At 54.2% G+C, this 162175-nt stretch carries 144 protein-coding genes and 2 tRNA genes (1 of these 146 cut by a window edge); 61 read left to right on the plus strand and 85 right to left on the minus strand.

The window, feature by feature from the left end; translation table 11 throughout:
* The 6 genes from B4O97_RS04475 to B4O97_RS04500 all read right to left on the minus strand — a co-directional run.
* On the minus strand, positions 1-122 hold the beginning of the coding sequence (locus tag B4O97_RS04475; protein WP_083048726.1) for a LacI family DNA-binding transcriptional regulator. The gene continues 880 nt to the left of window position 1, outside the view; 122 of the gene's 1002 nt are visible here — the first part of the coding sequence; the start codon lies at positions 120-122; its stop codon lies beyond the left edge, outside the window.
* A 76-nt stretch (positions 123-198) separates the two neighbouring features.
* On the minus strand, positions 199-1488 hold the full coding sequence (locus B4O97_RS04480; protein ID WP_083048728.1) for a TRAP transporter large permease: 1290 nt from the start codon (positions 1486-1488) through the stop codon (positions 199-201).
* The gene (locus B4O97_RS04485; protein WP_083048729.1) at positions 1485-2021 is read right to left on the minus strand and encodes a TRAP transporter small permease; all 537 of its coding nucleotides are present in this window, start codon (positions 2019-2021) and stop codon (positions 1485-1487) included. Before B4O97_RS04485 ends, B4O97_RS04480 begins: the two co-directional genes overlap by 4 nt.
* A gap of 83 nt (positions 2022-2104) precedes the next feature.
* Positions 2105-3127, minus strand: a complete 1023-nt coding sequence (locus B4O97_RS04490) for a TRAP transporter substrate-binding protein (protein ID WP_158084152.1) — start codon at positions 3125-3127, stop codon at positions 2105-2107.
* Between the two features lie 67 nt (positions 3128-3194).
* The gene (locus B4O97_RS04495) at positions 3195-5558 is read right to left on the minus strand and encodes a glycyl radical protein (protein WP_083048732.1); all 2364 of its coding nucleotides are present in this window, start codon (positions 5556-5558) and stop codon (positions 3195-3197) included.
* 10 nt (positions 5559-5568) lie between these two features.
* On the minus strand, positions 5569-6483 hold the full coding sequence (locus tag B4O97_RS04500) for a glycyl-radical enzyme activating protein (protein ID WP_083048944.1): 915 nt from the start codon (positions 6481-6483) through the stop codon (positions 5569-5571).
* Positions 6484-6646: 163 nt separating this feature from the next.
* Here B4O97_RS04500 and B4O97_RS04505 point away from each other — a divergent pair, with 163 nt between their 5' ends.
* The gene (locus B4O97_RS04505) at positions 6647-7831 is read left to right on the plus strand and encodes a THUMP domain-containing class I SAM-dependent RNA methyltransferase (protein WP_158084153.1); all 1185 of its coding nucleotides are present in this window, start codon (positions 6647-6649) and stop codon (positions 7829-7831) included.
* 13 nt (positions 7832-7844) lie between these two features.
* Here the strand turns inward: B4O97_RS04505 and B4O97_RS04510 are convergent, their stop codons facing one another.
* Positions 7845-10070 carry a transglycosylase domain-containing protein gene (locus B4O97_RS04510; RefSeq protein WP_083048735.1) on the minus strand — a complete coding sequence of 742 codons (2226 nt, stop codon included), beginning with the start codon at positions 10068-10070 and terminating at the stop codon, positions 7845-7847.
* Positions 10063-15921 (minus strand): alpha-2-macroglobulin family protein, encoded by a 5859-nt coding sequence (locus B4O97_RS04515; RefSeq protein ID WP_083048737.1) that lies wholly within the window; start codon positions 15919-15921, stop codon positions 10063-10065. The genes B4O97_RS04510 and B4O97_RS04515 overlap by 8 nt, the downstream gene beginning before the upstream one ends.
* 102 nt (positions 15922-16023) lie before the next feature.
* Between B4O97_RS04515 and B4O97_RS04520 the strand changes: the two genes are divergently transcribed.
* The 5 genes from B4O97_RS04520 (at position 16024) to B4O97_RS04540 (ending at position 20505) form a co-directional block, all read left to right on the plus strand.
* Entirely contained in the window at positions 16024-17169 is a 1146-nt protein-coding gene (locus B4O97_RS04520; protein WP_083048738.1) for an ROK family transcriptional regulator, read from the plus strand.
* Between the two features lie 107 nt (positions 17170-17276).
* Positions 17277-17882 (plus strand): superoxide dismutase, encoded by a 606-nt coding sequence (locus B4O97_RS04525; RefSeq protein WP_083048740.1) that lies wholly within the window; start codon positions 17277-17279, stop codon positions 17880-17882.
* A gap of 134 nt (positions 17883-18016) precedes the next feature.
* Positions 18017-19054 (plus strand): GGDEF domain-containing protein, encoded by a 1038-nt coding sequence (locus B4O97_RS04530; protein WP_083048741.1) that lies wholly within the window; start codon positions 18017-18019, stop codon positions 19052-19054.
* 62 nt (positions 19055-19116) lie between these two features.
* On the plus strand, positions 19117-20088 hold the full coding sequence (locus B4O97_RS04535) for an AEC family transporter (protein WP_083048742.1): 972 nt from the start codon (positions 19117-19119) through the stop codon (positions 20086-20088).
* 21 nt (positions 20089-20109) lie between these two features.
* Entirely contained in the window at positions 20110-20505 is a 396-nt protein-coding gene (locus B4O97_RS04540; protein ID WP_083048744.1) for a hypothetical protein, read from the plus strand.
* Here the strand turns inward: B4O97_RS04540 and B4O97_RS04545 are convergent.
* Together B4O97_RS04545 and B4O97_RS04550 are read right to left on the minus strand one after the other, a co-directional pair.
* On the minus strand, positions 20490-21167 hold the full coding sequence (locus B4O97_RS04545) for a DUF554 domain-containing protein (protein WP_083048745.1): 678 nt from the start codon (positions 21165-21167) through the stop codon (positions 20490-20492). The genes B4O97_RS04540 and B4O97_RS04545 overlap by 16 nt on opposite strands.
* A gap of 95 nt (positions 21168-21262) precedes the next feature.
* Positions 21263-23713 (minus strand): PAS domain S-box protein, encoded by a 2451-nt coding sequence (locus tag B4O97_RS04550; protein ID WP_083048747.1) that lies wholly within the window; start codon positions 23711-23713, stop codon positions 21263-21265.
* Positions 23714-23991: 278 nt separating this feature from the next.
* Here B4O97_RS04550 and B4O97_RS04555 point away from each other — a divergent pair, with 278 nt between their 5' ends.
* Together B4O97_RS04555 and B4O97_RS04560 are read left to right on the plus strand one after the other, a co-directional pair.
* Positions 23992-26229, plus strand: coding sequence for a CARDB domain-containing protein (locus B4O97_RS04555; RefSeq protein ID WP_083048748.1), 2238 nt, complete (start codon positions 23992-23994; stop codon positions 26227-26229).
* Positions 26202-26600 carry a hypothetical protein gene (locus tag B4O97_RS04560; protein ID WP_083048750.1) on the plus strand — a complete coding sequence of 133 codons (399 nt, stop codon included), beginning with the start codon at positions 26202-26204 and terminating at the stop codon, positions 26598-26600. The genes B4O97_RS04555 and B4O97_RS04560 overlap by 28 nt, the downstream gene beginning before the upstream one ends.
* Before the next feature lie 38 nt (positions 26601-26638).
* On the opposite strand, the gene B4O97_RS04565 is transcribed toward B4O97_RS04560, so the two are convergent.
* The 7 genes from B4O97_RS04565 to B4O97_RS04595 form a co-directional block, all read right to left on the minus strand.
* Entirely contained in the window at positions 26639-27367 is a 729-nt protein-coding gene (locus B4O97_RS04565) for an ABC transporter permease (protein WP_083048751.1), read from the minus strand.
* Positions 27364-28116, minus strand: coding sequence for an ABC transporter ATP-binding protein (locus B4O97_RS04570; protein ID WP_083048753.1), 753 nt, complete (start codon positions 28114-28116; stop codon positions 27364-27366). The genes B4O97_RS04565 and B4O97_RS04570 overlap by 4 nt, the downstream gene beginning before the upstream one ends.
* Positions 28117-28124: 8 nt before the next feature.
* Positions 28125-29072, minus strand: a complete 948-nt coding sequence (locus B4O97_RS04575) for an ABC transporter substrate-binding protein (protein WP_083048754.1) — start codon at positions 29070-29072, stop codon at positions 28125-28127.
* Positions 29072-29668, minus strand: coding sequence for a UbiX family flavin prenyltransferase (locus B4O97_RS04580; RefSeq protein WP_083048756.1), 597 nt, complete (start codon positions 29666-29668; stop codon positions 29072-29074). Before B4O97_RS04580 ends, B4O97_RS04575 begins: the two co-directional genes overlap by 1 nt.
* Complete coding sequence (locus tag B4O97_RS04585; protein WP_158084154.1) at positions 29661-30551, minus strand: 4-hydroxybenzoate octaprenyltransferase; 891 nt, start codon at positions 30549-30551, stop codon at positions 29661-29663. The genes B4O97_RS04580 and B4O97_RS04585 overlap by 8 nt, the downstream gene beginning before the upstream one ends.
* Entirely contained in the window at positions 30544-31992 is a 1449-nt protein-coding gene (locus tag B4O97_RS04590; protein WP_083048759.1) for a menaquinone biosynthesis decarboxylase, read from the minus strand. The genes B4O97_RS04585 and B4O97_RS04590 overlap by 8 nt, the downstream gene beginning before the upstream one ends.
* 72 nt (positions 31993-32064) lie before the next feature.
* The gene (locus tag B4O97_RS04595) at positions 32065-33231 is read right to left on the minus strand and encodes a CapA family protein (RefSeq protein WP_083048761.1); all 1167 of its coding nucleotides are present in this window, start codon (positions 33229-33231) and stop codon (positions 32065-32067) included.
* Positions 33232-33664: 433 nt separating this feature from the next.
* Between B4O97_RS04595 and B4O97_RS04600 the strand changes: the two genes are divergently transcribed.
* From B4O97_RS04600 to B4O97_RS04620, 5 genes are all read left to right on the plus strand, one after another.
* Positions 33665-34195, plus strand: coding sequence for an NADH-quinone oxidoreductase subunit NuoE family protein (locus B4O97_RS04600; RefSeq protein WP_083048762.1), 531 nt, complete (start codon positions 33665-33667; stop codon positions 34193-34195).
* Complete coding sequence (locus B4O97_RS04605) at positions 34192-37332, plus strand: NADH-ubiquinone oxidoreductase-F iron-sulfur binding region domain-containing protein (RefSeq protein WP_096348840.1); 3141 nt, start codon at positions 34192-34194, stop codon at positions 37330-37332. Before B4O97_RS04600 ends, B4O97_RS04605 begins: the two co-directional genes overlap by 4 nt.
* Positions 37325-39100 (plus strand): NADH-dependent [FeFe] hydrogenase, group A6, encoded by a 1776-nt coding sequence (locus tag B4O97_RS04610; protein ID WP_083048764.1) that lies wholly within the window; start codon positions 37325-37327, stop codon positions 39098-39100. The genes B4O97_RS04605 and B4O97_RS04610 overlap by 8 nt, the downstream gene beginning before the upstream one ends.
* A 135-nt stretch (positions 39101-39235) precedes the next feature.
* Positions 39236-40654 (plus strand): MATE family efflux transporter, encoded by a 1419-nt coding sequence (locus tag B4O97_RS04615; protein ID WP_198947014.1) that lies wholly within the window; start codon positions 39236-39238, stop codon positions 40652-40654.
* A gap of 14 nt (positions 40655-40668) precedes the next feature.
* Positions 40669-41127 (plus strand): MarR family winged helix-turn-helix transcriptional regulator, encoded by a 459-nt coding sequence (locus B4O97_RS04620; RefSeq protein WP_083048765.1) that lies wholly within the window; start codon positions 40669-40671, stop codon positions 41125-41127.
* Here the strand turns inward: B4O97_RS04620 and B4O97_RS04625 are convergent.
* From B4O97_RS04625 to B4O97_RS04650, 6 genes are read right to left on the minus strand one after another with little or no spacing between them, the layout of a single operon-like run.
* The gene (locus tag B4O97_RS04625; protein ID WP_083048767.1) at positions 41121-41522 is read right to left on the minus strand and encodes a hypothetical protein; all 402 of its coding nucleotides are present in this window, start codon (positions 41520-41522) and stop codon (positions 41121-41123) included. The two genes, B4O97_RS04620 and B4O97_RS04625, sit on opposite strands and share 7 nt — an antisense overlap.
* Positions 41482-42078 carry an RNA polymerase sigma factor gene (locus B4O97_RS04630; protein WP_083048768.1) on the minus strand — a complete coding sequence of 199 codons (597 nt, stop codon included), beginning with the start codon at positions 42076-42078 and terminating at the stop codon, positions 41482-41484. The genes B4O97_RS04625 and B4O97_RS04630 overlap by 41 nt, the downstream gene beginning before the upstream one ends.
* A 6-nt stretch (positions 42079-42084) precedes the next feature.
* Positions 42085-42648 (minus strand): hypothetical protein, encoded by a 564-nt coding sequence (locus tag B4O97_RS04635; RefSeq protein WP_083048770.1) that lies wholly within the window; start codon positions 42646-42648, stop codon positions 42085-42087.
* A 34-nt stretch (positions 42649-42682) separates the two neighbouring features.
* Complete coding sequence (locus B4O97_RS04640; protein WP_083048771.1) at positions 42683-43528, minus strand: lipoate--protein ligase family protein; 846 nt, start codon at positions 43526-43528, stop codon at positions 42683-42685.
* Positions 43528-45663, minus strand: a complete 2136-nt coding sequence (locus tag B4O97_RS04645; RefSeq protein WP_083048773.1) for an ABC transporter ATP-binding protein — start codon at positions 45661-45663, stop codon at positions 43528-43530. The genes B4O97_RS04640 and B4O97_RS04645 overlap by 1 nt, the downstream gene beginning before the upstream one ends.
* On the minus strand, positions 45660-47402 hold the full coding sequence (locus tag B4O97_RS04650; protein WP_083048774.1) for an ABC transporter ATP-binding protein: 1743 nt from the start codon (positions 47400-47402) through the stop codon (positions 45660-45662). Before B4O97_RS04650 ends, B4O97_RS04645 begins: the two co-directional genes overlap by 4 nt.
* 200 nt (positions 47403-47602) lie before the next feature.
* On the opposite strand from B4O97_RS04650, the gene B4O97_RS04655 reads away from it, so the two are divergent.
* The 8 genes from B4O97_RS04655 to B4O97_RS04690 all read left to right on the plus strand — a co-directional run bounded on the left by B4O97_RS04655 (position 47603) and on the right by B4O97_RS04690 (position 56120).
* Positions 47603-48244 carry a redox-sensing transcriptional repressor Rex gene (locus B4O97_RS04655; RefSeq protein ID WP_083048776.1) on the plus strand — a complete coding sequence of 214 codons (642 nt, stop codon included), beginning with the start codon at positions 47603-47605 and terminating at the stop codon, positions 48242-48244.
* 1 nt (position 48245) lies between these two features.
* Positions 48246-49418 (plus strand): phosphoglycerate dehydrogenase, encoded by a 1173-nt coding sequence (locus B4O97_RS04660; RefSeq protein WP_083048778.1) that lies wholly within the window; start codon positions 48246-48248, stop codon positions 49416-49418.
* Positions 49419-49468: 50 nt separating this feature from the next.
* The gene (locus tag B4O97_RS04665) at positions 49469-51421 is read left to right on the plus strand and encodes an ATP-binding protein (RefSeq protein ID WP_143305541.1); all 1953 of its coding nucleotides are present in this window, start codon (positions 49469-49471) and stop codon (positions 51419-51421) included.
* A gap of 165 nt (positions 51422-51586) precedes the next feature.
* Positions 51587-52549: a peptidylprolyl isomerase gene (locus B4O97_RS04670; RefSeq protein ID WP_096348841.1), complete on the plus strand. Its 963-nt coding sequence runs from the start codon at positions 51587-51589 to the stop codon at positions 52547-52549.
* 48 nt (positions 52550-52597) lie between these two features.
* Positions 52598-53053 carry a BAPKO_0422 family outer member beta-barrel protein gene (locus B4O97_RS04675; RefSeq protein ID WP_083048782.1) on the plus strand — a complete coding sequence of 152 codons (456 nt, stop codon included), beginning with the start codon at positions 52598-52600 and terminating at the stop codon, positions 53051-53053.
* Positions 53050-54402, plus strand: coding sequence for a DNA repair protein RadA (gene radA / locus B4O97_RS04680; RefSeq protein WP_083048784.1), 1353 nt, complete (start codon positions 53050-53052; stop codon positions 54400-54402). Before B4O97_RS04675 ends, radA begins: the two co-directional genes overlap by 4 nt.
* A 37-nt stretch (positions 54403-54439) precedes the next feature.
* Complete coding sequence (locus tag B4O97_RS04685; RefSeq protein WP_083048785.1) at positions 54440-54748, plus strand: NGG1p interacting factor NIF3; 309 nt, start codon at positions 54440-54442, stop codon at positions 54746-54748.
* Between the two features lie 43 nt (positions 54749-54791).
* Entirely contained in the window at positions 54792-56120 is a 1329-nt protein-coding gene (locus tag B4O97_RS04690) for a GH1 family beta-glucosidase (protein ID WP_083048787.1), read from the plus strand.
* Here the strand turns inward: B4O97_RS04690 and B4O97_RS04695 are convergent.
* The 4 genes from B4O97_RS04695 to B4O97_RS04710 form a co-directional block, all read right to left on the minus strand.
* Positions 56084-56863, minus strand: a complete 780-nt coding sequence (locus B4O97_RS04695; RefSeq protein ID WP_158084156.1) for a DUF429 domain-containing protein — start codon at positions 56861-56863, stop codon at positions 56084-56086. The genes B4O97_RS04690 and B4O97_RS04695 overlap by 37 nt on opposite strands.
* Positions 56860-58014: a carboxynorspermidine decarboxylase gene (nspC, locus tag B4O97_RS04700; RefSeq protein ID WP_083048790.1), complete on the minus strand. Its 1155-nt coding sequence runs from the start codon at positions 58012-58014 to the stop codon at positions 56860-56862. Before nspC ends, B4O97_RS04695 begins: the two co-directional genes overlap by 4 nt.
* Positions 58015-58075: 61 nt before the next feature.
* Positions 58076-59743: a cation:proton antiporter domain-containing protein gene (locus tag B4O97_RS04705; protein WP_083048791.1), complete on the minus strand. Its 1668-nt coding sequence runs from the start codon at positions 59741-59743 to the stop codon at positions 58076-58078.
* A complete protein-coding gene (locus tag B4O97_RS04710) occupies positions 59740-60216 on the minus strand; it encodes a PTS sugar transporter subunit IIA (protein ID WP_083048793.1) in 477 nt (158 codons plus the stop codon). Before B4O97_RS04710 ends, B4O97_RS04705 begins: the two co-directional genes overlap by 4 nt.
* Positions 60217-60376: 160 nt before the next feature.
* On the opposite strand from B4O97_RS04710, the gene B4O97_RS04715 reads away from it, so the two are divergent.
* Both B4O97_RS04715 and B4O97_RS04720 read left to right on the plus strand, forming a co-directional pair.
* Entirely contained in the window at positions 60377-61033 is a 657-nt protein-coding gene (locus B4O97_RS04715; RefSeq protein ID WP_083048794.1) for a FecR family protein, read from the plus strand.
* Positions 61026-61799, plus strand: coding sequence for a hypothetical protein (locus B4O97_RS04720; RefSeq protein WP_083048796.1), 774 nt, complete (start codon positions 61026-61028; stop codon positions 61797-61799). Before B4O97_RS04715 ends, B4O97_RS04720 begins: the two co-directional genes overlap by 8 nt.
* Positions 61800-61804: 5 nt before the next feature.
* On the opposite strand, the gene B4O97_RS04725 is transcribed toward B4O97_RS04720, so the two are convergent.
* From B4O97_RS04725 to B4O97_RS04740, 4 genes are read right to left on the minus strand one after another with little or no spacing between them, the layout of a single operon-like run.
* Positions 61805-63007 (minus strand): saccharopine dehydrogenase family protein, encoded by a 1203-nt coding sequence (locus B4O97_RS04725; RefSeq protein ID WP_083048797.1) that lies wholly within the window; start codon positions 63005-63007, stop codon positions 61805-61807.
* A gap of 57 nt (positions 63008-63064) precedes the next feature.
* Positions 63065-64204, minus strand: a complete 1140-nt coding sequence (locus B4O97_RS04730; RefSeq protein ID WP_083048799.1) for a sensor histidine kinase — start codon at positions 64202-64204, stop codon at positions 63065-63067.
* A gap of 10 nt (positions 64205-64214) precedes the next feature.
* Positions 64215-65408 (minus strand): TraB/GumN family protein, encoded by a 1194-nt coding sequence (locus B4O97_RS04735; protein WP_083048800.1) that lies wholly within the window; start codon positions 65406-65408, stop codon positions 64215-64217.
* The gene (locus B4O97_RS04740; protein ID WP_083048802.1) at positions 65405-66811 is read right to left on the minus strand and encodes a tetratricopeptide repeat protein; all 1407 of its coding nucleotides are present in this window, start codon (positions 66809-66811) and stop codon (positions 65405-65407) included. The genes B4O97_RS04735 and B4O97_RS04740 overlap by 4 nt, the downstream gene beginning before the upstream one ends.
* A gap of 148 nt (positions 66812-66959) precedes the next feature.
* Between B4O97_RS04740 and B4O97_RS04745 the strand changes: the two genes are divergently transcribed.
* Positions 66960-67448 carry a glutathione peroxidase gene (locus B4O97_RS04745; protein ID WP_083048803.1) on the plus strand — a complete coding sequence of 163 codons (489 nt, stop codon included), beginning with the start codon at positions 66960-66962 and terminating at the stop codon, positions 67446-67448.
* Positions 67449-67466: 18 nt separating this feature from the next.
* Positions 67467-67904, plus strand: a complete 438-nt coding sequence (locus B4O97_RS04750; RefSeq protein WP_083048804.1) for a MarR family winged helix-turn-helix transcriptional regulator — start codon at positions 67467-67469, stop codon at positions 67902-67904.
* Between the two features lie 19 nt (positions 67905-67923).
* Here the strand turns inward: B4O97_RS04750 and B4O97_RS04755 are convergent, their stop codons facing one another.
* The gene (locus tag B4O97_RS04755) at positions 67924-68292 is read right to left on the minus strand and encodes a hypothetical protein (protein ID WP_083048806.1); all 369 of its coding nucleotides are present in this window, start codon (positions 68290-68292) and stop codon (positions 67924-67926) included.
* Positions 68293-68787: 495 nt separating this feature from the next.
* Here B4O97_RS04755 and B4O97_RS04765 point away from each other — a divergent pair, with 495 nt between their 5' ends.
* Both B4O97_RS04765 and B4O97_RS04770 read left to right on the plus strand, forming a co-directional pair.
* Positions 68788-70962, plus strand: coding sequence for an MFS transporter (locus B4O97_RS04765; protein WP_083048808.1), 2175 nt, complete (start codon positions 68788-68790; stop codon positions 70960-70962).
* Between the two features lie 56 nt (positions 70963-71018).
* Positions 71019-72866 carry a hypothetical protein gene (locus B4O97_RS04770; RefSeq protein ID WP_083048810.1) on the plus strand — a complete coding sequence of 616 codons (1848 nt, stop codon included), beginning with the start codon at positions 71019-71021 and terminating at the stop codon, positions 72864-72866.
* On the opposite strand, the gene B4O97_RS04775 is transcribed toward B4O97_RS04770, so the two are convergent.
* On the minus strand, positions 72856-76209 hold the full coding sequence (locus tag B4O97_RS04775) for a beta-ketoacyl-ACP synthase 3 (protein ID WP_083048811.1): 3354 nt from the start codon (positions 76207-76209) through the stop codon (positions 72856-72858). The two genes, B4O97_RS04770 and B4O97_RS04775, sit on opposite strands and share 11 nt — an antisense overlap.
* Positions 76210-76363: 154 nt before the next feature.
* Here B4O97_RS04775 and B4O97_RS04780 point away from each other — a divergent pair, with 154 nt between their 5' ends.
* The 3 genes from B4O97_RS04780 (at position 76364) to B4O97_RS04790 (ending at position 79607) form a co-directional block, all read left to right on the plus strand.
* On the plus strand, positions 76364-78331 hold the full coding sequence (locus B4O97_RS04780; RefSeq protein ID WP_083048813.1) for an NAD(+) synthase: 1968 nt from the start codon (positions 76364-76366) through the stop codon (positions 78329-78331).
* Positions 78332-78416: 85 nt separating this feature from the next.
* Positions 78417-78758, plus strand: a complete 342-nt coding sequence (locus tag B4O97_RS04785) for a NifB/NifX family molybdenum-iron cluster-binding protein (protein ID WP_083048815.1) — start codon at positions 78417-78419, stop codon at positions 78756-78758.
* A gap of 12 nt (positions 78759-78770) precedes the next feature.
* Positions 78771-79607, plus strand: coding sequence for an Mrp/NBP35 family ATP-binding protein (locus B4O97_RS04790; protein WP_083048817.1), 837 nt, complete (start codon positions 78771-78773; stop codon positions 79605-79607).
* Here B4O97_RS04790 and B4O97_RS04795 read toward each other — a convergent pair.
* Positions 79604-80491, minus strand: a complete 888-nt coding sequence (locus B4O97_RS04795; protein ID WP_083048818.1) for a class I SAM-dependent methyltransferase — start codon at positions 80489-80491, stop codon at positions 79604-79606. The two genes, B4O97_RS04790 and B4O97_RS04795, sit on opposite strands and share 4 nt — an antisense overlap.
* 18 nt (positions 80492-80509) lie before the next feature.
* On the opposite strand from B4O97_RS04795, the gene B4O97_RS04800 reads away from it, so the two are divergent.
* Positions 80510-82867: a DNA polymerase II gene (locus tag B4O97_RS04800; RefSeq protein ID WP_158084157.1), complete on the plus strand. Its 2358-nt coding sequence runs from the start codon at positions 80510-80512 to the stop codon at positions 82865-82867.
* A 5-nt stretch (positions 82868-82872) separates the two neighbouring features.
* Here the strand turns inward: B4O97_RS04800 and B4O97_RS04805 are convergent, their stop codons facing one another.
* The 4 genes from B4O97_RS04805 to B4O97_RS04820 form a co-directional block, all read right to left on the minus strand.
* Positions 82873-84117 carry a sensor domain-containing diguanylate cyclase gene (locus tag B4O97_RS04805; protein ID WP_083048821.1) on the minus strand — a complete coding sequence of 415 codons (1245 nt, stop codon included), beginning with the start codon at positions 84115-84117 and terminating at the stop codon, positions 82873-82875.
* A gap of 90 nt (positions 84118-84207) precedes the next feature.
* Positions 84208-84438 carry a hypothetical protein gene (locus B4O97_RS04810; protein WP_083048823.1) on the minus strand — a complete coding sequence of 77 codons (231 nt, stop codon included), beginning with the start codon at positions 84436-84438 and terminating at the stop codon, positions 84208-84210.
* Between the two features lie 8 nt (positions 84439-84446).
* On the minus strand, positions 84447-85802 hold the full coding sequence (locus B4O97_RS04815; protein ID WP_083048824.1) for a glycerate kinase type-2 family protein: 1356 nt from the start codon (positions 85800-85802) through the stop codon (positions 84447-84449).
* Positions 85789-86550, minus strand: coding sequence for a tetratricopeptide repeat protein (locus B4O97_RS04820; protein ID WP_158084158.1), 762 nt, complete (start codon positions 86548-86550; stop codon positions 85789-85791). The genes B4O97_RS04815 and B4O97_RS04820 overlap by 14 nt, the downstream gene beginning before the upstream one ends.
* On the opposite strand from B4O97_RS04820, the gene B4O97_RS04825 reads away from it, so the two are divergent.
* Positions 86549-87205: an HAD family hydrolase gene (locus B4O97_RS04825; RefSeq protein WP_083048826.1), complete on the plus strand. Its 657-nt coding sequence runs from the start codon at positions 86549-86551 to the stop codon at positions 87203-87205. The two genes, B4O97_RS04820 and B4O97_RS04825, sit on opposite strands and share 2 nt — an antisense overlap.
* 6 nt (positions 87206-87211) lie before the next feature.
* Here B4O97_RS04825 and B4O97_RS04830 read toward each other — a convergent pair whose 3' ends face one another.
* Both B4O97_RS04830 and B4O97_RS04835 read right to left on the minus strand, forming a co-directional pair.
* Positions 87212-87901 carry an MBL fold metallo-hydrolase gene (locus B4O97_RS04830; RefSeq protein WP_158084159.1) on the minus strand — a complete coding sequence of 230 codons (690 nt, stop codon included), beginning with the start codon at positions 87899-87901 and terminating at the stop codon, positions 87212-87214.
* Positions 87902-87977: 76 nt separating this feature from the next.
* The gene (locus B4O97_RS04835) at positions 87978-88289 is read right to left on the minus strand and encodes a DUF5320 domain-containing protein (RefSeq protein ID WP_083048829.1); all 312 of its coding nucleotides are present in this window, start codon (positions 88287-88289) and stop codon (positions 87978-87980) included.
* A gap of 148 nt (positions 88290-88437) precedes the next feature.
* Here B4O97_RS04835 and B4O97_RS04840 point away from each other — a divergent pair, with 148 nt between their 5' ends.
* From B4O97_RS04840 to B4O97_RS04855, 4 genes are read left to right on the plus strand one after another with little or no spacing between them, the layout of a single operon-like run.
* Entirely contained in the window at positions 88438-88938 is a 501-nt protein-coding gene (locus B4O97_RS04840; RefSeq protein WP_083048830.1) for a MarR family winged helix-turn-helix transcriptional regulator, read from the plus strand.
* Positions 88935-89549, plus strand: coding sequence for an NAD(P)H:quinone oxidoreductase (gene wrbA, locus B4O97_RS04845; protein WP_083048832.1), 615 nt, complete (start codon positions 88935-88937; stop codon positions 89547-89549). Before B4O97_RS04840 ends, wrbA begins: the two co-directional genes overlap by 4 nt.
* Before the next feature lie 59 nt (positions 89550-89608).
* Positions 89609-90160: a PaaI family thioesterase gene (locus B4O97_RS04850; RefSeq protein WP_083048833.1), complete on the plus strand. Its 552-nt coding sequence runs from the start codon at positions 89609-89611 to the stop codon at positions 90158-90160.
* A gap of 11 nt (positions 90161-90171) precedes the next feature.
* Positions 90172-91608, plus strand: a complete 1437-nt coding sequence (locus tag B4O97_RS04855; protein ID WP_083048835.1) for a LuxR family transcriptional regulator — start codon at positions 90172-90174, stop codon at positions 91606-91608.
* A 10-nt stretch (positions 91609-91618) separates the two neighbouring features.
* Here the strand turns inward: B4O97_RS04855 and B4O97_RS04860 are convergent, their stop codons facing one another.
* A complete protein-coding gene (locus B4O97_RS04860) occupies positions 91619-92527 on the minus strand; it encodes a glycoside hydrolase family 113 (protein WP_083048836.1) in 909 nt (302 codons plus the stop codon).
* Positions 92528-92671: 144 nt separating this feature from the next.
* Entirely contained in the window at positions 92672-92953 is a 282-nt protein-coding gene (locus B4O97_RS04865; protein ID WP_083048838.1) for a hypothetical protein, read from the minus strand.
* 180 nt (positions 92954-93133) lie between these two features.
* Here B4O97_RS04865 and B4O97_RS04870 point away from each other — a divergent pair, with 180 nt between their 5' ends.
* Positions 93134-94186 (plus strand): cobalamin-dependent protein, encoded by a 1053-nt coding sequence (locus B4O97_RS04870; protein ID WP_083048839.1) that lies wholly within the window; start codon positions 93134-93136, stop codon positions 94184-94186.
* Between the two features lie 2 nt (positions 94187-94188).
* Positions 94189-95397 carry a sensor histidine kinase gene (locus B4O97_RS04875; RefSeq protein ID WP_083048841.1) on the plus strand — a complete coding sequence of 403 codons (1209 nt, stop codon included), beginning with the start codon at positions 94189-94191 and terminating at the stop codon, positions 95395-95397.
* On the opposite strand, the gene B4O97_RS04880 is transcribed toward B4O97_RS04875, so the two are convergent.
* Entirely contained in the window at positions 95382-96626 is a 1245-nt protein-coding gene (locus B4O97_RS04880) for an MFS transporter (RefSeq protein ID WP_083048842.1), read from the minus strand. The two genes, B4O97_RS04875 and B4O97_RS04880, sit on opposite strands and share 16 nt — an antisense overlap.
* Before the next feature lie 85 nt (positions 96627-96711).
* Here B4O97_RS04880 and B4O97_RS04885 point away from each other — a divergent pair, with 85 nt between their 5' ends.
* The 3 genes from B4O97_RS04885 to B4O97_RS04895 are packed head-to-tail and all read left to right on the plus strand — an operon-like array spanning position 96712 to position 98868.
* Positions 96712-97038, plus strand: coding sequence for a DUF134 domain-containing protein (locus B4O97_RS04885; protein ID WP_083048844.1), 327 nt, complete (start codon positions 96712-96714; stop codon positions 97036-97038).
* Positions 97028-98404 carry an FAD-dependent oxidoreductase gene (locus B4O97_RS04890; protein ID WP_083048845.1) on the plus strand — a complete coding sequence of 459 codons (1377 nt, stop codon included), beginning with the start codon at positions 97028-97030 and terminating at the stop codon, positions 98402-98404. The genes B4O97_RS04885 and B4O97_RS04890 overlap by 11 nt, the downstream gene beginning before the upstream one ends.
* On the plus strand, positions 98404-98868 hold the full coding sequence (locus B4O97_RS04895; RefSeq protein WP_083048847.1) for a NifB/NifX family molybdenum-iron cluster-binding protein: 465 nt from the start codon (positions 98404-98406) through the stop codon (positions 98866-98868). The genes B4O97_RS04890 and B4O97_RS04895 overlap by 1 nt, the downstream gene beginning before the upstream one ends.
* On the opposite strand, the gene B4O97_RS04900 is transcribed toward B4O97_RS04895, so the two are convergent.
* From B4O97_RS04900 to B4O97_RS04915, 4 genes are read right to left on the minus strand one after another with little or no spacing between them, the layout of a single operon-like run.
* Positions 98847-99554: an endonuclease/exonuclease/phosphatase family protein gene (locus B4O97_RS04900; protein WP_158084160.1), complete on the minus strand. Its 708-nt coding sequence runs from the start codon at positions 99552-99554 to the stop codon at positions 98847-98849. The genes B4O97_RS04895 and B4O97_RS04900 overlap by 22 nt on opposite strands.
* Before the next feature lie 10 nt (positions 99555-99564).
* Positions 99565-101667, minus strand: coding sequence for a VTT domain-containing protein (locus B4O97_RS04905; RefSeq protein WP_083048850.1), 2103 nt, complete (start codon positions 101665-101667; stop codon positions 99565-99567).
* Positions 101664-104159 (minus strand): apolipoprotein N-acyltransferase, encoded by a 2496-nt coding sequence (gene lnt, locus B4O97_RS04910; protein ID WP_083048851.1) that lies wholly within the window; start codon positions 104157-104159, stop codon positions 101664-101666. The genes B4O97_RS04905 and lnt overlap by 4 nt, the downstream gene beginning before the upstream one ends.
* A gap of 28 nt (positions 104160-104187) precedes the next feature.
* Positions 104188-104625, minus strand: a complete 438-nt coding sequence (locus B4O97_RS04915; protein ID WP_083048853.1) for a DUF2059 domain-containing protein — start codon at positions 104623-104625, stop codon at positions 104188-104190.
* Between the two features lie 285 nt (positions 104626-104910).
* Here B4O97_RS04915 and B4O97_RS04920 point away from each other — a divergent pair, with 285 nt between their 5' ends.
* A complete protein-coding gene (locus tag B4O97_RS04920) occupies positions 104911-106074 on the plus strand; it encodes an ATP-binding protein (protein WP_083048854.1) in 1164 nt (387 codons plus the stop codon).
* A gap of 15 nt (positions 106075-106089) precedes the next feature.
* Here the strand turns inward: B4O97_RS04920 and B4O97_RS04925 are convergent, their stop codons facing one another.
* On the minus strand, positions 106090-106545 hold the full coding sequence (locus B4O97_RS04925) for a TA system VapC family ribonuclease toxin (protein ID WP_083048856.1): 456 nt from the start codon (positions 106543-106545) through the stop codon (positions 106090-106092).
* Positions 106542-106766, minus strand: a complete 225-nt coding sequence (locus B4O97_RS04930; RefSeq protein WP_083048857.1) for a hypothetical protein — start codon at positions 106764-106766, stop codon at positions 106542-106544. Before B4O97_RS04930 ends, B4O97_RS04925 begins: the two co-directional genes overlap by 4 nt.
* Positions 106767-106943: 177 nt before the next feature.
* On the opposite strand from B4O97_RS04930, the gene B4O97_RS04935 reads away from it, so the two are divergent.
* Positions 106944-107027 (plus strand) — tRNA-Leu (locus B4O97_RS04935).
* A 384-nt stretch (positions 107028-107411) separates the two neighbouring features.
* Here B4O97_RS04935 and B4O97_RS04940 read toward each other — a convergent pair.
* From B4O97_RS04940 to B4O97_RS04995, 12 genes are all read right to left on the minus strand, one after another.
* A complete protein-coding gene (locus B4O97_RS04940) occupies positions 107412-109004 on the minus strand; it encodes a sensor domain-containing diguanylate cyclase (RefSeq protein ID WP_083048859.1) in 1593 nt (530 codons plus the stop codon).
* A gap of 78 nt (positions 109005-109082) precedes the next feature.
* The gene (locus tag B4O97_RS04945) at positions 109083-109784 is read right to left on the minus strand and encodes a FadR/GntR family transcriptional regulator (RefSeq protein ID WP_083048860.1); all 702 of its coding nucleotides are present in this window, start codon (positions 109782-109784) and stop codon (positions 109083-109085) included.
* A gap of 11 nt (positions 109785-109795) precedes the next feature.
* Positions 109796-111295, minus strand: a complete 1500-nt coding sequence (locus B4O97_RS04950; protein WP_083048862.1) for a xylulokinase — start codon at positions 111293-111295, stop codon at positions 109796-109798.
* A 7-nt stretch (positions 111296-111302) separates the two neighbouring features.
* Entirely contained in the window at positions 111303-112052 is a 750-nt protein-coding gene (locus tag B4O97_RS04955) for an HpcH/HpaI aldolase family protein (protein WP_083048863.1), read from the minus strand.
* Between the two features lie 30 nt (positions 112053-112082).
* The gene (locus tag B4O97_RS04960) at positions 112083-113375 is read right to left on the minus strand and encodes a TRAP transporter large permease (RefSeq protein WP_083048865.1); all 1293 of its coding nucleotides are present in this window, start codon (positions 113373-113375) and stop codon (positions 112083-112085) included.
* An 11-nt stretch (positions 113376-113386) separates the two neighbouring features.
* Entirely contained in the window at positions 113387-113920 is a 534-nt protein-coding gene (locus B4O97_RS04965; protein ID WP_083048866.1) for a TRAP transporter small permease, read from the minus strand.
* A gap of 72 nt (positions 113921-113992) precedes the next feature.
* A complete protein-coding gene (locus B4O97_RS04970) occupies positions 113993-114991 on the minus strand; it encodes a TRAP transporter substrate-binding protein (RefSeq protein ID WP_083048868.1) in 999 nt (332 codons plus the stop codon).
* Positions 114992-115538: 547 nt separating this feature from the next.
* Positions 115539-116141, minus strand: coding sequence for a peptide-methionine (R)-S-oxide reductase MsrB (gene msrB, locus B4O97_RS04975; RefSeq protein ID WP_083048869.1), 603 nt, complete (start codon positions 116139-116141; stop codon positions 115539-115541).
* Between the two features lie 12 nt (positions 116142-116153).
* Positions 116154-117866 (minus strand): cytochrome c biogenesis protein DipZ, encoded by a 1713-nt coding sequence (locus tag B4O97_RS04980; protein WP_083048871.1) that lies wholly within the window; start codon positions 117864-117866, stop codon positions 116154-116156.
* A 2-nt stretch (positions 117867-117868) separates the two neighbouring features.
* The gene (locus B4O97_RS04985; protein ID WP_083048872.1) at positions 117869-118309 is read right to left on the minus strand and encodes a thioredoxin family protein; all 441 of its coding nucleotides are present in this window, start codon (positions 118307-118309) and stop codon (positions 117869-117871) included.
* A 91-nt stretch (positions 118310-118400) separates the two neighbouring features.
* Positions 118401-119855 carry a sensor histidine kinase gene (locus B4O97_RS04990; RefSeq protein WP_083048874.1) on the minus strand — a complete coding sequence of 485 codons (1455 nt, stop codon included), beginning with the start codon at positions 119853-119855 and terminating at the stop codon, positions 118401-118403.
* On the minus strand, positions 119855-120595 hold the full coding sequence (locus B4O97_RS04995; protein ID WP_083048875.1) for a response regulator transcription factor: 741 nt from the start codon (positions 120593-120595) through the stop codon (positions 119855-119857). The genes B4O97_RS04990 and B4O97_RS04995 overlap by 1 nt, the downstream gene beginning before the upstream one ends.
* Before the next feature lie 173 nt (positions 120596-120768).
* On the opposite strand from B4O97_RS04995, the gene B4O97_RS05000 reads away from it, so the two are divergent.
* Positions 120769-122475 carry a sensor histidine kinase gene (locus B4O97_RS05000; RefSeq protein ID WP_083048877.1) on the plus strand — a complete coding sequence of 569 codons (1707 nt, stop codon included), beginning with the start codon at positions 120769-120771 and terminating at the stop codon, positions 122473-122475.
* A complete protein-coding gene (locus B4O97_RS05005) occupies positions 122472-123239 on the plus strand; it encodes a response regulator transcription factor (RefSeq protein ID WP_083048878.1) in 768 nt (255 codons plus the stop codon). Before B4O97_RS05000 ends, B4O97_RS05005 begins: the two co-directional genes overlap by 4 nt.
* Here the strand turns inward: B4O97_RS05005 and B4O97_RS05010 are convergent.
* The 6 genes from B4O97_RS05010 to B4O97_RS05035 all read right to left on the minus strand — a co-directional run bounded on the left by B4O97_RS05010 (position 123198) and on the right by B4O97_RS05035 (position 129323).
* Positions 123198-123791: an HAD family hydrolase gene (locus B4O97_RS05010; RefSeq protein WP_083048880.1), complete on the minus strand. Its 594-nt coding sequence runs from the start codon at positions 123789-123791 to the stop codon at positions 123198-123200. The genes B4O97_RS05005 and B4O97_RS05010 overlap by 42 nt on opposite strands.
* A 6-nt stretch (positions 123792-123797) precedes the next feature.
* The gene (locus B4O97_RS05015) at positions 123798-124640 is read right to left on the minus strand and encodes a carbohydrate ABC transporter permease (RefSeq protein ID WP_083048881.1); all 843 of its coding nucleotides are present in this window, start codon (positions 124638-124640) and stop codon (positions 123798-123800) included.
* The gene (locus tag B4O97_RS05020) at positions 124640-125548 is read right to left on the minus strand and encodes a carbohydrate ABC transporter permease (protein WP_083048883.1); all 909 of its coding nucleotides are present in this window, start codon (positions 125546-125548) and stop codon (positions 124640-124642) included. The genes B4O97_RS05015 and B4O97_RS05020 overlap by 1 nt, the downstream gene beginning before the upstream one ends.
* Positions 125549-125626: 78 nt before the next feature.
* Positions 125627-126925 carry an extracellular solute-binding protein gene (locus B4O97_RS05025; RefSeq protein ID WP_083048884.1) on the minus strand — a complete coding sequence of 433 codons (1299 nt, stop codon included), beginning with the start codon at positions 126923-126925 and terminating at the stop codon, positions 125627-125629.
* A 167-nt stretch (positions 126926-127092) separates the two neighbouring features.
* Positions 127093-128373, minus strand: a complete 1281-nt coding sequence (locus B4O97_RS05030) for a GGDEF domain-containing protein (RefSeq protein ID WP_198947015.1) — start codon at positions 128371-128373, stop codon at positions 127093-127095.
* A gap of 419 nt (positions 128374-128792) precedes the next feature.
* Positions 128793-129323 (minus strand): hypothetical protein, encoded by a 531-nt coding sequence (locus tag B4O97_RS05035; RefSeq protein ID WP_083048887.1) that lies wholly within the window; start codon positions 129321-129323, stop codon positions 128793-128795.
* 217 nt (positions 129324-129540) lie between these two features.
* Here B4O97_RS05035 and B4O97_RS05040 point away from each other — a divergent pair, with 217 nt between their 5' ends.
* Positions 129541-129936 (plus strand): DUF302 domain-containing protein, encoded by a 396-nt coding sequence (locus tag B4O97_RS05040; RefSeq protein WP_269844544.1) that lies wholly within the window; start codon positions 129541-129543, stop codon positions 129934-129936.
* Positions 129936-130184, plus strand: a complete 249-nt coding sequence (locus B4O97_RS05045; RefSeq protein ID WP_083048890.1) for an SHOCT domain-containing protein — start codon at positions 129936-129938, stop codon at positions 130182-130184. The genes B4O97_RS05040 and B4O97_RS05045 overlap by 1 nt, the downstream gene beginning before the upstream one ends.
* A gap of 71 nt (positions 130185-130255) precedes the next feature.
* Here B4O97_RS05045 and B4O97_RS05050 read toward each other — a convergent pair whose 3' ends face one another.
* Positions 130256-130843 carry a 4Fe-4S binding protein gene (locus B4O97_RS05050; RefSeq protein WP_083048892.1) on the minus strand — a complete coding sequence of 196 codons (588 nt, stop codon included), beginning with the start codon at positions 130841-130843 and terminating at the stop codon, positions 130256-130258.
* A gap of 152 nt (positions 130844-130995) precedes the next feature.
* Here B4O97_RS05050 and B4O97_RS05055 point away from each other — a divergent pair, with 152 nt between their 5' ends.
* Positions 130996-131352, plus strand: coding sequence for a TIGR04076 family protein (locus tag B4O97_RS05055; RefSeq protein ID WP_083048893.1), 357 nt, complete (start codon positions 130996-130998; stop codon positions 131350-131352).
* A 16-nt stretch (positions 131353-131368) separates the two neighbouring features.
* Positions 131369-132418 carry an aldo/keto reductase gene (locus B4O97_RS05060; protein WP_083048895.1) on the plus strand — a complete coding sequence of 350 codons (1050 nt, stop codon included), beginning with the start codon at positions 131369-131371 and terminating at the stop codon, positions 132416-132418.
* Between the two features lie 12 nt (positions 132419-132430).
* On the opposite strand, the gene B4O97_RS05065 is transcribed toward B4O97_RS05060, so the two are convergent.
* The 5 genes from B4O97_RS05065 to B4O97_RS05085 form a co-directional block, all read right to left on the minus strand.
* Positions 132431-133801, minus strand: a complete 1371-nt coding sequence (locus B4O97_RS05065; protein ID WP_083048896.1) for a Na+/H+ antiporter NhaC family protein — start codon at positions 133799-133801, stop codon at positions 132431-132433.
* A 131-nt stretch (positions 133802-133932) separates the two neighbouring features.
* A complete protein-coding gene (locus B4O97_RS19875) occupies positions 133933-135936 on the minus strand; it encodes a Rid family detoxifying hydrolase (protein ID WP_332889453.1) in 2004 nt (667 codons plus the stop codon).
* A gap of 18 nt (positions 135937-135954) precedes the next feature.
* A complete protein-coding gene (locus B4O97_RS05075) occupies positions 135955-136839 on the minus strand; it encodes a DMT family transporter (protein ID WP_158084161.1) in 885 nt (294 codons plus the stop codon).
* Between the two features lie 23 nt (positions 136840-136862).
* Complete coding sequence (locus tag B4O97_RS05080) at positions 136863-137276, minus strand: PIN domain-containing protein (protein ID WP_158084162.1); 414 nt, start codon at positions 137274-137276, stop codon at positions 136863-136865.
* 10 nt (positions 137277-137286) lie between these two features.
* Positions 137287-137514: a DUF6364 family protein gene (locus B4O97_RS05085; RefSeq protein WP_083048903.1), complete on the minus strand. Its 228-nt coding sequence runs from the start codon at positions 137512-137514 to the stop codon at positions 137287-137289.
* 133 nt (positions 137515-137647) lie between these two features.
* Here B4O97_RS05085 and selD point away from each other — a divergent pair, with 133 nt between their 5' ends.
* Entirely contained in the window at positions 137648-138697 is a 1050-nt protein-coding gene (gene selD / locus B4O97_RS05090) for a selenide, water dikinase SelD (protein WP_083048905.1), read from the plus strand.
* A 10-nt stretch (positions 138698-138707) separates the two neighbouring features.
* On the opposite strand, the gene selB is transcribed toward selD, so the two are convergent.
* The 3 genes from selB to B4O97_RS05105 form a co-directional block, all read right to left on the minus strand.
* Positions 138708-140504, minus strand: coding sequence for a selenocysteine-specific translation elongation factor (selB, locus tag B4O97_RS05095; protein WP_083048906.1), 1797 nt, complete (start codon positions 140502-140504; stop codon positions 138708-138710).
* Between the two features lie 3 nt (positions 140505-140507).
* Positions 140508-141854: an L-seryl-tRNA(Sec) selenium transferase gene (selA, locus tag B4O97_RS05100; protein WP_083048908.1), complete on the minus strand. Its 1347-nt coding sequence runs from the start codon at positions 141852-141854 to the stop codon at positions 140508-140510.
* An 8-nt stretch (positions 141855-141862) separates the two neighbouring features.
* Positions 141863-141951, minus strand: a tRNA-Sec gene (locus B4O97_RS05105).
* A gap of 169 nt (positions 141952-142120) precedes the next feature.
* Between B4O97_RS05105 and prxU the strand changes: the two genes are divergently transcribed.
* Together prxU and B4O97_RS05115 are read left to right on the plus strand one after the other, a co-directional pair.
* On the plus strand, positions 142121-142843 hold the full coding sequence (gene prxU / locus B4O97_RS19610) for a thioredoxin-dependent peroxiredoxin (RefSeq protein ID WP_083048910.1): 723 nt from the start codon (positions 142121-142123) through the stop codon (positions 142841-142843).
* Positions 142844-142932: 89 nt separating this feature from the next.
* A complete protein-coding gene (locus B4O97_RS05115; protein ID WP_083048911.1) occupies positions 142933-144093 on the plus strand; it encodes an FAD-dependent oxidoreductase in 1161 nt (386 codons plus the stop codon).
* Here B4O97_RS05115 and B4O97_RS05120 read toward each other — a convergent pair.
* A complete protein-coding gene (locus tag B4O97_RS05120; protein ID WP_083048913.1) occupies positions 144080-144841 on the minus strand; it encodes a class I SAM-dependent methyltransferase in 762 nt (253 codons plus the stop codon). The two genes, B4O97_RS05115 and B4O97_RS05120, sit on opposite strands and share 14 nt — an antisense overlap.
* A gap of 62 nt (positions 144842-144903) precedes the next feature.
* Between B4O97_RS05120 and B4O97_RS05125 the strand changes: the two genes are divergently transcribed.
* The 3 genes from B4O97_RS05125 to B4O97_RS05135 are packed head-to-tail and all read left to right on the plus strand — an operon-like array spanning position 144904 to position 147940.
* The gene (locus B4O97_RS05125; RefSeq protein WP_083048914.1) at positions 144904-146031 is read left to right on the plus strand and encodes a type III polyketide synthase; all 1128 of its coding nucleotides are present in this window, start codon (positions 144904-144906) and stop codon (positions 146029-146031) included.
* Between the two features lie 48 nt (positions 146032-146079).
* Positions 146080-146763: a methyltransferase domain-containing protein gene (locus B4O97_RS05130; protein WP_158084163.1), complete on the plus strand. Its 684-nt coding sequence runs from the start codon at positions 146080-146082 to the stop codon at positions 146761-146763.
* 37 nt (positions 146764-146800) lie between these two features.
* Positions 146801-147940 carry an NAD(P)/FAD-dependent oxidoreductase gene (locus B4O97_RS05135; protein WP_158084164.1) on the plus strand — a complete coding sequence of 380 codons (1140 nt, stop codon included), beginning with the start codon at positions 146801-146803 and terminating at the stop codon, positions 147938-147940.
* Positions 147941-147953: 13 nt separating this feature from the next.
* Here B4O97_RS05135 and B4O97_RS05140 read toward each other — a convergent pair whose 3' ends face one another.
* Positions 147954-149051, minus strand: a complete 1098-nt coding sequence (locus B4O97_RS05140; protein ID WP_083048919.1) for a mandelate racemase/muconate lactonizing enzyme family protein — start codon at positions 149049-149051, stop codon at positions 147954-147956.
* 64 nt (positions 149052-149115) lie between these two features.
* Between B4O97_RS05140 and B4O97_RS05145 the strand changes: the two genes are divergently transcribed.
* From B4O97_RS05145 to B4O97_RS05170, 6 genes are all read left to right on the plus strand, one after another.
* Positions 149116-149724: a GntR family transcriptional regulator gene (locus B4O97_RS05145; RefSeq protein WP_083048920.1), complete on the plus strand. Its 609-nt coding sequence runs from the start codon at positions 149116-149118 to the stop codon at positions 149722-149724.
* A 24-nt stretch (positions 149725-149748) separates the two neighbouring features.
* On the plus strand, positions 149749-150882 hold the full coding sequence (locus B4O97_RS05150; protein ID WP_083048922.1) for a M24 family metallopeptidase: 1134 nt from the start codon (positions 149749-149751) through the stop codon (positions 150880-150882).
* Positions 150883-151053: 171 nt separating this feature from the next.
* Positions 151054-152016 carry a TRAP transporter substrate-binding protein gene (locus B4O97_RS05155; RefSeq protein ID WP_158084165.1) on the plus strand — a complete coding sequence of 321 codons (963 nt, stop codon included), beginning with the start codon at positions 151054-151056 and terminating at the stop codon, positions 152014-152016.
* Between the two features lie 63 nt (positions 152017-152079).
* The gene (locus B4O97_RS05160; protein WP_083048925.1) at positions 152080-152574 is read left to right on the plus strand and encodes a TRAP transporter small permease; all 495 of its coding nucleotides are present in this window, start codon (positions 152080-152082) and stop codon (positions 152572-152574) included.
* Positions 152571-153866: a TRAP transporter large permease gene (locus B4O97_RS05165; RefSeq protein ID WP_083048926.1), complete on the plus strand. Its 1296-nt coding sequence runs from the start codon at positions 152571-152573 to the stop codon at positions 153864-153866. The genes B4O97_RS05160 and B4O97_RS05165 overlap by 4 nt, the downstream gene beginning before the upstream one ends.
* 537 nt (positions 153867-154403) lie before the next feature.
* On the plus strand, positions 154404-155534 hold the full coding sequence (locus B4O97_RS05170; protein ID WP_083048928.1) for a GAF domain-containing protein: 1131 nt from the start codon (positions 154404-154406) through the stop codon (positions 155532-155534).
* 131 nt (positions 155535-155665) lie between these two features.
* Here B4O97_RS05170 and B4O97_RS05175 read toward each other — a convergent pair whose 3' ends face one another.
* The 7 genes from B4O97_RS05175 to B4O97_RS05205 all read right to left on the minus strand — a co-directional run bounded on the left by B4O97_RS05175 (position 155666) and on the right by B4O97_RS05205 (position 162052).
* Positions 155666-157591 carry a PAS domain S-box protein gene (locus tag B4O97_RS05175; protein ID WP_143305545.1) on the minus strand — a complete coding sequence of 642 codons (1926 nt, stop codon included), beginning with the start codon at positions 157589-157591 and terminating at the stop codon, positions 155666-155668.
* 72 nt (positions 157592-157663) lie between these two features.
* Entirely contained in the window at positions 157664-158011 is a 348-nt protein-coding gene (locus B4O97_RS19305; protein WP_143305547.1) for a YqaE/Pmp3 family membrane protein, read from the minus strand.
* An 85-nt stretch (positions 158012-158096) separates the two neighbouring features.
* Positions 158097-158732 (minus strand): hypothetical protein, encoded by a 636-nt coding sequence (locus B4O97_RS05185; protein ID WP_083048931.1) that lies wholly within the window; start codon positions 158730-158732, stop codon positions 158097-158099.
* Complete coding sequence (locus tag B4O97_RS05190) at positions 158729-159277, minus strand: Gx transporter family protein (RefSeq protein ID WP_083048933.1); 549 nt, start codon at positions 159275-159277, stop codon at positions 158729-158731. The genes B4O97_RS05185 and B4O97_RS05190 overlap by 4 nt, the downstream gene beginning before the upstream one ends.
* An 11-nt stretch (positions 159278-159288) precedes the next feature.
* Positions 159289-159627, minus strand: coding sequence for a NusG domain II-containing protein (locus tag B4O97_RS05195; RefSeq protein ID WP_083048935.1), 339 nt, complete (start codon positions 159625-159627; stop codon positions 159289-159291).
* 81 nt (positions 159628-159708) lie between these two features.
* The gene (locus B4O97_RS05200) at positions 159709-161481 is read right to left on the minus strand and encodes a flavocytochrome c (RefSeq protein ID WP_083048936.1); all 1773 of its coding nucleotides are present in this window, start codon (positions 161479-161481) and stop codon (positions 159709-159711) included.
* 118 nt (positions 161482-161599) lie between these two features.
* Positions 161600-162052 (minus strand): YiiD C-terminal domain-containing protein, encoded by a 453-nt coding sequence (locus B4O97_RS05205; protein WP_083048938.1) that lies wholly within the window; start codon positions 162050-162052, stop codon positions 161600-161602.
* Between the last annotated feature and the right edge of the window lie 123 nt (positions 162053-162175).

A 162175-nucleotide genomic window follows, 5' to 3' on the forward strand; every position in this document is an offset into this window, starting at 1 on the left:
TCTTCCACTACACGTTCCCGCGTAATCGGCTTTACACCGGCTCTGTTTGTTAAAGCCCGCGAGACTGTCGTATAGGAGACTCCCAGTTCTTTTGCAATATCCTTGATCGTTACCCTGGCCACGATACCTTCCTCAACAGTGATTTATGGACATCTCTGTGGCCTTTTCTTTACCATCACGTTGTTCAGCTGCCCCTATCTATTCAAACAATAAATTCGGTACAAATTCTACAACAGGCGGGAAAAAAGCGATCAGCACCAGAACCAGTGAGATCGCGATGATGAAGGGTATCAGATCCCGCAGAAACTGCTCTACCCGCAATCCGCTTATCGCCGCTCCCACATACAGACAGGACCCCACCGGCGGTGTAATCAGACCGATGACAAAACCGAACACCATGGTTATCGTAAAGTGGACCTTGCCCATGCCGATCTGGGTGGCAATCGGCAGAAATATGGGGGTAAAGATCAGGATGGCCGGCAGGGGATCCAGGAAGGTACCGATAATAAGAAAGGTCGCGAGCATTCCCAGGGTAATAAGGATCGGATTCGTCGTTACCGAGGTTATCCAGTTACCGACGGCCATTGGAATCTGCGCGATTGCGAAGATCCAGCCCAGAACCATGGCCGCCCCCACGGCAAGCATTACCGCCCCGAGGCGCTGCACCACCGTTAGCAGGGTTTTGTACAGAAGTGACCATGAGGGAAAACTCCGCAGCAGAAAAATGCCCACAATTACAGCGTAAAATACCGTCATGGCAGCGGCTTCGGTGGGGGTAAAAACCCCGCCCAGGATTCCGCCGAAGATAATGACGGGAATACCGATGGCCGGAATCCCGGCCCAGAATACCTGTACACGATCCTTCCAGCTCATTCGGTGAGCGGCGGGGAAGCCCTTGCGTTTAGCATAGATCAGGCTGACCACCAGCTGCCCCAGGCCGGAGAGTATCCCCGGAACAATTCCCGCCATAAAGAGGACGGCTACTGAAGAGCTGGTTGCCAGGGCCGCGACAATCATCAGATTGCTGGGGGGAATGATCACCCCTATGGTGGAGGAGCTCACGGTTACGGCCGTGGCATAACTGCGGGTATACCCGTCTTTTTCCATGGCCGGGATAAGTAGTCCGCCGACAGCAGAAGTATCCGCGGTGGCCGCGCCGGTAATCCCGGCAAAAAACATGCTTACAACGATATTCACATGGGAGAGCCCGCCTCTTACATGACCCAGAAAAGCCCGGAAAAGCTTGATCAGCTTTTCAAACAGCGGTGTTATGGCCATCATCTCCCCGGCCAGCATAAAGAAGGGTATGCACAGCAGAATAAAGTTGTTTACCCCCGCAAAGATCCTCTGTGGTACGATGGAAAGGGGAATAGCCTCATGAAAGGTTTTAAGGGTTAATATTGCCGTAACCAGCATTGAATACCCGATGGGCATGCCCAGAATCATCAGGCCCAGAAATCCGACCAGAATAAAAAGTGCTGTTGTCATTTACCGTCTCCTCCTGCTCTCTTCTCCGCTGCTTCGCTCATAATGTCTCCGATTAGGGTTCGTATCTGCTTCTGGGCAGTATCGAGCCTGTTCAGAAAGGTTAGAACCATGGAAACAGGCAGGGCAATGTAAATATAATTGAGGGGCATCTCGAGGATTGTGGACAACCCGCTTTTGCCCTGGTCGTAATAAATGAGGCCCTCCTGGAACAGCACGAACAGGGCATAGAAAATCAGAAGGTTCAGGAGAACTTCAATAACAAGCCTTATCTTTGCGGGAACCATCTCGATAAAGACTTCGATCCTGAAATGGTCGCCGCTCTTTTCCGCGACAGAAAAGCCGAGGAAGACCATCCAGATAAACATGTATCTCGCCACCTCTTCGGACCAGGCGAGGGGACTTTTAAACACGTAGCGCAGCAGTACTGAATAAAACACCACCAGGCTCACGAGTACGAGAATAACAACGGATGTCACCTCGATTATCTTGTTCAATACGCTGAATGTTCTTCTCAGCGGATTCTCCTTCAACATACATGGGCCTCTTAATTCACTAGATTAGAGCTGCCTCCGGCGAGCAGTCGCCGGAAGACAGCATTATTCACATTTTTTTAAACTTACCTGGCGTCTTTAACCATCTGCACCAGGTTCTTGCCGATCTCCTTCTCGTACTTGTCGACGATGGGGGCGACGCTCGCCCGGAACTTGTCAAGTTCCGATTCACTCAACTCGACAACCGTAATCCCTTTATCGCGGATTTTCTGCATCGAGTCTTCCCAGGCGCCCTGGATGTATTCGAACTGATAGCGAATCGCGCGCTCCGACGCCCTTAATATGGCGTCCTGCAACTCCGGATCAAAGGAATCGAACTTCGCCTTGTTCATTACCAGCACATTGGAGCTCAAGGTGTGCTTGTCCAGCATGTAGTACTTGATGACGTCGATCCATCCCCAGCTGACTACGCTGGCAGGATCATTTTCACCGGCATCCACCACGCCTGTCTGGAGGGCGGTATAGAGTTCCGATGAGGGCATGGGCGTGGGCAGCATTCCAAGACGCTTGAACATCTCGATGTATACCGGACTCTCCATACTGCGGATCTTGAGACCTTGGAGATCGCTATAGGAGCGGACCTCCTTCTTGGCGGTGAATATACTCCGGAAGCCAGGGATTATCTGTCCCAGCAGTATGACCCCGTCGTCGGCGCACTCGGCCTCCAGAACATCCCCTACCTCGCCGAAAACTACCCGGTCAAAATGATCCACACTGTCAAAGAGGTAGGGCAGATCGAAAATCTTGAACGAGGGGGCCCAGCCCAGAACATAGGTGGTGGCACCCATGGAAAAATCCACGCTTCCCGCCTGAGCCATCTCGAGGAGTTCCCGTTCGTTGGAACTCAGAGCCCCGGAATGATGCACGGTAAGTTCGATCCGTCCGTTGGATTCCTCTTTGAGATACTCCTTAAACTTGAATGCCATATCTCCCATATAACCGCCCTCCGGGGGCTGGCTGGAAGCCATGGTCATCTTGATAACTTCGCTGCCTTTCCCCGCATCCGAAGCGCTCTCTCCCTGTCCTCCGGCAAAGGCGGAACCTGCCGCCAGACATACCAGAAGAAGCAACACTGCAATCCGTTTCATACAAACCTCCAAAAATATTTTCCTGCCTCCGCAACGCGCAGGCATTATACCCAAGCCTGTGTACTCGTTAACCGAAGGAAGACTGTTCCGTGCGCTGGATAATATCCTCCTGCAGGATCCGGTCTATGGAGACAAAATAGACGCTGAATCCGGCGACCCGCACCACCAGATCGCCATACTCCTCCGGAGACTTCTGCGCCGCCCGCAGTACGTCCGCACTGACCACATTGAACTGAACATGCTGACCCTTCATGGTGAAATAGCTTTCGATAAGCGTTATGAGATGCTGAATACCTTCGGCTGTCTCCAAAAGTGAAGGATTGAGCTTTATGTTCAAAAGGGTTCCGTTGGGGACTTTGAAGTGATCGATCTTCGCCACGGAACAGGCTATCGCCGTGGGGCCCAGCCTGTCCCTGCCCTGGGCTGGTGAGCAGCCGCCGTCGGCCAGAAGGGTCTCCATCTTTCTGCCGTCGGGGGTAGCACCCAGGGAGTTCACAAACAGGGCGTGGGCGGAGATGCTCTGGAGTCCCACAAAGAAGCAGCCCCCCCGGACATTTTTCCGTCTACGAAAGCGCTTATCAAGGAATAGTGTTATATCCCGAGCGAAGGAATCCACTTCGTCATTGTCGTTTCCGTATTTCGGATAGTTTTTCAGAAAACGCTGACGCAGGACTTCGTTTCCATCATAATTATCCCGAAGAATTGTACGCAGGCTGCCGTAGGATACTTTTTTCTCTTTAAAGACCGCCTCTTTCAGTACCATAAGCGCGTCGGCAACGTTCGCCAGGGCTACTACATTGGGAGAGGAAAAGTTATACCGGGCACCGCCTCTGCGAACATCCGTACCGGATTCCAGGCAATCATCTACAAAACAGGAACAGAAGGGCGTGGGAACATACCTGCCCTGCACGGAATCTATGCAGTTTATGGCATCCGCCATGAGATCGCAAAAATATCCCAGCTGGGTCAAGTAAGCTTCGTGGAAATCCGCGAAGTTGTCGAAATCCTTCCCGGTCTGAACCCCTATGCGGTTTCCGGTCAAGGGATTCGTACCATTGTTAAGGGTCAATTCCAGAACCTTGCTCAGGTTCATGAACCCCGAGGGATAATACCCCTCTGTGGTTCCCGCGGTCTGGGGCTCGACACAGCCCACCTCGGCATAATTCCGCGCTTCATCGAAGCTGTATCCCATATCGAGCATCATGGGTATGATTACTTCGTCGTTAAAGAAGGCGGGCATCCCGAAACCGCCCTTTACCACCGATGCCGCCTCCGTCATAAAACGACGGGGTGTCCCGGCATGCCAGCGAACGGAAAAGGAGGGCTGGGGAAGCTTCAAATCCCGGGTAACCTCCATGCACAGGTAGGAGAGCTCGTTGGAGGCATCCCTGCCGTATTCGTCTACCCCGCCAACGATGAGGTTCTGAAAGAGGGGGTAACCGCCGAAGGCCTTTGAGCCCGTCAGATCCCGCAGCTTGATAAGCTCGTTCATCTTTATCCAGAGGTTCTCCAGCAGCTCCCGCGCACGATCCCGGGTAAGAAGACCGGCGTCAAGGTCCCTCCGATACCAGGGATACATATACTGGTCAAACCTTCCGGGAGAAATACTGTGTCCGTTCGATTCGATCTGCAGAACGAGATGAACAAACCAGAAGGACTGCAGGGCTTCATGAAAGGTTCTGGCGGGCTCATCCGGAATCCTGGAACAAATCTCAGCTATTCCCGAGAGCTCCTTCCGGCGCTCAGGATCCGTCTCTTCTGCCGCAAGCTTCTGTGCATAGCTGCTGCATCGCCGGGCAAAGCGGATAAGGGCCTCACAGACGATCCGTAGCGCCCGGTAGAAATTCCTCTTTTCGATTGCTTCCTGTGAGTCCGTGATCAGGGCAGCTTCGAGGCGGGAAGAATCATCGATGATCCTGCGCAGACCGTAACGGATGCAGCGTTCGTAATCGACGGCGATATGTCCGACGCCGCTGGACAGGGAGGTCAGAATAAAGACCAGCTCCCGGTTGGCGGATTCGATTTCCTGCGGCAGCAACTGCAACACCCTGTCCTGAACACACCTGCCCTCCCACCAGGGAAGAATATTCCGCAGACTCCCTTTGACGCTTTCATCGATGGTGAAAATATCCGAATCCCGCTTTTCAAAATCATCAAGCTCTTTCAGGATCCAGCGGGTTGAGAATTCCGGAAAAACCTCGGCACAGCGGGGCCGGGGCGCCTGGTTCCCGGCCAGGAGATCGTTTTCAAGAATATAGAGGGTTTTATTGTCAAGGATATCCTCCAGAGCCCTGGCACGCAGAATCAGGGGGTCCTCATGTCCATATTTCTTATAGGAACGGGTTACAATCTCCGCCCGTTCGGCGGAGATGGAAGGTGTGCAGCTGACTACCTGATCCTTCAGAGACTGACCACGCTTACTGATTCCCATACGGCTCCTCCTAACCTCTCAGGATTACCCTGACTCCCTTTTCTTCCACGATTCTCCTGGCCTCTTCTATCTCTCCGTCAGTGAGCCGGGGAACATCCTCGATCGCATACGGCATGGAAAGCCGGTCATACTTGGACCTCCCAAGACGGTGATAGGGAAGCAGATGAATATCGGAAATGTGATTTTGGCGGGCAAAATCAGAGATCCCCTCCAGGGTATGCCTGTCGTTGTTGAATCCCGGAATAAGGGGGACCCGTATGATAATCTTTGAGTGCCTGTCGCTGAGGTGCGCGAAGTTCTCCAGAATCAGGCCTGTATCCACTCCGGTAAACCGTGCATGCTTTTCGCCGTCCAGATGCTTGATATCGAAGAGAAACAGATCGCTTACCTCGGCCAGCCTGTCCAGGTCTTCACCACGGCCGTATCCGCAGGTTTCCACGGCCGTTGAATACCCCAGTTTTTTGCACTCCCTCAGGATCGCGCTGCTGAACTCCGGTTGCGACAGGGGCTCTCCTCCGGAAAGCGTAACGCCGCCGCCGGATTTTCTGTAGAAGAGTTCGTCCCTTCTCACCCGGTCGACAACTTCCACAACCCGCATCTTCCTGCCGAAGCGTTCGATGGCACCGGTGGGGCATGCATCGGCGCAGGGCTGATCCGGACATTCGGCACATACTTTTACCGCGAAGCGTCGTTGCCCCTGTTCATCAACAGAAACAGCATCAAAGGGGCAGGCCTCCATGCAGATGTTACAGGAAATGCACTTCTGCCGGTCATAGCCGATCTGCGGATAGACTGCCTGGGATTCAGGATTACAGCACCACAGGCAGGAAAGAGGACAGCCCTTCAGGAAAACCAGGGTCCGTATTCCGGGACCATCATGTAGAGAAAATCGCTGTATGTCGAAAACCATCCCCGCAGGTTCCATAATCCATCCGGTATTAGTCTGTTATCGTATTGCAAACGTTTGCCATACTCCTTCTCCCAGCTTAGCAAACGTTTGCAGAGCTGTCAAATTTTACCTTCTAATTTTTCTGCAAATCATCCCAGGGGGGATGACAGGCTGGTCGAAAGCGGTGTTCACTGTATTCATGGCGCTGGATAAACGTATAAAACGACACATCTGGGCAAAGGAACACCGCTTTCTGGTGACCCAGGTACCTCAGCTAAGAGCCGTCTGTGCCAAAGAGATACGGGAGGAAGGCCTTGCACTATCCGAGGAGACGGAGCAGGGGATCTATTTTACCGGCAGAATCGAGGATGCCTACCGGGCTCATCTGATGCTGCGCAGCGCCTCCAGGATCTGGCTCTGCCTTGAGAGTTTCAAGGCAGGTGCCAGGGAAGAGCTCTTCCGCAGGGCGACGGCCCTCCCCTGGGAACTCCTTCTCAACCCCCGGATACCCCTGGATATCTCCGCCCGGGTACGCCACAGCCGGCTGGAACACGAAGGGGAGACCGCCGAAACCCTGACGGCGGCAATACAGCGCCGCTTCAGTGAAGCGGGAGGGAATTCACCGAAGGAGAAAGGTGCCGGAGACGAGAGTCCCGGTCAGCGCCTCCGGGTAATTGTGGAGAACAACCGCGTGGAGCTGCGGGTCGACCTGAGCGGAGAACATCTGCACAAACGGGGATACCGGCTGCGGCAGGGAGCCGCCCCCTTACGGGAGACCCTGGCGGCGGGAATTATCCTGTGGGCCCTGGAGATCCGGCGGAAGAGGCACCCGGAAGCAGCCTGGCCGGAAAGGATCCATGATCCCTTCTGCGGCTCCGGAACCATCCCCATCGAGGCGGAGATGCTGCGCCTGGGAATCGGTCCCGGGGCAGGACGGGAGTTCCTCTTCATGCAGCAGCCCCACTTTCGTGCGGCCGCCTTCGGGCACCTCAGAAAAAAGGCTGCGCAGCCCTCCGGTCAGCCGCCGGCGTGCAGGGTCGGCGGCTCGGACTCCTCACGGGAAATGCTGGAGATTGCCCGGCAGAACTGTGCCGCGGCGGGACTGGAAATCGGATTCGATTACGCTGACGCCCTCGGCGCTTCTTTGGACAGGATATTTTCAAACGGAACCCTGATTATCTGCAATCCGCCCTACGGCGAGCGCCTGGCGGAAGGCGGGGTTCTGCTTTTTAGAAGGATTTTCGCCAGGATACAGGAGACGGGATGTTCCGGAGTTATTATCCTGCCCCGCGCCCTGGAAGCAAAGCTTCCCCATGACGGATTTACCCGGAAACTGAGCTTTACCAACGGGGGAATCCCGGTATCCGCGGTCTACCTGGACTGACGGACGGCTGCGTTCAGCGGACGGTAAAACTCGATTCAATCCGTCTGTCTGCCCCCTCCAAACCTATCCGGTGGGTCCCCGGACTCAAGGGGAAGCGAAGGGAAACGAAGTCTCTGCCCCTGGCCTGCAGGCTGCCGTTTATACTGAGAAGCAGCTCCCCCTGACCCTCAGCCTCGATACTCAGCACCTGGCTTTTCCCCGGAAGAGTGGGATCGAGATAAAATACCGCCCCATCCGCGGGAGAAAGGATTCGCAGGGCCTGGTCCATTCTGTACTTCCAGGGAAGTCCCCGTTCATCTCCCCAGGACCGGTACAACGAAGGCATGTAGATTCCGTCCTCCCGGTGAGCGCCGCAGGTATCCGGCTCGGTGCCGGTCCGGAAGTACTCCTCCAGGCTCCCGGGACAGTGAGGCCCGGCCCGTTCTCCCGTCAAGGGACAGATCCTCACCAGGACAATCCCCGCGGGAGGAGAGCCGGGTTCTTCCGTTACCCGGTAGACCGGATTTTCCTGCAGAGCCGTCAGAACAGCCACCGCAGCTGCTGCGGGGATGGAGCTGCCGGGACGACCGATAACCGTCTCCCCGGAGAAATTCCCCATCCAGATCCCCAGGGCCACCTTTTCCGTGGCCCCCAGGGCCCAGATATTGTTGAACTGGTTGGACGTCCCTGTTTTAAACATTGCGGGATAGGAAGTATTCAGGATACTGCCGGAACCAAAGCCGGTGATCCGTCCCGACTCGGAGGAGAGGATATCCCGGATCAGAAAGGCGGTCTCCCGGGACATCACCCTTCGTGGGGAAGATCCCGGGAGCTCCCGTTCCACCGACGAGGAGAGAAACAGCCCGTCGCGCTGAAAAACCGAGAAAGCGCTAAGCAGTTCCAGCAGGCTGATCTCCGCGTTTCCCAGGGCAATACCTGCCCCCAGGGAATCCCTCTGGTCCTCAAGGGAGTCAAAACCCAGGGCAAGGAGCCAGTCTGCAAAATCCGCAACGCCGGTCCGCACCACAGTATGGACGGCGGGTATATTCAGACTCGAAGCCAGGGCTACCCGCAGCCGCACGGGACCGTGAAAGGTATTGGAAAAGTTCTCCGGAAGATACACGGCCTCGCTGCCGAAGGCTGAAGGGATATCCGGCAGGAGCGTGGCGGGAGTCATCCCCTTCTCCAGGGCAAGGGCGTAGAGGAAGGGCTTGATGGTCGAACCCGGCTGACGCCTGATCCGGACTCCGTCGATCTGCCCCTGGCTTTCGGTGTCGAAAAAATCAGCCGAACCGACCCAGGCCAGGACCTCCCCGGTCTCCACGGAGATTGCGAGTCCGGCGCCGTTGCTTATCCGGTTCTCTCCGGCGGAATCGACCCTGGCGGAGATCTCTCCCTGAAGGATTTCCTGCACCTCCGGGTCAAGACTGCTGACAAACGCTTCTTTGCTGTTTATTCCAGGAAGGCCGTCGACATAGCGCACAAAATGGGGCGCCCGAAAGGGCCAGGGCTCTGTTTTCCCGATAGCTGCACCTCTTTCGGTAACTGCTCTCAGCTTCTTCCGGTCCGTTACAATTCCAGCCCGGTGCAGCAGATTCACGGCAGCCTCGATGCTGCCGCCCTGCCGGGGATCGTAACGCCGGGGATTCCGGGGGATGAGGGCCAGCAAAGCCGATTCTTCCGGGCTGAGGCTCTGAATATTCCGGGAAAAATACTCCCTGGCGGCGGAGGCGACGCCTTCAACATTGGACCCCATGGGCAGGGTATTGAGCCACAGCTCGAGGATTTCCCCTTTCGACAATCGAGCCTCTATACGCAGGGCATTCCAGGCTTCACGAAGTTTCCCCCCCAGCCCCGGTCCTTCGGGAGCCGCTCTTCCGGCTAGCTGCATGGTAATGGTGGAAGCTCCGGAGACAACACCTCCTGCACGTAGATTCGAGACCGCCGCCCGGACTGCCGCCGCCGGGTCCACCCCGGGATGCAGGAAAAACCTGTCGTCCTCTCCCGCGATGAATATGGCAAGCAGATACTGGGGCAAAGCATCCAGGGGCAGGTATTCCCTCCGCAGCCCCTCATCATTGACCGGCAGCACCTGCAGGAGCCCGCCCCTCCGGTCCTCCACTCTCAGGCTCCAGGGGCCTGAGCGGAGCTCCCGGAGTTCAGGGAAGGGAAGAAGCAGGGAGAGGCCTGCAAGCAGAGCTGCCGCAAGAATGCAGACCCAGGGCAGAAACAGCAGACCGGAGAGGGAGCGTTTACTCAATGATTACCAGCCTTCCGGCTCCCCTGCCGAATACCTCCTCCTCGTAGATTCCCCGGATCTCCGCCGGAGGAGTCGGAAATATACCCTTCCCTGTGGCACGTACCAGAAAATCGAGCTTCTGCTGTCCGGCGTAGAAGTGCCGAAAGTAGCAGCGGGCCTCATTGTCGAGAATCTTCCGTTCCGGCGCCAGGGAGCGGAAAATCATGAGGTCGGGATAGTAATACCCCTCGTCAAGGACCGTAATCTCCTCACCGTAGACCGTCTCCCGCTGAAAGCTGCCGCCGTCGGCTCCCCCCTCTTCCGCATAGCTGCGGGTACTGATCAGGTTCGCATCGACAATCTCGCAGCCCGAGGGGACGGGCACACGGAGCAGGGCCATGGAGCGGTCCCTGGCGGAGGAGACTGTCACCCGTACCCGATAGGTCTCTCCGGCAGCAAGGGTCGTAACCTTCTTCCCGTCCAGGCTCTCCATGGAGGTATATACGGAAAATCCCTCGTCCCTCGGCAGAGCGGCCTCGGCGGGCAATCCATAGCTGATGGTACCGGAGTAAAACACCGGGGAGCTTCCACTGCGGTTGAAGCTCAGGGGCAGCACTGTATCCCTGGGCAGGGAAGCCGCAGGTTCCTCAAAGAGGGGAAGTTCAGCAGATACGGGGTCGGGATTCTCCGACGAAGCTGAGAGGATCGTCTGCCCCTGCAGACTGACCTCCGCGTTCAGCTCGCCGGAGGATTCGATGAAATCCCGGAAACTCTCTGCAAAACTTATCAGGACCCAGGTGTTGTCGTTCAGGGTCCCCCAGCGACCGTAGCGCTGACGCTGAATCAGGGTGTTTTGAACCCGGGTCAGCAGAGATGCCGGATCATCAAGGGAATGGAGAGCCATCTGCAGCAGAGAGAGTGCAGTCAGCTCCGAATCAAAGTAGAAACGCTTCTCATAGGTTTCGGTGATGTCCAGAGAGCGGGTACCGAGTTTCAGAAATTTCCGGACCCTTTCGAGGATCTCCCCGCCTTTATCGGGCCTGCCGATCTCGTTGAAACTGAGGGCCAGTAAAGCATATCCCGAGATTCCCAGGGCATCCCCCCGGGACAGGGCATCCTTCAGCTCCTCCTCCGGCCGGTCCCTCAGCAGGCTGCGTACATAAAGGGAGTAGAGCCTGGTGAAATCGGAAAGCGTCCCGTTGCCGTACAGTCCCTTGAGGTAGGCCATGAGCCGGTCTGTATCCGGTTCCTGTACATCGAAGTCTCCCACCCGTGCCAGCGCCAGGTAGTGGGCAAGGCGGACGCTCAGCCAGGCCGACGAGTACTCACTGCCGGGCCGGTATCCGAAACCGCCGTCCCGGTTCTGATAGCCCTTGAGCATGGTGAAGAATTTCTCCACCTCCCGGGAATCATGGACCGTATTGAAGAACTCCAGCTTATCCTTCAGAACCAGATGGGGGAGCACCCGGAACATTTCACCCTCAAGAATCTCATAGTCGGTTTCCAGAAGGCGTTCCACCAGATCCTTCAAAGGCCCCAGGGGATTGGGACTGAGGCGAAGACTGATGCTTCCGTACCCCGGTGCGATGGATGAAGGAACAAGCAGGGCCTCCTGCGCCGTATCGGACTCGTCCAGGGTCCCGGCTATGGTAAAGGATTCCCTTACCAGGGGTTTATCCACCGTCAGGGTCGACTCCAGGATCTCCGACAAAACCCCGGAGCGCAGAGTAAACTCGAGCTTTGCCTCTCCGCTCTCCTCTGCAAGCAGCGTAAAGGTCACCTCCCGGCTCTCGCCGGGTCCAAGGCTCAGGCTTTTTCGGGACTCCCCGTGGACACGGATCTCCGGCTCCGGGGAAGTACAGGCCAGGTCAATCTCCTGGACCTCGGCGGACAGATTGGTCAGAACGACTCCCGCTTCTGCAGTATCCCGCATCCTGAGCTTCCTCGGAAGAGCTGCCCGCATGGTGATGGGGTTCCGAACCGCCAGCTCCTCTTCCTTAAGACCGAAGCGGTTTCCCTTTACCGCCACCGCGGTGACCCGGTAGGTGGTCAGGGTATCCGGCAGGGTAAAGACCGCTTCGGCATACCCGTCAGGCCCGGTAACAAGCACTGGTTCAAAGACAGCCAGGGGAGAAAAGTCCTTCCTCCGCTCCAGCTTGCCCTCATCGTCACCGTCGCCGCCCTGAAGGTCCCTGACCTCGTAGGTTACCGGATTGATAAGCAGGGAACGGCTGTCCGCTCCCAGTACACCCAGGGGAAACTTGTGTTCGGCATAAAAAAAGCTCATGGGATCCGGAACATGATAATCGACGAGGTCCACGACTCCCCGGTCAACCGCCAGAAGGGTGACCTCCGCAGCTTCCACCGGGACACCGCCGGAGCTTACCCGAATTCGTGCCCGTCCCTCGTCTCCCGGACGGTAGAGCTTTTTATCCTGGCTCACGGAGACGTCCAGTGCAAGGCTCTCGGGACTGACCCGGAGACGGGCGATACCGAAAAGCCCCCGGGGCTTGCCCAGGTCCGGATCAAAGTAGCTTTTGGGAGCCTCGCCGCGGCGGGTATGGGAACTCAGGGCCACGTAAACCACCGGAATATGCTCACCCCTTACCGGAACATCGATGGTGGCCGCGGATCCGGAGAGTTCCACAAAACGTTCCTCAACGATACTTTCCCGCTCCACGGTCAGCAGATAGGTTCCCGAGGGCAAAGGTGATTTGACCAGAATCCGCGCCGTATCCCCGGGGGAATACTGCTCCCTGTCGGGAACAAGTTCGATATCCCCGGGATCCGGCTGGTTCCACTGAACATAGCTGGAACCCGTGGCGTAGAAGTCTATCTCCGAGAGGGCCCGTCTTCCTTCTCCGTCGGCGGCGGAGATGCGCAGTAGATACTCTCCCGCCTCGGGCGGGGTAATCTGGAACTCAAGTCTTTCTTTCCCGGCTTCCAGATCAAAGGCGGAAACGGGTTCTTCCACCAGTTCATAGCGATTGTTCAACCTGTCGTAGACCCCCCGCTGGCGGCTTACCTGCCAGCGCCTCCTGATCAGTTCTCCCCGGATTTCCTTACGTGGACCGCTGTATGCTGCACCGTCGGGTCGCACAAATACAGCCTCCACGGAGACCTTCTCCCCGGCTTTTACAAAGGTGGACCAGCCGCCCTCGTGTCCGTCAAGAAACCTGGACCCGATGTAGAAGGCCGCCGGATGTACCAGCACCGAAGCCCGGGCGGCCAGTTCCTGCCTTGACTGGTCCCGGACGGCAAGCTCTGCCTGATAACGGTAGGGGAGCCCCGGAATATGATCTCCCCCGCTCTCCCGGGAGAGCAGAACCGTCCCCGTTCCGTCCAGGGCGCCCCGGTCCTCCTCCACGACCTGAAGTCCGCCCCAGCGCCGGGGAGCGAAGCGATAATCCCGCCAGGATGTTCCCGGGGGGACATAGGACCAGGGTTCCCGCATCCATAGGCTGTGGTAGAGACCTCCGGCAAGGGAGCCTCCGGAGAGGAAACGGGCCGTCCCTGTCATGTTGACGGTATCCCCGGAATAAAGCAGCCTCTCGGGGGATTGAAGCTTTACCTCGAAGGCCGCCCTGCGGAACTCCGCCACGGTAAAGGGGATCTCCTCGGTATGCCCCTCCCGCCGGTAGATGATGCGGTACTGTCCCGGCTCGAGCTCCTCGGGCAGGGTAAAACTGCCGTAAAAGCCGCCGGAAGCACTGCTTGTGCCCTCCGCACGATGGAAGGCCTCGGCCCTGTAGCGCTGCTCGCTCACCTCCAGGGTATAGGGTCCCTGGTAGGGGCTGTAGCTTCCGGCGCTCCAGCTGCGGTCGATTCCCCGGAAGGTTACCGTCTCGCCCTTCCGGTAGAGTCCCCGGTCGGTAAAGATAAAAGCCTCCATGCGCTCTTCCTCGATACTGCCGGGACGGGTAAAAGAGTAGACGCCGAAGTGATACTGGTTATGGGACCCGTTGGGGATAAACTCCGCCCTGTCCGCACCATTGCTTACACGGATACGCAGCCTGTCTCTCCCATCCACCAGAAAAAACCTTGAGTACTCACCCTCGGAAAAGGAAATTTCCCCCAGCCCTGACTGGTCGGTCAGGGTTTCAGCCAGAGCTGTCCGGTTTCTGAGGAGCTCCACCCGGGCCCCGGCTATCGGCTCTCCCGTCGACAGGGAGGCCGCCCAGACCAGGGCCCTGTTGTGGGCGATCCGCGTCGTTATTCCGATATCGGTGACCTGAAGCTGAAGGTTGCGCTGTTCCCAGGAATTTCGCTTGCCCTTTTTCTCCTCACCGAAATTCCAGGAGATACCCACAGTGCCGAAGCCCTGAGGATTCAGGTAAGGAGAAAGATCGAGAACCTCAAAGTGCTTGGTATTCCGGGGGAGGCTGGAAAAATCGTAGGGTTCCAGGGCCTTCGCATCAAAGGATGAGTAGGGATCATCGATGGACGATATGTGCCAGAGCCCGTCAAAAACATTCTGATACTCATAGATGATCTTCGGGTCAAACTGTGCTTCCAGCATGCGGCTTCCGGTGTCGGGAAAATAGTAGTACCTGGTTGCGGGTCCTACCTCCACATCCAGGCTTTCACCCGCAGCCAGGCTCCTGCCGTGGACATCCCTGAGCCCCGGGGCAATATCCACCCTGTAGACCGACTCATACTCCACCGGCAGATTGTTGAGCTTGATGGTATTGTCCCAGATCTCGATATGATCGGCGATATCATCGACCTCCAGGCTGGTGGAAATAAAAGGGGCTATCTCCTCCGGCTCCGTCTCCCCCAGGGGATGGCTGAACTCGAGGAAGAGGGGATTCGCATCCCCCTTGTCGCTCCCGGGAAAGGTATAGGAATAACTGCGCATGCGTCTGAAGACGAAGGGTTTCAGGGTCCGGAAGCTGCGCATCGAATCCTCCGTCCTTCCAAGGTATCCCTCGTCGGAAGCCGCGCCGGATTTCAGTACAACCTGGACATCACTGTCCTCAGGCAGGATCCTGTCCAGGGTCAGGACCAGGGTCCGTTCCAGTCGCTGCGCCGGTCCATCAAAGCTCTCCTCCCCGGGCCTTTCGGCCCTGAAGGAGTACTCAGTATTCCCGCTCCGGACCGACAGAAAGGAGGCTGTATACTCCGGATTCACCGGCCAGGTGAACTCACAGGTAATGTGCCGGGCGGTTTCCGGGGGAACGTCATCCTGATCAACCAGACCGAAGCTTTCCGGTTTTCCGGCGTAAACCTGGGAGAAATCGAGATGTTCCGTATGAAAGGTAAACTCCAGGGCTTCATCGAGCTTTTTACCCCCCAGGCTGGCAATTCCCCGCTTCAGGCTCACCCGATATTCCCGCTGCCCCTCAAAAGGCTGAGAGGGCTCAAAGCTGAGCAGGCGTGAACCGTACCAGCGAAAGAAACCGTCCACAGGAGGCTCGATGCTCAGATGGGGATGCGTCTTCAGGGGATCTCCCAGCTTCGAAAGGGGGACCATGGGCTGGTTGAAAGCCACATAGATATCCGGTCTCTTCATCTCCACCGGAAGCTCCCCTTCAGGGCCATAAGCCGTTACCGTCAGGGAATCAGCGGTCTCAACAGGAGAAAAAAACTCGTCTCCTTTGACGTCGGCATCGTAATAGACGATTCCCCCCTCCCGGTTCAGGGACGACTCTTTCAACCCCAGCTGCAGCGCCTCACTTGCAGCACCTCCCTTTACGGCGGAGCTAAAACTCACTTCGGGAGCCCCTCCACAGCCGGTAATCGAGACTGCAAAAAAAATAGATAAAACCGGGAAAATAAAGCCTTTAAGGATGAGACCGATGTTTTTCATTTTTACCTTGTTCCTGCCCTTGATGTTTTTGCTGATTTCGAAAGCCAGTATAGCAACATTCACCAGGACACTCCACAAGAAAAGACAGGCAGAACCATCACTTGATAATTTTTCCGGAATAAGAAGTGCCGGAGCCGGTGATATGGATTACAATGAAAGGGAGGAATGGAAATCAACACAAAAACCAAGGCAGGTCTCATTACCGTGATCCGGGTACTGCGAAGACTCTGGACGGGCGGGCCAGCCAGCCGGGCTACACTGGCCCGGGAGCTCGAACTGGACAAGTCGACCCTGACCAAGGTATGCGGAAGGCTGATCAAGGCCGGTCTCATACACCGGGTCATGGAAGGTACGGTAGGGCGTCAGGGCGGAAGACGTCCCACCCTGCTGGACATCAGGGCCGCGAAAGGAGCCGTCGCCGGTCTGGAAATTCAGCCGGACCGCATACGCATGGTGTATACGGATCTTCAGGGGCAGACTCTTATGGAAGAGACCCGGGAAATCCTCAGCAGCAACAGAAAACTCAGCGCCATACTCGATACAGTGGCAGAAGGTTTCTCCCGCGACCGTGACGGACTCCCCGTTCTGGGAGCGGGCATCGCCATCCCGGGGATCATCGATCCATGGGAGGGAAAAATTCTCCGATCAACACCCCTGCAGGTGGACAAGGCCTTCCCCCTGGCAGAGGAGATGGAGCAGCGCCTTGCGGTTCCGGTGATCTGCGATAACGATGCCAACTGCTGCGCCTGGGGATCCATTTTCGCTATACCCGACCTGGGAAACCGGACCAGTTTCGCAGCCCTGCTTGGGGATCTTCGGGGCAGTGTTTTGTCCACCGGCTTCTCCCTTGTCCTCGGGGGCGAAGAGGTCTACCACGGTTCCGGATATTCCGCCGGAGAGTTCCGGAGCATCTTCTGTCCCGAAGGAGGGGACAGGCAGTTTGCCGCTGCTGCACGGCCCCGGGAAGAAACACTCCCGGCTCATACCCCGGCAGACACTATGGAGGAACTCTGCCGAAATACAGCCTTCCTGGTGAATATGCTGAACCTCAATGCCGTTGCCATCGCCGGGACCCTGGCGGATGAGCGTGAAACCTTCAGTTCCACCCTTCAGCGGGAGATCAGGCGCAACTGGATTTATCCCCCCGCCCCTGAATGCCCGGTCTATTGCGCCCCCGGAGGAAAGCACTCGTCCGCCTTCGGCGCCGCCGCACTCTTTCTGCGGCAGCTCTGCCGGGTTCCTGTTCTGAGCAGAACAGGATACGGTTACGACGGAAGCCTGTTTCTCAGGGTTTTCGGTTCCTCCCTCTGATCCGGGTCATCATCATCCGGAAAACGGCTTGCCTTCTCATTCCTGACTATTTAGATTATATATACGGTTTCAAGAAAACCGACAACTCAAAATCCGAGGAGGACTATATGAGTCATACTTTACCCGATCTGCCCTATGCGTTTAACGCGCTGGAACCATATATCGATGCCCGTACCATGGAAATTCATCATGACAAACACCACGGAGGCTATGTATCGAAACTGAACGATGCCCTGTCAAAGCACCCGAATCTGGCGGAGAAACCCCTGGAAGAGCTGCTGTCGGATCTCAGCGCCGTTCCAGAGGATATCCGTACCGCCGTCCGGAATAACGGCGGTGGTCACTTCAACCACAGTCTCTTCTGGAAGGTCCTGGGTCCCGGAGGCGGCAGTCCCGAGGGAGACCTCAAAGCGGCTCTGGAGAGCACCTTCGGCAGCCTGGAGGCTTTCAAGGAGAGTTTCAGCAATGCCGCGGCGACCCGTTTCGGCAGCGGCTGGGCATGGCTGTCCGTTGATTCCCAGGGAAAACTGGTGGTTCACTCAACCCCGAACCAGGACACGCCCCTGGCAGAAGGCCTGCGTCCGATCCTCGGACTGGATGTCTGGGAACACGCCTACTACCTGAATTATCAGAACCGCAGGCCCGAATACATCAAATCCTTCTGGGAAGTGGTCAACTGGAAGCAGGTGGCAAAGAACTTCAGCGCTGCATGAGAAATCAGCTGGCTCTCCCGCCCCCAAGGCGGGAGAGCTTTTCTGCCGAAAGGCAGGGTATTTTGCCTTTTGGGAACCTCTAAAACCAGAGGCGCCTTTGATAAAATCCGGAAAAAGGTCTACCCTTATGGGGTATGAAACGTGACTCCTCTGCCAGCGATCTTGTCAAGCTCTCCTATTTTGCCGACATGGCAAAGAGGATTACCTCCGCGTATACCGTCTCCGAAACAATAAAAGCCCTTCAGCATCATATAGGAACAATATTCTCTCCCAGGAACTGGTCCATCCTGCTCACCGAGCCGGAGAGCGGAAAGCTTCGTTTTCAGGAGGTTACCGGAGAGGGGGCCGACAAGCTGAGGGGACAGGAAATACCCCGGGGCTCGGGAATCGCCGGCTGGATAGCGCGAAACGCTCTGCCCCTGATCGTGGAGGATGTCTCCAAAGATCCGCGTTTTGATCCAAGCATGGACGAACTGATAGGATTTACCACCAAATCCATCATAGGGGTACCCCTCATCAACCGCGGCAGGGTTTTCGGCGTAATCGAACTTGTCAATAAACTTGACGGAACCAGCTTCAGTCCCCTGGAGCTGAAAACCCTGGTCACCATCGCCGAATTCGGGGCTATCGCGATAGAGAAAGCCTATTATACCGCGGCCCTGAAAAGAATCGCCATGACCGACCCCCTTACCGGAGCACTCAACCGGCGGGGCATGGAAAAATCCCTGGAACGGGAACTTTCGCGGTGCAAACGAAAAAGCGCACCCGTCACGATCCTCATGTTCGATGTCGACCATTTCAAGGAGATCAACGACACCTACGGGCACATCAAGGGAGACGAAGTGCTGAAGGAACTGGCGGATGTCCTGAAAAAAAATGTCCGAAAAGCGGATATTATCTGCCGCTACGGAGGCGATGAGTTTGCGGTCATCATGCCCGAAGCAGGCCCGGAAAAGGCCGAGTTTGTCAAAAGCCGGATCCAGGCCCATCTTGCCATCGAAAACGATCGGCGGGAATTCCCCTTCGGCGTCAGCATCGGTATCCATTCCGGAGAACCCGATACCCTGGCGGATATCTTCGATTCCGCCGACAAGGCCCTCTATTTTGAAAAGACCCGCAAGATTGAGATGGACATAGACAATCTGAGTACAAATCTGCCGGAATTCCTCTGATCAATCCATTGCCGTACATGGCGCTCTTGCTCATCTGCCGCAGGGAGTGATACTGTTCGCCCATGTCCGGATCCATCGCCCCCCTTATCCTGGAAAAACTTGCCGTCCTTTTTCTTCTTATCGGGACCGGCGGCTTAGTACGCAAAGCAGGCCTCATCTCCGAGGAAGGAGAATCCGTCGTCAGCACCCTGCTGGTGGACCTCTTCTGGCCGGCTCTTATCTTTACCTCCATTACCATGAACCTGAGCAGGGACGATATTCTCCGCAATATCAGCCTGCCCCTCTTTGCGGCTGTAACCATCCTCACCGGCGGAGGTCTGGGACTTATCGCCGTAAAGCTGATGAAATACCGGGGTGTCCGGCGAAACAGCTTTCTGTTCCAGAGTATGATGAACAACTTCGTCTTTCTGGTTCTTCCTTTTGCAGTCCTCTTCCTTCCCGAACGGGGAGCGGGACTTCTTTTTGTGCATAACCTGGGGACAATCCTGCTTCTCTGGACTCTCTGCGTCCCGGTGCTGCAGGGAGAAAACCGCGACAGGGAAAAGGTACTGTTCAAGAGCCTTCTGAAGAACCCGGGAATCATATCCACCCTGGCTGCCATTATCCTGGTGCTGACAGGGCTCAATACCCGGCTCCCCGCGGCGATTACAATAACCATGGATTATCTTGGTGCCCCCACCATGGCCGTTGCGATGCTGGTAGCCGGTTCACGAATCGCGGGAACCGGCCTCAAGGCAGTCCGCCTGGACGCCTGGAACCTGCTGATCGCCCTGATACGGCTTATCCTGGTTCCCCTTATCCTGCTGGGACTCTCCCTGATAATCTGGAACGCCGGACTGGCGGGCCCGGAGACCCTGCTGATCTTCATGCTGGTCAACATCGTCCCCGTGGGGGTCTTTTCCGTCAGCCTTGCCAACAAGTACAGGGCATCCCCGGAGCTCATGGCCCAGTCGGTCGCCCTGACTCACGTAATCGGCGCGGGTACAATGCTTGTCTGGCTGCTTGTACTGCAGAAGATGCCCTTTTTTCCCTGATCCGACATAAGGAGGAGACCCATGGACGCAGACCGTTTTTACCGCCGTATGCTGAAAATCGCCAAGGAGAAGAGCAGTGAGGAAGAACGCCTGGACTGGATCCGGGATGCCTTTGTGGAGGGGCTCCCTCCCCTTCCCGGAGAGATGGGCATCGACCTCTTCTGGGAAATCGCCGATCTTCTGGATATGCGAAGCACCCTGCAGGAACAGCGGCCCCGGGAAGAGTTTCTGCAACTCGCCGTAATCCTTACCCAGGTGGTGGAACTCTTCCGGGAAGAGTTCGGCGCCACGGAAGGTGAGTTTCCCGATGGACTGTGGGAGATAGTACGGGACTGTGTAAACGACTACGCCCTGGAACTGGACGAGGACCTGTTAAACTACCTTATGGGCCTGGTGCTGGATCACGGGAAGATATAGGCCAGCAGGGTAATAAAGATAAGCGCCGGAAGCAGGTTCGCGATCTTTATCTTTTTGATCTCCAGAATCGACAGGCCAAGGCCCACCAGAAGTACACCCCCCACGGCGCTCAAGGCTGCGATCATCTCCGGAGTAAAGAGTTCGTGCAGCCAGGACGCAAAGAGGGTAAGTCCCCCCTGAAACAGAAAGAGAGGAAGCGCGGAAAAAAGGACCCCCACCCCCAGGGATGCAGCCAGGGCGATGGATGAGAAACCGTCCAGAACGGCCTTGGTCATCAGCAGGGTCGGCTCGCCCCCCAGCCCCTCCTCAAAAGCACCGAGAATCGTCATGGAACCCATGCAGAAGAGAAAAAACGCCGTAATGAGCCCCTCGGTAAAGCCGGCGTGGGATATCTTCAAACGTGTTTTCAGTCTGTCGCTCAGGGAGTTCAGCCCGGCATCGATATCCAGAAGCTCCCCCGTAATTGCACCAAGAACCAGACTGAAGATCATGATAAGATAACGGTCCGACTTGAAGGCCATAGTAAACCCCAGGACCAGGGTAAAAAGACCGATGGCCTGAAAGACGATCCCGCTGATCTTCCTGGGCATCCTGGAATGTATCAGCAGTCCCAGAAGACTGCCGGCAATCACGGTGGCGGTGTTGGTTATGGTTCCGATCATTGATGAAACTGGTACTCCTTTGATTCTGTTCAATGAGACAGTCTCAAGGATTCAGGAAAATCGCCTTTTCTGCAATACCCTGACGCCGCACATCTTCAGACCACGGGAAAAGTAATGTAAAACACGGGGACAGGTTTGCGGGAAAGCGTAATACTCCCCTGAAGCTGTTTGACAAAGGCTGGAATCAGCTGCATCCCCAGGGACCGGGCATCGTTAAAATCGATATCCTCCGGGAAAGGACGTCCGGAATTGGAAAGCGTAAGGGAATATTCACCCCTGCTGAAATCCTGCGTCAACTGTACCGTGAAGGACGGATCTTTTTCTTCACCGAAGCCGTGTTTGAGAGCGTTTATCGCTATCTCGTTCGTCAGCAGCGCGATGGGTATCGCCCTCCGGTGGTCCATGGAAATCTCCGCGACATCGTTGACTATCCGGATCGGGAACGATGAAAATGAAAAGACCGTTTCCAGGACCTCCTGCAGGTAGGTATGCAGATTTATACTTGAGAAGCTGTTTCCCCGGTACAACCTGGTGTTAAGAATATTGATGGCCTCAATATGCCGTTCTATATCCGACAGATCAACCTGATTCTCCAGTGTCGTACTTTTAAGCCTGATGAGGGACAGAATCATCGCCAGGTTATTCTTTGCCCGGTGACTGAACTCCTTCATCAGATAATCCTTTTCCTCCACCAGGGACTGCAGATGCTGCTCTTCGTTTTTCCTGCCGGTAATGTCCCTGACTATTACAACAAGCGCATTCTCGTTGGGAAGAGGAGTCGCGCTTACTTCTACAAAGAGGCTGTTGTCTCCCGCGGTCCGATGAATCGTCTCAAAGGTTTCTCCTCCGCTCTCCATAATCCGGTGAAGATGGTCGTGAACATCCTTTCCTGTCTCCAGCAGATCGATATCCCCGATGGACATCTCCAGAAGCTCCGCTCTCGGGAATCCGGTCAGCGAACAGTAGGCACCGTTGACATCGGTTATGTGTGCATTGCCGTCGATCAACAGAAAACCGTCCTGCATGGTATGAACGATGGTTCGGTACTTTTCTTCCGCCAGCTTCTGTTCGCTTATATCCATATTAAATCCGACGAAGCGGACAGGAACACCTTCCGCATTGAAGATCGCCTTGCCGCGGCCAGATATCCAGCGATAGCTGCCGTCTTTGGCCCGCAGGCGAAAGACAGATTCGTATATATCCCTGGCCCCCGAAAGATACTCCTCCACACTCCTGAAGGCCTGCTCCCTGTCCTCAGGATGCAGCAGCTCGCTCCAGGCTTCGGATGTGTAGGGCAGTTCATCGGGATCATAGCCCAGCATGCGGGCGAAACGGTCTGAATGATATGCCTCGTTGGTTTCCAGGTTCCAGTCCCAGAGCCCGTCCCGGCTGCCTTCAACTGCCATACGCAGGCGTTCCTCGCTGATCATGAGGGATTCCTCTGCTGCCCTGAGACTGGAAATATCGTGAAAAATAGCCTGCAGGCAGTCATCGTGAACCTTTTTACTGTTCATGATCACCGGGACAAGAGTCCCGTCTTTTTTCCGGATATTACGTTCCCGCTGTACGGTTTCACCCGCGTATACACGGCGGTAGGAGAGGGGATGCTCCGCCATTTCCTGCTGATCAAAAAGCACCCGGATATTTCTGCCCACCAGTTCTTCCCGGGAATACCCGGTAAGCTCGGTCATGTTTCTGTTAGCTTCGGTGATTATCCCCTCGGCATTGCCTATAAGAATGCCGTCTGCAGCCTGTTCAAAAATTGCCTTGAACCGATGTTCGCTTCTTTTCAGCTGTATTTCGACTTCCTTCTTTTCACTGATGTCCCTGGTAATCGACAAAATATGAGGTTCGCCGTTCAGGGTGATCAATCGTGCCGACATCAGACCGGTTTTCCGACTGCCGTCCCTGCAGCGGAATACGGATTCCAAGTTCTCAACGATTCCGTCCTGTTTCAAGCCATTGACCAGTTTTTCCCGGTCCTCAGGTGATGCCCAGATATCGATATCGGAGGAGAGACGGCCGATAACATCTTCCCGGGTGAATCCGGTCATAGAAGTAAATCCTTCGTTGATATCCACATAGAGACCATCGAGCCTGTTGATGTTTATCGAATCCGGGCTGGTCATGAATGCAGCCCGATACTTCTGCTCGCTCTCTTTAATCTTCGACGAGGCATCGAAGAGCTTGTAGGCCATCCGGATTGATTCGATCAGGATAAATTCCCCCGAATTCTTGAGAACATATCCGTACCCGCTGATCTGTTCCACCCGGTCAACGTACTGCTTTTCCGAGTGGCTGGTTAAAAAGATTATGGGAAGGTCCCGGATTTCGAGGATGCCCGCGGCCGCCGCTGTTCCGTCCATACCCTTGCCGAGATCGATATCCATGAGAACAAGGGAAATATCCGGATCCGATTGTACCAGGGATATGGCATCCTCTCCGTTTAACGCCGTATCAACAATAAAGTTGTGCTTTTTCAGTACCCGTGCTTCGGAGAGGGCGATAATAGATTCATCCTCGACCAGCAATATTTTTTTCGGCATTCAGGTCCCCAGAACTCCACCGGCAAGATACCTAGAAGTATACGGGACTTTCAGCGGGAAAACAAACAGCTCTGGTCGAAAATACGGGTCCCGGAAGAAAACGTCTGAGCACATAAACAGGCAGGCCGGCAGAAATTACCGGCCTTTTTCGTGCATCATGCACAACGCGGCTGCAGGGCATACCGGGATCAGCGGGAAAAATTGATTCGTCCCGGGAAATGTGATAGTCTGGAGTATAAACAATGGTTTATCCATAAAAATGTATCGAGGAGTATCCCATGAAAAAACCCGCAGCGGCAGCCGTTCTGTTTTACCTTGCCATCTTTACAGCTTTTATCCTTACAGGCTGCAGCGGCGGTGGGGCCGGGGGAGGAGAGCAACCCTATGCTCCTCAATCATCACTGGACGATATAATCCTGGACACGGATTTCTTACAACATGTCTATCTCGACATTACCCAGAGTCAGATTGCCAATACATCCGTGGATATGGAATACAGCCTTACCGATGGATCCACCTGGGTGGACTGTACCGACAATCCCCAACCGGTGGTATTGACGGTCGGAACCGGAGTGTGGATCCGTAATGAAGGAGACGGTTCATCCGAGCGCTTTCTCGGCCAGGTGGATGCTTTATCCGGTCCCGATATTAATGCGGGGGATGAGCTGTATGTCGGTGTCTATGACGCCGGAGCCAACACCTGGGACGATGTCTCCTCTGTGTCACCGGGAAATATCCTCAATATTCTTGCCTATATCCAAAATATCGGTACCGATGCCTGCCCTTCCGGTCACCGCTTCGACTTCTATATTTCGGATGACACGACAATAACGACTGCCGATACATTGATCCGCAGCTATGTGTATACCTCCGCTACAGCTGCCGGCGGAACAATGTCTTTCGTCCTCACCTTCCAGGTTCCCTCCGGCTTCTCCGCCGGGACCTACTACATCGGATATATCGCCGACGCAGGGAATACTGTCAGCGAGATGAACGAGGGCAACAACACCTCCGCTCCCGAGGGGGTTACTCCGCTGATCGTCAAGGACAATTCAGCAGTCCCGGGCGGGGCCGTTAAAATCTACAATTCCTGGGGTGAAGGGAACGGCTGGGAGAATAATGCCGACGGATACTACTGGATGCCCTACGAGGTCCTGAAAAATAACCGGATGCTGGTGAGCTACTACTACAACGATTTTACCCGGGAGTATAATCCCACCTCTGTACTGGTCTTTTCACTGACCCATCCGGAACGGGATAAGCTGCGCGTTACCGTCGGCCTGGGAGATCCAGCTGATCCGTATATGAAAAAAACATTTCAAAGTGAATGGAACAGCACAGACCTGATCAGCGGAGCGATCCCTTTTCCAGCCAACAGCATGATCCTGGATATAAGTGAGTTCGCAAGCGGCATCAACAGCTACGATCTCTTTTTCATGGTGGAAAATTCCAGCGGTACTTCCGGTTCACTTGGCAATCTGAGTCTCGAACTCTACGGCGATTATGATTCCCCCGCAATAAGAACGCTGAATTCTGTCTCCACCACATTACCCGCAACCCTTTCTGCAAACGCAGAAACAACCGTATACCTCAGCACTGCAGGAGAACTGACCCTGACCGAACAACAGCAGATTCTCCCCATGTCCCGTTCCACGAGCCTGTCGGGCATTACTTTTAATGAACGTATGCCCTCCTCCGGAGAAATTGCCCGAAACATAGACCGCTACGGAGTGTATATTCCCGGAAAAAACTACAACACAATAGTCAAGCAAGGTTTCGGAACCGGATATGCCCCCCCGTCTCGAAGCGTATGGGAAAGCACCAGGATCCTGGAGAGTATCGATACCGGAATAACCAGGGGTACACTGCCCATGGCGGTTGACAACTCCGCCAGCGTTTATTTCCCCCCAACAGGCAATCAGGGATCCGAAGGTTCCTGTTCAGCCTTCTCGGTGGGCTATTACATCCAGACCTATACGGAAGCAAAGGAACACAACTGGGATCTTTCTTCAACAAGCTGGACCGGCGGCGCCACAGGTTCACCATCTTCAAACCTGGATAAAATTTTCAGCCCGGATTTTATCTATCATCAGATAAACGACGGCGGTGATAACGGGTCGAACATCATTCAGGCGGCCGGGCTGGTAACCAGAATCGGCGGCGCGACATGGAACACCATGCCCTACGATACTGCTGATTCAACCTCCTGGCCATCGGAGGCCGCCTGGCGGGAAGCCCCGAAATACCGGGGGCGGGAACCGGCCAAGTATTATTGGGACAATCTTTCAGCCGGTTATTTCGTTATAGAAGACGATTCAGGCATTCAGCTTCTGAAAAGTCTTCTCAACGCGGGCTACTGCGTCAGTACCGGTATTGCAGCAGAAACGGTGTATAACGGACTCGATATCAATGACGTCGTGAATTCGGCTGTTACGTGGACATCCACCAATCATGCCCAGACTATTGTAGGCTATAAGGAGGGGACCTCGTGGGACCCGTCAAATCCCGACTCCTGATCATACTCATGATCCCGGCAATTGCGGCTCCAGCGTTCTCTTCAGGTCCCCGGGAGAGAGCGCAGGAAAACGTGGTCAATCCAGCCCCGGAGACTGAAGCGTCAGGCGGTCTTACGGGGGGATTCAGGAAAGCGGAAAAGGACAATCCTCATGTAATCGAATCTGTCCGTTTTCTGAAAGCAGAAATGGACGCCCGGGGGATCAGGGTTCAGGAAGTCCGCAGTTCGGAAATCCAGGTTGTATCGGGATATAAAGTGCATCTTGTGGCTGAGTACCGAAAAAATGGAACCAGCGACGTTCTGGATGCCCTGATCTATCTGCCTCCCCGGGGAGAGCCTCAGTTATTATCGCTTACATACGGTGCTGAATAAAAAGCAGGAGTCAGCTGTACAGGTCTGAAGCTTCCCCCTCAGGCATACCACCGGCAAAACAGCCGCTGCAGCAGGTCCAGGACCGCAAAAAAGAGAAGTCCCGCCAGGCTCAGGGCCATGATGCCGGCGTACATACGGGTGTAGGAGATCCTGGACCAGCTGTCCATGATGTACCAGCCTATCCCCGTCTGAGTGGCGAAGGTCTCAGCCAGAAACAGCACCGCGAAGGCGGTCCCCAGAGTCAGCCTCAGGGAGCTGAAAATCCGCGGAAGCAGGGCAGGCAGAATCACGTGGACCAGAAGGTCCCGCCTGCTTCCCCCCAGGGTATAGAGAGAGTCGAAATAATGCCTGTTGATTCCCGCGGTTCCGTCCCGAATTTCCAGGTAAAACTGAAAGAAAACGATCAGGGCCACGAGAAATATCTTTGAAAGGTCCCCAAGCCCCAGAAAGAGCAGAATGATCGGCAGAAGGGCGATTTTCGGAACCGGAAAGAGAACATAGACCACGGGGCTCACGACAGAGTCCGCTGCGCCGACGGTCCCGGAAAGAATTCCCAGAACCAGGGCTGGAACAAAGGCCGCAGCCAGTGCGGCCAGCACGCGAAAGAGAGAAGAACCGAGATGGAGCATCAGTTCGCCCCTGACAATCTCCGTAAACATTTCACGGCCGACGGACACGGGGGAGGGCAGAAAGGGCCGGGCCACCAGGAACGAAGCGATCCACCACAGGGCAAAGAGGAACACCACGGCAAAGGCTGTCCTTTTCATATCCTGCCTCCGGCGGGCTTCGCGGTAATGCTTTCCAGGGTATTCCTGATTTCGACACAGCTGGAAAAAAAACCGCCGCTTTTTCGGTCCCCTGCCCTGGAGGATGTATTGCTGATCCTCGTGATGCCGCCCTGCATGTCCATTACATGAATCTCATCGCTCAGATAGGCGGCCTCTTCAATGCTGTGGGTAACCAGGATAATCGTCATGGCCCTCTCCCGGTGAACGGCAAGCAGGTAGTCCTGAAGCTGTTCCCGGGTCATGGCGTCCAGGGACGAGAAGGGTTCATCCAGGAGCATCAGGTCCGGGTCGAGGACCAGGGAGCGCCCCACGGCGAGGCGTTGCTTCTCTCCTCCCGAGAGCTTTGCGGGATAGCTTTTTTCCTTGCCCCCGAGACCCAGCTCCCCCAGGACCCGGTCGATCCTGAAAGCCCGTTCAGTCCGGGAAAAACCCCGGAGCCTGAGGCCCAGGGCCATGTTCTCGCAGACCGTCTTCCACGGAAAGAGCCCGTACTCCTGCAGGATTACCGCCGTCTTCTCCCGTCCTCTTTGGGGAGCCTCCCCGTTCAGGAGCAGACCTCCCCGTTTGGCAGACAGGAGCCCGGCGATGAGATAAAGCAGGGTTGTCTTTCCGCAGCCCGATGGCCCTATGACCACATGCAGCTTCCCCGCCTCAAAGGAGTGGGAAAGTCCCCGGAACACCCGCTGTCCGGAGCTATAGTCAAAATCCAGGTCCCGGATATGAATCATCTAAGGTTTTATTGCTCCAGTTCTTCAACTACGGCATCAAAACAGAGATCCTCGTATTCCGGAGGGGCTTCAATCATTCCGCGCCGCATCATCCAGTCGGCGGCAGCGCTTATCTCCTCCCGTTCCGGAAGCCGGGGATACTCATACTCCACAAAGGAGAAGCTTTCCCTGATCACCGGCGGAAATCCCATTACGTCCACCAGAAAATCCCGGTAGGCGTCAGGATCGGTGTTGATATTCCTGCAGGCTTCCCAGTAGGCCCGGTAGACCCGCACTATCTCATCGGAGCGCTCCCGGAGGACCTCCCCGTCAAAGAGCATGACCCCCGGATCCATACCCAGGGCATTGCTGTCTCCCAGGGGCACCGCACCTCTGGCCACCGCGAGGGCATAGAGAGGTTCAGGAAGACAGGCTGCAGGGAGCTTTCCGTTAAGAAGAAGTTCCATCCTTACCGGGATTTTGGGTACCGCCAGGGGCTTGAACCCGGAATCCGGAATCCCTGCCTCGCTGAGCAGGCTGGAGGCCACGTACTCGATCACGGTATTGGATGAGACACCGATCTCCTTTCCTGCAAGATCCGCGGGGCTCCCGGCATTCGATCCCGGGGCGGCGGCCAGCCCGTAGCGTCCGGTGGTAATGGAGGCAATCCGGACGTCCATGCCCCCGGTAAAAAGGAGGATCGATCCGATGGCATCGGCAATGATTCCATCGATCTGCCCTGCCTGGAAGGCTGCATCCCGTTCCACGGGATTCTGAAACATCACCAGTTCAACCGCCGCCCCTGCATCGGAAAAACGACCCTCCTCCCGGGCGACCAGAAAAGGCAGGGAATCGGCATCCGGGAGAAGTCCGATTTTAAGGGCCTCGTCAGGTTTTTCACCGGCACCTCCGGCAAAGAGCAGGGCGGAAACAGAAAACAGCAGAATGAGAAAAATTGTTGTTCGTTGTGCAGACATTACGACTCCTGACCCGAATTCCAGCGGCGCGCCCTGGATGACGGGAGCCCCAGAAGGTCGAGGACCCGGTAAAGGCTCTGGTCAACAAGCTCGTCGATGCTTTTCGGCTGGGTATAAAATGCGGGAACAGGGGGCATGATAATGCCCCCCGCCCGGGTTACTTTCAGCATGTTCTCCAGGTGTATCCCCGAAAGGGGGGTCTCCCTGGTCAGCAGAATCAGGGGACGCCGTTCCTTGAGGCTCACGTCCGCCGCCCGTTCCACCAGGGAATCGGAGGTTCCGGAAGCGATTCGTCCCAGGGCGCCCATGGAACAGGGAGCCGCGACCATACCCCGGGTAAGGAATGAACCCGAGGCGATGGGGGAAAAATAATCCGTAATCTCCGGGGTTTCAAGGCTCCCGACGGCGCGAAACTCCCGCAGCCACTCGTCCCGGCTCCGGCCGGTCTCCTGCAGGATTACATCCTCACCGTTTCTCGAGAGGAGCAGATAAAGGGGTATACCCTGCTCCATCAAGAGCTGCACCAGACGCAGACCGTAAACGGCGCCGCTTGCTCCGGTGATGGCGACGACAACGGGGAGTCCACGTTCAGCCATGGAGTCCTCCGGGAAGGTAGACCGCCGCAAGTGCAAAGAGCAGGAATATCGGAGACAGAGTCTGATTCAATTTATAAGCTGCAAAGGGGATCCTGTTTTCCGGGGACTTTTCACTCTTCCAGGCTATCAGCAGTTCCCAGCAAAGGATTCCCCCGGAAACAGCGACCCCGGCGTAATACCAGGCATTGAATCCGTAAAGCAGGCCGTGCATTACGGTACCGGCCATAAAGACGGCAAAACTCGCCGCAGCGAATCCGAGAGCGGGGAATCTGCCAAAGCGGGCCGGGATAGATCGGAGTCCGTGGCTTCGGTCGTGGTCGATATCCTGCAGGGCGTAGATTATGTCGAAACCGGCCACCCAGAACATGACCGCCCCCGTCAGCGGAAAAAAGCGCCACTGAAAGCTGCCGGTCAGAGCCAGAAAGGTACCCATGACCGCGGCGGAGCAGGTAAATCCCAGCCAGTAGTGACAGAGCCAGGTAAAGCGCTTGGTGTAGGAATACCCCATGATCATGACAGCGGCTGCCGGTACCAGAGCCAGGCAGAGGGGATTCAGCATCCAGGCGGAAACCAGCAGCAGGAGCCCGCAGAAGAGGGTAAAGAGTATCAGCTCCAGGCGACGGACCCTGCCTGTCTGCAGGGGTCTGTCGGCGGTCCGGGGGTTTTCCGCGTCAATCTTCTCGTCCACCAGGCGGTTGAGGGCATTCGCCCCGTTTCTGGCGGCCACCACGGCCAGAATGATCCAGCCCACCGTGCTCCAGGGGGGTCGTCCCGCACTCTCGGAGAGGAGGGCGACAAGGGCAAAGGGCAGGGAGAAGAGGCTGTGCTCGATCATGACGGCCCTGCCGATGCCCCGTCCCCTTCGAAGGAGTCTTTTAATCAAGACCAAACTCCTTCCAGCGCTCGTCGACCCTGCGGACGATCTCATCGCTCATGACGATGTCGTCGGGCCACTCCCGTTCATGCCCGTCCAGAGGCCCTTTCCGGGTTGCATCCACCCCCAGGCGGGTACCGAAACGGGGCCGCGGAGAGGCATGGTCCAGGGTATCCAGGGGCCCCTGGGAGAAGATCAGGTCCCGTTGGGCATCGATATTGTTGAAAACCTTCCACATTACGGTGCTCAGGTTCTGCACATCCACATCAGCGTCCACGACTATGATCATCTTGGTGTACATCATCTGCCCAAGTCCCCACAGCATGTTCAGCACCTTGTGGACCTGACCGGGGTAGCGTTTTTCTATTGAAATGATCGCACAGTTGTGGAACACCCCTTCCAGGGGCAGGTTCATATCCTGAATTTCCGGAGCCATCCGCTTTAAGAGGGGCAGAAATATCCGCTCCGTGGCCTTTGCCATATAGCAGTCCTCCATGGGGGGCTGCCCTACGATTGTGGCGGGATAGACGGGCTTTTTTTTGCGGGTAATACAGGTCACATGAAAAACCGGGTAGTCATCGCAGAGGGAGTAATACCCCGTATGGTCCCCGAAGGGCCCCTCCTTTCGCAGAGCTTCGGCGGGATCAACGTAGCCTTCCAGCACAAACTCCGCGTTGGCGGGAACCTGAATATCGCAGGTCAGGCATTTGACCGTCTCCACCGGCTTTCCCCGGAGGTAGCCGGCAAAAAAGAGTTCCGATATACCCTCAGGCAGGGGCGCCGTGGCGGCGTAGGTTACCGCCGGATCATCGCCGAAGGCAACGGCCACCGGCATCTTCTCTCCCCTTTTCCGGTACTTCTGAAAATAGTGGGCCCCGTCCTTATGGTGATGCCAGTGCATCCCGGTGCTGGTCTTATCGAAACGCTGCATGCGGTACATGCCCATGTTCTGATTTCCCGTGTCAGGATCGATGGTAAATACCATGGGCAGGGTAAAAAATGGCCCCCCGTCCCCGGGCCAGCAGGTCAGCACCGGCAGCTTCGTTAAATCCGGGTCGTAATCGACGATCTCCTGGCAGGGCGCCTTGTTTACCCGGCTGGGAAAAAAGAGTCTGGCCCACTTGAGCTTCGGAAAAAAACTGGCGATATCGAGCTTGCGCGCCTGGGAGAATCCCCAGTCCATCAGCTCCTCAAGCTCCCCGGCCTTTTCTTCCAGAGACTTCGCACCCAGGGCCAGGGCCATACGTTCATAGGAACCGAAGGCATTAATCAGGACGGGGAACTGCGAACCCTTCACCTTTTCAAATAAAAGTGCGGGACCTCCCGACTTGCTTACCCGGTCGCATATCTCGGTGATTTCCAGGTAAGGATCAACCTCCGCGTGTATACGCTTCAGTTCTCCCCTGGACTCGAGGAGCTTCATGAATTCCTGAATATTCTTGTAAGCCATGGGGGGAGTATACCGACAGAAAAGGATACTGTCTATTTACGACTCAAAGGACAGCATTATTTTCAGAGCCCTTCAGCGCGTCAGGTTGCGCCAGCTGAAGGGTTCGAGGAGATCCTGCAGGGGTTCTTCCCTGAGACTGTAGAACTGCTTCCACAGGGGATCCATTTTCTCATCCGTGATCAGTTCGGTGTAGGAAGCAAGCACCATCCCTCGTCCGGGGTCCCGGTACGAGATAACCGGGACAGCGCTGACACCGCGGATTGAGGCGCCCCGTTCCGGAGAATGGACCAGATTGACCCGGTAGATAGCCCCTTCCCCGCGGGAGGGAATTTCGGTATGAACCTCATCGGGCGTCATATGCCAGGTCTGTCCGCTGATAAAGTTTCCCGCAGAGTTGATGATCAGGGCCTGCCTCCCGTCATGGCGGAGAACCATCTCCCAGGGCTGGAGTACATGGGGATGATGTCCCCAGACAATATCCACCCCAGCCTCGATGAGTTCATGAAAAAACGCGTGTTTCCCCCTGCCGGGAAGCGTGGCATATTCCACCCCTCCATGCACCGAAAGAATGAACAGATCGTACAGCTTCCGGATTTCAGAGATATAGTTCAGAAAGGATTCACGACGCTCAGGATCAGCGTAGTCGATCCGATTCACAAGGGCACTCCCCTCATCCATGTTCAGGAAAGCCGTGACGGCGAGAAATCCGATCCGCATGCCTTCGGCTTCGATCAACTCCGGCAACAAGGGATCATCGGCATGATGCCGCAGTCCCGACCAGCGCGTCTCCTTCTCTGAACGCAGGATGTCGAGGTATTCGGCGGTGGCCAGGATCGATTCAGGCCCCTGGTCGGCGGAGTGGTTATTCGCCGCCGAAAAAACCTGAAAACCCGCATCCACCGCCGCATCCACATAGGAGGGATGCACATTGAAACGCGGATAGTTCTGCAGAGGCTTTGATGCATCCACGGGAAACTCAAGATTCCCGAAACTGAGGAGATCCTGCTGCAGGAAGGGTCCCACCCCGCGGTAAATCTCTTCGTAGGAGGGATTCAGGTAGTTCACATCATGAGCCATTATGTCACCGACAAAACTGAGGACAAAAACCTCGCTTGTGCGGGCCGGCGACGGGGGCGGTGTTCTGCGAATATAATCCAGACGCTGATACAGGCCAAGGAGATTTATGCAGACAAGCAGGACTGTACATAAAATAATCGTTAGACCCGGAGAGACTCGCATAAGCTATCGGATAGATAGTATTGACCATGGGAGGATATTTTTCCATTCTTTTTTCAATTTTTCTTGTTGTACCTTACTTATTTAATTATATTTAATCCCGAACAGATGCTTTATTACGGCGGTTTTGCAGATCCGCCGTCTGCAGAAAAAAAGTCGTACCCTCCGTTTCTCCCGCGTAAACGTGCCCCGCTCCGGGGCACGTTTTTTTTGATCCTGTATTAACTTTATACGAATATTATATGTTATATTTTTCACATAAAGCACTATATTTATATATTCATAACAATATTTTGACAATATGCACATTATATGATATTTTTTTGCAAGAGGCAGAGCCTCTCTACACAACAAAACGCAACTGCACCAGTAATGCATCCGGTCAGGCTCCAGTTCACTGAGGTTCTCCTCATAACCGCGCCAAAAGGAGTACCGTATGCAGACGCAGACAAATCCCGCAAAGCAGACTGTTTCATCGGAATCTGAACAAGAGCTTCTAAAAAATTTTCAGGAATTACTCCCGCAATTTGATCCCGAAAAAGGTGGTCTGATTCCTGCCCTGCAGTCTGCACAGAACCTCTTCGGATACATTCCCGAAGAGGCCATGCGCCTTATTTCCCGCTCCATGGATATACCCTTCAGCGAGGTAGCCGGGGTAGTCAGTTTCTATTCCTACTTTTCCACCGTACCCAGGGGGCGCCATGTTGTCCGGGTCTGCCTGGGAACCGCCTGCTATGTTCGGGGAGGAAAGGAGGTACTGGCGGCTATGCAGAATGAACTGGGTATCGGAATCGGAGAGACCACCGAGGACAGGCAGTTCAGCCTGGAGGTTGGACGCTGCTTCGGCGCCTGCGGCCTTGCTCCCGTTGTAATGATTGACGATCAGGTCCATCAGAGGGTACGCCCGACCTCTATCCGCAGCATTATAGACGCCTACAGGGACGATAGCGAAGAGGAGGTACTATGATCCAGCGTATCAACGACAGGGAACACCTGGACAAGCTCTCACGGGAATATGCTGCGGACAAAAATGAGCAGACCATACTCCTGTGCGCCGGCGGCGGATGCATGGCCTCCGGGGCCATGGATGTAAAGGAAGCCCTTCAGGATGCCCTGAAGCGCAACAGTCTCTCCATACCCGTTAAGGAGACGGGCTGCATGGGGCCCTGCGCCGCGGGACCGGTTATAATGATCCATCCGGAAAAAATCGTCTACGAACGGGTGAGCCCGGAAGATGCCGACGAGATCGTCACTTCCCATTTCATCGGGAAAAAACTCCTCAGCCGGCTGATCCACAAAAACTCCGGGTCCCGGGAAGAGGCCCCGGAGATGGATTCCATCGATTTCCTGAAGAATCAGAAAAAAATCGTCCTGAGAAACTGCGGCCGGATCGATCCCGGAAGAATCGAGGATTATTATGGCGAAGGGGGATACACCGCCCTGGCGAAAGTTCTTACAGGCATGAAACCGGAAGATGTGGTTCAGGCGATAAAGATCTCCGGACTGAGGGGACGGGGAGGAGCCGGATTCCCCACCTGGATGAAGTGGGAGTTTACCCGTAAAGCAGAAGGGGACCTGAAATACGCATTATGCAATGCCGACGAGGGAGACCCCGGCGCGTTCATGGACCGCAGCGTGCTTGAAGGGGACCCCCACAGTCTGATAGAAGGCATGGCCATTGCCGCCTACGCCATCGGAGCCAGAGAAGGTTTCGTCTACGTACGGGCCGAATATCCCCTGGCGGTTTCCCGACTCCACAAGGCCCTGGAACAGGCCAGGGAGGCCGGGCTGCTGGGTGAAAACATTTTGAACACCGGCTTCTCCTTTGATCTCTCCATACGGATGGGCTCGGGCGCCTTTGTCTGCGGAGAAGAGACCGCCCTCATCAGCTCCATCGAAGGACACCGGGGAGAACCGCGTCCCCGTCCTCCCTTTCCCGCCCAGAAGGGTCTCTGGCAGAAACCGACTTTGCTGAACAACGTGGAGACCTACGCCAATGTTCCCGCCATCCTGATGAACGGTCCGGAAAAGTACGCCGCCATCGGGTCGGACAAGAGCTCCGGAACCAAGGTCTTTGCCCTGGCGGGGGCCATCGAGACCAGCGGCCTGGTGGAAGTCCCCATCGGCACCTCCCTTGGAGAACTGATCTACGATATCGGCGGCGGTATCAAGAACGGGAAAACCTTCAAGGCCGCCCAGATAGGGGGTCCCTCGGGGGGCTGCATTCCCAAGGAGCACCTCTCGGTACCCCTGGATTACGACAGCCTCGCGGAGCTGGGTGCCATCATGGGGTCCGGCGGTCTGATCGTCATGGACGAGGACACCTGCATGGTGGATGTGGCCAGGTTCTTCCTGGAGTTCGTTCAGGAAGAGTCCTGCGGCAAATGCGTCCCCTGCCGGGTCGGCACGAAGCGCATGCTGGAGATTCTGAACCGGATATGTGAAGGCAAGGGAGAAGAAGGCGATATCGAGCGTCTCATCGAGCTGGGCACAATGATCAAGGAGACCTCCCTCTGCGGCCTGGGCCAGACGGCTCCGAACCCCGTCCTGTCGACGATCCGTCACTTCCGTCACGAGTACGAAGACCATATCCGGCGGAAGCACTGCGAGGCGGGGGTCTGTCCGGGACTCGTACGGGCACCCTGCCAGAGCGCCTGCCCTGCGAATGTGGACATTCCCGGTTTTGTCTCGCTGGTCAGGGAAAAGCGCTACGCCGAGGCGCTCCGGCTGCACCGGGAACGAAACCCCTTTGCGGCGGTCTGCGCCAGGGTATGCTTTCATACCTGCGAGGATCACTGCCGCCGCTCGACCCTGGACGAGCCGGTTTCGATCCGCGGGATAAAGCGTTTCCTGGTAGAACAGGAGGTTACAATTCAGATCCCCGAGGTTCGGGAGAATCCCGAAAACGAAAAGCGGCGGGTAGCCATTATCGGGGCCGGCCCCGCGGGCCTCTCCTGCGGATTCTTCCTCGCACGGCTGGGCTACAAGCCGGAGATTTTCGAAGCGGAATCACGCCCCGGCGGCATGCTGGCCCAGACGATTCCGGCCTACCGTCTGCCCCGGGAGACTCTTGCCCGGGAGGTCCGCATGATCGAGCGTATGGGGGTAAAGATCCATACCGAAAAGCGGCTGGGCAGGGACTTTAGCCTGGAGGGCCTTAAGGAGGATGGTTACGAGGCAGTATTCATGGCCCTGGGAGCCCCGGAGAACCTGCCCCTCGGTGTAGCGGGAGAAGACGCGAAGGGTGTCGTACAGGCCGTACCATTCCTCAGGGAGTACAACATACGGGGATCCGTTCCGGTGGGGAACCGGGTCATCGTAATCGGCGGCGGCAACGCTGCTGTTGACGCTGCCAGGACAGCCATCCGACTGGAGGCGGAGGAGGTTACCATCCTGTATCGCAGGAGCCAGGAACAGATGCCCGCCTATGCGGAGGAACTGGAAGAGGCCCTCAATGAAGGAGTCGCATTGCGTACCCTGGTGCAGCCGGTGGAGATAGTCTCCGACAAAAACGGCACTGTCACCGGTCTGCGCTGCCTGCCAATGACCCTGGGCGACTTTGACCGAAGCGGCCGCCGGGGACCGAAGGCCGTGGAAGAAGAGCCCGAGTTCATTCCCGCTGACCAGATCATCATCGCCATCGGGCAGCGCCTGGATCCCAAACCCGTCCTTGGATCCCTGGAGCTTGCAACCAGGCCTGACCACTTTATAATCGCAAATCAGATTAACGGCCAGACCTCGGTTCCCTGGATTTTTTCCGGGGGAGACATGGTTTCCGGTCCCTCCTCGGTGGTCTCCGCCATCGCCGCCGGAGAACGGGCTGCTGCGGGAATTGACGAATATTTAAGCGGAGAAAACCACGCCTTCTGGCGTGAAGAGTGGAACAACGATACCGCCTACGATCCGGATGAGGCCCCGGTACCCTACCCCAGGGAGAAGCTGCCCACCATAGACGTGGAACGGAGACGATCAAACTTCGATGAAGTGGAACTCTGCTGGACCGAGGCCTCGGCCATGCGTCAATGCGGCCGCTGTCTGCGCTGCGATTACGGTAAATCCCCGGTCCGCCGGGAGACAAAGGAAAAGGAGGCCGCCCATGTATAACATTACCATCAACTCACTCCCGGTCAGCGTGGACAGGAACATGACCATCCTCGAGGCGGCCAGGAAAACAGGCATCCGCATACCGACCCTCTGTTTTCTCGAAGGACACGCTCCCCTGGGAGCCTGCCGGGTCTGCGTCGTAGAAGTGGAAGGGGCGAAAACCCTGATGCCCGCCTGCGCCACCCCGGTACAGGACGGCATGTCAATAAAAACCAACAGCCGCCGTGTACGGGAGGCCCGCCGCATGGTTGTGGAACTGCTGTTGAGCGAGCACAACGGCGACTGCAAATACTGCGACCGGGGTGAGGACTGTGAACTGAAAGATCTGGCCATCGAACTGGGAATCGAGGATGAGCGCTTCAGCGGAGAGCGGCTGGAACCCACCCTGGACGATTCCACCCCGGCGCTTACCAGGGAAGCATCAAAGTGCATAAAGTGCCGGCGCTGCGTAACCGTCTGCAACGAGGTACAGGGGGTTGGAGCGCTGTTTCCCCAGTATCGGGGCTTCTCTGCTGTTATAGGACCTGCCTTCAGCCGGCCCCTGGACAGTGTAGCCTGCGTGCAGTGCGGCCAGTGCGCCGCGGTCTGCCCCGTGGGGGCCATAACCGAACGCAACCACATAGACGCGGTCTGGGCAGCCCTGGACGACCCCGGTAAACACGTGGTCGTGCAGACCGCCCCGGCAATCAGAGCCGCCCTGGGAGAGGAGTTCGGCCTGGAACCCGGCACCCTGGTGACCGGCAGGATGGTGAGCGCCCTCCGGGCTATGGGCTTTGACGCGGTCTTTGATACCAACTTTGCAGCAGACCTTACAATCATGGAAGAGGGCAGCGAGCTGCTCATGCGCCTGACCAGACTCCTCAAGAACCATGAGAAAGCCGCCCTTCCCCAGTTCTCATCCTGTTCCCCCGGCTGGATCAAATACCTGGAGTACTACTATCCCGAGATGATCCCCAACGTTTCATCATGCAAGTCCCCCCAGCAGATGTTCGGTGCCCTGGCAAAAACCTATTACGCCGACAAAATCGGTAAGAAAGCGGAAGAGATCACCGTGGTTTCGGTAATGCCCTGTACGGCCAAGAAGTTCGAAGCCCTGCGGCCTGAAATGCGGGATTCCGGAGTCCAGGACGTGGACTACGTCCTGACCACCCGGGAGCTGGCACGGATGATAAAGGGAAGCGGCGTCGCCTTTACCGAACTTCCCGAGGGAGAGATGGACGCCCCACTGGGACTCTCCTCCGGTGCGGCGGACATTTTTGCCAATACCGGCGGCGTTATGGAAGCCGCCCTGCGCACTGTTTATGAGCTCGTTACCGGACGTCCCCTGCCAGGAGAAAACCTTCATGTTCAGCCCCTTGCAGGTCTGGAAGGGATAAAAGAGGCCTCCCTGATTCTGGAGAACGTCAAGCCGGAGTTCGATTTTCTTGAAGAGGTAGAGGTTCGTGTAGCCGTTGCCCACGGCCTGGGGAATGCAGGAAAACTCCTGAACAGGATTCAGGCCGGAAAAGGGGACTACCACTTTGTCGAGATCATGACCTGCCCCGGCGGCTGCATCGGCGGCGGCGGACAGCCCCGTTTTACCGATGATTCGGTCAGACAGAAGAGGATCGAGGCAATCTACAAGGAGGATGAGGGCAAACCGATACGGAAGTCCCACGAAAATCCGGCCATAACCCGGATCTACGAGGAGTATCTGGGAGAACCGTTGAGCGAACGCTCTCATCATCTGCTGCATACGAAGTACAATGCCCGGGAAGTAGTGCAGTAGCAGAACAATCCGGCAAAATAATCAGCGGACGGTGTCTTCGGGCACCGTCCTTTTGTCATCAGGGATTGCATGGAAACGCGCATCAGGATAATATAGTTGCAATTGCAACTTTCTGTTCGCAGGAAAGGATCTTTCATGAAAACGCTCAACAATCAGAATGATCGCTATATTCGCATGACAACCGAACCCGTATCGAAGCTCATTACAAGCCTCGCCACTCCGACCATCATGAGCATGCTCGTAAGCGCATTCTACAACACGGCGGATACCTACTTCGTCGGAAAAATCAATACAAGTGCGACCGGTGCGGTGGGGATTGTTTTTTCCCTGATGATTATCATTCAGGTAGTGGGAATAATGATCGGGGTCGGCTCCGGCAGCTACATTGCACGACTTCTGGGAAAAAGACAGGCAGACAGGGCAAGCAGGGCCACATCCACCGCCTTTTTCATGGTCATTGCCTGGGGCATCGGCCTGACTGTTCTCGGTGAAATCTTCCTCGATCCATTTATGCGGCTGTTGGGTTCAACGGAAACGATACTGCCCTACGCCAAATCCTACGGGGGAATCATCCTGCTGGGAGCTCCCTACATGGCGGCCAGCTTCGTTATGAATACCAACCTCCGATCGGAAGGAAACGCCCTCCTGGCGATGATCGGTATTGTCAGCGGTGCTGTTGTGAATATCATTCTGGACCCGATCTTCATCTTCGGTTTCCGTATGGGTATCGCCGGGGCGGCGACGGCGACCATAATAAGTCAGCTGATCAGTTTCCTTATTCTCCTGTCCCACTACATCAGACGACGAAGCACCCTTCGGATACATCCGAAGAATATTCTGTTCGAAAAGGAGATGTTCCGTGAGATCCTGGGTTCCGGGCTGCCCTCATTTTTCAGGCAGTCCGTTGCAATTCTGGCTGCCATTATTCTGAACACCTGCGCCGGCGTTTACGGTGACGCCGCTGTAGCGGGTATGTCCGTGGTGAATAGGATTATCCTGTTCCTGGGTTCGGCCCTTATCGGTTTCGGCCAGGGATTCCAGCCGGTGGCGGCTTTCAACTATGCCGCCGGATTCGGACGGCGGGTTTATGATGCCTTCTGGTTCGCGGTAAAAACCGGCACAGTGTTTCTTCTGATTTTCTCGACCGCCGCGTGCATTTTCGCCCCCCAGATTATAAGACTCTTCAGGAATGATCCCGAGGTAATCCGCATCGGTGCTCTGGCCCTGCGACTGCAGTGCGTCACGTTTCCCTTTTCCGCCTTTATCGTAATGTCCAACATGATGTTTCAATACATAGGAAAGCCCGCAAAGGCCTCATTGCTGGCCCTGTCCCGGCAGGGGCTGGTGTTCATACCGGTAATCATGATCCTTTCACAAGTCCTCGGTTTGAGGGGAATACAGATGAGTCAGGCCCTGTCGGACGGAACGACCTTCCTGATTGCTGTTCCACTGACGGCGGGGACCCTCAAAGTACTGAAAAACCCGGAACCCCTTCATGAAACCGGCGAAATCCCCGGAAGAGGAAGCCTGAGAGACTGCACTCAGAATGCCTGAGGAGAAGAACGAGCATGAACAGACCCACCATACTCCGATACATATCCATTCTGTACCGCTTCAGCCAGATCCATATCGCCCAGCAGCTGAAACCCCATAAAATCGGATCGGGACAATACCCTTTTATATTCTCAGTCTGCCGGAATCCCGGGATTAACCAGGACGGGCTTTCGGAACGGCTCCTTATCGACAAAGGGACCACCGCAAAGGCGGTAAAAATCCTTGAAGCCGGAGGCTTTCTGCGCAGGGAACAGGACCCTGCCGACCGCCGCGTATACCGGCTCTATGCCACTCCCGAAGGTGAGAAACTGGGAAAAACCCTGGAGTCGATTCTTCCCCTGTGGCAGGAACTGCTGTGGAAGGGTTTCAGCCGGCAGGAAAAGGAGCAGGCCTATTCCCTGGTTCAGCGTATGTCCGAAAACGCAAAAGACTTCCTGACCCGTTCCGCGGAGGAGAACAGTGCCCCTTACTGAAACCAGCTGCTTTCATACCCGGGATCGCTGGAATCTGCGTGCTCGAAAAGACCGCCATCAATAACGGATTCAGCGAGTTCCCGGAAATATGCCCGGCGCAGGGCGGCATCCTGGATTCGCGGGAGAGCGAAGAATCCTCCGACCGCCAGCATGAACATGAAAACCGCCGCCGCGCTAAGCAGAGCAGGCTTGCGTCGGGAAGCAGCAGCACAGACAGGATTCCGTTCCGAAACAGGGGAGGACACTTCCCGTCCGTACGCGGCAATGATACGGCGGTACAGCTTCAGGTTTTCTGAACAAAAAGAGCATACCTCCAGATGATCCCGTACCCCCACGGAAAACTCATTCCCTGAATCAAGCTCGTTTTGTATCTTTTTCCATTCTCTGCATTTCATTGCCTTCTCCATCTTTCCCCAACATGCGCCTGCCTGTTTTTATCATTGTGTTTCTGGCCCGATGCAGCCGGGACTTGACAGTCCCTTCCGGAATTCCCATCAGTTCAGCCACATCCTTCAAGGAGTACCCTTCGATCTCCTTCAGTAAAATGAGACTGCGTTCTTCTTCCTTCATTCTGTTCAGGACCTTATATAAAAAATGACGGTCTTCAGCCTCCATACTGCCTTGTTCGGGACTCCAGGGTCCCGGGATCTCCGGCACAGCATAAACAAGATGCTTGCGCCTTTTGGCCAGAGACCGAAGATGATCGATTCCCTTGTTCCGTGTCAGGCGATACAGATACGTAGTGAACTCTGCCGCATGAGAAAAATTCTTCACCCCCCCGGCAAGGGCTATCAATACTTCCTGCTCCGTCTCTTCCGCCTCGTCAGGCCAGCCGCCAAAGACGCCAAAGATGATGCGCCGGATAAACCGCCGATGACGGGAGACGAGCATCTCGAATGCGACCTCGTCTCCCGAATCAATAAACTGTTTAATCAGGTCAGAGTCGGACACAGAATACTATCGCCGCCCTGAAGACCCGGAGCCACCGGAGGAACCGGCATCACCTGAAGAACCGGACGACCCGGCCCCCCCGCCGCTTCCCGTTCCGGAGCTTTCACCGGAATTGCGGGATGAACGGGACTCCCTGTTTTCCGCCGGTTCATTGCCGGAGGGAATGTCTCCGGTACGAGTTGAAGTTTGCCGGCGATATTCATTTCGATATCGCAGGAATTCCATCCATTTCTCCTCGCCCAGCAGCCGACGCATTTCCATGGTTCGTTCAATATTCTGCATTTCGACCTTCAGTTTCAACTCCAGGGACTCCCGAAGCAGCTCTTCTATCCGCTTCATATCCGGATTTCTGTCAAGCAGCATCCTTTCGAGTCGTGCCTGGAGTATCTTCTGTTCCGCTCCTGCCGTAATGACGACATCGATCCTGTCCCTGTCCATATCCCGGAGCCGGTCTCTGGTTGCAGTGGACAGTCGAAGCCGGTCAAGGATTTGACTGTCCGGTAAATCCTGGGCTTCTGCAATGACGACAAATACCAGGAGAACTGCCATGAGGACAATAATTTTTTTCATATCCGTACACCTCCCATTCAATGGAATCTGTACATTAGTCGGTGGAGGGGCCCTCCAGGTTCCATAACTGATCGACTTTTTGTCCGAAAAACGAAGAACTGACAATTCTTCCCTTCACCACATCCAATCGGATACTCCGGTCTTCGAAAAGAAGATCAAAGGCGAAACGGGGCGTCCGGCCGAAGATCCACTCCCAGGAGGAGAACTCTTCCATCCTGTGCCGGCTGTTGCGGTAAAGCTCAGCTTCCGGCGGGATCTCCTCCCACACACCGCGGTTGAAGCTCTGCACCAGGGTATGGATGACATGCTCGACTCTGAGCTCCGGAACCACCTGGTTCAGGCAGAGCACCGGCGACCTGACCGAAGCCACACCCTTCCCCTCGATTCCGGGAAAACTCGGTTTGAGGGCGGAACTCAGAAGGGAGAGGTCCGAGGAGATCAACAGGGTCCCGTGGTGCAGGGCCTTCTCCTTTGTAAGGCGATAGGCGCTGCCGGAGAATTTTTTTCCCCCCGCCACCAGGTCGTTTCTCTCGGTCACCTCAGCGGAGATTCCCAGCTTTGCCAGGGATTCGATGATCCGGCGGGAGTTCTGAACCTTGTCATAGCCACGGCGAGGCTGAATAAAGGTGTAATTCAGGTTTCCGGGATCGTGGTAGACCGTCCCGCCGCCCGTGTAGCGCCGGACCAGGGGCATTCCATATCGCCGCAGAACCCGCAGATCGGCCTCAAGAAAGGGGTTCTGGGATCGGCCTATCACCACGCAGGGCCGGTTCACATACAACAGCAGCATCTCTTGATTCGGATCACAGCTTTCAAAGAGAAAACGCTCCGCCGCCAGATTGGCAAAGGGGTCCCCGGACCCCAGCAGGAGGACCCGCATCAGGCTTCCCGGACAGCCGCAGCGCCGCTGTACTGGAGCCGGTACAGGTTGTAGTAGAGTCCTTTAAGGGCGATAAGCTCTTCGTGCTTCCCCTGCTCCACCAGGTGTCCATGGCTCAGGACCAGGATACGGTCCGCATTTTTTATGGTGGAGAGACGGTGGGCGATTACCAGGGAGGTGCGTCCTTCCAGCAGCACCTTGAGGGCGCTCTGTATAAGCCGCTCCGTTTCGGTGTCCACGTTGGAGGTCGCTTCATCAAGGATCAGGACCCGGGGATTCTGGGCGATAACCCGGGCGAAAGAGATCAGCTGCTTCTGCCCGGTGGATATGTTGCTACCCCTCTCCTGCAGCATGGTATCGTAGCCCTGGGGCAGCTTCTCGATAAAACTATGGGCGTTTACCATCCTTGCCGCTTCTATGACCTCCTCCCGGGGAATCGGGGCGCCCAGGGTAATGTTTTCCTCGATGGTTCCGGAAAAAAGGAACACGTCCTGCTGCACCGGCTGAATAAGACTCCGCAAGGCTGCCAGGGAGAGATCCCTGATGTCCATCCCGTCCAGGAGGATCCTGCCTTTCTGGATGTCCCAGAAGCGGGTCAGCAGGTTCGCGATGGTTGTTTTACCTGCTCCGGTGTAACCCACAACCGCCACGGTCTCCCCCGGATTCACCGAGAAAGAGAGATTCTTGAGCACCGGTTCATCGGGAACGTAGGCAAAATCGACTCCCTGGAACTGCAGTTCACCCCTGACATCCCCGGTATTATGCATCTGCCGGGTTCCCATGTCCGGTATTTCCTGCCGGGTATCCAGGATTCCGAAGATCCGTTCCCCCCCGGCCATGGCGGACTGCATGATGGTGAACTTTTCCGAGAGATCCATAACCGGCTGGTAGAACATCCTGATCAGGCTGATAAAGGCTATCAGCACCCCCAGGGAGACCGAAAGCTCCACGAACATTCCGGCACCATAATAGAGAATCACCCCGGTGGAAATGGTGGTAAGAAAATCGATGGAAGCCCGAAATGGGGCGAACACGAAAAGCTCCTTCATGGAGGCGTCGTAAAGCTCGTCGTTCCTCTGGTTAAAAGCCTCTCCCACAGCTTTTTCCCGGCCGAACATCTGCACAACCTCCATTCCGGAAAGGTGTTCGGAGAGATAGGCGTTGACCTTCGCCACACCGGAGCGTACAAGGCGGTAGGCCTCCCGGGCTTTGACCCGGAAGTAGAGGGTCGCGATAATCACCGGGGGCAGAGTGAATACGGTAATGGTGGCAAGCCGGGGATTCATCAGATAGAGGGTTACCACGACCCCTATCATCAGGCTGAAGTTCTTGATAAAGGAGATCGCAACGGTGGCGAAGAGTTCGTTGATGGTATCCACGTCGCTGGTCAACCGGGACACGAGACTCCCCACCGGGGTCCGCTGCAGGTAGGCCAGGGACTGACGGAGCAGATGACCCAGCAGGGACAGCCGTAAATCCCGCATTACGTTCTGCCCCAGGGCTGCCATGATATAGATCTGCAGGAAGGTAAAGACCAGGTTGCCCCCCAGGAGTCCCAGGTAAAACCAGGCATTACCGGCAATTCCAAGGCGGTCCGCGCGCCTGAGCAGTCTTCGTTCCCCGGCATCGAAGGAATTCAGCACTTCCCTGGTAAGGGCGAAGCCTCCGCCTTCCCGCTGAATCCCGTTTCTGTCCGGATCCAGCAGTCCCAGTACCCGACCCCATTCCTCCGAAGAATAATCTTCAGGCAGGACAAGATACCACCCACCCTCCTCCAGGGCGCCGGCATCCCGCAGGCGGCGCTTCTCCTCCCCCGAAAGGGACGAGGCGATATCCTGGGGCAGATATACGCGTCCGTCATTGCCGGCGACAACAGCAGGATCATCAAGACGTGCCTTGAGTCCGGCCCCTTCGGCTCCGCTGTCCTTTTGGGGACTGTAGCGCAGGTAGTAGCCCATTATATGCCGGTCGATGGCCCGCTGCAGCACCACGGGACCGGCGAGTTCTGCAACTGTGGCCGCCAGCAGAGCGATAACGGCAACCAGGGCAAGGGCCTTGTAGGGTTTCAGGTACCCCGCAAGACGGCGGACGATCTTCCAGTCGAAGGCCTTTATTTGAAGCTCCCCGCTCCTCATGCCGATTCCTCCTCTTCAAGGCGCTGGAGATTCGCGATCTCCGCGTAGAAGCCCTCCCTGGCGATCAGCTCTTCGTGGGTTCCGGCCTGTACAATGGCCCCCTCTTCGAGAACAATAATGTGGTCCGCAAATTTCAGGGTCGACACCCGGTGGGATATGAGAATATTGGTCTTTCCCCTGCGGAGGTCGATGAAGCCCTCCAGGATGCTCTCCTCGGTGGAGGTATCCACCGAGGCCAGGGCATCGTCGAAGACAAGGATCTCAGGCTTCGTGAGCAGGGCCCGGGATATGGCAATGCGCTGTTTCTGACCTCCCGAGAGGGTTATTCCCCGCTCCCCGACCTCGGTCTCGTAGCCATGAGGAAAAAGTCGTATATCCCGGCTGATGGTGGAGGCCTCCGCCGCCGCTTCCACGGCTTCCCGGGGGGCATCGTCAACACCGAAGGCTATATTGTCGCTCAGGGTGCTTGAAAACAGAAAAGTCTCCTGGGGAACGATACCGAAGGAACTCCTCAGACTGGAGAGTTCATACTCCCTGACGTCCCTGCCCGAGATAAACACCGTTCCCGGAGGCGTATCCAGAAGCCTGGGGAGCAGCCGTATAAGGGTGCTTTTCCCGGATCCCGTGCGGCCCAGAATACCCAGGGTCTGTCCCGGACGGACCGTAAAGGAGACATTCCGCAGGGCGGGAACGCGGGAACCGGGATAGGTGAAACTCAGGTCCCGTACCTCGATTGGACCGGCCTGGGGACAGCAGACGCCCTCCTCCGGGGAACGGATCTCCGGCTCTTCCCGGAGAATCGCGTTGATCCGGGCCAGGGACGCCCCTCCACGCTCCAGCATATTGACGGTAAATCCCATCCCCAGCATGGGCCAGATCAGCATTGCAAGATAACTCATGGCGGCTACAAAATCACCGGGACTCATGCCCCCCTCAAGAACCGACATCCCCCCGAAACGCAGCAGCAGGAGGGTTACAATGCCGCCGAGAAAGTGAATCATCGGAAAGGCAAAACCCCACAGGCGTACCAGGGCCAGGTTCCGGTGCTTGTAGTCTTCGTTCTTGCCGGAGAATACCTTGAGATTGGAATCCTCCCGGACAAAGGCCTTCAGAACGAGGATTCCGCTCAAAGCCTCCTGCACGTGACTGCTCAACGAGGCATAGCCCTCCTGAACGGCCTTGAAAAGACGCCCCAGAAAACGCCCAATCCCCAGTACCTGCAGGGTAATCAGCGGAAAGGGGGCAAGCACGATCAGGGCAAGCTGGGGAAACTGGAAAACAATAATCGCGATAATGAACAGGGTCATGAAAAGACCGTCGAAGAGGGCCACGAATCCCATTCCCGAGGCCATGCGTACATGGTGCATGTCGCCGGTTGCCCTGGCCATAAGATCGCCGGTGGAGATTCGTCCGTAGAAGGATGGGGAAAGGGTCAGCAGATGCCCGAACAGTCGGGCTCGAAGTCTCTTTTCGATTTTCCGGGAGGCCCCGTGAATATAGTAGCGCCATCCGAAGCGTCCCACCGCCACCAGAAAAGCAATACCAACCATGAAAAGAACCTTCATACCCACCAGGGAGAGGTCCACATTCCCGGCGGATATATGGTCGATCACCGATCGGATAAGCTGGGGAAGATAGAGCTGCCCCGCGTCTGTGATAAATAAAAAGAGAAAGCCCATGGCATAGCGTCCGGCATAGGTTTTGTAATAGGGAAGCAGGGTACGAAATTCCTTCAGCATCGCGTGTTGTATCCTCAAATCGGTCGTATCGAGCGCCATCGGCAGGGCGATTTTCTTTATGGGCACCTTTAAATGTAGCCAATGCGCCCCGTCCCGTCAATTTACCGGGAATCATTTACCGGCCCCTTGACGAAAAATGTAAAACGGTTCAGGATTCGCCATAAATACCGTGAAATATTTCACAGGTCAAGGGGGCTTTAATGAAAAGGACCCTCCCGCTTCCCAGCCTGGAACGCTTGTGCGGGATCTACGGACTGCTGGACAGTCTGCCGGAGACACTGGGCAACCGGGTTTCCTCCAGGGAACTTGGCCGCGCCATCGGCCAGACAGCGGAAACCGTACGCAAGGATATTGCCCACATGAAGGCGGATATTGTTTCGGCGGGAGGATACGATCCGGCGGAACTCAAAGGGGCGATCGCTTCCTACCTGGGTCTTCAGGAGCCCCGCAGGGCCTGTATTGCAGGACTCGGCAGGCTGGGGCAGGCGATTCTGCGCTATCCGGGATTTCAGGACGCCGGAATCGAGATATGTGCCGGTTTCGACAGTGACACGAACAAGCTGGAACTCCTTGCCTCGCCGGTGCCCCTGCTGCCCTCGTACCGGATTACCGAGTATGTTCAGAAAGAGAAGATCAGCCTGGGTATCATCGCCGTTCCTCCCGATCAGGCCCAGATTACAGCTGACCGCCTGACCGCAGGGGGCGTCCGGGGAATAGTAAATTTTACCGTTCCCGTTTCGGTACCTGAGACTGTGAACATGCGTCATGTTTCCGTTCTTGACGAATTACGTATTCTGGCCGCCCTGGCGGACGGCGCGGATCAAAACATACAGGAGAAATGATATGCACAAGATTCTGACCCTCAACAAGATTGCTTCCAAAGGTCTGGACCTCTTTTCCAGGGACCTCTACGAGGTAGCTTCCGAGATAGGCCACCCGGACGCGATCATCGTCCGAAGCCAGGACATGCACTCCTTCGAGATCCCGGAAACCGTAAAGGCCATCGCCCGGGCCGGTGCCGGGACCAATAATATTCCCGTGGATACCTGTTCTCAGCGGGGAATTGTGGTCTTCAACACCCCGGGGGCTAATGCGAATTCCGTCAAGGAGCTCACCCTCACCGGGATGTTCCTCGCCTCCCGTAAAATATTCCGGGGCATGGAATGGGTAAAGAGCCTTGTCGGAAGAGGAGACGAGATTCCCGCCCTGGTGGAAAAAGGGAAGAAGGAGTTCACCGGCAACGAAATCCGCGGCAAGAAGCTGGGGGTAATCGGGCTGGGGGCCATAGGCGTTGACGTGGCCAACGATGCCGAACGCCTGGGGATGATCGTCAGCGGCTATGACCCCTTCATTTCGGTGGAAGCAGCCTGGGGACTCTCTCCCAGCATTAAAAAAGCTGAAACCCTGGAAGCCCTGATCTCCGAATCCGATTATATCAGCGTCCACATACCCCTGAACGATCAGACCAGGGGAATCCTTAACCGGGAGCGCTTTTCCAGGATGAAGAGAGGTGTGAAGGTGCTGAACTTCTCCCGGGGAGGACTGGTGAACAACACCGACATGCTGGAGGCGATTCAAGCCGGTATTGTGGACCGCTACGTTACCGATTTTCCCGACGACAGCCTTCTCAGGGAGGAAAACGTAATCGCCATTCCCCACCTGGGAGCTTCCACACCGGAGGCGGAGGAAAACTGTGCCGTAATGGCTGCCCGACAGCTGATCACCTTCCTGGAAACCGGGAACATATTGAACTCCGTCAACTTTCCCGACTGCTCCATGCCCCTGACGACGGGTACCCGGATCATCATCGGCAACAGAAACATCCCCAACATGGTCGGACAGATTACCACCATTCTTGCCGAGGAGTCCATGAATATTTCGGAAATGATAAACCGTCACAAGGACGGCTACGCCTACAACATCATCGACGTCGAATCCCCGGGGACGGATGCCCTCCTGACAAAACTTAAGGGAATCGAAGGGGTCGTTATGGCCAGGATTATCGATAAAAAGTAAAAGTCCGCTTGACCGTAACAGTCGGGTCCGCCTATGCTGAGAACCGAAGAATGGAAACACAGGGCCCGACGTATCGGAAAAAACAGGAAACCACCGGATCCGGGGCCGCTTCAAAAGAACGGCCCTCCAGTCCCTTTCCGGGTATCTCCTTTGATCTGGAACTGGACGCGGACGGTACCGCCCGGGTGCTTGATGTCGGTCCGCTGCCGGACCTCATCACCCGGATGTCTCCGGACCCTGTGGCAGCGTTAGGCTCTCTGCTGGGGGAACACTGGAACCGGCTGATCCGCCTGGCGAAGGACACGGCAGCAACAGGTATTCCGGGGGTGGTCGACATTCCCCTGGATGTGTCCCGGGAAAATAAAGAGGAACCCCGCTGGTTTATGCTTTCCACCTCCCCGGACCTGTCACACCCCGGAAGCGGGAAGATCCACGCACTCCTGCTGGACATTCACCAGGAACATGCGGCCTCGGAAGACCTGGTAAGGGCCAAAGAGGCGGCGGAACAGGCAAACCGGACCAAGACGGAATTTCTTGCCAATATCAGCCACGAACTCAGGACGCCCCTGAACGGTATCATCGGCATGACAGACCTGCTGCTGGAAACCGAACTGAGCAGCGAACAGGCCGAGTTTGCCCGTACGGTAAAGATTTCCAGCGATTCCCTGGTGGCCATAATCAGCGATATCCTTGACCTCTCCAGGATTGAAGCGGGAAAGCTGATCACCATCGACAAATCCTCCGTCAACCTCTACAGCCTGGTCCGCAGTGTCTGTGAAACCCTGCTCCCCGCGGCGGAGAGTGCCGGGCTGGACCTGCTTTTTTATTATGATCCGGGACTCCCTCTGGAATTTCTCGCCGACAATGCCCGGCTGAAACAGATTCTGTACAACCTTGTGGGCAATGCCGTCAAGTTCACCCCCGAGGGATACATCATGGTAAAAGTCGAAGCAGGAGACTCCAGACATCCTCAGAGGGGAATCCGATTCAGTGTTATGGATACCGGGATAGGAATACCCGAGGACAAGCATGAGCTGATTTTCGAAAAATTCAGTCAGGTCGACGCCTCCATAACCAGACGTTACGGCGGTGCGGGTCTCGGACTGCCCATAAGCCGCTCCCTCATCGAGGTTATGGGAGGGACCCTGAAGCTTGAAAGCCGGGAGGGAGAAGGATCCAGATTTACATTCACCCTTCCCCTGGACAGTGCACCGGGGAGCGCCCTGTTCGGGGAGCTTCTTGATCTGAAACAGGCGAGGATCGCTCTACTCTGCAAAAACCGAAGAACGGAGGAGCTCTACGCATCCTATTTCCGTGCATGGAAAGGCAGCCCCGTTATCTTGAACAAGAATGAATTATCCCGGGAAAAATGGACCCTTCTGCTCACCGATTTGGCTGCGGAGGAGCTTGAAGCCCTCATGCCGGGTCTGTCGGAGGTGGAAATGCTGATAATCATCTCCGACATTCGAAGTATCCATACCTACGGAAAAATCGGCCTGAAAAACAGCATTATAACAAATCCGCCTTTCGACCTGCTGAGGATCGTGGAGTCCCTGACAGGGAATAAAGCATGCGAGACCTTCCTGAGCTCCAGGGTTCCCGACAGCCCCCCGACCTTCCGCAGGATACTGATCGCCGAGGACAACGAGATCAACCAGGACGTACTGTCAAAGATCTTTGAGCGTTTTGGATGCAGTGTAACCCTGGCCAATGACGGAGACCAGGCCCACCGGATCTGGAGCAGGAGTACCTTTGATGCGATTTTTATGGACTGCCAGATGCCCGGAGTGGACGGACTCGAGGCCACCCTCCGGATTCGTTCGGAAGAACCAGAGGATCAGCACGTTCCAATAATAGCCCTCACCGGCCATGCCATGCCGGGTGACCGGGAACGTTTTTTATCCGTCGGAATGGACGATTACCTCAGCAAGCCGGTGAGCGCCGCAGACCTGAAAGAGGCGCTGGAACGCTGGACACGGCAGGCGGCGGAGAAAACTTCCTAGAGCTTACCGGAGACCGATCCCCCACCCGCTTGCCCCCCCGTCCCTTCCGTGGTAGCATTGCGTTCTATGACACATAACACAGGAAATCTTTTCGCCCCCGCAAGGCGCGGTCTGCTGCGGACCCCCGGGGGCATAATTATCAGCCTGTTATTAGGAGTATTTTTCATGACCAGCTGCAATGCTCAGCCGGAGTTCAGCGACGGACTCTACGCCGCGATTAACACGGAGAAGGGAACCATCTACCTTGAACTCGAATACCGGAAAGCCCCTCTGACGGTGTCCAATTTTGTGGGTCTTGCCGAAGGAAGTATCGACCATGATGAAGGAGACGGCCCTTTTTATGACGGACTGAACTTTCACCGGGTGGTGGATGACTTCGTTATACAGGGAGGCTGTCCTCAGGGAAACGGAACCGGAGGTCCCGGGTACAGTTTTCCCGATGAATTTCACCCCGAGCTGCGCCACGACGGACCGGGAATCCTCTCCATGGCCAACAGCGGCGCCAATACCAACGGAAGCCAGTTTTTCATTACCCACCGGGAAACTCCGCACCTGGACGACCGACATTCGGTATTCGGCCGCGTAGTCGAAGGAATGGATGTGGTCAACAAGATAGAGGCGGGAGACCGGATCAATTCCGTGGAGATACTGCGCGTAGGTTCCGAGGCGGAAGCCTTTACCGTAAACCAGGACGGTTTCGATGAGCTGATCCAGAAAATCCGGAAGGAGACAGCGGAGAAAAAGGCAGCGGCACAACAGGGACTTTTAAAGCAGATAACCGACAAATGGCCCGGCCTGTCTTCAACAGAATCCGGGGTATACTACGAAATCCTGCAGTCCGGCTCGGGTCAGACTGCGGACGCAAAACGTCCCGTTACCGTACATTACAAGCTCAGCCTTTTGAACGGCAGCGTCATACAGTCCAGCTTCGGAGGAGACCCGGTGGAATTCTCCCTGGACAAGGTAATCCCCGGATGGCGGGAAGGAATCCTTGCCGGAGACGGCATGAAGGCCGGAGAAAAGAGACGCCTGGTAATCCCTCCCCACCTGGGATACGGAGAACAGGGGTATCCGGGAGTCATACCTCCCAACTCCTTTCTGGTTTTTGTTGTCGAATTGTTGAAATAACAGTACCGGCATGAGTATTTTGAGTCAAATACATACGCGAGGTGATACATGAGACGCAATCTTCTGATTCTTCTTGTGCTGCTGATCTTTGCCCTCCCCGCCGCCGCCAGCGATATCGGCGCGGGCATCATTATTGGTGAACCCACGGGACTGAGCTTTTCCCTGAACAACCAGTTCGTTCTGGGGGCCGCCTGGTCCTTCCGGGAGTATGTGCACCTCCACGGTGATTACATCTTCCTGCGAAACGGAATCGAGAAAATCGAAGAAGAGATTGCCAAGCCCTTCGGCTGGTATCTCGGCGGAGGAGCAAAGGTGAGAATCTTTACCCGGGACAAGGACACCGATGATTCCGCCGTCGGCCTGGGTCTCAGAATTCCGGTGGGAGTAACCTTTTATCCCGCCGAGAAGATCGAACTGTTCCTCGAGCTGGCTCCCGGAATCGCCCTCTTTCCCGATACCGAAGGCGATCTCGACGGCGGTATCGGCATTCGGTACCACTTCTGAAAAAAAACGCCGTCCGCTTCGTCTGCTCTTCCTGCGGGCATGCGGAAGCAAAGTGGCTCGGCCGCTGCCCCTCCTGCGGACAGTGGAACACCCTCACCGAGGAGAGTGTCTCTCCCCGGGAGGGGAAAAAGCCGCCTTCCCGACGTACAGCACATCAGGCCGAAACCCTCTCCCGGATACCCGAGGATGCCGTTAAACGGCTGGATACGGGCATCCCCGAACTGAACCAGGTCCTGGGGGGCGGCATGGTCCCCGGCAGTTCGGTACTCATCGGCGGTCAGCCTGGAATCGGAAAATCCACCCTGCTGCTACAGGTATCCCGCAGCGTCCGCTGTTCCGGTACGGTACTGTACATCTCCGGGGAGGAATCCCCCCGGCAGATCGCCATGCGGGCCCGGCGCATCGGGGCTGCTTCGGACACGATAAAGGTCCTCTGCGAAACCGACGTTACCAGCCTGCTGCGGCACATGGAGGCCATACAGCCCGCCCTGGTGGTGGTGGATTCCATCCAGACCCTGATCTGCGAAGAGCTGGGGCCGGTACCGGGGACGGTGAACCAGATAAAGTACGGCAGTCACGAAGTCAGCGACTGGTGCCGGGAACACCAGGTGCCCCTCTTTCTGGTGGCCCACGTAACAAAGGAGGGCTCCATTGCCGGTCCCAAGGTGGTGGAGCACATGGTGGATGCGGTGCTCTATTTCGAGGAGGCCGAGGGCGGTATCCGGCTTCTCCGGGCCATGAAAAACCGCTTCGGACCGGTGAACGAGCTGGGGATCTTCTCCATGGAGGAGCGGGGTCTCATCGGCGTGGACAATCCATCCTCCCTCTTTCTGCAGAACCGCGAAGGGGGACTTCCTCCGGGAGCTGCAATCGCTCCGGTTTACGAAGGCAGCCGGGTGCTTCTGGTGGAGATCCAGGCTCTTACGGTTCCCGCAAAGAGCGGTATTTCCCGGACCTTCGCCGACCGCATAGACTCACGCAGGGTGTCGCGCATCGCGGCGGTCCTGGAAAAACACGTGGGTCTGCGCTTCAGCGACCAGGATCTCTACGTCAACGTTGCGGGAGGTATCCGTCTCGACGAGGTGGGAATCGATCTTCCCCTGGCGGTGGCCCTCTATTCCGCCCGAACCGGTCTGGCCGCTCCTGAGGGTACCGTATTCGCCGGAGAGGTCAGCCTTGCCGGGGAGGTCCGGCCGGTCCCTCAGGCGGAGATGCGCAGCAGGGCCGCGGAGAAGCTCGGGTTTTCCGCCCGCATCGGTCCCGGAAGGGATGGCGGAGACGAAAAGGGGAAAAATCTCCGGGGCCTCAAGGATACCCTGGCAGAGCTCTTTTCAGCAAAACAGAACTGATCCTTCCGCCTGCGGGAAGATTGAGGAGGAGCCTTCCATGTATCAGCTCTATTTCTACGTACCCGAATCCCATAAGGAGAAGGTAAAAGAGGCCTGTTTCGGCGCCGGAGCCGGTACCATCGGGGAGTACAGCCGCTGTTCCTGGGAGGTGAAGGGAAGCGGACAATTCCTGCCGGGAGATGCAAGCACTCCCTTTCTGGGCAAGAAAGGGCAGCTTCAGAGAGAGCCGGAATACCGTGTGGAGATGGTTCTCGAAGATCCCCTGAAAGAAGGGGTCATACAGGCACTGAAAGAGACCCATCCCTATGAAACTCCCGCTTTCGGACTTCTGCGAATCGAGATATAATCTGCACTGATCACCTTAATGTAAAATCAGGAGTACGGAATCAATGAATTTTCCAAAGGATTTTCTTTTCGGCTCAGCTACGGCCAGCTATCAGGTGGAAGGCGCCTGGGACAAAGACGGCAGAACCATGAGTATCTGGGACACCTTCTGCAGGACCCCCGGAGCGGTGCGTCACGGCCACACGGGGGACAGGGCCTGCGACCAGTACCACAGATACCCTGAAGACATCGACCTCATGTACCGGGCCGGGATCCAGTCCTACCGCTTCTCCCTCGCCTGGCCCAGGATCTTTCCGAAGGGAGGCAGTACCCCCAACCCCGCAGGAATCGATTATTATAATCGCCTTATCGACGCCCTTCTGGATAAGGGCATAACACCCGCAATCACCCTCTATCACTGGGACCTTCCCCAGGAACTGCAGGATTCGGGGGGCTGGACCGTCAGGAAAACCGCCGAAAAATACGCTGATTATGCAGCCTTCTGCTTCAAGACCTTCGGCGACCGGGTGAAGACCTGGATCACCCTGAACGAGCCCTGGTGCTCATCCCACCTCGGCTACCTTCATGGCGAACACGCACCGGGTATTCGTGACCGGGCCATGGCCTACAGGGCTGTACACCACCTCAACCTGGCCCATGGCCTGGCGGTACAGCGCTTTCGCAGCATGAACCTGAAGGGCAGAATCGGCATATCCCTGAACCTGAGCACCCCCCGGCCGGCTGCACGCCACCCGGAAGATCTCCACGCTGCGGACCGGGCCGCCGACGGCCAGAGCAGGATCTACCTCGACCCGCTTTTCGGAAAAGGCTATCCCCAGCGGCACCTGGATACAGAACCGGCTGTGCACATGCCCATAGAGCCCGGAGATATGGAAATAATCTCATCCCCCATCGATTTTCTCGGTCTGAACTACTACTGGGAGGAGGTGGTTCGGCATGACGCCTCCGCAGCGGAGGAGTTTGTCGCCGTCCCTTCTCATTTCAAAAAGACCGCCATGGGCTGGGATGTGGTACCTGAGGGGCTGTACCGGCAGATCAGATGGGTCCACGAAACCTACGGTCCCCTGGACCTCTACATCACCGAAAACGGCGCGGCCTTTCCGGACCGGCTGGACGAAAGCGGAACGGCCTGCCATGACCCGGAGCGCATCGAATATTTACGAGAGCACCTGCGGGTGTGCAAACGCCTCTGCAGCGAAGGCATTCCCTTGAAGGGCTACTTTCTCTGGTCCCTCCTGGACAACTTTGAGTGGGCCCACGGCTATACGAAGCGTTTCGGGATTATCTATATCGACTACGGCGATATGCGAAGGATCCCCAAGGACAGCTACTATTTTTACCGGGATGTTATAGCGGGAACGGAGCCGCTGTAGTCGGACAGCCAGATCCAGCCCTCCCTGCGGACCAGGGATTCCTTTTCCGCGGGGGGACGGATTACCCTGCCTTCAAGATAGTCCCTGCAGACAAGGGTACACAGGAGGGCATCCAGAATATCAGCATCCTCGAGGAAAGGCTCCCGGGGAACTTCCATGAACAGCTCCTTTTCAAGCTCTGCAAGAATAAACCTCCGCTGGTCCAGCTGGTCCTTCTTCTTGTAGGAATGGTCCGGCAGTCCTGAAACCTTGAGCCAGGCTGCGGGGTAAGTCTCCAGCACCGCGGAACGTGCCGCTGTTCCCGGATCCCACCCCGGGGAGAAGGAAAGACTGCTCAGGCGCCTTATTTCATCCAGGAGGCGAAGAGCGGCATGGGCCGTGCGGGCAATGCGGTCCGCCCCGACGTCCATGGGACGTTTACCGATTGCCCGGGCGGTAAAATCATCGGTGTAACGGCGGAAGAGTTCGTTGGCAGGGGGGAGCAGGGCATCCCCGGCGCGGTGGAGGCTCAGAGATTCCGACAGAGCAACCGGCCAGCCCAGGGGTGCATCCATTCCCAGCAGAACCGGAAGCCCGGGTTTTGCCGCTATCCAGCGGGCTGCGATCTCCGCCGGAGAATCCTTAAGCCCGGAGCAGGCTTCCAGGACACGCAGGGTCTCACCTTTCCGATACTGCGCCAGGCACAGCCCGATATTGGAAGGATCGACAGCACAGTCAATCCCGATGAGCAGTACGGAGCTCACGACAGGCGGTCCCGGTAGTCCCCGTAAGCGAATTCCCGCAGCAGCTCGCGGCTGCCGTCCCTCCTGACAATTCCGATGGAAGGATGGGCGACCCCGTTGAACATGCTGGTCTTTACCATGGTGTAGTGAATCATGTCCTCGAATATAATCTCGTCCCCCGGGGCCAGGGGTTCATCGAAGAGCCAGTCGCCCATTACGTCCCCGGCAAGACAGCTGTTTCCCCCCATGCGGTACCTGTAGCCCCTCGTATCCTCTGCGGAAGCAATCCGCGCCCCCCGGATCCGGGGCTGATAGGGCATCTCCAGACAGTCGGGCATGTGGGCGGTAAAGGAGACATCCAGGATCGCAGTCAACACCCCTCCCCTGCTTACAATGTCCTGGACCGTGGATTTCAGGTACCCCGTCTCCCAGGCGAAAGCGCTGCCGGGCTCGAGGATCACCATCAGGTTCGGATACTCCGCCTTCAGGCCCTTGAGGCTGCGGTCAAGAAGGTCCAGATCATAGGTTTTCCTGGTCAGCAGGTGGCCGCCCCCCAGGTTCAGCCAGGAAAGGGAGGAAAGCAGATCGCCGTAGCCTTCCCGTACAGCCTGGATAAGGTCTGCGCTGTTCCGGGCACTGGACTCGCAGAGGGCATGCACATGAAGGCCCTCGGGGGAACACTCAGTCATCAGCTCATCAAGCTCTTCCCGGGGCATTCCCAGGCGGCTTACCGGCGAGGCGGGATTGTAGAGGGCCGTCTCGACGGGAGACCATCCGGGATTGACCCGCACACCCCAGGAGACCCCGGCTGCAGCCCTCTTGTTGTACCCCTGAAGTCGGGGCAGAAAACGCCGCGCCTGAGCGGCGGAGTTGAAGGTGATATGGGAGGATATATCCAGGAGCCGGCTGAACTCCTTTTCTGCATAAACCGGGGCGTAGGTGTAACAGGGACGCCCCATCTCTTCGGCTATGAGGCGTGCCTCGTTCAGGGAACTTGCCGCTGCCCCATCCACGTACTCCGCCAGCAGGGGAAACACCCTCCACAGGGCAAAGCCCTTCAGGGCCGGGATAATGCGTACGCCGGCACTCCGTGCCAGGGAGCTGATGGTTTCGAGATTGGCAGTCAGCAGCTCTTCTTCCAGAACATAACAGGGAGACGGAAAGGATTTCATACAGATCAGAGTACCCGTTGAAGAGTTCCTGTACAAGGGACCTGTTTCCGGCTCCCGACAGCTAGGTCTCCTGCATTGCCAGGTAACGCTTCCGGGCGAAACTGTCAATGCCTCTCTGTTCGGCGATTCCCCTGAACCTGCCCTCCCCGTCAACGGCGGCGATATACTCGACCCCCGTTTTCCGCATTCTTTTCTCAGCCTCCCGCAGACTGAGTTCCGGGGAGGCGAGCACGGGAAGAGGACTCATGATATCCACAGCCAGCAGAAAATGGTTCAGTTCCGATGAAACGAGTACGGTCTTCAGATTATCGAAGCTTATTACCCCGATAAGCCGGTCGTTTTTATCCAGCACGCACAGTTCGCTGAAGGAGGTCTCGGCAAAACGGTGTATTACTTCGCTGATGGGAGTCGCGTCCCTGACAAAGGCATCCTCCGGGCTCAGGAGTTCCGCAAGCTTGAGCTGCTCTTTAAGGACCTCCTCGCTGATATTTTTCCCGGCCTCATCCGCTTTATCGACGGCGTATTTAATCAGGGTCGGCCCCAGCAGCTGCAGTATGAATGTGGAGGTGGTAACCATGATCAGAATCGTTTCGCCGACGGCGCCGGGAAAACGCTGGGCTGCAACAATGGCCAGACCGACAGCCACACCGGACTGGCTGAGCAGACAATAGGGAAGATATTTCCTGAGTTTATTCGGCGCTCCCGAAAGACGACCGCCAAGACGTACACCCAGAGTTTTTCCCGTAAAACGGGCAAGGATGAATATTCCGATCATCAGGAGAATCAGGGGAGACAGGCTTGCAAATTTAAGCGATGCACCGACAAAAACGAAAAAGAGAACATAGATGGGCGTGGAAAACCGCTCGATCAGATTAAAAACAATTTTGCTTTTCCTGGGAGCTTTATTTACCAGGACGGCACCCATGATCATGGCGGTCATAAGCATGTCGACATCAAGAAAGATGGAGGCCCCAAGGACCAGAAGAATCGCCCCCATGGCAAAGACGAAGATCTTCTCCTCTTCGGTGTATTTCTTCAAAAGCCAGATCAATGCAAAGCCCGAAAGCAGGCCAAGGGCCACCGCGCCGAAGGTTTCGTAGAGGGGAAACATCATGGAAGCCAGAAGGTTCTCTCCGCCGAAGCCCAGCAGAGGCGCCGCAACTCCCGCGAGAATGGTAAACAGAAACAGGGCGAGAATATCATCCAGAGCTATAATCCCCAGCAGGGTGGAGGTTACAATACCCCGTGCCCGGTACTCCGAGAGAACATCAGTGGTTCCGGCTGCAGCAGTGGCAGCGGCAATACTGCCCAGAAGAAGGCTGACTGCAAGAGCGACGGAATCGGAAAAAAGAAGCCGCAGGGGCCAGAAGACTGCCAGGCTGACCAGAAAGAAAGCACCCAGGGCCTCTAAAAACAGTATATAGGTAAACTGCCGGCCGTTCTTTTTCAGGGTGGCGAATTTGAGTTCCCCTCCCAGGCTGAAGCTTATCAATCCCAGGGCAAAATAGTTGATCGCCTGAAAACGGTCCAGAGTCACGGAGGAGAGAAAGCCCATGCCCGACTCCCCCAGGGCAAGACCGATGAGGATATACCCCACAACCTGGGGTATCCTGATCTTCTGAAAAAGCCGCCCCCCTATGGTACCGCCGAAAAGCGCAATGCCGATGAAGAGCAGGGCATTCAGCTCCTCGATCCTCATGCTGCCATTAATCAGTTCCAGAATCTTCATACCTTCTGCTCCGTCGTTCCGTTCAGATAATCCCGGAGAAGATCATAACCCTGCTGAGCCGAGGAGATTGCCGCAAGCTGATTCCGCAGGTGCTCCATCTTCATAAGGGAGACAATTTCCGACAGCAGGGCCACGTGCTCCCGCTGCTGATCCTCTTTTAAAAGAATCATAAAGAGTATTTTTACCGGCAGACCGTCTATGGACTCATAATCCGGGATCCCTTTGGGCTGAACGCCGATCCGCAGCACAGGCGTATTGATTCCAGCAGCGCGTATATGGGGAATACCGAGCCCCAGACCAATTCCGGTGCTCATAAGCTCCTCCCTGGCAAGGAGTTTCTCCAGAATCTCCTTGCCGCTCAGGGAAGAAGCGGCCTCCGGCACCGAGGAGACAAGCTGTCCCAGGGTATCGGTTTTTCCAGCCTCCTTGAGCAGCAGAATCGAGTCCGGGGTAATCAGTCTATTCAAATGCATACAAGCCTCTCTTGTTCATATTTGTCATTTTCAGGGCACATATGTACAATATAGTCCTTTATTGTCCATTGTCAAGGATGCCTGAAAAAAATGCTCCGCAGAAATTGTTATTTTCTCTCTTTTATTACAATTTTTGTTATATTTAAAACAAGGAAGAAGTATGAGAGTAAAAATATGTGTGTATTCCCTGGTCCTCATGTTTATCAGCATTACAATAATAGCAGAAAGCTGGATGATAGCCTACATCGAAGGCGAAACCCATATTCACCGTGGAAGCACGCAGGAAATCGCGGATTTCGGTTCTCGGCTGCAACCCGGTGATACCGTGTCGACCGGAGCTGCCTCCCTGGCAATACTGGAGAGCAGCCGGGGAAGCAAAATAAAAATGAAGGAAAACACCCGGCTTCGCCTGGACAGCCTGGAGGAGAATGTGAAAGTTCATCTTCAGCGGGGAGGCGTTTTCTCCCGGATTGTCCGTCTTCTTAAGGACTCCTTTACCGTCACAACACCGTCGGTAGCTGCGGGGGTACGGGGAACGGAGTTCTTCATCGCCTACGGCCTGGTAATAGAGGATGAGGCGGACATCTGGCTCTGCGTCAACGAAGGTTCAGTGGCAGTCAGGTCGGCACAGCAGGAGGTCCTGGTACAGGCCGGAGAGGGGGTCAATATTATAAACGGGTCCAGGATTACAGAGCCAAGGTTTTATCCCTGGACCCGTGGGCTGAACTGGAATACCGATCCGGAAGCTGGAAATGTCCGGGACACCACCGATCTGATCGCTCTTTACTACGATTTACTGGATATCGATTATGACTGAACTATTTTTACTCCTTCGCAGACCGTCTGTACTGATCCTGCTTATCCTGACGGCAATGCCGGGTATTTCCGAGCACATCCCGTCAGCCCGCACCGGAGAGTTCGATTATCAGTTCAGAATCAACCTGGCCAAGGATTATGGTTCCCTGGAACCTGTTGCCGAAGTCAGCGGACGTATCGAGGAGGGGGAATTCCGGTACCGCGCCCTTCTGGCAGGGGCTTACTATCGGTTTCACAAAAACCTTAAAGCAGGCGGCTTCTACACCCTGCTGGCCGGAGCCCGGCACGATGACGACTGGGTCGGCGACCCATCCCGCTGGTGGTGGGAAAAAACAACTGACCGGCCGGAGCAGCTGCTTAGCCTGGATGTCAGTCCCCGCTTTCTCCTGGCCTCACTGCCCGGGGAAAACTGGGTCTTTATGCTGAAGAACAGGTACATATTCAATACCTATAACGGTCACCAGACCCTGATGGTCCGTCCCGGACTGACCTATGTACACATACAGGACCGGGAACCGGTCTTCAATATCGGCTTCCACTACGGGGTATACCTGCCCCTGAACTTCTCGGAAGTGCTGATCTATGAACACGATCCCTATGTCAATCTGATCTACCATGTGAACCGCAGGGTGAAACTGGAACTTTTCGGGGCATGGCGCTTTCGCACCTGGAGCACCTCGGAGGATGTTTCCGATGCGGGAGAGTCGGGGTATCGGGTTCAGGACCGGGTCTTTGTTCTGGGAACCGGGCTTATTGTACGCCTCTGAAGCAGCTATAACTCAAGATCCCCGTCATGCTCCTCATGCCAGGGCAGTCCGTCGGATGCAAGCTGCTCAAGGAAGGGATCGGGATCAAACTCCTCAACGTTGTACACGCCGGGGCCCTTCCATTTTCCCTGGATGAACATCAGAGCCCCCACCACTGCCGGGACGCCGGTGGTATAGCTGACCCCCTGGGCGCCGGTCTCCTTATAGGCGTCTTCGTGGCTGCAGTTGTTCCAGATGTAGTAGCCGCGCTCCTTACCCCCTGCAAGGCCGCGGATACGGCAGCCGATGGAGGTTTCCCCGGTGTAGTTTTCTCCCAGTTCTCCGGGATCGGGAAGAACGGCCTTCAGGAACTGGATCGGCACAATCTCTATGCCTTTGTAGATGATCGGATCGATCCTGGCCATCCCGATATTCTGAATCACCCGCAGGTGAGTCAGGTACTCCTGGCCGAAGGTCATCCAGAAGCGGGCCCGCTTCAGGCTGGGAAAGTTTTTTACCAGGGACTCCAGCTCCTCGTGGTAGATAAGGTAGGACTCTTTGGGGCCGATATTCGGATAGGTGACGGGCTGATGGATCTCGTGGGGTTCCGTGTAGACCCACTTTCCGTTTTCCCAGTATTTTCCTTTCTGGGTAACCTCGCGAATGTTGATTTCCGGATTGAAATTGGTTGCGAAAGCCTTTCCGTGGTCCCCGGCGTTACAGTCGATGATATCCAGGTAGTTGATCTCGTCAAAATAGTGTTTTGCAGCGTAGGCGGTAAAGACCCCGGTTACCCCCGGATCAAAACCGCAGCCCAGGATCGCCGTAAGTCCGGCGTCCTCGAACTTCTTTTTATAGGCCCACTGCCATTTGTATTCGAATTTTGCTTCATCCCTGGGTTCATAGTTGGCGGTATCCAGGTAATTTACCCCGGCGGCAAGGCAGGCATCCATAATGCACAGATCCTGATAGGGCAGAGCCACATTGATAACGATGTCGGGGGAAAAGTCCTTGAGGAGCGCCGTCAACGCGGGAACGTCCTCGGCGTCAACACCCGCCGTAGCAATGCGCACCCCGGTTTTCTCCTCCACCGCAGCGGCTATCGCATCGCACCTTTCTTTAGTGCGGCTTGCAAGGAGTATTTCAGTGAAATTCCCGCTGTGCCGGGCAGCTTTATGGGCAACAACGGTTCCCACACCGCCGGCCCCGATAATCATCAGTCGTGCCATTTTCGCCTCCTGCAAAAAGGTGGATATCTATTTTCTACACCGCAAAGAAGGGTACTGTCAAAGGGAGGGGCGGGAAGAATCGACGAAGAGGATATGGAACTCTGTTCCGTCCTGTTCAGTGCTGGTAAACCCGACGGAGGCCTTTAAATACCCCTCACCCAGTAGTTTCATGCTGTAGGTCCCGAGGCCCCGGTTCTCCCCCTTGGTGGAGAAGGAGCGGGTGAAAACTCTGAGCCGGGCTTCCTCATCCATGACTCCGGGATTCCAGACACTGAAAACTTTTCCCCCGGAGCGGGTACCGCAGAAAAGAGTAACCGTATCTCCCGATTCGGAGGCTTCAAGGGCGTTCTTCAGCATGTTGCCCACCACCCGCCTCAGGAGTCCGGCGTCGGTAATCAGGGAGAATACCTCTGCAAAGGGTCGGATCTCAATGGAAACACCCCGCTTTTCAGCGAAACCGCTGAACTGGTCAGCCAGGACTTTCAGCAGCTCCAGGGAGTGGACAAAATCCTTCCGCACCTGGAGGGTACCGTTTTCCGCCCCGCTGAGGGTCTTCTGGTCCTCGATTTCGCCGGTGAGACTGCTGCTGATCTCAAGAAGTTTCGTAACATCCGCCCGCACACCCGGCGGCAGATCCTTGCGGGCCAGCAGTTCAAGGTGCATCCGCAAACCCGTGGCGGTATTGAGCACATCATGAAAAAAGAGGCGCTCCATTACCATGCGGCGCTTTTCATCGCTCCTGTCCTCGAGAAACAGCAGAATGTACGGTTCATTCTCCCAGGAGATCGGGACCGCAGTTACCTGGTACTCAATCCCCTCCTCGGATACGGCGCCGCTCCGCCGCAGCAGACAGCGGCGCTTGACGGAGATACCCTCTTCCTGGGCTTCCAAAACGGCCAGAGCCAGCCCGCAGAAGCGGCAGGCTTGGGAGGTGCCGCAGCCCCCGGGGCAGCTTTTGGCGTGAACGCAGCCCAGGGCCTCTCCGGGACGCAGGCCGAGACCTTCCAGCAGATCCTCATGAAACCGGCCGGCATCCTCAGGATAGCTTTCCACGATCTGCCGCTGCCGGTTCAGTACAAAAAGGAGGAAATCGATGCGGGTAAAAAGCGCATCGAAGGGGAAGCCCTCTTTCAGTTTTACCCGCTGTTTCTCGATCTGAGCACGATCAAGGCGTTCCGGAAGGGCCGTACTACTCATGCGGCACCCTTCAGCCTCCGATCAGGGAGGTCAGATAGGGAATTCCGATAAAGGTGCCGACGGCGCTCCCCACGGAGGAGAGAAAAAAGACCAGCAGCGCATGGGTAAAGCGGTTGCGGTAAAATCCGCGGATACTCAGAATATCGTCATGGAGGGTCTCAAAGTCCTTTACCCGGGGCTTTCTCAGGACCCCTTCGATAAGCCCGGCGACGATACCCACCCCGATGGTCGGATTCAGCGAGGTAATCGGCGCCGCCACAAAGGACAAAATAATCGTCAGGGGATGGGCCAGGGCAATAATCGCTCCCAGGGCCGAGAGGGTTCCGTTGACCAGCACCCACATCCAGAGCATGGAGAGGGCGTTCTGCCAGCCGGAACTGACAAAACCGAGGCCTACAATTACAAGGATTACCGCCGGTACAAGCCAGGGCAGCACCCGGGAGATTCTTCCCCGGGGGGGAACACTGCTGATATCGGATAAATCAGTATTCCCGTTCTCCTCGTCAAGTTCGTGGAGGATCCTGATAATACCGGGACCGTGCCCGGCTCCGATTACCGCTACGTTGCGTTCTCCAGGGGCCTGGAAGATCTTTGTTGCCAGAAAACGATCCCGCTCATCAATCAGCACCTCCTTTACGGACGGCAGATAACCGGCAAGCTCCTGCATCATGTCTTCCAGAGCGCTCTTCTCCTTGAGGCGTTCTATCTCCTCTTCCGAGAGCTTCTCGTTGGTAAACGCGGAACTCAGGAGGGCCGCAACGAGCTTGTTCTTGCCCCAGAATCCGGATTTGGCCCAGGCCCGTCGCAGGGTGGTCTGGATCTCCCGGTCGGCAAAGGAAAAGGAGATATCCTCCTCTTCGCAAACAGAGACCGCCCGTTTCATCTCCTCCCCCGGGGCAATACCCAGGTCCATTCCCATGCGTCGCTGAAAGGAGGTAAGCACCAGGTTGACCAGAAGCAGAAAGGCCTTTCCCTGCTTCATGACCTGGCCGATATTCATGCTTTCCCAGCTCTGCTTCTTTTTCATGGCCGCGAATCGGCCTTCGTCAATCTCAATACAGACATGATCGGGCTTCTCTTCCCGGATTACCCGTTCCACCTCGTCGGCACTCTCTGAGGAGACATGGGCGGTTCCGATCAGAACGACTTCCTTGTTCCGCAGCTTTATTCTGGTCACCGTATCGCTTACATGGATATCCTTCACTCAATAACTCCCCGGCGCTTCAGGAACTCCCTGGCAAGCCGTGTCTCCCGGAGGGAGAGAATATTCGCGTCCGCCGTCTCCATTAAAAGGGTCTCCCCCAGGGCGGACATATCATGGGTGATGTAGAACATCCCCAGATAAAAAAACATCTGACTTTTCAGAAGAGGCTGCTTCTCCTCTTTCAGCTTCCTCAGGGCCGTTCCCTCGTAGCCGGGTTCCACAAAAGTCCTGGCAACATGATAGGCCCCGGAATCCCGCGGAAAGGTATTCACGATACCCCGGAAATACTCTGTTCCCTTCTCGGCATCCCCTTCCACAAAATAGAGAGCCCCGACCATCAGCTTGAATCCGGGGTTCTCCTGATCCTGTTCACTGCTCATGCGATAAAGACGGCGGGCCTCCGGGTAGCGCTCTGCCAGCACATAGAGCATACCGAGATCCGGATATACCGGATAGTAGTCCGGCCGCCTGGAAATAACAAACTCAAGATCCTTCAGGGCCTCAGCGTAGCGCCCCAGATCTATCAGGATGCCTCCCCGATAGACGTAGGCGTAAAAAAGCTCAGGGTTGATCTCAACGGCACGGTCGAAATCCTCCAGGGCCAGGGACGGTTTTGCAAGATCGATGAGCCGCACCTTGCCCCGGTCAATATAGTGCCAGTAGTGGTCCGGGAGCGCCTCTATGGCCCTGGTCAGATCCTCTTCCGCGCCTTTGGGGTTTCCGAGCCTGAGTTTGCTGCGGGCACGGTCGGCATAGACGAAGGAGTAATCCGGGTCGATTCTGGCGGCCTCATTGAACTGCTCGACTGATTCCTGATAGTCCTCGGTCCTTCTGAGGGCATTCGCGTAACCCAGGCGGGCAACAAAGCTGTCGGGATCCGATTCCAGGCTGCGCCGGAAGGATTCCTTCGCTTTGCGGTATTCCCTGCGTTCCAGGTAGAGTTCGCCCAGGGAGGCGTTCGCCCGGGGCTCTCCCGCATCTATACTCAGGATCTCCTCCAGCGTTGATTCCCTGTCCTTGTTTTCTCCCCGGGCACCCTGCACAAGGGAAAGGTTGTAGAGGGCATTTATATTCTCCGGGTTCTCCTTAAGGACCGCTTCAAGCTCCGACTCCGCTTCGTCGAACTGTCCCACCGCCAAAAGCAGCGAAGAGTAGAGAACCCGGGTTTCCGGGTCCTCCGGAGCCTCCCGCTTCGCCCGTTCGAAGGCGGAGATCGCCGCTGAGGGATCTCCGGTGGCGGCGTAGTAGCTGACGCCCCGGTAGGTCTCTTCCTCCAGGCTGGTTTCCGGTATCGCTTCGGGTTCAGGTTCTACAGTTTTTGGCGCCGTGGCACAACCGAAGAAAATATAGGCAGCCAGGAGAGAAACAAGAAGCGGGGAGAATATGCGGTGCGTAGCTGACATGAAACTCAACCTCTACGTATAGGAAAATCTCCCGGAAACTCTACACGAAAGAGAGGCCCTCCGCAAGAAGATGAAAACCGGCACTTTTTATATCGCGCACGATAAAATCGCACTTGATTCTTATTTGTAATGCAGGTATATTACTCCCATGAAATCACCATTTTACAGTTTTCAGGCAGAAAGCCTGCAGGGTAAACCGGTATCCTTCGATGAATACGAAGGCAGGGTTGTGCTGGTCGTCAATACCGCAAGCAAATGCGGTTTAACCCCTCAATATGAAGGTCTCGAAACACTCTATAAAAAGTATCGGGATCGGGGACTCGTAATACTTGGATTTCCCTGCAATCAGTTCGGCAATCAGGAACCGGGAAACGAGAACTCGATACAAGAAGGATGTCTGATCAATTACGGAGTCAGCTTTCCCGTATTCAGAAAAATCGACGTAAACGGAAATGACGCTCATCCGCTTTTCGCCTACCTGACTAAATCCCTTCCGGGAATATTCGGAGGAAAAATCAAGTGGAACTTTACCAAGTTCCTGCTGGATCGAAGGGGTAATCCCGTAAAAAGGTATGCCCCGTCGACAAAACCGGAAAAACTGGAACCTGCAATCAGGATGTTGCTGGATAAGAGCTGAAGAGGCTATACTTGCTGTATGGCTGATTCTGATGATGTACTGAAACTGGAAAACCAGCTCTGTTTTCCCTTTTACGCGGTCTCCCGGCTCATTACCCGTCATTATCAGCCCCTGCTGGAAAAACTGAACCTGACCTACCCGCAGTACCTGGTTCTTCTGGTACTGTGGGAGCGTCAGTCCTCCAGCGTTACGGAGCTGAGCCGGATTCTTCTGCTCAACTCAAACACCCTGACCCCCCTGCTCAAACGCCTGGCAGCGCAGGGTTATATCGAGCGCACCCGCAGCGACGAAGATGAACGGAGGGTAATGATCAGTCTTACAGAAAGGGGCTGGAATCTGCGCAAAGAAGCCCTCGGCATTCCAGAAAAGCTGGTCGCCTCCCTGGAGTATTCAGAGGAAGATCTCATTGCATTGAAAAAACTGATCGATCCTTTCCTGGAAGCTTTGAAAAAATAGAGGGCATCCCTGCAGTTTTTTACTCTCGCAGATTTGTTCTCTGATGAAAGATTACCTTCCATTCCCCGTTCGTCGACTTCCAGATTGAGCTGCAGTTCGCCTTTGTTCTGCTGTTGTTCTTCGTTTTCACAGCTTCGTACAGCAAAAGGGCCGTATCCTCGGACAGCATGATCATTTCAGACGCTGTATCCGAGATGTAAAAGACACCGTCAAGTTTTTCCAGCCCGGCCTTGCTTGAATAGGCCTTTCGGCCATGTTCATCGATTTCGATACAATTTTCTTCGACAATCCGGTTGATCTGCTCCCTGTCGTTCCGAATACCCTTATTCAATAACAGTTCTTCCCGCGCAATGAGTTCCTTTTTGCTTATCCCATTAGTATCCGTCATATAACATGCTCCCGAGGCCCTGAATGTTTCTCCATGATATCAGATTCCCGATATCTTTTCTAATACCCTTCTGCGAGGAGATCCTGAAGTCTGCCAGGGAATATGGACGTCAATGATCGTCGTCGATACCAATGTAATCGCCTGGATGTTTCTCTTATCCCCATACAGAAAAGCTGCTGAAGAGCTGTACTGCAACGATTCTGACCGGGCGGCTCCCCGGCTCCGGCGCAGTGAGTTTCAGAACGTTCTGACTCATTATGTGCACAAACAGCTTCTCAGTACGGATGATACTGTCGGTATCTTTACTGCTGCATCGGATGTAACGAAGGGAAGGGGGTTCGGCCTATGTCTGCGAATTTGTGGATACAGCCCGTTCCCTGGGGGTACCGTTTTACACAGGCCAGCGAAGTCCGGTAAAGGCTTTTCCGGAGACAGCAATAAAAATCGGAATTCCGGATTGACCAGCCCCCCTTCCCGCTCTACAGTAATGCAGAGATGATCACCGATTTTCTTACCCAGGACGAACGAGAAAAAGGAGTCCGGCTGCTTCTCTGGCACGCCCTCTTCAACGGGCTGGGTTACGGTTTTCTTGCAGAGACGATAATTTATCTGCTGGCCCTGCAGTTCAATCCCTCCAACACCCAGCTGGGTTTTATCTCGTCGGCTATTCATATTGCGGGACTCGTACTGCTTTTCGTCCCCCGGCTGACCAACGGCATGAACCTGCGAAAACTCTTTTTCTCCGCCTGGATGTTCCGCGGCGCGGTGAGCTCCTTTTACGTACTGCTGCTCTTTACCCGGGGGCAGACGGCGGTGGTCCTTATTCTTGGCATCTATGCCCTCTTCTGTATCTCCCGTATTGTCGGGGCCTCCATGGCCGAGCCGGTGCAGCAGATGGTGGCTTCCACGGAAACCCGGGGGCGCTTTATCGCCCAGATGTTCATCAGCAACCAGTCCGCCCGGCTGGTCAGCCAGCTCATCAGCTACCTCTTGACCTCCATCGCAATCATGAGCGAATTGAACAGTCTGCTTGTTCTGATAGGCCTTGGAGTAGTAACCAATACGATCTCGGCCCTTTACCTGCGCAGGATTCCCTACCGGGAAAAGAGCCAGTATCAGAAAGGGAGCAACCTCTACCGGGTACTCCTTCGGACGGTAAAAAACCGGGAGCAGTTACTGGTGATCTTTATCCGCTGTTTCAGCCTTTCCGCCGCGGTGCTCATCGGTTTTACCACCCCCTTCCTGCGGGTAGTGGTGGGCTACGCCCAGAACATGGTGTTTCTTTATTCCCTGGTAGGTACGGCGGGAATGATTGTAAGCGGCCTGTTCCTGCGGCCCATCGTGGACAATGTGGGGTCCAAGCCCCTTTTGATGGCCTCCTTTACCGGTCAAGCGGCCATCTTTATTATCTGGGCCGGCCTCAAGGATGCACCCCTGGGACTTTTTCTGGGCCTGGGATTTTTTACCACCTTTCTGCAGGCCTCGGTTTTTCAGCTGGTCGCCCGGCTCGTGTATAACGTGATCCCCGAGGAGGACAAGATCAGCTTCATGTCCCTGCTGAACTTTATCACCGCCGTATTCTCCTTCCTGGCCGGTATTGCAGGAGGTCTCCTCATCGACCTGGCGGCAAAAATCAGCCTTCCCTTCGGCTCCGACTACAGTCTCACCTTTACAGCAGGCTCAATATACTGCGCCATAGCCTTCCTGCTGGTATTCAGCCTGCGGGACCAGGGTAGCCTGGGTATGCGGGAAACCGCGAACATCATCTTCTCGCCCCGGAACTTCAAGACCTTCCTGGATATCTACACCTTCAACCTGACGGCCAATCCGGTAAAGCGGCAGAATATCCTTACCGCGCTGAACTTCTCTCCCACACCTCAGGCGGAGCAGGAGCTGCGGCAGATCCTGAACAACCCGATTGCCCCGGAGAAGGACCAGATACTTATTTCCCTCTATACGAACCCCAGACCCCGGCTCCTGGGGCTCATAATCCGGGAAGCGGAGAACCCGGAATCCGCCCAGCGCTCCAGCGCCATCTTCGCCCTGGGGGCCTACCCGGGAGAAAAGAGCCGAAACGCCCTGCGCGGGCTCTATCAGTCGGAGGATCCCCGGGTATCCTGCGCCGCGGCCAAGTCCCTGGCCCGGATCGGAAACCCTGTTCATCCCGAAGAGCTTGAAGGTCGCCTGATCTCCGTCGACCTTCCCACCCGGGCGATGCAGGACCTGATGGTTGCCCTTTCAGTGGCGGGGGAACATGAGCGTTACCTCCGCTCCCTCTTTCAGCTCTGTCCGGCCTACCGGGGCGATTACCATCTGCAGAGCATCCTGGCCCTCGCCGCAGCCCTGGAGGATTATTCCCCCCGTCTCGACCTTATCTATTCCCGGGAGAACAACAGAAGCGGCGGCGGGCTGTCCATCATCATCGAAGAGACCCGCCCCTTCAAACCCTTTTTCGATGACCTCCGGACCATTCAGGAATACTATCGCAACGGTCGGCATGAAGAGCTCCGGGACTGGTGCTGCAGGGTCGTTTCCGACTACACCCTGGACGAGCATCCGGTGGCCCTCTCGATGAAATCCGACTCGGGCCATCCCTCTTCTTCGCTGAGTCTTGGGCGCCTGTATTTCACCTTTCAGTTGATGAATCTTCTTCGTCGTCCCGGGAAGTAGTTTTTCCCTCTGATATATTGCTTGCCTCAAGGGGCCGGCCTTGGTACAATCCGGTCATGAAAAGTCGGGTCAGGCCAGCCTACTACCTTGTTCTTGTTGTGTACGCACTTATAATCGGTGGACTTCTGTATCGGGAATTCGGCCAGGCCAGACCTGTCAGCTATTCTCTGGGAGAAATAAGCATATCCGCCCGTCAGACCGCAGGAGTCCCGGGAAACATTCTTCCTGGACAGGGTGCAGGGTTCCGCTCCCTTACCCTGCGCTACCGCAGCTTTCAACTCTCCATCCCCGAAACGGGCCTTGCCGTTGAAGTCGATGAGGAGGGCACGGAAATTCCTGCCGCCGTGGCTGACATTGACCGTTCAAGCAGCGAGATTTCAATACGCCTGGTTTCCGGGATTGAACTCCGGATACGGGAGAACGAAGAGGAAAACAACAGTTACATCCTGAGCCTCGATTTTACAGCCGCCGATGCGGAGAAGCTGCGGGGCATTCGACTCCCCTGGAGAGGTTCGGAACCGCAGTTTCACAGCGGGCTGCCCATACTCATTGCCTCACCCCCCGGAACATCGGGAGGTACGGTACTGCTGCCTGCTTCGGCCCGGGTGAATGCGGAGTTCCTCTCCATTCCCCGGAGTGATTCCCTCCAGGAGATCCTGCTCTTCAACGCCCCCGAAGAGGGTTCCCTGATTGAAAGCTGGTTCCGAATACGGGGAGGTCTCGCCTCGAGAGAAGAAGCCGACCGTGCCCTGAAGGAGTTTTACAACCTCGCCTACAGAGGCTGGGAACGGGACCGCTGGATTCCCGGGGCAGGGAGCTGGGAATACGTGGCGGACGCTCCGCCGGAGAGCAGAACTGCCACGGCACTCCTCATGGAATCCCTCTCCAGAGGCAGCTACTTCTCAACCAGGGAACGCCTTGCCGCGGCCAGTCCCCGGCTCATCGACCATACCAGCGCCCTCTTTCTCGGGTCCGTCGTATCTCCCTTCGAACAGTTCGGTTCATCCATGGAAGATTTCATGGCGGAAGTCCGGCAGGCGCTGAACAACGGAGACAGTTCGATATTTGACAAAGTCGACAGTCTGAACAGAATTATCCAGGCGGGAATCGGTTCCGGGGAAGGCATACAGGATGCCCTCTCCCAGCTGGCGGAAACAACGGTCCTTGCCGAACCATCCAGCCCGGCGGAACTGCTCAGGGCCATCAGGGCCGCTGAGTTTCTGCTTGAATGGGAAGGGCCGGAACACTCGGGAATCCGCTATCTGATCCGGGAAGAGCTTCTGCCCGGACTCTGTACAACGAATTACGGCTACGGCATACACTTCAACGGGACCTCCGACGCCCTGACCGGCGTTCTGGCGGGAAGACTGATGGCCGCAGGCAGTGACGACTTTTCCGCAGCCCTGGGATACACCCTTCTTGCATCCTTTACCGCCTCCGCCGGGGAGTTCTCCCGGACCCCCGCCGGGATTATACGCAGGGAGTTTTATTACCAGAACTCACAGAAACTTCTGGAACCGGAAGCCCTGCCGCGGCTTCAACCCCTGGCGGGAGAACTGCCCTATCAGCCGCGGGCAATCGAACTGGGAACAGACGAAGGATGGATGTGGACCACCGCCGCGGATGTGCGTTACCAGGACGGCGGTACAACGAGCATCTTGAGTTTTCGCTTTCCCCAGGGCGGAATACACCACTTTGCCCTCTACGGGGTAGAACCCTTCGACCAGATCCAGATGCACGGAATTCCCTGGAAGAGCGACCCGGAATTCCAGCGCTACAGCGACGGCTGGGTGTACAATCCCCGTACGAAAACCCTCTTCTTCAAGATACGGCACCGCTCCGAGAGGCAGGAGATACGGATCCTCCGAAATACCCCTGAAGCGGCTCCTCCGGCTAGGCCTTGATCCGCTTTAGTACACCCCCGGCAAAGGTGAAACCGCCTCCGAAGGCTGTAAGTCCGTAGTACTCTTCCCGGCGGGAACTATCCTCCAGGATCCTTTCAATACAGACCGGGATTGTCGATGACGAGATATTTCCGATTCCATCGATAATGCTGTAAACCTTCTCCGGTTTTGCCCTGAGCTTCTGTCGTACAGCATCAATTATCCGCTGGTTTGCCTGGTGGGGAACTACAAGATCGAGCTCATCGGGTCCGATTCCCGCCTCCCTGCAGGCGTCTTTAAGGATGTCCGCCATGGCGGTAACCGCCTTGCGAAAGACCTCCGGTCCTTCCATGAAAACCGGGTCCTTCAGGTCTGCAGGGATCCTCAGAAGTGATCCGTCTTCCCCACTGGCGGAGAGGACCGGCCGCTTTATCTCCAGAACGCCCTTTTCCGACAGCTCATTTCCGCCGACTATCATGGTCGCCGTTGCACCGTCACCGAAAACCGGGGCTGTGGAGGGATCAGATGTATCCATACGGTCAGAAAGCACATCGGCGGTAACAAGCAGTACTCTGTGGCCGGGTTTCTGTGCCAGGTAGTCGTGGGCTATCTGCAGGCCGTAGACGTATCCGGAACAGGCGGCGTTTATGTCATAAGCCGGACAGGTACAGTCGGCATTGTACCTGCGGTTCAGTTCATACTGCACCATGGTGGCCAGGGCCGGAGTGTTCATGACGGGGGTCACGGTGGAACAGATCAGAAGGTCCACCTCCTCGATTCCCATACCCAGATCATCCAGCAGCCGGCTTGCGGCGTCCACCGACAGGCTCAGGGCATTCTCCCCCTCCCCGATCCAGTGGCGCTCCCTGATTCCGGTGCGTCGCACTATGTCGTCGGGACTCCAGGTGGGACAGAGCCGGGAGATTTCTTCGTTGCTCACAACCCGGGAACCCAGGACCCCCCGGACCGCCGTAATGGCCGCCGTTCCCTCCCGGGAAGGTCCGGAAAAGCCGGAAGCTCCGGTCTTGAGAGACGTGATAACCGGGATTCCAGGTTCCTCCCGGGTAATAGGTTTGATCCTCACTGCTCCCTTTTCCAGGCGGATCTTTGCAATCCCGTCACCCACATTGGCGGAGTCCCCCTCGGCAACATCGAGGGAGCTCACGACACCGGAAACAGGGCTGGACAGGGTTACCATGGCCTTATCGGCTTCGAGTTCCGCAATCTCCTGACCTTCGCTGATGGAATCCCCCTCCGCCACGAGCCATTCGATAACCGTTACAACCTCATCGGAAGGACTCGATCCGACGGCTTCCAGGGTATAGAGTTCTCCGCCGGCCTCTTCCGCCTTGCGCCAGCTGATACTGCCCTCCAGCAGTTCAACGGCGGTCTCCAGTACCCGCTTGTACGACGGCAGGACCTCAAGCTGGTTGGCAAAATTGCAGGGAACGTAGGTATCTCCCCGGGTTACCCTCCGCAGCCGGATCGGACGACGGCTTGCCTCCGCCAGGGTACTCAGAATCTCCGACCCCATACCGGCGGTGTGGGTGTCTTCATGAACGACAATCAGCCGGCCGGTCTTTTCCGCCGAGGAGATGAGCATATCCCTGTCCCAGGGGGCCAGAGTACGCAGATCGATAACCTCCGCTTCCGCTCCGGCCTCCGCCAAGGCTGCCGCCGCCTTCATGCAGTGGACCACGGTGTTTCCCCATCCCAAGAGGGTGATGTCCCTGCCCTCCTTGAGGAGCCGGGCTTTACCGGGAGAGGCCAGCAGCCTGGCTGCCGGTCTGGTCGTGGCAAAATCCCTGCTGTTCAGCAGGTTCTTGGGATAGAAAAAGAGGGTCGGTCTCCCGGATTCGAAGGCGGAGTTCAGAAGGGCCGCTGCATCATCCGCCCGGGAGGGCATAAAGACATCCACCCCCGGGGTATGGGCGGCTATTCCGTCCATGGACTGGGCGTGAAAGGGTCCCAGGCCCGGCTTGTAGCCCCCGCAGGATATCATCACGATGACCGGGGCCTGCCAGCCGCCGTCGGTACGCCAATACATGCTTCCCAGCTCGGAGATTATCTGATTAAAGGCTATGGGCAGAAAATCGGCGAACTGCAGAAAGGCCACGGGACGCCTTCCCGCCAGGGCCTCGCCGCCGGCAATCCCCACAATGGAGGCCTCAGCCAGGGGAGAATTGCAGACCCGGCCGGGGAAGAGGTCCGTAAGACCCCGGGTCACCCCGAAGACGTCCCCCTTGGGATCTTCGATGTCCTCTCCGAACAGATAGACCCGTTCGTCGGCCTTCATGCGGGCAGTCAGGACATCCCGCAGGGTTTCAATCATGGTCCTGGGCTCACCTTCGCTCTCCGACGGCTGACTCTCGTCGACCTCGAGCAGGTGCCGGGGATAGGGTTTTACCGCATCGTGGACGGCCTCGGGTTCGGGACCCAGCTGACTCTCCCGGGCGAGGTTCTCCAGCTCCGTTCTGCGGGAGGCTTCAGCCTCCTCCAGTTCCTTCTCGTCCATACCGGATGAAAGAAGCACATCCCGCAGCTTCCGCACCGGATCCCCGGTCAGCCGTGCCCGGGAAATCTCCTCTTCGCTGCGATAGACCCGCTGGTCGTCGGCGTTGGTGTGGTTCGAAAGCCGTTCGACCTCCATAATCAGGATTGCCGGTCTCCTGGATTCCCGCATTTCCGCGACGGTCTCCCCAAAAACCTCGTCCGCCGTCAGCGGGTCCCGGCCGTCGAAACGGCGGATCGGTATACCGTAAAACTCTTCGGCCGGTCCGTCGGGAAGATTGTAGAAGGTCTTTCCCCGTGTGCGGGTGGATATGGCAAATCCGTTATCCTGAACAAGAAAAAGGACCGGAAGGGTCTCCCGAACCGCCTGGGCCACAGCTTCAAGAACCTCTCCCTGCTGGCTCATGCCGTCTCCCAGGGAACAAAGGACCACAGGAGCTCCGGGCCTGTCCTTTACGGCCCGGGCGACACCCGCCGCCTGGAGTCCCGAGTTTCCCACGGGTCCCACCAGACTGAGGATATTCAGTGAGGGATCACTCATGTGGGCGTTCATCTGCCTGCCCCGGGAGTGTGAAGCGTCCTTGTTGAAGAGAGAATGAAAGAACATTACCGGGGCCATTCCCCGGGCGAGCATCATCGCTTTGTCACGGTAGTGGCAGTGGAGCCAGTCCTCCGGCTTCAGATACTGAGCCAGGGCCGCCCCGGCTTCGTGCCCTCCCCCGGAGACGTGAAAAAAGGCCTCTCCCCGGTGAGTGTAGCTCTCTTCTATCCGGTCAATTTCCCGGGAAGAGAACATATTCATATAGAGTTTGAACAGATACTCCTGCCGCTGGGCGCTTATATCGGTCTTCATAGTTAAAAACTCCTCCATTCTCATGTCGGCCGCGGACCGACTGAAGAATTCGGAACAGGTTACCAGATCTTTAGATTAATGAAAACACTCCCGGTACGGCCCTTCCCGAAGACCAAACTTGACCTGCTCCGCCGGCCCGGCCTATCATGGAGCCATGAAAAGAACCCTCTCCGAATACGGTTACCTCCGCGCTGCGGCGGCTGTTCCCCTGGTAAAACCTGGAAATGTAGATTTCAACTGTACAAAAACCCGGAATCTGATGGAGGAGGCAGCCCGGGCGGACGTCTCCGTAACGGTCTTTCCCGAGCTCGGAATCACCGCTTACACCTGTGCCGACCTGTTTCAGCAGGATCGTCTGCTGCATACTGCGGAAGAGGGAGTCAGCGGCCTTATAAACCTGACAAAGTCCCTGAGCGGTGTTTTTGTTCTCGGGGTGCCGGTAAAACGGGACGGGAGGCTTTTCAACTGCGCCCTGGTAATCGGCGGAGGCAGGCTCCACGGCGTCGTACCCAAAACCATCATTCCCACCTATCGGGAGTTTTATGAGACCCGCTGGTTTGCAGGCGGCGGTCGTATAGGCGGTCAGGTAGAATACGCCGGACATCGAAGCCCCATGGGCACGGACCTGATCTTCTCTTTCGAGGCCGACGGAGCACGGAACCTTAAAGCAAGCTTCGGCGTGGAAATCTGCGAGGACCTCTGGGCACCCGTTCCGCCCAGCTCAGGCCTCTGCAGTGCCGGCGCCCAGATCATCCTGAATCCCTCCGCCAGCAATGAGCTCGTCGGCAAGGCATCCTACCGTCACGGACTCATTACCCAGCAGTCCGCCCGCTGTCTTTCCGCCTATGTTTACGCTTCCTCGGGGGTGGGGGAATCCACCACGGATACGGTCTTTGGCGGTCATGCCCTTATTGCAGAAAACGGGGCCATCATTGCCGAGGGCGAACGCTTTAAACGGGAAGGGCAGCTCCTCTATTCCGATATCGACCTCGATTTTCTTGACCACGAACGGATCAATTCAAGCACCTTCGCCCAGGGAGCCGACCTGGCAGAACGGGAGTACCGACAAATAAACCTGGAACTGAGCACCGCCTCCCCGGAAATCACCAGCCTTGTCCGCACACCGGTACGAAACCCCTTCGTACCGGCGGTCCGGGAAGATCTTGAGGCCCGCTGCCGCGAGATCTTCGCCATTCAGAGCGCAGGTCTTGCGGGAAGGCTTGCGCATATAGGCTGCACGAGCGTTGTCCTGGGGCTTTCGGGGGGGCTGGATTCCACCCTGGCACTTCTGGTTACCGTGGAGGCCTTCAGGGAGCTGGGGCTCGATCCTTCGGGGATCCGCACCTTTACCCTTCCGGGCTTCGGCACAAGTTCCCGTACCCGGACAAATGTGGAGAAACTGACCAGAGCCCTGGGAGTACCCCTGGAAACAGTGGATATAGCCGAAAGCTGTCTGCTGCAGCTCAAGGACCTTGAGCATTCGGGAAAACCCGAGGACACGGCCTATGAGAATGTCCAGGCCCGGCAGCGGACAATGTTTCTGATGAACAAAGCCAACATGCTGGGAGCCATCGTGATCGGGACCGGCGATCTTTCGGAACTGGCTCTGGGCTGGTGCACCTACAATGGGGACCATATGTCCATGTACTCGGTAAACAGCGGGGTGCCCAAAACCCTGGTCCGGTTTCTGGTTACCTACGCGGCGGACAGCTGGGCCGGAGACGAGGCCGCCGCAGTACTCCACGATATTGTTGACACACCCATCTCTCCCGAACTGCTTCCCCCCGACGCGGAAGGAGAGATCTCCCAGAAAACCGAGGATACCATCGGACCCTACGTATTGCACGATTTCTTTCTGTACCACGCAATACGCTGCGGCGCCTCCCCGAAGAAGGTACTCCTGCTGGCGGATAAGGCCTTTTCCGGAGAATACGAAACCGGCACAATCCTCACCTGGCTGCGCAGCTTTTACCGCCGCTTCTTTTCCCAGCAGTTCAAGCGATCCTGTCTTCCCGACGGTCCCAAGGTGGGAACCATCTCCCTCTCTCCCCGGGGTGACTGGCGCATGCCCTCGGATGCTGATGCGGGAATCTGGCTGGACGAACTGGACGCTCTGTCATAACAGAAGGCGGGATCAGCTACAGCGTATTGACCGCCCAATCCGAAAGGCGTATTATTGAGACTGATTTTCAATCAAGGAACGAACCATGAAATATGCAATTGCAGCCGATGGCAGCCAGATGGCCGGACACTTCGGCCACGCCCCTTCTTTTATTGTCGTTGATATTCGGAATGGAAAAACAGTATCCCGCCAGGAGTTTCCCAGCCCTCCCCATGCACCGGGAAGGATCCCCGCCTTCGTCAAGGAACTCGGGGCCGGCTGTGTTGTGGTCGGCGGAATCGGCGGTCAGGCAAAAGCCCTCTTTTCACAGCAGGGAATCGAACAGATCTGCGGAATAACCGGAAGTATCGATGATGTTATCGCCGCCCTGGAAGCCGGCACCCTCGAGGATGGCGGTGATCTCTGCGACCATTCCCACGGGCATTAGGAAAAGGTCTGTATGGAACAGGTAAACAGGATCGCCGAACAGGCGGAAGAGACCCGTCTTCTGCGGGACAACATGAGCAGGGTCAAAAATATCATCATGGTTATGAGCGGCAAGGGAGGAGTCGGGAAAAGCACCGTCGCGGTAAACCTGGCCCTGGGGCTCGCCAAAATGGGAAAGAGCACCGGCATCCTGGATATCGATATCCACGGACCGAATGTTCCGAAGATGCTGGGAGTCGACGATCAGCAGCTCTTTTCTTCCGATGAGAAGCGGATCATACCTCTGGAGAGCAGCCCGAACCTGAAGGTCGTAAGCCTTGCCCTGGCGGGTTACGAACCGGAACGGCCGATTATCTGGCGGGGGCCCATCAAGATGAACGTCATCAAGCAGTTCCTGAAGGACGTTGAATGGGGCGAGCTGGATTACCTGGTAATCGACACTCCGCCGGGGACCGGGGATGAACCCCTCTCCATCTGTCAGCTTCTGCCGGACATGGCGGGAACCATAATCGTAACCACTCCCCAGGAGGTTGCGAACCTGGATGCCATGAAAAGCGTCTCTTTTGCCCGGGAACTCAAGGTTCCGATTATCGGAATAATCGAAAACATGAGCGGCTTCGTTTGTCCGAACTGCGGCAGCGTAAGCGATATCTTCGGCAAGGGGGGAGGCAAGGCCATCGCTGAACGTTTCAAGGAAAACTTCCTGGGAGAACTGCCCCTGGACCCCCGGATCATGCAGGGGGGCGATTCCGGGCGGGGTTTTATCAGCGACAGCGAAGGACCCGCAGGCCAGGCCATGACGGCGATTATAGAAAAGATTATCGCCGGGGTAGATACAAAGTCAGCCTAAATTTTCTGATGTTCTCCGGGAACCGCGGCAATGCCGATCCACTCAGGAGAGGGTTTTAAGGGGGTTCCGGCCAGATCGGCCCACATGGCCTCCACTTCAAAACCCTCCGTCCTGAGGTATTCCCTGATCTCCCCCCGTTCAAACCATCGATGCCACAGGTTGCAGCTTCGCACAGTGCCGTCTTCAGTTACAATCAGGTAACGGTTCAGGTGCACCGACTTATCCGCGTAGCGGTGTTTTATCTCAAAAACCAGGTTTTTATCTCGGCTCCAGAAACCGTCCCGCAGCATGGTGTACCAGGCCCGTTCATCGGGATGAGGCAGATACATCTCGGTAAATACATCAAAAAGAAAGACCCCCCCCGGGCTCAAGGCCCTGCGGATATTCGCAAGGAGTCTTTTACGGGAGGCGGGATCCAGAACGCAGAAATCGCCGAAGATCATCACAATGATCTCGAAACTGTTCTCCCCGGCCTTCCATTCCCGGTAATCCATATTGAGATAGGTAATCTCCCGGCGCTTCTTTCGCGCATCGTCCCGGGCATAGCCGATGCTTACGGGAGAATAGTCAATCCCCGTAACCCGATAACCCGCGTCATGAAAACCCGAGGCATACAGCCCGGGTCCGCAGCCCAGATCCAGAAGCCGGGGATGGTTTTCCGGGGGATATTTCTCGCTGATGAACTTCAGAGTCTTTTCGATGGTCTCCGCCCTGCGGGAAGCATCATCGGAATGGGGATCGAGATGGGCCTCCAGTACATGGGAGGAGATATATGGATCCGTCCAGAAGACAAAATCCCCGGGCTCATAGAGCCTGGGCTTCTTTTCCAGCCGGTGCAGCAGGGAGAGATCGAGCTTTCCGTTTCGTATAATTCTAGCGGGCATAACAGGCGAAAGTGTAGCATGAAACCATGGGATTCGGATATTCTATCCACGGTGATTCAGAACAACCGGGGCAGATGTTACATCCTCACCGAAGAGAGCCGGGATACTCCTGCAGGGGTGGAAATCAGGCTCCACTGCATAGACGACACAGGGCCGCTTCTCCTTCGCTTTCTCCGCCAACGTCCCCTCTTTTTTCTGCGCCGCAGCGACCGGACTGAGTCCCCGGCCTTTAACCGTCGGGCCCTGGATCTGCAATCTTTTTCCGGGGAAGCCCTGGATGGACTGTATTTCAAGAGCCTGGGGGATTTCTACACCCTGCGCCGGGAGCTGCGCCGGGGAGGGCACAGTCCCATGGAGTCGGATATACGGCCGGAGGAACGCTTCCTGATGGAACGTTTTATCCACCGGGGAATCGATTTTCAGGGGACTCTACAGAACGGCGGCGGATTTCGCAGCGTCACAAATGCGAGGATACGACCTGCGGAATACAGGCCCCGGTTTTCCATTCTCTCCCTGGATATCGAAACCAGTCCTGCAGGAGAGGTGTACTGCCTTGGCTGTCACTTCAGCGACCGGAGAGGCCGGGAATCCGGGGTAGTACACATGGTCGATCCCGCAGGCGTTTCAGAATCGGAGAACCGGGATTACCGTATTCTCTGTTCCCCCGACGAAGCCGGAATGCTGAGAAAGTCTCTGGACTGGATTCGCCGTGCCGACCCGGACCTGATTATCGGCTGGAATGTGATCGGTTTTGATCTGGAGATTCTGACCAAACGCTGCGCCCGTTTCGGAATTCCCTTCAGCCTCGGCCGGGACGGCGGGGGGGTACGCAGCTTCCAGAAGCAGTCGGGAATGCGCTCTGCGGAAATCAGCGGACGTATCGTCCTCGACGGCCCCCAAATCCTGCGGGGAGGTTTCCATCGCTTCGAGAACTACAGCCTCGAAACCGTGGCCAACACCCTCCTGGGGACGGGAAAAACCATCAGCCCGGAGGAGGACAAACTCGGCGAAATCCAGCGCCTCTTTTCCGACGACAAGTCTTCCCTTGCCCGCTACAACTTCGAAGACTGCCGCCTGGTGAGCCGTATATTTGCAGCCACCGGGATTCTGGAGCAGTATGTAACCCGCAGCCTGGTGACCGGTCTGCGCCTGGACAAGGTAAGCATGTCCGTGGCGGCCTTTGATTTTTTCTACCTTCCCAGACTGCACCGGGAAGGTTATGCCGCAGTGGACATCGCGGACATCAATATGGCTGAACACGCCGCCGGAGGTCACGTCTTTACCAGCCAGCCGGGTCGTTACAGCCACGTTGTGGTCCTGGATTTCCGCAGCCTCTACCCGTCCATCATCCGGACCTTCAATATCGATCCCCTGGCCCGCCTGACCGCAGACGAGGATCCCGGGCCTACCCCGGCGGGAATCTTTTTCAACCGCCGGCGAAGCATACTGCCGGAGCACATCGGAGGTCTGCTTGAGCGCAGGGCGGAGGCGAAAAGATCGGGAGACGAGGCCCTGAGCCAGGCGGTCAAGATCCTTATGAACAGCTTTTACGGTGTAATGGGCACCCCGGGCTGCCGCTTTTACCATCCTGACCTGCCCACGGCGATTACCGGAAGCGGACAGTGGGTGCTGAAGACGACGGCCGCACAGCTTACGGAAGAAGGTTACACGGTCCTGTACGGGGACACGGATTCAGTGTTTGTGCAGCTCAGGGAAAAGGAAACAGACGACGCGGAAAAAGCCGCCCTGCGGATTGTATCGAGGATCAACTCGTTTTTCTCCGAAAGGATATCCCGGGAGTTCGGGGCCCGGTCACACCTGGAACTGGAGTTTGAAAAGCACTATGATCTCTTTTTTCTGCCCCCCATGCGGAGCAGCGGCGAAGGAGCCCGAAAGCGCTATGTCGGACGGATTGCAGACAGCGGAGAAATCGAGTTTCGCGGAATGGAGTCAGTCCGATCCGACTGGACCGAACTTGCCAGAGCTTTTCAGCGGGAACTTTTCCGGCGTTATTTTAACGAAGAGGAAATTCCTGAATGGCTTCGTCAGACAGTGGCGGAGATACAGGGGGGCAGACGGGACCATGAGCTGGTCTACCGCAGGAGACTGACCAAACAGGCCGCGGGGTATACTAAAAACGTGCCGCCCCATGTGCGGGCCGCCCGGCTGCTCGATCCCTCGGGAAGGAGAAACGTCCGCAGCATTGACTACCTCATGACCCCTGAAGGACCGATACCCCTTCAACACAGGCCGACACAGATTGACTACGCCCATTACATCGAAAAACAGATCAAACCGATTGCCGACGGGGTGCTGCCTTTTCTGAATACGAGTTTTGACGAGATTATTGAAGGCAGGCAGCTGGAACTCTTCTGAACGTCTCAACCGGCCTCGGCCACAACAACCCGGTTCTTTCCTTTCTGCTTTGACTGATACATGGCCTCGTCGGCCACCGCGATAAGGTCCTTGTTGCCCCCTGAAGCGATCAGGGAGGTGGAGGCAATTCCGATACTGAGCCCGCTGAACCCTTCGGGTACGCCGGGGATCTGGAGTCGCAGGCCTTCACAATATTCCCGGATGATCTTTTCACCCAGGTCCCGTGCGACGTTCCGTCCGCACTGTTTCAGGAGAACGATAAACTCGTCGCCCCCGTACCGGGCGGGGATATCCGAACGCCTGACATTGGCACGGACAATGCTGCCAATCATTTTCAGCACCCGGTCGCCCACGGTATGACCATAGCGGTCATTCACACCTTTGAAATTATCGGCGTCGATAAAAAGGATGCTGTGTTCCTGGGGACTTCGGGCCCAGGACTCCGCCTCAATCTCCAGAATGGAATTGAAGAACTCCCGTGAAAACAGACCGGTCAGGGGATCATACTTAAGACGGTGACGTAAAACCTCGTTTTCATCAGTCTGACGCTGCATCTCCCTTGCATTCTTTTCCACCATGGAGCCGAGATGCAGCCCAACGGTAATTACCATGGCCACGGGTCCCACCCAGGGGGTACTGACCGAAATCAGCACTTTCATGGCAACCAGAGCATCCACGATAATTGACGCCAGCCAGATGCTGAGTCCGGTGATGATAAGCCGATACTGGCGCCACAACTGCTCCTCGGTAAAGAGTCGGCGGCAGAACCAGCCAAGGGAGAATAGAACAGAGCTCAGGGAGACCAGGGAGAAGAGAGGAAACACGGGGCCCTTGACCACGGAGGTAAAACCCCGCTGGTGAACGACAATGTTTCCGGTGGTCATCAGCGATGGGTCTCCCCAGAGAATGAACAGAAAAATCAGGGAACCAAGACCGATTACCAGTTGCACAAAGAGACGGCGAATATCCAGCAGGGATTCGAGAAACAGCTCAAGGGCCAGGGGAGTCAGGATAAGCCCGCTTACACAGATGCGAAACCAGAAGAGTATCCAGGAGTGTTCCGATCCCGATGTGTAAAGAGCAAATCCGATCAGGTAAGGCAGAAATACTGCCTGGAGAATCAAATAGCGAATATGAACCCGGTTATGGGAAACAAAAACAAGAAAGGCGGCGGAAAAAACCAGGAAGGTCAGCACCACAGCTGCCCCGACCCCCGCGCCTATACTGGTAAGATGTACTGTCAACCACATATTGAAATCCTGATCACTTTAGTATTATCGACAACTTAGCACAGAGTATACACCTGCCTTCTCATAATGAAAAGGGTTGAAATTCAGAGACTATTCCGTCAGGGATTCCCGGTAGGCCGCCAGCAGGGACTCCGCCTGCCGGAGGAACTCTTCGGGAACCTCGGCGTAGCCCCAGCCGTTCTGGAGCTGAAATATTCCGGTGTACACCGAGGAATCATTGGATATCACGGCACAGGGGATTCCTTCCTGTGCCAGGATATCCGCGAAACGGGCAGCTTCGATATCGTTTGCCAGCCCGATCCGCGGTTTCTTTTTCTTCACAGACGTCCCTACTCAACCAGCAGAATCTGCACGTCGCAGACATTGGTGTTGGTGGGGCCTGTCATCAGAAGCCCCCCGGTTTTCTTCAGAAAGTGGTACGAGTCGCTGTTATTGATATACTCCGCGGGATCGAGATCTGCATCCTGCATGGCTTTCATGATTCCGCTGTGGGCGACTCCCCCCGCCGCATCGGTGGGGCCGTCATTCCCGTCTGTGCCGCCGGATAAAAATACGACCTTCTCTAGCCCCTCGGGATCATCCAGGAATTCCATCAGGAAGGCCAGGGCCATCTCCTGATTCCGTCCACCCTTGCCCTTTCCCTTCAGGGTCACCGTGGTCTCCCCTCCTGCGATGATACAGGCGGGCTTTTTAAAATTAAGCCGGTTCAGGGAGAGGTCTTTGGCCATGCCGGAGAAGAGCTTCGCGATTTCCCGGGCCTCGCCGGTCAGCTGGGAAGTCAGAATGACCGGGGCGTAGCCGAGTTTCTCCGCCTCCTCGGAAGCAGCATAGAGGGCCGAGATATTGGTTCCGATAAGAACATTCCTGACGGTCCTGAAGATTTCATCCCCTTCACCGGGAGTCTCCTGGACCTTGCCGGCGACTCCGTCGGCAATAATACGGGACACCGACTCGGGGAGTTTTTCTTCCAGGTTATACTTGCGGAAAATGTTCCGGGCATCCCTGTAGGTGGTGGGATCCGGTACGGTGGGGCCGGAGGCGATGGAGGTCAGGGGATCTCCGATAACATCCGAGAGGATCAGGCTGACCATGGTAGCCGGTGCGGCAAAGCCGGCGAGACGTCCGCCCTGAACGGCGGAGAGGTGCTTGCGGATGACGTTGATCTCCTGGATAACGGCACCACAGGCCAGAAGCAGCCCTGTAACCGCCTGAATATCGTCCAGGCTGATGGCATAGGCCTCGTCCTGGTAGGGAGCAGTCAGCAGGGCCGATCCGCCGCCGGAAATAAGGTTCAGGATAAGGGTCTTTTCATCGGCGTCGGAACAGATCTTTCCGATTCTTTTTGCAGCCTCCACGCAGCGCTCGTCCGGCATGGGATGGGCGGCCTCTATAAGATCGACATACTGAAGTTTTTCGGTATGCCCCTCCTTTACTGCCACCAGTCCGGAACTGATACGGTCTCCCAGAACAGCTTCCAGTCCCAGGGCCATCTTGGCGCTGGCCTTACCCGCACCCACGACAACAATGCTGGAATATCGGGAAAGATCGTACTCAGCGGTGTCGGTCTCGGTCCGGATAACGAGCCTGTTCCCTTCGACGCTCACCAGCTCCTTGAGCATCAGGGCCGGGTCGACCCTCTTCAGGGCTGCTGAAAAAATGGTGTTGGCATGATCAGTCTTTTTCATGGTGTTTCCTTTCCTCATCTCTGCACATCTGCAGGTTTTTTTGTATCAGCGGAAGATCGGAATACTCCAGGGCCGCCTGGAATTCCTCCGCCGCCCGGGGATAGTCCTTCTCATAATTCATGTAGATCGACCCCAGATTGTTCCGGGTCATAAAGTTTGTAGGATCCAGTTCGGCGGATTTGCGGTAGGATTCCGCAGCAGCCGGGGAATCGCCTTTCTGCAGGGCTTTGTTGCCCTCGTTGAACAGCCGGATTCCTTCCATGGCATCGGCAAAGCTCGCTTCGTTCCCGCAGATTTCCAGCCTCTTCTCCAGGAAGCTGCGGTCCTCCTTCGAAGGCGCGCCCTCCTCCAGGGCCTTGCGGTACCATCCGGCAGCCTCCGCCGCCTTGCCCCACAGATAGAAGGAGTCCCCCAGGGCGCGATACCGGGGATATACCCCGCCAAAACGGTCCACCTCATCGAGGAGCAGTTTGACGGCCTCCCCGTGTTTTCCCAGGGCAAGCTTAACGAGTGCAAGGTTATGGCGCATACCGACCTTGTTGGGATCGGCCTCCAGAAGCCGGAGGAAACTGCTTTCCGCTTTATCGTATTTTCCGCTTACAAAATAGTTGAAGGCTTTACGCTGATGCCACTTGTAGAAGAGCATTCCCATGATGCCAGTGTACAGGAATATACGGATGATTGCTACACCGGGGAAGTTTACCCGTCGCTTGTATCTGCCATCTTTTTCGTGTATCACTTGTTCCATGAGTTTTACGGGAATAATCTTTGATCTTGACGGGACCCTGTTGAACACCATCGACGACCTGGCGGACAGCTGCAACCGCCAGCTGGAAAAATACGGTTTCCCGACCCACCCGGCGGAGGCCTACCGCTACTTCGTGGGTAACGGTGTGGTAAAACTGGTTGAACGAGCCCTCCCCGATTCCAGGGAAGCGCATTCAATCCTGAATACGTTTATCAGGGATTTCCGGGCGGATTACAAGGAGCACTGTTTCGATAAAACCCGACCCTACCCGGGGATCCTTGAGCTTCTTGAAAGACTGCGCCGGGACGGTATGATTCTCGCGGTACTGTCGAACAAACCGGACGCCGAGACAAAAAAGGTTGTCCGCTACTTCTTTCCGAAGGAGCAGTTTCACTGTGCCGCGGGACACAAGGAAGAGTTTGATGTAAAACCCGATCCCGCGGGGGTACGGGCCATTCTGAAAAAACTGGATCTGAAACCCGAAGATACAGCTTTTGTGGGAGACACCTGGATAGATATGCAGACGGCGGTCAACTCCGGATGCTTTCCCGTGGGAATCCTCTGGGGATTCCGGGATCGTAAGGAGCTCGAAGAGGCCGGGGCCCGGCGTATCGCAGCAACCGCCGAAGAGCTCTACTCCATCCTGAGAAGTTAAGCCCGCTTAGAGAACGATAATATCCCCCACCCCTGTACGGTGATCACTCAGTTCTCTTCCGATCTCTCCGGAACAGTGGGTGGCGATAATCCGTTTGTAGCCGATCTCCTTCAGCTGATCCATGGTTTTCCGGATCTGATCCCTGTCCATGTTCACCAGATGCATCCCTCCAAGAAGGGTATACAGATCATCCCCGGCATAAGTCGAGGCCACCTCCTGTGCTATTTTGAGGATTCCCGGGTGAGCACAGCCGGTGATCAGGCTCGTCCCTCTGGCACTGCGCACAACAATGCCCTGCTCCATCATCAGGTCGCCCTTGTATTCTGTGGTAAAGGTTCCCGTCGTCCTGACCGGACCGATGTCCAGAGCCTCAGGACACAGGATAACCTCTGCCTTCCCCAGAGCTTCCTTGTCGGGGAAGATATCCTGTGCCCCGGCGGGCAGATAGACGGACAGCCCGGGGCGCAGATCCAGCAGGGTCTTTAATCCCCCCGTATGGTCCCAGTGGGGATGGGAGACAATGACCGCTTCGATCTCTTCCAGGCTTATTTCCATCTCTTTAAGGTTTTTTACCATGGCGGGACCGGCCTCACCGGTATCGAAGAGAATCTTTCCGTCAACCAGACAACTGAAGCCCCAGCCTGATTCGAGGGAGGATCGCACCGTCTGATTGTCATACAGGATATGTACTGTCATGGGCAACTCCGGGGAAAGAAATGAACTGGCAGGTAGCATTGTACCCCGGAATTATCCGCTTCACAAGCTGAAGAAACTATGATTCCTTCTGCCCCTGCTCGTCCATCTCCTGCAGGACCCTGCGGGTCTCCGCCAGTTCCTCCTCCAGAAGATCCGCACGGCGGCGCAAAAACTCCGCCTGATCATCCCCGGTAACCGGACCCCAGGCGTACGCGGCGCCCCAGGCGGCTCCCCGGCCCCGGCCCATACCCCGGGCAAAGCCGCGGCCTCCCCGAAAAAAACCTCGTCCCGCAAATCTTCCCCGGGAGTATCCGGTTCCGCAGTATCCCATCCCCCAGCCGCTCATGGGTCCCATTCCGGCAGGCCCTGTTCCGTCAAATCCAGGCATACCATACCTCCTATTCTCTATTGATTTTCATTATCAATATAGACAAAAACAGTTTCCCTGTCAAGAAAATTATACTTGACTTATTTTGTCTGATTTTCTATATTGTTCAATATAAGATAGTTTGATATTAAACTATCGAGGGAGTTGCATGGCACAGGCAGAAAAAGATATGTACCTGGACACCTTTACCAAGTTTTCCAGGGCCCACACTTCCGTGCTCAACTATCTCTCCGGCCCGCCGGCACTGCCGGAGGATATGACGATAACCCAGTTCGGCGTCCTTGAGGTCCTGCTGCACAAAGGCCCCCTGACCCACCGGGAAATCGCCGCCAAAATTCTCAAGAGCCGGGGGAATCTGACCATGGTAATCGATCACCTGGAACGGGACGGCCTCGTAGAACGCCTTCCCGTTGCAGGGGACCGTCGTTCAAGGCGCGTAGCCCTCACCCCCAGGGGTGAAAAACGAATCAAAACCGTGTTTCCCCTTCAGGCAGAAGCAATCCGTTCGGTTTTCGGCAACCTGGCCGACCAGGAGGTAATACTCCTGGGACAGCTTTGCAGGAAGCTGGGCCTGAGCCTTGCGGCCGAAAACCGGAGCAGGAAAGCTGAAGGGAAAAAACCAGAGACCGCATCAGGAGGTGCACAATGAAGGTCAACATTTTATTCTATTCCATGTACGGCCACATGTTTCAGATGGTCAAAGCCGCCAAAGAGGGGGCGGACAAGGTAACGGGAGTCGAGAGCCGAATCCTGAGAATACCGGAAACCCTCCCCGAAAATATCCTCGAGGCCATGGGTGCCCTGGAGGCCCAGAAACAGTTTGCCGACATTCCCGAAGCGACCATGGACGACCTGGCGGAGGCCGACGGTCTGATCCTCGGTATTCCCACCCGCTACGGACGGATGAGCGCCCAGTGGGCCAACTTCCTCGATCAGTCCGGGCAGCTGTGGCTCAAGGGTACCCTGATCGATAAACCCGTGGCCCTTATGTCCTCTTCGGCGACCCAGCACGGCGGGCAGGAATCCACCCTTATAAGCACAGCCGCCTCGCTTATGCACCACGGAATGCTGGTGGTGGGACTCCCCTACTCCTATCAGGGACAGATGGGGGTCGATGAGATCACCGGGGGCAGTCCCTACGGAGCCAGCACGATTACCGGGGGACAGGGAGAACGCCTGCCCAGTGAACGGGAGCTGGAGGGGGCACGTTTCCAGGGAGAGCGTCTGGCGATGATAGCCAGCAGACTTTCCACCAAATAGACCAGTTTACCGGGGGGCGGGGATTGCCCCCGCCCCCGTTTTCATGTTTCAGTATATCCATGAAATCTCCAGAATTTGAAACCATCCCTGTAAAAGGTCCCCAGGAGACCAGTTCAAACTGTTTTATCTGCGGGGTAAACAATCCCGCCGGGGTAAAGGCACGCTTCTACGAACTGGAAAGCGGCGAAGCCGCGGCGGTCTTCTCCGTGCCGGAGACCCATAACGGGTATCCCGGAAGGGTCCACGGCGGCGTTACCGGGGCCATTCTCGACGAACTTGTCGGACGATCCATAACCAGTCTGGAACCCGGGACCTGGGGCGTAACCGTGGAGCTTAACGTACGCTACCGTAAACCGATCCCGACTGAAACCCCCTTAAGCGCCCGTGGAAGGGTCAGCCTGAACGAAAAAAGACGGTTTCGGGGTACCGGAGAGCTCTACCTGCCCGACGGTACCGTTGCCGCGACCTGTGAGGGAACCTACGTAAAACTTCCCCTGGAACGCATAGCCTCGGAAACCGGCGGCGACCCCCACTCCCTGGCGGAGGAGGGCTGGATGAAGCGTAATTCAAGCGACGATCCCGAGGCGCTCCGCTTTCCCAGGATAAAATAGGTACTACGATAATGGTCCTTATGACGGTGCCCCGGAGTAAGTCTGCCCTGCATGTAATACTTAGTCTCTCCCTCTTTTTCGGTTGGCTCCTATCCTTTCCCTTCCATGGACCTGTGCTGAATATCTACAGTGAGGCCCGGGGGTTTAACCCGGGTTATCTATCTACACTCTTTATTGCCTTTCACGGTGGAGGGATTCTCCTTAGCGGCTTCGTTGCCGGCACAACACGTTCCTGGCGGCATTTAATCCGGCCGGCGGGAATCATTACTCTCGTGGCCGCAGCAGCTATTCTCGCCGTACCACCGGACGTCGCGCCTTTTCTTTTCGCCCTTTCGGGCGCGTCGTCAGGAGTATTTATTGTAGCCTGGAGTGTTCCCTTTTCACTGCAGGTATCACCGGCATTTCGAATACAGGTCATGGCGGCGATCATTGCAGTTGCCAATATTGTGTACATTGCAGTCAAGTTGAGTCTGATTTTTTCCATGCCCGGTTTGGGAAACACCATCAGCATGGTTTCCTTGATTGCCGCAACGGCAGTAGTTTTGCTGTTGAACACAGCTCCCGGGGATACAACGAAACAGACCAGTTCTCCCGTCAAGCTGCCGGCCGTGTTGATTGGGATACTCTGCGCTACGATCTTTCTGTTATATATAAACGGAGGATTCATGTACCTGGTACTGTATCCTTCATCCCCGGAATCCCTGACCTGGCTTCCAATATTCCGGGACCTTGTCTACCTTTCAACTCTAATTACAATGGCCATTTCGGGCGCCAGAATAGACCGCATGGTTCCGGTTTATTTATCTGCATCCCTGATGATTCTTGCTTTCGCGTTTTATTCCCTCTTCGGCTCCTCAACAGTTGGGTGGATAAGCGCGGAGGTTCTGTGCCAATCGTCCATGGCCCTGCTGGATCTTTTTCTCTGGACAGTTCTGGGGGATATCGCCTTTACCTACAAACGTCCATATACAGTCTTCGGTTGGGGGCTATCGGCCAATGTGGCTGGTATCCTGGCTGGAGGTTTTATTGGTGGACTCCTTATCCGATTAAACGAGAATCCGGAGCTCATTATTGCCGTATCCACCGGGACAAGCGTTTCTCTCACCTTTCTGCTGATACCCTTGCTTGCTGCGAGACTGCTTGTAGACCTGCTGGAGAAGATCAATCTGATGCAGATGGAGTCACATAGAGAAGCCGGCGAGAACACCGGGATCCGGGTACCCCCGGCACACAGCATACCGGGTTTTGTAGAGCTAAGCCCCAGAGAAACAGAGATAGCCGGACTTATATTACGCAGTAAGAACAATCAGGAAATTGCTGACAAACTCTTTATCTCCGAGAACACCGTAAAAGTCCATTTGAAAAACATCTACCGAAAACTATCGGTGGCCGGGAAGAACGAGTTCTTAGCTCTGGTTGTATCGGCCTACGAAAACAGCCGAGGTTAAGAAACACCCCTCAGCCCACAACGCTCCATTTTTTAATAATCTCCAGAGCAGGCTTGTTCCGCACACTGGAGGCTTTGTGAAAAGAGGAATCACCATGACGATACATGGTGTCTCCCCGGTTACGCCACCAGAATCCCCAGCTCCAGACCTCGTCCACCCAGGCGAGACTTTGAATAGACTGGAAAAAGGCCTCGTACATCTCTGCCTGGATAAGAAGGTCCTGGGCGACATCCGGATTGCTGTGGTCCGCCGGTTCGAACCAGAGCTGCCGCGGAGCCCCGGAACAGCTCATGAAGGGATTGAGGTAGATAACGGGGACTGAAGGAGTACCGACTGCAGAACCGGTAAATGCTTCGGCCGTGGTATCGTGAAAATCCGCAAAAGAAGCTGCAAGCGAAGAAATATCCGGATTCTCGGCGTCCATAATCTCCGCCCAGGGAACAACTACCGCCACGTCAAGATCTTCCACGGGGAACTGCTCCAGTTCGTGGTACAATGACCCTTCCAGGCTGCCTGTTACAACCCCGGCGTAGGCGATATCCCCGGAATAAACAGCTTTCACTGCTCCAATCAGGGCCCGCCATCTGTCTGCATTGGCATCTCGTACTGCCCCGGCAAGCTGCTTCCCAATGATCAGCATGCTTATGCCTGCCTCTTCGGCAACAACAGCCTGATCAAGCACAAAGGCGGTGTAAGCGTTGAACCAGTTGTCCCAGTACTTATATGCAAAGTCTGTTGGCGATGCGCTGGCAACTGCGTCACCGGTGGTATTCAGGAATGCAATAAAATCATCTATAAACCAGCGGTACTCGTTCCAGTCCCAGCCATCCGCACCTGGACCTGCCAGGTAGGCCAGATCATAATTCAGTTCCAGCCCCAGTACAAAATCCAAGCCCCGCCCAGCGGCTTCGGCAGCCATGGCCCGGATTTCCGCGGATGTGGCACTGCGAAAACCGTATGCATCGCCGCTGCCGAGATAATCGAAAACAGGGGGAGTATCCGCCGTACCCTGGTCCCGGTAGCTTGCCCAGTTAAAATAGATCAGCCGCTGAGCCCCGCTACGCTACACACTGTTAAAAGTTGTCTCAAGACAATCCTGGTAGATAAAGTCGGCGTAGAAGTCCATAAGGGTATGGCCTGTGTGAAGCTTCCTGGTAATATCGGCAGGCTGAGTGTAATCACTGCCCGCAAAGATCGCCTGATACTCTTCCGGCAATTCATACACCAGGTCCTGTTCCGAGATGCGGCTGATCCCATCGTCTCCGGAGGAACTGCACCCGGAAAAAGCAAGCGCCAGCGTCAGGGCGACTGTGGGCAGTATACATAAAGCAAACGATTTTCTCATTCATCCCTCCAAGCGCAGCGGCTATACTTTTTATATGACTTTCTTAGATGAACTTTATTGTTCAGTACATTGAAGCCATGATACCCCGGGTTCTGGCACAGCGATATAACCCGAAAGGAGTATTTTCGCCGGTATCAGGACATTTGACACAGACTCAGCCGGGGCATACAATTCCAGCATATGGATACATCCCCGGCTGAAAATAACTTCCGCACATATATCGACGAACATGAACTGGCCCTTTCGGATCAGATCATCACGCTTCTCTGGCGGGACCACCCTGAGTATGACAGGATCTTTGATGAGAAAGGCAAGGGGAAGTGCGCCCAGGATATCCGCTATCATCTGAAGTATCTTGCCGCCGCCGTGGACGCCGAATCTCCCGCCCTCTTTCTGCGTTATCTGGAGTGGGTAAAGAGCCTCTTCGCCTCCCTGAACATTCCCCGGGACACCTTTTTAGAGACCCTGAAGACAATGAAGGAGGTTCTCGGAGATCAGAGCAGCATCGCCCTGAACTACCTTGACGAAGGACTGAAGGCCTACCCGGAGCTCCCGGACAGGCATGACTCCTTTATTACCCCGGAAAATCCCCTCTCCGGGGTGGCCGGAAACTACATCCAGGCCCTGCTCAAACGGGACAGGGAAGGCGCCATGAAGATCATCATGCAGGAGATGGAAGCGGGACGGGACATCCGGGAGATGTACGAGTACGTATTCCAGGTAAGCCAGCGGGAGATCGGCCGTCTCTGGCAGACCGGAAGCGTCAGCGTGGCCCAGGAACACTACTGCACCGGAGCGACCCAGCTTATCATGAGCCGCCTCTATCCCTATGTATTCAACCACGAGAAAAACGGACTCACTTTTATCGGAACCAGCGTGGGGGATGAGCTTCATGAACTTGGAATCCGCATGGTCAGCGACTTCTTTGAACTCGACGGCTGGGATACGATTTTTCTGGGCGCCAACACACCTGCGAAGGACATACTGCGGTGCATCATGGATGAGCAGGCAAAGGTCATCGGAATTTCCGTGACCATAACCTACCACCTTCACAAAGTCCGGGAGATTATAGATTCCATCGCCGAAAACCCTGAGCTAAAGGGGGTCAGGATCCTTGTGGGGGGCTACCCCTTCAATGAGGACCGTGAATTGTGGCGCAGGATAGGAGCTCACGGCTACGGGACTGATGCCAGAGACGCGATACGCACCGCACGCCGGCTTGTGGGGATATAGGTATGAAACAGAAGATCTTCCACGGTTTCGCGGTTCTGTGTGATCAGGACGGCCGTATAGAGCTCATCCTGCGGAATGATTTGAAGAACATACTGAATCCCCGGCCCGGGGCACCCCTGAGCACCCTGATCGACGAAGCGGACCTTCCCGATTATTACACCTTTTTATACCGGCTAAAGAATGAAACCGTGCTCTATGACTGGCAGCTGAAAATCGATTCTGCCACGGAGCCGGGGGAGCTCTACTTTACGGGAGGAAGCTTTGACGGGCGGATATTCATTATCGCCTCCTCCCTGACAACGGAAGCAGCGGAGTTCATTGACGAACTGGGACGCATCAACAATGAGCAGGCCGACATGCTCCGACGGGCAATAAAAAAAGAGAACCGCGATGATCAGGAAGTTTTCCGCGACTTTGCCAGGGTGAATAATGAGCTGACCAATCTTCAGCGGGAACTGCACAAAAAAAACCATGAGCTGACAAGAACCCTGCAGGAGAGAGACAGGTTTATCGGCATGGCCGCCCACGACCTGCGCAGTCCCTTAAGCGGAATCTCCGGGCTCTGCGGCCTGCTGCTGGACGGCCGGATGGGAGAACTCAGCACGGACCAGCAGGAGATTATCCAGACCATATGCGAAAGCTCAGAGTACATGGTCCAGATGGTGAACGACATGCTGGACCTGGCGGCCATCGAGTCCGGTACCCTGCAGCTCAACATCAGGAAAACGGACCTGGTGAAGATAATCCGGGACAGCTTCAGCATTAACAGGCAGATCGCCGAGCAGAAGGAGATCTGCCTCACGATAAAGACGGAGCAGGATTCGATCCCGCTGGAAATCGACGGAGTAAAAATCAGGCAGGTGGCGGACAACCTGATTTCCAACGCCATCAAGTTCTCCCATCCCGGGACCGCCGTACAGGTCGGGGTTATGCAGACCGGGGATCACGCCGAGGTCAGCGTCCGGGACCAGGGACAGGGGATTCCCGCAGAAGAGCTGCCGAAACTCTTTACTCCCTACTCACGAGTCAAGGTCTCCTCCACCGCCGGAGAAAAAAGCACCGGATTAGGCCTGGCAATATCCCAGCGTATAATCCGGGGACACCGGGGAACACTGAAGGTTGAGAGCGAGGTCGGGAAAGGCTCGATCTTTCGCTTCAGCCTGCCGCTTAAACCGGCGGATGGGGAAAATACCCCTCAGGCCTCTTCATAATCCACGGGACATTCCAGTCGGCGGAGAAAAAAGAGCGAGACCAGTGCCGCTCCGGCCGCTGTGACAAAGACGACAGGATAGCCGAGGGCGGCGATGAGGGAACCCAGCAGAATGGGAACCACAACAATTGAGAGGTTCAGGGTCCCGATGATTCCCGCATAGAGCACCCGGTTCTCCTCGGTTGAGAGTTCAACCGTAACGGCGTCCCGGCTTACGGTACGGGCGCTGACCACAGCCCCTAGAAAAAAGAAGAGCACAAGATAAAAGGGCATGGGAAGAAACCAGGCTGTTCCCAGAGCCGCCAGGGGAAGTACAAAGGAAAACCCCGACCATATCCGGAGCATGGCCCTGAATCCTCCCCGGCGCACCACCCGGGGCCAGAGCAGGCTCGATGCCACCATACCGCTGATCTGGAAGAACATGAGGTTCCCCGCCAGGGCGGGATCCAGGCTGTAGCGGAGCTTTGCCAGGGCTATGTAAAAGGGAATAAGAGCGACATGGATCCCGACGGAATTGAGATAGAAGAGATACGTCCGGAGGTTGGGGTCCTTTTTCAGGACCCCGGGCAGGGATTTCAGGGTCCTGAGGTATCCCCGGGCCCTGTTTCGCCTGTCCGCAGGGACTTCATGAAGCAGCCAGAACCCGATACTGGCAAAGAGCAGAACTGCTCCGGCGGTAAAAAAGAGGATCCCGTAGCTGACAGGATAACTGGTCGCAGCAAGCACCTGCCGTGCTATAAGCGCGGAGACCAGGATACCGACGCTGGAGATGATCTGTTTTCTGGTAAAGAAACGCCTTCGTAATTCGGTGGAAAAACTTTTCCCTATCAGATCCACGTAGGAAACACTGGCGAAGGCACCGCTGACATTGAAAAGCAGAAGCTCCGCGTAGACAATCGCCAGCCCCTGCAGCACGCTGAGACGTTGTATGGAAAGCATGGTAAAGGCGATCAGAACCAGCGAGATGATCCGCAAGGTGATGCCCAGCAGCAGCCAGGGTTTCTTCCGGGACCTTCCGTGGAGAAACCCGGAGAAATTCAGCTGAGCTATAAGGGGGACGCCGATCATTATGGCGCCGGCAATGCCGACCTGGAGTTCCCCACCCCCGATCTGGAGAATCATGGCCGGAATTACCGTATTCACCTCGGTAAAGGTAATGGTTATGGAGAGAAAAACCGCGTGCCAGAGAAAACCGAAGTAGTTTCTTTTTTCCAAGGGTAGATCGGACATACAGGGATACTACTCAGGAGAAGGGTCTAAGACAAGAGAATTTCACTATATTGACTATGTTATATAGTTATTTTATTATGTGCATATGCACAATTCAGAAATCCCCGGAAGCAGGAAACCCGGAGCGCCCAGGAAGACCCGCCGATACCGGCCCATTGGAGAGCTGCGCCGTTTCAAACCCGCCGGGATTCCCGGATCCGAACTGAAGCGGCAGATCCTCCACATAGATGAGTTCGAAGCCATGCGGCTCTGTGACCTGGAGAATCTGAGCCAGATCGAAGCCGCCGAAACCATGGAGGTGAGCCGCGGTACCGTACAAAGGCTGCTTCTGTCCGGACGGGCAAAGGTGGCGGGGGCAATTCTCCGGGGAGAGATGATCATACTCGATGAAGGAGAAGAGAATGACGAATGAACACTTTGAACTGCTTGTAATCGGCGGGGGGCCCGCCGCGATAACCATGGCCAAGGAGCTGGGGTCCCGGGTCCGGATGGGGGTAATCCGGCGGGAGGCCCACTCCATGATCTACTGCGCCATGCCCTACGCCGTGGAAGGGCTGCTGCAGCCGGAAAAGACCCTGAAGGCTGATACACTGGTTACCGAGACCGGGGCGCAACTGATCCGGGACACCGTTACAGACGTCGATTTTGAAAAAAAGAGCGTCACCACCCAGGCGGGAAACAGCTATACCTGGGATAAGCTGGTAATCGCCACAGGCGCGGAACCGGTACTGCCACCCCTGAAGGGGCATGAGCTGGAGGGCGTAAGCACCTTCAAGAAGGAAGAGGATATGTTCAAGGTCGCTTCCATGGTGGAAGAGGGCATGGAAAACGCTGTGGTTATCGGGGCGGGAGCCATCGGCGTGGAACTCGCCCAGGCCCTGGCAGCCCGCGGGGTAGATACCGTTCTGGCGGATATGGCGGATTCGGTTCTTCCCAACCTCGCCGATCCGGAAATGACCGCCCCCGCAGCGGAGGAGCTGCAGAGGCTGGGGATCCGTCTCAAGCTGGGACGCAAAGCCCTGGAACTGAGGGCCCGTGAGGATAAGCCTGCCCTGATCGGCGGGGTTGTATTCGACGACGGCAGTATCGAGAAAGCCGACCTGGTCGTTTTTGCCGTCGGGATGCGCCCGGAGGTCTCCCTCTTCGAAGGCAGCGGCCTTGAAATAGCCCGGGACGGGATTATCGTGGACAGCCGAATGCGTACCAGCATCGAAGATGTCTACGCTGTCGGAGACTGTGTCTCCTTTACCAGCGCCATTACCGGTGAACCCGCCGGGGGAAAACTGGCGACCAACGCGGTTCCCATGGGTCGCATTCTGGCAGCCAACCTGAAGGGTGAGGACCGGGAGTATCCGGGCTTTATTAACGGTGCGGCAACCAAGGCGGGGGAACTCTTTATCGGCGGAACAGGCATGAAGGAAGAAGAGGCAAAAGGGCATTTTCAGGTTCTATGCGGCTACTCCGAATTTACCACCACCTTTCCCATAATGCCGGGGGCAAAAAAGGCTCGCCTCAAGCTGCTGGCGGACCGTGAAAGCGGAAGGATCATCGGAGGCCAGATTGTGAGCGGACAGCCGGTTACCGACAAGGTCGACCAGATAAGCATGGCCATCCAGTTTGGCCTGAAGGTTGAGGATCTTCTGAATTTCAGCTATTCCAGTCAGCCCTGGCAGTCTTTTTATCCCGCCCATAACCTGCTGGTAAAGGCTGCGGAGGAACTTTCCATCCAGTTGAGCGGGCCGGACAGAAAACCAGCTGTCCTGGTCGAGGCTCGGTAATGGAAAAGCAGTACCTGGTTGCCTGCGGTACCGATTCGGAAGACGGCAGCTTCTTTACAAAGAATCATTTTGGAGAATCCCGCTGGTATGATATCTGGCGGGTATCTCCATCAGGAGCAGCGGAGAAGATCGACCGCATCCCGAATCCCGCATCCCAGGCGAATGAGGAAAGCCATGAGCATGGACATGATGAAAAGAAACCGGGAAAGATTGCCCCGGTGCTCAAGAAAAAAGGGGTCAGCGTTATCATGGGCCGCAGTATCGGCGCCAACGTGGTCAGGATGCGGCGAAAGTTTGTGGTCGTTGTAAGCCGCAGCGAGAAAACAGACGAGGCTCTCGCGGAGCTCCGGAAGCGCCTTTCTGAGGTACAGGAGCTCCTGGATGCCGGTGAAGAGCGGGGTCACATGATACTCCGGCGGCCCGGAACCAAAGACCCGGACAGTCAGAAGGAGAGATCCACGTAGAGGGGCAGATGATCCGACGCCCGCCGTGCGAGTCTGCTCATGTGGGCCCGGGTTTCCTGCCGCCTGAGCTTTCCGCTCATCCAGATACGGTCCAGGGGCAGAAGGGGAAAGCGGGACGGGAAGCTGCGTTTTGCAACATGTTTTGAGAAAAGCCGGTCAAGACTGCGCAGAAAGGGATTCAAGAGGCGCCACTCGTTGAGGTCCCCCATGAATACCACCGCATCTTTCGAGGGCCTGGTATAGCGCCGGATCGCCTGAACAAGCAGCCGCCCCTGACCTTTCCGTACCCGTTTTCGCAGATCCAGGTGAGTCACCACAACCCAGAGCTGCTCCCCTCCGAGGTCTACCCTGGCAAAGATTGCCCGCCGGGCCTCCGGGCGTATCATCCTTCCCGGGTATCCGGCACTTTCCTCGAGGTCCACATCCAGGCATTCGACAAGCGGATATCGGGAGAAGAGGGCGTTGCCGAAATCTCCCCGGGAATCCTTCAGGGTTTTTCCAAAAACAAGATGGTAATCCGGATAGGCCCTTCGCAGAAGCTCCAGAAGCTCCGTACCGGTGCCGGTATTGCTGCGGACCTCCTGCATGCCGAGGATATCCGGCCCTGTCTCCCGAATCACTTCCAGGATCCGCTCCGGGTCGTAACGGCCGTCGGTACCGACACAACCGTGAAGGTTATAGGTCATAACACGCATGCTAGGTCTTAATCCCTGAGATTTTGCGCACCAGGGAGACGATACCCGTCATGATGGCGAAATAGGCGGCCAGAAGCAGAACAAACATGAGAATGTTCATCCAGCCGGGATCTGTAAAAACCTTCCTGATGGTCTCGCCGAAAACGGTAAAGGCGATAATTCCGGGCATGAGGCCGATGAGAGAACCCAGCAAAAACTGGGAGGGACGGAACCCCAGCATGCCGGTAACCAGGTTCACCACGAGAAAGGGCCCGGAGGGCACCATGCGGGAGATGGCCACCGCCCAGAGACCGTAGGGGCGGATCTTTTCGAACTGCTTCTTTACATGACGGACGGCCCTGAAGCGGTCGAACCAGGGGTTTGTGTGCAGGACAAGCCCCAGGGCGTAAAAAATAGCGGCCCCCGAAAACACCCCCAGGGTGGAATAGAGAATTCCGAACCAGGGGCCGTGGAGTGCGGCAAAGGAGACGATGGGAACCGTGATGGAAACAAAGACCAGCATGCTGAGCCAGAAGGAGACTATCGTCAGCAGGGCAGCCAGGCCAGGCCTGGTTTCGTTGAGCTCCCGGACCTTCCCGAGGATCTGCTGAATATCCACATCCGTACGGGAGATAAAAAAGACTGCCCCCAGAACGACGGTGGTCAGCAGCATCAGGCCCCAGATTTTCCTGGTCCGGGCAATGATGCCCCTGGGCTCATCCTTTGTCATGGTATGCAATGCCTCCTCCGGCCGGGGTGCTCCCTTCATGTCGAAGTAATCCAGCAGCTCCTCGGGGACCGAACCGGGGGGTAGCAGTTCCCCGGGCTCCTGAAGACCGTCCCAGGATCTGCTCCGTTCTCTGAAAGCCGACAAGCGGGAACCCCGGTGCTGCCGGACCATTTCCCGCCACTCTTCCGGGCTCAAGCCGCAGTGCTGGGCGAGGATGCGAGCCTCCAGTTGTGCGACACACCCGGGGTCGTCCGTCTCCTGCGCGTCCATGAGGATGTTTACCTCGTTATCGAAACCGAAGGAGCGCTGGTTGATGTTCCCGGATCCCAGGGTCAGAAATCGGCTGTCGGTAATCATCAGCTTGGAATGGACCTTGACCGGGGTCGCGGGATCATCGGGAGAAACGGGATTGAAAAATCCCAGACGACCGTGACGGTCGTTCTCCCTCAGCTTCGCGATGTGCATGGAGGCATTGACCCCCATGGTCATCCTGCCCAGCAGATCCGGGAGTTCCCGGCTCATGAGGATAATCAGCTCCGGTCCCTCCTTTTCACGGAGCCTTCGGGCCAGAAGATCGGTGATCTCGTCGCTGGAGAAATACTGGTTCTCGATGAAGATGAACTCCCGTGCCTCCCTGAGCATGTCCAGGTAAACCTGCCGTATCTGCCGGAGGTCCGGGACATCAGCGTCCGGGGATGATCGGGTAAGGGAGATCATGATTCGGGCATTTTCGACATCCACAGGAATCCCTTCAGGCCAGAGAGAAGGAGGTTCAGCATCAGTGGAATGATCGAGGGAGAACTCCTCCTGTGCCAGGGAGAGGAGCTCCCCCACCGCGGGTCCGGACATGACAGCATGGGTGTCGTGATAGGGGCCGTAGGCCTCCCCCTCCGGATTCACCCGGGCAGGGCTCTTCGCGGGATGCTCCGGGCTGTCCCAGCGCTCCCGGGTAAGGTCGATTCCTCCGATAAAGGCCAGGGCATCGTCCAGAATAACGAACTTCTCGTGCCGGGAAGCGAAAGCCGATTTCGCTGGAAGGTGGTGGAGATCCATGTTCGGCGCCTCATGTACTTCCTTCCTGAATTTATGGGTAATGTGCTGGTCCGCCGCAAAGAGGGAGGGGGGCTTCCATATACACAGGTCTATCCACATAGAAGGGTTTTCCCGGGCAATGGAGAGGAGGAGATCCCCCAGCTCCGGTCCCGAGGGACCCGTATCCCTGTCCCGCCTGAGGCGAATGCGGTCGTCAAAGCTCCAGCCGACGATGAGTATCCTCTTTTGGGTCTTCGGAAGAACCTCCGCCAGGGCGGAGTAGTAATCCCGACTGGAGGTAAAAAAGGAGAGCCGGGATGCAATTGATGTGCTTGTATAGTGACGGTCTTGTGTAAAAATCATTCCTTTTTAAAGTAATACACAAAGACCCGGACAACAACAAGGATGATCAGCAGAGCACCCAGCAGCAGGGGAAACCAGTCCCCCAGGCGGGCGTAGAGGGTCATTCCGGGAGGGGCTTCAGGGATTTCCGCTAAAAGCCGGCCCTCTTCAAAAAACCCGAGGCTACCCAGGACCCGTCCCCAGGGGTCAGCTGCCAGGGTGAGCCCGGAGGTGGTGGCCCGGACCAGGGGCACCCTGTTCTCCACCGCCCGAAAGAGCCCGTTGACGCCGTGCTGCATCCCCTCCACCGGGGACAGGGACCAGTAGTCGTTGCTTACATTGACGATGAGCCGGGCCCCCTCCGCCACAAAGCGGCGTACATGAGCGGGCATGATGTCCTCGAAGCAGATGGGGGTGGTAAAGGGCGCCCTGGGGTGCCGGTGAAGCAGGTACTCGCTGCCGGGGGTCCAGTCGGTGACGTCGAACTTGTCCAGCTGCTCGTAGACCGCGGGGAGTTCCTCCTTGAAGGGGAAGTACTCGGTAAAAGGGACCAGCTTTATCTTGTGGTAGATGCTCCCGATCTCTCCCTCCGGGCTGATCAGATAGGTGGAGTTGTGGCTGATTTCCGGGTAATCCGTATCCCCCTCCTCCGGAAGTCTGGTGTGGTCGGAGCTTCCCGTCACGAGCCAGGTGTCCCAGGAATCCACGGCGGAGAGCATCCTTTCGGCGAGTTTCCTCCTCCCTCGCCCCTCGTTACCCCGGCGCATCCAGAAGCGGATATCCGGCACGAAGGCGGTCTCCGGCCAGGCGACCAGGTCCACCGTTCTACCCTCCTCCGCGGCCCGGGCAAGACCGTCCTCGCTCAAGGAAAGGAGGGCGTCCAGGCTCTCGGCGTAGTCGTGCTTTCGGGGGTCCCGGTTATGCTGTACGAGCAGCACGGTAATGCTCTCCTCCGGCTTCGGCGCCAGAGCAAGGGTAAGAGCTCCGAAGCTGAGGGGAAGCAGAACCAGGGCAGCAGCACCGACGAGCAGCGGACGACGGCGCTCCCCGACAGTGAGCAGCTCCGCAATTGCCGCGTTGAAGGCTACGACCAGCCAGCTTACGCCCCAGACCCCGGTCAGGGAAGCGACCTGGATGAAGAGCGTCCAGGGATAGAGGGCCGTACCCAGCATGCCCCAGGGATAGGCCAGGAATCCCATGCCCCGGAGCCAGTCGAAGACTATCCAGGATGAGGAGACTGTGAGAATCCAGCCGCGGCCGGGACGCCGCAGGAGCCACACAAGCAGGGGAAGAAAAATGAGCCACTGGGCCAGGGAGAGGAGCACCGTAAAGGGAAGGGAGACGTATGAGTAGGTTGAGTGCCAGAAGTTGACCAGCATTACCTGCAGGGAGGCGAAAGCCATGACCGAGGTCGCCGCCCCTCCCCGGGAAGCCCTTCGGCAGAACAGAAAGAGGGGTATCAGCGTGACGAAGCTCAAAACCGGGACTCCCTGGAGCCGGAATAGGGATGGAAGGGCCAGGGTGTAGAGCAGGCCGGAAAGCCAGCCCGCGAGGAGCCCGGGGGTATGATGCATGAAGCTTTCTACCGCGGCAGGGATAGAAGCGGAAATCCCGTCGGAAGGCGGATTGGAGCGGATAGCCCGGTCCTGCAGCGTTTTTTTGTCGGCAAAAAAACGCTGCAGGGAGCCGCCCGGAAAAAGATAGAGAGTTAGATTCAGCAGGATAAGGGGCAGAAAGCGCAGGGCCGCCTCGAGCTGCTGACTGGCGGTGTCGGCGGCCATTTTGAGGTCCCCTCCGTGGGCCACGAAGCGCTGAACGTAATCCATGTTGGCATTGCGGGCGAAGAAGAAGGCGAAAAGGTAGAGGGTGGAGCCGAGGATGATCAGACCCTGGTTGAAGAGACCCGCGGGACGGCGCAGCAGGAGCAGAAGGGCCAGAAGGAGCTCGAGGGCCAGGAAGAGAAAGAAGCTGTAGTCGAAGGGGGTAAGACCCGGAACAGGGATATCGAAGGCTTCGGCGAACTCAGGCCCCTCCAGGGATTCCATAAGAGCGGAAAGGTTCGAAGCCCTGAAACTTTCGGAGGAGATGGGCTCGCCCCCGACGGTGTCGTAAAGCCACAGATAGAGGGCAAGCTCTCCCTCCCAGGCGGAAAGAACCGGCTGCACCAGACGCAGTACACCCAGCTCCCGGGCGAGCTCCATGGCGGACTCCCGGCTGTCGATATCCGCGAGGCTGCGGCCGGAGGGCATCAGGTACTCCTCCACCAGGGCCTGGGGTTTGACACTGGAGGATCCGGCGGTGGCGAAGGCCACCTCGATGGATCGGGTAAGTTCCTCCATCTGACCATCGTTCAAGGCTGCCCCGCCCCGGGAGAAGGGTGCGACCATCAGGCTGGGGGTGCGGGTCAGGCTGATGGGACCGTAAAAGGCGAGGAGCGCCTCTGCCAGGGCAAAAAGAAGGAGAATCAGGGAAAGCGCGGGTCTGAACAGGTTTTTAGCGGCAGGACTCGTCATTGACCGTTAGACTCACACGAGGCCGCAGTTAAATATCCAGGAGCCCGTCTTCTACAAGCTGCTGCTGGATCTCCTGGCCGATCCTCATTCCCCAGGCCTGACCGGCGGCCATGGACTCCTGGGAGATCGCGGGCATCTCCTGAATAAGTTTTTTTCCCGTGGGGGTCTCGTAGAAGCTGATGATGTCCGTAATCTCTTCATGGGTAAAGTGTTTGTCGTAAATCGGGACTATAAGGTCTATCATATCTGCCGGGTTGACCCTGGCCATGAACTGGTCCCAGTAGTCTTCGGGAATCTCCGGCAGGATCTGTTTGAACTGGACTATCATATTCTGCATGACCTGGATGCCCATATTGGCGGAACCGGTCATCTCCATGAGACGGACAATATCCTCTTCCTTGGACTGCCCGAAGAGGGAGGCAAAGGAAAGAAGGGAAAACAGCAAAATCGCGATACTCTTTTTCATTAAATAACTCCTGGAAAGGAGCTTGCCCGGGAATGCGGGAAAGAATCAAGGCCAGTGTTCAGAATCGTGGGGATGAGTTGAGGACAATCCTTCTGCTAATCAGGATTTACGGGAAATTTCTTTAATTTTCCTGATTTTTTCCTGTTTACCGGAAATTCAGCGGGTTGAAGGATATCCATCCCCACGATTCTGAACACTACAAAAATGGAAAGACTGATTCCGAATTTGCTGCGTTTATGGAATTAGTGTTTCCACTTCGGCAGTGTTTGCGGTATACTTTACACTATGAGATATATCGAACGCCAGGTTCCAGAAGAAAATGCGGAGGGAAGCTACTTTTTATTCGGTCCCCGGGGTACCGGGAAATCCCTCTGGCTGAAGCACCGTTACCCGCAGGCTGTATTTATAGATCTACTCATGCCTGATACCCGCAGACAACTCGAGGCCCGACCCGAAAGGCTTCGCGAGATTGTAGAGGCTGCGGGAAAAAACAGAATATTTATAATCGATGAGGTCCAGAAGGTTCCGGAGATCCTCAGTCTGGTACATCTTTTACTGGAGGAAAACAAACAGCGGCAATTCATTCTCACAGGATCGAGCTCAAGAAAACTAAAACGCGAAGGGGTTGATCTGCTTGCCGGACGGGCAACCCTAAGGAGTTTTCATCCCTTTTTACTGAGCGAACTGGGGGCTGAATATGATGCGGAAAAGGCACTGCAAACAGGTCTTATTCCTCTTGTCGTCGACAGCCCCCATCCCGGAGAGGTACTGCGCAGTTATATCGACCTCTATTTAAAGGAGGAGATACAGCAGGAAGGGCTGGTCAGAAATCTCGGGGCCTTTGCCCGGGTACTGGAGACCTTGAGTTTCTCCCATGCATCGGTACTGAACCAGTCGGAAGTAGCCCGGGAAGCAGAAGTTGAACGAAAAACAGTATCCGGGTATATCGAGATAGTAGAGCAGATGATGCTCTCCTGCAGGCTGCCTGTTTTTTCCAAAAGAGCCAAGCGTCAGCTGATCAAACATGAGAAGTTCTATTTCTTTGACGCCGGCGTATTTCGTGAATTGCGGCCCAAGGGGCCCCTGGATCGGACTGCCGAAATAGACGGACTGGCGCTGGAAGGATTGGTAATGCAGCATCTGTATGCCTGGGCGGATTACTCCCGTCGGGACTGCCGAATCTACTACTGGCGGACCAAATCGGGAACTGAGGTGGATTTTGTCCTTTACGGTCAGGATACCTTTGCAGCGATGGAAGTAAAGAATTCCCGACAGGTGCACAGTAAGGATCTTAAAAGCTTGAAGGCATTTACAGAGGATTATCCGGAAGCTCAGCCTCTTCTGCTGTACCGAGGAAAGGAAAACCTGAAAATTGACGGCATCGTGTGTATCCCCTGGAACAGTTTTCTGGAGAACCTCAGGGTCGGAAGTCCCCTGTTTCAGGTGTAGAAGTGTACAGGTATTTTAAACCACGCTGTTTTCCAAAAGCAGAACGGAGTTATCAAAGTCTGTGTTCTGTACGGATGCAGCCAGGGCCCGATCAAAGGTAACCAAAGTCCCTCTCCTGTTTTTTGCCAGGAGTATGAGGTGGGCATCGCTAACCTGCCTGTGCCCCTGCAGCATGGAGGCAGGCAGCTTAGAAAAGGCCGAAACCGGCACATCGTCGGACCAGAACCGGTGAGACGGATGAGCTGAATATCTTTCCAGTATATTCAGAGCCTCCTCCGGGGATACCGCTTCGTCGATAATACGCGGATTGGAAGATATTCTGACGAAAGCCAGCTGTGTCAGAGGAGATGTCGCCCAGAATTCACCATTCTGAACGATAGTTTCAGCAAACCAGGAATGGGCAACACCGTGGTGGAGATGGTTTGGCCATGCCAGGGCAATCAACACATTTACATCGGGCAGGAAGATCACACCTCATCCTCGAAAGAAGCCACATCCTCGGGGGTTATTCGCCGGGAATCCTCAGCCACCGAGAAAACCGGCAGACCGTTTTTCAGGGAGTATTCCACCTTTGAACCCAGTCCTCGCCGCATTAAAACGGAGACCGCCTGCCCCAGGGAAATCCCCTGCTCCCTGGCAATACTGCGGGCGACCTTTACAAGGTCATCGTCTATATTTATGGTGGTTCTCATACATAAAAAAATAAGAGCTTGATGCTCTGATGTCAAGATGCCGACACATCATTAATGTTGGATTCATATACACGGAGGAAGCGCTTCTCTTCCTGAGACACGGCAAAAATACAAGGTTTTCAAAGGCGCTATTATTGACAAAAACCCGTGTTTCCCATAGAATCCGCCTTACTGAATGCCCAGATGGCGGAATTGGTAGACGCGCTAGATTCAGGTTCTAGTCCGGGTTACCGGGTGGAGGTTCAAGTCCTCTTCTGGGCAAAAAAGACCGATGACCTTTAGGTTGTCGGTCTTTTTTTGTGCACAGAGAGGGGACTTGAACCTCCGAGTGAGCGCGGCGCGATGAGCGCCGGAAGTCCGGCAGGGATGCCGGACGCCAGCGAACGAAGGCGGGGTGTAAGGAGCCGGTACGATACCGGCGACTGAAACCTTCAAGTCCTCTTCTGGGCAAAAAAGACCGATGAACTTTAGGTTGTCGGTCTTTTTTTGTGCATAGAGAGGGGACTTGAACCTCCGAGTGAGCGCGGCGCGAGTAGCGCCGGAAGCGAGGCACGATGCCGGACGCCAGCGAACGAGGGCGGGGTGCAAGGAGGAATCAGGATGATTCCGACTGAAACCTTCAAGTCCTATTTTCAGACAACACCATTATATTCTGACCACGTCTTGCTTCATATCGGATCTCCAGATCGTAGCCCGATTCTTACCGCCTGACTTGGAGGCATACATGGCCTTATCAGCCCTGTCGAGTATATCCTCCAGGGTGGTCTCGTCGCTGCCGTCATACACGATTATTCCTATGCTCAGAGTCACCGACATCTCCGCACCGCTATTGATCCGCGGCGGTATGGCCGATACGTATCTCCTTGCCAGCTCAAGGGCGTGGGTCTCATCGGTTTGAAAGGGCATGACAACAAATTCGTCTCCTCCGTAGCGGGCAACGACGTCTCCGCCGCGAGACAGTTCAACAAGAGTACCGGCGGTTTTCCTGAGCACGTCATCTCCAGCTAAATGACCCATATTGTCGTTCACAGCTTTGAAATTGTCCAGATCGATCAGGATCATGGAGAAGGGAGAACCGTTTCTCTGAGAACGGACGAATTCCCTCCTCGCCTGCTCGAAGAAGCTCCAGCGGTTTAACAGTCCCGTCAGAGCATCGGTGCCGGCAATCTCTTTGAGCTGCTCATAGGCATCAGACAGCTTCTTCTCGGTATCCTTTTGCGCGGTTATGTCGTGAAAATGCAGGATTAGCCCTTCGCCCATGTTGCCGGGAGAAACCAGAGGAGCAGAGCTGATCTCATATAAACGGCCGTTCAGCCGCATCTCGACAGATCCTGTGCGGTCTTTCGTGATCAGCTCACCTGCCCTTTCCGTCAGGCCTTCGAGGGATTTGCCGATGGCTTTCAGATGGGTGACGGAAAAGATCCTCTCCGCTTCCGGATTGAGGTCCAGTATCTTCTTTGAGCTGTCCAGGACCAGAACACCGCTCTTCATATTTTGGAAGACCGAATGATAGGCCACGGGAACCACATCGAAAAAGCGGTACCTTAAGATGCCCAGACCTATGAGCAGCGCGCTCAGCGCAAAGAAAAGAGATGATGGATCATAGGGTGTTATCAAATTAATTCCCATCAGGTAGAGGAGGTTCGGAACCGTGGGGAGAATGGCTGCCGTCAGAAGCAGAGAAATCCGGTACTTGTAATGCTTGGGAAAGCGTACCATGGCCCGGATCAGAAGAATACTGCTGGAGACAATGACTGCATAGGCGTAAATAGCCCAGATCCAGAAAAGGGGACCGTATCGGCGAGCCAAAACCCACAGTCCATTTACCTGTACAAGCTCCAACGATGTATAGAACCAGGGGTGCCAGGAAAAGGTCATCACTCCCAAAAACGAGACTGATGGAATCACGAGTAAAAAGACCTTGAGCTTCCTCCCGATTAAATGTCCGCAATTACCGTAGACCAGGACGAAGTAGGACCAGGACATCGTCGTTCCCATGACCCCCAAATAGGATAATCTCAATAGAATCTGCTTCGCTGTGATATCTGCAAAGAATTTCAGCAGTCCGTCGCATCCTGCCCACAAGGCGACAAAAAGCAGGGTTATTTTCCATATCCGACTGCCGTGAAAGGGAGGGAATTTGTTTGTGATGACAGCCAATGCGAGAGACAGAAGACTTGCAGAGAAATAAACTATTTGGAGATAATGGAACTGAAAAACCATGGTTAATTTTAGCATGGAAATCTGATATTTGAAAGTTGACTTATTATCGCCAGAATCGACGTCTTAACCAGAAAAGTCCGGAAGGTTAATTATCTATACACTGCTGCTAATTGTACTTCTGAGCCCATCCAGCTCTATTTTTCTGGTATAATGCAAATGTTTTTTCAGTCTCTCAAGGGCCAGCGTCGTGTCACCGTCCTGTATTGCTTCGGCAATCGACTGGTGCTCAAGAGCCAGTTGCTCTATGGTAGCCGGATCCCAGTATTTTTTACGGTAATCATCCTGATGAAAAAGCTGGTTTATAATCTGGCTAAAGGAGTCAAGCAGCTTGTTTCCGCTCGAATTGAGCATAGTAGCATGGAATTCCATATCCGCTTCATCCGCAACTCTTGGATCATTTTTATTATCAAGCATTTTTTGTACGCAGGATTCAAGCGCAACAATTCCTGACGGAGTTATCCTTTTTACCACAAGCGGTATAACTGCCAGCTCTATCACAATTCGCGCTTCGATAGATTCATACAAATTGAAGTTGGATACCTGATAATTGAACTTTATAGTGTTGGTTATGGCATCTGTGTCCAACTTATTGATAAATGTTCCCCTGCGGGGTGTTTTGGTAATAATACCCTGCTGAGATAGACCGTTGAGCACGTTTCTCACTCTGTACCTTGTTACCTGGAAATGTTCCGCAAGCTTTTCTTCGGTTTCCACCTTGCTTCCGGGACCATTTGCATGCTCCAGGATGTATGTCTTGATTTTCTCTTCCAGGTTCTGAATATCAGTCTTAGCCATACGATTCCGCTTCAAATGTCATGGGGATGCAATCCATCATCCCCTCCAGCATACAATAAAAGCAGTTGTTTTGCATACTTACTGTAGGCTGTAAACGTCTTTTCGTAGTTTTCCCCGTTTTCGGCCTCGGGTACGTAAGTTGTTCCGTCAAAAACGCCCGATTTTTTCCCACGCCCCAGAGTATGCAGACCATACAAAGCAGCACCATAGGATGAATCGATATCTTTCATTGCCAGGAGTTTCCTGTCCATAAGCGTACTGAGAATCTGCATGAGCACTTTGTCAGAACCTCCACCACCCACTACACCAATCGTTGCAGGCAACTTATCGCCATCGCCGAGAGCAAGCAGCGCATCGTATAACGAACAGGCGACCCCTTCTAAAACAGCCCTTGCAAAATGTGCCTTTCCGTGACGGAACGACACACCCGAGAATGTTCCCCTCAAGTCCGAATTCCAGTAGGGAGTCCGCTCACCGGACAGGTAGGGATGAAATATAAGTCCCTCACATCCAGGAGGAGCCTGATCCGCCAGGTTATCGAAAGCGACATATCCCTCCGGAGTTCGGGGGAATCCCTCCGTTTCCACTGCCCATGTTATGGAGGAACCAGCAGAATTCGTCCCCGCCTGAGAGTACCAGAGATCGTCAATAAGATATGGATAAGTCAGCAGCCCGCCGACCGGATTCGGTGTTTGCTTGATAACATGAATTCCCCCGGCAGTTCCTATCCGTATAACATAGTCCCCTGGTTTACGAGCACCTGCTCCATAGGTTTCCATGGCACTGTCCAGAGCTCCACATAAAACAGGGATTCCGGAAGGCAACCCGAGCAGTCGTGCTCCATTCTTGTTTAATGTTCCAGAAATTTCACCCGCCGGGAGAATCTCCGGCAGCAGTGAAATATCCAGTGATGCCATCGCTGCAAGTTCTTCAGACCAGGTTCCAGTTCCTGCATTGCAGAGCATGGAAGAAACTGCTGTAGAGAAATCACTAGTCCAATTTCCCGTAAGATGATATACAAGAAAATCCTTTGAAAAACTAACATGGCGTATTCTCCCCCATATTTCCGGGTGATGCCTCTTTATCCACAGAAAATGGGGTAATGTCCACGTAGTTGAAACCTGGTTATTTGTCTGAGTAAAAATCAGGTTTCCCTTCAGCCGATTGAGTTCCTCAACCTCCCGTGCAGACCGTTGGTCGCTCCAGATAATAGCGCGCCGAAGGCTTTTTCCAACATTGTCAGCAAGCACTCCAATGTGTGCAGCGCTGGTTGGAACAATAGCGGCAATAGCATGTGGATCTATATCACAGAAACTCAGCATTCTTCCTGACGCTTCAGATACAGCAACAAGCCAATCTTCAGGATTTTGTTCGGCCCATCCTGGTTTTTCTGAATAGGTGTCGTATCCGGCAGAGGCTGTAGCTGCAACTGAACCTGAAGCATCGACAACAGATAATTTACAGGAGCTCGTGCCCAAATCAATGCTTAGAACGTACTCAGTACTTTTCATAACCGTCTCATTCTTCAATGAATTCCCGCTGGTACTCTTTGAGTGCGTTGTTCATCAGGCCCATATCATGAGACAGAAGGAAGAAATCCATCCCCGCAGCTCTCCACTTTTTCATATCCTGAGGGGAACCTACACTAAGTCCTATTGCAACATTATTTTTTTTTGCAATTGCACTTACTCTGCTTACCACAGAATCAAACTCTGATTCAGTATTCGACATCATCATTGAATACCTCAGATCCCCACCGCCAACAAGACAACCGGTTATTCCCGGAACAGAGAGAATTTCCTCGGCCTTTTCTGCGGACGATACTGTTTCAATCATTAATATCACATTTATATTTTCGTTTATCATTTCATAGTAATCGTCTCCATAGAACACAGCCGCGGGGCTACTCTTGGAACGTTTACCTAACGGAGCATAATATGCTGACTCAACTGCCCGGATAGCTTCTTGCCGGCTTTCGATCATTGGCACAATAATTCCAGTTGCTCCAGCATCCAGCAGGTTATTAATGGACCCAGGGCTGTTTTCAGCAACCCTGCCGAAGGGTGCAGGACCGTTTGAGCGGGCGAGACTGCGGATCGCACCTGTTGCACTCTCCTTATCAAAATGGCTGTGCTGCAGATCGACCATTGCAAAGTCAAAGCGTGATCGTCCAACCATTTCTGCTATCCGAACGCTTCCAAGACATACGCCAAAACCAATGACAGGTTTCTCCCCCGCCAACTTCAATCCTCGAACTGTTTCATTCATAGTGGGTACGAATCTCCTTTCCCTGTTATCTCATCCGAAAAGTGCATTTGGGATTGCGAGCACGCTTTGCGGTATAGCAATTATCAATGCAAGAGCAATAAACAACACAACTATCATCGGCCACAGCTCCCTGAGAGTAGATTCATAGTTGAGCTTTTTAATCCCGCAAACAGTCATAAGCACGACTCCGACTGGCGGGGTAGTATTACCGATCATTGCATTTATTACAATAATCACACCAAAGTGAATCGGGTCCATTCCTGACGCAACAACAAGAGGAAGAACCATAGGAACAAACAACATGATATTTACCGTTGGATCAGAAAGGGCACCCAGCAAAATGAATAACAAATTTATACTGAGTATGATCAAAAATTTATTATCCCCTGCAAAAGTTGTCATAAAATGAAAAATATAATCCTGAAGATTTTCAGCAGTCATTACAAAACTGAAGACCTTCGCCGCTGGAAGAACCAGCAGGATCGAACCGCAGGTAATTACAACGCTTTTCAAACTTTGAATAAATTCGTCAAACTGCATGGTCCTGTACAGAAAAACTCCCAAAATCAGTGAATATACCACAGCTATTGCTGAGGCCTCTGTCGTTGTAACAATCCCGAGGTAAATCCCGCCAAGCAGTATCACCGGTGTAAACAATGGAAGAATACCCTGGATGAATGCAACCAACAGATCCTGCAGATATTTCCTGACATTTTCAATTTTACGTTTCGGGTAATGTCGTCTGAACGAAACCAAGAAAACATAGAGCATCAGTACAAGCCCGATGATAACGCCGGGGATTAATCCACCGAAAAACAGACGCCCTACAGATACATTGGCAACCATTGCATAAACAACCATAGGAATACTGGGAGGAATTATTGGCCCTACTGTTGATGATGCAATTGTAATCGCCGCGCTGAATTCTTTATCGAAGCCTTCCTCCACCATGGCCTCATAGTTCAGGTTGCCTATTCCACCAACATCCGCTACTGCTGATCCGGACATGCCTGCGAACAGGATACTGGTTGCAATATTTACATGCCCCAAACCTCCCGGAATATATCCGACAAGCGCCTTACAGAAATTAAATATCCTGTCCGCAACTGAGGTTCTATTCATGATCTCAGCGGTTAGAATAAACATCGGTATAGCAATCAACACGAAATTATCAAGTCCGGAGAACATCTGCATTGCCATAAAGCCAAGATCCATCCCTTTCAATCCGATATAAACGAAAGAAGAAGTTATCATCGCAATACTGATAGGCATGCCAAAAAGAAAAAGGATAAAAAAGGTAAAAATAAACACAATAAGCAGCATATCTTTCTCCGTTAGCTTTTAAGCATTTGTTTTGAAGTTTTCCGGCTGCTCATATCTTCATGAATGCGATTAAAGTCCAGGAAAATATTGCTTATTACATGAAGAGCCATAAGGGAAAAAGCTATTGGAATGATCAGATAGACATACTTGAGCGGAACCCTGAGCATGTTTGATCTTCTGAGATTCTTTAAGATGCCAAAGGACGGTGCAATATACCATAGAAAAACAAGCAGCATTATTACATTCATTATCAGATGAACTATATTCCTGACTCGTTTGGGCAAACGTTGTTCAATCGCTGTCACACGGACATGGTTATCTTCTCCCATTACATAAGCGGAAGCGAGGAAGCTCATCCAGATAAAAAGGTAATTACTGAGTTCATCAGACCATGCAAATGGTTTGAACAGAACATAGCGAAAAATAATATTCAGTACGATCACCGTCAGCATGACTGCAAGGCAGAACATGCCGGCAAAAAGTTCTATTTTCTGCAACAGGCGTGAAATCTTCAACGACAGCTGCAAAATGCTCTTTTGCGTCATTTTTTCTCCAGTTCTTTGATATATGGTTCCTCCCGCCCTTCATGGACGGGAAGAACATCAATAAATCAGGCCTTAGTCGGGAATGGACTGAATATTATTGTACAGGTCTACCCACTCGGGATTCCTTTCCAGAACAAGGGGAACCCTGTCCATAAAAGGTCTGGTATCGATATCATCGATGATGGTCATGCCATAGGATTCCACCTGATCCATCAGGGCATTCTCATTATTCTGTACAATCTCATCTATCCGGTTTGCTTCAAAGGTGAATACCTCTTCTATGATTTTCTGCTCTTCCGGAGATAGAGAGTTCCAGGTCGATTCAGCCATAATGGTTCCCGCTACTGCAAGCATATGCCTGGTCAGCATGAGATACTTCTGGACTTCATAGAATTTCATGGTAACAATTTGCGTGAGCGGATTTTCCTGGGCGTCGACCACTCCCGTCTGCAACCCCATATACACATCACCGATGGGCAGAGAGGTTCCGACAGCATTAAAAATAGTGGCGATCTCGTTATAGGGAGGAAAGTTTACAACCCGCAATTTAAGCCTGTTGAAGTCATCAAGCTTAACCAGAGGCTTGTTTCCGGTTACATTCCTGAATCCAAAGTTATAATGATCAAGCTGTTTAACCCCAACAGCCTCTCCAATCTCTTTCTTCAGGTTTTTATAAAGCTGACTTTCTTTGAAGTTATTCCAGTGAGCGTAACTCCTGAACACGTATGGTCCAAGAAGAACACCGGATTTCGGCAGATATTCCGAAGCACTGTCCAACGGTGCCATATCCAGCTGTCCCATGATAACAGCCTGAACAGCATCGTTATAATTTGCATATGTACCGTTCGGGTATATATTAAGCTCCAGTCGTCCTCCCGATTTCTCCTTCAGCAGATCATTAGCTTCCAGCAGTGCAACATGCACAGGATGATCTGTAGCGAAAACATGTGCATACGACAGAACACGTTTTTCGGTACCACCACTTTCACCTTCACCCCCGGCATAGAGTGTCCCTGCAATAAGAAAACATACCAATACTAAACCCAGAATCCTCGTGTTTGGATTTCTCATAAAACCTCCTGAATAGTCTATGGATATCAGCTGATGAGAAAATCATAAAACATACAACCTAATTTGTCAACAAATAAAAAATATCCTTATATTCTTGATATATAATAAGATATAAATCTTATGTATTTATTTAACATATATATACAATGTAAATAAGTATTTTTCTCTCTTAATTGTCGACATTTATCTGAATATTTTCCGATAAACAAATCTTTGAGGACTTTTTGCCCGATGAGACCAGCCTGTGCATCTCGAATAACATAGCCGTTCAATCGTGACAACAGGTTTATTCGGCTGAGATATAACCATCCTAAAATATGAAAACTGTCCTTATGAAATCAACGTGACGCTGCGCGTTCTACAAGCTACAGAGAACAGGCCTGCGATTCAGTAAGTGATTTGAAAAATCACATATCCTTTCCTGAGTACTCACCGGCCAACTACCCTACCGGAAAGAAAATTCTGTGAGATGAAGGTTCATGGAAATCATGGTTGATGTTCAACACGGTAATTCGCTTCCGGGCTGTTTTATCTTCGGACAAACCCTTTACCCGTTCCCATCCCCTGAAAAAAGATACAAAAGTTCTCCGTATCCTTCCTGCTCCAGCCTGTTTACAGGGATAAACTCAAGGGATGCTGAATTGATGCAGTAACGGAGCCCCGCGGGCTGCGGCCCGTCGGTAAAAACGTGCCCCAGATGTGAATCAGCATAAAAACTGCGGACCTCTACCCTTCTCATTCCGTAGGAGGTGTCGATATGTTCGACAATATTCCCCCCGGCGATGGGCTTCGTAAAACTGGGCCAACCGGTACCCGAATCATACTTGTCCGTCGAACTGAAAAGAGGCTCCCCGGATACTACATCCACGTAGATGCCTTCCTCGTGATTGTCCCAGTACTCGTTCCTGTACGGCGGCTCCGTACCGTTGCGCCGGGCAACATCAAACTGCATCCCGGTAAGCTCCTTCATTAATTCCTCATCCCCGGGCCTGACGTAGGCATCCCCGGCTGTTCCCGAAGGAGGCAGAACATCACCTGCAGCAGGGGCCATCATGGGCTGCTCCCCGGTCTCCTGTTTTCCCGCCGCCAGGGCAGGAAAAAACGCGGCAGCGGCAATAATGCCGGCAAGAATATATATTCGCATGTTCATGTCATACTCCTTTTACCCGAAGGTAAACGCATAAAATCTGAAATCACCATCAGCCTCAAGCCGCAGCAGCCGCTCTTCGGCTTCGTCAAACCCGGCCAGCCGGTAAAGACCGCTTTCAGCGGGTTCAATAACAGTCTTTTCATCGGCATCCACACTGACGCGCACACGTCCCCCCCGGGTAAGGGGTTCGATTACCACATAGATCTCCTTTGAGTAGAACCCGAGCTCAATCGCACCCTGCCCGCTGATCTGTATCGAGTCGGCCCGGATAAGCCATTCCCCCTCCAGGGCCCATTCGCCGTTTTCCGGAACCCGGTCAATTGAGTAGCCCATGGGCTCATTCCTTTTGAGCAGAGCTTCGGAGAGAAAGCCCTCTGCACGGCGGTACCCCAGATAGGTTTCTGCTGTTCTGCTGTGAAGGCCTTCCCAGGCCGATGCTTCTGCAGTTTTTTCAGGTGTTTTTCCGGCTTCTGCAAGGAGACTCCGGATAACCTTTTCAGAGTTTTCATACTCGCCTTCGCCAAAATGAAAATATCTGATGACTCCTTCCGCATCGATAAAGAAATGGGCCGGCCAATAGCGGTTATTATAGGCCCTCCACTGTCTGAAATCATTATCGAGAACAACCGGCCAGCGTATACTCAGGTCCTTCATTGCCCGGGCCACATTCTCAGGATCACGTTCGAAGGCAAACTCGGGGGAATGAACACCTATAATCTCAAATCCCTGATCCGCGTAGGCCTCATACCAGGCGCGCAGGTAGGGCATTGTCCGCACACAGTTTACGCAGCTGTAGGTCCAGAAATCCACGAGAACAACCTTTCCCCTGAGATCCTCCATCTTCAGGGGCCGGCTGTTGAACCATTCTCCCTGGGTAACGATTTCCGGCGCATTGCCAAAATTCTCGAGAATACCCTTCTCCGGCCGATTTTCCAGGCTCAAAGGTTTCGATGCACCCTCCGTTTCCGTATTCCCGTTTCTATTGCCGGAACGGCTGTCCAGCTCCCGCCGAATGAAAGCGGCGTCCTCGAAAAAGGTAAGACCGCTGCCGTAATCCGGAAAAACATCCAGGACCATGGTCTGAAACCGCCGGTCCGCACCCATGGCGATGGATATCCCGGCGACGATCATTACGATGCCGAAAATCCTCTGAATCCTGCCGGTGTTCGCCACCAGCTTCGGAACGCGGTTCAGAAGCCTGCGTCCTCCGAGCATGACGCCGAACATCGGGACCGCAGTTCCGGCGGAATAGGCAAGCACGATTACGACTGAACCGCCGTCCACCTGCTGACTCACCGCAAGACTGATTACCGAAGCCATTATCGGTCCGACGCAGGGCGTCCACAGCAGCCCGAGACTTCCCCCCACCATCAGCCCCCCGCCGAATCCGCTGTGCTGCCTGCCCTGCTTCCTGCTGCCTGCTCTCGATACCAGACGTTCAAAACGCTGCTGCAGCTGCGGAACGACAAGGACGGCGCCGAAGCTCAGTATCACGATTACCGCGACGATTCTCAGGGCATCCGGCGGAACCTTCAGTGCCTGAACCAGGCTTGACAGCAGAAGCGTAAACAGGCTGAAGCTGATTACGAACCCGGCGACAACGCCCAGGGGCCTGCTTTTTCCGCCGATACTGCCTGACAGGACAATCGGGAGAACCGGAAGTATGCACGGCGATAATATCGTGACAATGCCCGACAGAAAGGCGAAAAAAGCGAGTACCATCATCTTTACATTACCTTAACCTTGTTCAGAAACTCGCCTGTCCCGCCGCCGTTCCACTTGGTAACAGCCTTTCCCTCAGAATCAATCTGTACAAAGGTATGCTGATAGGTGACCCCGTACTTCTCCTGGAGATCATCCGAGCTGTCATAGTCCACATAAACCAGGTAGTAATCCCTGATCTCGACCTCATTCGCCTCGAAGTCCCTCACCGCCCCCTTGCAGCTGGGACACCAGCTCGCGTTGAAAAAAAGCACCGTCGGCTTTTCGGCGGCAAGCTCCCGGGCATGATCCAGGGATCTGAAATCAACAATCGCATTGACCTCCGGCATTTCCATGGCTTCCATCATACCTCCTTCCATCACATCGACGGATTCGGACTGTCCTCCGCTGAATGCCGGAAAGGATACGATCAAGAGTACAAACGCAATTACTGTAAACACTCTCATCTGTTTACCTCCTGCTTTCGAAGGTACGACCTGAATGTCACAGAAGTGTCACGGAAAAAGAAACTGTTTATAAAATGAAGTGCCCTGAGGCTTAAAGAGGAAGGGATATGATAAAAACGGCCCCGCCGCTTCCGGGACTTTCCGCAGTAATGCTGCCGCCGTGCAGCTCTGCAACCTCCCGGGCTATGGCCAGTCCGAGGCCGGTTCCTTCAGAATCGCGACTCCGGCTTTTATCAGACCTGTAGAAGCGTTCGAATATCCGCGGAAGGTCCTCTTTGCTTATGCCGGGTCCGGTATCGGCGACGGATATCACCAGTCCGTTGGCTGAAGTTTCAAGATTGATGCTTACGGAACCTCCCCCGGGGGTATAGTTTACAGCATTCTCGATTATGTTCGTGAGCATTCTTTCAATAAGACCGATGTCTGCGGTCAGAGAGGGAATATCCGCTGCGGGATTATAACTTACATCGAGCTGCTTCGCATTAAAGCGCGGCTGCAGTTTCAGAACCACATCCTGAATGAGTTCCGCCACGGAGAAAGTTATTTTCTGAAGGCTCACCTGCCGGGCTTCGAGCTTGGCAAGCTCAAACAAGCCCTCCACAAGCTTCTGGAAACCCGCAACGTTCCTCAGCCCGACCTCGATAAGATCCCGCCGCTCATCCCCGGACAGGGACGACTCTTTCAAAAGCAGGGTTTCCAGAGAACCCCGTATCGAGGTCAGAGGGCTGCGCAAATCATGGGAAATATTGGCTATCAGCTCACCGCGAAGCCTTTCCGCCTCCCGGAGCTGCCGTATACCTTCTACGATTGATTCCGCCATATCGTTGAACGCATAACCCAGGGCGGAAATCTCGTCGTCACCCCGCATGCTGACGCGATGCTGCAGCCTGCCATGCCGGAACGCAGTAACCGCTTCGCTGAGCCGCCTGAGCCGGCGCGTCAGGATAAAGAACAGGCTGAGCCCGACAACAGCGGTCGCTGCAAGCGCAACGATGAAGGTTATAAGACCCGAGCGCATATAATAACTGTTCCGCAGCATCTCCAGGGAGCTGTCGTAACTGCTTCCCCGCAGTATAACGTAGACCCAGCCTTCTTTGCCGTTGATGATAAGGGGTGCGGCGGAAAAGGGTTTTTTTACCTTATCGTTGCGCGGGTCATCTCCCAGGATACGCTTAAAGCCTTCGCTTTCGACAAAGCTCCGAACAGGTTCAAGATCTACATTCAGATATGTAATCTCCTCTTCAATTTCGGAAAAATAGCAGAGTATATTACCCTCATGATTGAGCAGATAGATCTCGACGGAGGGATTCATTACCATCATGTAGTGAATCGCCTCTTTGATATCTTCTTCGGTAAAATCCTCTGCAGTAAAGGGTTCCAGCTCAAGGGCTATATTCGCCGCATATCCGCGGTTCAGCTTCTGTTCCACCTCACCGAAGAGGAGTCGGGACGCCTCAAAGGCTATATACAGGCTGGTCGCCCCCAGGAGAAGAATCATCGCAAGAAAGAGAAGCGAGATTCTGGCATAGAAGGATTTCAGGAGCATTATTCCACCTCTGATGCTTCAGCAAAGCGGTATCCCACGCCCCAGACAGTCAACAGGTACTCAGGATGAGAAGGATCGCTTTCGATCTTGTTTCTGAGTCTGTTTATATGGGTGTTGACCGTATGCTCATATCCCTCGAAATTATATTCCCAGACCAGATTGAGCAGATCGGTTCTGCTGTAGGCTCTGCCCGGATTTCTCGCAAAGAGACTGAGGAGTTCGAATTCCTTGACAGTGAGCTCCAGAGGATTCTGTCGCATTCTGCACCTGCGTTTGACAAAATCAATTTCCAGCTCTCCGATTTTCAGGATCCCGGGACTGCCTGCCGAAACTGACTCTTCCGCCGAAAGTCCACCCCGTTTCACCCTCCGGAGGAGCGCCTTTACCCTCGCTGTCAGCTCGGGAATACTGAAGGGCTTTGTCACATAGTCATCAGCTCCGAGCTCAAGACCGAGAACCCGGTCGATCTCCTCCGCCCGGGCCGTCAGCATCATTATCGGAGTATGTGCGTCTGTTTCTCTGATCCTGCGGCAGACGGATATACCGTCAAGTCCCGGGAGCATTATATCGAGAATAACCAGATCCCATCCGCCGGCACGGACCTCTTCAAGGCCCGTATTGCCGTCGTGGATCTGAGTCGCCTCCAATCCGGCATCCTTCAGGTTCAGGGCAACGATACCCGCTATTTCTCTGTCATCCTCGATTATCAGAATCCTTCCGGAGGATCCTCCGCTGTTCATGCGCTTTCTCCGGTCTAAAATATACGCCCACAAGGGGATAAGGGGAAATTTTCTTAAGGGGAGTCCGGTTTCTGCGGACTTGATGCAGCTCATCCGTCAAGAGAAAGAAATGCAAATTTTCTCTTTCAATCGGCCCGGGAAAGGCGTACAGTAAGATACTCCCTGGAGCCGGAATGAAGCGAAGAGCCTATTTTACGCGTTTATTGTTATCGTTTTTTATTATCAGCATTATTCCTCTGGTTGCCGCGGGTATTGCGTTTTATGCGGCGAGCCTGAGGATCGTCAACAATGCCAACAGCCAGAGAGGTGTTGACGCCATCTCCATAGCAGCGGAGACAATCGAACAACGTCTCGACCTTTACCGCCACATCGCGTATACCCTCTCCAAACGTCCCCAGGTGAGCTCGGCTTTTACAGCTGACAAGGAAAAAAAGGATTCAACATGGCTGAAGGGCCTGTATCGCGTACTCTATGGAGAGATTGCCGGTCATCTGTATGATGTTTCGGTACATCTTATTGCCGCGGACGGCAGCTCGGCATATTCCACTCATCAGCTGCCGGCGCACTATGATCTCTCCAATTACGTCAATCAGGACGGCATCTTCTCCGAAGAACGACCCGACCCTGACCGGACGTATCTTTATTTTTACCCCTTTATATCCGAAAAGGGGGATCGGGTCGCCTGCTCTTTCTTCAGGGAACTGGAAAACGGCTACCTGATTCTGGATATTCTTGCAGCACCACTTTTCAGCGAAGCGGAACAGAGAGTATTTGACAGCATGATTCTGGCAGAGACCGAACAACTGCAGGCTGTAGATTTTTATCGCGCCGAGAGGGACGGAACCTTCGACCATTTTGAGGAGCTGCGCTATCTTCTGGAAGAGGGGGCGGACCGATACAACGAAGGCAGGGCGATCATCCGGGATAATGTGCTGCTGATCGTAAAAAAGATTCCGGGGAGTTCGCTTATCCTGCTGGGCAGTATGTCCTCCGACCGCTTTCGTTTTGCCTTGTCCGCTCTCTGGAAGTTCGGCTCGTGGATACTGATCGGCATCTCAGTCCTGGTGGTACTGCTTGCCTATTATATCAGCAGGGATATAGGCGGCCCGGTCCATGATCTTGCCTCCGCCATGGAACATCTATCAGACGGCATACCTCCCAGGGTGTCAGAAACCGGACGGAATGATGAACTCGGGTATCTCGTCATCAGCTATAACCGGATGGTAGGGAGGCTTGAGGAGCTTCTGGAACGAACCCGCGAGGAGGCACTGGCATTACGCATTGCCGAACGTAAAGCTCTGCAGGCCCAGGTCCACCCCCATTTTCTTTTCAACACTCTGGGTACGATTAAATCAATAGCGAAACTGCGGCAGGTTCCTGAAATTGTAGATATTACCACCGCTCTTGGGAAAATGCTCCGGGCAGCAGCAGGCGACGGTATTGATCTTGTACCCTTTTCCACCACCGTTGAACTTTTACAAAGCTATATTGCCATTCAGTACTATCGTTTTGGAGACAGACTTCAGGTCAGCTTTAATGTTGATGATTCAGTTCTATCCTTTCTCGTGCCGCGTTTAATCCTGCAGCCCCTGGTTGAAAATGCAGTTATTCACAGCCTGGAGGCTTCTCCCGGCCCGGTTCATATTACCATTACCGCACAACGCCGGGGAATCGGAATGGATGTACGCATTACGGACGATGGACCGGGAATTGCTCCCGAACGCCTGGATGAAATCATGAAAAACGGTATCAGGGTGGGAATATCCAACGTCAAGCGCCGCATGGAGCTGTTATATCAGGGGGAAGGACATTTCTCCATTACAAGTACAGTGGGCACAGGAACAGAGGTTTACCTTTTCTTCCCCGGGGAACAGGCATGAATACGGTACTTCTTATCGAAGACGAAATTTATCTGTTAAAAGAACTGGCCGACACCTTTCCCTGGGACCGGCACGGATTCCAGCTTGTCGGTGCAGTCGCCTCGATTGAGGAGGCCCTTGAAGTATACGAAAAAAGACGTCCCGATCTTATCGTGACGGATATCAGGCTTCCAGGCGGAAGCGGTCTCGATATCGTCAGGACGTGCAGTCCCCGTGCCGCCATTATTATTACCGGGCATGACCAGTTTGATTATGCCCGTTCGGCCCTCCGGCTGGGAGTCGATGATTTCCTGTTGAAGCCGATCGACGACAGCGAGCTGGAGGAAGCCCTGCGTCGGGTAAAGTTGAGGCTGGCGGGTAAAAAATCGGACAGCTCTGCCCGGTTGCAGCCGGATACGGAAGAAAGCCGGGACAGCCGTGAGCGCCATGTTATCGCCGCTGAAGATTTCATCAGAAGGAGATACCGGGAGGATATTTCACTGGCCGAAGCGGCACAGGAGCTGGAACTGAGCGAAAGTTATCTTTCACGAACAATAAAGGAATTTCGCAATCAGACTTTTGTGGAAATGATGACCTCTTACCGCCTGAAACTCTCCCTCGCACTTCTCCGGGACCAACGTTTACGGGTGGGAGAAATCGCCCGCAGCTGCGGATTTCAGGACCAGAGCTATTTTGCCCGGACCTTCAGACGCTACTACGGGGTTTCTCCCAGTCGCTACCGCTCAAGCCTGAAGATGAATCCCCTGCTCGACAAAGAACCCTGAGAGATTCTCGTGGTCCGTATAGCAGTGAGCGGCAATGCCCACCTCCCGTGCAGCATGTACATTTTCTGCACGATCATCGATAAAGAGCTCTTTTCCTGAGTAGGTGTTCAGCTCCTTTTCCCGGCTGATGATATACCGGAAAAACTCCGGATCAGGTTTCGCCAGATGAATACAATGGCTCGCATAAACGGCATGGAAATGATCATAATCTCCCCGTTCCATATGGATTTTATAATGCGAATCGATGGTGTTGGTTCCGCATACCACACGGTGCCCGGCCTGCCGCAACTGACGGAGAAACGAGATCATCTGGGGGTCTTCTTCAGGATGAAACAGACTGGCAAGATAATCCTCATGTCCGTTCACCCCGAGCTCCCGACTGAAACGCTCCCAGAACTCTTCTGTGGTGATATGTCCGGTGGTGAGACCGAGAAAATCATCCTGCAGAACGTCCTTAAGATACTCCAGCGAGATCCCTGTTTTCCCGGCGAAGGCCGGAAGAATATCCACCGAACGATATACGACGTTCCCCATATCAAAGATAATCAGCATCGACACTTACCCCTTTCTGCTCGAATAGACTGCAGCACCGCTTACAAAGTACTTGCTCAATGCGAAAAAGAGAACGAACATCGGGATGCTTGCAAGCAGGTTTACCGCCATCATCGCACCCTCATCGGTGTGCATTTCGGCGGTAAACTTTACGATATACAAGGGAATCGTTTTCATTTGCTCTGTCTGAGCGACCAGCAAAGGCCAGAGAAGATTATCCCACTGTGATCGGAAGGCGAGTATGGCCAGGGTTGCAATTGCAGGTCCTGTATTGGGAAGAATGATGGAACGGTATATGGCAAACTCGCTCATGCCGTCGACGCGGGCAGCATCGATAAACTCGTCAGGAAAGGTAATCAGGTACTGCCGCATCATGAAAACGCCGAAGGCATTGACCAAAAAGGGTAAAATAAGTCCCTGATAACTGTTCTGCAGGCCCAGTTTTGTTACCACCATATACAGGGGAATCATTATAGCTTCAAAGGGAATCATCATGGTCGCCATAATCATCAGAAACAGAAGGTCCCGTCCGCGATAGGAGAATTTTGAGAGACTGTATCCTGTCAGGCTGCTGATAAGAACCGTTGTGAAACTGACGACGGAAGCAACAATCAGGCTGTTGAGCAGATTGCGAATAAAGATATATGTGCCGTCATTGCCTGCTACTGCCTTGACAAAATTCTCGGAATGAATCCCCCTGGGAATCCATCGGTAGGGCATCTTGACGATATCGGATGCCGGCATGAAACTTGCACTTATCATGAAGATCATCGGTGCCATAATAAAGACCAGAGCACCGAGAAGAAAAATCCAGATTATGATCCTTTGAATCGGGATGCTCTGCTTCATCAGTAGGTCACCTCATCGCTTTTTGTCGTTTTGAACTGAAGCCAGGTAAAAAAGAGCATGATAACGAAGAGGATAATACTCATGGCACTGGCGCGTCCTATACGATGATCACGGATTCCCGTGTTATAGATATTCATCGTAATAACATTGATCGGGCCCTGGGGAGCCCCTGACTGTGTAAAGAGATACTGGGTGCTGAAGGTTTTCAGACACTGCAGCATGGACATGATCGAGACAAGGACGACCGTCGGCCTGAGTAGCGGCAGAGTTATTTTCCAGAAGGATTGCCAGTTTCCGGATCCGTCTATGCGGGCGGCCTCGTACAGAGTCACCGGGATGGATGCGATCCCTGCAATAAAAATAATGATGAAGTAGCCGACATATTTCCAGAAATACACCAGCATCGTGGCAAACTGAACCATGCATGAATTTGAAAACCAGTTATGATCTACTCCGGGAGTCATGAGAATGGCGTTGACCCACTGGTTTGCCAGCCCCCGGGGATCAAAAATAAGGAGCCATATCGCCGCCGCAACCACCGAGGAGAGAACTGCCGGGCTATAGTACGCCAGCTGCAGGAATTTCCGGCCCCGTTTTACCTGGGATATAAATACCGCAAGAAGCAGGCTTACTATCAGGAGAGGAACAAAGGTTCCGAGAGTAAACACAGCTGTTGCACGAATGGAATTCCAGAAATCAGCCGACGTTAAAAGATACGTATAGTTCTCCAGGCCGATAAACATCGGAGGCTTGAGGCTTAGAACCTTCTTTCTGAAAAGGCTTGTAAAAAGCGCATTAAAAATAGGGTAAAAATTAAAAAGAGAAAAAAACAGCAGGGCCGGTAGAACAAACAGCATTCCCCAGCGGTCCTGATGGTGTTTCAGGCTCGATTTCTTTTGTCGGCTCATGACACATTAACTCCGCGTGCAGTAAGACAGATACACGGAGTCCCCATTAAGCCGGGGACTCCATAGTTCGCAAACAGACTACTCTTCGTCGAGCAGTTCCTGGGCTTCCGCTTTAAGGGTCGCATAGGCTTTTTCGCTGGAAACACCACTGAGCATTACAGACTCGACGGCCTGCTTGATGAGTTCCTGCATTTTTGCGCTGTTTTCTCCGTAGTAGACGATATGACCATTTTCCATATCATCCCGGAAAACATCGGAATAGGGCATGTTCTTGAAGGTATCTGACTCCATCAGCTTTTTTGTAGGCTGAATGATGTTCACGGTGGTAAGGTACTCCTCACCATGGCTGAGCATGTAGCCGATGAACTTCCAGGCAGCCTGCTGGCGCCGTTCTGATGTCTGGCCATTTACCATGTAATAGTGCCCGTAGTAGCAGGCAGCTGCCTTCTGCTTAGCGTCTTCAAACTGCGGGAAGGGTACAACCATCCACTCACCGCTGTTGTAGAAATCTTCGTTGTCGGCCTTGATCCGTCCCTGCTGGTACAATCCCGTCAGCGCCATGGCGATATCATTATTATCGTAGTTGAAGAGCTTCCGCGCATTCTTGTAGGTAGGACTGCCGAGGTTGCGTCCGTTGGGGCCCCAGGCCTTCATATAGTCGAGAAAGGATATCCAGGCTTCTTCTCCGACAATGGCGGTTTTGCCGTCTTTACTGATAAGCTCTCCGCCGAGCTGCTCGACCATGGGTACCATGGATACCAGATAATAGGGATAGCGAAAGTCAAAACCCCGGCGGGTGATAATGTCCCCGTCACGAATAATAATCTTTTCGGAAATATCCGCCATTTCTTCCCAGGTTCTGGGATAGTCGGTTTCCGGATCGAGTCCTGCATCCCGGAAAACACGCTTGTTTATATAGATGCTCCAGTTTGTCAGCTCCAGGGGAAGACCGTAGAGTTTTCCGTCCATTACAACCGGATCGAGTACCTTGGGGATATAGGCATTCTTGAGTTCATCGATACTTTTGTAGCCCACAGCCCTGGCATCAACCGCTGCCACACGACCATTGGCAATATATGCGTATTCGTCTTCGATGGACATGTTAAAGATATCCGGTCCCTGATTCGCGGCAAAAGCCGTAAGAACCAGCTCCTGAATCTTTGTCGAAGAATGGGTTACCCGCTTGACGGTGATACCGGGATTTTCAGCTTCGAACTCCTGGATGTAACGCTCTTCGATGGCAGTCCGATTGGGATCTTCGTGAGTCCAGAATTCCAGTTCAATCGGCCCTTCTTCCTTCTGCTCCTGGCCACCGGCGGCAAAAAGGCTGGTTGCCACAAGAGAAAGTGAAAGCAGTAAAAACAGTGCTTTCTTCATCAGATATTCCTCCTATTTATTAAGGCGTATGATAATAAGATTGTATCCGGCCTGTTTACACGCGGGCAAGCGGAGGATTTTGCCTTATTTGTAAGGATTTTGATCTTTCAGTGTCTCTGATGAATGAAGGTACACGAGCTTCGACCCCGGGATGGATCTAAATATAATCACAGTATACTGGAATCACCTTTTTCTATGCTGCGTTCCTTTCTCTTTGCCTTATACATCGCAGAATCGGCATTTTTAAGGAGTGTTTCAATTTCACTGCTTTCATCAGGATACACACTGACTCCGGCACTGACGCTTACTGGTATCTCCTTCATCCCAATGAATAATGGCTTCTTAATTTCAGCGATCAGTCTTTTTGTTACTTCCATTATTTGCTGCTTTGAAGATAAATCGGTCAGGGCCACCACGAATTCATCGCCCCCCATTCTGGCTTTCAGGTCTTTGTCTTTCAGACTGTTTTCAATCCGGAAGGCAATACTCTTCAGGACCTCATCGCCGGTGTCGTGCCCGAAATTGTCATTTATCTCCTTGAACTTATCGATATCAATAAAGACAAGACCGATATTCCTGCCGGCAGAATCAGCTTTATTTGTCAGTTTATTGAATTCTTCTTCAAAATATTTCCTGTTTGCCAACCCGGTTAATTTATCGTGATGGGCCTGATACTCAAAATTCCTTATCAAATAGACTACAACAGCAATAAAGCTGCCGAACAGCACGGTCATTAAAATGATATTGGCCAAAAACAGATTCCAGTGCTGCGTCATTTCTTTTTGCACAACCTGATCATTATAGATAATACCAACCACATAGGAATTCCAGCCATCTTCAGATTCAGTACTGCTGATCAGCGCCGGAAAAAAGCGGTAACTGTGCTGTATTCCTTCTATGCTTCTGGTGTCCCGCTGCATGGCGTTCTGTATAACCACCTGTCTGGCAAGTTCTTCTTCAAACTCGGGGACATCCGGGTTCAAATAGGGCCGTTTGCTGTTTCTCAGTTTGGCAACACCATAATGAAGGGGCTCAACGCTGTAAAAACCGATGTCTTCAACCATCTCATATTGTTCAGTTAAGGACGCCGCATCCTTAAAAAGATTAAGACTCTGAAAGGAAGGATATTTATCCTCAATACTCACACTGAGTTCAAACAGATACTGATTGTCCGGGCTCGGCATATAGCTGTATTTTTTGATTTCTCCTGCCTGGGTCGAAAGATCGATCCTGTCAACCTCAAATTCATTCCCGGCCATTCTTTCCCTGACAACAGCAGCAAAACTGCCGAATTTCGAGAAATCGAGGCCGAGGTCCTCTTCATAGGTGGTCTTTATTATCTTTAAATCTTTATCGACAATATAAATATCATACCCGACAAAACGTTTCTGCAGCTCGGCCAAATCCCAGTCCATAACATCGGGGTTCTCTGTATATTTCAGGACCATCTGTTCCGAGTATTCTCTCATTTCCTGATTCAACTGCTGCTCGGCAATCTTGTAGGCATTATCGATATAGCTTACGGTCTGCAGAATATTCTTCTCCACCAGCTGCTGCTGGCTGCGGTACTTGTCTTCTACTACCCGGAGGATATTTTTATACTGAGTCGAAAAAATATAGATCATTACCAGGGCAAGTGAGACGATTAGTATATACTTGAACCTGCTTAAGAATTTGTCCAATCTGCTCTCTCCAAAAAACCGTTAGCGTTGAGGGTTTTGCAATGATAGGAAAAATTATCCTGACAATCAATGACCTAATTAGAAGAATTTGACAAATTATGGAGAGAAGGGCCGGGCAGGATGGACGCCAGCCAAACTGAACAGATACAAGATAGACGGGGACCATTAAAAAACGGTGAAAATGCTTACCTCACTTTCAGTGCACCAGTCACCTCGCCGCCTTCCTGTAGACTGAAGGAGGATTTATATTCGTCCCTGGCAAAGTAGATATCTCCGTCAACCTTTCCGTCATATATGTGAAATTTATTCGCCTCCACATATACATCTCCTGCAAAGGTTCCCCCCTGTATCCGGGTGTTTTCACTGCGCACTGTGAGTTTTGGCGCTGTCAGCGTATACCGGGCGGTTACATTTCGGTTCTCATCCTGTGCATACAGGGCGATTTTCCGGTAGATCTCATCCCTGCGGGTAAACTGCCCTTCCACCAGAATTTCCTGATCCGTCGTAATGTCCTGGGTTATTGCTATTATCCAGGTTCCGTTTTTTCCTGCCGCCTTGAGGAATCCCTGGGCAGTATCAACAATCGAAGCGGCGCTTACTGCATCTGCTTCAATCGATTTTTCAGCCGCCTCCGGAGAGACTTTCCGACTGCAGCCTGTGACGATAATTATTACAAGCAGAATCAGCCCCATGGCGGATACCTGTTTTCGTTTCATTACGCACCTCCAGTAAAGTATGTTCTTTTTCCTGACTTATTCTATCATCTATTATCGCAATTTATCAATGCCATCAACATACTGTTTCACAGGCTTTTACCAGCGTACCCCCGTTTCATTCAGCTGCAATTTGCTTCGTCCGGTACAATTTTGTAGCTTTATTCATGTACTTAAAGGAATGATTTTGAAGCAGGGGAGAGAAGCAATGAGTTACTACATGTCTATAACTTTGCAACAGCCGTTCGATCAATGCCTGGAAAGGGTCACTGGAGCCCTGCAGGCCGAGGGATTCGGAGTGCTTACCCATATTGACGTAAAGGAAACGATGAAAAAAAAGCTGGATGTGGATTTCCGCAACTACCACATTCTCGGAGCCTGTAATCCGCCCTTTGCCCATAAAGCGCTTGTAGCCGAAGACAAGATCGGAACAATGCTTCCCTGCAATGTTATTGTACAGGAAACTGCTCCCGGAACAGTCGAGGTGGCAGCGGTTGACCCGGTCAGTTCCATGCAGGCCGTCCATAACGAGGCACTTCAGCCCGTTGCCGAAGAGATCCGCGGCAGACTTAAGCGTATGATCGACTCGCTGCAGAGCGGAAAGGGCACGCCGTGATGCACGGCTGGGGCTGGAACACCGGAATAGGCGGCTGGGGACCGGGGGGAGACGTCTTTACCCTCCTCCTTCTGGCTGCCCTGATTATAGGAGGAGTGTATCTGTTTCGCCGCCACCCGAAACAAGGGGGAGAGGACGAATCCCGGAAGGCGAAACCAAGTGCTGAGGAAGAACTGAAAAAGCGATACGCCAGGGGCGAGATCGACAGGGAAGAGTACCAACGCATAAAGAACGATCTTGAGGATTAAGCCTGACGGAAAGTGTGTTTCATCTGTTCCGGATACCGACAGCTCTGCGGTGTCCCTGTGAGCGGAGGATTTCAGGCTTCCCGGCTGGTTTGAATCACATTCTTCAGCACCCGGTCTGACATTGTGCTGACCGGGCATACCCGGCACCATGTACGGGGACGGTACAGAAGAGCAAGCAGGGTGCCCACAAGAAATGACGTGGTCATCATGGAATAGATCCGGTATGAAAAATGAAGCAGTGCCGGCGGTAAGACCGGCTGGCTTAACAGCTGAGGCATGGCGAAGGGTATTTCGAAGATTATGAGAATCCGCACACGGTCAATGGGCGCCATGTTTCCGGCAGCAACCATCATGGTTGAGGCGGCTATAAAAAAGAGGTTCATACAGAAGTAACTCAGAACGAGGTCTCTGGTCTTCCTTTCCAAAAGGAAACCGGGAGTTTTAGCGGTATCACCCGTTTTCCTGAACAGATCAAAGAATTGCGCCCGGGGACAATAGCCCTGACACCAGCTTTTCTTCCGGTCACGGAAAACGAGAACAAAGGGAATTGTCATGCACAACAAACCCGACAGGGCGAATCCGATGTGTACAAACCCCAGGGTGAAATATGCCAGGGTAATGAATAAAAGGTATCTGTTGAGCGATCTTCCAGATGTCATTTCAACTCCTAAATATAGTATTTATTATATATAGATTCTATTTTATTTCAACTACCGTCATGTATCTTTGAAAAAAAACCCCCTGATGTTTCTACCTGTAAAAACCGAATCCATTATTGACACCCGCCCCCATCTTAATAGATGCTGTTTTTATGTCTGAAAAGCAGGAAGATACGTTTTATCTCTACGATCTCCAGGTAGAGACTGTCCGGGGAGAAAAGGATTTTGTCTGTTCCCACCAGGAGGGTGTCAACTTCCGGGTAATTGGTGAAAACCTTGTTTTTTCAAAAGAGACGCAGTTCTCCCTCTACGCCCTGGCGGCCATCCTTCCGCTTATTCCCGCCAAACAGCGGGAGACCGCCGAAACCGACTGGATGACCACAGATACCGATATCGCCTGTCCCGACCCCAACTGCGGGGCCCGCTTCCGTATTACCCGGATTGCAAAACGGATCTTCAGACATTCCGAATGCACGATAGAGCCCCTGTCCCGGAAAACAAAAGACTGAACAACGGAGTACCCCCATGAACACCCGCTACACCTTAAAAAACGGCTACAGCTTCAGCAGAATAATCAACGGAGGATGGCAGCTTTCCGAAGGGCATGCCCTGAAAAGCACCATCGAAAAGCAGGATGTTCTGAAGGCCTTCCATGAGCTGGTTTCCCGGGGATTCACGACCTTCGACTGTGCCGACATCTATACGGGAGTGGAGGAGTTCTACGGCGTTTTTCTCAAAGAGCATCTGGCCGCCGGGGGAAAGCGGGAGGATATACAGTTTCATACCAAGTATGTTCCAGACAGATCTGTTCTCGCGGAGCTGAAGCCGAAGGACGTACGGGAAGCAGTACACCGCAGCCTCCGGAAACTCGGAGTGGAACAGGTGGACATGATTCAGTTTCACTGGTGGGAGTACGATATCCCGGGGTATCTGGAGGCATTACATGAACTGCAGAAGCTTAAGGAAGAGGGGAAAATCTCCCAGGTTTCCCTCACCAATTTCGATACCCCCCGTACCAGAGAAATCGTTGAATCCGGGATCAGCATTTCCACCATGCAGGCCCAGTACTCACTCCTGGACCGGCGGGTTGAGAACGCCATGCAGGCCTACTGTGAAGAGCAGGATATCGCCCTTCTCTGCTACGGGACCCTGGCGGGGGGATTCCTGACGGACCGCTGGCTGGGACAGCCGGACCCGGCGGACTGGGACAACCGCTCCCTGGTTAAATACCGCATAATCATAGACGATTTCGGCGGATGGGAAGCCTTTCAGGAACTCCTGAATATACTGAAGGAGATGAGCGGCAGATACGGCTGCAGAATCGCCAACATCAGCACAGCCTATATTCTGCAGAAGGAAGCCGTGGGAGGGGCCATTATCGGGACCCGCAGCAGCAGGCACGTCGATGCAAACGGGCAGACCCTCGCGCTGAAGCTGGAACGGGAAGATGTAACAAAAATCGACTCGTTCCTGGCCCGCCATCCCGGTCCGAAGGGCGAACCCTTCGAACTGGAACGGGCGGAAGACGGTCCCCATATAAAGGTGATGCTGCGGAATCTGAACGAGAAATCCTGACCCCTGTCCGCCCTACTCGTGCTGTCTGCCCCAGCCTGACAGTACGGCAAAGAGCAGAACGAAGAACAATATGACCGGATAGATCATACCCTTCGCTATGCTCACGGGATCCAGCCCGGAAAGCGCCACAGATATAAAGACAAACACGCTTAAGAATGGAAGGACCACGGGAATCGTGTTCACGAAACCGTCCAGCAGGTTTGCCCGCCGATAAGGGTGAAGCCCTTTCCTGGAACCGATTTCATTCACCACCGGGCCGAAGGTAAGGATCGCCGCACTGGTAACACCGCCGAAAATCATGCAGGTTACACAGGAGCCGATGGTGATTGCCAGCTCAGTACCCCGGTCGGTTTTGGCAAGGCTGGATTTCAGGATTGCCGCCACCATCCGGTCGATTGCGCCGGCGGCCTCCAGAACTCCCATAATACCGAAGACGGAAATAACCAGGGTAACCGTGGACATCATGCTGGATACGCCGGTGGGCAGAAACCCTGAAACATGGTTCCCCAGCTCTCCCGAGGAGGCAAAGAGGCTCTCCAGGCTAAAGATCCCCGAGGCAAGCCCGGTGATTGTACCGACCACAAGACCCACGGTAATCGCCTTGAACAGGTCCCTGGTTTTAACCGCCGTATACAGCAGTCCCACAACCGGAATCAGCATTACAAGGCGCAGGGGGTCGCCCATGGTCTCGATGTCGGAAGCGATTTCTCCACCTCCTCCAAGGAGAGCAAAAAGAACGATGGCGATCAAACCGGCCACAAGAGAATATCTGAATCTGGAGGCCACAACCCCCGCAATATCCGCAGGCTCGCCGTTCTTGAACTGCTGAGTGGCGGCGGAGGCAATGGTGGTATCCGAGATGGGAGCGAGATTGTCGCCAAAGATACAGCCCGAGGTAATGGCTCCGGCAAGAAAAGCCGGATTGGCCCCCAGCACCGTACCGGCGGTAAAGAATATTGGATATGCGGCGAACATTGTTCCTATAGATGATCCGGTGGCTGTGGAAATGACACAGCAGGAAAAAAAGACAAAGGCCACAAAAGTTCCGCCGGTCAGGTTCATTCTCTGGGCCAGCCAGACGAATCCCTCCGAGGCATTGCTGTCTTTCATCATCTGGGAGAACATACCGATGATAAACAGGATTACGATAATGGTAACCGAATTGGTGGAGGCAATTCCGGAAAATACGCTCTTCCAGTAGGCGCTGTAATTCTTTACAAAGAGCCCGCCGATGATCAGCCCCAGGAATCCCCCCATGGCCAGGGCATGCATATCATAGGACAGGAACACCAGAAACAGAAGCACACAAAAAACAAAGAAGATTGCCAGGGGAATAAAGGCCATCCCCCACCCGCCACGAAACTCCAATTTTTCTTCTTCCATAGACCCCTCTGTAATACTCTTTTACGAAGCAATCGGCCGAAGCGGCCGACACAACGGGCATAGTATACAGGATGTTCCGGGAAGCACGAAAGTCGGAATTCTGCTGTTTCTATGGAAAATAACACTTTTTTTCAATTTTTTTCACAAACTGCATCGATTTCTACTTGTGCACCCTTCGGCAGACGGGAAACCTCCACGGCACAGCGCGCAGGTTTATGATCGCCGAAGAAGTCAGCGTAGACTGTATTTACCGCAGCAAAGTCATTCATATCGGTGAGGAATACAGTGCATTTTACCACGTCGGTAAGCACAAATCCCCCAGCCTCGATAATAGCCTGAATGTTGGCAAGGGACTGTTTTGCCTGCTCTTCCACCTTCTCGCTTACCAGTGTCATGGTATCGGGAACAAAGGGGATCTGTCCTGAGACATACAGGGTGTTCCCGCTGAGAACAGCCTGGGAATAGGGACCGACAGCGGCAGGGGCCTTGTTTGTATTGATATATCTCATTGATTCTTCTCCTTGGATCGATGTTTTTTTATCCCGGTACCAGAAAGACCTGTTCAATCGGGCCTCCGCCCCGCCGGCTGCAGGGCCAGCGGAACGTGGCAGTACGGCGGCGGCAGACAGAACGGCGGAGACCGCCAGAAGCAGGAAATCCAGCCAGGGGGAGGCTATGGGTAACACCGAATCGACAAACCAGTAATCCAGGCTTTGTATCCGGATATAGATTCCGACAAGGACTGCGGCAAACAGGAATTGTACGAGCCGGATCAGCCGGCGGCCTTCTCCTCTAAAACCGAAACTGCGGATGCCCGAAACAGTCTCTCGGATAATTGTCCATGTACGCCAGGATACCAGAAACAGCAGCAGGGTAATCATACCCCAGACCGCCTTCTGCAGCTCCACAATAATCCCCATTCCCGCTGGGGAAAGCCCGAGCCAGCTCGTCCAGTCCTTCAGGATACAGGCGAAACCGGGCCACACCCGCTGACTATTGGAAAGAAGGACAATGCCGTCTCCGGTTTCGGGAATGGCGTGAAAGTCGGTCATCCAGCCCGAACCCTGCCCACCGTGGGATACGACCTTGAAAATTTTTTCCGGGTCGTTGGAATCGGACAGAAATTCAATAAAATGTCCCAGACCGTATCCGTCAAAAACAAATTTGTAGTAACCGGACATCGACGATTCAGGAGCGTACATCTCCTCGATACTCCCGGTATCGAGAACCCCCTCGTACCTCGACGAAAAACCTGTCATTCCCGCAGCCGCGAACTTTGCCACGTCATGGGCAGTACCAAATAGTCCACCCGCAGCCCGGTCAGGATATATGTAAACCGGAAACTCTTCTCCCTGCAGTCCGTATCCTTTTGCAGCAGGCGGATAAAAGGTCTCGCTCCATTCGAAGCTGGCGGAAGTCATACCCAGCGGATCAAGGATCTCCCGCTTCATGTAGCTGGAAAAATCGTGTCCGCTTACCTCCTCTATAAGGAGTTCAAGAATGTTGAATGCCGTATTGGAATAGGAGAACGTCGAACCCGGTCCCTGAAAAAGATGCGCGTCTTTGTTAAGAATTTCCTTCAGTGTCGGTATGTTCTCCGCCGTCGGCTCATAGGTATTTCCGATAGTACCAAGAGGCATTCCGGAACTGCCGTTTAACAGCCTGCGAACGCTTACCTTTTCCTCATTAAAATTACTCTCCGGTATGGTCCAGGATGCAATATAGTTCCGGACAGAAGCATCGAGGTCTATACGCCCCTGTTCCGCAAGCTTCATTACTCCCCAGGCCGTTACCGACTTTGAAATGGATTCCATGCGGAACCAGGTGTCCAGGGTTAATCTGCGACCGGTTTTCAGGTCCGCAAAACCATAGGCTCTGCTCCAGACGGGCTCGCCCTTCTGCAGCAGTACCAGCGCGAATCCCGGGACCTCATAGTCCCGCATGATTGCGCTTATTCGATCGTCAAGGTGAGCGGTTAACTCCGCTACTGAAGCACGCGCCGGTACGTCTCCGGCGAAAAAAACCTTTGCGGAAAATAAAAGCGGAGCCAGGGAAACAAGCAGGATAAGGGAAAAAGATATCCAGATACCTCGTTTTCCTGATGTGCCCTCATGTCGTTCCGCCTTCGATTTCAGATCAGACCTCCCCGTCTGCTAATCCTCCGGCGCCAGCCGGAGCTGATACAGGGCAATCAGGCCCAGAGCCAGAACCATTCCCAAAATCTGTACGGGTCCCAGGGGCTCTCCCAGAAGCAGGAAACCCCAGAGCATGGTCAGCATGGGCTGTATCAAGAGCAGCAGGCTCCCCCGGTGGGAGGGAAGCCGGGTTATGTTGGTTTTTATCAGGATCCATCCCATACTCTGGGAGAGCAGGGCCATCAGGACCAGGAAGAGCTGACTCCTCCAGGAGCTAACGATAAAATCGACCTGTTCAACAACGGCACCGTAGGTACCCACGAACGCACCGGTCACCGCCATGAACACCGCCAGGGAGAGGATCTCGGGGTAGCCTTTCCCGGCCTTCATCTTCGCAAAGCGCAGACCCAGCAGATAACCGGAGTAAGCAATCCCCACGAGAATCCCGAGAAAGAATCCGATCCCCGGAGAGACCAGGACCTGGATGGTCGGGATCGTAAGAAAAAGGCCCAGAAAAATAAAGGGGATGAGCAGCGGAAACCAGGGAGAAATACGCTCCTTGAAAAAGAAGAAGCCGAAGATGGTCACAAAAATGACCTGGCTGTTGGCCATAATGGTGGCAGGCCCCGCGCCGATGTACAGAATGGTCTTGTGCCATATTATCAGATCCGCCGCAAGGGCGAGCCCTCCCCAGAGGGCCGGAACCAGCCAGCGCCAGGATGCGCCCCGCAGTTCCCCCCGGACGAGGGCAATACCGAAGAGAAAAATCGATGAGTAAAAACAGCGATAAAAGGCGCTGACCGTGGAGTCCACCGCGGCGAGCTTGACGAAAATCGCTGAAAAACTGATACACAGTACCCCGGACAGAAGCCCGACGTACTTTTTACTGGAGGTCGCCTGCATTCCTGTTTCCCGTATTTCCTGATTTATTCCACAAAAGGATTGATTATCCGTATACCCGAATAGAACTGCCCGGTGTTGAGATCCTCGGAATAGATGGCATCGCATTCGGCAGATTCTGCGTTACTGACAATACATGCATCCCAGAAGTTTATACCATAGGTCTTCCGTATTTCTACCGCCCTTCTTATCATTGAAGAAGATTGAGTAACAAGCTCAATCTTTTCAAGAAGATGCAGTTGCCGTAAAACAACCTCCTCTGACTGCCCGAGTTTTCCCACCGCCACATTAGCGTACTCCTGCAGGACCTGTGTAGAGATGACTCCTTCCCCGCTTTTCATAAGACCGGAAATCAGATCCACCGCCTGTCTCTGCTTGTCAGGGTCCCGTTTATCGTTTGCATATACCAGAATATTCGTATCAATGAAGAACTTGGCCATGGAGTATCCCTTATCTCCTGTACTCTTCTTCCCGGTTGAAATGGTAATCAGGAGGAGATTCCCCGGCATAGTCAGAGCATATTGACTCGAACTCCCGGGCAGCCGAGAGAGCATCCATTTCGTTGGTTATATGTTCAAGATGCCGGCGTATTATATTATTCAGGGTGGAATTGTGCCGTTTAGCGTATTCCCGGGCCTTTCGTATCAGTTCTTCGTCTGCAGAAAGGGTTATATTCATAGCATCCCCTCTATGTGGTATATGTGCACACATAATACTATCAAAACATAAGTATATCAAGATAATAAGCAGGATTGTAATTGGACAGGAAATCATTTACCCTGAGTTCCAGGAAGAATCCAAAGGAGTTTCAATGTCGCTGAAGGAGATACGGCTCACATCCATGACTGCCGCTGCCGGTTGAGCGGCCAAGAGGGGGTCATCCTCCCTGGCGCAGGTGCTGCAGCCATTAGCCGGAATGTTCTCTGATATGGAGAACGACAACTTGATCATAGGACTCGAAATCAGTGACGATGCCGCCGTGTACCGCCTGGGGGAGGACAAGGCGGCCATCCTTACGGTGGATTTCTTTACCCCCGTGGTGGACGACCCCTACAGCTACGGCGCCGTTGCAGCGGCAAACGCCATGAGCGATATCTACGCCATGGGAGGCGAGGTCGCGGTGGCCCTGAATATCTGCGCCTTCCCGGCGGAGATGGACGAAGGAATAATCACGGAAATCATGCGGGGAGGCGCGGAAAAGGTCAAAGAGGCCGGCGGAATCCTCGCAGGGGGCCATACCGTAGACGACCGGGAACCCAAGTACGGGCTGTCGGTCATGGGATTCGCCCATCCTGATGCAATCATGACCAAGGGCGGAGCTCGCCCCGGGGACAGGCTAATCCTCACCAAGGCCCTTGGTTCAGGCATTATTACCACCGCGGCGAAAAGCCGGAAGGCCGATACCCTCCACGTCGAAGAAGCAGTCCGCAGCATGATGAAACTGAATAAAGACGCCGCGAGAATCCTGGTGGACCATGAAATAAAGGGCTGTACAGATATTACCGGTTTCGCGCTGCTGGGTCACACCTTCGAAATAGCGGAAAAGAGCGGAGTGAGGATACAGCTGTCCGCATCTTCCCTGCCCTTTCTGGATGGCTCCATGGAATACGCCGACGAATGGCTCTTTCCCGGGGGAACCGGAAAGAACAAACGCGCCTATGAAGAGCACATCAGTTTCGCGGCTTCAATAGAAGAAGAGATGCGCCACCTCATGTTTACACCGGAAACCTCCGGCGGCCTGCTGGCGGCGGTCCCTGCGGGGAAGATACAGGAGGTCCTTGCCGCCTTTCAAAAGACCGGAAGCTTCTGCAGGGTAATCGGGGAGGTGGTGGAAGGATCAGGGATCGAGGTCACCCCCTAAAATGAGGATTTCAGCACACAACCCGGCTGTCCCCGTCGCGTCTTACCAGACCTTTTTCTTCCATCTTGTTTAAAAAGGGAATCATGTATCTCCGGGTAAGACCGGTCTTTTCCTTTGCTTCGGGGATGGAGAAGGATGTTCCCGCATCGAGCCCTTCGAGTATAACCCGGGCCAGGGCGTCGAAGCTCTCCCTGCTGAAATAGATATCCCCCTCCAGGGCCACGACTTTCTCCATACGCGCCAGGTTGCGCAGTTCCGATCGTGCTCCGGGGTCCGGTATCTCCTTCAGCTGCAGTCCCGCATTTTTCTGTTTCTCCAGCATATTCATGATCTTTTTTGCCAGGGGAGACAGGCCGTAATCCCCGTCAAGCTGTTCCGGTGAGATCAGTATACGGTCCTTCTGTACAATTCTGTAGGTGGTCAATCCCCGGTCGATAAGATATTCCTTGATCTCCAGGGGAATATCCCCGGATTGAAGATACTCGGCCTTTCCTGCACCGCCGGGTTTCGAGCAGAGCCGGGTCAGCCTGTCGGCCTCCTTCAGAAGAAAGTCTTCCAGAACCACCGTGCTCTGAACTTCCCGTGTTTTCAGGGACCGGGTTGCGGCAAACTGTTTTATTGTCCGCTTTTGTGCCCCGGAAGCATAGGTAAACCAGCCCTTCAGCATGAAGCGCAGAACGGCCTCATCACTTATCGCCTCCGGAACGGGATAGTCCTTCAGAATTTCGGCAAGCCGGATTCTGAAATGCCGGTCCGTCTCTCCCGCCCATATAAAACGACCCTTTCCCAGTATGTGATACCCCCCCTGCTGGATAAACAGACAGGGATCGAAACTGCCAACCGGGATCTTTTCATTCAGTACAATCCTGGCAAAACCTTCAGTCTTCAGGAAATGTATGGTGCCGATATAGTGGCCCGTACCGCTGGCGATCTCCAGCTCCATATGATTTCGAATGGCCCTGCGGCTTTCATCCAGGGCCTCCCACTGAATAATGAACTCCCTCTCGCAGCTGAAGTCCGCCGGGTCCCTGGCGGCGACACATCCCCGGGATACCTCTTCCTTTTTTATGCCCTGAAGGTTGCAGGCAACCCGGGAAACAGGGTACGCCGTCTTCAGGGAACTGTAATAGGATTGAATGCCCCGTATTTTCGCCGTGAGACCTCCGGGCAGAATGCTGATCTCATCCCCTTCGGAGAGCTCGCCCCCCGCCAGGGACCCGGTTACGACCGTACCCGATCCCTTTATGGTAAATACCCTGTCCACGTGAAAAAACGCGGAGCCCCCCGTTTTGGACGCGGGCATCCTGCGGAGAACCTCCACCAGAGCAGCGCGCAGGGTATCGATCCCTTCACCGGTCAGGGAGGATACGGGAATTATGCTGATCTCTTTCCTGAAGATGCGAACCAGATTCTCCTGAACCAGTTCGCTCACCAGCTCGCGGAACTCATCGTCAATTGTATCGACCTTGGTAAGGGCACAGATGACCTCCCCAATGCCCATTGCCTCGAGCACCCGGGCGTGGTCGTCGGTCTGCTGCATCCAGCCCTCGTTCCCGGCAACCACCAGTACGGCGCAGGAGAGGCTCCAGGCGCCGGCGACCATGTTCCGGATAAAGCGCTCGTGCCCGGGGACGTCGATGACTCCCACCGCTTCGCCTTCGGGGGTCTCGAAATGGGCGAATCCCAGGTCAATGGTCATTCCCCGTTTTTTTTCCTCCGGAAGTCTGTCGGCGTTGATTCCCGTAAGGGCCTGTATAAGTGCCGTTTTGCCGTGATCCACATGACCGGCGGTTCCTATTATGTGCACGGACTATCCTCCCAGTAGATTCTGCAGCTCCGCCCGGATGCGGGGAATATCCTCCGGCTGAATAGTCGCCAGGTTCAGCTGGACCCTGTCTTCGGAGATTATCCCGATGATGGGGGGATCGGCGTTCCGCAGAGCCCTGAGAATTGTGTCCGCCTTCCGTCCGATATTGATCTGTACCGACAGGGATGGAAAGCTCTCATCAGGAGCCGAGCCGCCTCCGCTTGTAAGGGTGGATTCAACAACGGAGGCTTTGCTCCGGTCGATGCCCTGGAGAATCTTCCGTCCCCGGCTCTTCAGTTCCCGCATACTCAGAACGAGGGTCTCGGCAACCATGCTGTTCTGACCGTTCAGACGCCGGACCAAGCCGGCCTCCAGGAGGGAGTAGACCGCCTTTCCGGGCCGGAAGACCCGCATAAGGGGGTGCCGCTCCAGCTTCGCGATCAGCACCTTCCTTCCGACAATAATCCCCGCCTGGGGGCCGCCCAGAACCTTGTCGCCGGAAAAGCAGACCAGATCCGCACCGTCATGCAGATGGGTCCGGACGGATATCTCGCCGGGCAGCGCTTCGTCAATGACCCCGGACCCCTGGTCCACGCAGAGAAGGACCGTATCCGGCCTGATCCGGGCAAGTTCCCTGACTGTCGGGGAGTCGGTAAACCCGCGAATGGCGAAATTGGAACGGTGAACCGACAGAATCATCGCGGTCTCATCGGAAAAGGCCGAGAGGTAATCCTCCCGGGTACTGATGTTCGTTGTGCCGATCTCCACGAGGCGGGCGCCGGATTGCTGAAGAATCTCCGGGATCCTGAATCCACCCCCGATCTGCACCTGCTCTCCCCGGTTTACAATGACCTCCCGGTCCCGGGCAAAGGTCTGCAGGATAAGAAAAACCGCCGCAGCGTTATTGTTTACGATCAAGGCGTCCTCCGACCCCACCAGCCGTGAAACCAGCAGAGGGATCAGCCCCTTTCTTTTACCCCGCTTGCCGGTTTTCAGGTCGAATTCCAGATTGGAGTACGAGCAGTTGATCTCCTCCGCTTCCCGCCATACCTCCCGCAGAATGGGAGCCCGCCCCATATTGGTGTGGATGATGATTCCTGTGGCGTTTATCACCTTCTGTAGCTTTTCTTTTCCGATTACTCCGCATTCCGCAAGAAGCCTCTCCAGGACTTCAGAAAAAGGGGGAACCTCACTGTCGCCCTTCAGTACCGAACGCCGGACACCGTCCACAACGCTACGGGCGAGCTCTGCTACCACGGGTCTTCCCAGGTTTTCAATATACTTTTCTACCCCGGGATCCTGCAGGAGTGTTTCGATCTGGGGGAGCGCTGCAAGCTGATGTTTTTTCATATTCCCTTTCGGAAGAGGGAGGAATCGAACCTCCCGACGCTTCTACACGCCCAACGGTTTTGAAGACCGCGAAGACCACCAGATCTTATCAACTTCCGAAAAGATTTTAGTAACTCACTATAATGCTGTCAAGGAAACTAATAATTATTCTCAAAAAATTCCTTGCTTTATTATTGAGAATGATTACAATAAAGAAAGAACAAAACTTAGTTCTTGTCTCTCTGTTCCGGGCATTCCGGCGCGGGAGCAAGAGGGAGGAGGCAGAAATGCCTGAAGAATTCAAACCGGGTTGTCAGCGACCAAAGAGCGGACCCGTCGGCGGAGAATCCGCAAAAGCGGCCTCCGGCGAACAGACAGTACAGGAGGAAAAAAAGCCTATGATCAAAGTCGGACAGAAGGCGCCTGATTTTTCAGCCGCCGCGTATCACAAAGGCAAGTTCATCGAGGTTAAGCTCTCCGAGTATATCGGAAAGTGGGTCGTCCTGTGTTTTTACCCAGGCGACTTTACCTTTGTTTGAGCAACAGAAATTTCGGCGGTCGCCGAAAAGCATGCTGAGTTCGAGAAGCTCGGCGTAACTGTCCTCTCCATGAGTGTGGACAGTATCTATGTTCATAAAATGTGGAATGATCATGAACTTTCAAAAATGGTAGAAGGCGGCGTACCCTTCCCCATGCTTTCCGATGGAGGCGGGGCTATAGGTACTGCCTATGGAGTCTACGATGAAGCTGCCGGAGTAAACACCCGAGGGCGCTTCCTGATCGATCCCGACGGCAATATCCAGGGCTTTGAAGTCCTTACTCCCCCAGTGGGTCGGAACGTTTCGGAAACCCTGCGGCAGATCCAGGCCTTCCAACTGGTACGGGAAAAGAAAGGGACCGAGGCTACCCCATCGGGATGGAAACCCGGAAAGAAAACCCTTAAACCCTCTCCCGACCTTGTAGGCAATGTCTGGAAGGAGTGGAAACCCGGCATGGCTTTTGACGAATAGGTCAAAGGTCAGTTAGAAAACCTGAACACCGCCGGGGCTGGAAGAATGAATCTTCAGCCCCGGCGTTTTTTTCGTGTATACTTATCGTTATGCGAACAAAGATCCTGATCGTGGGAGCCGGCCCCGTTGGCCTTTTGCTTGCCAACCTGCTGGGACAGAAAAAGATCGATACCCTGCTGGTGGAAAAACGGAGCGAAGCTTCCCGGCATTCCAAGGCCATCGGGATTACCCCCCCTTCCCTTCGCATTCTGGCGCAGCTCGGACTTGAAGAGACCTTTATCTCGGAGGGGGTCAGGATTACAGATGCCCATGTCCATGGAAAAAAGGACAGAATCGGGCACCTCTCCTTTTCCGCCCTCCCCGGACCATACCGGTTCATACTTTCCTTTCCCCAGCGGAGGACCGAAGAGATCCTGCGGCGGACGCTTGAATCCTTTCCAGGTATCCAGTTCCTGCAGAACCATGAGTGCATCGAATACAGCGATCATGGGGACCACATAAGCGCCAGGGTGCGTACAGAAACGGGCGGGACCCTGGATATTGACGCTGACTACCTCTGCGCCTGCGACGGCTTCCGCTCGAGCCTGCGGCAGCTATCCGGCATCGACATGCCCGGGCGTGAATATTCCGACACCTTCCTGATGGGAGACTACCGGGACCGATCCGGCCTGGAGAGAGAGGCACATCTCTTTTTTACCCCTTCAGGATCGGTGGAATCCTTTCCCCTTCCCGGGGAGTTCCGGCGCTGGGTGGTTCAGACGCCTTTTTATATGGAGGATCCCGACCCTGATTACCTGGAAAATTCTGTATTCCAGCGTTCAGGCTTCGCCCTTGACCCGGCAGACAGGGAGTGGACGAGCCCGTTCAGAATATACAGCCGGGTCATGCCGGTTTTTTATCGGGGGAGGCTTCTCTTTCTCGGCGACGCAGCCCATACGATTCCCCCCATCGGCGGCCAGGGAATGAATACAGGCTTCGGGGACGCGGAGCATGCAGCAGGAATACTCGCTTCCATGCTGGAAGGTGGATACAGCGCCGGACTTCTTCGCAGCTACTCCCGCCGTCGCCGGAAGGCCGCCGTAACAGCCGCAGGACGGGCGGTACTCTCCATGAAAACAGGGACCATACAGGGCAGTATCGCCTCAGCCCTGCGGAACGGGATACTTACACTGCTCCTTGCAAGCCCTTTTAAACACAGCCTCTCGAAACATTACGCCATGCTGGCGCTAAAGGGTATCAGTTCTTTCTGATCACCGTGATTCTCAGCATTCCGAACATTCGCGGCAGGTAATGGACCGGAGAAAAACCGAAACCCTCAAGGAGGCGTAAAAACTCAGCCTGATCCGGAAAACTCTTAAGGCTCTCTGCGATATACCCGTAGACCTCGGGATTCCCATGATATACCCGGCCCCAGAGACGCCCCCAGAATGACAGAAGACCAAGCTGCAGCCTCCCCGTATGTTTCCGGCTCGATCTGGAGAAATCGAGAAACGCGGCGTATCCCCCGGGCTTCAACATGCGGTGTACCTCCGCCAGGCTGCGCCCCAGGTCGGGGGAGTTCCGCAGGGCGTAACCTCCGCTGACAATATCGAATTCCCCGTCGTTGAAGGGAAGTTCGTTCATGTCTCCCGGGAAAAAATGGATCCTTTCCTGTATATTCCCGGGCATACGTGCAAGGTTCGAAGCCGCCCGGTCCAGCATATCGGTATTCAGGTCGATCCCCTCTATTCGGGCGGAAGGATACCGCAGGGCGAGCAGAAAACTGAGATCCCCCGGTCCGCAGGCAAGGTCCAGAATGCGTGGCTCAGGGATCTCCGGAAGCAGCGAAATCAGCTTCCGCTTCCAGGCCGCATCCCGTCCGAAGGAGAGCACCCGCGTAATACCGGAATAAACCTGTGCAACGGGAGTAAAGAGCATGCGGTTATACTCCTTCTTGCTTTCGGGCAGGGTGAGATCAAAATCCTTCAGACGCTGCCGGAATCGCCGTTTCTCGTTCATAGGCTGTTCTTTATTCTCCTGTTTTTATTTCCCTTGCCTGGTGAAGATAGTACTTTTATCCCATGCAGGAGTCAAACAATAAGCAGGGCGCGTATCTTCTGGGAATCGGTACCGCCGTTCCGGACTATTCCTATTCCCAGGATTTTGCCCTGGAGTTCAATCTGGGAATCGAGGGAACCACGGAACGGCAGAAAAAGTTCATGCGCCGCATCTATGCCGGAAGCGCCATCGAAAAACGTCATTCCGTCATCGCCGATTACGGCCGCGATCCGGCGGATTACAGCTTTTTTCCGCCCACACAAAGCCTGAAACCTGAACCCACCACGCAAGAGAGAAACGACCTCTTTATCCGGGAAGCCAACCGGCTTTCTGCGCTGGCTGTTGAGGACCTCTTTGCACGGCTCGGGAAAAAAGACACCCACGACATTACCCACCTTATAACCATAAGCTGCACCGGCTTTTCCGCCCCGGGCTTCGATTTCCACCTGGCCCGGGAACTTGAGCTGCCTGCGGCAACCAGACGTTACCATATCGGGTTTATGGGCTGCTACGCTGCCCTGACCGGGATGTCCCTGGCCCATTCAATCTGTAAAGCCGAGCCGGGGGCCCGCGTTCTGATGGTAAACGTGGAGCTCTGTTCCGTACACTTTCAGCAGCGGGACGATCTGGATACCATGGTTGCCAATGCCATATTTGCCGACGGGGCCTCCGCGGCGCTGATTGTCACGGACCCGCCGGAAGCGGACACAGCTGTACTGGCCTTCGACTCCTTCAACTCCCAGATCCTTCCCGACAGCGAGGAAGATATGGCATGGCGGGTGGGAAATACAGGGTTCACAATGAAGCTCTCCGCCTATGTGCCCAGGATAATCAACGAGAACCTGGACGATATCCTGAAAGGGATCCTCAAAAAAAGCGGGCGCCGCCACGGGGATATCGACATATGGGCGGTGCACCCCGGCGGAAAGGCCATACTCGAAAAAATAGAGGAGGCCCTGCAGCTCGACCCCGAGGAACTCAGCGTTTCCTACGAGGTCCTCCGGGACTACGGCAACATGAGTTCGGTAACCATCATGTTTGTCCTGCAGCGAATCCTTGCCGACAGCCGGGAAGGAAATGTTCTGGCCATTGCCTTCGGTCCCGGCCTCACCGTGGAAACCGGTTTCATGCGCAAGATTTCCCGGCCATAGCCTATGCCGCTTTTGACCTTTCCCCGTCGGGAAACAAAACCGGAGCTGATGGACGATCCGGAATGCAGTAAGAAATTGCTTATCAGGACCGTCCGCCAGTTCCGGCTGATAAATCTGCTCTTCTCCGCTTCCCGCCGCCTCATAAAACGTAAGCTCGTCTCCCGGATGGAGCCGGGGCGTATGAAGCCCTACACCTTCCTCGACATCGGAGCCGGCGGCTGCGACACCGCCCTCTGGCTTGCGGATTACAGTAAAAAAAAGGGCATCCCGATCCGGATAAGCTGCCTGGATAATGATCCCCGGATTGCCGGGTACGCCCGCAGCGTTATAAAGAAACGGGAGAATATTGAGCTGTTCCAGGCTTCGGTTTTCGATATTTCCCGGATGCCCCGTTTTGATTTTATCTTCTCCAACCATTTTCTTCACCACTTTTCCGATTCACAGATCCCGCAGATACTCGACCTGGTGGAGGAGAAAACCGAAATCGCATTCCTTATGAACGACCTGTGTCGTTCCCGTCTTTCGTACCTGGGCTACGAAATCTTTGCCCTCCTTTTTCTGTACAAAAGCTTTGCCCGCTACGACGGCAAATTGTCCATCCGACGGGGATTTACCCCCGAAGATCTGCATCGTCTGATCACTGAAACCAGAAATCCTGAATTCTTCTCTACAGGAAAGACCTTTCCCGGTCGCATATATATACACGGCTTCAGCCGGGGCAGATCCCGGTAAAGCAGAGCAGTCCGGCTCACTCCAGGAGATGCATGAAATGGGAAAACGCATAGCGATTATCGGCGGCGGATTTGCGGGGACCGAAGCAGCCCGCAAACTTTCAGGTCGGGGACAGGAGGTCCATCTCTTCGACCCGAGACCCGCCTTCGAGTTTCTCCCCCTTCTGCCGGATTTACTGGGCGGCCGTTACTCCCTTGAGTCGATGACCGGCGCGTACTCCTTTCTGGCGGAGAAATACGGCTTCACCTTTCATCAGGTCCGGGTCAGTTCCGTGGATCCCCGGCAATGCCGTTTTTATGCCGAGGGGGAGCAATTCGAGTTTGACTACCTTCTTATCTGCCCGGGGGGTACCACAGATTTCCACGGCGACAAAACAGCCGCCGAAAAAAGCTATACCGTACGCAGCACCGCCGGCATAGAGGACCTGCTTGCAGCATACCACTCGGAGAACCCGGACAGCGTGGTTCTGGTGGGCGGCGGTTACACCGGGCTCGAAACGGCATCCCAGCTGCGGCGCAGGGCCCGTAAGACAGACAGAGAACCTGAGATCCTTGTCATCGAAAAGGGAGAGACCATCCTTGCCGGAGTCGCCCCCGGAGCACGCAGCTATCTTGAGCACCAGCTGCAAAAACTCGGTATCTCGATTCTGACCTCCACAACCCTTAACGGATTCAGCGAAGACGGGGTCAGACTTTCCAATGGCCGGACCCTGGACAGAGCCCTTGTTATCTGGAATGCGGGCGTGAGTTTTCCCGGGGAGTTATGGACACAAGAGGTCGACCTTGACCCTGCCGGAAGGGTGCGGGTGGACCAGTACGGACGAATCGGGGAGCGCTCCTGGGCGGCAGGGGACATTGCCCATTTCGGCGAAGGGGATGCCGGCCTTCCCATGGCAAGCTACCTGGCGATTCAGCAGGGAAGTTCCGCCGCCGGAAACATCCTGCGCCACATTGAGGGAAAACCATTGCGCCCGTACCGGCCCCGTTACTACGGCTACCTTATCCCTCTGGCCAGCGGATACGGAATCGGCAGGATAGCCGGAGTCAATCTGAAAGGTCGGCTGCCCGTGCTGCTCCACCATGCGGCGGGAATCCTGAGAACCTTTGCCCCGGGGAAGCGAATACGGTTACTGAAGGAACTCCTGCGGGAAGGAATCGGGATGGGAGAAAATGATTGATTAGTCCGATTATTTATTGAGGGTCTTTATATGCGTTCAGAATCTCACGGTTAAAATCAACTCCGGTACCAGGAACATCAGGAGCGACGGCTTCTCCGTTCTCGTTTAATTCTACCGGACATGTTGTATACTTATCTATGGGGAAACTATGGACTTCCATGTACCCTCCATTCACAGTACCGGCAAGCAGACTTACATGCAGTTCCTGCATACCATGGGAACAAACCGGTAAATTAGATGCTTCAGCGAGACAGGCGATTTTTAACCACCCTGTTATTCCTCCGATATTCGATGCATCCGGTTGTGGAAAGTCAATTCGACCTATACTGAATGCATCCTTAAATTCATATATTGTATGCAGGTTCTCACCCATGGCTACCGGGATACCGCCCTCTTTTCGTATAAGATTATATGCACTGAAGTCTTCCGGTATTGTAGGCTCCTCCAGCCAGAAAATGTCCAGATCTTTCATGGCGCGTGCCGCCCTGACAGCTTCTGCAGCACTCCATCTCATATTTGCATCGATCATGAGTTTTTTTTCACTGCCTATCAGCTCGCGGACTGCAGCAGCACGTTCAACATCCTCTGCCAATCTGTTCTGGCCGACTTTTATTTTGATCCCATGAAAACCATGTTGAAGATAATTGCGGGTATTACTGAGAAGCCTTTCGATGGGATAGTGTAAGTCTATTCCTCCAGCATACGCTCTGACAGTACGGCCTCTTCCTCCAGCCATTTTCCACAAAGGGAGCCCGGCTTTTTTCCCCCTGATGTCCCAGAGTCCGATATCGATGGCAGAAATTGCAAAGCCCGCAATACCTCCCCGACCAACGTAATGAATCCTCCAGTTCATTTTATTCCATAAATATTCTATGCAGTCAGGATCTTTCTGCAGTAAAAAAGGTTTCAGATCATGCTCAATTACCTGGACAATAGCTTTACCGCCGTATCCACCTGTATACGTATAACCACATCCTGATAATCCATCAGAACAGATAATGTCTACAACTACCAGCTCAAAGTGGGTATGGTCTCCATGCATCGCATCGACCAGGACCTCTTCAAGGGGAACTCTGTAGTATGATGTGCATATTTCATCGATTTTATTCATATACTTATGTTATACGGAATTTTTATATTGTCAAATGTTTTTAGTTAACATATAGTAGTCATATATGGGCAAGATTGTTTTTCGAACAATTGCAGAGCAGATCTTTGCAAAATTGCGAGTTGAAATTGTAAACGAAACGCTGACTCCAGGAGCAGAACTCAAGGAAGAATCAATTTCGGAGAGATTTGGAGTAAGCCGGGGTCCCGTACGTGAAGCTCTTAAAGAACTTTCAAGATATGGCCTGATATCCCCACGCGGAAAAGCTGGCTACAAAGTGGCTGAACCACTTAGGCCGGAAGTTCGAAAACTCATAATTGAAATTCGCCTGATGATAGAGAAATTCGTAATACAATCACTTCTCGACGATTTTACAGAAGAAGATATTGCAGAACTGGAAACCATTCTTGATGGTCAGAAGAAAGCAAGCATTGAAAATGATACTGCCGGAGTATGGGAAGCCGATGTCCGATTTCACGAATACATGTTGAAAAAATATAATGACACCCATGTGGATGAAATGTGGCGATCCGGAGCGTATCGTGTAATGATGATGAAAGAGTATCAACATGAGACACTCTTCGAAAGCTACGAAGCACACGTCCGTATACTTGATGCCATCAGAAAGAAGGATCCGCGTAAATTGTTTATTGAACTGGAAAATAATATCCAGTGATCTGAATATCAAACAGGGATATATATGTTAAGCAGAGAGGGCTGCCTTCAACGTCAAAATGACCTGATAAGATTTCTGCCCGAAAAATGTGATCTGATACTAATAACAGACCCCCCGTATTTGCTGTATTTCAATAATTTGTGGATAGAACAGAACAGCACAAATCAGAACAGTCTCAACCTGTTTGTCTTTAACGAAAATGAACGCATAGTTTTTACTGATGATTCACTATTCGAATCGGCGTCGACCTCATACGCGGAAACTATTATCAGCTCACGCTGGTATGGAAAAAAATATCCGGTATTTAATAGAAAGGAGGTCGTGGTTAGGGAATTTTCATTATGGTTGGATAAATTCAGACCAAAAAAGATCGCAGCTGAGTTGGTTTCATTACCAGGAATCATACAAAAGGCAGTGGAAGACAGAGGTATACTGCTAACTGATATCTCCCGTGAATTGAACCAGATGAGAGTTCGGAAATATCCTGATGAAATAGCTGAAATCCGCAGGATAGCAGGAAATGCTTCCAGAACAATGGATATTGTCGCTGATTCAGCAAAGGCCGGAATGTCTGAATGGGAAATTTTCGGATCGCTTTATAAAGAATTTATTTCAATACACAAGGAACAAACGTCACCAGTAGGCGATCTGGTTTCAGATTACAGGGTATCCGGATTTCCTCGGCAAAGAGCAGTGCAAACCGGGGATCTGCTGATAATCGATTTCTCGCCCTATGTGAATGGATACAGGGCTGATATTGCAAGAACGATATGCGTGAACTCTCTCCCGACAAATTCTCAACAGGAATATTCAGATATTTTACAGGAAAGCTTAAGACACACGGAAAAGCTTCTATGCCCGGATATTCCAGGGAAAGTTATCTACGACAGTTTTTTATTGTTTTTCAGAAAAAATAAAATTGATAAATATTACATAAGCCATGCAGGTCACGGAATCGGACTCAAACATCCTGAACGACCCTTTTTTGTTCTGAATTGCGACGAAACAGTTCCGCAGGGAGCCGTTATTACTCTGGAACCCGGACTCTATAACAACGATATTGGATACATGAGGATTGAGGATAATTACCTTATTACAGAAACAGGATTTGAAAAACTTTCTTTCCATCGAAAAACATTAAAACAAACAAGCTATTAGCATTCACCGCTTTCGAAATCTCTACCAGAAAGTGAACAGACCGTTGGTGAGAATCGTTCTCACAACAAAACGTTTTTTTGTTGACATTTTACATTTACGGGTTTAGAGTAAAATTAACACAATAAATGGAGGTGTGAAATGTCATTATCTGGTAGGAAGATTGGCACGTTGATGATTGTTCTTGTTCTGGCAGCCGCCCTCTTTGCGGAGGGGGCAAAAGAAGCCGGCCCAGTCAACATGAAGATTTATACAGCCTATCCGCCCGGGGATGAATCGTATGTAACCGCTATGGAATTCGCTGAACGCGTTGAAAAGTACAGCGAGGGAACAATAACTGCAGAGGTCTTTCACAGCGGATCAATGGGAGGAGAAAAGGAGACTGTTCAGGCTGTTAAATTGGGAGATGCTCACGCAGTAACTAGCGGGCTTCTTCCTGTAACAATGTTTACCCAGGATTACGGTTTTTTCGACGGAATTTATGTATTCAAGGACTTTAACCATTTCAAGAATGTTTGGGACGGCAAACTGGGGGATGAAATCAAAGATATCTTACTCGATAACAACTTGAGAAGTATGGGCGTGTATCTGAGAGGAATGCGCCATCTCTCTGCAAATAAACCTATCAGGGTCCCTGAAGACGGCAGAGGATTGAAAATTCGAACCCCCCAACTTCCTTCAATGGTCAATACCTGGAAAGCAATCGGTTTTCTTCCGACTCCAATAAACCTGCCCGAACTCTTCACTTCGCTGCAGACCGGTGTAGTCGATTGCGCCGAAGGCCCTCCATCTCAGATGCTTTCGTATAAGTATCAGGAAGTACAGGATTATTTAATGTTCACAGGTCATAATGTCTCTGTAGCAATGTTTCTCATAAGCAACAGGTTTCTGGAGTCCCTGGAAGATGATAAAAGAGCTATCGTGGAAAAAGCTGCTGAAGAGGCGGTGCAGGCAGGTGCCGAATATGCACTGAAAGCAGACAGAGAAAAACTCAATAAACTTATAGATGGCGGTATGACACCGATAGAAGTTGATAAAGAAGCCTTTATGGAGAAAGCTCGTCCGGCAGTTGAAGAATTATTCAAGACACAATGGAAAGTTACCAACGTTGATGAAATTCTTTCCTATATGGAATAGATAGTGGAACCGTAAGGACCCTTCATAAATGGGGGGGTCCTTTACCAAAGGGGATATCCATAAATGGTTTCGATAATCAATAAAGCGATCGACAAGATGGTATCGTTGATTGAATTTGTTTGCAGTGTACTGTTTATTTCTATTTGCCTGATTGTACTCATTCAGGTGATAGGAAGATTTGTCTTAAAAATAGCGACTCCGTGGTCGGAGGAACTTGCACGGTATCTGCTGGTTATCCTGGTATTCCTCGGTGCAACAGTTTCAGTAAAGGAAAGGTCACACCTTGTCGCACTGAATATATTTGAAGGTCGTTCTGAAAAAGCAAAGCTTTTTGGAAGCTTACTAGTAGATGGAATAATTCTGTTAGTAAGCGTTATGTACGCAAGAAACAGTATTCGCATGTCAAGGATTGTTGGAACAGAGATGGCTTCTTCCATGTTATGGCTGAAAACAAGGTACCTTTACATAATAATATCGATCGGGTTTTTACTGTCGAGCCTGTTTGCCGTGTTTCTTATTTTAAAAACAATTATGACCTTTAAAGAGAGAAACAAATGATCGAAACGACCCTATTATTCGGCGGATTACTGCTGGGCACTTTTATAATTGGAGTTCCTGTCGGATACGGGATTATTTTCACCGCGACACTACTATATTACTTATACTCAAGTGGAGGTGGAGATTCTGCTATTCTTTTGCAACGAATGTTTGACGGGTTAAACAGTTTTCCGCTTTTAGCAATTCCACTTTTTATGCTTACCGGGAACTTGATGAATACCGGGGGTATTACTGAACGTATTTTTCGTTTGGCCTCTGCCCTGGTTGGTCATTTCCGTCTGGGTCTTGCACACGTTAATGTTGTTACCAGCATGCTTTTTGCCGGAATGTCCGGTTCAGCTACCGTCGATGCAGCTGCTATCGGACAAGTAGAAATGAAAGCGATGCTTGATGAAGGGTATGATCGCGATTATTCTGCGGCTGTTACAGCTGCATCATCAACAATTGGTCCGATAATCCCACCCAGCGTCCCGCTGGTAATATACGGTGTTGTTGCGGAGGTTTCGATAGGTCGTCTCCTTTTTGCTGGTCTTGTTCCAGGTGTGATCGTGGGACTTACCCTGATGACCTTGATTGCAATTCAAGGGCGAAAGTGGCAATATCCCAGACAAAAGTTCAAAGGGATGTCGAATCTGTGGGATGCATTTAAACGCGGTTTTTTTCCAGCTCTGACTCCCTTTATTCTGCTTGGCGGAATATTATCAGGTATTTTCACTCCAACAGAAGCGGCTGTTATTGCATTATTATATGCCATGATACTTGGAATGCTGGTATATAGAGAAGTAACAGTGCTTCAATTCTGGGATCTGGTGAAGAAAACCTTTCGTCCGACGGTTGAAATAATGATAATCATCGCTGGAGCAACCGCGTTTGCCTATATGATAGTAAGTGTAAAGATACCCCAGGAACTAGCTGGGTTTGTCACTTCCTTGTCTTTAAACAAGTGGATAATACTGGTGATGATAAACATTGCCCTTCTGATTGTTGGCTGTTTTATGGAAACCGTCGCAGCGATAACCATTGCTGTACCTGTTTTGATGCCCCTGGTACTACAGTATGGCATCAATCCTATTCATTTCGGTCTCATTGTTGTTTTCAATCTTGTATTCGGATTGCTTACACCACCAGTCGGGTTGGTGCTGTTTGTAACCAGTCGGATAGCTGAAATCTCCGTTGCAAGACTTTTTCGAGCACTATTGGTTTTTTATATCCCTCTTTTTATATGCTTGTTAGCCGTCACCTACATTGAGCCAATATCAGTATGGCTTCCAACGATTCTAATGGGAAAATGAACAGAGGAAGAATCGGGTTAGATAACAAGCGTACTGAGACATAAAACCATTTGCTGATCCACCATGCGGCGGGAATCCTGAGAAGCTTTGCCCCGGGAAGACGAATCAGGTTACTCAAGGAACTGCTTCGGGAGGGAATCGGGATGGGACGATGAAGAAGGAGAAGAAAGCGGTTTCGGAAGTATGAGGATCTCCCCTTTTCCGTATTAGAAAAGCAGTCGGTGCGGGATGCAGTCGCTATAAATCCTGTTCATGACCGTACACAGACAGAATACCACGTTCTCATTTTGTTTAACACTTTCATAGTGTCGAGAACCGTGGGGATAAAACCCTGCAATTATCGGGAAATGCCCTGATTCAGGAAAGACACGCCAGTATAGCGAAAGACAAGGGATAAAATTATACTTGTATGAACTTTACTGTCCGTCTATCAACACGGTTCTTTACAGTAGATAACACTTTAAGCTATTTCTCACATAGACATCAGCTATTTAATTACTTAGACTTAGTATATATGGCCTGTTACCCGGTAGGAGTATGAACGGCATAAGCAAAGTCAAGGTAGTCGATGCCAGGGAACTTGTTGCGGTTCCGATTACATCCTCCGAAAAACCCGAAATCGACGCGGCGTTCCAGAAGAAGTGGCAGGAACTGGTCGATATTGCGGCGCGGATAATCGGTGTTCCGGCGGGGCTTATCATGCGGCTTCTGGAAAATGAAATCGAAGTATTCAATGCCAGTTATACAAATGAAAACCCCTATGAAGTCGGAGAAAAAGCGGCACTCGGCTACGGTCTGTACTGCGAAACAGTCGTGGGGAAACGGACCCCTCTTCTGGTTCCAAATGCGTTGAATGACGAAAGTTGGAAAGACAATCCGGATGTAAAACTGAACATGATCTCCTATTATGGTGTACCGATACGCTGGCCGGATGGAGAAATATTCGGAACTCTCTGCGTGCTTGATTCGAAAGAGAATCACTATACCGATGATCAGAAGGCTCTGATAGGAAAATTTGCGGAGATGCTGGAACACGACCTGGAAAGCGTACAGATCCGCTCCCAGCTTGCGAATACCATAAGCTATAAGGAAATACAGATCCGGGAAATGCGACACCGGATCAAGAACCAGTTAAACATGCTTATCAGCTACATCGATCTTAACCTGGACCATGAGCAGGGATCATACAAACCTCACCTGATACAGGATCTGCACAACCATATAAACGCCCTTTCCAACCTTCACAATCTCCTGAATCGGAAAGAACCGGATTACTCGATTCCTGCCACCGAACACCTGAAACAGCTTCTTGGGAATATCGTCTCAGGTTCTTCATTCTTCATCGACTTTGAGGTGCAGGGAGACACTATTCATCTTCCAGAAGAATCCATGGTTCCCCTCATGATGATCATCAACGAACTTGCGACCAACTCCATGAAATATGCGTTCACGGATGTGGAGTCGCCGAAAATCAGACTGACCTGCCGGGAAAGTAACGGCCGTATAGTCATCTCCTACTCTGATAACGGCTGCACCTCCAAACCGATTGAAGATGTAAAAAGGGGCTTGGGAATGCTGATCATCGAAGGGCTCTCCGCCCAGCTGGACGGGTCCAGTGATATGAAAATGGATCGGGGGTTCCATTTTACCCTCGATTTTCCAGGCTGAAGATCAAGGCAAGACGCTTGTATCCCCGGAAACCTCTAGAACCGTGGTGTTTTCACCATAGTCAAGAAGCAACGAATTTGTAGCGCCCCCACTCTATTGTGGGAACAGGATTTGAGGACCGCGGTTTTCCACTATGTCATCCCTTGTTCAGTCGCATCATACACCAGTGAATACAGCAGGGACCTCCCCCTCTGCTTCACCGGTCCGCTGAAAACCTGCACATTCCGTACCGAACCGTCGGCCCGGCGGTGTCGAAAATCAAAATAGGTTTTTCGGTAGGTACGGGCCCGTTCCATCTCCGCCGCGATCTCCTCAGGGCTCAGGGTATTGATCCGGGAGATATTCATCCCGCGGAGTGTCTCCAGGTCCCATCCGTAATAGCGGCAGGCGGCGGGATTCGCGTTTACAATCGATCCGTCCTCAGGATCGATCAGCAGCATAACGGCATGATTATTCTCGAAGATAGCCCGGAACTCTTCTTCCCGCTCGCGCAGGTCAAGCTCCGTCCGCTTGCGTGCGGTTATGTCCCGCTTGAACTCGACAACCTTCTCCACTCTGCCGGTTTCTTCATCAATGATGGGATAAGCAAAGGCCTCGATCCATTCCACCGGGGAACCCGCGTAGCCCTGCAGTTCGCTCATCTCCGGTTTACCGCTTGCAAAACAGCGCAGGACGGGACATCCCGGACAGGGCGTCGTGAGTCCACGAAAGGCGCTGTAGCATTTTCTGCCGGTAAAATCGCTTTCTCCCGGAAACCAGGTATAGGTTGTACTGTTTACCCTGTCGATGGTCAGATCATCGTTAAGAACGGAGATTCCTTCCTGCACGCTTTCCACAACACTTTCCAGGTAGTTCTTTGTATCTTCGATCTCCCGGGAGACACGATACTGTTCGGTTACATCCCGAAAAACCAGAACTACTCCCTCCACAGCTCCTTTTTCATCCCTGATAGGTGCGGCGCTGTCGGCAATTTGCAGTCTTCTGCCGTCCCTGGAGACCAGGGCGGTATGATTATCCAACTCGATGGTCCTGTTGTTCCGGATTACAGTCTCCGCCGGATCATCGGCGACAGCACCGGTCCTTGCATTTTCAATGGGAAAAACCATTGACAGAGCTTTACCGCGGGCCTGCTCGAGGGGCCATCCCGTAAGGTTCTGGGCTACGGGGTTCATGGTCAGGATCTTCGCGTTCCTGTCGGTGGAAATAACCGCATCCCCGATGGCGTCCAGAGTCGTGGCAAGGTATTCCTTCTGCTGTCTCAAACGCTCCTCGGCCCGTCTTCTTTCGCTTATGTCGCTGGTCACAACGGCGAACTGACCCGAGTCATGCAGAAAGGCCCATACCTCGTAATAACGGTCCAGTTCTCTGGAATAATTCTCATAGGAGAGGGATTCTCCGGTTTTTACGACCCGGTCGTAGGTGTCGATCCAGTACTGCTCTGTTTCAGGGAGAATTTCTTTGACGGTCTTCCCGATAATCTCCCCGGCTTTAAGGCCGGTAATACGTTCAAAACAGGGATTGACGTCAAGAAAACGGTAATCCACTGCCTTGCCGGAATCATCGTAGATCATCTCGTGCAGCGCGTATCCGGCTGTCAGGTTTTCAAAGAGCAGCCTGTAGCGTCTTTCGGCTCCGGAGATTGCAGCATTGCTCCTTCGAAGTTCCCGGTTCGCGGAGTGCAGGCGAAAAGCCATGGTTATGGAACGCAAAAGGACCATCTCGCCGCTGTTCTTGACTACATAGCCGTAGGAGCTGATCCTGTCGGTCTTTTCCACATAGTCCTGTTCGGTATGGGAAGAGAGAAAAACGATGGGAACATCCCGGAGACGCAGGATTTGTAAAGCCGCTTCTGTTCCGTCTATCCCTCGTCCAAGATCGATATCCATCAGGACCAGGTCGATTTCAGAATTATCATCCGCTGCACAGCGAACAGCTTTTTCCCCGGATACGGCATGGATAACCTCGTAACCGGCCTTCTGAAGCATCTGTTTCTCCGCAAGGGCAATAATCGCTTCATCTTCTACAAGCAGGATAGTCTTTTTATGAGAATCCAACACCACACCCCCCGGGGTAATCCCGATTTATTATAGTGAGCCTTCCGGTAATCTGCAAATCAATGGAACGCGGATCTACCTTACCTTCCGGACCAGAAAGGCATGGAGGACTCCACCGAACCAGGCCAGGAGAAAGCACAGAATAATGTTCAGCAGCACCTTGCCGGAGTTGCCGGTCTTGAGCCACACCGCCACCGGGGGCAGCAGAATGCAGAGAACGAGCAACAGGGTGTCGTTATCGGTATCCAGGGTAATTACGGTGGACGAGAGCTTGACGCCGCAGCGCAGGCAGATGTCCTGAACCTCCGTTGTCCCGGCCCCGCAGTTCTGGCAGTAGTTTCTGGATTTCAGGGGACGGACGCCGCAATTCAGGCAGTATTCCGCCTTTTCGTCAACTTCCTTTCCACAGTTTCTGCAATACATGGCTATCCTCTTCTCGTCATGGTTTCCCGACACAATCAGTATACAGGGAATCAGGGAAAAATGCAGGAGGAAAACTGCTTGTCCTTCAGGCTGCCAGTTGCAGTATCAACGGTCCCCAGACAAGGCCTTCCAGCAGAATGATAAAGGGGAACTGAAGCAGGGTACCCCGGAACGCGGAAGAGGAGTGCGTTTCGAGTACAGTTTCGTCTCCGGGGGGCAGAGCCTGCATAAGAACGGTATCCATACTGCCGATTATGTTTTTGACCTCCAGATGCCCCCGGCCGTTCAGGATCTCTTCAAAGTAGTACATGGTCCGGGCAAGCATTCCCCCCAGACGTCCGGGAAAGCGGAGGGCAGGAGTAACCGAAAAGAGGGAGAGCAGCACAAGGCCGCTCAAGGTGAATCCCTTGCTCAGCCCCTGTTCCAGGGCTCCCGCAGTAAGGGTAAGGGGACCGATCTCCAGAAGGACCCGTCCGACGGGGTTCAGGAGGTGAAACAGTGTTATGGAGAAGATCATCATGGCATAGTAAAAGAATCGGATGCGTTTACCTGCCAGAACAACAGCGACTGCAAAAACCATACAGTGCAACAGCAGAAGCTCCAGGCTGGCGCCCATGAAAAACCCGGGTATCAGGGATACTCCGGTCCAGAAGCGGACGGTGGGATTCATTATGCGGGCAAGCCTGTCGGGGCGGCGCTTTTTTTTCACCGGCTTTTTCATGTCGTCTCCAGGGCGGAATCCTTCAGGGCCTTCCACCAGCGGGATTTCTCGGAGAAGCTGCGGGCAAAAAGGCCGATAAAAAAGCCTGATCCGAGACCGATACCCAGGAACCAGGGGAGTATACGCCAGGCCGCCGGACCGAAGATGAATACAATGGAGAGCAGGATCTGGGACATATTGCTTACCAGCGCACCCAGCACACTGACTCCCAGAAAGGAGATATTCGGCCGCAGATAGCGCCAGGCCAGCCACATCGCCAGACCGCTGGAAAAAGACCCCGCCAGGGAAAAAAGGAACACGTAGGAGGCCATGGTTCCGTTTACCATTCCCTGACCCAGGACCTTGATGAGAATGAGGAGGAAATAGGTCCCCGTGGAATCCTCCGAATCCGAACCGAGAAGATCCAGGTAGAGAATTACCGGCAGGTTGGCCAGGCCCAGGCGCATAAAGGGAATCGGACGGGGAAAGAGATATTCCACGGTTGATAAAAACAGGCTCAGGGCCCCGAGCATGGCAAGGCGGTTAAGAACTCGTTCGCTGAACATGAAGCCTCCTGCTACTCCCTGTCGCCCACATAGATGAAGACCTGATTCGGCAGGCAGGCCGCCCAGTCCCCGGGTCTTTCCACGGGTCCCGACTGCACACAAAGCCCGTCAGGACAGTCGGAGTGAACAAAGCGGGCGGAATCTTTGCCAATATGAATATGGGATTCTCCCGCCGGCCCCTGCAGCACCACATCCCGCTCTTCCGAAAGAGGGTAGATGAGCCTCCCTTTACTGTCCTCGATAATCAGGTATCCCGTCTCTCCGGAACGCTGGAGACCAAACCAGGTAAAGAGTATGAATACGGCCAGAGAAAGGGCAATCGCCGCAGCATCGTATCTGAGAATCTTCATGTATCCGGTCCCTTCGTCTTCTCCGGTATAGACAGGAAAGGCCGCCCATGGCGGGCGGCCCGTGTAAAAATCAGGTATTTTTTATTCCGCTGCCGCGTTGGCTCCGGCGATTTTACCGAATACATGGATATCCGGAAGGGCATTACCTCCGAGACGGTTAGATCCGTGGATTCCACCGGTGGTTTCACCCGCAGCGTAGAGCCCGGGAATAACATTGCCTTCGGTGTCGATAACCTGGGCCTCCGTATTTATCTTTATTCCGCCCATGGTGTGGTGAACGGTCGGCATTCTTGCGCCGGCAAAATATGGAGGTGTATCGATCTTCTCATCGAAGAGGGTTCTTCCAAATTTGTCAGGACCGCCCTTCTCCACGGCTGCATTGAACCCGGCGACCGCGGCTTTCAGGTTTTCAGGATCAACGTCAATCTGTTCAGCAAGTTCCTCCAGGGTATCCGCCATATAGGCCCTGCCCTGTTCAACCAGCTCTCCGATTGTTTCGTTGAAGTTGTTCTTGGTATCCATAGTGGGATAGTTATGAGAATCCAGAACAATCCACATAAAGTCGTCTTCCTGCTCAAAAAGCGCCTTGGTCATGACATCCCGCCGGGCACCTTCGTCAACAAAGCGTTTTCCCTCCTTGTTGACAAAAATCCTGTTCTCAACACCCTGTTCAATGTTACCCGCAAGGCTTCCCGTATCGGGGTCTCCCATGGGCAGCAGCTGGATGTGTTCGAGCCCGATCAGATCGGCACCCACCTGTTCAGCCAGGGCCAGGCCGTCTCCGGTTGCACCGGGATGGTTGGTGGATTTGATATTCTTCAGAGAAGGCCAGATCTTGTTGTATTTTTCCCGCATCTCTACATCGTTGCCAAAACCACCGGTGGCGATGATAACCGCCTTGTTTCCCTGGGCCAGGATGGTGGAATCGGGACCTGTAGCCTTTACAGCTGTTACCCGACCGGTATCCTTATCTTTGTAGATGTTGGTGGCCCGGGTATCGGTGAGAAGCAGAATACTGTCTTCATTCTTCTCAATGTAATTCATCAAAGTCTCAATGTATCCGGTACCCAGGGGTTTAACCGGCTTGTGGGCCCGGGGCCAGAGTCCGCCGAGAACGGTAAAAATCCCGTCTTTGAACTCCATTCCCATGCTTTCCATCCAGTGGAGGGTGGGAAGGGCGTTCTCTACGAGGGTCCGGATCAGTACAGGTTCGCCAAGCTTGTCTCCCCCTTCGTAGGTCTGGGTAAAATGCTTTTCGATGGAATCTTCTATTCCCAGGGGCTCCTGTCGTTCAGGGTCGACTGCGTTGTAAGCCGCACCGGAGATAATGGTGTTACCGCCGACCTGGGGCATCTTTTCAAGAATGATAACCGTGGCACCATTCTGGTGGGCGGAGACTGCCGCGGCAAGCCCGGCGCCGCCTGCACCGATGACAACCACGTCCGCCTCAAGATTCTCCGTTGCGGCTGTAACCACGTCCGCTTCGGCTTTCCCTTCGGACAGGGCTGCAATGTCCGCTCCCGCAGCTGCCAGCGCCTCGGTAACCGCTGCGATTATCGCCTTGCTGGAGTAGGTAGCACCGGCTACGGTGTCTACCGCCAGGGTCTGACCGTCAATAATGGCTTTGGGGATTCTCTCAAAAGCCGCATCAGAGAGACCGGGGGTCTCCTCGTTCTGGAGGATCTTGATCTCCTTGATCTCCTTCTCATCCACGCTTACTTCGACAATAACGTCCTTGCCGTGAATGCCGGGGGCGGCTCCTTCGTAGGAACCCGGGGTGTACAGTTTTTTACCGCAGCTTGCAGCAGAAAAAACCAGAAGAAGCGTCAGTAAAATTTGCACTACTCGTTTCATCTTATCTACTCCTTATGGGCCAAACCCATTCGGGATTTATTTATCTATATTATTTTATCGTTAAAAATATTTCAAGTAGCCGAATTTGATATCTCGCACATAGTGCAGATCATTTTTGTCACAATCTGAGTCTGCAGTAAAAGGTGCCGGAGAAACTGGCAGCCATATGGTCTGAACCATCCTGATAAAGAGCGGCTCCAAGATCGATCCGTCCCCGTTTCAGTTTATCCAGTCCATATTTCAGGGATTCAACCTGCCACGGTAAAGGACGCGCGCATCGTGCAGTAAAATCCCCGTCAACCGGCACAAGAAAATCTGTACACTGTCGCTCTATTACTATGGAAGCCTCAGGAAAAGTGTCCTCCAGCAGCCGCCGGACCATCAGCCAGCTGCTCAGAATAAGTATGGTGCTGATGCTGCCGCCGAAAACGGTATTATGATGATTATGGTTCAGCCTCTTTTCACCCGTGACGACGACCTCCTGGTCATTCAGTTCCCGGATAACAAAGCCTGCCTCCTTTATAAGGGGAATACTCGTCTCGACAAAATCCTGCAATTCACTGATATTCATGTTCCACCCCGGAAACTGGGATAATCACCCTAATGGAGGCAGGTGTCAAGGAGCGGAGGTGCTCCCCACAGGGCCAGCGCATTAAACCAGTTCAAGCAGTGGGCTCGAAGGACTGGTCAGGAG

It is taken from the genome of Marispirochaeta aestuarii (assembly GCF_002087085.1).
Taxonomy (GTDB): domain Bacteria; phylum Spirochaetota; class Spirochaetia; order JC444; family Marispirochaetaceae; genus Marispirochaeta; species Marispirochaeta aestuarii.

Excerpts from the sequence above, each read along its gene's own strand:
- B4O97_RS04620 (WP_083048765.1), top strand. The coding sequence starts at position 40,669 with ATGAACAGACCCACCATACTCCGATACATATCCATTCTGTACCGCTTC.
- B4O97_RS04895 (WP_083048847.1), top strand. The coding sequence starts at position 98,404 with ATGGAAAAGCAGTACCTGGTTGCCTGCGGTACCGATTCGGAAGACGGC.
- B4O97_RS04705 (WP_083048791.1), bottom strand. The coding sequence starts at position 59,743 with ATGAAGATTCTGGAACTGATTAATGGCAGCATGAGGATCGAGGAGCTG.
- B4O97_RS05145 (WP_083048920.1), top strand. The coding sequence starts at position 149,116 with ATGGGCAAGATTGTTTTTCGAACAATTGCAGAGCAGATCTTTGCAAAA.
- B4O97_RS04740 (WP_083048802.1), bottom strand. The coding sequence starts at position 66,811 with ATGTCAGCTACGCACCGCATATTCTCCCCGCTTCTTGTTTCTCTCCTG.
- B4O97_RS05155 (WP_158084165.1), top strand. The coding sequence starts at position 151,054 with ATGATTGTTCTTGTTCTGGCAGCCGCCCTCTTTGCGGAGGGGGCAAAA.
- nspC (WP_083048790.1), bottom strand. The coding sequence starts at position 58,014 with ATGAAATCCTTTCCGTCTCCCTGTTATGTTCTGGAAGAAGAGCTGCTG.
- B4O97_RS04985 (WP_083048872.1), bottom strand. The coding sequence starts at position 118,309 with ATGAGAGTGTTTACAGTAATTGCGTTTGTACTCTTGATCGTATCCTTT.
- B4O97_RS04485 (WP_083048729.1), bottom strand. The coding sequence starts at position 2,021 with ATGTTGAAGGAGAATCCGCTGAGAAGAACATTCAGCGTATTGAACAAG.
- B4O97_RS05035 (WP_083048887.1), bottom strand. The coding sequence starts at position 129,323 with ATGAAACGAAAACAGGTATCCGCCATGGGGCTGATTCTGCTTGTAATA.
- B4O97_RS04775 (WP_083048811.1), bottom strand. The coding sequence starts at position 76,209 with ATGAAGACCGATATAAGCGCCCAGCGGCAGGAGTATCTGTTCAAACTC.
- B4O97_RS04790 (WP_083048817.1), top strand. The coding sequence starts at position 78,771 with ATGGAACAGGTAAACAGGATCGCCGAACAGGCGGAAGAGACCCGTCTT.
- B4O97_RS04880 (WP_083048842.1), bottom strand. The coding sequence starts at position 96,626 with ATGTCCGATCTACCCTTGGAAAAAAGAAACTACTTCGGTTTTCTCTGG.
- B4O97_RS04580 (WP_083048756.1), bottom strand. The coding sequence starts at position 29,668 with ATGGCTGAACGTGGACTCCCCGTTGTCGTCGCCATCACCGGAGCAAGC.
- B4O97_RS04525 (WP_083048740.1), top strand. The coding sequence starts at position 17,277 with ATGAGTCATACTTTACCCGATCTGCCCTATGCGTTTAACGCGCTGGAA.
- B4O97_RS05025 (WP_083048884.1), bottom strand. The coding sequence starts at position 126,925 with ATGAAGAAAGCACTGTTTTTACTGCTTTCACTTTCTCTTGTGGCAACC.
- B4O97_RS04965 (WP_083048866.1), bottom strand. The coding sequence starts at position 113,920 with ATGACGCAAAAGAGCATTTTGCAGCTGTCGTTGAAGATTTCACGCCTG.
- B4O97_RS05125 (WP_083048914.1), top strand. The coding sequence starts at position 144,904 with ATGCAGGAGTCAAACAATAAGCAGGGCGCGTATCTTCTGGGAATCGGT.
- B4O97_RS04745 (WP_083048803.1), top strand. The coding sequence starts at position 66,960 with ATGAAATCACCATTTTACAGTTTTCAGGCAGAAAGCCTGCAGGGTAAA.
- B4O97_RS04950 (WP_083048862.1), bottom strand. The coding sequence starts at position 111,295 with ATGAAAAGTACTGAGTACGTTCTAAGCATTGATTTGGGCACGAGCTCC.
- B4O97_RS04945 (WP_083048860.1), bottom strand. The coding sequence starts at position 109,784 with ATGGCTAAGACTGATATTCAGAACCTGGAAGAGAAAATCAAGACATAC.
- B4O97_RS05120 (WP_083048913.1), bottom strand. The coding sequence starts at position 144,841 with ATGAACGAGAAACGGCGATTCCGGCAGCGTCTGAAGGATTTTGATCTC.
- B4O97_RS04635 (WP_083048770.1), bottom strand. The coding sequence starts at position 42,648 with ATGAAAAAAATTATTGTCCTCATGGCAGTTCTCCTGGTATTTGTCGTC.
- B4O97_RS05115 (WP_083048911.1), top strand. The coding sequence starts at position 142,933 with ATGCGAACAAAGATCCTGATCGTGGGAGCCGGCCCCGTTGGCCTTTTG.
- B4O97_RS05150 (WP_083048922.1), top strand. The coding sequence starts at position 149,749 with ATGTTAAGCAGAGAGGGCTGCCTTCAACGTCAAAATGACCTGATAAGA.
- B4O97_RS04860 (WP_083048836.1), bottom strand. The coding sequence starts at position 92,527 with ATGGCTGCCGAAGCCGCTGGGCGGGGCTTGGATTTTGTACTGGGGCTG.
- B4O97_RS04530 (WP_083048741.1), top strand. The coding sequence starts at position 18,017 with ATGAAACGTGACTCCTCTGCCAGCGATCTTGTCAAGCTCTCCTATTTT.
- B4O97_RS04805 (WP_083048821.1), bottom strand. The coding sequence starts at position 84,117 with ATGTGGTTGACAGTACATCTTACCAGTATAGGCGCGGGGGTCGGGGCA.
- B4O97_RS05080 (WP_158084162.1), bottom strand. The coding sequence starts at position 137,276 with ATGGCCAAGTTCTTCATTGATACGAATATTCTGGTATATGCAAACGAT.
- B4O97_RS05050 (WP_083048892.1), bottom strand. The coding sequence starts at position 130,843 with ATGACATCTGGAAGATCGCTCAACAGATACCTTTTATTCATTACCCTG.
- B4O97_RS05200 (WP_083048936.1), bottom strand. The coding sequence starts at position 161,481 with ATGAAACGAGTAGTGCAAATTTTACTGACGCTTCTTCTGGTTTTTTCT.
- B4O97_RS04545 (WP_083048745.1), bottom strand. The coding sequence starts at position 21,167 with ATGATCGGAACCATAACCAACACCGCCACCGTGATTGCCGGCAGTCTT.
- B4O97_RS04645 (WP_083048773.1), bottom strand. The coding sequence starts at position 45,663 with ATGAGGAGCGGGGAGCTTCAAATAAAGGCCTTCGACTGGAAGATCGTC.
- B4O97_RS04990 (WP_083048874.1), bottom strand. The coding sequence starts at position 119,855 with ATGCTCCTGAAATCCTTCTATGCCAGAATCTCGCTTCTCTTTCTTGCG.
- B4O97_RS05015 (WP_083048881.1), bottom strand. The coding sequence starts at position 124,640 with ATGAAGCAGAGCATCCCGATTCAAAGGATCATAATCTGGATTTTTCTT.
- B4O97_RS04500 (WP_083048944.1), bottom strand. The coding sequence starts at position 6,483 with ATGGAACCTGCGGGGATGGTTTTCGACATACAGCGATTTTCTCTACAT.
- B4O97_RS04640 (WP_083048771.1), bottom strand. The coding sequence starts at position 43,528 with ATGCGGGTCCTCCTGCTGGGGTCCGGGGACCCCTTTGCCAATCTGGCG.
- B4O97_RS04655 (WP_083048776.1), top strand. The coding sequence starts at position 47,603 with ATGAAAAGGACCCTCCCGCTTCCCAGCCTGGAACGCTTGTGCGGGATC.
- B4O97_RS04730 (WP_083048799.1), bottom strand. The coding sequence starts at position 64,204 with ATGAGTAGTACGGCCCTTCCGGAACGCCTTGATCGTGCTCAGATCGAG.
- B4O97_RS04675 (WP_083048782.1), top strand. The coding sequence starts at position 52,598 with ATGAGACGCAATCTTCTGATTCTTCTTGTGCTGCTGATCTTTGCCCTC.
- B4O97_RS04955 (WP_083048863.1), bottom strand. The coding sequence starts at position 112,052 with ATGAATGAAACAGTTCGAGGATTGAAGTTGGCGGGGGAGAAACCTGTC.
- B4O97_RS04890 (WP_083048845.1), top strand. The coding sequence starts at position 97,028 with ATGACGAATGAACACTTTGAACTGCTTGTAATCGGCGGGGGGCCCGCC.
- B4O97_RS05040 (WP_269844544.1), top strand. The coding sequence starts at position 129,541 with ATGTCTATAACTTTGCAACAGCCGTTCGATCAATGCCTGGAAAGGGTC.
- B4O97_RS05065 (WP_083048896.1), bottom strand. The coding sequence starts at position 133,801 with ATGGAAGAAGAAAAATTGGAGTTTCGTGGCGGGTGGGGGATGGCCTTT.
- B4O97_RS05190 (WP_083048933.1), bottom strand. The coding sequence starts at position 159,277 with ATGTTCAGCGAACGAGTTCTTAACCGCCTTGCCATGCTCGGGGCCCTG.
- B4O97_RS04720 (WP_083048796.1), top strand. The coding sequence starts at position 61,026 with ATGACTGAACTATTTTTACTCCTTCGCAGACCGTCTGTACTGATCCTG.
- B4O97_RS04920 (WP_083048854.1), top strand. The coding sequence starts at position 104,911 with ATGAGATATATCGAACGCCAGGTTCCAGAAGAAAATGCGGAGGGAAGC.
- B4O97_RS04870 (WP_083048839.1), top strand. The coding sequence starts at position 93,134 with ATGGATACATCCCCGGCTGAAAATAACTTCCGCACATATATCGACGAA.
- B4O97_RS05055 (WP_083048893.1), top strand. The coding sequence starts at position 130,996 with ATGTCTGAAAAGCAGGAAGATACGTTTTATCTCTACGATCTCCAGGTA.
- B4O97_RS04830 (WP_158084159.1), bottom strand. The coding sequence starts at position 87,901 with ATGACAGTACATATCCTGTATGACAATCAGACGGTGCGATCCTCCCTC.
- B4O97_RS04540 (WP_083048744.1), top strand. The coding sequence starts at position 20,110 with ATGGACGCAGACCGTTTTTACCGCCGTATGCTGAAAATCGCCAAGGAG.
- B4O97_RS04795 (WP_083048818.1), bottom strand. The coding sequence starts at position 80,491 with ATGCCCGCTAGAATTATACGAAACGGAAAGCTCGATCTCTCCCTGCTG.
- B4O97_RS04495 (WP_083048732.1), bottom strand. The coding sequence starts at position 5,558 with ATGGGAATCAGTAAGCGTGGTCAGTCTCTGAAGGATCAGGTAGTCAGC.
- B4O97_RS05170 (WP_083048928.1), top strand. The coding sequence starts at position 154,404 with ATGAACGGCATAAGCAAAGTCAAGGTAGTCGATGCCAGGGAACTTGTT.
- B4O97_RS05060 (WP_083048895.1), top strand. The coding sequence starts at position 131,369 with ATGAACACCCGCTACACCTTAAAAAACGGCTACAGCTTCAGCAGAATA.
- B4O97_RS05020 (WP_083048883.1), bottom strand. The coding sequence starts at position 125,548 with ATGAGCCGACAAAAGAAATCGAGCCTGAAACACCATCAGGACCGCTGG.
- B4O97_RS04575 (WP_083048754.1), bottom strand. The coding sequence starts at position 29,072 with ATGTCTGCACAACGAACAACAATTTTTCTCATTCTGCTGTTTTCTGTT.
- B4O97_RS05045 (WP_083048890.1), top strand. The coding sequence starts at position 129,936 with ATGCACGGCTGGGGCTGGAACACCGGAATAGGCGGCTGGGGACCGGGG.
- B4O97_RS05205 (WP_083048938.1), bottom strand. The coding sequence starts at position 162,052 with ATGAATATCAGTGAATTGCAGGATTTTGTCGAGACGAGTATTCCCCTT.
- B4O97_RS04960 (WP_083048865.1), bottom strand. The coding sequence starts at position 113,375 with ATGCTGCTTATTGTGTTTATTTTTACCTTTTTTATCCTTTTTCTTTTT.
- B4O97_RS05030 (WP_198947015.1), bottom strand. The coding sequence starts at position 128,373 with ATGGTCCTGAAATATACAGAGAACCCCGATGTTATGGACTGGGATTTG.
- B4O97_RS04850 (WP_083048833.1), top strand. The coding sequence starts at position 89,609 with ATGAAATCTCCAGAATTTGAAACCATCCCTGTAAAAGGTCCCCAGGAG.
- B4O97_RS04875 (WP_083048841.1), top strand. The coding sequence starts at position 94,189 with ATGAAACAGAAGATCTTCCACGGTTTCGCGGTTCTGTGTGATCAGGAC.
- wrbA (WP_083048832.1), top strand. The coding sequence starts at position 88,935 with ATGAAGGTCAACATTTTATTCTATTCCATGTACGGCCACATGTTTCAG.
- B4O97_RS05135 (WP_158084164.1), top strand. The coding sequence starts at position 146,801 with ATGGGAAAACGCATAGCGATTATCGGCGGCGGATTTGCGGGGACCGAA.
- B4O97_RS04570 (WP_083048753.1), bottom strand. The coding sequence starts at position 28,116 with ATGATTCATATCCGGGACCTGGATTTTGACTATAGCTCCGGACAGCGG.
- B4O97_RS04715 (WP_083048794.1), top strand. The coding sequence starts at position 60,377 with ATGAGAGTAAAAATATGTGTGTATTCCCTGGTCCTCATGTTTATCAGC.
- B4O97_RS04725 (WP_083048797.1), bottom strand. The coding sequence starts at position 63,007 with ATGGCACGACTGATGATTATCGGGGCCGGCGGTGTGGGAACCGTTGTT.
- B4O97_RS04785 (WP_083048815.1), top strand. The coding sequence starts at position 78,417 with ATGAAATATGCAATTGCAGCCGATGGCAGCCAGATGGCCGGACACTTC.
- B4O97_RS04900 (WP_158084160.1), bottom strand. The coding sequence starts at position 99,554 with ATGACCTATAACCTTCACGGTTGTGTCGGTACCGACGGCCGTTACGAC.
- B4O97_RS04815 (WP_083048824.1), bottom strand. The coding sequence starts at position 85,802 with ATGAAAAAGACTGATCATGCCAACACCATTTTTTCAGCAGCCCTGAAG.
- B4O97_RS05165 (WP_083048926.1), top strand. The coding sequence starts at position 152,571 with ATGATCGAAACGACCCTATTATTCGGCGGATTACTGCTGGGCACTTTT.
- B4O97_RS04780 (WP_083048813.1), top strand. The coding sequence starts at position 76,364 with ATGAAAAGAACCCTCTCCGAATACGGTTACCTCCGCGCTGCGGCGGCT.
- B4O97_RS04885 (WP_083048844.1), top strand. The coding sequence starts at position 96,712 with ATGCACAATTCAGAAATCCCCGGAAGCAGGAAACCCGGAGCGCCCAGG.
- B4O97_RS04670 (WP_096348841.1), top strand. The coding sequence starts at position 51,587 with ATGACCAGCTGCAATGCTCAGCCGGAGTTCAGCGACGGACTCTACGCC.
- B4O97_RS05010 (WP_083048880.1), bottom strand. The coding sequence starts at position 123,791 with ATGCTGATTATCTTTGATATGGGGAACGTCGTATATCGTTCGGTGGAT.
- B4O97_RS04610 (WP_083048764.1), top strand. The coding sequence starts at position 37,325 with ATGTATAACATTACCATCAACTCACTCCCGGTCAGCGTGGACAGGAAC.
- B4O97_RS04565 (WP_083048751.1), bottom strand. The coding sequence starts at position 27,367 with ATGAAAAGGACAGCCTTTGCCGTGGTGTTCCTCTTTGCCCTGTGGTGG.
- B4O97_RS04505 (WP_158084153.1), top strand. The coding sequence starts at position 6,647 with ATGGCGCTGGATAAACGTATAAAACGACACATCTGGGCAAAGGAACAC.
- B4O97_RS04755 (WP_083048806.1), bottom strand. The coding sequence starts at position 68,292 with ATGACGGATACTAATGGGATAAGCAAAAAGGAACTCATTGCGCGGGAA.
- B4O97_RS05160 (WP_083048925.1), top strand. The coding sequence starts at position 152,080 with ATGGTTTCGATAATCAATAAAGCGATCGACAAGATGGTATCGTTGATT.
- B4O97_RS05075 (WP_158084161.1), bottom strand. The coding sequence starts at position 136,839 with ATGCAGGCGACCTCCAGTAAAAAGTACGTCGGGCTTCTGTCCGGGGTA.
- B4O97_RS04625 (WP_083048767.1), bottom strand. The coding sequence starts at position 41,522 with ATGAAATGCAGAGAATGGAAAAAGATACAAAACGAGCTTGATTCAGGG.
- B4O97_RS04940 (WP_083048859.1), bottom strand. The coding sequence starts at position 109,004 with ATGCTAAAATTAACCATGGTTTTTCAGTTCCATTATCTCCAAATAGTT.
- B4O97_RS04650 (WP_083048774.1), bottom strand. The coding sequence starts at position 47,402 with ATGCTGAAGGAATTTCGTACCCTGCTTCCCTATTACAAAACCTATGCC.
- B4O97_RS04995 (WP_083048875.1), bottom strand. The coding sequence starts at position 120,595 with ATGAACAGCGGAGGATCCTCCGGAAGGATTCTGATAATCGAGGATGAC.
- B4O97_RS04800 (WP_158084157.1), top strand. The coding sequence starts at position 80,510 with ATGAAACCATGGGATTCGGATATTCTATCCACGGTGATTCAGAACAAC.
- B4O97_RS05130 (WP_158084163.1), top strand. The coding sequence starts at position 146,080 with ATGGACGATCCGGAATGCAGTAAGAAATTGCTTATCAGGACCGTCCGC.
- B4O97_RS05005 (WP_083048878.1), top strand. The coding sequence starts at position 122,472 with ATGAATACGGTACTTCTTATCGAAGACGAAATTTATCTGTTAAAAGAA.
- B4O97_RS04865 (WP_083048838.1), bottom strand. The coding sequence starts at position 92,953 with ATGAGAAAATCGTTTGCTTTATGTATACTGCCCACAGTCGCCCTGACG.
- B4O97_RS04820 (WP_158084158.1), bottom strand. The coding sequence starts at position 86,550 with ATGGAACAAGTGATACACGAAAAAGATGGCAGATACAAGCGACGGGTA.
- B4O97_RS04905 (WP_083048850.1), bottom strand. The coding sequence starts at position 101,667 with ATGATTTTTACACAAGACCGTCACTATACAAGCACATCAATTGCATCC.
- B4O97_RS04660 (WP_083048778.1), top strand. The coding sequence starts at position 48,246 with ATGCACAAGATTCTGACCCTCAACAAGATTGCTTCCAAAGGTCTGGAC.
- B4O97_RS04595 (WP_083048761.1), bottom strand. The coding sequence starts at position 33,231 with ATGCGAGTCTCTCCGGGTCTAACGATTATTTTATGTACAGTCCTGCTT.
- B4O97_RS04855 (WP_083048835.1), top strand. The coding sequence starts at position 90,172 with ATGGTCCTTATGACGGTGCCCCGGAGTAAGTCTGCCCTGCATGTAATA.
- B4O97_RS04690 (WP_083048787.1), top strand. The coding sequence starts at position 54,792 with ATGAATTTTCCAAAGGATTTTCTTTTCGGCTCAGCTACGGCCAGCTAT.
- B4O97_RS04770 (WP_083048810.1), top strand. The coding sequence starts at position 71,019 with ATGAAAAGTCGGGTCAGGCCAGCCTACTACCTTGTTCTTGTTGTGTAC.
- B4O97_RS05000 (WP_083048877.1), top strand. The coding sequence starts at position 120,769 with ATGAAGCGAAGAGCCTATTTTACGCGTTTATTGTTATCGTTTTTTATT.
- msrB (WP_083048869.1), bottom strand. The coding sequence starts at position 116,141 with ATGAACATGCGAATATATATTCTTGCCGGCATTATTGCCGCTGCCGCG.
- lnt (WP_083048851.1), bottom strand. The coding sequence starts at position 104,159 with ATGACGAGTCCTGCCGCTAAAAACCTGTTCAGACCCGCGCTTTCCCTG.
- B4O97_RS04930 (WP_083048857.1), bottom strand. The coding sequence starts at position 106,766 with ATGAGAACCACCATAAATATAGACGATGACCTTGTAAAGGTCGCCCGC.
- B4O97_RS04915 (WP_083048853.1), bottom strand. The coding sequence starts at position 104,625 with ATGAAAAAGAGTATCGCGATTTTGCTGTTTTCCCTTCTTTCCTTTGCC.
- B4O97_RS19305 (WP_143305547.1), bottom strand. The coding sequence starts at position 158,011 with ATGTATTGCAGAAACTGTGGAAAGGAAGTTGACGAAAAGGCGGAATAC.
- B4O97_RS04685 (WP_083048785.1), top strand. The coding sequence starts at position 54,440 with ATGTATCAGCTCTATTTCTACGTACCCGAATCCCATAAGGAGAAGGTA.
- B4O97_RS04970 (WP_083048868.1), bottom strand. The coding sequence starts at position 114,991 with ATGAGAAATCCAAACACGAGGATTCTGGGTTTAGTATTGGTATGTTTT.
- B4O97_RS04480 (WP_083048728.1), bottom strand. The coding sequence starts at position 1,488 with ATGACAACAGCACTTTTTATTCTGGTCGGATTTCTGGGCCTGATGATT.
- B4O97_RS04750 (WP_083048804.1), top strand. The coding sequence starts at position 67,467 with ATGGCTGATTCTGATGATGTACTGAAACTGGAAAACCAGCTCTGTTTT.
- B4O97_RS04520 (WP_083048738.1), top strand. The coding sequence starts at position 16,024 with ATGGAAATCAACACAAAAACCAAGGCAGGTCTCATTACCGTGATCCGG.
- B4O97_RS04980 (WP_083048871.1), bottom strand. The coding sequence starts at position 117,866 with ATGATGGTACTCGCTTTTTTCGCCTTTCTGTCGGGCATTGTCACGATA.
- B4O97_RS05185 (WP_083048931.1), bottom strand. The coding sequence starts at position 158,732 with ATGAAAAAGCCGGTGAAAAAAAAGCGCCGCCCCGACAGGCTTGCCCGC.
- B4O97_RS04605 (WP_096348840.1), top strand. The coding sequence starts at position 34,192 with ATGATCCAGCGTATCAACGACAGGGAACACCTGGACAAGCTCTCACGG.
- B4O97_RS04765 (WP_083048808.1), top strand. The coding sequence starts at position 68,788 with ATGATCACCGATTTTCTTACCCAGGACGAACGAGAAAAAGGAGTCCGG.
- B4O97_RS04840 (WP_083048830.1), top strand. The coding sequence starts at position 88,438 with ATGGCACAGGCAGAAAAAGATATGTACCTGGACACCTTTACCAAGTTT.
- B4O97_RS04665 (WP_143305541.1), top strand. The coding sequence starts at position 49,469 with ATGGAAACACAGGGCCCGACGTATCGGAAAAAACAGGAAACCACCGGA.
- B4O97_RS05195 (WP_083048935.1), bottom strand. The coding sequence starts at position 159,627 with ATGAAGATTCTCAGATACGATGCTGCGGCGATTGCCCTTTCTCTGGCC.
- B4O97_RS05085 (WP_083048903.1), bottom strand. The coding sequence starts at position 137,514 with ATGAATATAACCCTTTCTGCAGACGAAGAACTGATACGAAAGGCCCGG.
- B4O97_RS04590 (WP_083048759.1), bottom strand. The coding sequence starts at position 31,992 with ATGGCTTACAAGAATATTCAGGAATTCATGAAGCTCCTCGAGTCCAGG.
- B4O97_RS04710 (WP_083048793.1), bottom strand. The coding sequence starts at position 60,216 with ATGCATTTGAATAGACTGATTACCCCGGACTCGATTCTGCTGCTCAAG.
- B4O97_RS04535 (WP_083048742.1), top strand. The coding sequence starts at position 19,117 with ATGTCCGGATCCATCGCCCCCCTTATCCTGGAAAAACTTGCCGTCCTT.
- B4O97_RS04600 (WP_083048762.1), top strand. The coding sequence starts at position 33,665 with ATGCAGACGCAGACAAATCCCGCAAAGCAGACTGTTTCATCGGAATCT.
- B4O97_RS04555 (WP_083048748.1), top strand. The coding sequence starts at position 23,992 with ATGAAAAAACCCGCAGCGGCAGCCGTTCTGTTTTACCTTGCCATCTTT.
- B4O97_RS04615 (WP_198947014.1), top strand. The coding sequence starts at position 39,236 with ATGAAAACGCTCAACAATCAGAATGATCGCTATATTCGCATGACAACC.
- B4O97_RS04825 (WP_083048826.1), top strand. The coding sequence starts at position 86,549 with ATGAGTTTTACGGGAATAATCTTTGATCTTGACGGGACCCTGTTGAAC.
- B4O97_RS04490 (WP_158084152.1), bottom strand. The coding sequence starts at position 3,127 with ATGAAACGGATTGCAGTGTTGCTTCTTCTGGTATGTCTGGCGGCAGGT.
- B4O97_RS05140 (WP_083048919.1), bottom strand. The coding sequence starts at position 149,051 with ATGAATAAAATCGATGAAATATGCACATCATACTACAGAGTTCCCCTT.
- B4O97_RS04835 (WP_083048829.1), bottom strand. The coding sequence starts at position 88,289 with ATGCCTGGATTTGACGGAACAGGGCCTGCCGGAATGGGACCCATGAGC.
- B4O97_RS04550 (WP_083048747.1), bottom strand. The coding sequence starts at position 23,713 with ATGCCGAAAAAAATATTGCTGGTCGAGGATGAATCTATTATCGCCCTC.
- selA (WP_083048908.1), bottom strand. The coding sequence starts at position 141,854 with ATGAAAAAACATCAGCTTGCAGCGCTCCCCCAGATCGAAACACTCCTG.